Annotated in this window: 213 protein-coding genes, 1 tRNA gene, 1 rRNA gene and 1 riboswitch (1 of these 216 only partly in view); of the genes, 116 read left to right on the top strand and 99 right to left on the bottom strand. The window is 70.5% G+C overall.

The window, feature by feature from the left end:
* Positions 1-393 (bottom strand): 16S ribosomal RNA (locus QRD43_RS05790); the annotation flags it as partial.
* A 244-nt stretch (positions 394-637) separates the two neighbouring features.
* Here QRD43_RS05790 and QRD43_RS05785 point away from each other — a divergent pair.
* On the top strand, positions 638-901 hold the full coding sequence (locus QRD43_RS05785; protein WP_285981518.1) for a hypothetical protein: 264 nt from the start codon (positions 638-640) through the stop codon (positions 899-901).
* Here the strand turns inward: QRD43_RS05785 and ptsP are convergent.
* Positions 895-2,673 (bottom strand): phosphoenolpyruvate--protein phosphotransferase, encoded by a 1,779-nt coding sequence (gene ptsP / locus QRD43_RS05780; protein ID WP_285981517.1) that lies wholly within the window; start codon positions 2,671-2,673, stop codon positions 895-897. The two genes, QRD43_RS05785 and ptsP, sit on opposite strands and share 7 nt — an antisense overlap.
* Before the next feature lie 154 nt (positions 2,674-2,827).
* Between ptsP and QRD43_RS05775 the strand changes: the two genes are divergently transcribed.
* The gene (locus QRD43_RS05775) at positions 2,828-3,682 is read left to right on the top strand and encodes a GNAT family N-acetyltransferase (RefSeq protein WP_285981516.1); all 855 of its coding nucleotides are present in this window, start codon (positions 2,828-2,830) and stop codon (positions 3,680-3,682) included.
* A gap of 42 nt (positions 3,683-3,724) precedes the next feature.
* Here the strand turns inward: QRD43_RS05775 and QRD43_RS05770 are convergent, their stop codons facing one another.
* From QRD43_RS05770 to QRD43_RS05760, 3 genes are all read right to left on the bottom strand, one after another.
* Positions 3,725-3,994 carry an HPr family phosphocarrier protein gene (locus tag QRD43_RS05770; RefSeq protein WP_285981515.1) on the bottom strand — a complete coding sequence of 90 codons (270 nt, stop codon included), beginning with the start codon at positions 3,992-3,994 and terminating at the stop codon, positions 3,725-3,727.
* On the bottom strand, positions 3,991-4,398 hold the full coding sequence (locus QRD43_RS05765; RefSeq protein WP_285981514.1) for a PTS sugar transporter subunit IIA: 408 nt from the start codon (positions 4,396-4,398) through the stop codon (positions 3,991-3,993). The genes QRD43_RS05770 and QRD43_RS05765 overlap by 4 nt, the downstream gene beginning before the upstream one ends.
* Before the next feature lie 96 nt (positions 4,399-4,494).
* Entirely contained in the window at positions 4,495-5,007 is a 513-nt protein-coding gene (locus QRD43_RS05760) for a hypothetical protein (protein ID WP_285981513.1), read from the bottom strand.
* Positions 5,008-5,069: 62 nt separating this feature from the next.
* Between QRD43_RS05760 and QRD43_RS05755 the strand changes: the two genes are divergently transcribed.
* From QRD43_RS05755 to QRD43_RS05735, 5 genes are all read left to right on the top strand, one after another.
* On the top strand, positions 5,070-6,326 hold the full coding sequence (locus QRD43_RS05755) for a CaiB/BaiF CoA transferase family protein (protein ID WP_285981512.1): 1,257 nt from the start codon (positions 5,070-5,072) through the stop codon (positions 6,324-6,326).
* Positions 6,323-7,048: an alpha/beta fold hydrolase gene (locus QRD43_RS05750; protein ID WP_285981511.1), complete on the top strand. Its 726-nt coding sequence runs from the start codon at positions 6,323-6,325 to the stop codon at positions 7,046-7,048. The genes QRD43_RS05755 and QRD43_RS05750 overlap by 4 nt, the downstream gene beginning before the upstream one ends.
* Positions 7,049-7,247: 199 nt before the next feature.
* Positions 7,248-8,393 (top strand): sensor histidine kinase family protein, encoded by a 1,146-nt coding sequence (locus QRD43_RS05745; protein ID WP_285981510.1) that lies wholly within the window; start codon positions 7,248-7,250, stop codon positions 8,391-8,393.
* Positions 8,394-8,483: 90 nt separating this feature from the next.
* Complete coding sequence (locus QRD43_RS05740; RefSeq protein WP_285981509.1) at positions 8,484-8,987, top strand: TlpA family protein disulfide reductase; 504 nt, start codon at positions 8,484-8,486, stop codon at positions 8,985-8,987.
* 17 nt (positions 8,988-9,004) lie between these two features.
* Entirely contained in the window at positions 9,005-10,225 is a 1,221-nt protein-coding gene (locus tag QRD43_RS05735) for a multifunctional CCA addition/repair protein (protein WP_285981508.1), read from the top strand.
* 28 nt (positions 10,226-10,253) lie between these two features.
* Here the strand turns inward: QRD43_RS05735 and QRD43_RS05730 are convergent, their stop codons facing one another.
* The 11 genes from QRD43_RS05730 to purE all read right to left on the bottom strand — a co-directional run bounded on the left by QRD43_RS05730 (position 10,254) and on the right by purE (position 21,753).
* On the bottom strand, positions 10,254-11,372 hold the full coding sequence (locus tag QRD43_RS05730) for a class I SAM-dependent methyltransferase (RefSeq protein WP_285981507.1): 1,119 nt from the start codon (positions 11,370-11,372) through the stop codon (positions 10,254-10,256).
* 67 nt (positions 11,373-11,439) lie between these two features.
* Positions 11,440-13,542: a putative bifunctional diguanylate cyclase/phosphodiesterase gene (locus QRD43_RS05725; RefSeq protein ID WP_285981506.1), complete on the bottom strand. Its 2,103-nt coding sequence runs from the start codon at positions 13,540-13,542 to the stop codon at positions 11,440-11,442.
* On the bottom strand, positions 13,542-14,459 hold the full coding sequence (locus QRD43_RS05720; RefSeq protein ID WP_285981505.1) for a uracil-DNA glycosylase: 918 nt from the start codon (positions 14,457-14,459) through the stop codon (positions 13,542-13,544). The genes QRD43_RS05725 and QRD43_RS05720 overlap by 1 nt, the downstream gene beginning before the upstream one ends.
* 91 nt (positions 14,460-14,550) lie before the next feature.
* Positions 14,551-15,042 (bottom strand): ribosomal protein S18-alanine N-acetyltransferase, encoded by a 492-nt coding sequence (gene rimI / locus QRD43_RS05715; RefSeq protein ID WP_285981504.1) that lies wholly within the window; start codon positions 15,040-15,042, stop codon positions 14,551-14,553.
* Positions 15,039-15,761, bottom strand: coding sequence for a tRNA (adenosine(37)-N6)-threonylcarbamoyltransferase complex dimerization subunit type 1 TsaB (tsaB, locus tag QRD43_RS05710; RefSeq protein WP_285981503.1), 723 nt, complete (start codon positions 15,759-15,761; stop codon positions 15,039-15,041). The genes rimI and tsaB overlap by 4 nt, the downstream gene beginning before the upstream one ends.
* Positions 15,762-15,878: 117 nt before the next feature.
* Entirely contained in the window at positions 15,879-16,550 is a 672-nt protein-coding gene (locus QRD43_RS05705; RefSeq protein WP_285981502.1) for an OmpW/AlkL family protein, read from the bottom strand.
* Positions 16,551-16,575: 25 nt separating this feature from the next.
* Complete coding sequence (locus QRD43_RS05700; RefSeq protein ID WP_285981501.1) at positions 16,576-17,934, bottom strand: alpha/beta hydrolase family protein; 1,359 nt, start codon at positions 17,932-17,934, stop codon at positions 16,576-16,578.
* A 175-nt stretch (positions 17,935-18,109) separates the two neighbouring features.
* The gene (locus tag QRD43_RS05695; RefSeq protein ID WP_285981500.1) at positions 18,110-19,087 is read right to left on the bottom strand and encodes an SGNH/GDSL hydrolase family protein; all 978 of its coding nucleotides are present in this window, start codon (positions 19,085-19,087) and stop codon (positions 18,110-18,112) included.
* Between the two features lie 20 nt (positions 19,088-19,107).
* Positions 19,108-20,097: an L-threonylcarbamoyladenylate synthase gene (locus tag QRD43_RS05690; RefSeq protein ID WP_285981499.1), complete on the bottom strand. Its 990-nt coding sequence runs from the start codon at positions 20,095-20,097 to the stop codon at positions 19,108-19,110.
* A 25-nt stretch (positions 20,098-20,122) separates the two neighbouring features.
* The gene (locus QRD43_RS05685; protein WP_285981498.1) at positions 20,123-21,289 is read right to left on the bottom strand and encodes a 5-(carboxyamino)imidazole ribonucleotide synthase; all 1,167 of its coding nucleotides are present in this window, start codon (positions 21,287-21,289) and stop codon (positions 20,123-20,125) included.
* Positions 21,289-21,753: a 5-(carboxyamino)imidazole ribonucleotide mutase gene (gene purE, locus QRD43_RS05680; RefSeq protein WP_434063830.1), complete on the bottom strand. Its 465-nt coding sequence runs from the start codon at positions 21,751-21,753 to the stop codon at positions 21,289-21,291. The genes QRD43_RS05685 and purE overlap by 1 nt, the downstream gene beginning before the upstream one ends.
* Before the next feature lie 142 nt (positions 21,754-21,895).
* Between purE and QRD43_RS05675 the strand changes: the two genes are divergently transcribed.
* On the top strand, positions 21,896-22,858 hold the full coding sequence (locus QRD43_RS05675; RefSeq protein WP_285981496.1) for a tetratricopeptide repeat protein: 963 nt from the start codon (positions 21,896-21,898) through the stop codon (positions 22,856-22,858).
* Positions 22,859-22,919: 61 nt separating this feature from the next.
* Here the strand turns inward: QRD43_RS05675 and lipA are convergent, their stop codons facing one another.
* Both lipA and lipB read right to left on the bottom strand, forming a co-directional pair.
* Positions 22,920-23,909, bottom strand: a complete 990-nt coding sequence (gene lipA, locus QRD43_RS05670; RefSeq protein WP_285981495.1) for a lipoyl synthase — start codon at positions 23,907-23,909, stop codon at positions 22,920-22,922.
* Between the two features lie 45 nt (positions 23,910-23,954).
* Positions 23,955-24,623, bottom strand: coding sequence for a lipoyl(octanoyl) transferase LipB (lipB, locus tag QRD43_RS05665; RefSeq protein WP_285981494.1), 669 nt, complete (start codon positions 24,621-24,623; stop codon positions 23,955-23,957).
* Positions 24,624-24,727: 104 nt separating this feature from the next.
* Here lipB and QRD43_RS05660 point away from each other — a divergent pair, with 104 nt between their 5' ends.
* Positions 24,728-25,396, top strand: coding sequence for a tetratricopeptide repeat protein (locus QRD43_RS05660; protein ID WP_285981493.1), 669 nt, complete (start codon positions 24,728-24,730; stop codon positions 25,394-25,396).
* Positions 25,397-25,399: 3 nt separating this feature from the next.
* Here QRD43_RS05660 and QRD43_RS05655 read toward each other — a convergent pair whose 3' ends face one another.
* The 8 genes from QRD43_RS05655 to QRD43_RS05620 form a co-directional block, all read right to left on the bottom strand.
* Complete coding sequence (locus QRD43_RS05655) at positions 25,400-25,678, bottom strand: DUF493 family protein (RefSeq protein WP_183105421.1); 279 nt, start codon at positions 25,676-25,678, stop codon at positions 25,400-25,402.
* Positions 25,679-25,728: 50 nt separating this feature from the next.
* Positions 25,729-26,604 (bottom strand): D-amino acid aminotransferase, encoded by an 876-nt coding sequence (locus QRD43_RS05650; protein ID WP_285981492.1) that lies wholly within the window; start codon positions 26,602-26,604, stop codon positions 25,729-25,731.
* Positions 26,605-26,718: 114 nt separating this feature from the next.
* A complete protein-coding gene (locus QRD43_RS05645; protein WP_285981491.1) occupies positions 26,719-27,867 on the bottom strand; it encodes a D-alanyl-D-alanine carboxypeptidase family protein in 1,149 nt (382 codons plus the stop codon).
* Between the two features lie 44 nt (positions 27,868-27,911).
* Positions 27,912-28,529, bottom strand: coding sequence for an alpha/beta hydrolase (locus tag QRD43_RS05640; RefSeq protein WP_285981490.1), 618 nt, complete (start codon positions 28,527-28,529; stop codon positions 27,912-27,914).
* Between the two features lie 13 nt (positions 28,530-28,542).
* Complete coding sequence (locus QRD43_RS05635; RefSeq protein ID WP_285981489.1) at positions 28,543-28,869, bottom strand: (2Fe-2S) ferredoxin domain-containing protein; 327 nt, start codon at positions 28,867-28,869, stop codon at positions 28,543-28,545.
* A gap of 49 nt (positions 28,870-28,918) precedes the next feature.
* The gene (locus QRD43_RS05630) at positions 28,919-30,019 is read right to left on the bottom strand and encodes a VanZ family protein (protein WP_285981488.1); all 1,101 of its coding nucleotides are present in this window, start codon (positions 30,017-30,019) and stop codon (positions 28,919-28,921) included.
* Between the two features lie 3 nt (positions 30,020-30,022).
* A complete protein-coding gene (locus QRD43_RS05625) occupies positions 30,023-30,451 on the bottom strand; it encodes a CopD family protein (RefSeq protein ID WP_285981487.1) in 429 nt (142 codons plus the stop codon).
* A gap of 54 nt (positions 30,452-30,505) precedes the next feature.
* Positions 30,506-31,432, bottom strand: coding sequence for a collagenase (locus QRD43_RS05620; RefSeq protein ID WP_285981486.1), 927 nt, complete (start codon positions 31,430-31,432; stop codon positions 30,506-30,508).
* 56 nt (positions 31,433-31,488) lie between these two features.
* On the opposite strand from QRD43_RS05620, the gene QRD43_RS05615 reads away from it, so the two are divergent.
* The 5 genes from QRD43_RS05615 to QRD43_RS05595 all read left to right on the top strand — a co-directional run bounded on the left by QRD43_RS05615 (position 31,489) and on the right by QRD43_RS05595 (position 37,077).
* On the top strand, positions 31,489-32,568 hold the full coding sequence (locus QRD43_RS05615; RefSeq protein WP_285981485.1) for a proline racemase family protein: 1,080 nt from the start codon (positions 31,489-31,491) through the stop codon (positions 32,566-32,568).
* Positions 32,565-33,692, top strand: a complete 1,128-nt coding sequence (locus QRD43_RS05610) for a M24 family metallopeptidase (protein ID WP_285981484.1) — start codon at positions 32,565-32,567, stop codon at positions 33,690-33,692. Before QRD43_RS05615 ends, QRD43_RS05610 begins: the two co-directional genes overlap by 4 nt.
* Before the next feature lie 16 nt (positions 33,693-33,708).
* Positions 33,709-34,659 (top strand): bifunctional Delta(1)-pyrroline-2-carboxylate/Delta(1)-piperideine-2-carboxylate reductase, encoded by a 951-nt coding sequence (gene lhpI, locus QRD43_RS05605; RefSeq protein ID WP_285981483.1) that lies wholly within the window; start codon positions 33,709-33,711, stop codon positions 34,657-34,659.
* Between the two features lie 265 nt (positions 34,660-34,924).
* Positions 34,925-35,929, top strand: a complete 1,005-nt coding sequence (hemB, locus tag QRD43_RS05600; RefSeq protein WP_285981482.1) for a porphobilinogen synthase — start codon at positions 34,925-34,927, stop codon at positions 35,927-35,929.
* 53 nt (positions 35,930-35,982) lie between these two features.
* Positions 35,983-37,077, top strand: coding sequence for a magnesium transporter CorA family protein (locus QRD43_RS05595; RefSeq protein WP_285981481.1), 1,095 nt, complete (start codon positions 35,983-35,985; stop codon positions 37,075-37,077).
* A gap of 17 nt (positions 37,078-37,094) precedes the next feature.
* On the opposite strand, the gene ybeY is transcribed toward QRD43_RS05595, so the two are convergent.
* Positions 37,095-37,538: an rRNA maturation RNase YbeY gene (ybeY, locus tag QRD43_RS05590; protein WP_285981480.1), complete on the bottom strand. Its 444-nt coding sequence runs from the start codon at positions 37,536-37,538 to the stop codon at positions 37,095-37,097.
* Complete coding sequence (locus QRD43_RS05585; protein WP_285981479.1) at positions 37,535-38,581, bottom strand: PhoH family protein; 1,047 nt, start codon at positions 38,579-38,581, stop codon at positions 37,535-37,537. Before QRD43_RS05585 ends, ybeY begins: the two co-directional genes overlap by 4 nt.
* 184 nt (positions 38,582-38,765) lie before the next feature.
* On the opposite strand from QRD43_RS05585, the gene QRD43_RS05580 reads away from it, so the two are divergent.
* From QRD43_RS05580 to ruvB, 4 genes are all read left to right on the top strand, one after another.
* Positions 38,766-40,667: a sensor histidine kinase gene (locus tag QRD43_RS05580; RefSeq protein WP_285981478.1), complete on the top strand. Its 1,902-nt coding sequence runs from the start codon at positions 38,766-38,768 to the stop codon at positions 40,665-40,667.
* A 110-nt stretch (positions 40,668-40,777) separates the two neighbouring features.
* Positions 40,778-41,431: a response regulator gene (locus QRD43_RS05575; protein WP_183105436.1), complete on the top strand. Its 654-nt coding sequence runs from the start codon at positions 40,778-40,780 to the stop codon at positions 41,429-41,431.
* Positions 41,432-41,476: 45 nt separating this feature from the next.
* On the top strand, positions 41,477-42,049 hold the full coding sequence (gene ruvA, locus QRD43_RS05570; RefSeq protein WP_285981477.1) for a Holliday junction branch migration protein RuvA: 573 nt from the start codon (positions 41,477-41,479) through the stop codon (positions 42,047-42,049).
* Between the two features lie 28 nt (positions 42,050-42,077).
* Entirely contained in the window at positions 42,078-43,136 is a 1,059-nt protein-coding gene (ruvB, locus tag QRD43_RS05565) for a Holliday junction branch migration DNA helicase RuvB (protein WP_285981476.1), read from the top strand.
* A 160-nt stretch (positions 43,137-43,296) separates the two neighbouring features.
* Here the strand turns inward: ruvB and QRD43_RS05560 are convergent, their stop codons facing one another.
* From QRD43_RS05560 to QRD43_RS05540, 5 genes are all read right to left on the bottom strand, one after another.
* Positions 43,297-44,211 (bottom strand): porin, encoded by a 915-nt coding sequence (locus tag QRD43_RS05560; protein ID WP_285981547.1) that lies wholly within the window; start codon positions 44,209-44,211, stop codon positions 43,297-43,299.
* A 200-nt stretch (positions 44,212-44,411) separates the two neighbouring features.
* Positions 44,412-45,044, bottom strand: a complete 633-nt coding sequence (locus tag QRD43_RS05555; RefSeq protein WP_285981475.1) for a histidine phosphatase family protein — start codon at positions 45,042-45,044, stop codon at positions 44,412-44,414.
* A 6-nt stretch (positions 45,045-45,050) separates the two neighbouring features.
* Positions 45,051-45,371 (bottom strand): DUF1840 domain-containing protein, encoded by a 321-nt coding sequence (locus tag QRD43_RS05550; RefSeq protein WP_285981474.1) that lies wholly within the window; start codon positions 45,369-45,371, stop codon positions 45,051-45,053.
* Positions 45,372-45,455: 84 nt separating this feature from the next.
* Positions 45,456-47,528, bottom strand: coding sequence for a putative bifunctional diguanylate cyclase/phosphodiesterase (locus QRD43_RS05545; RefSeq protein WP_285981473.1), 2,073 nt, complete (start codon positions 47,526-47,528; stop codon positions 45,456-45,458).
* Between the two features lie 83 nt (positions 47,529-47,611).
* Positions 47,612-48,889 carry a cyclic di-GMP phosphodiesterase gene (locus QRD43_RS05540; RefSeq protein ID WP_285981472.1) on the bottom strand — a complete coding sequence of 426 codons (1,278 nt, stop codon included), beginning with the start codon at positions 48,887-48,889 and terminating at the stop codon, positions 47,612-47,614.
* A gap of 293 nt (positions 48,890-49,182) precedes the next feature.
* Here QRD43_RS05540 and pcaF point away from each other — a divergent pair, with 293 nt between their 5' ends.
* Together pcaF and QRD43_RS05530 are read left to right on the top strand one after the other, a co-directional pair.
* Positions 49,183-50,385 (top strand): 3-oxoadipyl-CoA thiolase, encoded by a 1,203-nt coding sequence (gene pcaF, locus QRD43_RS05535; RefSeq protein WP_285981471.1) that lies wholly within the window; start codon positions 49,183-49,185, stop codon positions 50,383-50,385.
* 479 nt (positions 50,386-50,864) lie between these two features.
* A complete protein-coding gene (locus tag QRD43_RS05530) occupies positions 50,865-51,704 on the top strand; it encodes an IclR family transcriptional regulator domain-containing protein (protein ID WP_285981470.1) in 840 nt (279 codons plus the stop codon).
* A 63-nt stretch (positions 51,705-51,767) separates the two neighbouring features.
* Here the strand turns inward: QRD43_RS05530 and QRD43_RS05525 are convergent, their stop codons facing one another.
* Both QRD43_RS05525 and QRD43_RS05520 read right to left on the bottom strand, forming a co-directional pair.
* Positions 51,768-53,297 carry a 3-hydroxyacyl-CoA dehydrogenase gene (locus QRD43_RS05525; RefSeq protein ID WP_285981469.1) on the bottom strand — a complete coding sequence of 510 codons (1,530 nt, stop codon included), beginning with the start codon at positions 53,295-53,297 and terminating at the stop codon, positions 51,768-51,770.
* The gene (locus QRD43_RS05520; protein ID WP_285981468.1) at positions 53,294-54,091 is read right to left on the bottom strand and encodes an enoyl-CoA hydratase-related protein; all 798 of its coding nucleotides are present in this window, start codon (positions 54,089-54,091) and stop codon (positions 53,294-53,296) included. The genes QRD43_RS05525 and QRD43_RS05520 overlap by 4 nt, the downstream gene beginning before the upstream one ends.
* A gap of 71 nt (positions 54,092-54,162) precedes the next feature.
* Here QRD43_RS05520 and QRD43_RS05515 point away from each other — a divergent pair, with 71 nt between their 5' ends.
* The gene (locus QRD43_RS05515; RefSeq protein WP_285981467.1) at positions 54,163-54,993 is read left to right on the top strand and encodes an alpha/beta fold hydrolase; all 831 of its coding nucleotides are present in this window, start codon (positions 54,163-54,165) and stop codon (positions 54,991-54,993) included.
* Between the two features lie 174 nt (positions 54,994-55,167).
* Positions 55,168-55,347: a hypothetical protein gene (locus tag QRD43_RS05510; RefSeq protein WP_285981466.1), complete on the top strand. Its 180-nt coding sequence runs from the start codon at positions 55,168-55,170 to the stop codon at positions 55,345-55,347.
* A 198-nt stretch (positions 55,348-55,545) separates the two neighbouring features.
* Here the strand turns inward: QRD43_RS05510 and QRD43_RS05505 are convergent, their stop codons facing one another.
* Positions 55,546-57,561, bottom strand: a complete 2,016-nt coding sequence (locus QRD43_RS05505) for a M13 family metallopeptidase (RefSeq protein WP_285981465.1) — start codon at positions 57,559-57,561, stop codon at positions 55,546-55,548.
* 63 nt (positions 57,562-57,624) lie between these two features.
* Positions 57,625-59,646, bottom strand: coding sequence for a M13 family metallopeptidase (locus tag QRD43_RS05500; RefSeq protein ID WP_285981464.1), 2,022 nt, complete (start codon positions 59,644-59,646; stop codon positions 57,625-57,627).
* 271 nt (positions 59,647-59,917) lie between these two features.
* Between QRD43_RS05500 and QRD43_RS05495 the strand changes: the two genes are divergently transcribed.
* Positions 59,918-60,118, top strand: coding sequence for a hypothetical protein (locus QRD43_RS05495; RefSeq protein ID WP_285981463.1), 201 nt, complete (start codon positions 59,918-59,920; stop codon positions 60,116-60,118).
* Here the strand turns inward: QRD43_RS05495 and QRD43_RS05490 are convergent, their stop codons facing one another.
* The 3 genes from QRD43_RS05490 to QRD43_RS05480 are packed head-to-tail and all read right to left on the bottom strand — an operon-like array spanning position 60,119 to position 63,223.
* The gene (locus tag QRD43_RS05490; RefSeq protein WP_285981462.1) at positions 60,119-60,802 is read right to left on the bottom strand and encodes an ABC transporter ATP-binding protein; all 684 of its coding nucleotides are present in this window, start codon (positions 60,800-60,802) and stop codon (positions 60,119-60,121) included.
* Position 60,803: 1 nt separating this feature from the next.
* Complete coding sequence (locus tag QRD43_RS05485) at positions 60,804-62,036, bottom strand: ABC transporter permease (protein WP_285981461.1); 1,233 nt, start codon at positions 62,034-62,036, stop codon at positions 60,804-60,806.
* A gap of 2 nt (positions 62,037-62,038) precedes the next feature.
* The gene (locus tag QRD43_RS05480) at positions 62,039-63,223 is read right to left on the bottom strand and encodes an efflux RND transporter periplasmic adaptor subunit (protein WP_285981460.1); all 1,185 of its coding nucleotides are present in this window, start codon (positions 63,221-63,223) and stop codon (positions 62,039-62,041) included.
* A gap of 177 nt (positions 63,224-63,400) precedes the next feature.
* Between QRD43_RS05480 and QRD43_RS05475 the strand changes: the two genes are divergently transcribed.
* Both QRD43_RS05475 and QRD43_RS05470 read left to right on the top strand, forming a co-directional pair.
* Positions 63,401-63,895 carry a GNAT family N-acetyltransferase gene (locus QRD43_RS05475; RefSeq protein WP_285981459.1) on the top strand — a complete coding sequence of 165 codons (495 nt, stop codon included), beginning with the start codon at positions 63,401-63,403 and terminating at the stop codon, positions 63,893-63,895.
* 120 nt (positions 63,896-64,015) lie between these two features.
* Positions 64,016-66,145: a putative bifunctional diguanylate cyclase/phosphodiesterase gene (locus QRD43_RS05470; RefSeq protein ID WP_285981458.1), complete on the top strand. Its 2,130-nt coding sequence runs from the start codon at positions 64,016-64,018 to the stop codon at positions 66,143-66,145.
* 106 nt (positions 66,146-66,251) lie between these two features.
* On the opposite strand, the gene QRD43_RS05465 is transcribed toward QRD43_RS05470, so the two are convergent.
* The 5 genes from QRD43_RS05465 to QRD43_RS05445 all read right to left on the bottom strand — a co-directional run bounded on the left by QRD43_RS05465 (position 66,252) and on the right by QRD43_RS05445 (position 71,843).
* A tRNA-Leu gene (locus QRD43_RS05465) sits at positions 66,252-66,336 on the bottom strand.
* An 81-nt stretch (positions 66,337-66,417) separates the two neighbouring features.
* On the bottom strand, positions 66,418-67,857 hold the full coding sequence (locus QRD43_RS05460; protein ID WP_285981457.1) for an FAD-binding oxidoreductase: 1,440 nt from the start codon (positions 67,855-67,857) through the stop codon (positions 66,418-66,420).
* On the bottom strand, positions 67,851-68,870 hold the full coding sequence (locus QRD43_RS05455) for a DUF1338 domain-containing protein (protein ID WP_285981546.1): 1,020 nt from the start codon (positions 68,868-68,870) through the stop codon (positions 67,851-67,853). The genes QRD43_RS05460 and QRD43_RS05455 overlap by 7 nt, the downstream gene beginning before the upstream one ends.
* Before the next feature lie 188 nt (positions 68,871-69,058).
* Positions 69,059-70,570, bottom strand: a complete 1,512-nt coding sequence (amaB, locus tag QRD43_RS05450) for an L-piperidine-6-carboxylate dehydrogenase (RefSeq protein ID WP_285981456.1) — start codon at positions 70,568-70,570, stop codon at positions 69,059-69,061.
* Positions 70,571-70,751: 181 nt separating this feature from the next.
* On the bottom strand, positions 70,752-71,843 hold the full coding sequence (locus QRD43_RS05445; protein ID WP_285981455.1) for a saccharopine dehydrogenase family protein: 1,092 nt from the start codon (positions 71,841-71,843) through the stop codon (positions 70,752-70,754).
* A 159-nt stretch (positions 71,844-72,002) separates the two neighbouring features.
* On the opposite strand from QRD43_RS05445, the gene QRD43_RS05440 reads away from it, so the two are divergent.
* From QRD43_RS05440 to QRD43_RS05430, 3 genes are all read left to right on the top strand, one after another.
* Positions 72,003-72,494: an Lrp/AsnC family transcriptional regulator gene (locus tag QRD43_RS05440; protein ID WP_285981454.1), complete on the top strand. Its 492-nt coding sequence runs from the start codon at positions 72,003-72,005 to the stop codon at positions 72,492-72,494.
* A gap of 88 nt (positions 72,495-72,582) precedes the next feature.
* Entirely contained in the window at positions 72,583-72,720 is a 138-nt protein-coding gene (locus QRD43_RS05435; protein WP_285981453.1) for a hypothetical protein, read from the top strand.
* 45 nt (positions 72,721-72,765) lie between these two features.
* A complete protein-coding gene (locus QRD43_RS05430; RefSeq protein ID WP_285981452.1) occupies positions 72,766-72,939 on the top strand; it encodes a hypothetical protein in 174 nt (57 codons plus the stop codon).
* Positions 72,940-72,948: 9 nt separating this feature from the next.
* Here QRD43_RS05430 and QRD43_RS05425 read toward each other — a convergent pair whose 3' ends face one another.
* Positions 72,949-74,166, bottom strand: coding sequence for a M24 family metallopeptidase (locus QRD43_RS05425; RefSeq protein WP_342399033.1), 1,218 nt, complete (start codon positions 74,164-74,166; stop codon positions 72,949-72,951).
* Positions 74,167-74,332: 166 nt separating this feature from the next.
* Here QRD43_RS05425 and QRD43_RS05420 point away from each other — a divergent pair, with 166 nt between their 5' ends.
* A complete protein-coding gene (locus tag QRD43_RS05420; protein WP_285981451.1) occupies positions 74,333-75,175 on the top strand; it encodes an OmpA family protein in 843 nt (280 codons plus the stop codon).
* A gap of 17 nt (positions 75,176-75,192) precedes the next feature.
* On the top strand, positions 75,193-76,041 hold the full coding sequence (locus QRD43_RS05415) for an OmpA family protein (RefSeq protein WP_285981450.1): 849 nt from the start codon (positions 75,193-75,195) through the stop codon (positions 76,039-76,041).
* 87 nt (positions 76,042-76,128) lie between these two features.
* Here the strand turns inward: QRD43_RS05415 and QRD43_RS05410 are convergent, their stop codons facing one another.
* The 3 genes from QRD43_RS05410 to QRD43_RS05400 are packed head-to-tail and all read right to left on the bottom strand — an operon-like array spanning position 76,129 to position 77,666.
* The gene (locus QRD43_RS05410) at positions 76,129-76,521 is read right to left on the bottom strand and encodes a hypothetical protein (protein WP_285981449.1); all 393 of its coding nucleotides are present in this window, start codon (positions 76,519-76,521) and stop codon (positions 76,129-76,131) included.
* Positions 76,522-76,552: 31 nt separating this feature from the next.
* Positions 76,553-76,942 carry a hypothetical protein gene (locus tag QRD43_RS05405; RefSeq protein WP_285981448.1) on the bottom strand — a complete coding sequence of 130 codons (390 nt, stop codon included), beginning with the start codon at positions 76,940-76,942 and terminating at the stop codon, positions 76,553-76,555.
* A 13-nt stretch (positions 76,943-76,955) separates the two neighbouring features.
* The gene (locus QRD43_RS05400; protein WP_285981447.1) at positions 76,956-77,666 is read right to left on the bottom strand and encodes a TadE/TadG family type IV pilus assembly protein; all 711 of its coding nucleotides are present in this window, start codon (positions 77,664-77,666) and stop codon (positions 76,956-76,958) included.
* A gap of 387 nt (positions 77,667-78,053) precedes the next feature.
* Here QRD43_RS05400 and QRD43_RS05395 point away from each other — a divergent pair, with 387 nt between their 5' ends.
* From QRD43_RS05395 to QRD43_RS05335, 13 genes are all read left to right on the top strand, one after another.
* Positions 78,054-78,341, top strand: a complete 288-nt coding sequence (locus tag QRD43_RS05395; protein WP_285981446.1) for a pilus assembly protein — start codon at positions 78,054-78,056, stop codon at positions 78,339-78,341.
* Positions 78,342-78,414: 73 nt separating this feature from the next.
* A complete protein-coding gene (locus tag QRD43_RS05390) occupies positions 78,415-79,263 on the top strand; it encodes an OmpA family protein (protein ID WP_285981445.1) in 849 nt (282 codons plus the stop codon).
* 61 nt (positions 79,264-79,324) lie between these two features.
* Positions 79,325-80,815, top strand: coding sequence for a pilus assembly protein TadG-related protein (locus tag QRD43_RS05385; RefSeq protein WP_285981444.1), 1,491 nt, complete (start codon positions 79,325-79,327; stop codon positions 80,813-80,815).
* On the top strand, positions 80,812-81,696 hold the full coding sequence (locus QRD43_RS05380) for a hypothetical protein (protein ID WP_285981443.1): 885 nt from the start codon (positions 80,812-80,814) through the stop codon (positions 81,694-81,696). The genes QRD43_RS05385 and QRD43_RS05380 overlap by 4 nt, the downstream gene beginning before the upstream one ends.
* Positions 81,693-82,481 carry a TadE/TadG family type IV pilus assembly protein gene (locus tag QRD43_RS05375; protein ID WP_285981442.1) on the top strand — a complete coding sequence of 263 codons (789 nt, stop codon included), beginning with the start codon at positions 81,693-81,695 and terminating at the stop codon, positions 82,479-82,481. The genes QRD43_RS05380 and QRD43_RS05375 overlap by 4 nt, the downstream gene beginning before the upstream one ends.
* The gene (locus QRD43_RS05370; RefSeq protein WP_285981441.1) at positions 82,478-83,179 is read left to right on the top strand and encodes a hypothetical protein; all 702 of its coding nucleotides are present in this window, start codon (positions 82,478-82,480) and stop codon (positions 83,177-83,179) included. The genes QRD43_RS05375 and QRD43_RS05370 overlap by 4 nt, the downstream gene beginning before the upstream one ends.
* A gap of 2 nt (positions 83,180-83,181) precedes the next feature.
* Positions 83,182-83,367: a hypothetical protein gene (locus QRD43_RS05365; protein ID WP_285981440.1), complete on the top strand. Its 186-nt coding sequence runs from the start codon at positions 83,182-83,184 to the stop codon at positions 83,365-83,367.
* 2 nt (positions 83,368-83,369) lie between these two features.
* On the top strand, positions 83,370-84,254 hold the full coding sequence (gene cpaB, locus QRD43_RS05360) for a Flp pilus assembly protein CpaB (RefSeq protein WP_285981439.1): 885 nt from the start codon (positions 83,370-83,372) through the stop codon (positions 84,252-84,254).
* Between the two features lie 38 nt (positions 84,255-84,292).
* Positions 84,293-85,783: a type II and III secretion system protein family protein gene (locus QRD43_RS05355; RefSeq protein ID WP_285981438.1), complete on the top strand. Its 1,491-nt coding sequence runs from the start codon at positions 84,293-84,295 to the stop codon at positions 85,781-85,783.
* Positions 85,783-87,543 carry a TadA family conjugal transfer-associated ATPase gene (locus tag QRD43_RS05350; protein ID WP_285981437.1) on the top strand — a complete coding sequence of 587 codons (1,761 nt, stop codon included), beginning with the start codon at positions 85,783-85,785 and terminating at the stop codon, positions 87,541-87,543. The genes QRD43_RS05355 and QRD43_RS05350 overlap by 1 nt, the downstream gene beginning before the upstream one ends.
* Positions 87,540-88,382, top strand: a complete 843-nt coding sequence (locus tag QRD43_RS05345; protein WP_285981436.1) for a type II secretion system F family protein — start codon at positions 87,540-87,542, stop codon at positions 88,380-88,382. Before QRD43_RS05350 ends, QRD43_RS05345 begins: the two co-directional genes overlap by 4 nt.
* 3 nt (positions 88,383-88,385) lie before the next feature.
* The gene (locus QRD43_RS05340) at positions 88,386-89,252 is read left to right on the top strand and encodes a type II secretion system F family protein (RefSeq protein ID WP_285981435.1); all 867 of its coding nucleotides are present in this window, start codon (positions 88,386-88,388) and stop codon (positions 89,250-89,252) included.
* Positions 89,253-89,609, top strand: a complete 357-nt coding sequence (locus tag QRD43_RS05335) for a DUF192 domain-containing protein (RefSeq protein WP_285981434.1) — start codon at positions 89,253-89,255, stop codon at positions 89,607-89,609.
* 15 nt (positions 89,610-89,624) lie between these two features.
* Here the strand turns inward: QRD43_RS05335 and QRD43_RS05330 are convergent, their stop codons facing one another.
* Positions 89,625-90,623, bottom strand: coding sequence for a 2-dehydropantoate 2-reductase (locus tag QRD43_RS05330; protein ID WP_285981433.1), 999 nt, complete (start codon positions 90,621-90,623; stop codon positions 89,625-89,627).
* A gap of 133 nt (positions 90,624-90,756) precedes the next feature.
* Between QRD43_RS05330 and QRD43_RS05325 the strand changes: the two genes are divergently transcribed.
* Both QRD43_RS05325 and QRD43_RS05320 read left to right on the top strand, forming a co-directional pair.
* On the top strand, positions 90,757-91,833 hold the full coding sequence (locus tag QRD43_RS05325) for a sensor histidine kinase (RefSeq protein WP_285981432.1): 1,077 nt from the start codon (positions 90,757-90,759) through the stop codon (positions 91,831-91,833).
* Entirely contained in the window at positions 91,830-92,570 is a 741-nt protein-coding gene (locus QRD43_RS05320; RefSeq protein ID WP_285981431.1) for a LytR/AlgR family response regulator transcription factor, read from the top strand. Before QRD43_RS05325 ends, QRD43_RS05320 begins: the two co-directional genes overlap by 4 nt.
* On the opposite strand, the gene QRD43_RS05315 is transcribed toward QRD43_RS05320, so the two are convergent.
* Complete coding sequence (locus tag QRD43_RS05315) at positions 92,555-94,519, bottom strand: SPFH domain-containing protein (protein WP_285981430.1); 1,965 nt, start codon at positions 94,517-94,519, stop codon at positions 92,555-92,557. The genes QRD43_RS05320 and QRD43_RS05315 overlap by 16 nt on opposite strands.
* 225 nt (positions 94,520-94,744) lie before the next feature.
* On the opposite strand from QRD43_RS05315, the gene QRD43_RS05310 reads away from it, so the two are divergent.
* The 5 genes from QRD43_RS05310 to QRD43_RS05290 all read left to right on the top strand — a co-directional run bounded on the left by QRD43_RS05310 (position 94,745) and on the right by QRD43_RS05290 (position 100,553).
* Entirely contained in the window at positions 94,745-97,336 is a 2,592-nt protein-coding gene (locus QRD43_RS05310) for an FG-GAP-like repeat-containing protein (protein ID WP_285981429.1), read from the top strand.
* A 105-nt stretch (positions 97,337-97,441) separates the two neighbouring features.
* Positions 97,442-98,665 carry an acyltransferase family protein gene (locus QRD43_RS05305; protein WP_285981428.1) on the top strand — a complete coding sequence of 408 codons (1,224 nt, stop codon included), beginning with the start codon at positions 97,442-97,444 and terminating at the stop codon, positions 98,663-98,665.
* Complete coding sequence (locus QRD43_RS05300) at positions 98,662-99,108, top strand: lactoylglutathione lyase (RefSeq protein ID WP_285981427.1); 447 nt, start codon at positions 98,662-98,664, stop codon at positions 99,106-99,108. The genes QRD43_RS05305 and QRD43_RS05300 overlap by 4 nt, the downstream gene beginning before the upstream one ends.
* 45 nt (positions 99,109-99,153) lie before the next feature.
* Positions 99,154-100,092 (top strand): DUF3034 family protein, encoded by a 939-nt coding sequence (locus QRD43_RS05295; protein ID WP_285981426.1) that lies wholly within the window; start codon positions 99,154-99,156, stop codon positions 100,090-100,092.
* 44 nt (positions 100,093-100,136) lie between these two features.
* On the top strand, positions 100,137-100,553 hold the full coding sequence (locus tag QRD43_RS05290; RefSeq protein WP_285981425.1) for a group I truncated hemoglobin: 417 nt from the start codon (positions 100,137-100,139) through the stop codon (positions 100,551-100,553).
* A gap of 50 nt (positions 100,554-100,603) precedes the next feature.
* Here the strand turns inward: QRD43_RS05290 and QRD43_RS05285 are convergent, their stop codons facing one another.
* Entirely contained in the window at positions 100,604-100,750 is a 147-nt protein-coding gene (locus QRD43_RS05285; protein ID WP_285981424.1) for a DUF3149 domain-containing protein, read from the bottom strand.
* A gap of 129 nt (positions 100,751-100,879) precedes the next feature.
* Between QRD43_RS05285 and QRD43_RS05280 the strand changes: the two genes are divergently transcribed.
* The gene (locus QRD43_RS05280; RefSeq protein ID WP_285981423.1) at positions 100,880-101,233 is read left to right on the top strand and encodes a hypothetical protein; all 354 of its coding nucleotides are present in this window, start codon (positions 100,880-100,882) and stop codon (positions 101,231-101,233) included.
* Here the strand turns inward: QRD43_RS05280 and QRD43_RS05275 are convergent.
* The 4 genes from QRD43_RS05275 to QRD43_RS05260 form a co-directional block, all read right to left on the bottom strand.
* Positions 101,230-102,120, bottom strand: a complete 891-nt coding sequence (locus tag QRD43_RS05275; RefSeq protein WP_285981422.1) for a DUF2145 domain-containing protein — start codon at positions 102,118-102,120, stop codon at positions 101,230-101,232. The genes QRD43_RS05280 and QRD43_RS05275 overlap by 4 nt on opposite strands.
* 59 nt (positions 102,121-102,179) lie before the next feature.
* A complete protein-coding gene (locus QRD43_RS05270) occupies positions 102,180-102,632 on the bottom strand; it encodes a hypothetical protein (RefSeq protein ID WP_285981421.1) in 453 nt (150 codons plus the stop codon).
* Between the two features lie 99 nt (positions 102,633-102,731).
* Positions 102,732-105,290 (bottom strand): sensor domain-containing diguanylate cyclase, encoded by a 2,559-nt coding sequence (locus QRD43_RS05265; RefSeq protein WP_285981420.1) that lies wholly within the window; start codon positions 105,288-105,290, stop codon positions 102,732-102,734.
* A 66-nt stretch (positions 105,291-105,356) separates the two neighbouring features.
* A complete protein-coding gene (locus QRD43_RS05260; RefSeq protein ID WP_285981419.1) occupies positions 105,357-106,433 on the bottom strand; it encodes a S1/P1 nuclease in 1,077 nt (358 codons plus the stop codon).
* 137 nt (positions 106,434-106,570) lie between these two features.
* Here QRD43_RS05260 and QRD43_RS05255 point away from each other — a divergent pair, with 137 nt between their 5' ends.
* The 6 genes from QRD43_RS05255 (at position 106,571) to QRD43_RS05230 (ending at position 110,195) form a co-directional block, all read left to right on the top strand.
* Complete coding sequence (locus tag QRD43_RS05255; RefSeq protein ID WP_285981418.1) at positions 106,571-106,927, top strand: YciI family protein; 357 nt, start codon at positions 106,571-106,573, stop codon at positions 106,925-106,927.
* A 95-nt stretch (positions 106,928-107,022) separates the two neighbouring features.
* On the top strand, positions 107,023-107,448 hold the full coding sequence (locus QRD43_RS05250; protein ID WP_285981417.1) for a YciI family protein: 426 nt from the start codon (positions 107,023-107,025) through the stop codon (positions 107,446-107,448).
* Positions 107,445-107,975 (top strand): SRPBCC family protein, encoded by a 531-nt coding sequence (locus QRD43_RS05245; protein WP_285981416.1) that lies wholly within the window; start codon positions 107,445-107,447, stop codon positions 107,973-107,975. The genes QRD43_RS05250 and QRD43_RS05245 overlap by 4 nt, the downstream gene beginning before the upstream one ends.
* A gap of 1 nt (position 107,976) precedes the next feature.
* Positions 107,977-108,384 carry a VOC family protein gene (locus QRD43_RS05240; protein ID WP_285981415.1) on the top strand — a complete coding sequence of 136 codons (408 nt, stop codon included), beginning with the start codon at positions 107,977-107,979 and terminating at the stop codon, positions 108,382-108,384.
* A gap of 15 nt (positions 108,385-108,399) precedes the next feature.
* The gene (locus tag QRD43_RS05235) at positions 108,400-108,825 is read left to right on the top strand and encodes a VOC family protein (protein ID WP_285981414.1); all 426 of its coding nucleotides are present in this window, start codon (positions 108,400-108,402) and stop codon (positions 108,823-108,825) included.
* Positions 108,822-110,195, top strand: coding sequence for an RNA polymerase sigma factor (locus QRD43_RS05230; protein ID WP_285981413.1), 1,374 nt, complete (start codon positions 108,822-108,824; stop codon positions 110,193-110,195). Before QRD43_RS05235 ends, QRD43_RS05230 begins: the two co-directional genes overlap by 4 nt.
* Here QRD43_RS05230 and QRD43_RS05225 read toward each other — a convergent pair.
* Complete coding sequence (locus tag QRD43_RS05225) at positions 110,171-112,006, bottom strand: S8 family peptidase (protein WP_285981412.1); 1,836 nt, start codon at positions 112,004-112,006, stop codon at positions 110,171-110,173. The two genes, QRD43_RS05230 and QRD43_RS05225, sit on opposite strands and share 25 nt — an antisense overlap.
* Positions 112,007-112,062: 56 nt before the next feature.
* Positions 112,063-112,160, bottom strand: a riboswitch (cyclic di-GMP riboswitch).
* A gap of 169 nt (positions 112,161-112,329) precedes the next feature.
* On the bottom strand, positions 112,330-114,129 hold the full coding sequence (locus tag QRD43_RS05220) for a M14 family metallopeptidase (RefSeq protein ID WP_285981411.1): 1,800 nt from the start codon (positions 114,127-114,129) through the stop codon (positions 112,330-112,332).
* A gap of 149 nt (positions 114,130-114,278) precedes the next feature.
* Here QRD43_RS05220 and QRD43_RS05215 point away from each other — a divergent pair, with 149 nt between their 5' ends.
* Positions 114,279-115,115, top strand: a complete 837-nt coding sequence (locus QRD43_RS05215; RefSeq protein WP_285981410.1) for a class I SAM-dependent methyltransferase — start codon at positions 114,279-114,281, stop codon at positions 115,113-115,115.
* Between the two features lie 25 nt (positions 115,116-115,140).
* Here the strand turns inward: QRD43_RS05215 and QRD43_RS05210 are convergent, their stop codons facing one another.
* Positions 115,141-115,491: a translation initiation factor Sui1 gene (locus tag QRD43_RS05210; RefSeq protein WP_285981409.1), complete on the bottom strand. Its 351-nt coding sequence runs from the start codon at positions 115,489-115,491 to the stop codon at positions 115,141-115,143.
* A 16-nt stretch (positions 115,492-115,507) separates the two neighbouring features.
* Entirely contained in the window at positions 115,508-116,107 is a 600-nt protein-coding gene (locus tag QRD43_RS05205) for a DUF2242 domain-containing protein (protein WP_285981408.1), read from the bottom strand.
* Positions 116,108-116,400: 293 nt separating this feature from the next.
* Between QRD43_RS05205 and QRD43_RS05200 the strand changes: the two genes are divergently transcribed.
* Together QRD43_RS05200 and QRD43_RS05195 are read left to right on the top strand one after the other, a co-directional pair.
* Complete coding sequence (locus tag QRD43_RS05200; RefSeq protein ID WP_285981407.1) at positions 116,401-117,534, top strand: ABC transporter substrate-binding protein; 1,134 nt, start codon at positions 116,401-116,403, stop codon at positions 117,532-117,534.
* 34 nt (positions 117,535-117,568) lie between these two features.
* Entirely contained in the window at positions 117,569-118,414 is an 846-nt protein-coding gene (locus tag QRD43_RS05195) for a hypothetical protein (RefSeq protein ID WP_285981406.1), read from the top strand.
* A 16-nt stretch (positions 118,415-118,430) separates the two neighbouring features.
* Here the strand turns inward: QRD43_RS05195 and QRD43_RS05190 are convergent, their stop codons facing one another.
* On the bottom strand, positions 118,431-118,919 hold the full coding sequence (locus QRD43_RS05190) for a GNAT family N-acetyltransferase (protein ID WP_285981405.1): 489 nt from the start codon (positions 118,917-118,919) through the stop codon (positions 118,431-118,433).
* 466 nt (positions 118,920-119,385) lie between these two features.
* On the opposite strand from QRD43_RS05190, the gene QRD43_RS05185 reads away from it, so the two are divergent.
* Entirely contained in the window at positions 119,386-119,862 is a 477-nt protein-coding gene (locus QRD43_RS05185) for an Lrp/AsnC family transcriptional regulator (protein ID WP_285981404.1), read from the top strand.
* Here the strand turns inward: QRD43_RS05185 and QRD43_RS05180 are convergent.
* The 7 genes from QRD43_RS05180 to QRD43_RS05150 all read right to left on the bottom strand — a co-directional run bounded on the left by QRD43_RS05180 (position 119,822) and on the right by QRD43_RS05150 (position 130,456).
* Positions 119,822-121,213: an NAD(P)/FAD-dependent oxidoreductase gene (locus QRD43_RS05180; RefSeq protein ID WP_285981403.1), complete on the bottom strand. Its 1,392-nt coding sequence runs from the start codon at positions 121,211-121,213 to the stop codon at positions 119,822-119,824. The genes QRD43_RS05185 and QRD43_RS05180 overlap by 41 nt on opposite strands.
* A gap of 104 nt (positions 121,214-121,317) precedes the next feature.
* The gene (locus tag QRD43_RS05175; protein ID WP_285981402.1) at positions 121,318-122,139 is read right to left on the bottom strand and encodes a hypothetical protein; all 822 of its coding nucleotides are present in this window, start codon (positions 122,137-122,139) and stop codon (positions 121,318-121,320) included.
* On the bottom strand, positions 122,136-122,837 hold the full coding sequence (locus tag QRD43_RS05170; protein ID WP_285981401.1) for a GNAT family N-acetyltransferase: 702 nt from the start codon (positions 122,835-122,837) through the stop codon (positions 122,136-122,138). The genes QRD43_RS05175 and QRD43_RS05170 overlap by 4 nt, the downstream gene beginning before the upstream one ends.
* Positions 122,838-122,926: 89 nt before the next feature.
* Positions 122,927-126,004: a ligand-binding sensor domain-containing diguanylate cyclase gene (locus QRD43_RS05165; RefSeq protein ID WP_285981400.1), complete on the bottom strand. Its 3,078-nt coding sequence runs from the start codon at positions 126,002-126,004 to the stop codon at positions 122,927-122,929.
* A 193-nt stretch (positions 126,005-126,197) separates the two neighbouring features.
* The gene (gene lnt, locus QRD43_RS05160) at positions 126,198-128,669 is read right to left on the bottom strand and encodes an apolipoprotein N-acyltransferase (RefSeq protein WP_285981399.1); all 2,472 of its coding nucleotides are present in this window, start codon (positions 128,667-128,669) and stop codon (positions 126,198-126,200) included.
* 25 nt (positions 128,670-128,694) lie between these two features.
* The gene (locus QRD43_RS05155; protein ID WP_285981398.1) at positions 128,695-129,312 is read right to left on the bottom strand and encodes a hypothetical protein; all 618 of its coding nucleotides are present in this window, start codon (positions 129,310-129,312) and stop codon (positions 128,695-128,697) included.
* A gap of 28 nt (positions 129,313-129,340) precedes the next feature.
* Positions 129,341-130,456: an SGNH/GDSL hydrolase family protein gene (locus QRD43_RS05150; protein WP_285981397.1), complete on the bottom strand. Its 1,116-nt coding sequence runs from the start codon at positions 130,454-130,456 to the stop codon at positions 129,341-129,343.
* 273 nt (positions 130,457-130,729) lie between these two features.
* Here QRD43_RS05150 and pxpB point away from each other — a divergent pair, with 273 nt between their 5' ends.
* The 7 genes from pxpB (at position 130,730) to QRD43_RS05115 (ending at position 136,577) form a co-directional block, all read left to right on the top strand.
* Complete coding sequence (gene pxpB / locus QRD43_RS05145; RefSeq protein ID WP_285981544.1) at positions 130,730-131,407, top strand: 5-oxoprolinase subunit PxpB; 678 nt, start codon at positions 130,730-130,732, stop codon at positions 131,405-131,407.
* Positions 131,400-132,368: a 5-oxoprolinase subunit C family protein gene (locus tag QRD43_RS05140; RefSeq protein ID WP_285981396.1), complete on the top strand. Its 969-nt coding sequence runs from the start codon at positions 131,400-131,402 to the stop codon at positions 132,366-132,368. The genes pxpB and QRD43_RS05140 overlap by 8 nt, the downstream gene beginning before the upstream one ends.
* 16 nt (positions 132,369-132,384) lie before the next feature.
* A complete protein-coding gene (gene pxpA, locus QRD43_RS05135) occupies positions 132,385-133,167 on the top strand; it encodes a 5-oxoprolinase subunit PxpA (protein ID WP_285981395.1) in 783 nt (260 codons plus the stop codon).
* Between the two features lie 4 nt (positions 133,168-133,171).
* On the top strand, positions 133,172-133,882 hold the full coding sequence (locus tag QRD43_RS05130) for a DUF969 domain-containing protein (protein WP_285981394.1): 711 nt from the start codon (positions 133,172-133,174) through the stop codon (positions 133,880-133,882).
* The gene (locus QRD43_RS05125; protein WP_285981393.1) at positions 133,879-134,901 is read left to right on the top strand and encodes a 5-oxoproline transporter, DUF979 family subunit; all 1,023 of its coding nucleotides are present in this window, start codon (positions 133,879-133,881) and stop codon (positions 134,899-134,901) included. Before QRD43_RS05130 ends, QRD43_RS05125 begins: the two co-directional genes overlap by 4 nt.
* Before the next feature lie 14 nt (positions 134,902-134,915).
* Positions 134,916-135,599: a pyroglutamyl-peptidase I gene (pcp, locus tag QRD43_RS05120; protein WP_285981392.1), complete on the top strand. Its 684-nt coding sequence runs from the start codon at positions 134,916-134,918 to the stop codon at positions 135,597-135,599.
* A gap of 120 nt (positions 135,600-135,719) precedes the next feature.
* Complete coding sequence (locus QRD43_RS05115) at positions 135,720-136,577, top strand: alpha/beta fold hydrolase (RefSeq protein ID WP_285981391.1); 858 nt, start codon at positions 135,720-135,722, stop codon at positions 136,575-136,577.
* 4 nt (positions 136,578-136,581) lie between these two features.
* On the opposite strand, the gene QRD43_RS05110 is transcribed toward QRD43_RS05115, so the two are convergent.
* Entirely contained in the window at positions 136,582-138,141 is a 1,560-nt protein-coding gene (locus QRD43_RS05110) for an oleate hydratase (protein ID WP_285981390.1), read from the bottom strand.
* A 134-nt stretch (positions 138,142-138,275) separates the two neighbouring features.
* Complete coding sequence (locus QRD43_RS05105; RefSeq protein ID WP_285981389.1) at positions 138,276-138,473, bottom strand: oxidoreductase-like domain-containing protein; 198 nt, start codon at positions 138,471-138,473, stop codon at positions 138,276-138,278.
* 65 nt (positions 138,474-138,538) lie between these two features.
* On the opposite strand from QRD43_RS05105, the gene QRD43_RS05100 reads away from it, so the two are divergent.
* Positions 138,539-138,799, top strand: coding sequence for a helix-turn-helix domain-containing protein (locus tag QRD43_RS05100; protein ID WP_285981388.1), 261 nt, complete (start codon positions 138,539-138,541; stop codon positions 138,797-138,799).
* Between the two features lie 57 nt (positions 138,800-138,856).
* Here QRD43_RS05100 and QRD43_RS05095 read toward each other — a convergent pair whose 3' ends face one another.
* Positions 138,857-139,996 carry a radical SAM protein gene (locus QRD43_RS05095; RefSeq protein WP_285981387.1) on the bottom strand — a complete coding sequence of 380 codons (1,140 nt, stop codon included), beginning with the start codon at positions 139,994-139,996 and terminating at the stop codon, positions 138,857-138,859.
* A complete protein-coding gene (locus QRD43_RS05090) occupies positions 139,989-140,390 on the bottom strand; it encodes a hypothetical protein (RefSeq protein WP_285981386.1) in 402 nt (133 codons plus the stop codon). Before QRD43_RS05090 ends, QRD43_RS05095 begins: the two co-directional genes overlap by 8 nt.
* 223 nt (positions 140,391-140,613) lie before the next feature.
* Here QRD43_RS05090 and QRD43_RS05085 point away from each other — a divergent pair, with 223 nt between their 5' ends.
* Entirely contained in the window at positions 140,614-141,279 is a 666-nt protein-coding gene (locus QRD43_RS05085) for a TetR/AcrR family transcriptional regulator (protein WP_285981385.1), read from the top strand.
* 93 nt (positions 141,280-141,372) lie between these two features.
* Positions 141,373-141,783 carry a VOC family protein gene (locus QRD43_RS05080; protein ID WP_285981384.1) on the top strand — a complete coding sequence of 137 codons (411 nt, stop codon included), beginning with the start codon at positions 141,373-141,375 and terminating at the stop codon, positions 141,781-141,783.
* Here QRD43_RS05080 and gcvA read toward each other — a convergent pair.
* The gene (gene gcvA / locus QRD43_RS05075; protein ID WP_285981383.1) at positions 141,746-142,729 is read right to left on the bottom strand and encodes a transcriptional regulator GcvA; all 984 of its coding nucleotides are present in this window, start codon (positions 142,727-142,729) and stop codon (positions 141,746-141,748) included. The two genes, QRD43_RS05080 and gcvA, sit on opposite strands and share 38 nt — an antisense overlap.
* A gap of 205 nt (positions 142,730-142,934) precedes the next feature.
* Between gcvA and QRD43_RS05070 the strand changes: the two genes are divergently transcribed.
* Together QRD43_RS05070 and QRD43_RS05065 are read left to right on the top strand one after the other, a co-directional pair.
* On the top strand, positions 142,935-143,708 hold the full coding sequence (locus QRD43_RS05070; protein WP_285981382.1) for an SDR family NAD(P)-dependent oxidoreductase: 774 nt from the start codon (positions 142,935-142,937) through the stop codon (positions 143,706-143,708).
* 115 nt (positions 143,709-143,823) lie between these two features.
* On the top strand, positions 143,824-144,570 hold the full coding sequence (locus QRD43_RS05065; protein ID WP_285981381.1) for a hypothetical protein: 747 nt from the start codon (positions 143,824-143,826) through the stop codon (positions 144,568-144,570).
* A gap of 198 nt (positions 144,571-144,768) precedes the next feature.
* On the opposite strand, the gene QRD43_RS05060 is transcribed toward QRD43_RS05065, so the two are convergent.
* The 4 genes from QRD43_RS05060 to QRD43_RS05045 all read right to left on the bottom strand — a co-directional run bounded on the left by QRD43_RS05060 (position 144,769) and on the right by QRD43_RS05045 (position 148,649).
* Positions 144,769-145,158, bottom strand: a complete 390-nt coding sequence (locus QRD43_RS05060) for a hypothetical protein (RefSeq protein ID WP_285981380.1) — start codon at positions 145,156-145,158, stop codon at positions 144,769-144,771.
* Positions 145,159-145,315: 157 nt separating this feature from the next.
* Positions 145,316-146,650 carry a hypothetical protein gene (locus tag QRD43_RS05055; RefSeq protein ID WP_285981379.1) on the bottom strand — a complete coding sequence of 445 codons (1,335 nt, stop codon included), beginning with the start codon at positions 146,648-146,650 and terminating at the stop codon, positions 145,316-145,318.
* A complete protein-coding gene (locus QRD43_RS05050) occupies positions 146,647-147,699 on the bottom strand; it encodes a fatty acid desaturase family protein (RefSeq protein WP_285981378.1) in 1,053 nt (350 codons plus the stop codon). The genes QRD43_RS05055 and QRD43_RS05050 overlap by 4 nt, the downstream gene beginning before the upstream one ends.
* Positions 147,696-148,649 carry a phosphatidate cytidylyltransferase gene (locus QRD43_RS05045; RefSeq protein WP_285981377.1) on the bottom strand — a complete coding sequence of 318 codons (954 nt, stop codon included), beginning with the start codon at positions 148,647-148,649 and terminating at the stop codon, positions 147,696-147,698. Before QRD43_RS05045 ends, QRD43_RS05050 begins: the two co-directional genes overlap by 4 nt.
* 151 nt (positions 148,650-148,800) lie before the next feature.
* Between QRD43_RS05045 and QRD43_RS05040 the strand changes: the two genes are divergently transcribed.
* Together QRD43_RS05040 and QRD43_RS05035 are read left to right on the top strand one after the other, a co-directional pair.
* The gene (locus tag QRD43_RS05040; protein WP_285981376.1) at positions 148,801-149,418 is read left to right on the top strand and encodes a CDP-alcohol phosphatidyltransferase family protein; all 618 of its coding nucleotides are present in this window, start codon (positions 148,801-148,803) and stop codon (positions 149,416-149,418) included.
* A 157-nt stretch (positions 149,419-149,575) separates the two neighbouring features.
* Positions 149,576-150,196, top strand: coding sequence for a hypothetical protein (locus QRD43_RS05035; RefSeq protein WP_285981375.1), 621 nt, complete (start codon positions 149,576-149,578; stop codon positions 150,194-150,196).
* A 63-nt stretch (positions 150,197-150,259) separates the two neighbouring features.
* Here QRD43_RS05035 and gyrB read toward each other — a convergent pair whose 3' ends face one another.
* The 3 genes from gyrB to dnaA form a co-directional block, all read right to left on the bottom strand.
* Positions 150,260-152,824, bottom strand: a complete 2,565-nt coding sequence (gene gyrB, locus QRD43_RS05030; RefSeq protein ID WP_285981374.1) for a DNA topoisomerase (ATP-hydrolyzing) subunit B — start codon at positions 152,822-152,824, stop codon at positions 150,260-150,262.
* A gap of 107 nt (positions 152,825-152,931) precedes the next feature.
* Entirely contained in the window at positions 152,932-154,056 is a 1,125-nt protein-coding gene (dnaN, locus tag QRD43_RS05025; RefSeq protein WP_285981373.1) for a DNA polymerase III subunit beta, read from the bottom strand.
* Between the two features lie 275 nt (positions 154,057-154,331).
* Positions 154,332-155,819 (bottom strand): chromosomal replication initiator protein DnaA, encoded by a 1,488-nt coding sequence (gene dnaA / locus QRD43_RS05020; RefSeq protein ID WP_285981372.1) that lies wholly within the window; start codon positions 155,817-155,819, stop codon positions 154,332-154,334.
* A 491-nt stretch (positions 155,820-156,310) separates the two neighbouring features.
* On the opposite strand from dnaA, the gene rpmH reads away from it, so the two are divergent.
* The 6 genes from rpmH (at position 156,311) to QRD43_RS04990 (ending at position 162,750) form a co-directional block, all read left to right on the top strand.
* A complete protein-coding gene (gene rpmH / locus QRD43_RS05015; protein WP_183106475.1) occupies positions 156,311-156,445 on the top strand; it encodes a 50S ribosomal protein L34 in 135 nt (44 codons plus the stop codon).
* A gap of 18 nt (positions 156,446-156,463) precedes the next feature.
* Entirely contained in the window at positions 156,464-157,018 is a 555-nt protein-coding gene (locus QRD43_RS05010; RefSeq protein ID WP_285981371.1) for a ribonuclease P protein component, read from the top strand.
* Between the two features lie 54 nt (positions 157,019-157,072).
* Positions 157,073-157,348 carry a membrane protein insertion efficiency factor YidD gene (yidD, locus tag QRD43_RS05005; RefSeq protein ID WP_285981370.1) on the top strand — a complete coding sequence of 92 codons (276 nt, stop codon included), beginning with the start codon at positions 157,073-157,075 and terminating at the stop codon, positions 157,346-157,348.
* Entirely contained in the window at positions 157,345-159,051 is a 1,707-nt protein-coding gene (yidC, locus tag QRD43_RS05000; protein ID WP_285981369.1) for a membrane protein insertase YidC, read from the top strand. The genes yidD and yidC overlap by 4 nt, the downstream gene beginning before the upstream one ends.
* A gap of 264 nt (positions 159,052-159,315) precedes the next feature.
* A complete protein-coding gene (gene mnmE / locus QRD43_RS04995) occupies positions 159,316-160,722 on the top strand; it encodes a tRNA uridine-5-carboxymethylaminomethyl(34) synthesis GTPase MnmE (protein ID WP_285981368.1) in 1,407 nt (468 codons plus the stop codon).
* A 675-nt stretch (positions 160,723-161,397) separates the two neighbouring features.
* Positions 161,398-162,750, top strand: coding sequence for an SAM-dependent methyltransferase (locus QRD43_RS04990; RefSeq protein WP_285981367.1), 1,353 nt, complete (start codon positions 161,398-161,400; stop codon positions 162,748-162,750).
* A gap of 22 nt (positions 162,751-162,772) precedes the next feature.
* Here QRD43_RS04990 and QRD43_RS04985 read toward each other — a convergent pair whose 3' ends face one another.
* From QRD43_RS04985 to QRD43_RS04970, 4 genes are all read right to left on the bottom strand, one after another.
* The gene (locus QRD43_RS04985; RefSeq protein WP_285981366.1) at positions 162,773-163,495 is read right to left on the bottom strand and encodes a GGDEF domain-containing protein; all 723 of its coding nucleotides are present in this window, start codon (positions 163,493-163,495) and stop codon (positions 162,773-162,775) included.
* Between the two features lie 16 nt (positions 163,496-163,511).
* Complete coding sequence (locus QRD43_RS04980; RefSeq protein ID WP_285981365.1) at positions 163,512-164,252, bottom strand: Crp/Fnr family transcriptional regulator; 741 nt, start codon at positions 164,250-164,252, stop codon at positions 163,512-163,514.
* A 63-nt stretch (positions 164,253-164,315) separates the two neighbouring features.
* Positions 164,316-165,050: a Crp/Fnr family transcriptional regulator gene (locus QRD43_RS04975; protein ID WP_285981364.1), complete on the bottom strand. Its 735-nt coding sequence runs from the start codon at positions 165,048-165,050 to the stop codon at positions 164,316-164,318.
* A gap of 195 nt (positions 165,051-165,245) precedes the next feature.
* The gene (locus QRD43_RS04970) at positions 165,246-165,524 is read right to left on the bottom strand and encodes a hypothetical protein (protein WP_285981363.1); all 279 of its coding nucleotides are present in this window, start codon (positions 165,522-165,524) and stop codon (positions 165,246-165,248) included.
* 272 nt (positions 165,525-165,796) lie between these two features.
* Here QRD43_RS04970 and QRD43_RS04965 point away from each other — a divergent pair, with 272 nt between their 5' ends.
* From QRD43_RS04965 to QRD43_RS04930, 8 genes are all read left to right on the top strand, one after another.
* Positions 165,797-166,423: a sterol desaturase family protein gene (locus tag QRD43_RS04965; RefSeq protein WP_285981362.1), complete on the top strand. Its 627-nt coding sequence runs from the start codon at positions 165,797-165,799 to the stop codon at positions 166,421-166,423.
* Positions 166,424-166,510: 87 nt separating this feature from the next.
* Positions 166,511-166,675 (top strand): hypothetical protein, encoded by a 165-nt coding sequence (locus QRD43_RS04960; protein ID WP_285981361.1) that lies wholly within the window; start codon positions 166,511-166,513, stop codon positions 166,673-166,675.
* Positions 166,676-166,678: 3 nt separating this feature from the next.
* The gene (locus tag QRD43_RS04955; protein WP_285981360.1) at positions 166,679-166,870 is read left to right on the top strand and encodes a hypothetical protein; all 192 of its coding nucleotides are present in this window, start codon (positions 166,679-166,681) and stop codon (positions 166,868-166,870) included.
* Positions 166,858-175,176, top strand: coding sequence for a GH36-type glycosyl hydrolase domain-containing protein (locus QRD43_RS04950; protein WP_285981359.1), 8,319 nt, complete (start codon positions 166,858-166,860; stop codon positions 175,174-175,176). The genes QRD43_RS04955 and QRD43_RS04950 overlap by 13 nt, the downstream gene beginning before the upstream one ends.
* A 25-nt stretch (positions 175,177-175,201) precedes the next feature.
* A complete protein-coding gene (locus QRD43_RS04945; RefSeq protein ID WP_285981358.1) occupies positions 175,202-176,527 on the top strand; it encodes a cation:proton antiporter in 1,326 nt (441 codons plus the stop codon).
* A 226-nt stretch (positions 176,528-176,753) separates the two neighbouring features.
* Positions 176,754-177,257 (top strand): DUF1269 domain-containing protein, encoded by a 504-nt coding sequence (locus QRD43_RS04940; RefSeq protein WP_285981357.1) that lies wholly within the window; start codon positions 176,754-176,756, stop codon positions 177,255-177,257.
* A 377-nt stretch (positions 177,258-177,634) separates the two neighbouring features.
* Entirely contained in the window at positions 177,635-177,793 is a 159-nt protein-coding gene (locus tag QRD43_RS04935; RefSeq protein WP_285981356.1) for a DUF3309 family protein, read from the top strand.
* Positions 177,794-177,955: 162 nt separating this feature from the next.
* Positions 177,956-178,108, top strand: a complete 153-nt coding sequence (locus QRD43_RS04930) for a hypothetical protein (protein ID WP_285981355.1) — start codon at positions 177,956-177,958, stop codon at positions 178,106-178,108.
* A gap of 452 nt (positions 178,109-178,560) precedes the next feature.
* On the opposite strand, the gene QRD43_RS04925 is transcribed toward QRD43_RS04930, so the two are convergent.
* The 4 genes from QRD43_RS04925 to QRD43_RS04910 form a co-directional block, all read right to left on the bottom strand.
* Entirely contained in the window at positions 178,561-178,884 is a 324-nt protein-coding gene (locus QRD43_RS04925) for a DUF1840 domain-containing protein (protein WP_285981354.1), read from the bottom strand.
* 46 nt (positions 178,885-178,930) lie between these two features.
* Positions 178,931-179,251 carry a BON domain-containing protein gene (locus QRD43_RS04920; RefSeq protein ID WP_434063829.1) on the bottom strand — a complete coding sequence of 107 codons (321 nt, stop codon included), beginning with the start codon at positions 179,249-179,251 and terminating at the stop codon, positions 178,931-178,933.
* 74 nt (positions 179,252-179,325) lie between these two features.
* Entirely contained in the window at positions 179,326-180,240 is a 915-nt protein-coding gene (locus QRD43_RS04915; RefSeq protein WP_285981353.1) for an OmpA family protein, read from the bottom strand.
* Between the two features lie 28 nt (positions 180,241-180,268).
* The gene (locus QRD43_RS04910) at positions 180,269-180,613 is read right to left on the bottom strand and encodes a DUF4398 domain-containing protein (protein ID WP_285981352.1); all 345 of its coding nucleotides are present in this window, start codon (positions 180,611-180,613) and stop codon (positions 180,269-180,271) included.
* Positions 180,614-181,126: 513 nt separating this feature from the next.
* Between QRD43_RS04910 and QRD43_RS04905 the strand changes: the two genes are divergently transcribed.
* On the top strand, positions 181,127-182,692 hold the full coding sequence (locus QRD43_RS04905; RefSeq protein WP_285981351.1) for a serine hydrolase domain-containing protein: 1,566 nt from the start codon (positions 181,127-181,129) through the stop codon (positions 182,690-182,692).
* On the opposite strand, the gene QRD43_RS04900 is transcribed toward QRD43_RS04905, so the two are convergent.
* The gene (locus tag QRD43_RS04900) at positions 182,673-183,593 is read right to left on the bottom strand and encodes a dienelactone hydrolase family protein (RefSeq protein WP_285981350.1); all 921 of its coding nucleotides are present in this window, start codon (positions 183,591-183,593) and stop codon (positions 182,673-182,675) included. The two genes, QRD43_RS04905 and QRD43_RS04900, sit on opposite strands and share 20 nt — an antisense overlap.
* 294 nt (positions 183,594-183,887) lie before the next feature.
* On the opposite strand from QRD43_RS04900, the gene QRD43_RS04895 reads away from it, so the two are divergent.
* Positions 183,888-185,384 (top strand): cytochrome P450, encoded by a 1,497-nt coding sequence (locus QRD43_RS04895; RefSeq protein ID WP_285981349.1) that lies wholly within the window; start codon positions 183,888-183,890, stop codon positions 185,382-185,384.
* Positions 185,385-185,536: 152 nt separating this feature from the next.
* On the opposite strand, the gene QRD43_RS04890 is transcribed toward QRD43_RS04895, so the two are convergent.
* The 4 genes from QRD43_RS04890 to QRD43_RS04875 form a co-directional block, all read right to left on the bottom strand.
* Positions 185,537-186,082, bottom strand: a complete 546-nt coding sequence (locus tag QRD43_RS04890; protein ID WP_434063821.1) for an adenine phosphoribosyltransferase — start codon at positions 186,080-186,082, stop codon at positions 185,537-185,539.
* Between the two features lie 26 nt (positions 186,083-186,108).
* Positions 186,109-187,662 (bottom strand): sensor domain-containing diguanylate cyclase, encoded by a 1,554-nt coding sequence (locus QRD43_RS04885; protein ID WP_285981347.1) that lies wholly within the window; start codon positions 187,660-187,662, stop codon positions 186,109-186,111.
* Between the two features lie 127 nt (positions 187,663-187,789).
* Positions 187,790-189,052, bottom strand: coding sequence for an acyl-CoA dehydrogenase family protein (locus QRD43_RS04880; protein WP_285981346.1), 1,263 nt, complete (start codon positions 189,050-189,052; stop codon positions 187,790-187,792).
* A gap of 27 nt (positions 189,053-189,079) precedes the next feature.
* Complete coding sequence (locus tag QRD43_RS04875) at positions 189,080-189,847, bottom strand: histidine phosphatase family protein (protein ID WP_285981345.1); 768 nt, start codon at positions 189,845-189,847, stop codon at positions 189,080-189,082.
* Positions 189,848-189,917: 70 nt separating this feature from the next.
* On the opposite strand from QRD43_RS04875, the gene QRD43_RS04870 reads away from it, so the two are divergent.
* Entirely contained in the window at positions 189,918-191,915 is a 1,998-nt protein-coding gene (locus tag QRD43_RS04870) for an acyltransferase family protein (protein ID WP_285981344.1), read from the top strand.
* Here the strand turns inward: QRD43_RS04870 and QRD43_RS04865 are convergent.
* A complete protein-coding gene (locus QRD43_RS04865; RefSeq protein ID WP_285981343.1) occupies positions 191,901-193,895 on the bottom strand; it encodes a monovalent cation:proton antiporter family protein in 1,995 nt (664 codons plus the stop codon). The genes QRD43_RS04870 and QRD43_RS04865 overlap by 15 nt on opposite strands.
* A 285-nt stretch (positions 193,896-194,180) precedes the next feature.
* On the opposite strand from QRD43_RS04865, the gene QRD43_RS04860 reads away from it, so the two are divergent.
* Together QRD43_RS04860 and QRD43_RS04855 are read left to right on the top strand one after the other, a co-directional pair.
* Positions 194,181-194,333, top strand: a complete 153-nt coding sequence (locus tag QRD43_RS04860; protein ID WP_285981342.1) for a hypothetical protein — start codon at positions 194,181-194,183, stop codon at positions 194,331-194,333.
* Positions 194,334-194,443: 110 nt separating this feature from the next.
* Positions 194,444-195,616 carry a zinc metalloprotease gene (locus tag QRD43_RS04855; RefSeq protein ID WP_285981341.1) on the top strand — a complete coding sequence of 391 codons (1,173 nt, stop codon included), beginning with the start codon at positions 194,444-194,446 and terminating at the stop codon, positions 195,614-195,616.
* Here QRD43_RS04855 and QRD43_RS04850 read toward each other — a convergent pair.
* A complete protein-coding gene (locus QRD43_RS04850; protein WP_285981340.1) occupies positions 195,591-195,797 on the bottom strand; it encodes a hypothetical protein in 207 nt (68 codons plus the stop codon). The genes QRD43_RS04855 and QRD43_RS04850 overlap by 26 nt on opposite strands.
* A 6-nt stretch (positions 195,798-195,803) precedes the next feature.
* Here QRD43_RS04850 and QRD43_RS04845 point away from each other — a divergent pair, with 6 nt between their 5' ends.
* The 16 genes from QRD43_RS04845 (at position 195,804) to QRD43_RS04770 (ending at position 211,797) form a co-directional block, all read left to right on the top strand.
* Positions 195,804-196,742, top strand: coding sequence for an LpxL/LpxP family acyltransferase (locus QRD43_RS04845; protein WP_285981339.1), 939 nt, complete (start codon positions 195,804-195,806; stop codon positions 196,740-196,742).
* A 2-nt stretch (positions 196,743-196,744) separates the two neighbouring features.
* A complete protein-coding gene (locus QRD43_RS04840) occupies positions 196,745-198,115 on the top strand; it encodes a radical SAM/SPASM domain-containing protein (RefSeq protein ID WP_285981338.1) in 1,371 nt (456 codons plus the stop codon).
* A gap of 2 nt (positions 198,116-198,117) precedes the next feature.
* A complete protein-coding gene (locus QRD43_RS04835) occupies positions 198,118-198,879 on the top strand; it encodes a hypothetical protein (protein ID WP_285981337.1) in 762 nt (253 codons plus the stop codon).
* A 70-nt stretch (positions 198,880-198,949) separates the two neighbouring features.
* Positions 198,950-200,134, top strand: coding sequence for an efflux RND transporter periplasmic adaptor subunit (locus tag QRD43_RS04830; protein WP_285981336.1), 1,185 nt, complete (start codon positions 198,950-198,952; stop codon positions 200,132-200,134).
* Between the two features lies 1 nt (position 200,135).
* Complete coding sequence (locus QRD43_RS04825; RefSeq protein WP_285981335.1) at positions 200,136-200,891, top strand: ABC transporter ATP-binding protein; 756 nt, start codon at positions 200,136-200,138, stop codon at positions 200,889-200,891.
* Positions 200,888-202,102, top strand: coding sequence for an ABC transporter permease (locus tag QRD43_RS04820; protein WP_285981334.1), 1,215 nt, complete (start codon positions 200,888-200,890; stop codon positions 202,100-202,102). The genes QRD43_RS04825 and QRD43_RS04820 overlap by 4 nt, the downstream gene beginning before the upstream one ends.
* Before the next feature lie 292 nt (positions 202,103-202,394).
* Positions 202,395-203,666, top strand: coding sequence for a Glu/Leu/Phe/Val family dehydrogenase (locus QRD43_RS04815; RefSeq protein WP_285981333.1), 1,272 nt, complete (start codon positions 202,395-202,397; stop codon positions 203,664-203,666).
* Positions 203,667-203,793: 127 nt separating this feature from the next.
* On the top strand, positions 203,794-203,997 hold the full coding sequence (locus QRD43_RS04810) for a hypothetical protein (RefSeq protein WP_285981332.1): 204 nt from the start codon (positions 203,794-203,796) through the stop codon (positions 203,995-203,997).
* Between the two features lie 24 nt (positions 203,998-204,021).
* Positions 204,022-204,786: a hypothetical protein gene (locus QRD43_RS04805; protein ID WP_285981331.1), complete on the top strand. Its 765-nt coding sequence runs from the start codon at positions 204,022-204,024 to the stop codon at positions 204,784-204,786.
* A 50-nt stretch (positions 204,787-204,836) separates the two neighbouring features.
* Positions 204,837-205,823, top strand: a complete 987-nt coding sequence (locus QRD43_RS04800; protein WP_285981330.1) for a KpsF/GutQ family sugar-phosphate isomerase — start codon at positions 204,837-204,839, stop codon at positions 205,821-205,823.
* A gap of 89 nt (positions 205,824-205,912) precedes the next feature.
* Entirely contained in the window at positions 205,913-206,755 is an 843-nt protein-coding gene (locus QRD43_RS04795) for a hypothetical protein (RefSeq protein ID WP_285981329.1), read from the top strand.
* Entirely contained in the window at positions 206,752-207,144 is a 393-nt protein-coding gene (locus tag QRD43_RS04790; protein WP_285981328.1) for a hypothetical protein, read from the top strand. The genes QRD43_RS04795 and QRD43_RS04790 overlap by 4 nt, the downstream gene beginning before the upstream one ends.
* Positions 207,145-207,186: 42 nt before the next feature.
* Complete coding sequence (locus QRD43_RS04785) at positions 207,187-207,786, top strand: KdsC family phosphatase (protein WP_285981327.1); 600 nt, start codon at positions 207,187-207,189, stop codon at positions 207,784-207,786.
* A complete protein-coding gene (lptC, locus tag QRD43_RS04780) occupies positions 207,783-208,472 on the top strand; it encodes an LPS export ABC transporter periplasmic protein LptC (protein WP_285981326.1) in 690 nt (229 codons plus the stop codon). Before QRD43_RS04785 ends, lptC begins: the two co-directional genes overlap by 4 nt.
* Positions 208,473-208,544: 72 nt before the next feature.
* Complete coding sequence (locus tag QRD43_RS04775; protein ID WP_285981542.1) at positions 208,545-209,324, top strand: SDR family oxidoreductase; 780 nt, start codon at positions 208,545-208,547, stop codon at positions 209,322-209,324.
* 148 nt (positions 209,325-209,472) lie between these two features.
* Complete coding sequence (locus QRD43_RS04770; RefSeq protein ID WP_285981325.1) at positions 209,473-211,797, top strand: carbohydrate binding family 9 domain-containing protein; 2,325 nt, start codon at positions 209,473-209,475, stop codon at positions 211,795-211,797.
* 524 nt (positions 211,798-212,321) lie between these two features.
* Here QRD43_RS04770 and rbp read toward each other — a convergent pair.
* Entirely contained in the window at positions 212,322-212,789 is a 468-nt protein-coding gene (gene rbp, locus QRD43_RS04765; RefSeq protein WP_285981324.1) for an RNA-binding regulator, read from the bottom strand.
* A gap of 238 nt (positions 212,790-213,027) precedes the next feature.
* Here rbp and QRD43_RS04760 point away from each other — a divergent pair, with 238 nt between their 5' ends.
* Genes QRD43_RS04760 through QRD43_RS04740 form a run of 5 tightly spaced genes read left to right on the top strand, consistent with a single transcriptional unit; the run spans position 213,028 to position 218,142 of the window.
* Positions 213,028-214,008 (top strand): hypothetical protein, encoded by a 981-nt coding sequence (locus tag QRD43_RS04760; RefSeq protein WP_285981323.1) that lies wholly within the window; start codon positions 213,028-213,030, stop codon positions 214,006-214,008.
* A complete protein-coding gene (locus QRD43_RS04755; protein ID WP_434063828.1) occupies positions 213,963-214,799 on the top strand; it encodes a helical backbone metal receptor in 837 nt (278 codons plus the stop codon). Before QRD43_RS04760 ends, QRD43_RS04755 begins: the two co-directional genes overlap by 46 nt.
* Positions 214,778-215,419 (top strand): MarC family protein, encoded by a 642-nt coding sequence (locus tag QRD43_RS04750; protein ID WP_285981321.1) that lies wholly within the window; start codon positions 214,778-214,780, stop codon positions 215,417-215,419. Before QRD43_RS04755 ends, QRD43_RS04750 begins: the two co-directional genes overlap by 22 nt.
* 11 nt (positions 215,420-215,430) lie before the next feature.
* Positions 215,431-216,465: an NAD(P)H-dependent flavin oxidoreductase gene (locus tag QRD43_RS04745; protein ID WP_285981320.1), complete on the top strand. Its 1,035-nt coding sequence runs from the start codon at positions 215,431-215,433 to the stop codon at positions 216,463-216,465.
* Positions 216,466-216,489: 24 nt separating this feature from the next.
* The gene (locus tag QRD43_RS04740) at positions 216,490-218,142 is read left to right on the top strand and encodes a GMC family oxidoreductase (RefSeq protein WP_285981319.1); all 1,653 of its coding nucleotides are present in this window, start codon (positions 216,490-216,492) and stop codon (positions 218,140-218,142) included.
* 66 nt (positions 218,143-218,208) lie between these two features.
* Here QRD43_RS04740 and QRD43_RS04735 read toward each other — a convergent pair whose 3' ends face one another.
* The gene (locus QRD43_RS04735; protein WP_285981318.1) at positions 218,209-219,585 is read right to left on the bottom strand and encodes a leucyl aminopeptidase family protein; all 1,377 of its coding nucleotides are present in this window, start codon (positions 219,583-219,585) and stop codon (positions 218,209-218,211) included.
* Between the two features lie 73 nt (positions 219,586-219,658).
* Positions 219,659-220,024 (bottom strand): thioredoxin family protein, encoded by a 366-nt coding sequence (locus QRD43_RS04730; protein WP_285981317.1) that lies wholly within the window; start codon positions 220,022-220,024, stop codon positions 219,659-219,661.
* Positions 220,025-220,250: 226 nt separating this feature from the next.
* Here QRD43_RS04730 and QRD43_RS04725 point away from each other — a divergent pair, with 226 nt between their 5' ends.
* Positions 220,251-220,412, top strand: a complete 162-nt coding sequence (locus QRD43_RS04725) for a hypothetical protein (protein ID WP_285981316.1) — start codon at positions 220,251-220,253, stop codon at positions 220,410-220,412.
* 60 nt (positions 220,413-220,472) lie between these two features.
* On the opposite strand, the gene QRD43_RS04720 is transcribed toward QRD43_RS04725, so the two are convergent.
* Positions 220,473-221,294: the 3' portion of a DEAD/DEAH box helicase gene (locus QRD43_RS04720; RefSeq protein WP_285981315.1), read on the bottom strand. It continues 1,560 nt past the right edge of the window; 822 of the gene's 2,382 nt are visible here — the last part of the coding sequence; its start codon lies off the right edge, out of view; its stop codon occupies positions 220,473-220,475.

The raw sequence follows: 221,294 nt of genomic DNA, 5'->3' as shown, positions 1-221,294 counted from the left end.
GGCATGGCTGGATCAGACTTGCGTCCATTGTCCAAAATTCCCCACTGCTGCCTCCCGTAGGAGTCTGGGCCGTGTCTCAGTCCCAGTGTGGCTGGTCGTCCTCTCAGACCAGCTACAGATCGTCGGCTTGGTGAGCCTTTACCTCACCAACTACCTAATCTGACATCGGCCGCTCCAATCGCGCGAGGCCTTACGGTCCCCCGCTTTCACCCTCAGGTCGTATGCGGTATTAGCTGCTCTTTCGAGCAGTTATCCCCCACGACTGGGCACGTTCCGATGCATTACTCACCCGTTCGCCACTCGTCAGCACCTTGCGGCCTGTTACCGTTCGACTTGCATGTGTAAGGCATGCCGCCAGCGTTCAATCTGAGCCAGGATCAAACTCTACAGTTCGATCTTGATTACTCAACGGAATCGAACAAAGACTATTTGCATAGCTTCATTCTCTATCCGTGAGCGTTTAAAGTCCAAAGGACTTGGCAATCATCTCTGACTACCAGCACTTCGCTTCAAACGCCCACGCTTATCGGCTGTGAATTCTTAAAGAACATCCGCTTCACTCATTCGGCCTGGCTGCTTTCGCTGCCTGCCGCTTCGTTTCGCGTCGCTGACTTGTCATCAGCAGAGAAGCGAGATTATGACTGAATTTCTTTCGTATCGTCAAGCATTTTTGAAAATTTATTTTCGAAACTTTCAAACCGCTTGGCGAAACATTCAGATCTCGCCGCGCATCAAGACCGAAATCTCTTTGCGCCCCGCCACCTCTGTTTTGCGCTTCGTTTCGAAGCACTGCATCAGCAGCGAAGCCTTAGACTGTAGCACAGCTTTTTCGGCCAACGCAAGACTTTCGGAAGAAATTCTTGAAGAGGGCCCTCGCGGGCCCCTCACCTTCTCTCAGTGAAGGCGCTGGCTGGTGGCTGCAAAGGCCAGGCTGGCGGTCTTCTCCGGGTCCTCGCTGGCCAGGATCGCCGGCAATGCCAGCTTCAGCTTCTGCGAGTCCGCACGAAGAATGCGCTGCTTGACCGAGGGTATCTGCGACGGGTGCATGGAGAAGCTCCGGAGCCCCATGCACAGCAGCAGGTCCGTGAATGCCGCGTCCCCCGCCATCTCTCCGCACACGCTGACCGACTTGCCCGCCGCTCGCGCCTGGGCGATGGAACTGGCGATCAGCTGCAGCACCGCCGGATGCCAGGGGTCATACAGATGAGCAACCGCCTCGTCGGCCCGGTCAATGGCCAGCGTGTACTGGATCAGGTCATTGGTCCCGATGGACACGAAGTCCACATGAGGCAGCAGCAGGGGCAGCATGACGGCGGCGGCGGGAATCTCGATCATGACGCCCAGGTCCACGTGCGTGTACGGCTGCCCGGCATCGTCCAGCTGCTGCTTGACGCGGCGGAGCGTCTCCAGGATCTGCCGGATCTCGCTCAGGTGGGCGACCATCGGGATCAGCAGACGGATCTTGCCGAAGGCGCTGGCCCGGTAGATGGCACGCAGCTGCTGCCGGAACATGCTTGGCTCCGCCAGGCTCCAGCGGATGGCCCGCAGGCCCATGGCCGGATTGAGCACATGCTCGTGACGCAGTTCGTTGGCGGACATGCGGTCCAGGGGCTTGTCGGCGCCGACGTCCACCGTGCGGATCGTGACCGGCATGCCCTTCATGGCCTCGACCGCTGCCTTGTAGGCCTGGAACTGCTCCTCTTCCGTGGGCAGCTCGCCGCCCCGGTTCATGAACAGGAACTCGCTGCGGAACAGGCCAACGCCCGTGGCGCCCGCCTCGACCGCCGAGACGGCGTCCGCCGGCAGCTCGATGTTCGCGTGCAGCTCGATGCGCTCGCCATCCAGCGTGACGGCCGGCGTGTGGCGCAGCCGCGCCAGGCGCGCGCGCTCCAGCTCGCTCTGGCGCTGCCGGAAGCGGTACTCCTCCAGCACGATGGGCGACGGGTTGACGATGACCACGCCGCTGTCGCCGTCGATGATCACCCAGTCGTCCTGACGGATCAGGCGCGAGGCCTCGCGAGTGCCGACCACGGCGGGGATATCCATGCTGCGCGCCACGATGGCCGTGTGGGAGGTCTTGCCGCCGATGTCGGTGATGAAGCCGTGGAAGACGCTGCGCTTGAACTGCATCATGTCGGCCGGGGCGATATCGGCAGCCACCAGCAGCAGCGGGTCCTCGCCGGCGAAGTCGCGCTGCACCACCTGGGCGGCCCCCACCTGGCCCTTGCCCAGCTCGGCCGCCATCGCCCCCAGGAGGCGCTCGACCACCTGCTCGAGGTCCGCCTTGCGCTCCCGCAGGTAGTCGTCTTCCATTTCATCGAACTGGCGCGCCAGCACTTCCAGCTGGGCCGACAGCGCCCACTCGGCGTTGTAGTGGCGCTCCACGATCCACTGGCGGGTGGCGCCAAGCAGCGCCTCGTCGTGCAGCAGCATCAGGTGGACGTCCAGCAGCGCCGCCAGCTCGTGCGGCGCGTCCTCGGGCATGTCCTCCTTGAGGGACTCCAGCTCCCGGGCGACTTCGTCCCGCGCGCGCAGGGCCCGCTTGATCTCGCCGGGCACATGGGCCTCGTCAATGAAATAGTGGGCGACGTCCACGCGACTGGATGCCACCAGCACGGCGCGGCCGATGGCCACACCCCGAGACACAGGAATGCCGAAGACCTGAAAACTCATGCGCCGACTGTAGCAGCGAGCTCCCTGGACCCAACGGGCAAAGTGCCGCTTCCCGGCTGTCACAGCTCTTGTCACGAGGCCGTCAAGCCGTCGTCACGGGCACGTCACGGCCAGCGCCGAGCATGGCGACCGTCACAGCACGACGAGGCCACCCATGAGGGACATTCCCCTGCCCACCCTGCCGTTCTCGGAAATCCGGCCGCCCAAGGCGGAACGGGGGTCACTTCCAGCGGCTGCGCAGCCATCTGCAGGCGCGGGTGAGGGCAAGCCTCGCCTGGACGTGGCCTGGGCTTGCACGCCGGAAGACATCCGCGCCGCCCAGCGCCTGAGGCATGAGGTGTTCGTGGAGGAGATGGGCGCCCGCCTGAATCTCCCGCCCGACGCCCCGGCCGGCCATGACATCGACGCCTTCGACCCCTTCTGCGAGCACCTACTGGTGCGCTCGATCTCGGCGGATGGCCACAGCGCCCAGGTCATCGGCACCTACCGCGTGCTGACGCCCGAAGCCGCCGTGCGCGCCGGCGGCCTGTACAGCGAGACCGAGTTCGACCTCGCGCCGCTGCAGTCACTGCGGTCGCGGATGGTGGAGCTGGGTCGCTCCTGCGTGCATGCCGAGCACCGCTCGGGCGGCGCCATCATGGCGCTGTGGGGTGCACTGGCGGAATTCATGGTGCGCAACCAGCTGGACACCATGATCGGCTGCGCCAGCGTCAGCATGCGTGACGGCGGCCACTACGCCGCGAGCCTGTGGCACCAGCTCAAGGACAGCCACATGGCGCCCGAGCAATGGCAGGTGGCGCCGAAGCTGGCACTGCCGGTGGACGAACTGCGACAGGACCTCGCCGTGGAGCCGCCGCCGCTGATCAAGGGCTATCTGCGCTGCGGGGCGCGCATCCTGGGCCGACCGGCCTGGGACCCCGACTTCAACACGGCCGACCTGCCGATGCTGATGCGCATCGACGACCTGCCGGCCCGCTATCGCCGCCACTTCCTGGGCGCGGCCTCCTGAGCGGCATGCCCGGGCGTCGGGACACCCCGGCGCTCCGGCGCGTCACTCGCCTTCGCCGAACTTGTCGTTGACCAGCGTCGTGATGGCGTCCTGGGCGGCCTGTTCGTCCGCGCCGTCCGTCTCGAGCTCCACCTGCGAGCCAATGCCAGCGGCCAGCATCATGACGCCCATGATGCTCTTGGCATTCACACGGCGGCTGCCGCGGCTCAGGAAGACCTCACATTGAAAGGAGCCGGCCAGCTTGGTCAGCTTGGCCGAGGCGCGGGCGTGCAGGCCCAGCTTGTTGCTGATGGTGAGGGTCGTCTTGATCATCGGTCCGCGGGGTTGGAGGGCAAATCACTGAGCACCACGCCCTGCGTCGCGCCCTGGCTGGCGCGCTGCACGAGCGCTGCGAGCGGCTCATGGGCGTAGCAGAGGCTGCGCCACAGCATCGGAACGTTGACGCCGCTGAGCACCCGCACATGCCCGGCGGCATCCTGCAGGCGCTGGGCGGCATTGCTGGGCGTGGCCCCGAAGACGTCGGTCAGCACCAGGACATCCTCGTGCCCGGCCTGCAGCATCAGCGCACGGCTGCGCTGCTCGACGTCATCCGCCGACATCTCCGCCGTCACGTCCAGGACGGACAGCTGCGTCGCGCAATGGGGAAAGGTGTGCTCCGCCACGGCCTTGAGCGCCGAGGCAAGGGGAGCATGGGCAATGAGCAGCAAGCCGGTCATGGCTGCATTATCAGCGGGCGCCGTGACGGCGGCATCGCCCGTGGCGCTGCGGCGGGGACGCCGTCCAGGCATTCGGTCGCACTTTCATCGATGCCCTCATTCGGGCAGGCGGACCGAGCCCAGGAAGTTCTGCCAGGCGGCCTCGTCGTCGCGGGGGCCGGTCATCACCAGCTGATAGACCCTCAGCCCGCGCGAGAACAACGCCTGCCGCGCCTGCTGCCCCTGGCCGAGGAGACGCTGCTGCCCGGACTCCGGCCGCGGTGTCATGCCAGGCACCTGCACGGCCTGGAGGACCGCCTCCGGTGCCTGCAGGCGCTGGCGCAGCCCCTCGCCCATGGCGCGCAGAGCGGGGCCGGGCATGTCCGGGCGAGGCATCTCGGCCCAGCTCAGGGAGAAGCTCAGCCCGCCCGCGCGGCAGGCCGCCAGCCCCATCGCGGGCTCCGCGGCACTGGCCGGGCGCAGCGCCTGCTCCGGCTTGCAGGGGAAGGTCAGCTCCGCAGCGCTGCCCTGGGGGCGGACCTCGCGCCAGTCCAGCGTCGGCGAGCAGGCGCCCAGCAGTGTCAGTCCCGCCAGCAGGCCGGCGCGCGAGGAAGTCTTGAGCGGCGTCATCCCCGGATTATCGAGCGCCCGGCCCCGACGTCCCGGTCATGCAAACCAGACACAATCCCCCCATGCAAGACCCGACCCCCACCCTGGCGGCCCTGCCGCCCGGCGCCCTGAGCGGCGTCACCGTGCTGGACCTCTCTCGCGTGCTGGCCGGCCCCTGGTGCACCCAGACGCTGGCCGACCTGGGGGCCAACGTCATCAAGGTCGAGCGCCCGGACAGCGGAGACGACACCCGCGCCTGGGGCCCGCCCTATCTCAAGACCCCCGGCGGCGAGGACAGCAGCGAGGCGGCCTACTTCCTCGGCGCCAATCGCAACAAGCGGTCCATCACGGTGGACATCGCCCACCCCGAGGGCCAGGCCCTGATTCGCCGCCTGGTGCTGCAGGCCGACGTGCTGGTGGAGAACTTCAAGGTGGGCGACCTCGCCCGCTACGGCCTCGACGCCCAGGCCCTGCTGGCGCTCAAGCCGGGCCTGGTGGTGTGCTCCATCACCGGCTTCGGCCAGACCGGCCCCTACCGCGACCGTGCCGGCTACGACTACGCCATCCAGGGCATGGGCGGACTGATGAGCGTGACCGGCGAGCGCGACGACCTCCCCGGCGGCGGGCCGCAGAAGGTGGGCGTCGCGGTGGCGGACCTCTTCACCGGGCTCTACTCGACGGTGGCCATCCTCGCCGCGCTGCGCCACCGGGACCTCACCGGCCAGGGCCAGGTGATCGACATGGCCCTGCTGGACACCCAGGTCGCCATGCTGGCCAATCTCGGCTCGAACTACCTCTGCACCGGCAAGGCCCCCGGCCGCATGGGCAATGCGCATGCCAACATCGTGCCCTACCAGGTCTTCGAGAGCAGCGACGGCCACCTCATCCTCGCCGTGGGCAACGACAAGCAGTTCGCCAAGTTCTGCGAGATTGCCGGCCATCCCGAGTGGGCCACGGACCCGCGCTTCCTGCGCAACGCCGACCGCGTCCACCACCGCGCCGAGCTCGTGCCCCTGATTGCCGAGGTGCTGCGCCGGCAGCCGCGCCAGCACTGGCTCGGCCAGCTGGAAGCAGCCAAGGTGCCTTGCGGCGCCATCAACAACCTGGACGAGGTCTTTGCCGACCCGCAGGTCCAGGCCCGCGGCATGACCGTGCCGATGGCTCACCCCTTGAGCGACCGGCTCCAGGTGGTGGCCAATCCCATCAAGCTGTCGGCCACGCCGGTGCAGTACCGTCGCCCGCCGCCGCTGCTGGGTCAGCACACCGAGGAGCTGCTGAGCGAGGCGGGCCTGTCGCCTGCCGAGGTCCAGGCCCTGCGTGACCAAGGAGTGATCGGATGAGCACACCGCGAGACTTCGTCCTCGTCCACGGCGCCTGGCATGGCGCCTGGTGCTGGAAGCGCATCCTGCCGGCCCTGTGGGCGGCCGGGCACCGGGCGTTCGCCGTGAGCCTCAGCGGCGTCGGCGAACGCGCCCACCTCGGACCGGCCGGCATCACGCTGGACACCCACATCCAGGACGTCGCGGCCGTGATCGAGGCCGAGGAACTGCAGCAGTGCATCCTCGTCGGGCACAGCTACGCCGGCATGGTGATCACCGGGGTCGCGGACCGCCTGCACGAGCGCATCGGGCAGCTGGTCTATCTGGACGCTGTCGTGCCCTGGCCCGGCGATGCCTGGTCCAGCCGACACAGCGACGAGACCCGCACGCAGCGCCGCGCGCTCATTGCCGCCCAGGGGGTGCTGCCGGCGGCGCCGCCCAGCCTCTTCGGCCTGGCGGACGACGACGCGGCCTGGGTCGAACGGCGCCAGACGCCCCACCCCGGCGGCGTCTACGACCAGCCCCTGCCCTACGACGCCGACCGCTGGGCCCGGTTGCCGCGTCGCTTCATCGACTGCACCGCCCCGGCCCTGGCCACCATCGCCGCCAGCCGCGAGCGCGTGCGCCGCGAGCCGGGGTGGATCGTGGACGAGATCGCCACCGGGCATGACGCGATGATCAGCGCGCCGCTCGCCCTGCTGGACTGCCTGCTCGCCGCCGCCGGCGATCGTCCCGGAACGTGACGATGCCCCCAGGCTGAGGGAAGACGCCAAGGCCGGGGAGATCCCTGGGGCACCCGGCGCTGCGCCTTTCACAATCCTGACTCAGGGCCCGATGCCACTGCCCCCGACTCACGGGATGGACGCTGAGGGCTGGACTGCCAACCATGGCGGACCACAACGGAGGGTGTCGCCCTCCGCAGGAACCCAGCGCATCACCTCCATGCCGATCAGCCCGCAGTCCCCCTCTCACGCCACGGCGGCCCATGCCGGCGCCTCGGCCTGGGCGGACATCGTGCAGCAGCTTGGCGCCGAGATCGCCGGCCCCCTGAGCCAGGCGCTGGAGCGCATCCAGACCCTCATCGCCACCGGCCAGATCGACCGCCAGAGCCTGCGCGCCCTGCGCGAAGGCGTGAGCCAGGCGCGCGAGGCCGGCATGATGGGCCAGCAGCTGGCCCGGCTGGCGTCAGGCAAGCTGCGTCTCTCGAAGGAGCGCCTGCAGCTCACGCAGATGCTCCGCGGCGTGCTCGCCCACCGCAGCCGCGAGGCCATGTCCCGGGGCATCCAGATCCGCCAGACCCTCAAGCCGGCCGACGTGCTGGGCGATGGCGCCCTGCTCTTCTCGCTGCTCAACGCCCTGATCGACTGGGCGCTGGCGTGCACGCATTCCTCGGTGGACTTCCGCCTCGACCTCAGCCCCTGGCCGGCACGCGCCCGCCTGAGCTGCCGTTTCGCCCACCGCTCGCTGGAGCTGGTGAACGAGGGCCCCGAGGAGGAACTGCCGGCGGCCCTCGACTCGCTGGCCTGGCGCCTGCTCGAGCAGACGGCCCTCACCATGGGCCTGCAGCCCCTGCGCGAGCATGAGGCCGGCATCACCGAGCTGACCCTGGAGTTCCCGCACACGCTGCTGGACGAGCCCGGCGCGCCCGTGTCCGAGCCCGCCGAGGGCTGGGGCATGCCGGATGCGCGGGACTTCGCCAACTCCTCGAACTCCAAGCCCCTGGCCGGCAGCCATCTGCTGATCGTCTCGCCACGGCGCGAGCTGCGCGGGCAGATCCAGGACGCCGTCCGGCACATGGGCCTCATCATCGACGTGGTCAACACCATGGCCGAGGCCCAGCACTTCTGCATGGAAGGGCTGCCGCACGCCGTCATCTTCGAGAGTTCGCAGCGCGGCAGCGACCTCGAGGCGCTCAAGATGGGCATCGTGCGGGACGTCAAGGACTTCTGCTTCATCGAGGTCCAGGACAGCGCCCAGCACACGCAGCTCTCCAGCGCCACGGCGGACGGCATGGCCCGCATCGCCCGCAGCAATCTCACCGAGGCCCTGCCGGCGATGCTGCTGTTCGAGCTGTCGAAGACGCTGTAGTTCGCAGAGGGCCCGCTCTTGCCCCTGCGCAGACCGGGGCACCACGCGCTGGCCTACACTGGGCGCCTGCCTTTACGGATGCTGACTGCCATGCGCCGCCTTGTCCTCTCCGCCGTTCTTGCCGCTGCCGCCCTCGGGGCCGGCGTGCTGGGCTATCAGAGCCTGCTGTCGACGCCCAAGGCGCCGGCCGTCAGCTACGTGCTGCTGAACGGGCAGAAGCTGGACTCCTCCAGCTGGCAGGGCAAGGTCATGCTGGTGAACTTCTGGGCGACGAGCTGCACGACCTGCGTGCACGAGATGCCGCAGATCGTCGCCACGCACGAGAAGTTCAAGCAGCGCGGCTTCGACACCCTGGCCGTGGCCATGAGCTATGACCCGCCGGCCTACGTCGCCTCCTTCGCCGAGACGCGCCAGCTGCCCTTCGGCGTGGCCATCGACAACACCGGCGAGGTTGCCCGGCGCTTCGGGGACGTGCGCCTGACGCCCACCACCGTGCTCATCAACAAGCGCGGCGAAATCGTGAAGCGCTTCGTCGGCGAACCGGACTTCAACGCCCTGCACGCACTGATCGAGCAGCTGCTGGCCCAGGGCTGAGCGCTGCCGCCATTCACATGAAGATCTACCAGGTCGGGGGCGCCGTGCGGGATCGCCTGCTCGGGCGCCCCGTGAGCGACCGCGACTGGGTCGTGGTGGGCGCGACCCCGCAGGACATGCTGGACCGAGGCTTCCAGCCGGTGGGCAAGGACTTCCCCGTCTTCCTGCACCCTGGGAGCCACGAGGAATACGCCCTCGCCCGCACCGAACGCAAGACGGCGCCGGGCTATCACGGCTTCAGCGTCCATGCGGCGCCCGACGTGACGCTGGAGCAGGACCTGAGCCGTCGCGACCTCACCATCAATGCCATGGCCGAGGACGCCGACGGGCAGGTCATCGACCCCCATGGCGGCCAGCGGGACCTCGCGGCGCGCTGCCTTCGCCATGTGTCGCCAGCCTTTGCCGAGGACCCGGTGCGCATCCTGCGGTTGGCCCGCTTCGCGGCGCGCTTCACCGACTTCACCGTGGCCCCCGAGACGCTGGCCCTGATGCGGGCCATGGTCGAGGCGGGTGAGGTCGATGCCCTCGTGGCCGAGCGCGTCTGGCAGGAGCTTTCTCGCGGGCTGATGGAGGCGCGCCCCTCGCGCATGATCGAGGTGCTGCGCGACTGCGGCGCCCTCGCGCGGCTCGCCCCCGAGCTGGACCGCCTCTTCGGCGTGCCGCAGCCCGAACAGCACCATCCCGAGATCGACACCGGCGCCCACCTGCTCCTCGTGCTGGACCAGGCCGCCGCCGCCGCTGCGCCGCTGACCGTGCGCTATGCCTGCCTCTGCCATGACCTCGGCAAGGGCACGACGCCGCGAGAGGAGTGGCCGCGCCACATCGGGCACGAAGGCCGCAGCGCGCGCCTCAGCGCATCCCTCAGCGAGCGCTGGCGCGTGCCGAACGAGGCGCGCGAGCTGGCGGCGCTCGTCGCCCGTGAGCATACGCATGTGCACCAGAGCATGGGCTTCGGTCCGGAGGCCCGGCTGCGTCTGATGGACCGCTGCGACGCCTGGCGCCGGCCGGACCGCTTCGAGCAGCTGCTGCTGGCCTGCGAGTGCGATGCGCGAGGCCGGACGGGCTTCGAGGCCCGCGACTATCCGCAGCGCGAGCGGCTCGCCGCCGACCTGCACCGCCTGCAGGCGCTGGATCAGCGCGCCATCAGTGCGGACGCCATCGCGCGTGGCGTCAAGGGGCCGGGCATCGGCCACGCCATCCACCAGGCACGGCTGGAAGCCTTGACGGCCGCGGGCTGAGCGCGCGCCCCGCGCCGGGGCCGAGCGCTCAAAGCGTGTGGCTGCGATCCCCGCGCGTGAAGCCCAGGGCGTCGAACTCCGGCACGCCGGCCACGAAGCCGATCACCTTGAACAGCTCGCCCATCTCGTGCTCGGCCAGCAGCTTGTGTGCCATCGTGCGCGCCGGCAGCGAGGCTTGCGCCATCCGCTCGATCAGCCCGCAGTTGATCAGGAAGTGGGCCTGGCTGGTGTAGCCCAGCACCTGCAGCCCCGCCTCCTGGCCGGCCAGGGCCACGCCGGTGAAGTTGACGTGGGCGGTGATGTCCTTGTCTCCCACGCGCTGCAGCGGATCGGGGTCCGCCTGGTGCAGGTAGTGGCACATGAGCGTGCCGCCGCTGCGCTGCGGGTGGTAGTACTCGGCTTCGGGGAAGCCGTAGTCGATGAAGAAGGCCGCGCCGCGCTCCAGCTGCGCGGCGATCGTGCGGATGAAGGCCTCGGCCTGGGCGTGGAGCTCCGTGACGAAGCCTTCCGTGAACCCGTCGGGCGGCGTGCAGGGAGGGGCCAGCCGCGTGGGCCGGTCGGCCCAGCCCAGGCCGTCGCCCTCGCGCACCACGCCGCGCTCGAACCACTGCCCACCGTCACGGCGGATCAGCTGCACCGGCATGGCGTCCAGCACCTCGTTGCCCACCACCACGCCGCAGAAGCGCTCCGGCAGCGCCTCCACCCAGACGACCTTGTCCGCCCAGGGCTGCAGACGTTCGGCCTGGCGCGCTCGCAGGTTGCCGGAAAGATCGACGATGACGTAGCGCCGCACGGCTTCACCCAGCGCCCCCAGCAGCTGCTCGGCCAGCGCGCCGGTGCCGGCCCCAAACTCCCACACCTCGTCCGTCGAGGTCTCGGACAGGGCCTGCGCCACCTGGGCGGCGAGCGCCTGCCCGAAGAGAGGCGAGAGCTCCGGTGCGGTCACGAAGTCGGAGCCGCTGTCCGGCAGCAGGCCGAACTTCTGGCGTGTGCCACTGTAGTAGCCCAGGCCCGGCTCGTAGAGCGCGGTGGCCATGAACTGATCGAACGGCCACCAGCCGTCGGCGGCCAGGCGTTCACGGATCAGGTGCAGCAGCGGTGTGCCGGTGTCGGCAGCCGGCGGCAGGGAGCGGTCATGCGGAGACATTCGCGCATTGTAGGGACGCCCTCTCGCGGGCTCGGCGCCTGAACGGGCCAGGAGAGGTCTGTCCGGTTCAGGCGCGCGGCTGCCGGGCGGCCAGCCAGCGCTCGAACTCGACGGCCGGCATGGGCGGGCCGATGAGCTCGCCTTGCAGGCTGTTGCAGCCCCATTCGCCGAGCAGCAGCGCCTGCGCCGGCTCGCGCACCCCTTCCGCGCTGACCTGCAAGCCCAGGCCCTGGCCCATCTGCACGATGGCCCGGGTGATGGCCACGGCCTTGGGGTCTCCGGGCAGGCCGGCGACGAAGCTCTGGTCGATCTTCAGCTTGTCCACGGGCAGGCGGCCCAGGTGCGACAGCGAGGTGTAGCCCGTCCCGAAGTCGTCCACCGAGATGCTGAGCCCCAGCGCCCGCAGCGCCTGCAGCAGGTCCGGCACGCGCTCGATGTCGTCCATGAGCATGCGCTCGGTCAGCTCGAGCTCCAGCCAGGCTCCCGGCACGCCGGCGTCCTGCAACACGAGGGCGACGACGCGGTCGAAGTCCTCCAGGCGGAACTGCATGCTGCTGAGGTTCACGGCGATGGGCACCGCGGCCCTGCCGCTCTCGTGCCAGTCCCGGCTCTGACGGGCGGCCTCACGCATCACCCACTCGCTGAGCGGCAGCATGAGGCGATGCCGTTCCGCCACGTCGATGAAGGCCTCCGGCGTGAGCAGCCCGCGTTGCGGATGACGCCAGCGCAACAGCGCCTCCGCGCCCCGCAGCGCCCCGGTGCGGGCGTCGATCTGCGGCTGGTAGAACAGCTGGAATTCGTCGCGGGTCAGTGCCTGGGCGAGCTCGGCCTCGAGCACGAGATCGGCATAGGCGCGCTGGGCCAGCTCAGGCTCGAAGAAACGGTAGTTCGCACGGCCGCTGGCCTTGGCCAGGTACATGGCGGCATCGGCATGCTGGATCAGCTCCTCGGCCGTGCTGCCGTGCTCCGGGAACATCGCCACACCGATGGAGGGCGTGACCGAGAGATCGCGGCCGTCCGCCTGCACCGGCACTTCCACCACCGCCAGCAGCGCCGACAGCACGGCCTGGACATCCGCCCGGCTGTGCACGTCGGCGAGCAGCACCACGAACTCGTCCCCGCCGAAGCGGCCCACGAGATCGGAGCTGCGCAGGCAGGCGCTGACGCGGTCCGCCACGGTGCCCAGGACCTTGTCGCCCTCCAGATGGCCCAGCGAGTCATTGACGCGCTTGAAGTTGTCGAGGTCGATGAACAGCAGGGCCAGGGGCCGCGGCGGCACGTGGGCGTCATCCAGCCGGGACTGCATGCGCTCCATGAACGCCGCACGGTTGAGCAGCTGGGTCAGCGGGTCGTGATGGGCCAGGTGGTGGATGCGGGCCTGGGCCGCGAGCTGCTCGCGCATGTCGCGGATGATGGTCATGCGCAGGCGCTCGCCCTGCCGCTCCAGCGTCCGCACGATGAACTCCACGGGAATGCGCTCCCCGCTGCGGTGCAGGATCGCCGACTCGTAGCGCACCTCCTGCCCGGCCAGCATCACCCCGTTGACCTTGGGGCGCATGTCCTCGGCGACGAAGTCGAGCGCGGCCCGCCCGACCAGCTCCTCGAGGCGATAGCCGATCAACTCGCACAGGGGCGGGTTGGCGTCGGTGATGATGCCGCCCCGGTGGAAGAGGATGCCCTCGACGGTGGCCTGCATGAACTTGTCGAGGCGCTCCTCGGACTCGCGCAGGGCCGCCTCGGCGGCGCGCCGCTCGCTGATGTCGTTGATCATCACGAAGGCGCCGATCACCGGCCCCTTCGTCTGCCCCGGTGCGAACTGCGGCAGCAGATTGACCTCGAGCCAGTGCGGGCGGCCGTCCGGCCCCTGCATCTGCCGCTCGTAGCGCACGGCCTCGCCCCGCTGCATGACCTGGTCGACATAGGGCTGGATCTGCCGCGCGGCGGCGTCACCGATCACGTCGGCGAAGGTCCGTCCCAGCACGGAGCCCGCGGTGTGCCCGAAGGTGCGGGCGTAGGCCTCGTTGGCGAATCGGCAGTGAAAGGTGCCGGCCTCGTAGAGCGCCATCAGGACGGGGACGTTGTCGGCCAGCAGCCGCAGCATCTGCGCCTCGGCGCGGGCATCCTGCAGGGCGCGTTCGAGGCTCCCCGGCGGCGGCGTGCCGTCCGCCATCAGGCAGCTCCCGATTCGGCCAGCTGACGCTGGTAGACCTCCCGCGCCAGGCAGAGGTCTTCCCAGGCGCGGGCCTTGTCCGGCAGATTGCGCAGCAGGTAGGCCGGGTGGTAGCTGACGACCACCGGAATGCCCTGGTAGGCATGCACCTGCCCGCGAAGACGGCCGATGGCGTCACTGCGCTGGAGCAGGGTCTGCACGGCGAAGCGGCCGAGCGCCAGGATGACGCGCGGCTTCACCAGTTCGACCTGACGCTGCAGGTAGGGCAGGCACTGGGCGAGCTCGGCGGGCTCCGGATTGCGGTTGCGCGGGGGCCGGCACTTGAGGGTGTTGGCGATGAAGACCTGCGTCGGGGCCTCGGCGTCGCCGCGCGTGAGGCCGAGCGCCCGGAGCATGTTGTCCAGCAGCTTGCCCGCCTGGCCCACGAAGGGCTCGCCCTGCAGGTCCTCCTGCTCGCCGGGCGCCTCGCCGACGATCATCCAGTGCGCCTGCTCGTGGCCGACACCGAACACGGTCTGCTTGCGGCCCTCGCACAGTCCGCAGGCCTGGCAGGCCGCGACGCTCTCGCGCAGCTGCGGCCATGCCATGCCGGCGATGGCGCGGGCGCGCTCGCCATCCACGGCGGCCAGGGCCTGAGGCAGCACCGACTGCAGGGCGCTGGCGGCGGGCGACGGGCTGGGTGGGCTCGGCTCAGCCGGCGACGGACGGGGCGGGAGTGCCGCGGCGCTGGGCGCCGGGGCGGCGCGCACGGGCGCACCGGCTGTCACGGAGGGGCGGGCCACGAGGCGCTCGCGGCCCTCGGGCGCCACTGGACCCGAGGCACGATCGGATGCCGCGCCAGCCGGCGAGACCACCGCATCGGCCGTGGACACCGCCTCAGGCGCACCGGCGAGCGGCGTCCAGACCTTGAGGCCCATGGCCTCTAGCATGGCGCGTTGACGGACGTCCCAGCTCACAGGACCTCCCCGCGCGGAAGTCGGGCCGCCGACAGACAAGGGTGCGGACGGCTCATGCGCCCACCTCCTGGGCCGGCAGCTGCAGGCTCATCAGCACGGCATCCTCCCGCAGACCGTTGGCGGCGGGATAGTAGGCCCGGCGCTGGCCGACCTCGGTGAAGCCATAGCGGCGGTACAGCGCACGCGCCCGCTCATTGCTCTGCCGCACCTCCAGCCACAGCTGCAGACAGCCCGCCTGCCGACACAGCCGGCACAGGACGTCGAGCATGGCTCGGGCATGGCCCCGCCCCTGCTGCCCGGGCGCGACGCTGATGTTCAGCAGGTGCATTTCATCCACGCCTTGAAGGGCCAGGAAATAGCCGGTCACCGTGGTGCCTTCGGCCAGCAGCCAGGCTTCGTAGCCGGCGGCGAGGGAGTCGATGAAGTTGCCACGCGACCACGGGAACTCGTAGACCGCGTTCTCGATGGCCAGCACGGCCTCGACATCGGGCACCTGCATGCGACGCAGGCCGGGGCCCGGGCATTCGGCCAGGCAGGCGCTCATGCCATCCCCTTGGCCGCCAGGCGCTCGGCGGTGGTCTGGGCGACCTTGTCGCGCACATAGACGGGCATGGCCTCGGCGGCATCGACGGCCGCGCCGGCCCCCCAGGCCTGACGCGCCAGCGAAGCCAGTGCGGCAGCACGCGAGCGGGTGGCGGCGGCCTGCGGGACGCCCGAAGGCAGCACCGGGGCCAGCGCCTCGGCGAAGACGCTCAGCGCATTGCCGGCCAGCGCCTGGGGCGGAAGTGACTGCAGCGCCTCGGTGGCCGCAGGCAGGGTATAGAGCGCAGGCGGCCGCAGGGTCACCCAGTGGTCCCCCTGCCATTCGTAGGCCGCGGCGTAGATCTCGTTCATGCGGGCGTCCATCAGGACCCAGCACGGGCCAGTGAAGCGGGTCTGCGGCTGCTGCAGGCGCAGGTCCTCGGCCACGAGCAGGAGACTGTCGAGCGGCAACACGGGCTTGCCGGCGCCGAAGGCCAGGCCCTGGGCCACGGCACAGGCCGTGCGCAGGCCGGTGAAGGCGCCGGGGCCGGCGGCAAAGGCGATGGCGTCGAGCTCGGCGAGGCTCAGGCCCGCCTGCGCCAGCAGCGCCATGGCCTGCGGGACCATCTGCTCACTGGCACGTGCACCGCCCTCGCCCTCCCGGGCCAGCAGGTCGGCCTCACGGCTCACGGCCACGACCAGGGTTTCGGTGGAGCTATCCAGGGCCAGTAGAAAAGACATGCGCGCAGTGTAGCGGCCCGTCTCTCCCGAAGTGCTGGCCAGGCCGGCCGCATCCCCCATCGTCAGGGGATGGCGGCAGGGGTGCCGCGGCGGGCGGCACCCCGGTCGCGGGACGCGTCAGAAGCTGTAGCCCAGCGACAGGCTGTAGACCGTCGGGCGGAAGTTGATCCGCGTGGTCCGGGTGATGTCGCCCTCGCGGGTCTGCGTCACGGCGCTCATGTCGCTCTTCACGTCAGCGCGCGCAATCGTGGCCACCAGCGACCAGTGCTTGTCGTACTGGACCGTCATGCCCACGTGACCGGCCAGCCCCCAGGAGTCCGACAGCGAGATGGTCGTCGGGCCGCCCGAGGCCGCATCGCCCGAGGGCGTGCTGCGCGTCTTGGTGAAGCGGGTGTAGTTGATGCCGAGGCCCACGAAAGGCTTGACGCGCTCCCACAGGTTGAAGTGGTAGTTGGCGAAGACCGTGGGCGGCATCTGCTCCACCACCGAGATCTGGCCGAAGGCCTGGATGAAGCCGGCGCCGTAGACCTTGTGCGAGGGCGGCAGGCCCAGGGCCACCTCGGCGCTCCACTCCGGAGAGAAGCGGTAGGTGTAGCCGAAGCCGAGGGTGTCCGCCGAACCGATGCGCAGCAGCGCGCCGGGGGCGGGGATGGCCGGGCCGCCGGTCAGGGGCGGCATGGTGGCGTTGACGTCGATGTGCGCACCGCCCAGATAGACGGTGTGCTGCGCGTGGGCGCCCGCCGCGGCGCAAGCCAGCAGGCCGGCACACAGGATGTGGTTTGCTTTCATGTCTTGATGCTCCTGGATGTCGTCTTCAGAGGCCGGCGGCGATCACTTGCTGGAAGAAGCCGCGCGTCAGGGCGTTGCAGAAGGGCGGCACCAGCCCGCCGTGGTACTGCGCCTGCACCGAGGCGCCGGCAGCGGCCTTGGCCTGCTGGAAGCCGCCATAGACCGTCTGGCCGGTGATGCCGGCCGGCAGCGTGCTCAGGGTTTCCAGGTCATAGGTGGCCATCAGGGGCATGCCGCGGGCCTTCAGGTCGGCCGCGGCCACGGTGGTGTTCAGGTCATAGAACACCGTCGGGTCAGCCTTGCCGCCGCACAGGGCGATCGGGCGGCGGGTGCTGACACCCAGCAGCGTGTTGGTCTGCAGGGCCTTGCGGAAGTTGGACGTGGGGTAGGACGCCTTGAAGCTGTCCTTCAGCAGCCCGCCTGCACCGAAGAGCTTGGTGAAGGTCGGGTCGGCGGGCAGCTTGCCGGCGGCCATCAGGTCGGCGATGGGGGTGTCGGTGGGCAGCAGCGTCTCGGCGTGGGCGTCGAACGGGGCCTGGTAGGCATCGCTCGGAGCACCGTAGATGTTGCCGTAGGACTTCTGGTAGCTGGTCAGCTGCATGACGGAGAACAGCGTCGCGCCGGCATTGGCCTGCACGTTGACCACGGCGTCGCCGAAGCCCACGAGGTTGTACGGGCCGGACATCGGCGCCGTGGCGGTGATCTTGAACTCGCTGCCGTAGTCGCGCTCGATGACCTTGTGCGTCGCCAGGGCCACATGGCCGCCCTGCGAGTAGCCCGAGATCAGGAGCTTGTCGGATGCCTTGGTGCTGCTCTCGGCCTTCAGGTGGGCGATGCCGGCGCGCAGGCCGTCCACCATGTCGACGGCCTGGGCCTCGGCATTCAGGTAGGGATGGAAGCCCAGGCTGGAGCGCTCGTAGCCGAGGTAGTTGGGGGCGATCACGATGAAGCCCTGCGCGGCGTACATCGCCATCATCAGCGAGGCTTCGCGGTTGTTGGTGACGTCCGCCATGTTGTAGCTCTTCTGCGTGGCGGTGCCATGGGCGTAGAGCAGCACGGGGCGGTTGCCCGTGCAGGCGGCGTCGCTGCCGGTGGGCACCAGCACGCCCGCGGAGGCGGTGGCGGGTTGGCCGGCCGGGTCGCGGGTCATGTAGTACACGTAGCGGACGTCCACTTCGCACTTGGCCTTGCCCGACAGGGGCTGCAGGCCGCTCGCGGCGGTGCCGCCGTCAATCTGCGCCAGGGTGGCGTGGCCCGCCAGCGTGCCATAGATGATCGAGCCGCGCGGCGCGGGTGGGTCATCTCGGCTTTCGCTGGTACCACCACCACAGGCGGACAGGGCTGCGACGCTGATTGCCAGCATCGCCAGGTTGAACTTGCTCATCGTGCGTACCTCTGCAGTCGGCATGGAGTGAAATCCGGATTCCGGACAAAAAAGCGAACGGTCGTTCGCTTTTGTTGGAGCTCACTATAGAGTGACACGACTCTGTCATCAGGAAGTAAAAACCCCGACACCGTTGCCGGTGCCGGGGTGGCAGGGATCCTCTGGGGGGGAGGGATCAGAGCGGGTTGCGCAGGACGCGTGACAGCGCCAGGTTGCCCAGGGTCGAGTGGCCCACCGGGCCCAGGTGGCGGTCGTCCGCCCAGAGGTAGGTCGTGACCGTGGCACCGCCGATCAGCGTCCCCGTCGAGCAGTTCGGCAGGCTGACCGCCGCCTGGCAGGCCGGGTTCAGCACGTCCGACAAGCCGTACTGCGCCGGGAACTTGGTGACCGAGGTGGACATGTCGTCCCCCAGCACCAGGGCACCGAGGCGGCCGTCGTTGAGCGCGCCCAGGGCACGGTACAGCTCGGTGTTGAAGGAGACCGTCAGGGCGGTCAGGAATTGGGCGCGGTTCAGGCCTTCGCGGACCGGAGGCCGGTTGTTGCGCTCCTGGATGGCGAAGGGCGTGGCGCCCACATCCGGCAGGGACACCACCAGCGTGCGGCCGCCCGTGCGCATCATGCGCACGGCGAGCTCGCCCAGCTGGCGGCCGGCATCACCGGCGGCACGCATGAGGTCGGCCTCGGACTGGGCCGGGTACTGCGCGTAGAGGCCGAGGATGTCGTTGGTGCCGACATAGAGCGTCACCAGCGTGTGCTCGGTCAGGACGTCGCTCGCCAGGTAGCGGTCCAGCTGCGCGCGGGCATCGTCCACCTTGGCGCCGACCGTCGCCATGATGCGCCCCTGCGGTGCCGCCAGATTGCTGGGGTTGCATTGCGGGAACACCATGCCGTAGCGATTGGCCAGCAGCTGGATCCACAGCGGATTGCTGCTGCAGTCCACGGCGTTGCTGATGGAGTTGAGGGCATTGACGCTGTACTTGCGACCATCGCTGGTCAGCACGCTGGTCTCGTCGCCGAAGGCCACCAGACGCGTCGGGGCGAACGGCTCGATGGGCTCGCTGCCGCCCCCACAACCGGCCAGCGCTGCCGCCGCCACCAGGCCCACCAGAAGGGCGCGGGCGCTGCCGCGGGCAGCTTGCTTGAAACTCTTCATGAACACTCCATCTCCGGAAATCAAATGCCGGCATCGGCGGCAAAGGCCGCAGCCGCGCGCGACAGACGGTCGCGAACACCATCCCAGGCCGTTTCGGCCGGAGGCTGCTCCACCCAGATCTCGCGCACCCCGGCGTCGTCTAGCTCGCGCAGCACGGCAAACAGGTCATGCGCTGCCATGCGGGCATCCACGGGCATCGGGCGCCAGAACTCGGGGAGCCGGGCCGGTTTTGTGCGGGAATATACCGCCACACCCTTAGGCGCAGCTTCAGCCAGACCGGATTCGATCTGCGCCAGGCTCATCAGACGCACGGCGGCCGAAGGCGCGTAATGGGCCGCCAGCGTGCCCGAGGCGCGCGGTGCCGCCGCGTCACGGTCGCGCAGCGGCTCGCCGAGCACGGCCTCGATCTGCGCCCGCGTCAGGACGCCCGGGCGCAACAGCACCGGGTGCTCGCGGCTGCAGTCCACGATGCTGGACTCGATGCCCACCTCGCAGTCGCCGCCGTCGAGGATGAGCAGCGTCTCGTCGAACTCGCTGCGCACGTGGGAGGCGTGGGTGGGGCTGACGCGCCCGAAGCGGTTGGCACTCGGGGCCGCGACGCCGCGCACGCCCAGCGCGAGCGCCTCGCGCAGCAGGGCCTGGGCGACGGGGTGGGCGGGGCAGCGCAGGCCGACCGTGTCCTGCCCGCCGGCGGCCGCGGCGGCCATGCCCTCGGCCCGCGGCACGATGACGGTCAGCGGACCCGGCCAGAAGGCCTGCATCAGCTGTCGCGCCGCCTCGGGCAGGCGCGCCGCGAAGGGCGCGGCCGACGCGGCGTCCGGCACATGGACGATCAGCGGATGATCCGCCGGCCGCCCCTTGGCCGCGAAGATGCCCGCCACGGCCGCGTCATCGTCCGCACGGGCCCCGAGGCCGTAGACCGTCTCGGTGGGCAGGGCCACCAGTTCGCCGCGGGCCAGGGCCTCGGCGGCCCGGCGCACGGCAGCGGGATCGGCTCCGTTCAGCAGCATGGCTTTCCCTCTCGCACCGGCCGGCTCACCACGAGTCCGGCAGGCCCAGCAGGCGGGCGGCGGCGCGCGCGGAGGCCTCGGCGGCCTCGGCCGTCGCGCCGGTGATGTTGAGGTGGCCCATCTTGCGACCCGGCCGGGCGCTCTGCTTGCCATAGAGGTGCAGATGCGTCCCGGGCAGCGCGAGGACCTCGCCCCAGGGCGGCGTGCGCTCGGTGCCGGCGGCGTCGAACCACAGGTCGCCCAGCAGGTTCAGCATCACCGTCGGCGAGTGCAGGCGCGGCGCGCGCAAAGGCAGCCCGGCCATGGCGCGGGCCTGCATCTCGAACTGCGACACGTCGCAGGCGTTCATCGTGTAGTGGCCGGAGTTGTGCGGACGTGGCGCCATCTCGTTGACCACCAGCGAGCCGTCCTGCAGCAGGAAGAACTCGACGCACAGCACACCCACGTAGCCCATCTCGGCGGCGATGCGCGAGGCGGACGCCACCGCCTGGCGCTGCAAGGCCTCGGACACCGCGGGCGCCGGCACCTGCGTGACAGCCAGGATGCCGTCGCGGTGCAGGTTCTGCTGCACGGGGAAGTGCACGACCTGGCCGTCGTCGCCCCGCACCACGAGGCAGGACAGCTCCAGCTGCAGCGGCAGCATCTGCTCCAGCACGCAGGGCACGCCCTTCAGTGCATGGAAGGCCTCGGCCAGCTCCTGCGCGGTCTTCACGCGGACCTGGCCCTTGCCGTCGTAGCCCATGCGGGCCGTCTTGAGGATGCCCGGCAGCAGAGCGGCCGGCACGGCGGCGAGATCGGCCTCGCTGCGGATCACGGCATAGGGCGCGCACGCCACGCCGCTGCGCTGGAAGTGGGCCTTCTCGTCCGCCCGGTCCTGGCAGATGGCGACGCAGTCCCCGGCGGGCGCGACGAAGCGCTGCTGCGCCAGGCGGCGCAGGGCCTCGGCGGGCACGTTTTCGAACTCGGTGCTGATGGCATCGCTGGCGGCCGCCAGCCGGGCCAGCCCGGCCTCGTCGAGGTAGTCGGCCTGGATGTGCTCATGCGCCACGAGCCCGGCCGGGCTTTCCGGATCCGGGTCCAGCACGACGGTGCGGTAGCCCAGAGCCTGGGCGGCGTGCACGAACATGCGGCCCAGCTGGCCGCCTCCCATCACGCCGAGCGTGGCCGTGCCGGCTTCCAGACGCTTGGCCATCAGATCAGGTCCTTGCTCATGCCGCGGGCATGCTCGGTCTGGCGCTGGCGGTAGGCGGCGAGGCGCTCGCGCAGTGCCGCGTCATCCTGGGCCAGCATGGCCACGGCGAACAAGGCGGCATTGCCCGCGCCAGCCGTGCCGATGGCGAAGGTCGCCACCGGAATGCCCTTGGGCATCTGGACGATGGAATGCAGCGAGTCCACGCCCTGCAGGTGGCGGCTGGCCACCGGCACGCCCAGCACAGGCACCAGCGTCTTGGACGCCAGCATGCCCGGCAGGTGGGCGGCGCCGCCCGCACCGGCGATGATGGCGCGCAGGCCGCGGGCCTGGGCCTGCTCGGCGTAGGCGAACATGTCGTCCGGCATGCGGTGGGCGGAAACCACCTGTGCCTCGAAGGGCACACCGAACTCGGAGAGAATGTCTGCGGCGTGCTTCATGGTCTCCCAGTCACTGCTGGATCCCATCACCACGCCGATCAGGGGAGAGGCGCTGCTCACGGCTCGCTCCATAGGCTGGAAAACCTTGAATTGTAGGCGGCGCGCCCCATCTGCCGCCGGACGGCCGGGCCGCCAGGCGCCGACTTCCGGCAAGAACACACCCCACACCATGATCGACATCACTCTTGAGAACTTCGAGACCGAGCTGCTGCAGGCCTCCCTCCAGCAGCCGGTGCTGCTGGACATCTGGGCGCCCTGGTGCGGCCCCTGCAAGAGCCTCGGCCCCATCCTCGAACGCCTGGAAGCCGATTACGGCGGCCGTTTCCTGCTGGCCAAGCTCAACAGCGACGAGCAGCCCGAGATCGCCAGCCAGCTCAGCCAGGCCTTCGGCGTGCGCAGCATCCCCTTCTGCGTGATGTTCGTCGGCGGCCAGCCGGTGGACGGCTTCGTGGGCGCGATTCCCGAGTCCCAAATCCGCGAGTTCCTGGCCAAGCACCTGCCGGAGGCCGGCGAGCTGGCGGCCGAGCAGGAGGTGTCCGAGGGCGAGGAGCTGCTGGACGAAGGGGACGCCGACGCGGCGCTCGACAAGTTCATCGCCGCCCTGGAGGCCGATCCCGCCAACGAGGCCGCCCGCTTCGACCTGGTCAAGGCGCTGCTGGAATCCGGCCGCGTGGGCGAAGCCCGTGCCGCCTTCGAGCCGGTGGCCGCGCAGGCAGCCGACACCATCACCCCGCACGCCCGCTTCGCCGCCCTGGCCTTGTGGCTGCAGGCCGCCGAGGCGGCGCAGCGCGGGCTGGACGCCACGGCGCTGCAGGCGGCCATCGGCGCCAACAAGCGCGATTTCGACGCCCGCTACGGCCTCGCGCAGCTGCACTTCGCCGCCAGCCGCTTCACCGAGGCGATGGAGGAGCTGCTGGAGATCATCATGCGGGACAAGGCCTGGAACGGCGAGCTGGCCCGCAAGACCTACGTGGCCATCCTCGAGATCCTGACCAAGCCGCAGCCCAAGGCGGCCGTGCCTGCCGCCGGCGAGCCCAAGGGCGGCCTGCAACTGGCCGGGCATGCTACCGTGACGCCCGCCGATCCGCTGCTGGACCAGTACCGTCGCAAGCTCTCGATGGCGCTGTTCTGAAGCCCTCGCCCCATGAAAAAAGGCCCGCATCAGCGGGCCTTTTGCATGGCGCGGGGTGGGGTCAGGCGTTGCCGACGCCGGCCTGCGCGGCCTGCTTGTCCGCGTGGTAGCTGGAGCGCACCAGCGCGCCGACGGCCGCGTGGGTGAAGCCCATCTTGTAGGCCTCGGCCTCGTACATCTTGAAGACGTCGGGGTGCACGTAGCGACGCACCGGCAGGTGATGGCCGGACGGGGCCAGGTATTGCCCGATGGTGAGCATGTCGATGTTGTGGGCGCGCATGTCCCGCATCACCTGCAGCACTTCCTCGTCGGTCTCGCCGAGGCCGACCATGATGCCGCTCTTGGTCGGCACGCCCGGCACTTCTTCCTTGAAGCGCTTGAGCAGGTTCAGGCTGAATTCGTAGTCGGAGCCCGGGCGCGCTTCCTTGTAGAGGCGCGGCGCGGTCTCGAGGTTGTGGTTCATCACATCGGGCGGCGCGGCCTTGAGGATGTCCAGCGCACGGTCCATGCGACCGCGGAAGTCGGGCACCAGCACCTCGATCCGGGTCGCCGGACTCAGCTCACGGACCTTGGTGATGCACTCGGCGAAGTGGCCGGCGCCGCCATCGCGCAGGTCGTCGCGGTCCACGCTGGTGATCACCACGTACTTGAGCTTCAGCGCCGCGATGGTCTTGGCGAGGTTCTCCGGCTCATGGACGTCCAGCGGGTCCGGACGGCCGTGGCCGACGTCGCAGAAGGGGCAGCGGCGGGTGCACTTGTCACCCATGATCATGAAGGTGGCCGTGCCGTGGCCGAAGCACTCGCCGATGTTCGGGCAGGAGGCTTCCTCGCAGACGGTGTGCAGCTTGTGCTCGCGCAGGATCTGCTTGATCTCGTAAAAGCGGGTGCTGGGCGAACCGGCCTTCACGCGGATCCAGTCCGGCTTCTTCAGCGTCTCGGCCGGGACGATCTTGATGGGAATGCGCGCGGTCTTGGCCTGGGCCTTCTGCTTGGCGCTGGCGTCGTAGTCGTCGCCGGTCTTGGCTTCGTGGGTGATGTTCTCGGTGGGCATGGCGCCTCGTCCTCAGGGCTGGCTCGCTGCAGGCTCAGTGCAGCTTCATGGCGTGAGCTGGGCAGCCAGCCGCTCGCCGAATCGCTGGGCCACGGTGGTCCAGTCGGAGAAAACCCGAAGTGTAGCGAGGTCCACCGTCTTCAGGCCTGCGTAGCCGCAAGGGTTGATGCCTTGGAAAGGCTGCAGATCCATGCCGACGTTGAGCGCCACGCCGTGGTAGCTGCAGTGGCGGCTGATCTTGATTCCGAGCGCGGCGATCTTGCCCAGGCCCCGGAACGGGTCCGTCGGGTCGGCCGGGCCGGTCAGCGCGGCATGCGACGACGGGTCGTCCAGGCGCACGTAGATGCCCGGGGCGCCGCTCACCCGGTGGCCGGTGATGCCGAAGGTCTCCAGCGTCTGGATCACGGCGGCCTCCAGGCGGAACACATACTCGCGGACGTAGATGCCCAGGCGCTGCAGGTCCACCAGCGGATAGGCCACGACCTGCCCCGGGCCGTGGTACGTCACCTGGCCGCCGCGGTTGGTCTGCACCACGGGAATGCCGGCCGGATTGAGGATGTGGTCCGCCTTGCCCGCCAGGCCCTGGGTGTAGACGGGATCGAACTCGCACAGCCAGAGCTCGTCCGGCGTGTCGGGGCCGCGCTCGGCGGTGAAGGCCTGCATGGCGGCCAGCGTGGCCGCGTAGTCGACGCGGCCCAGGGTCTTGATCAGCATGGGCAGGATGGTAGCGCCGCGGCTGTAAGGCCCCACGCGCCGGTCACGACAAAGACTGCGCTACAAGTCGCACCACACGGATCAACGGCTCGAATGAATCGACCATGACTGCACGCCCGCTCCTCATTGCCGCCCTTTGGGCCCTGGCCCTCCCCGGCCATGCCGCATCGCCTCCCGCCGCGCCGGTGGACCGCGCCATCGCCGCCTATGCCGATGGCCGTCTGCCCGAGGCCGCGGCGGGCTTCCGGCAGCTCGCGGCGCAGGGCAATGCCCTCGCCCGCTACAACCTGGCCATGATGCACCTGCGTGACGAGCTGCCACGCAGCCGCGTGCCCGAGGCCCGCCGGCTCCTGGAACAGGCGGCCGGCCAGGGCTTTGTCCGCGCCGAGCTGGCGCTGGGCGAGCTGCATGAGCAAGGCCGGCTGGGACGGGTGGACCTGGTCCAGGCCCAGCGCTGGTTCCTGCGCGCGGCCGAGCATGGCAGCGCGGACGGCCAGCTCGCCGTCGGCACGGCCTTCTTCCTCGGCAGGGGAGCGGCCCGGGACATGGCGCAGGCCGCGCGCTGGTTCCGCGAGGCCGCCAACGGGGGCGACGTCGGGGCGCAGTACCTCCTGGCCTCGCTGTACGAGCAGGGCGACGGCGTACCGCGCGACCTGCGCCTGGCGCGCTACTGGTACGACATCGCCGCCCGCAACGGCGACGAGGCGGCGCCCTTCAAGCGCCAGGAGATCGACGCCCGGATCGAGTCCGAGCGGCAGCCGGACGGCGCCTGAACGTCAGAGGACGACCTTCACCATCGGGTGCGTGCTGAGCGTGCGGTAGAGCTCGTCCAGCTGCTCGCGGCTCGTGGCCGTGATGGTGATGGTGAGGCCCAGGTAGTTGCCGCTGCTGCTGGGGCGGCGCTCGACGGTGCCGGCGTCGAAGTCCGGATCGAACTGCTGCGCCACCATCACGATGGCCTCGAAGAAGCCCTCGACATGCGCGCCCATCACCTTGATGGGGAACTTCGAGGGGTATTCGATCAGGGACTGCTCGGGGGGAATCGTCGGCGCCATGCGCCCTCCTTCAAAAACTCGATCGCTCATCGCCCCGCAGGTGAGGTCATTCAGACCGACTGCAAGGCCTTGGCACGCTGGTAGGCCTCGTGAAGCCGCGCATACACCGGCCCGGGCTTGCCGCGCATCGCACCATGGCCGACGGGCTCGTGGTCCAGCTGCGTCACCGGCAGCACCTCCTTGGTGGCCGAGCTCAGCAGGACCTCGTCCGCCGCGAAGACCTCGGCCTCCGCGATCGGGCGCAGGTTATAGCCGATGCCCAGCTCCTCGCACAACTCGTGCAGCAGGCCCATGCGCACCCCCTCCAGCAGCAGCTCGGAGCGTGGCGGCCCGAGCAGCGCGCCTTCCTTGACGATCCAGACATTGGACGCAGACGCCTCGGTGAGGAAGCCGTCCCGGAAGAGGATGGTCTCGGCGGCGCCCTGGTCCGCGCTGACCTGCCGGGCCAGCACATTGCCCAGCAGCGAGATGCTCTTGATGTCGCCCCGCTGCCAGCGGAAGTCACGCGCCGTGATGCAGGCGACACCCTGGTGCCGCTGCTCGGCCGTGGGCCAGGCCGCCGGCAGGCAGTAGCTGAACACCGTGGGCGTGATGTTCTGGGGCATCACGTGATCCCGCGGTGCCTCGCCGCGCGTGACCTGCAGGTACCACCACTGGTCCCCGCCGCCTGCACGCTCGACCAGCGCCCGGCCCAGCCGCAGCCACTCCTGGCGGCTCAGCGGGTTGGCGATGCGCACGCGCGCCAGGCTGCGGTCCAGGCGCTCGAGGTGGTCCTCGAGGCGGAACATGCGGCCGCCATACACGGGGACCAGCTCATAGACGCCGTCCCCGAACAGGAAGCCCCGGTCCAGCGGCGAGATCCGCGCCTCGGCCAGCGGCAGGACGGCCCCGTTCAGGTAGCACAGGCCCTCAGGCATCGGCTTCATGGCGCCTCCTCGCTGTGACGTTGGCCGTCGGCGACGACCTTCGACGTCTCCTTGCGACGGCAGCTTACGCCACCCGGCGGCGCCTGGGCAGTCCTGCCCGTGGCGAAGATGTGTTTACTTGATCCAGAGGCGGATCGAGTCCCAGGCGCGCCCGAAGATGCCGGCCTGCGCCACGCTCTCCTGCACGACCAGCGGCACTTCGGCCACGGCCACGCCGCCCGTGGTCGTCACCTTGATGGTGCCCACGCGCTGGCCCTTGTTCAGCGGCGCTACCAGCGGGTCGGTGCGCTCGACCTGCGTCTGCAGCTTGCCACCCTCGCCGCGCGGCACGGCCACGAAGACCGGGCCCTCGGCGCCCAGCTTGACCTCGGGGATCGCGCCCTTCCAGACCTTGACCGTGCTGGCGGCCTGGCCGGCGTCGAAGAGCCGGACGGCGTCATAGGCGGAGTAGCCCCAGTTCAGCAGCTTCTGGCTTTCGTTGGCACGCGCCTCCTTCGAGGCCGTGCCCATCACGACGCTCAGCAGGCGGCGCTTGCCGTTGGGGAAGTCGCGCTGGGCGCTGGAGACCAGGCAGTAGCCCGCAGCGTCCGTGAAGCCGGTCTTCATGCCGTCGACGCTGGGGTCGCGGGTCAGCAGCAGGTTGCGGTTGTGCTGGCGGATCTTGTTGTAGGTGTATTCGCGCTGCGAGTAGTACGGGTAGTACTCCGGGAAGTCGCGGATGATGTGCGCGGCAATCACGGCGATGTCGCGCGCGCTGCTCTTGTGGCTGGCCTCGCTCAGGCCGGTCACATTGCTGAAGCGCGTGTTCTTCAGACCCCAGGCCTGGGCCTGGCGGTTCATCATCGCGACGAACTGGTCCAGCGTACCGCCCACCCCCTCGGCCAGCGCCACGGCGGCGTCGTTGCCCGACTGGATGATCAGGCCGCGCAGCAGCTCGTCCACCTTGGGGCGCATGGTGGTGTCGATGAACATCAGCGAGGGGTCGCCCTTGCGCTCTTCCCAGGCCCGCTTCGAGACGCTCAGCTCCTGGTCCAGCGTCAGGCGCTTTTCCTTCAGGGCCTGGAAGGTCAGGTAGGCCGTCATCAGCTTGGTCAGCGAGGCCGGGTCGTTCGGCACGTCGGCCTCACGCTCGGCCAGGACCTTGTTGGTGGTCATGTCCAGCAGCACGTAGCTGCGGGCGGCGATCTCGGGGGCTTGGGGCGCCTGGGCCTGCGCGGACACAGCGGCCACGCCGGCCAGGGCCAGGGCAATCAGTCGTTTCATGGGATGCGGAAGAGAGAGAAAAACGTGCGGCGCAGCAGGGCGGCTCAGTGCCAGCTGCGCAGCACCAGGTTCTTGAGCAGCGTCAGCTGCCCATGGAAGAAATGCCCCACGCCGGGCACGACGATGACAGGCAGGTGCTGCGGACGGGCCCAGTCCAGCACCGAGCTGAGCGGCACGACATCGTCGACCTCGCCATGGATGACGAGCGCATCGGCCGGCACCGGGGCCATGTCGAAACGGGAGGTCGCGGGCCCGACCAGCACCAGGCGCTCAGGCGCCGCATCCCCCGTCAGCTGCAGCGCGGCGCGGGACGCCACGTAGCCGCCGAAGGAGAAGCCGCCCAGCACCAGGGGCAGGCCGTCCTGGCGGAAATGCGCGATCACGGCCAGCGCGTCGTCCACCTCGCCACGGCCTTCGTCCCACGCGCCGGCCGACTGGCCGATGCCGCGGAAGTTGAAGCGCACGACCTGATAGCCAAGCTGCACGAAGGCGCGTGCCAGCGTCTGGACGACCTTGTTGTCCATCGTGCCGCCCTGGGTGGGATTGGGATGGCAGATCACGGCCGTGCCACGCGGCGCCTGCAGGTCCAGCAGCTGGTCCACGGCGCATTCGAGCGTGCCCGCCGGGCCGTCGATCAGCAGCTTGCGCGTCTGGGAGTTCATGCGCAGCCCCGGATCAGCGGCCGACGGCGTCGGGCAGCACCAGCCGCTCGACGACCTCGCCCTTCTTCAGGTGGGACTCGACGATCTCGTCGATGTCGGTGCTGTCCACGAAGCTGTACCAGACGGCCTCGGGATAGACGACGGCCACCGGGCCGCCGGCGCAGCGGTCCAGGCAGCCCGCCTTGTTGACCCGCACGCCGCCCTTGCCGGCCAGGCCCTCGGCCTTGACCCGGGCTTTGCAATGGTCGAAGGCCGCCTGCGCGCCATGCTGGGCGCAGGCGTTCTCGCCGCTGTCCCGCTGGTTGAGGCAGAAGAAGATGTGGCGCTCGTAATAGCTCATGGCGCGGGATTGTAGGCGGCTGGGGTTTGCCCCGATGGCAACGGGCTCTTCAGCGTTCGCGCTGCGTCACGCCCCACAGCAGCCACGCAATGGCGGCGAAGGGCCAGACCCATCCCACCCACTGGGCCAGGCCATAGAGATTGATGAAGCGGCCCTGCTCCCAGGTCTGGAGCGTCTGGGCGAGATAGGGGTCCGTCGGGGCTTCGGTGATCAGGGCGATCAGCACGGTCAGCGCCACGAGGCCCCAGGCGGCGTTGGCGCGTCGGGACATCAGACAGGCCAGCACGCCCAGCAGCAGGCCCGCCCCGAGACCGGGCAGCGTCGTGGTGCTGACCCAGGACCAGGCATGCTGGGGGCCGAAATTCAGGGCGGTCGAGAGCGCCGTCAGCAGCACCCCCACCAGCAGGGCGCCCGCCACCAGCAGCAGGCGGCGCCAGCCCGGACGGGCCACCGACAACGCCAGCAGCACGGGCCCCAGCAGGCCAAGGGCGATGGCGATGGCTTCCTGCCCCGGCGGCAGCGGCAGCTCCACGAGGTTCACGAAGTCGGCGTCGCGCAGGGCCCAGGGCGTGCCATCGAGGGCCTGGGCGCTCAGCTCGCGCAGGCGCGGCAGCCACTGCCCCAGCCCCAGCGGCAGCGGCGCCGGAAAGAGCAGGCCCACCGGCCACAAGGCCAGCAGCGCCAGCGCGCCGGCACTCTGGGGCACGAACCAGCGTTCCCGCCAGCCGTGCCAGCGCGCCAGCACGCCGAAGCGGTGCATCAGTCCCCCGAGCAGGCCCCCGGCAAGCGCGCCGGCGCTGTTCAGCGCCCAGTCCGCCAGCGACGGCACGCGGCCCGGCAGGAAGTACTGCAGCACCTCGGTGACGTAGGAGGCCAGCGGCAGCCCCAGCAGCACCGCCAGCCAGGCGGCACGCTCCCGCCCGCCGCTGCGCACCACGGCCGCGAACAGCAGGACGCCGAAGGGCGTGTAGCCCAGGGCATTCGCCCAGATGTCGAAGCTCAGCCAGTAGCGCGGCCAGTGCAGCACCAGCACTTCCGTGCCCGCCACGCCGGGCGGCCACGCCCAGGGCCAGAAGGGGTACAGGCTCGCATAGGCCACCAGCAGCGCATAGATCAGGACCAGCCAGCTGGCCGAACTGCGCCGCCCCATGGCTCAGAAGGGCTTGACGACCACGAGGATCACGATGGCCATGAACAGCAGCACCGAGACCTCGTTGAACACGCGGTACCAGCGGTGGCTGCGACGGTTGGCCAGGGCCTCGAACTGGCGCAGGTGGCTGCGGCAGACATGGTGGTAGCCCACGGCGCCGATCACCACGGCCAGCTTGGCGTGCATCCAGTACTGGCCGGGCCCGCGGCCGATGCCGTAGTGCAGCCACAGCACCAGCCCCAGCGCCAGCGCCGGGATCATCAGCAGGTTCATGAAGCGGTACAGCTTGCGCCCCATCAGCAGCAGGCGCTCGCGCTCGGCATGGCTGTCCGGCGGGACCATGGCCAGGTTGACGAAGATCCGCGGCATGTAGAACAGACCCGCAAACCAGGAGGCCACGAAGACGATGTGGAAGGCTTTGATCCAGAGCATCGGGGCATTATGGACCGCGGCCCGGGGGGCGATGCCCGGGCACGTCAAGCGGCGTCAGGACTTCAGATGATCCAGCCAGGCGGCGAAGTCGGCGTCCATCTCCTGCCCCCAGCTGCGGACGAGCGCCTGGTAGCGCGGGTAGTCTCCCGCCCGGGTGAGCGCCAGCATCTGGTCGATGCGGGGCCGATGCCGCTCCATCATGAAGCGCACGGCCAGGTAGCCGCCGCCGTAGATGCGCTCCGTGCCGCCCTGCGTCTCGTAGCCGGTGTTGAACAGCTCGCTGAGCGGCAGCGGCTGGGCACGGGCGATCTGCGCCAGCCGGGGGTGCGCGTCGCCGTGGGCCACGTACTCGGCCACCCCCTCGGTCCACCAGACGAGGTAGGGCCGCAGCGGCGAAGGCTGGGCGCAGTTTTCCGGCGGAGCGTGGGAGTCGTGCAGGTTGGCGCAGAAGTCCCCCTGCAGGTTGAAGCGGCCGTCCAGGTAGTGCGTGAACTCGTGGGCCAGGTTGTGCACGGCCCCGCTCGCCTGCTGGTAGGCCACGAACTCGGCCTGGTTGCCCGGGCGGTCCGGCAGGCCCTCGAGGTACATGCCGCCGTTGTCCACCGGCATGTCGAAGTGCCGGCCGGCCCAGCGCTTGAACTCCGCCACCGTGCGGTAGATGTTGGCCCGCAGCGCCACATTGCCGTCGTGCGCCACCGGCCTGCCAGCCGTGCCGAACATCGCGTGAAAGCGACGCTCCACGGCGCCGAGGTCCTCGCAGATGCGCCCTTCCTGCTCGCTGGCCAGGGCCTGCGAGCGCAGCACGAGGCTCGCGCTGCAGCGGTGCTCCCGGCTCAGCACACGCGTCACGGCGTCCTCGCTCAAGGCCGGCCGGCCGGAGCAGCCCGCCAGCAGCAGGAGCGTTGCGATCGTCAGCAGGCCCGGCACCGGCAGCCACGATTCAGGCGCCGTGCGGACCGGGCCCAGGGCTTTCATCGACATTTCCATCACCTCCTCTGCTAATATATTTTCAGAATCTCAATGATATTTCTGAAACAATGAATCACGCAAGGCATGCCCCGGCAGCACAGGTCCTGCAGACCTGGCAGCCCTCGACAGACACCCTGCGACTGCGCACGATCGACTGCCATACGGGCGGCGAGCCCCTGCGGGTGATCGTCGACGGCTTCCCCGCCCTGTGGGGCCAGACCATGCTGGCGCGCCGGCGTGACTGCCAGCAGCGCTTCGACGGCCTGCGGCGGGCGCTCATGTGGGAGCCGCGCGGCCATGCGGACATGTACGGCGCCCTGATCACCCCGCCCGAGCGCAGCGACAGCGCCTTCGGCGTGCTCTTCCTTCACAACGAGGGCTACAGCACCATGTGCGGCCACGCCATGCCGGCCCTGGCCAAGCTGGCCATCGAGAGCGGATGGGTGCCCGCTACCGGAGCGACGACCCGCCTCGCCATCGACGCACCCTGCGGCCAGATCCGCCTGGAGGCACAGTGCGTGCAGCAGGAGGGCCAGCCCTGGCGCGTCGGCCGGGTGCGTTTCTGGAACGTGCCGTCCTTCGTGCTCGCCGACCGCCAGACCCTGCCCGTCGAAGGCCTGGGGCTGGTTCACTATGCCCTGGCCTACGGCGGCGCCTTCTACGCCTACGTGGAGGCGGCGTCGCTGGGCCTGTCCCTGGCGACGGCAGCGCATGCCCGGCTGATCGAGGCGGGGCGCCAGATCAAGGACGCCATCGTCCGTGCGGGCACCCATATCGAGCACCCGGGCGACCCCGATCTGGGCTTTCTGTACGGGACCATCTTCACCGGTCCGGCGCTGGAAACCGGGGCGGACTACCGCAACGTCTGCGTCTTTGCCGAAGGCGAGCTGGACCGCAGCCCCACCGGCAGCGGCGTCTCCGGCTTCGCCGCCCTGCTGCATGCGCGGGGCCAGCTGCCACTGGGCCACCCGCTGACCATCGAGAGCGTGCTGGGTTCGCGATTCGAGGTCCGGGCCGCACACGAGAGCCGCTGCGGCCCGCATCCCGCCATCGTCCCGGCGGTCGAGGGCGAGGCCCATGTCACCGGCCGCCATGAATTCCTGATCCATCCCGAAGACCCGCTTGCCAAAGGATTCCTGCTGCGATGACCCCGCCTCTGCAACCCCTGTTCGCCCAGCGCCTGGCGCGGCTGCGCACCCACATGGCCGAGGCCGGCCTGGACGCGATGCTCGTCTTTGCGCCCGAGCATCTGCGCTACCTCTTCAACTACAGCGGCGAAGCGGCCTGCGGCCTGCTCAGCGCGCGCAGCAGCTGGCTGGTGACCGACTACCGCTTCATCGAGCAGGCCGAAGAGGAATGCATGCATCACGAATGGCGCCGCGGCGTGGCCACGGAGCTGCTGTGCCGGGACCGCCAGCGCGAGCGCCTGGGTGAGGCCCTCGGCCGGCTGCTGGCCGACCTGGGGGCCACGCGCGTGGGCTTCGAGGCCGGACATGTCAGCGTGGCGCAGTGGACGGCGATCAGCGCCGATCTGCCCGGCCTGGCCCTGCTGCCGGCCTCGGACCTCCTGGTCCAGGCGCGCCGGGTCAAGGACGCCTGGGAGCAGCAGCAGCTGCGCCAGGCCGCCGCCTTGGCCGACGCGGCGCTCGAGGCCCTGCGCCCCGAGATCCGGCTGGGCCGCAGCGAGCGCGAACTGGCCACGCGTATGGAGCAGCTGCTGCAGTCCCTGGGGTCGGAAGGCCTGTCCTTTCCGACCATCCTCGGCTTTGGTCCCCGCTCGGCCCTGCCGCACAGCGCCCCGTCAGACCGCCCGCTGCAGCGGGGTGACCTCCTCGTGCTGGACTTCGGCGCCGTGGTGAATGGCTACCGCTCGGACATGACGCGCAGCCATGTAGCCGGCCCCGCCCAGCCCTGGCAGCAGCGCCTGCATGACACCGTCAGCCAGGCCCAGCAGGCCGCGCTGGCGCTGCTGAAGCCGGGCGTCAGCGGCCGGACGCTCAACGACGCGGCCAGCGCCGTGCTGGCCGCCAGCGAGTTCGCCGCGCACGCCGGCCCGGGGCTGGGACATGGCGTCGGCCTGGTCCTGCACGAGCAACCCTTCCTGGACACGGTCTGCGAGGCCCGTCTGCGCGCGGGCGAGGTCGTCACCATCGAGCCGGGGATCTACATCCGCGGCCAGGGCGGCCTGCGCATCGAGGACGACGCCTTGCTGCTGGACGGCGGTCATGAGATCCTGACCCGCGCTCACCGTGACTTCGAGCTCCCTCTTTGAACAAGGCCACGCCCCCATGCACGTGATCAGCGCCGAGCAGGTCGATGCCGCCCTGGACTTTCCCGCCTTGATCGACGCCCTGGCCGCTGGCTTTGCGGCACCGTTCGAGATGCCCGCCCGGCAGCTGCTGGCACTGTCGCCCTCGCGCAGCGCCGACTGCCTGGGCCTGCTGCCGGCCTGGACCGAGCGGCTGATCGGGCTCAAGGCCTTCACCTACCTGCCCGGCAACGCGGCACAGGGCGAGCCGGTGCTGCATGCCCAGGTACTGGTCTTCGATCGGCGCGATGGCCGGCCCCTGGCCCAGCTGGAGGGGCGCAGCATCACCCGCTGGCGCACGGCGGCCGTCTCGGCGCTCGCCTCGCGGCTGCTGTCACGCCCCGACGCCCGCCGGCTGCTCCTGCTGGGCACCGGCGAGCTGGCCTGCCCGCTGGTCCAGGCCCATCTCGCGGTCCGCCCCTTGGAGGAGGTGCGGATCTGGGGCCGCCGCCCGGCGCAGGCCGCGGCGCGCGTCGAGACGCTGCGGTCCCTCGGCGTTCCGGCCGCCCTCGCGGTGGCCGTGGACCTCGCAGCAGCACAGCCATCCGCCGATCTCATCGTGGCGGCCACGGGCGCCGGCGAGCCCCTGGTGTTCGGCGAGCTTGTGCCGCCGGGATGCCATGTGGACCTGCTGGGCAACCACCGGCCCGATCAGCGCGAATGCGACGCCGCGCTCGTGCAGCGCGCCCGGGTCTATGTGGACAGCCGCGCCAATGCCCTGGGGGAGGCCGGCGAGCTGATCCTCCCACTGCAGCAGGGCCTTGTTGACTTGGATCACATCCTCGGCGAGCTGGCGGACCTCTGCCGTCTGCCGCATCCGCCGCAGCGCGCGCCTGGCGACGTCACGCTGTTCAAGTCGGTCGGCACGGCGCTCGCCGATCTGCTGTGCGCCCAGCGGGTGCTGACACGCCTGGGGCTGCTGGAGCCCTGAGCCGCTCCCCCGGGGCTATTCCGGCAGGGCCAAAAAAAAGCCCCAGCCAATGGGCTGGGGCGAGAAAGCCTTATCGCTGTCATCACGCTAAGGCTCCTGCTCAGGGAGGAAAAGCAGGGAACGACGCCTTGCGGCTATCATTCGAAAACCAGTTTAACAGAGCCGCCATCGGGCCGTCTCTACGGGTCACTGCGTAGAACTGCACGTTTTTGACGGCCCCACAACCAAACCCCTAGATCGAGGGGGTTTGTCCGGAGAGCCTGCCTTGTCCCGCACCCTCAGCGCCCCCTTCCCCGCGGCACGTCCGCGTCGCCTTCGCCGCGATCCCTTCACCCGCTCCCTGGTTCGCGAGTCCCGCCTGGATGCCTCGGACCTGATCCTGCCGGTGTTCGTGCACGAAGGCAGCGAGCCCCACCCGATCGACTCCATGCCCGGCGTGTCGCGCCTGCCCATCGAGCACCTGCTGCGCACGGCGGAGGAGGCGGTGTCCCTGGGCATCCCGGTGATCGCGCTCTTCCCGGCCATCGAGCCCCACCTCAAGACACTCGACGGTGCCGAGGCCTTCAATCCGCAGGGCCTGATCCCGCGGGCCGTGCGGGCGCTGAAGTCGCGGTTCCCGCAGCTGGGCGTGCTGACCGACGTCGCCCTGGACCCCTACACGAGCCACGGGCAGGACGGCCTGCCCGACGAGACCGGCTACCTCATCAACGACTCGACGGTCGAGCTGCTGGTGCGCCAGGCCTTGACGCAGGCCGAGGCAGGCACGGACATGGTCGGCCCGAGCGACATGATGGATGGCCGCATCGGCGCCATCCGCGATGCGCTGGAGGCGTCCGGTCACATCCACACGCGGATCATGGCCTACAGCGTCAAGTACGCCAGCGGCTTCTACGGCCCCTTCCGCGATGCCGTGGGCTCCAAGAGCGCCCTGGGCAAGGCCGACAAGAACACCTACTACGTCGACCCGGGCAACAGCGACGAGGCCCTGCGCGAGGTCGCGATGGACCTGGCCGAAGGCGCCGACATGGTGATGGTGAAGCCCGGCATGCCTTACCTCGATGTGGTGCGGCGCGTGAAGGACGAGTTCCGCGTGCCCACCTTCGCCTACCAGGTGAGCGGCGAGTACGCGATGCTCAAGGCGGCCGCCATGAACGGCTGGCTGGCGCATGACGTCGTGATGATGGAATCGCTGCTGGCCTTCAAGCGCGCCGGCGCCGATGGCATCCTCAGCTATTTCGCGCTCGAGGCAGCCCGCCTGCTGAAGAAATGAGGCTCGCCGTGCCGGCCGCCCGCCCGGCTCCGCCGTCCGGCGGGGGGCGCTGAATGCGCCTGTTCCTGCTCAGCGGCGAGCAGCTCAGCGAGCTCGCCCAGCTCCCCCAGGACCTGCCCGACACCGGCTATCTGTGGGTCGGCCTCAGCCGCGAGGAATTCAGCCTGCGCAGCCTCGAGCTGCAGCTCGCGCTGCAGCGCTGGTGCGGTGCGCCCCTGGTGGACCTGCACGTCTCGGATCTGCTCAACGTGCAGCTGCCCTCGCACTTCGACTACACCTCGTGGTACGACCTCATGGTCTTCCGCCGCCTCGCCACCGTGCCGGGCACGGAAGCACCGGATGAGGATGCGCCCGTGTCCGCCGAGGCCATCGAGCGCTCGCTCCAGTCCATCGACACCAGCCCCGTGGGCTTCGCGGTGTTCGATCGCGTGCTGCTGAGCGTGCATCCCGGCGATTGCCAGGTGCGGGACTTCTTCGCCACGCGCCTCGGCCAGATGCACGAGGGCCGTGACCTGCGTGGCGGCAATCGCCTGCCGACCAGCCCGGCGGACCTGATGCTGCGCATGCTCAACCACATGGTCGACAGCTACCTGGACCTGCGCCGCCTGCTGACGCGCCAGCTGACGGGTCTGCAGCGCCAGCTCTTCGACCCGCACAGCAACTTCCGCGAATGGCCCGCCCTGCTGACAGCGCGGGACACGCTGACCCGGCTGGAAGACGTCTGCGAAGACCAGCGCAGCGCGGTCCAGGAATGGCTCGATGCCCTCGCGGAATGGCCGCCGGCGCAGGACGCCCGGGCCGACCGCGAGCGCGAGCTGCTGCGTGTGCGCTCGCGTGACGTGCTGGAGCATGTGGAGCGCGTGCTGAGCCACGTGCGCCGGCTGGAGAGCTCGGCCGAGTCGGCGGTGCAGATGCACTTCTCCGCGCTCGGCCACCGCACCAACAACATCATGCGGACGCTGACGGTGCTCACCGCCATCTTCCTGCCGCTGAACCTGATCACCGGCATCTTCGGCATGAACTTCGACAGCCTGCCGCTGATCCACAAGGCCACCGGCTTCTGGGTGGCACTGAGCCTGATGCTGGGTGTGGGGCTCGGCCTGGGCCTGTTCTTCTGGCGCAAGCGCTACCTCAGCAGCAAGAGCTGAGGCGCCCGCACACGCCGTCAGCGCCGGTAGGGGTCGGCGAAGCCCAGCGCCAGGAGGATCTCGGTTTCCCGCGATTCCATGGCCTCGGCCTCGTCGTCCTCCTCGTGGTCGTAGCCCTGTGCATGCAGGGTGCCGTGCACCAGCATGTGGGCGTAGTGCGCCACGAGGTCGATGCCCATTTCCTTCGCCTCGCGCTCGACCACCTCGGCGCAGATCACCAGGTCCGCGCCGACCACCGGCTCGTGGCTGTAGTCGAAGGTGAGCACATTGGTCGCGTAGTCCTTGCCGCGGAACTCGTGGTTGAGCTGGCGGCCCTCGTCGGCGTCGACGATGCGCACGGCGATCTCGCCGGGCAGCTCGAGCGCCGCGCGGATCCAGCGCTGCACCTTGTGACGCGGCAGCTGCGCACGATGGCGCGGGTCGGCGAACTGCAGGGACAGGCTCAGGTCAGGACGGCTCATGCGCGGGCTCCGTGCGGGGCGCCACCGGCGGGCGCCTGCTTCTTCTGTTCAGCCTTGGTGCGGGCCTCGTAGGCCTCGACGATGCGGGCCACCAGCGGGTGTCGCACGACGTCGGCCGAGGTGAAGTGCGTCATGGCGATGCCGCGCACCTTCTTCAGCACACGCTCGGCATCCATGAGGCCGCTGAGCGTGCCCTTGGGCAGGTCGATCTGGCTCGTGTCGCCGGTCACCACGCACTTGCTGCCGAAGCCGATGCGGGTGAGGAACATCTTCATCTGCTCGGGGGTGGTGTTCTGGGCCTCGTCGAGGATCACGAAGGCGTGGTTCAGCGTGCGACCGCGCATGAAGGCCAGCGGGGCGATCTCGAGCTGGCCCTTCTCGAAGGCCTTGCTGACGCGATCGAAGCCCATGAGGTCGTAGAGCGCGTCGTACAGCGGTCTGAGATAGGGATCCACCTTCTGCGTGAGGTCGCCCGGCAGGAATCCGAGGCGCTCGCCGGCCTCGACCGCGGGGCGGGTCAGGATGATGCGCTGCACCTGCGAGCGCTCCAGCGCGTCCACGGCACAGGCCACCGCCAGGAAGGTCTTGCCGGTGCCGGCAGGGCCGAGGCCGAAGGTGATGTCGTGGTTGAGGATGTGGCGCAGGTAGCTGTGCTGGTTGGGCGTGCGGCCGGCCAGGTCGGCGCGGCGCGTGCGCAGCACCACGCCCTGGGAGTCGGGCACGGCCGCCGTCTCATCCACCGCCGCGGCCTTGCGCGGCTTGCGCGCGCCCAGTGCCTCGGCAAGCTGCTGGGCCGCCTCGAGGATGGCCAGCTGCAGATGCTCCGGGGCGATCGGCTTGCGGGCGTTGTCGTAGAGGCTCTGCAGCAGCTGCAGCGCCTGCTCGGCCGCCGCCTTGTGCCCCTCGATGCGGAAGGCCTCGCCGCGGCGCGTGATGCGCACATCCAGGGCAGCCTCCACCTGACGGAGATGGTCGTCGAGCCCCCCGCACAGATGGGAGAGACGTTTGTTGTCGGCGGGGGTAAAAACGTGGCGCAGTATCAAGGCGGGACCTTTGTCGCGGTCGGAAGTCAGGCGGGTATTGTCGCCGGGCGCGGCGGCCAGGCGCTCGCCGCCCTCCGGCGCTGTGGCAGATGGGGATGGACGCGCGGCAGGCTATCCCCAGACGTTCGGCACGACGTTCGGCACAATCAGGCCCGGCCGAGTCCGGCCCGCACGCCCACCATCCATGAGCATCCCTTCCCTTCTCCTGCGACTTCCCCTTCTGGTGGGCGTCGCCCTGCTGAGCCTCGTGCCCGGGCTGCTGCCGTTCCCGGCCCAGGCGCAGTCGCAGAACCTCCTCCTGCAGCAGGCCCTGGTGGCCGTGGGCTCGGAGCCGCAGTTTCCCGAGCAGGCGGCGCTCTCCCTGCAGGCGCTGCCGCATGACTGGCATCAGAGCCGTCCGGAAGCCCCGTCGGAGTTCGCGGCACATCCGCTGTGGTACCGCCTGGCCTTCGATGCCCCCTTCACCCAGCCCGCCGGCCCGCTGGCCGCCTACATCGCCCAGGCCTGCAGCAATGTGCAGGTGCGCTTCAACGGCATCAGCCTGCTGACCCGGGGCCGCATGGTCGATCCCATCACGGACCACTGCTTCCAGCCGCTGCTCGTCCCCCTGCCTCCCGAGCTGCTGCGTCCGCAGGGCAACCTGCTCGACCTGCAGCTGGCCGGCTACAGCCGTCAGCAGCTCAACTCCAGCCAGCGCAGCGCGCGCCTGAGTGCCGTCGAGATCGGCCCCCTGGAGGCCCTGAGCCAGCGCCATGCCCGCGCCACTTTCTGGCGCCAGAGCCTGCCCCAGGCGCTGAACGCCATGCTGGTGATGATGGCCGTCACCACCGGCGTACTCGCCATCCTGTACCGGCGCGAGCGGCACCTGCTGTTCCTGTCGGGCCTGATGCTCAGCTGGGTGCTGCTGTCCACGCGCTTCTGGATCGGTGCGCTGCCCCTGCCGCGCCACTGGCTCGAGATCGGGCTGTCGACCTGCCTGCCCGCCATCACGCTGTTCTCGCTGCAGTTCTTCCTGCGGGAGATGGGCTGGCGCCATGCCCGGCTCAACGCCCTCCTGCTGGCGCAGTGCGCCCTGGTGCCGCTGAGCCTCGTCGTCGCCGGGCCGCTGCATCACTTCACCGTGGCCAGCGTCTGGACGGCGCTGCTGGCCGCCGAGCTGGTCGCCGGCATGGCCTTCCATCTCTGGCTGCGCTGGCAGGCCATCCAGGCCCGGCCGCTGGACAGCACCGTGCAGCGGCGGGACTTCACCATGGTGTGCACGCTGCTGGGCCTGTCCATCGCGGCCGTCCTGCTCGAGCTGATGCTGTCCCAGCTGCAGCTGCCGATGTGGGTGCCGCTGACGCCGCTGACGGTGCCGCTGCTCATGATGGGACTGGGCCTGCACGCCACGGTCTGTGTGGCGCGTGCCCGCAAGGTGGCCGAGCACAAGCACGTGCAGCTGGAGCAGCGCATGGCCGAGAAGCTGGCCGAGATCGAGCGCAGCTACGCGCAGATGGCCGAGCAGAAGCTGGAGCAGGTCACCGAACGCGAGCGCAAGCGCATCGCCGCCGACCTGCACGATGACCTCGGCGCCAAGCTGCTGACCATCGTCCACACCAGCGAGTCCGACCGCATCTCGACGCTGGCCCGCGAGGCGCTGGAGGAGATGCGGCTCTCGGTGCGCGGCCTCACCGGCAAGCCCGTGCACCTGCTCGACGCCCTGGGGGACTGGCGCGCCGAGCTCGTCTCCCGCCTGGGCCAGGCCAACATCAACGCCGAATGGAAGTCTCCTGCCGAGGACGTGGAGCACACGCTGCCGGCGCGCGCCTATGTGCAGACCACGCGCATCCTGCGGGAGTCCGTGAGCAACATCATCAAGCACAGCGGCGCGACGCATTGCACGGTGAGCTGCAATGTGCAGGGCGGCGATTTCCAGGTGGTCATCCAGGACAACGGCCAGGGCATCCCCATGGAGCTGGACGGCCGCCTGGACAAGGGCCACGGCATGGCCAGCATGAAGGCCCGCGCCAAGCAGATGCAGGGGCAATGCCTGGTCGAGTCCGGGCAGGGCCTGGGCACCATCATCCGCCTGACGATTCCGCTGTGATCTGCGACTCAGGGTCTGGCCGGGACTGGCGCCACTGCATCAAAAGGCATACTGTTGCCTGATCGCCAGGCCGTGGGCCCCTCCGGGCCCGCCCATACCAAGACCACACCATGAACAACATCCTGCTGCTCGAAGACATCCCGGAAATCCGCGCCTGGCTCAAGACCCTGGTGAGCCAGGTCTTCACCAATGCCGTGATCACCGAGTGCTCCCGCGTGCAGGACGCCCTGCAGCACATCAACAGTCAGCGTTTCACCCTGGCCCTGCTGGACCTCGGTCTGCCCGACGGCTCCGGCGTGGACGTGGTCGCGGCGCTGCGCGAGAAGCAGCCGGAGGTGCAATCGGTGATCGTGACCATCCACGATGACGACGAGCACATCTTCCCCGCCCTGCAGGCCGGCGCCTTCGGCTACCTGCTGAAGGAGCAGGCGCGCGAGCTGCTGGTCGAGCAGCTGCAGCGCATCAGCCAGGGCGAGCCGCCGCTGTCGCCCTCCATCGCCCGCAAGGTGATCGCGCACTTCAACTCGCAGCGCCGCCCGCAGGCCTCGCCGCAGCTGATCGAGGTCTCGCTGACCGAGCGCGAGACCGAGGTGCTGCTGCGCGTGGCCAAGGGCTTCACGCTGCCGGAGATCGGCGTGCAGCTGGGCCTGTCGCGCCACACCATCGCGGACTACGTGAAGCAGATCTACCGCAAGCTCAACGTCTCCTCGCGGGCGGAAGCGGCGCTCGAGGCGCAGCGCCTGGGCCTGTTCGGCCGGAACTGATGCCGCGGCGGGCCGCCCGGCCCGGAAGCCCCCGATAATCGCCCGATGATTGGAAGGCTCACCGGCGTCCTCGCGGAAAAATCGCCCCCGCTCGTGCTCATCGATGTGCAAGGCGTCGGCTATGAAGTCGACGTGCCGATGAGCACCTTCTACAACCTCCCCGGCCTGGGCGAGCGGGTGAGCCTGCTGACGCACTTCGTGGTGCGCGAGGACGCCCAGATCCTCTTCGGCTTCCTGAGTGCCGAGGAGCGCGCCACCTTCCGCCAGCTCATCAAGATCAGCGGCGTGGGCCCGCGCACGGCGCTGTCCATCCTGTCCGGCCTCAGCGTGGGCGACCTGGCTCAGGCCGTGAGCCTGCAGGAGGCCGGCCGCCTCGTGAAGGTGCCGGGCATCGGCAAGAAGACGGCCGAGCGCCTGCTGCTGGAGCTCAAGGGCAAGCTGGGTCCCGATCTCGCGCTGCCTGCCAGCGTGGCCAACGACAGTCAGGCGGACATCCTCCAGGCCCTGCAGGCCCTGGGCTACAGCGACAAGGAAGCCGCCGCCGCCCTCAAGCAGCTGCCGGCCGACGTGGGGGTGAGCGAGGGCATCAAGCTCGCGCTGAAGTCCCTGAACCGCTGACCCCGCCCCTCCTGCGCCCCGCCCCGCCATGCCGATCCAGACCGACGACTTCGCCCCCCAGCCGCCCACCCGCGTGATCAGCGCGGCACCCGGCAACCCGAACGAGGAGGCGCTGGAGCGCGCGCTGCGCCCCAAGCTGCTGGACGAGTACGTGGGTCAGGCGAAGGCGCGCGAGCAGCTGGAGATCTTCATCGGCGCCGCCCGCAAGCGCGAGGAGGCCCTGGACCACGTACTGCTCTTCGGCCCACCGGGCCTCGGCAAGACGACGCTATCGCACATCATCGCCGCCGAACTGGGCGTCAATCTCCGCCAGACCTCGGGTCCCGTGCTCGAGAAGCCCAAGGACCTGGCCGCCATCCTGACCAATCTCGAGAAGAACGATGTGCTCTTCATCGACGAGATCCACCGCCTCTCGCCGGTGGTCGAGGAGATCCTGTACCCGGCGCTGGAGGACTACCAGATCGACATCATGATCGGCGAGGGCCCGGCCGCCCGCTCGATCAAGCTGGACCTGCAGCCCTTCACCCTCGTCGGCGCCACCACCCGCGCCGGCATGCTGACCAATCCGCTGCGGGACCGCTTCGGCATCGTGGCGCGGCTGGAGTTCTACACACCTGAAGAGCTCCAGCGCATCGTGACACGCTCGGCCGGGCTCATGAACGCGCCCATCGCGGCGGAGGGCGCCCTGGAGATCGCGCGGCGGTCGCGCGGCACGCCCCGCATCGCCAACCGCCTGCTGCGCCGCGTGCGCGACTACGCCGAGGTGAAGGGCGACGGCCGCATCACCAAGCTGATGGCCGACAAGGCCCTGGCCATGCTGGACGTCGACCCCCAGGGCTTCGACCTCATGGACAGAAAGCTGCTGGAGGCCGTGGTGCACCGTTTCGACGGCGGCCCCGTCGGCCTGGACAACGTCGCGGCCGCCATCGGCGAGGAGCGCGACACCATCGAGGACGTCATCGAGCCCTACCTGATCCAGCAGGGCTTTCTGCAGCGCACGCCGCGCGGGCGCATTGCAACGCTCGCGGCATTCCGGCACCTCGGCGTCGCGCCGCCGAAGAGTTCGGCGGGGCTGTTTGACGAGTAGCGGCTGACCGGCAGGTGGCCCGGCACTTCAGCGTGCCGCCCGCTCCACTGCCAATGGCATGCACCCAATGGCATGCACCCAATGGCATGCACCCAATGGCATGCACCCATGAAAAAAGGCGACCCGAAGGTCGCCTTTTGCACATTCTGATCCCGAGGGATTAGAAGTTGTGACGGATACCGACAGCCAGGCTGTTCAGGTCGCCAGCGTTGTTGTCCTTGTTGTCCAGCTTCGTGAAGAAGCCGTACACCTTGGTGCGCTTGCTCAGGTTGTAGTTGTAGCCCAGGGTCAGCTGGTTGGCCTTGGCGCCGACAGCGCTGCGGCCAGCGTCGCCGTAGTTCACGTGGAACTCGGAAGCGCCCATGGTGTACATACCGGCCAGACGCCAGATGTTGCGGGTTTCGCCGTTGACGTCTTCACGTTGCACGTAGCCACCGACGGTGAACTCGCCCAGCTCGTACAGAGCGCGGCCAGCGTACTGCTTGGCATCGCCTTGCTTGCTGTAGCCAGCGCCCAGGTGCAGAGGACCTTGGTCGTAGTTGGCCGACAGGTCGAAAGCGCGCTTGTCGGCGCCTTCACCAGCGTGCATCGTGATTTCAGCGGTGAAGCCGTCGATGTTCGGGGTGAAGTAGCCCACCTTGTTGGCGGAGGTCCAGCCAGCGCCCGAGTACAGCTTGTCGTCGGAGGTGCCGGTGTCGTGGTTGTGCATGCTGACGTAGTCAGCGGTGGCGAAGTACGAACCGTTGGTCCAGTTACCCAGACGGATGGCACCGAAAGCGCCGCTCAGTTGCACGGACGATTCACGGTTCCAGAAGGCGCCGCCGGTTTGCTTGCCGGTGTCGATGTCCAGGCCGTGTTCCAGAGCGAAGCTGACCTTCAGGCCGCCACCCAGGTCTTCCTGGCCCTTCACGCCCAGGCGCGAACGGTTGTCCTGCACGACCACCTTGCGGTCGGCGGTGCCGATCTTTTGGCTTTCAACGGTCACGTTGGCGCGGCCCCACAGGGTCACGGAGCTTTGTGCGAAAGCCGAAGCCGACACAGCGGCCAGAGCAGCGACGAGAGCGATCTTCTTCATCATTTGCCTTTGTAGGTTGAGGTTGTGCCGGGCTGAAACACCCGGTCTTGTCACGCGGAATGTGGCGGGAGTATAGGAGGCCTAGGGTTTGACCGAAGCCCCGGCGACGTGAATTTGCAACAGTCACTTTTTGCAGGGGGGCAAGGCGCTTTTTGTCGTCTACCCCGGGCATCAGCGTCAAAGCAGGGCCCGAGGTGGGCTCAGGACGCCACCGGGAGATGGCTTTCGTCCGCCCATCCCACCAGATGCAGCTGCCCGCCGGAGACCATCAGCCGGTTGATGGCGGCATTGCCGAGGCGCCAGCTGCGCGGCGCCTGCAGGTCCAGGCCCAGGGCAGCCCGGTAGAGACAGTCCAGCACGCCGCCATGGGTGACGAGCAGGAGGCTCTGGCCCGCATGGCGGGCCGCCAGCGCCTGCACGGCAGCCAGCACACGCTCACTGAAGATCCGCAGCGATTCACCACCGGGCGCGGCAAAGTCGGGCTCCCGCAGCTTCCAGCGCCGGGCGGCCTCCGGATCCCGCTCGCTGAGCTCGGCCCAGGTCAGGCCCTGGAAGTCGCCGAAGCTGCGCTCGCGCAAGCCGGGCTGCCACTCGACGGGCAGCGGGCGGCGGCGGGTCAGCGGTGCCAGGGTCTGGCGGCAGCGCTGCAGGTCGCTGCAGAAGACGTGGTCCAGGCTTTCGTCCTGCAGCGCGCCGGCCAGCGCCTCGGCCTGGGCCTCGCCCGTGGCATCGAGCGCGATGTCCAGCTGCCCCTGCAGCCGGCCCTCGGCATTCCAGCCGGTCTGCCCATGGCGCACGCACACTAGGCGCGTGACGTCGTCCAGTCCGTCCATCGGGGCTCAGCCCTGCCAGATCACGTCGGCCCGCTCGGCCTCACTCAGGCGCAGCATGTCCAACAGGGGCCAGACCCGCTGCTTGAGCGTGACGCCCTGCCGGCGCGGCGCGGGCTCGCCCTGCGCCTCGGCTTCGGCGACCAAGCCGGCAAAGGCCGCTTCGTCCGCCTCGACGGCGGCCAGCAGCGCCCGCTGGGCAGCCGGCAGATCGGCGAGCTCGATGATGCCTTCCCGGGCCGGCTCGCGACCCAGGGCCGCCAGGACCTGCTGGGCGGCATCAGGCATATAGATCACATCGGCCGCGGCCTTGGACTTGAATCGAAACATGGAAACCTCGGCGCAGAGCTGAACACGGATGGCAGGCCACGCACGGGCCTGCCGCCTCTATTGTGGACCGCGCTCCGGACCGGCTCAGCCGGCGCCGCCCTGCACCAGCCGCATGGGCGGGCGCTCCACGCCCCACACCCGCGCCTCGAACGTGGCGGCGTCGAGCGCGGCCGAGAAGAGATAGCCCTGGAACTCGTGGCAGCCAGCCTCCTGCAGGAAGCTCCGCTGCGCCTCGCTCTCCACCCCTTCCGCGATGACCTGCAGGCCCAGCGCCCGGCCGACCTGGACCACGGCACGAACGATGCCCGCATCGCTGGCGTCATCCGGCAGCCCCTGGACGAAGCTGCGGTCGATCTTCAGGCGCTGGATGGGGAAGCGCTTGAGATAGGCGAGGCTGGAATAGCCGGTGCCAAAGTCGTCGATGGACAGGCACACGCCCAGCTCGGCCAGCGCCTGGAGGCGGCGCAGGGCTTCGTCGGCATCCCGGAGCAGGATGGACTCGGTCAGCTCCAGCTCCAGCAATGCCGGCGGCAGCCCGGCCGTCTGCAGCACCTGGCGCACCCGGTCCACGAACTGGGCCTGCTGGAACTGCAGGGCCGAGACGTTCACCGCCACCGGCAGTCGCCGCCCCTGGCGTGCCCAGGCCTGCGCCTGGGTCACGGCCTCGTGCAGGACCCAGTCCCCGATGGCGACGATGAAGCCGCTCTCCTCCGCCACGGGGATGAATTCACCCGGCGGCACCTCGCCACGCACCGGGTCTCGCCACCGGATCAGCGCTTCGGCGCCGATGACCTGGCCGCTCGCCAGATCCAGCTGCGGTTGGAAATGCAGGCGGAAGCGCCGCTCCAGCAAGGCCTGGCGCATGGCGTGATCCAGGCGCATGCGGGCCAGCAGGTCCACGTCCTTGCGCGGCTGGTGGAAGCGGAAGCCGGCACGGCCACTGTCCTTGACGCCCTGCATGGCGCGCTCGGCACTGGAGGTGAGCTCATCCAGGGACTCGCCGTCGCCCGGGAAAAGCGCAATGCCGATGCTGGCGGTGACGGTGAAGCTGAGGGTGTCGAAGCCGAAAGGCCGAGTCATCGCCTCCAGCACCCGCCGGGCCGTGTGCTCCGCCCCGCGGGCGTCCGCTTCATGGATCAGCAGCGCAAACTCGTCGCCTGAGAGCTTGGCCACGGTGTCCACCTCGCGAAGGCAGTCCCGCAGCCGCTGGGCGACCTCTCTCAGGACGCGGTCGCCGAAGGCATGACCCAGGGTGTCGTTGATCTGCTTGAAGCGGTCGAGATCGACGAAGAGCATCGCAAAGCCCGAGGCCTCTCGCTTGGCGATGGCGCGGGCGTACTCGACCCGCTCGGCCAGTGCGCGACGGTTGGGCAGGCCCGTCAACATGTCCGTGTGGGACAGCTCCTCGATGCGCTGGCTCGCCGCCAGCTGGTCACTGAGATCACGGAAGGAGAACACGCGGCCTACCGGCCGCTGCCGGCTCCACTGCGGCAGCGACACGCGCTCCAGCACCCGGCCGTCCAAGAGGCGGATCACCTCGCTGCTCTGGGCCAGCGGCGCGTCCAGCAAGGCACTCAGGCGCGCGGCGTAGGCGGCGCCATCCGAGACGCTGCGACGCATCCACGCCTGCACGGCAGCGTCGTCCCGCTGCTGCAGCAACTCCTCCGGGATGCCCCACATCGCCGCGAAGCGCTGATTGAAGTTGCGGATGCGACCGGCGAGGTCCGTCACCAGGATGCCGTCGACGGTGGACTCCAGCGTGCTGCGCAGGTCCACCAGCAGGGTCTCGCGCTCCTCCTCGCTGCGCCGCTGGGCGCTGAGGTCGCGCATGCTGAGCACCCACACCGACGGCTCGTCTGGCGCGGCGCCGGGCAGCAGGCGGATGCGGCGGTCCACCCACAGCGTGTGGCCGTCGGCATGGCGCAGCAGCGTCTCCGTGTGCAGCCCTTCGCGGGCGCCTTGGGCGACGTCGCTCCAGAACAGCTGATCTTCGGGCGTGACGCACAGCGACTCGATGCGCTGCCCCTGCAGTGCCGCGGCGGGCAGGCCCAGGAGCTGCTCAGAGGCCACGTTGGCCGCCAGGAGCGTCAGGTCCTGGGCGTCCACGAGCCAGACCGCCTCCTGCAGCGCGTCGAGCAGGCCGGCCCAGGGCGCCACCCATGCCGCGGGGAGCGCGGCTGGCGGGGAACTGGACGCTGGGGGATTCGCCGAGGCTGCCTGCTGCGCGTGCCGGACCGGCTTCACACCGCCACCTCTCCCATGGGCGAGGCGGCGACGGACTCGAAGAAATAGGCCACGCGCGCGCGCGGGCTGAGGTAGTCGAGAGAGGCCCGCGGCAGCGCGCCGGGCTTGAGGCTGCGGCGGATGCCGAGGTCGGGATGGTCTTCCAGATTGACCACCAGCGCCTCGTCGCGCGGGATCTTGGGGTCATGCACCATCACCCGCGGCTTGAGCGGTCGCGAGGAGTTCACCGCGACGACCAGCGCGTAGCGGTCGTCGGTCAGCTGCACCGTCGAGCCGGGCGGGTAGACGCCCATCATGCGGATGAAGGCGTTGAGCATGGTCGCGTCGAAGCGGCTGCGCCCCTGCGCGAACATCAGCGAGAGCGCCTCGTGCGGCGTCATGGCCTTGGAGACGAGCAGCGGGTTGCACAGGCCGTCAAAGCGGTTCACGAGCGCCACGATGCGCGAGGCGGCGCTCATGCGGTCCACGTTGATGCGCTGTGGGAAGCCGGTGCCGTCGGCGTTTTCATGGTGCTGGGCGATCACCAGCAGCGGGCCCGCCGCCAAGTCCATCTGCTTGGCCAGGGCCACGCCCTTGACCACGTGGGTCTGGTAGACCTGGCTTTCGGCGGTGGTGAAGCTCTCGTCCCGGTGGCGCAGGCGCGGCGGGAGGTCGAGCTTGCCGATGTCATGCAGCAGTGCGCCGACACCGAGATCCATCATCTCGTCGCGCCCAAGACCGAAGGCACGCCCCAGCAGCAGCGAGATGATCGACACATTCAGCGCATGTGCGGTGCCGCGGTCGCCCGCCCCCTCGTTGAGCAGGCGGATGTTGAGGTCGCCCTCCACCAGCATCTTGTCCAGCAAGGCACTGACCAGCGCCGTGGACTGGTCACGGGAGTTGACCGGGGCGCGGGGCACCAGGTCCACGATGCCCTTGAAGGCCGCCGCCGCCTCGGCGTACTGTTTCTCGCAGAGGGAGAGCGCCTCGCGCTGGGCGGCCAGCGCCTTGCGGTGGGCCTCCTTCTGCTGCTGCTCCGGGCTGAGCTCGGGATTGAGCGGCTCCGAGGCAGGGGCGGGGACCGGCGGCGCATCATCGGACAGCTCGCTCTTGGCGGGGCTCCAGCGCACCTGCTTGAGGCCCAGACGGCGCAACACCAGCAGCTGATCTTCCGAGCTCAGCTTGAAGCTGCTCAAAGGGAAGGGATGCGACATCCAGCCCAGGTCGAGATGGATGAACATCCCCACCTTCAGCTGTGCCACGTCAATCAGCGGATCTGTTGTGTTGTCCTTCATGCCTGTCCTAGCCCATTCCTCCGCGGGCGGCTCTGTCGATGCATCGGCCGTCCCTTCGGAGAACTTGAGCAATGCACTAGGGAACTTTACACGGATGGAAACACCTCTTTGCCGAATCTGACGCATCAGCCACCGCCTTGACTGGAAAGATCGCACGGCCCTAGCATGTTCATTTAATGAACCCTCGTTCATCTAAAGAACTTTCTTGACTGCAATCCTTTCCATTTCCTAATCACCTTCCGACCCTCCTCTTTCCTCGAGGGGCAAGGGTCGCGCCTCCCTTCAGGAACCCCATGCGCACTGCCTATATCTGCGACGGACAACGCACCCCCTTCGGCCGCTACGGCGGCGCCCTCTCCGGCCTCCGTGCGGACGATCTCGGCGCCCTGCCCCTCAAGGCACTCATGGCCCGGCATCCCGGCCTCGACTGGCAGGCCGTGGAGGATGTGCTGTACGGCTGCGCCAACCAGGCCGGCGAGGACAACCGCAACGTCGCCCGCATGGCTGGCCTGCTGGCCGGCCTGCCCATCGAGGTGCCGGGCGTGACGCTGAACCGCCTGTGCGGCTCGGGGCTGGATGCCGTGGGCTCCGCGGCACGCGCCATCAAGGCTGGCGAGGCGGACCTGCTGATCGCCGGCGGCGTGGAGAGCATGAGCCGTGCGCCCTTCGTGATGCCCAAGGCCGACGCCGCCTTCTCCCGTCAGAACGCCGTCTATGACACGACCATCGGCTGGCGTTTCATCAACCGGCTGATGAAGGCGCAGTACGGCGTCGACTCCATGCCCGAGACGGCCGAAAACGTGGCGCGCGAGTTCGGCATCGAGCGCGAGGCCCAGGACCGCATGGCGCTGGCCAGCCAGAAGAAGACCCTCGCCGCCCAGCAGGCCGGCTTCTTCGACGCCGAGATCTGCCCGGTCGAGATTCCGCAGAAGAAGGGCGACGCCGTCTGGGTGCGGCAGGACGAGCACCCGCGCGACACCAGCCTGGAGTCCCTGGCCCGGCTCAAGGGCGTGGTGACGCCGGACGGTTCGGTGACCGCCGGCAACGCCTCGGGCGTCAACGATGGCGCCGTCGCCCTGCTGCTGGCCAGCGAGGCCGCCGCGCAGCGCCACGGCCTGACGCCCCGCGCCCGCGTGGTGGCCATGGCCACGGCCGGCGTGGCGCCACGCATCATGGGCATCGGACCGGCGCCGGCCACGCAAGCCGTGCTCGCCCGGGCCGGGCTGAGCCTCGAGCAGATGGACGTGATCGAGCTGAACGAGGCCTTCGCAGCTCAAGGCCTGGCGGTGCTGCGCCAGCTGGGGCTGCCGGACGACGATCCCCGCGTGAATCCCAACGGCGGCGCGATCGCCCTCGGGCACCCGCTGGGGGCCAGCGGCGCCCGCCTGGCGCTGACCGCCGCCAACCAGTTGCAGCGCACCGGCGGCCGCTACGCCCTGTGCACCATGTGCATTGGCGTCGGCCAGGGCATCGCGCTGATCCTGGAACGGGTGTGAGGGTGTGATGAAAGAAGGGGCGCCCTGGGAAGGGCCGCCCCAGGCCCCGCCAATGCTGGTCGGCATGCGAACGAGCGGCCCGCGCACCCCCTCGGCGCCTCCCCCTTTGGACGGCCCCGCATCGCGATCACCGGGCCCCGGAACGTGTGATACTGGCCGCCGCCGGGGCCATATATCACACATATGCCTAAAGTCATATGCGTACGTTCTTGGCCCCTCCTGCAACTTGCCGAACAGAAGAAGCAAGACAGGGAGTCGATCCGCCACCCGGTGCCACAAGGTGATCGGGGCCTGCTCAAAGCGACCTGCACCAGGCCGTCAGATCAGTGCGCCCAAAATTCACCAACATGGTGCATTCATGTGCGTTCGTCGCCCAATGCTTGCAAAGCCGTCACCATTTGTAGTGACAGACTTCTATAGTCGGCGACTGATTTGATCGCGCTCAGACGTTTTTGGGCGCTCTCGCACCCTGGAATGCCATGTCTGCAGCTCGCGCCCTTGATGATCTCGCCTCCGTCGCAGTTCCGGCCAGCCCGGCAACGACTGTCTCCCAGGAACCACAGGCACCGCTGAAGCGCGACCTGGTGGCCGGCCTGGAGAAGGGTCTCGCCGTGATCGAGGCCTTCGACCAGGAGCGTCCCCGCCTCACCATCAGCGAGGTGGCCGCCCGCACCGGGCTGACCCGCGCGGCCGCCCGCCGCTACCTGCTGACCCTGAGCTACCTGGGCTTCGTCTCGCAGGACCGCAAGATGTTCGCCCTGACGCCCAAGGTGCTGCGTCTGGGTCAGAGCTACATGCATTCGGCCCGGCTGCCGCGCATCGTCGAGCCTGAGCTGCACAAGCTGGCGTTCGCCCTCAAGGAGGCGAGCGCCGCCGGCGTGCTGGACGGCAACGACGTGATCTGCATCGCCGCGACGAGCGCCGGGCGCGTGCTGTCGCAGCATCTGCAATCCGGCGGCCGCGTGCCCGCCTACTGCTCGGCCAATGGCCGCGCCCTGCTGGCCGCCCTGAGCCCCGAGGATGCCGACGCCTGGATTGCACGCCAGACGCTCGAAGCCGTGACGCCGCACACGATCACGAATCCGGACCGCCTGCGCAACGAGGTCGCCCGCGCCCGCGCCCTGGGCTATGCCAGCGTGGACCAGGAGCTGGAGCTCGGCCTGCGCAGCCTCGCCGTGCCGCTCAAGAACTACCGGGGCGACGTGGTGGCGGCCCTCAACATCTCCATCCATGCCTCGCGCATGAGCATGGAGCAGCTGGTGGAGCATGCCCTGCCCCCGCTGCTGCAGGCGCAGCAGCACCTGCGCATGCTGCTCTGAACGCGCAGCACCCCAAAGAAAAAGCCGCCCTCGGGCGGCTTTTCTGCTTTCTGGCCCGAGCGATCAGCCGGCCCAGACGCGGTGCTTCAGCAGCGGGCTGACGCGGTAGCGCTCGCTGCGGCTGGCCTCGAACAGCGCGTCCAGGGTCTCGACCACGCGGGCGGCGCCCAGCAGGGCCAGCCACTCGAAAGGCCCGGCCGGGTAGTTGACGCCCAGCTTCATGGCCTGATCGGCAGCCGCCTCATCACACACGCCCTGCCAGACCGCATCGGCGCCTTCATTCACCAGCATGGCCAGCGTGCGAGCGACGACGAGGCCCGGCGCATCGCGGAGCACCAGCGGCGTCCAGCCCAGGGCCGCGAAGAGCTGGTGGGCGGCGGTCCGGCCGGCCTCGCTGCAGCGCGGTGCGAAGGCCATGGCCAGTGCCTCGGTGCGCGGGCCGTTGACGGGCCAGTCGATCACGGCCAGCTCGGTCACGCCGTCGCGCTGCGCCAGTTCCGCGGCACAGCGGCCGCTGCTCAGGCGCAGCTGCAGGCCGTCGAGCGCCAGGCCGGCCCAGCCCGCGCCGCTGCCACGCTGGAAGGCCACCCCGGCGGCCTCAAGCGCCTGCGCCAGCGCCTCGACCAGCGCGCCCTCGCCATGCAGAACGAACGACGCCCCGCCCGCGACGCCGGATCGCTCGGCCGGCGCCGGCATGGCCGGCACGCCGTCATAGAAGCCCTTGCCTACCTTGCGGCCCAGCCGCCCGCCGTCGACCAGCGCCTTCTGCACCAGGGACGGCACATAGCGCTTGTCGCCGAAGTTCGCCTCGAAGACGGACTGGGTGACCAGGAAGTTCGTGTCGTGCCCGATCAGGTCCATCAGCTCGCAGGGGCCCATGCGGAAGCCCACCGAGCGCAGCGCCCGGTCCAGCTGGGCCGGCGTGCCCGCCTGCTCCAGCAGCAAGGCCAGCGTCTCGGCGTAGTACGGACGGGCAATGCGGTTGACGATGAAGCCGGGCGTCGACTTCGCGTGCACCGACGCCTTGCCCCAGCGGCGCGAGAGCTCGTAGATGGCCTCGGCCACGGAGGCCTGGGTCTCCGCGCCGGACACCACCTCCACCAGCTTCATCAGCGGCACGGGATTGAAGAAATGCATGCCCACCAGTCGCTCCGGACGCTGCAGGCCATTGGCCAGCGCCGTGATGCTGATGGACGAGGTGTTGGAGGCGATGAGCGCCTCCGGCCCCAGCAGCGCATCCAGTTCGCGCAGCAGGGCCTGCTTGGGCTCCAGCTTCTCGACGATGACCTCGACGACCAGCGCGGCGTCGGCCAGCTCGGACAGCGCCGACGCCGGCCGGATGCGCGCGAGCACCGCGTCGCGCTCGGCGGCCTCCATGCGGCCCTTCGTCACCAGGCCGTCCAGCGCCTTGGCAATCTGGCCGTGTGCCGCCTGGGCAGCGCCGTCGCGGACGTCCATCAGCCGCACCGGATGCCCGGCCTGGGCGGCCACCTGGGCAATGCCCGCGCCCATCACGCCGGCGCCGACCACGCCGACCAGCGCCTCGGCGGCCGGCCGGCTCGTCACGGCCCATGTCTGAGGAGTGCCGCTCATGCGCCTTCTCCTTGCGGCACCCAGGCCGCCGGACGCTTCGCCATGAAGGCGGAGAAGCCCTCGCGCGCCTCGTCACCGACCCGCACACGGGAGATGGTCTGGGCGGTGAGCTCGCGCACCTCCTCCGTCACCGGCCCGACGGCCAGCTGGCCGAGCAGCCGCTTGATCTCCCCCTGCGCCTGCGGGCCATTCGCCAGCAGCTCGTGCAGCCAGCGCTCGAGCGCCTCGTCCAGGGCTTCCAGTGGCACGACCTCATGCACGAGGCCCATCGCCAGGGCCTCGCTGGCGGGGATGCGGCTGCCGGTGAGCGCGAGGCGTCGGGCCTGGCGGCTGCCGACGGCGTTCACCACATACGGGCCGATGACGGCCGGCAGGATGCCGAAGCGCGCCTCGCTGACCGCGAACTTCGCGTCATGGCTGGCCACGGCGATGTCGCAGGCCGCCGTGAGCCCCACGCCGCCGCCCAGCGCCACGCCCTGCACGCGGGCGACGGTGGGCTTGGGGCAGGACTGGATGCGGTACAGCATGGCCGCAAAGCGGCGCGCATCCTGCAGATTCCACTCCTGGCTGGATTGCGCGGCGCGCTGCATCCACTGGATGTCCGCCCCGGCGCTGAAGGCCTTGCCGGCACCGGCCAGCACGATGACGCGCACCTTGGGGTCCGCCGTCAGGCGCTCGAAAGCCTGGTCCAGCTCGCCGATCATCTGCTCGTTGAAGGCGTTGAACACCTCCGGCCGGGTCATGGTGACGCGCGCGACGCCGCGGGCATCCACCGCAATATGCAATGTCTCCACCGTGAAACTCCTTGTAATGCATCGAAGTATCGCAGCCCGCGCCGGCACTTGCGGCGGCGCACAATGTGCGCATGAGCACGTCCAGGCGCCCTGTCGCACCCGAGATCTTCCAGCAGCCCGTGATGCTGGATGGGCAGACGCTGCGCATCGAGGCCTGCTGGCTGGGCCCCGCCGCCGCGGTGCAGGACCCGCAGCAGCCGCTGATCGTCTTCCTGCATGAGGGCCTGGGCTCGCTGAGCCAGTGGCGGGACTTTCCCGCACGGCTGTGCGAGGCGCTGGAGATGCCGGGCCTGGTCTTCTCCCGACCGGGCTATGGCCACAGCACCCCACGCACCGAGCCCTGGCCGCAGGACTACCTCCAGCGCCAGGCCCGGGGCCTGCTGCCCGCCTGCTTCGCGGCGCTGGGGCTCGCCGACCGCCCGCTGCTGCTCTTCGGTCACAGCGATGGCGCCAGCCTCGCCCTGCTCTATGCGGCGCACGCCCCGGCCCACGTCCAGGGTCTCGTGGCCATGGCCCCGCACCTGTTCGTCGAACCCGTCACGCTGCTGGGCCTGCAGGCCGCCCGCACCGCCTATGAGCAGGGCGAGTCCCTGCGCAAGGCCCTGGCCCGCCATCATGCGGACACCGACTCCGCCTTCTACGGCTGGAACGACGCGTGGCTGCGTCCGGGCTTCGAGGCCTGGAACATCGAGTCGCTGCTGCGCGGGCGCCTGCCCTGCCCGGTGCTGGCCGTCCAGGGCGTCCATGACGAGTACGGCAGCCTGCGCCAGATCGAGGCCATCGCCGAGCTGCATGACGACACGCGCCTCGTCGCGCTGCCCGACTGCGGCCACAGCCCGCACAAGGACCAGCCGGAGCGCCTGATCGCCGGGGTCCGGGACTGGCTGCCCGGACGGGCCTGAGCGACCTCCCGGTCCCGCACGCCGATCGCCGCCAGCGACCGTTCACGTCGCCGCGGCGTCAATTCGTCGCAGGCGCCTGGAAGCGCGGGGCCGTGGCGCGCACACTCCTTCCATCGACAAGGCCATGAGGCCCGCCCAGCCGGAGACCCCGCCGAACTTCAGGAGAGACACACCATGAAATCCGCCACCAAGACCCTGCTCACTGCCCTGCTTGCCATCGCCAGCGCCGCGTCCCTGACGCTGGCCCAGGCCGATGCCACCGGTGAGCAGCCCTGCCTTGGTGCGCCGGCCCTGCAGCTGCCCTCGATGAGCCTGGCCCAGGCGGCCACGCCCGAGACCGGCCCACAGGCCTGATGCCTGCCCCGGCCCGGGCCCGGGCCCGGGCCAAAACCGAGTAAGTCCTCCCTTGAGCCCGGCACCCGCCGGGCGCTTTTTTTTGCGCCCCGCCCCCGCCGCTGGCTGCGCCGGCCATGAAAAAGGCCACCCGAAGGTGGCCTCGCGGACCCACGGCAGCCGGAGCCGCCGAAGCGTCGGGGGGCGCCGCCGCTGCGGTCACCAGATCCGGATGCGCTCCTCGCCGGCCTTGTACATCTTGTCGCCCTGCTTGGTGCCGAAGGCCTGGTGGAAGCCATCGTGGTTGACCACGGCGCCATTGGCGCGGTACTCGCCGGGCGAGTGCGAATCGGTCGTGATCAGCTGCAGCATGCGCTCCTCGCGGGCCTTCTCGCGCCAGGACTGCGCCCAGCCCAGGAAGAAGCGCTGCTCGCCGGTGTAACCGCCGATCGTGGCCGAGGGCTTGCCGCCCAGCGAGCGCAGGTAGGCCTTGTAGGCGACCTGCAGGCCCGACAGGTCGGCGATGTTCTCGCCCAGCGTCAGCTTGCCGTTCACGTGCTTGCCCGGAATGGGCTCGTAGCTGTCGTACTGCGCGACGAGCTTGGCGGCGATGCCCTCGAAGGCCTTGCGGTCCTCCGGCGTCCACCAGTTGCGCAGCACGCCGTCGCCGTCGTACTGGCTGCCCTTGTCGTCGAAGCCGTGGCTGATCTCGTGGCCGATCACGGCACCGATGGCGCCGTAGTTCACGGCGTCATCGGCGTTCATGTCGAAGAACGGCGGCTGCAGGATGGCGGCCGGGAACACGATCTCGTTGGACAGCGGGCTGTAGTAGGCATTGACGGTCTGCGGCGTCATGCCCCATTCGCTGCGGTCCACCGGCTTGCCGGCCTTGGCGATCATGCGCTTCCAGCCGAACTGCGCGGCACGCTGGCTGTTGCCGAAGGCATCCCCCTCGCGCACCTCCAGGCTGCTGTAGTCGCGCCACTTGGCGGGGTAGCCGATCTTGGTCACGTACTTGGACAGCTTGTCCTGCGCGGCGGCCCGGGTGGTCGGGCTCATCCAGCTCAGGCCGTCGATGGAGTCCTTGTAGGCGGCCAGCAGATTGGCCACCAGCTTCTCCATGCGGGCCTTGGCCTCCGGCGGGAAGTGGCGGGCCACGTACAGCTGGCCCACGGCCTCGCCCAGCGCGCCGTTCACCTCGCCGATGGACTTCTGCCAGCGCGGCAGCTCCGCCTTCTGGCCGGACAGCGCCTGGCCGAAGAAGGCGAAGCGCGCCTCACGCACGGCCTTGGGCAGCACGTCGGCATTGCTCGAGACGGCGTGCAGGCGCAGGTAGAGCTGCCAGTCCTTCAGCGGCTCGCTGGCGATCAGGCCCGACAGCGCCGCGATGGCGCTGGGCTGGGCGACGGCGATGCTGTCCAGCTTGCCCAGACCGGTGGCGGCGAAGTAGGCGTCCCAGTCCATGCCGGGCGCACGGGCGGCGATCTCGGCCGGGGTCATGGGGTTGTAGGTCTTGACCGGATCGCGGTTCTCGACCTTGTCCCAGTGCACCGCGGCGATCTTCTCCTCCAGCGCCAGCACGCGCTCGGCGGCAGCGGCCGGGTCCTTCTCGCCCAGCAGGCCGGCCAGCGTGGCCAGGTAGGTCTTGTAGGCCTCACGGGCCTTGGCGAAGCGCGGATCGTCCTTCTTCAGGTAGTAGTCGCGGTCGGGCATGCCCAGGCCGCTCTGCCACATGCGCACACCATTGACGGTGGGCTTCTTGGCATCCGCGGCGACGAACACGCGGATCGGCGCCACCGAACGCATCTGGGCGCCGCCGAACCAGCGGGCCAGCGCCTTGGGCGAATCGATGCCGGCGATCTCGTCCAGCGTGGGCTGCAGCGGGGCGAGGCCGGCCTTCTCGATGGCGTCGACGTCCAGGTGGCTCTTGAAATAGGCGGCCACCTTGAAGGCATTGCTGCCGGCGGGCTGCGGCTTGGCGGCGAGCTCGTCGATCAGCGCCTTGACGCGGGCGTCGGACTGGTCGCGCAGCAGCTCGAAGCTGCCGAAGCGGGACTTGTCGGCGGGGATCTCGGTGGACTGGATCCAGCCACCGTTGACGGCGCGGAACAGGTCGTCCTGCACGCGGACCTGGGCGTCATAGCCCGACGTCTGCAGGCCGGCGGAGGGGTCGGCCATGGCGGTGCAGGCCAGCTGCGTGAGCAGCGCGAGGGTGGCGAGGCGGAGTCGTTTCATGAAGTGGCAATCCGTGGGTTGCATGAAAGGGCAGCGAGGCCGGCGAGGCCGGCCGGGCGGGCATTACCAGATGCGGATGCGGTCCTCGCTGGACTTGAACATCTTGTCGCCCTGCTTGGTACCGAAGGCCTGGTGGAAGCCGTCGTGGTTGATGGCGGCGCCGTTCGCGCGGTACTCGCCAGGCGAGTGCGGGTCGATCACCAGCAGCTGCAGCAGGCGCTGCTCGCGGGCCTTCACGCGCCAGGACTGCGACCAGCCCAGGAAGAAGCGCTGCTCACCGGTGTAGCCGCCGATGGCGGGCGCCGTCTGGCCGGCCAGCGAGCGCTGATAGGCCTTGTAGGCGATCTGCAGACCCGACAGATCGGCGATGTTCTCGCCCAGGGTCAGCTTGCCGTTCACATGCTTGCCGGGGATCGGCTCGTAGCTGTCGAACTGCGACACCAGCTTGGCCGTGATGGCATCGAAGGCCTGGCGGTCTTCCTGGGTCCACCAGTTGCGCAGCACGCCGTCGCCGTCGAACTGGCTGCCCTGGTCATCGAAGCCATGGCTGATCTCGTGGCCGATCACGGCACCGATGGCACCGTAGTTCACGGCGTCGTCGGCGTTCATGTCGAAGAACGGCGGCTGCAGGATGGCGGCCGGGAACACGATCTCGTTCTGCGAGGGGTTGTAGTAGGCATTCACCGTCTGCGGCGTCATGCCCCACTCCTTGCGGTCCACGGGCTTGCCGGCCTTGGCGGCCATGCGCAGCCACTCGGCACGGCCGGCGCGCTGGTTGTTGCCCAGCGCATCGCCGGCCTTCACCACGAGGCGGCTGTAGTCACGCCAGGTGTCGGGGTAGCCGATCTTGGTCATGTACTTGGACAGCTTGTCCTGCGCCTGCAGCTTGGTGGCCGGGCTCATCCAGCTCAGGCCGTCGATGGAATCCTTGTAGGCGGCCAGCAGATTGGCGACCAGCTTCTCCATGCGGGCCTTGGCCTCGGGCGGGAAGTGGCGGGCCACGTAGATCTGGCCGATCGCCTCGCCCAGCGCGCCGTTCACCTCGGCCACGCCCTTCTGCCAGCGCGGCAGCTCGGCCTTCTGGCCCGACAGCGCCTGGCCGTGGAAGGCGAAGGCGGCATCACGCATCGCCTTGGGCAGGACGCCCGCGTAGCTGTCCAGCGTGCGGGCCTTCAGGTAGAGCTTCCAGTCGGCCAGCGGCACGTCAGCCATCAGCTTGGCGATGCCCTTGACGGCGCTGGGCTGCATCAGCGAGACGGACTCCATCGTCGGCAGGCCGGCGGCCTGGAACAGCGCCGCCCAGTCGAGCTCGGGCGCCTGCTGGGCGAGGTCCGCCACGCTGATGGGGTTGTAGGTCTTGACCGGGTCGCGGTTCTCGACGGTGCTCCAGTGCAGCTGGGCGATCTTCTCTTCCAGGGCATAGATGCGCTGGGCAGCCGCGGCGGCGTTCTTCTCGCCGGCAAAACCGGCCAGCTGCTGCAGGTAGGCGAGGTAGGCCTTGCGGGCCTCGCCCATGCGGGCGTCGTCCTTGAGCAGGTAGTAGTCGCGATCAGGCAGACCCAGGCCGGCCTGGTAGACCGTCAGGCGGTTCTCCTGCGGCTTCTTGGCGTCGGCATCGACGTACATCGCGAAGGGCGTGGCCACCTCGCCCTGCACCTGGCCCACCCAGCGGGTCAGCTCGGCGACGGACTTCAGGCCGTCGATGGCCTTCAGGTGCGGCTGCACGGGCTTGAAGCCGGCACGGTCGATGGCAGCGGTGTCGAGGTAGGCGGCGTAGTAGGCGCCGATCTTGGCCTCGTTGCTGCCGGCCGGCTGCTTGCCCTTGGCCAGCTCCTCGACGATGGCACGCACGCGGGCGTCCGACATGTCACGCAGCTGCACGAAGGTGCCGAAGGAGGACTTGTCCGCCGGAATTTCCGTGCGGCTCAGCCACCCCCCGTTGGCGGCCAGGAACAGGTCGTCCTGGGCTCGCACGGCCGGGTCGTAGTTGGGCAGGTCGAGCCCGTGGTTGTGGGGGGCAGCGAAGGCGGCACCGGCCAGCTGGATCATCAGCGCCAGGGCGCCCAGTTTGAACGTGGACTTCATCGACTCTCTCTCGGCCCCGCCGCGCTTCTGGCGCCCGGAGCTGGTGATGGATCTAGGGATGGACGAAAGGCCCGAAGCATACGTGCAGCGATGCATCGGCCCAAAAGTCAGTCACCCCGTGAAAGCCCTAGAAAGCGGGCAAAAAGCCCCGCAGACACGGGCGGCCTGCGCCCGGCGCCCGAGCCCGCGCCATGGCCTTCGGCATCTTGCGGCGCGCCCCGGGGCTGGCACCATGTCCGGCATCCCCAACCCGGCCACGAGGCACCGCACCATGTCTTTCGTCACCCTGCTGCTGTGGTTGCTGCTGGCCGTCGTGTGCTGGCCGCTGGCCTTGCTCGTCCTGCTGCTGTGGCCGCTCGTGTGGCTGCTGCTGCTGCCCCTGCGCATCCTCGGCTTTGCCGTCGGCGGCGTGATGGCGCTCGTGCAGGCGATCTTCTTCCTCCCCGCCCGGCTGCTGGGCTGGCGGGCTTGATCAACCCTGCATCTGCCCGTCCACCACCATGAGCGTGGTGTCGCAGCGCCGGGCGAGGTCCGGGTTGTGCGTCACGAAGAGCACCGCGGTGCCGTGCTCCCGGTTGACCTGGCGCAGCAGCTCGAAGACGGCATCCGCGCTCCGGGTGTCCAGGTTGCCCGTGGGCTCGTCCGCCAGCAGCAGGGCCGGCTGCATGGCCAGCGCACGGGCTACCGCCACGCGCTGCTGCTGACCGCCGGAGAGCCTCGCCGCGGGCGTGTCCTTCCAGCGCTCCAGGCCCACGCTGCCCAGCAGGCGCAAGGCCTGCCCCTCGGTCTCGGCGTCCGGAAATCCCTTGAGGCCGACCATCGGCAGCATCACGTTCTCGAGCGCGCTGAAGGCGCCGATCAGGTGGTGGTACTGGAAGACGAAGCCGATCGTGTGCCCGCGCAGTCGCGTCAGGCGGGCGTCGTCCATGGCCGTCGTCTCCTGGCCCTGGATCAGCAGCTGGCCGCCGGTCGGGCGGTCGAGCAGGCCGACGATGTTCAGCAGCGTGCTCTTGCCCGAGCCGGACGGCCCCATCACGGCCGAGAACTGGCCCGGCATCAGGCGCAGGTCGATGCCGTGCAGCACCTCCACCTCGGTGGGCTGGCCCACATTGAAGGACTTGCGCACCTGGCGCAGCTCCACGACGGGTGTGTTCATGTCATCCACGGATGGCCACCACGGGATCGAGACGCGCCGCGCGCAGGGCCGGCGCCAGCGCGGCCAGCAGGCCGGTGAGCGTGGCCAGCACGAGGGCCGTCAGGTAGAGGCTGGGGTCGAAGGTGATCGTGAACATCGGGCTGCCGTCGGGCGTCTTCGCGTAGCCCAGCCACAGCTGGAGTGCCGCCGAGCCGACGAGGCAGCCAATCAGCGCGCCCCCCAGACCCAGCAGCCCGCCCTGCAGCAGGAACACGCGCATGACCTGACCCCGCGAGATGCCCATGGCGCGCAGGATGCCGATCTCCTTGGAGCGCTGCACGACGGACACCACCAGCACGCTCGCGATGCCGAAGGCCACCGAGAGCCCGACGAAGAAGCGGATCGCGGTGTTCGCCGTGCTCTGCGACTGCACGGCGCTGAAGAACTGCGCATTGGTCTTGATCCAGCTGTCGGCCTGCACGGGCGCCATGGCGCCGATGCGCTGGGCCACGACCTCCGCGGCATAGACGTCATGCACGGTGAGGTCGATGCTGGTCACGCCGCCGGAGTAGCCCAGCAGGCTTTGCGCGCTGTGCAGCGCCACGAAGCCGGTGCGCTGGTTCGCGCCCTTGTTGCCGAGATCCAGGACGCCGGCGATCTCGAAGGTGTTCGCCGCGCCGCTGGCGGCGCTCACCCGGAGCTTGTCGCCCACGGCGAGGCCGAGGTCGTGCGCGAGCTCGATGCCGATGAGGATGTCCGTGGCCCCCAGTCGGGCGCGCCCCTCCACGATCTTGTCGCTGAGGCTGACGATGCGGTCGTAGTGCTCCAGCTCCACGCCGACGAGGCTCAGCGAGCGGCTGGTGTCCCCGCGCTGGATCAGCGTGGAGCCGCTCACCGTGGGCGACACCACCTTGATGTCCGGCATGGCGCGCAGCTGCAGCAGCAGCGACTGCCACTGATCGATGGACTTGAGCCGCTGCAGCGGCGCCTGCGTCGTGGTGGCGAATCGCTCGCGCCCCTCGGCATGCAGCACGCGGACCTGTTCCTTGGGCGGCAGCAGCTGGATGTGGGGCTGCGCCGTCAGGACGCGCCGCACGAGATTGCCCTGCAAGCCGGCCAGCAGCGCCGACATGAAGACGATCACCGCCACGCCGATGGAGACGCCGACGATGATGAAGAGGCTCTGCATGCGCCCCTCGCGCAGGAAGCGGGCCGCGACGATCCACTCGAAGGGCTGCCAGCGTGCCAGCGCCATGCTCAGGCCCCTGCCTGGCGAAGGTGCTGCCCGGCCTTCCAGCGGCGGTCGGGCGCCAGCAGCACGCGCTCGCCGGCCTTCAGGCCCTGCTGCACCTCCACGACGCCACCGGCCCGCAGGCCCAGGCGCAGCTCACGGCGTTGCAGCCGGTCCTGCGCATCCAGCACCCAGGCGAAGGGCTGGGCCGAATCAGCCTGGACGACGGCTTCCAGCGGCAGGCTCAGCACCTGCGGGCGGCGGGCCACCTCGATCTCGACGGACACGGTCATGTCCTGGCGCAGATAGGCCGGCGGCTTCGGCACGGCGAGCTTCACCTCGACGGAGCCGCGCTGGGCGTCGACGCCCGGGCTGACCTCGCTCAGGCGGGCCTCGAAGCGCTGGTCGGCATAGGCATCCGCGGAGGCCAGGGCGGCCTGCCCCGGCTGCAGCAGGCCGAGGTTGCGCTCGTCGATCTGCGCCACCAGCTCGCTCGCCCCCGCGGGCGCCAGCAGCAGCAGCACCTTGCCGGCCTGCACCACCTGTCCGGGCTCGACACTGCGGTTGACGATGGTGCCCGCCACCGGCGCCTTGATGCTCAGATAGTCCAGCCGGGCCCTGGCCGCGAGCGCGCTGGCCCGGGCCTGCTCAAGCGTGGTGCGCGCCAGCGCGAGGTCCGCGCCCTGCGGGTCGCCGGACTGGCGCTGCAGCGTGGCGGCACGCGCCTGCGCCTCGGCCACCTGGAGCGCGCGGCGGGCTTCGTCCAGCGCCGCCTGGCCGATGAAGCCCTGGCGGAAGAGATCCTGCTGCCGCGCATGCTGGGCGCGGATCTGGGCCAGGTTGGCCTCGGCCTGGCGCTCGGATTCGCGCGCCGCCGGCGCCTGCACCTCCTGCAGCTGCCGCAGCCGCGCCGCCGCCTGCTGCACGGCCAGATCGGCGGCCTGCCACGTGGCCTGGGCCTCCGTCGCCTCGAGCGCCACCAGCGCCTGCCCGGCCTGCACCGCCTGCCCCTCCTCGACCAGGACCTGACGCACGGTGCCGGTCACCTGCGCCCCCAGCTCCACCGAGTGCGGAGCCTGCACGCGGGCGCTGGCCACGACGGTGCGGACAAGGTCGCGCGGCTCCAGCGTCTGCAGGCGCACGACCGGGCCTTCCCAGCTGCGCCACGCGAAACCGGCGGACAGCAGGACCACGGCCCCGAGGGGCAGCAAGACTTTCCAACTCCAGCGCATGGGCAGAGGGCTCCCGATCGACGAGTGATGAGACCATTGTCGAAACAAGGCGGGCCGGGGAGGCTTGACACAGCTCAAGCCTCCGCTGCGCCCCATCGTAAAGAAGCCCAGCGTCGGCGCGCGGGCGCGAGCCGCCTTTTTTGGCATCATCCCCCGATGCCTGGACACCTTGACCCGTCGCCGGAGCTGCGCCCTCTTCCCGCCGACCGCTACGCCGACTGGCTGGACGGGGCCGTCGAGCGCTATGCCGACTATCTCGTGGCCGTCGGCCGCAGTGCGGCGAACGAGTCCCTGAACACGGCCCGGCGCACCCACGCGCAACTCCTGCCGCGAGGCCTGCAGACGCCGGGGCACCATCTCTTCGAGATCCCGGACGGCAAGGGGCGTGCCGTCGGCAGCGCCTGGCTGCACCTCGGCGCGCAGGGGCGCGCCCATCTCTACGACCTGCATGTGGACGCCGCCCATCGCCGCCTCGGCCATGCCCGGCGAGCCCTGACCGCCCTGGTGCGGCACGCCTGCGCCCTGGGAGCGAACCAGCTGAGCCTGAACGTGCAGGCCGACAACGTGGCCGCCCATGGCCTGTACCAGGCGCTGGGGTTCGAGACACACAGCCTGCAGATGAGCCGGCGCCTGGCGCGTGACGAGCCTTAGGTGACGAAGTTCCCCGGATCAGCTGCGACGCACCTCCGCAGAGGCGAGGTCAGGGCTTACAGTTGACAGGCCCGGCGCGGCCCGACAACCGATCGAACCGCGCGGCGAGGAGGACCTCTCTTGCAAAGCCCGCGCGAGCTTTCGAACCTGACGGCCCTAGGCACGGCGACGGACGCCGCCAGCGTCAAGCTGCCGGCCCTGGCCCGACAATGGCTGGACCACCTGCCCGAGATGGTGTGGCTGGCCAACGCGCGCGGCCAGCTCAGCGCCTGCAGCGGGCCACTGCAGGTCTACGTCGGCCTGCCCGAGAGCGAACTGATCGCCCAGGGCTGGCGCCGCTTCATGGCCGCCGAGGAGCTCGCCCTGCTGGGCCAGGCCTGGCCCGCCCGGCAGCCAATGAGCATCGACCTGCGTCTGCGCAACGCCCAGGGAGAGCTGCGCTGGCACCTGTGCCTGGCCCGGCCGCTGATGGACCACGACGGCAGCCTGCAGGGCTGGATGGGCTCCTTCGTGGACATCGACGCCCGCAAGCGCAGCGAAACCCTGCTGCGCGAGGCCGACGCCGTCTGGAAGCTGGCGCTGGAAAGCACGGGCGACGGGGTCTGGGACTGGCGCGTCAACGAGAACGTCGAGACCTTCTCGCCCCGCTACCTGCAGATGTATGGCTACGACCCCGACGAGATCGCGGAGCGGCCCGATGCCTTCGATGCCCTCACGCACCCGGACGACGTGTCCGGCATGGTGCGCGACCGGCTCGACCACTTCGAGGGCCGCACCCCGGCTTACGTCAACGAGCACCGCGTGCGCTGCAAGGACGGCAGCTGGAAGTGGGTGCTGAGCCGCGGCATGGTGATCGCGCGCGACGAGTCCGGGCGCCCCCTGCGCATGGTCGGCACGCACACCGACATCACCGCGCGAAAGGAAGCCGAGGTGCTGATCTGGCAGCAGGCCAATTTCGACCCGCTCACCGGCCTGCCCAACCGCCGCATGCTGCGCGAGCGCCTGGAGCGCGAGATCCGCCGGGCGCGCGAGCACGGGCATCAGCTGGCCGTGCTCTTCATCGACCTCGACCACTTCAAGGAAGTCAACGACACGCTGGGCCACGGCAAGGGTGACCTGCTGCTGCAGCAGGCCGCCCAGCGCATCCGCGAAAGCGTGCGGCCGGCCGACGTGGTCGCGCGCATGGGGGGCGACGAGTTCACGGTGCTGCTCAGCCCCGTCACGCAGCATGCCGACGTCGACCCCATCGTGGAGCTCATCATCGAGCGGATCGCCAGCCCCTTTCGGCTGGAGGACGAGCGCGCCTTCGTCTCGGCCAGCGTGGGCATCAGCCTCTTTCCCGACGACGGCGAGCACATCGAGGCGCTGTTCAAGCACGCCGACCAGGCGCTGTACGTGGCCAAGGATGCCGGCCGCAACCGCTACAGCTACTTCACGCCCGCCCTGCAGCGCGCGGCCCTGAACCGCATGCGCCTGAGCAACGACCTGCGCGACGCCCTCGCTGCGGAAGGCCTGCAGGTCGTCTACCAGCCGATCGTGGACCTGCGCCGCGGCCACATCTGCAAGGCGGAGGCGCTGGTGCGCTGGCACCATGCCGAGCGCGGGCCGGTGCCGCCCGCCGAGTTCATTCCCATCGCCGAGAGCAGCGGGCTGATCCTGGAGATCGGTGAATGGGTGTTCCGCCAGGCGGTGCAGGATGTGCTGCGCTGGCGCACGGAGCTCGACGAGCACTTCCAGATCAGCGTGAACAAGTCGCCGGTGCAGTTCCACAGTGAGGCCGGCATGCACACCCGCTGGCTGCGCCAGATCGTGGAGGCGGGCCTGCCCGGCGATGCGGTGTCGCTCGAGATCACCGAGGGCCTGCTGCTCGAGGGCGGGGACAACGCCAGCCAGCAGCTCATGGCCCTGCGCCGTGCCGGGCTGAGCGTGGCGCTTGACGACTTCGGTACGGGCTACTCCTCGCTGTCCTACCTGCAACGCTACGAGATCGACTGCCTCAAGATCGACCGCGTCTTCGTGCACGAGCTGGAGCCGGGGAGCAAGGCGCTGGCCCTGTGCCGGGCCATCATCACGATGGCGCACGAGCTGGGGATGACGGTCATTGCCGAGGGCGTGGAGACGGCCCGCCAGCGCGACCTGCTGGCCAGCATCGGCTGCGATCTCGGCCAGGGCTTCTTCTTCGCCCGACCAATGCCCGCGGCGGCGCTCGAGGAGCTGCTGCGGCAGCAGGGCGGGCCCCGACCGGCCTAACCCGGGGTGCGGCCGGGGACGGCCGACGCCGGTGATCCGGTGCGGGCGGCACAAAACGAAGCCCGGAAAACGCAAAGGCCAGCACTTGCGTGCTGGCCTTTTTGTTTGGTGCCCAGGAGAGGACTCGAACCTCCACGGAGTTACCCGCTAGTACCTGAAACTAGTGCGTCTACCAATTCCGCCACCTGGGCTTTGCTTCGTTGCTGTCTAAGCAGCGAAGACCGCTACTATAGCACCGGATTTTGGGATTACCAGCAAATTTCTGAAAAATTTCAAGAAATCGCGTCGGGGCCCTTCGCCGCAGCGACCGTGGCGGCGGCTCCCCAGTGCGTGTGCGCCAGCAGCGCCCCAGGGTCCAGCTGGCCTTGCAGGTCGCCACTGAGCGCCAGCACGGCCGGGTCGGTGTGCCGCCAGTAGGCCTGCTGCAGCTGAGGCCCGACGCCATGTTCGGCGCTGATGCTGCCGCCATGGGCCCGCACCAGGGCATAGACGCCCTCGCGCAGGGCCGCCTCGTCCAGCGGCTCCGTGGCCGGCCAGACCAGGTTGAAGTGCAGCCCGCCGTCGCCCAGGTGGCCGAAGTCCGCCAGCGTGGCCGGCGCGAAGTGCTCGGCCAGCCAGGCCCGGCCGGCCTCGCGGAACGCCATGAAGTGACGGCGCGGCAGCGACACATCGAAGCCGACCACCTTGCCCCGCCGCCGCAGGCCCTCGCTGATGTGGTGGCGCAGATGCCAGCAGTCGGCGTCCGCCCCCAGCACCGCGTCCACCACCGCCTCACCGAACTCGTCCTCCAGCAACTGCTGCAGCAGGGCCTGCAGGTCCAGCTGATCGGCCCCCAGTTCACTGGAGAGCTCCAGCAGCAGCGCGTAGTCCGGCAGCTGGCCGGCAAACCATCGCTGCGCCTCCGACGGGCTCGCCAGCGCGGCCGCGAAAGCCTCGCGGGAGATGGCCTCGAAGGCCGACACCAGGCTCGGGAAGCGCGCCATCACGCGCTGGTAGAACGGGAAGACGTCCGCCAGGCTGCGCGGCGCGATCATGGCCACGGCCTGTTGGCGCGGCACGGCGGCCAGCCGGAAGGTGGCCTCAAGCACAAGCCCCAGCGCCCCCGAGGCACCGATGAAGAGCTGGTGCAGGGCCAGCTGCGCGTTGTCCTTCTGCAGACCTTGCCCGAGCTGCACGACCTGGCCGTCCGCCAGGGCCACGCGCAGGGCCAGGGTGTTGGCGCGCACATCGCCGTAGCGCAGCATGCGGGTGCCGCCCGTGTTGTGCGACACCAGGCCGCCGACGCTGGGGTCCGCGCTCAGGTCGATGGGCAGCATCAGCCCGTGCGGCGCCAGCCGCTCGTTGATCTCCGACAGGCGATAGCCGGCCGACACGCGCAGCGTGCGGTCCCAGGCATCGAACGCGAAGACCTCGCGCAGCCGCTCCGTCGACAGCAGCACGTCGCGCTGCGCATCGTCGGGCGTGGCTGCGCGCACGAGCCCGGTGTGGGCGCCCTGCGGCACCACGCGCAGGCCGTGCGCCGCGCACAGCGGCAGCAGCCGCGCAGCCTCGTCGGCCGTCGCGGGGCGCAGCAGCGCCGCGGCCTGCCCGGCGGCATAGCGAGCCGGCTCCAGGTAGCGGGGCTCGATGGCCGGACCAGGCAAGACCTGACCCTCGCCGCAGATCGCCGAGGCCGCGTCCAGGAAGCCGGTCAGCGACGCCGGCGTCAGCACGCCACGGCCTCCTCGGGCGCGGTGCCGGCCGTCATCTTGAAGATGCCCGTGGCATTGGCCGCATCGAAGCGCAGGTCCAGGCCATCGCCGTCGCGGCCGCGCTGGATGAACTCGTAGAAGGAGCCCGGCACCTCCATGCCCACGACGCGGCCCTCGCTCAGGAACTCGCGGCGGACCTGAGCGGCGCGGAAGGCCGTCTGCAGCACGCGGCCGGACGCCGAGACCTCGATGCGGTCCTTGATCGGCCGGCCCAGCGCCTTCTGCGTGGCGGCCAGGGCATTGAGATCCGGCACGCGGTCCGTGGCGTGGTTGAAGGCATTGCCCTCGGTGGCGATCCAGGCCATCTCCGCGGACTCCAGCAGCAGCGCCTGGTAGTCCTCCAGCGGGAAGAGGCCATGCTGGCGGTCAAAGCAGCGGATCATCGCCGGCAGCAGCTGCAGCGCGGCGGGCCAGGGCAGGCAGCGATCACGGGCCAGCTGCTCCAGCAGGGCCATGTCGGACGGCTGCAGCGGGTCGCGCGAGGTCGACAGCACGCGCGTCACCGCCGCCTGGAAGCCCTTGGAGAACAGCTCCGGGTGCAGCTCGGAGACAAAGAACTGGGCGATGTCCTCCGGGTGGTCGGCATGGCACCAGGCGCGGCCCGTCATCTTCAGCTTGGGCAGCGGATAGGGCGACGCCAGCTCGAAGCCCAGCGGCCGCAGCACGCGGGTGATGGCCGCCTCGCCGGGCGGCAGCGCGCCGCTGGGCCAGGCCACGGTGCGCAGCGCACCGTGGTCGAACACCAGCTTCTGCCCGGCCCGCTGCTGATCCGCCACATAGGCCGCGGCCGCCGGCACGCGCAGCGTCACGTCACGGAACAGCGCCATGTTCAGCGCCTGCGCCAGCTCCGCGCGCGAGACCGTCTCGCCCGCCGGCTTCAGCAAGGCGGGCGCCACCGCCAGCTGCGCGAAGGTCTCCCGCGCCGCGTTCTCCCCCATCGCACTCGCCAGCAGGCGATACAGGGCCGTGTCCATCATGTCCAGCACTCCAAAACAATCGATTCAGGCAAAGCTCCGCCCAGCCTGCTTGCAGCAGGCCGGCAAAGCTCAAAAGGATTCAGCGCGGTGGCGAAGCCCACCGCCCCCTACGGCACCCGAGGATCCGGCTTTGCCGGGCCTGCGGGCGCGCCCCCTGGGGGGCCGGCGAAGCCGGTAGGGGAGGGTCAAATGTCAAACTTGACGCCCTGGGCCAAAGGCAGCTCGCGCGAGTAGTTCACCGTGTTGGTGGTGCGGCGCATGTAGGCCTTCCACGCGTCGGAGCCCGACTCGCGGCCGCCGCCGGTTTCCTTCTCGCCGCCGAAGGCGCCGCCGATCTCGGCGCCCGAGGTGCCGATGTTGACGTTGGCGATGCCGCAGTCCGAGCCCGAGGCCGAGACGAACAGCTCGGCTTCACGGATGTCATTCGTGAAGATGGCCGAGGACAGGCCTTGCGGCACGTCGTTCTGCAGGGCGATCGCCTCGTCCAGGGTCTTGTACTTCAGGGTGTACAGGATGGGGGCGAAGGTCTCGTGGCGCACGATCTCGGTCTGGGCCGGCATGCGGACCAGGGCCGGCACGGCGTACCAGGCGTTGGGCAGCGCCTCGGCGAGGGCACGCTCGCCGCCGCTCACCTGACCGCCCTGCTCGCGGGCCGCGGCCAGAGCCGCCTGCATGCCGTCGAAGCTGGCCTTGTCGATCAGCGGGCCGATCAGCGTGCCGGCTTCCAGCGGGTTGCCGATGCGCAGCTGGGCGCGGGCCTTGTCCAGGCGCGCCACCAGTTCGTCATGGATGCTTTCATGGGCGATCACGCGGCGGGTGGTCGTGCAGCGCTGGCCGGCCGTGCCGTAGGCGCCGAAGAGGATGCCGCGCACGGCCAGTTCCAGGTCGGCGCTGGGGGTCACGATGATGGCGTTGTTGCCGCCGAGCTCCAGCAGGCAGCGGCCGAAGCGGGCGGCCACGCGCGGGCCCACGGCACGGCCCATGCGGGTCGAACCGGTGGCGGACACGAGCGCCACCTTGGGGTGGTCAACCATGGCCTCGCCGACGGCCGCGCCGCCGTTGAGCAGCTGCGACAGATGCGCCGGGGCCTTGTGGCCGGCGGCCACGTAGCGGGCCAGGGCCTTCTCGAAGAGCGCCTGCGTGGCCAGGGCCGTCAGCGGGGTCTTCTCGGAGGGCTTCCACAGGCAGGTGTCACCGCAGACCAGGGCCAGGGCCGAGTTCCAGGCCCACACGGCCACGGGGAAGTTGAAGGCCGAGATGATGCCCACCACGCCCAGCGGCATGTACTGCTCCATCATGCGGTGGCCGGGGCGCTCGCTGGCGATGGTCAGGCCATGCAGCTGGCGCGAGAGGCCGACGGCGAAGTCGCAGATGTCGATCATCTCCTGCACTTCGCCTTCGCCTTCGCTGGCGACCTTGCCGGCCTCGATCGAAACCAGGCGCGCCAGGTCGATCTTGTGCGTGCGCAGCTCCTCGCCGAAGAAGCGCACCAGCTCGCCGCGCTTGGGCGCGGGCACCGTGCGCCATTCCAGGAAGGCCGCATGCGCCCGCTCGACGGCGGCGCGCATGTCCTCGGCGGAAGCCTCATGCACGGCGCCGAGCGAGGCGCCATCGATGGGCGAACGGACAGACAGGGTGCCACCCGTATAGGCAGCGGCGGGGACGCCACAGGCGTTCAGCAGATCGGTGATGTTCATTCCGTCATTCTCCAATGCAAGACCCCGGCGACACGCGAATGTGGCCGGGGCTCTGTGTCAATTCATGCGTTGCGCGCAACCCCCGCCGACTTTACCGAGCGGCGCCCGCCGATCCGGCTCTGCCGGGCGGTCGGGCGCGCCCCCTCGAGGGGGCCGGCGAAGCCGGTAGGGGGGGAGCCCATCATCCAATGCTCTCGACCTGGCGCGACTGCTGGTACGCCTTGCCGAACTCATTGGCCAGGAAGGCCGGCAGTTCGACGGCCTCTTGCGGCACGAAGCCCTGCTGCGGCAGCTTGCCCTGGCGGAACAGGTCCACGGCAGCGCAGATGCCGGCGGCGGTCGTGATCTGGATGGCGGACAGCGGGCGGGCGCCATCACGCTCGGCGAAGATCTTGCGGGCGAAGACTTCCTGCACCAGGCGGCCCTGCTTCATGCCCGAGACGGTCACGAAGACCAGCACCACGTCCTGCATGGTGGCAGGCATGCTCTTGCGCATGATGTCCTTGAGCTTTTCCTGGTCGTTCTTCAGCTGGAGGTCGTCCAGCAGGAACTGCATCAGGTCGCGGTGGCCGGGGTAGCGCACGGTCTTGTAGTCGAGGTTCTGGACCTTGCCGGCCAGCGTCTCGCACAGGGTGCCCAGGCCGCCCGAGGTGTTGAAGGCCTCGTACTCGGTGCCGTCCAGCGAGAAGTGCTCCAGGCCTTCCAGCGGCAGGGCGTCGATCTTGCTGCCGTCGTGGATGCACTCGCAGGGGTGGCAGTACTCGTTGATCAGGCCGTCCACCGACCAGGTCAGGTTGTACTTCAGGGCATTGGTCGGGAAGGCGGGCAGCGCACCGACGCGCATCTTCACGTCCTGCAGGGTGTCGAAGCCCTTGGCCAGGTGGTGGGCCACGATGCCGATGAAGCCGGGCGCCAGGCCGCACTGGGGCATGAAGGCCGTGCGCGAGCCTTCGGCGATGCGCATGATCTCCTTGGTGGCAGCCACGTCTTCCGTCAGGTCGAAGTAGTGGCAGCCAGCTTCCAGGGCCATGTGGGCGGCCGGGATGGCCAGGTGGTAGGGCAGCGCGTTCACGATGGCATCGAAGCCGCGCACCAGGGCGGCGGCGCCCGGGCCGATTTCCTGCACGGCCTGCACCTTGATGCCCTCTTCGGACAGGGCGCTGAGCGCCTTCTCGTTCTTGTCGAAGACGGTCACGTCGTAGTGGCCGGAGTTGCGCAGCAGGCGGGCGATGGTTTCGCCGATGTGGCCGGCGCCGAGCAGTGCGATCTTCATGGGGTTCTCCTCTTGGAATGCGATGTGATGAGCCGCAGTCTAGGAAGAGCGATTGACGAAAGAAAGCATGAGTTCGTCATAAACGGCTATGCTTTCGACGATTCGTCATCCCGTCTTGACGAATAGCAAAATTCAAGGGTTTCTCAGGAGTCCCGTTTCATGAGCACGCGCAAGCCCCCGGCCATGGCCGCCGTCAGCACCTTTGCCGCCCCGCGCGACCAGATCGACCGCGACCTCATCACCCTGCTGCAGGCCCATGCGCGCGAGAGCACCGCCAACCTGGCGCGCAAGCTCGGCATCGCCCGCACGACCGTGGTGGCGCGGCTCGCGCGGCTGGAGTCCGAGGGCGTGGTGGTGGGCTACACGGTCAAGCTGGGCTCCGAGGCCGCGGACCGTGGCGTGCAGGCCTATGTGGGCATCAGCGTGCAGCCGAAGGCGCAACGGGAGGTAATCAAGCGCCTCTCGCGCCTGCCCGAGCTGCGGCAGCTGGCTTCGGTGAGCGGCGAGTTCGACTACATGGCCCTGCTGCGCGCGGACACCACCATGCGCCTGGATGCCCTGCTGGACGAGATCGGCGAGATCGAGGGCGTGATCAAGACCACGACGTCCGTCGTGCTTGCCCTGCGCGTGGACCGCAGCGCCGGCGGCTGAGCACGCCGCCTGCCCACGGCCGCCGTCAACCTGGCACGCGGCTTGCACGTTGTCCGCAGCATCAGCCCTCACCTTTGCGGAGTGCACCATGAAGCTGCAGACCCTGCCCCATCGCGGACAACGCCTGAGCACCGCGCTCAAGGCCGTGGTCCTCATCGCCCTGGTTTGGGGCGTTGCCTACCCGGCCCTGCTGTGGACGCTGCAGCACGCGCTGCCCGCGGCCTGAACGGCCGCCGCCACGCCCGATCCCCCATCGCCCAGGAGTTCCGCGATGTCCTACCGTCCGCTTCCCGTCTCTTCCGTGCCTCGCCCCTCGGCCTGGCGTGCGCTGCTCCTGTGGGCCGTACTGACGGCGCTGGCCCTGGGCGGCTTCTCGATGCTGCGCCAGCTGGAGGGCGACGCGAACATCGTGCAATCGCACGCGCCTCACGCGGCGCGCGCCTGAGGTCCCGGCTCAGCCCAGGCCGAAGGGGTCGTCCAGCGACTTCATCGGCGGCGTGAACCAGCGCGGGCCCTCGGCGCTCATGAACATGTGGTCCTCATGCCGCACGCCGAACTCGCCGGGGCAGACGATCATGGGCTCGTTGCTGAAGCACATGCCCACGTCCAGCGGCGTGAGGTCGCCCTCGACCATGTAGGGCCACTCGTGGATGTCCAGCCCGCAACCATGCCCGGTGCGGTGCGGCAGGCCCGGCAGGCGGTAGCCCGGGCCCAGGCCGGCGGCCTCCAGCACGCGGCGCGCGGCACGATCGACTTCCTGGCAGGCCCGCCCCAGCTGCGCCGCCTCAAAGGCCGCGGCCTGCGCGGCCTGCTCCAGGTTCCAGATCTCGCGCTGGCGCGCCGTGGGCGTGCCGAAGACGTAGCTGCGCGTGATGTCCGACATATAGCCCTCCACCAGGCAGCCGGTGTCGATCAGCACCATGTCGCCCTCGCGCAGGGTCTGCGGCTCCTTCACGCCATGCGGGAAAGAGCTGGCGACGCCGAAGAGCACGATCTTGAAGTAGGAGCCCGGCGCGCCCACGCGGCGGTGCGCCTCGTCGAGGAAGGCGGCGACCTCGGTCGTGGTGATGCCCTCGTGCAGGATGCTCGCGGCCGCGCGGTGCACGGCCATTGTCATGTCATGGGCACGCTGCATCAGCGCGAGCTCCGCCGCGGACTTGCGCATGCGGCAGGCCGCGGTCATCGGGCGGGCGTTGATCCACTGCAGCGCCGGCGCGGCCTGGCGCAGGCCATCGGCCACGAAGAAGGGGCAGTCCTCCGACAGCCCCACCGTCGCGCCCGGGCCCACGCCCATCTCGCCCAGGACCCCGGCCAGCAGCGCATAGGGGCTCTCGTGCTCCTCCCACAGGCGCAACTCACCGGGTAGCAGCCAGTAGTCGCGCAGCGTGCCCTGCTCGAAGGCTGGGGCGAGATACTGCAGCGCGCCCTGCGCAGGCACGAGTGCGCCCACGAGGCGCTCGCTGGCGGGCCACGCGAGGCCCGTGAAATAGCGCAAGTTCGTGCCCGCATGCAGATACACCGCTGCCACACCGGCCTCGCGCATCAGGCTTTGCAGGCGTCGCAGGCGTGCCTCGTACTCGCCCACGCCGATGGGCTCGACGCCCGCCGTCATGACCTGCAGGTCCGCCAATGCCTCCGCACGGGAGCGCCCACCAATACCGATTGCCTTCATGGTCCGTCTCGCAGTTCTTTTGATATATCGACAGAATACCATTGCATCACTCGCCCGATGTCACCGCTGCTTGCAATTTCCCACCGCTCGGGGGATGGGCACCGCAAAGCACCCCTCCTATCGTGCGCCGGCGCCAATGGGGCGCGCCCCATTTCGTGACCTTGCCATGCGCCGATCCCTGATCCATGCCCTGCTGCCCCTGACCCTTGCGCTGAGTGCGCTGCCCGGCCATGCGCTCGAGGTCACGCCGGTGAAGGGTTACGCCGGCAACGGCGAGAAGACCAAGGCGATGGACGTCATCAAGGTGTGGGCGGTCTGCGGCACCAGCTATTGCGGCGACACCCCGGCGGGCAAGCGGCGCGACATCGAACTGGCCGGCCGGATCCGTGAGCAAACCATCGTCAACCGCGACCGCGCGCTGATGGTGGGCCCGGCCATCGTGGCCCGCGAGTATGCCGAGGTGGCCAAGCGTCAGGGCGGCAAGCTCATCAACCAGCAGGAGGGCTCCAGCGGGCCCTTCATGTACCGCTTCGCGCGGGCGGATGGCGGCGCCGACTGGCTGGTGCTGAAGGACAACTTCGAGGGCTACTACACCCTCATCGTGGTCGAGGAAGCCCAGCGCGAGAGCACCGTCACCATCTCGGCCGAGGACATGTCCAACGCGCTGAAGGCCGAAGGCGATGTCGCCCTGTACATCGAATTCGAGACCGCCAAGGCCGACCTCCTGCCCGCCGGCCAGGGCGTGGTGAAGGAGATCGCCACCCTGCTGCGCAATGAGCCGGCGCTGAAGGTCTCCATCGAGGGCCACACCGACAACACCGGCAATGCCGCCGAGAATCAGCGTCTGTCGCAGGCCCGGGCCGAGGCGGTCATGAAGGCCGTGATCGCGCAGGGCATCGATGCCAAGCGGCTCAAGTCGGCCGGCCATGGCGCGACCTATCCGATCGCGGACAACCGCAAGGAGGCGGGCCGCAGCAAGAACCGCCGCGTCGAGCTGGTCAAGCTGTGATGCAGGCGCTGAGTCAGATGCGACTGCACCGCCGCTCCTTCCTCGCCCTGCTCGCCAGCGCAGGGCTGCCCGGCTTCGCCCGAGCCGCCGAAGGCGAGATGACCGATCACCCGCTGCTGTCCGGCATGAGTGGCTTCGGCCTGCGCAGCAAGACCGTGCGGGACGCCGACACCTTCGCCCTCGAGCAGGTCTGCGGCAAGCTGCCTTCTCAGGCCCTGCCCTGGCTCGTGGACGGCAAGGTCACCCGCATGGAGTACCGGCCGCAGGGCAAGGGCAGCGGGCCGCTGGCCATCCTGCGCAGCTACCAGCAGGCCATCGCCAAGGCGGGGGGCCAGCAGCTCAACACCGGCTTCAGCCTCAACGACGACGGCGTGCAGTACAAGCCGCACGTCTTCCGTCTGCAGGTCGACAAGACCCCGGTGGTGGTGGTCCTCCACCTCGACACGAGCAACTATCAGCTGACGATCATCGAGCAGCAGCCCTTAGGCGAGCTGGTGACGGCCTCAAAGCTGGCGGCCGACCTGAAGGCCGCGGGCGTGGCCACGCTGCACATCGAGTTCGAAACCGGCAAGGCCCAGCTGCCCTCCGCCGGGCAGGCGATGGTCAAGGAGATTGCCACGCTGTTGCGCAATGCGCCGGAGCTTCAGCTGTCCATCGAGGGCCACACCGACCGCGTCGGACAGGCGGCGGATAACCTGCGCCTGTCCCAGGAGCGTGCCGAGGCGGTGATGAAGGCGGTGGTGGCCCAGGGCATCGAGGCCAAGCGCCTGAAGGCCGTGGGGCATGGTCAAAACGAGCCCGTGGCGGACAACCGCACCGAGGAAGGCCGCGCCAGGAACCGCCGGGTCGAGCTCGTCAAGAGATAGGGCCCCGACCGATGCTCAGGCGGCCGGTCGGTGCGGCCGTCACCTCACCCGCAGAGTCCCCCGACGAATCACCGCTCAGTCGGCCCGTCAGGGTGCCAGGCGCGCCAGCTCCCGCTCCAGTGCGAGGACGTCCTGCCGTGCGCGCTGCAGGGCATCGGCCGCCCCGGGCTCGCGGGCGCCCGCCAGTTGGAGAGCGGCCAGACGCGCGCGCTCCTGGCCGAGCTCCTGCTGAAGGATCTGACGACGCCCTTCGTCATTGCTGCGGGACGGCACCGCGCTGACCGATCGCCCCCCCGCGGCAGACGCCGTCGCGATCTCGCCGCCGGGTGCGCGTGCCGCGACCGGGCAGGCCTTGCCGCCCGCCCCCAGCCATTCCACGCCCCCTTGCCGGCACGACGCGGCAGTGGCCGCCTGTGACCGCTCCAGGATCACGCCGCCCGCCTGCACGTCCAGCGCGCAGGCCAGCGCAGCCAGGCCCATCAGGAGACGACCGCCGGGCGCCCCGCGGGCATCAGCCGCCGCTGCTGCCATTGTTGACGGTCACCCGCGCCAGGCGACCCATGTCGTCTTCCACGGTCACCACCATGCTGGTCATGCAGATGCCGCCCACGAAGTTGATCTGGAACGCATCACCGCTGGCCGGCACGACCGAGCGGCTGAAGGCCAGGCCCACCGGCAGCGGGTTGCTGATCCGGTAGGGTGGCGTGCCGCCGAACACATGCACCTGCGGGCCGTTGCCGACATAGCAGCCGCCGTCGCCCTTGGACACCGTCACAGTGCTCATGGACAGCTCGATCGAATCGGCCGGGCCCGACTCGTTGCCGCCACCGCCACAGCCGCCCAGCGCCAGCAGGGCCGCGACACACCACATCATCTTCATCAGGACTCCCTCTTCATTCATCAATCAATCGGATTCACCGCTCGGCACGGGTCTGCATCTCCACGACCGCGAAGCTCTCGATGGGCATGCGGTCACGCAGGTAGTAACGGAGACACTCATCGGACACTCCTCCCGGATAGACCGCATCGAGCGCGCCCACATTGCCGAAGGCATCCACACCCGACTGTCCGCCACACATCACCCGCTTCAGCACGCCCATCATCAGGGGCACCTTCAGCTGGTAGGCGTACACGACGCGGATCTTCAGGACGTTGGCATCTCGCAGGCGCTGCTGGGACGTCGCCCCTGGCTTGTCCAGGCGCCACTCCAGGTTGTCATTCGGGATGTAGGTCTTGCCGGACTTCGGATCCTTGACCCCGAAATCGTCGAAGGACAGCGCCGATGGATTCAGGCGCTCCAGCTTCACCGGATGCAGGATCTGGTCGAGCTCCGTCTCCGCCTTGGCCTTGGCCAGACGCACGCTGTCATTGGTCTCGAAATTGTTCTGATAGAAGGGGCTGAGCGAGCGCATCAAGGCCGTCTTCATGACCCCTTCATCCGCGTTGTGCAGGGAGCCCAGGCGTGCCGCCTGAAAGGTCGCGTGGTTGATCTGCAGCTTCGCCATGTAAATGAAGCCGGCCTGCACGATGCCCAGCACGAACACGATGGCCACAGGCAGGACGATCACGAACTCGACCAGGCCCAGGCCTCTGGGCGACCTGCCATGACGATGCCTGACGCGCATCTCGCGCCTCCTCCACTTGAACTCTGTTGATGGGCCCGCCGTAGGGGGGCGGACCTGCATGAATGCTGGGCGGCGAGCGCCTGTGCAGCCGGGAAGCCCCATGACATGGGCCTTGCGGCGGGGTCGGGCCGGCTGCCTTCTCCTCTTTCGGCGGCGCGAGTCTGGCCGGCGACTGTGACAACGTCAACAAATTCCGTGCATTTTTAACAATGCAACAGATGCCTTACCTTGACTTACAAACGACCAGCCTTTAGGGGGTGGTGCGGCGCAACAAACATCGAATAAGGTGCCGACCTGTGATGCGATGGCCACTGAGTCTCGCGTCCAGACAGGGCCTCAGGAGGAGGCTCGCCATCCACACACCCATGCGAGGAAATCATGCTGCAAATGCAACAACGCGCCCTGAACAAGTCCAAGATCCGCGGTCAGGGCATGACCGAGTACATCATCATCGTGGCGCTGATCGCCATCGCTGCCATCGGCGTCTACAGCCTGTTCGGTGACGTGGTGAAGAAGCAGACCGGCGCCATGGCCGCTGGCCTGGCCGGCGACAACGGCAACGCCGTGTCCTGGAACGGCAAGGCCAAGGAAAAGACCGAGAACGAGAAGAAGAAGGTCGAGAACGTGAAGGGTCTGAACGACTTCACGAAGGACAACGACCTGGGCTCGAAGTAAGCCTCTGAGTGCAAGGGTGCGGCGCTTGCGCACGCACCCTACACTTTGATCCCCACCTACTTCAACGTACATCATGTCCTCGCGTTCTTCCCGCTTCTTGCTGTCCGCCCTTTGCGTGCTCTCGCTGGCTTCGGCCCATGCGCTGGAGGTGACTCCGCCGCGCGGCTATCAGTTCAGCCGGCCGCCGGAAGTGAAGCAGCATGGGATCTACACGGTCTACATCCGGTGTGCGTCGAAGTTCTGCGGCAGCATCGCGACTGGCAAGACGGGTGACCTGGAACTGGAGGGCAAGACCTCCCGCTACACGGTCAACGCCATCAGCGACCAGAACGAGATGGACAGCCGCTCCATCAACAAGGAATACCTGGCGCTGGCCACCAAGGCGGGCGGTGCACAGGTGGACGAAGGCAACTCGATCGGTCCGAACGTGTACCGCATCCCTCGTGCCAACGGCAAGGGCGCGGACTGGATCGTGATCGAACACAACTACGGGCGTCGCTTCGAGATGACCGTCATCGAGGAAGCGGCCCAGGAGCTGACGGCCACGATCACGGCCTCGCAGATGGGCCAGTCGATCGATGCCTCCGGCAGTGTCGCGCTCTACATCGAGTTCGATACCGCCAAGGCCACGCTCAAGCCTGCGGGCGAAGCCACCGTGAAGGAGATCGCCGCGCTGCTCAAGAGCCAGCCGGCACTGCGCCTCTCGGTGGAAGGCCACACGGACAACGTCGGCCAGGCCGCCGACAACAAGCGCCTCTCGCAGGCGCGCGCTGAAGCCGTCATGAAGGCCGTAGTCGCCCAGGGCATCGATGCCAAGCGACTCAAGGCCGTCGGCCAGGGGCAGGAGTACCCCATCGCCGACAACCGGACCGAGGAAGGCCGCGGCAAGAACCGCCGGGTCGAGCTCGTCAAGATGAAGTGAAGCAGGGGCGGCACGAGCCCGCCCACTGAACGAGAACGAGGGAGTCGCCATGGTTTGCGAGATGACCACCGCGCGTGGCATGGGCAGCGCTTTGCCCAAACACCGCCGGCCGATCGGCGCCAAGCCCCAGCGGGGCCAGGCCATGATCTGGATGCTGGGCATGCTGGCGGCCAGCGCGGCCGTGATGTTCGCGCTGTTCAACACCTCCCAGACCGTGGTGGGCAAGGAGCGGACCATCAACGCTGCCGATGCGTCCGCGCTGGCGGGGGCGACCGCACAGGCGCGTCTGCTCAATCTCATGGCCTACACCAACCGGGCGGTCATCGCCAACGAGGTGTTCATGGTGCAGATGCTGAGCCTGGAGAGCTGGACTCAGTATGTGGCCCGCACGACCGACAACATCGGCTACGTGGTGGACGTGGCCAGCGTCTTCTTCCCGCCGCTGGCCGGCTTGGCCCGCGGCCTCCACGAGGCCGCCAGCTTCGCGGATGAGGGCCACGACGTGCTGCAGAGAGAGGTCATGCCGCTCATGATCACGGTGCTCGAGGGGGCGAAGAAGGCCATGACCATCGCGCACCGGACGCTCCAGCTCGGCGGGGGCCTCGTGGCCGAGAACGCTGCCAAGAACATGGCCGCCGCCAACCGGACGGACTTCGGCGGCCGCAAGGACGACGGCATTCAGGTCATCGACGACCTCGGCATCCGCGGCGTCACCTTCGCGTTGAACGAGAAGGCCTGGATCGGCTTCACCAAGCAATACAGCGACAACGAGCGGACAGACGCCCGGCAGATCCTGCTGGACTCCCGTGATGCCTTCACCACCAATCGTCCCGGCTCTTCGCTGGTGAACTGGCGGCTGCCGACCAGCCCCGTGACAACCATCGGCCTGCACAAGGAAGGTGGCACGCGACTGGTGGCCTTCGACCGCTGGGAGACCGAGGACACCCTGGAGCTCGAGAACCGCGTGCTCCGCCCCTTCCGCGGCTGGCGCAGCAGCTATGTGCCCATCGGATGGGGGCGCGCCAATGCGGACGACACCGGCAGCCGCGGTAATGTGTGGTCTCCGCGGCGGCTCGCGCAGTCCTGGGCGTACTCAAGCGGCGGCACCCATGACAACTGGAGCGGCGTCCCTGCTCAGTTCGACATTGCCGACAAGACAAAGGGTGCCCGCGAGACGCTGGGGTTCGACTTCCTGGTGGCCGTGGGCCGCCCCGGCAGCCACGACTTCACCACCACCACGATGGGCATCAACAAGGGCAGTGGAGGCCCGCTGGGTTCGCCCGAGACGCCCGAGCGGCAGGCTTCGTCACGCAACACGGCCTTCGCCAAGGCCCGCGTGGCCTTCGAGCGGCCGCAGCGGGGCCTGGCCAATGACATCACCGCCCGCCCGCTATGGCGCGACGACAGCGCGAAGGAATACGGCTCGCTCTACAGCCCCTACTGGCAGGCGCGCCTGGCCGACCTCTCCCCCGGCCAGAAGACGGCTTTGCTGGCGGCTGTCGGCCTGACGCCCGACTACGTGGTCTACACGCCCGGAGGCCAGACGAAATGAGTGCGCCTCGCCTCGCCCTGATGGCGCCCCTGATGGCGGCCCTGCTGGCAACGGCAGGTGCCGCCTGGTCTGCGGAGCCACCTCCCAGCCTGCGCATCGTCACCTCCGGCGCCCCCAATCCGACGGCGTACCAGCAGAACATCGCCGTGGCCCTGGAGGCCTGCCAGCTGAAGCTCGGACTTCCCCGCAACAGCGCCGGCCTGCCCTCCGAGAGCGTCCTCGCCGCCTTCAAGCTGCGGGAGGAGGAGCGACTGCTGGACGGCCCGATGGCCGCCGTCTACGAGACCCTGAGCGAGGTCATGCCCGACGCTTCCCAGGGATGCAAGCTGCGCGTTGCGCGACGCTATCGCGTGGAAATCGACAAGACCTGCGCCTGGCGCCTCTACGGGCACAGCGGGTTGCTCGGGCCGGACGGCCCCGGCCGCCCTGCCCCTCTGACAGAGGAGCGCAGCGAAGTGCCGGACTGCAAGCCGATGGCAAAGGCACGCCCCGCCACCGCCGCCGCCCAGGCCAAGGCCCCACGACACGCCGTCGGACTGGGGCAGTCCTGCATCTGGGACAGCCACATCCTGGCTGTCATGGTCGGCGAGCCACTCAAGGAGGTCGGGGAAGGCGGCTGCCAATGGGCCGACATGCCGGTCTACCCCTTCACCAGCTACCAGGGCGCCAATCGCAGCGTGCCCCTGGCACACCACCTGGACGACACGACGCGCGCCGGCACCCGCCTGTCCAAGGCGATCGGCTCGGTGGCGGCCGTCGTGGATGCACGGCTGACGGCCTTCGACAAAGGCAGTCGCATTTCCCCGGACCGCTTCAGCAAGGCCGGTGCGGAGGCCTTCCTGGCCCAGCCGCGCTGGGTCAATCTCGGAGACGCCAAGTGACACCTCGCCACCCCCGCATCGCGCACCGACAGCGCGGCCAGTCGACGACCGAATTCCTGGTCGCGCTGATCGCCATGGTTCCGATCTTCTTGGCCGTCAACTATCTGGGCCGCTATGCCGACATGCAGCAGCGTGCCACCCAGGCCAGCCGCTACGCCGCCTTCCAGCGCGCCCTGGAGCCCAGCACTGCCAGGCTCTCCGATGCCGTGCTGGCAGACCAGACGCGCGCGCGCCTGTTTCTCGCACCCAAGGCGCTCAACGGCGGCGCCATCCGGTCGGACGACACGGTCGCCAGCGCAAAGGACGCGAAGCAGCTCCCCGCCTTCTGGCGCGATCTGGGCGGCGAGGCACTGCTGAACAACCCCTCCAAAGTCACCGTGGGATGGACCACGCATGACCTCAACAGCAAGGGCATGAACACCGGCCTGGACAAGGTTACGGAATTCATGGGCAAGGACTATGCACCCGGTCATCGCGCCCAGGTGGAGCTCACCTTGCTGAACCGCCTGAGCCAGGCCGAAGCCAAGCCGGCTGACTTGAAGATCGGGGCAGCAACGGCTGCCGCCGGTGACATGATGGGCAGCGGCGGGACCGACGAGACGGTGGCCACGGTGTCGCCACTGGTCCCGGTGCGTTTCATCCCCTCGCCGGTCCGCACGGCGGTGTCCCTGGTGGTCTCCCTGCTCGAGGGCAGTTCGCACAAGCCGGAGTTCGGCTGCATCAAAGCCAACGTGGTCGCCAGCCATCGCCTGGAGGGTGACACCCAACGGGACAGCTGCCGATGAGTCCGCGTCGCCCGCTGCCACGCCTGCAGGGCCTGGCCGGCCTGCTGATGGCGCTCTGCGTGTCTGCGCACGCGGCTTCCTGGGAGGACGGCCCCCTGCCGCCCCGCACCCAGGCCCAGTGGGCGCTGGTGGCCGCTGTCGTGAATGGCGTGCCCATGCAGGCCCAGCAGTTGCACTCAGAACTGCCCGTGCAGCAGCTCCTGAGCCACTACGAGAACCAGTGGAAGCGTCTGGGCAGCGTGAAGATGGGCCGACAGGGACCGTGGCAGACGCTGTCACTCCATACTGACCAACTGCATCTCGTCCTTCAGGCGCAGGCCGACGGCGCTGGCAGCCGCGGGCTGCTGAGTCAGGCGCAGTGGCGTGACGTGCGTCGCGATTTCATGCCTGTGGAAATGCCTGCCGCGCTGCGAACGCAGGTCAACCAGGTCACCGAGACACGCGACGGCCCCCGCCGCAGCCGCCTGGTGACGGCCGCGTGCCCCGACGGGTTCGAGATCACACGCCAGCGCATGGTGGCGCATGCACGCAGCAAGGGCTGGACCGTCGTCACCGACCAGGTCCTGCGCAAGGACGGCGCCCGCCACTGGCTGGCCGCCTACGACGCCATGGGGCTCTCCGTCGACGTCGTGCTGACGCAGGCGGACGGCGCTTCGGCCAGCCATCTCACTCTCAACTTCACCGACTCGCCGACATGAGCATGTCCACACTGTTTGGTTCCCGCCGGCAAAAGGGCCAGGCCACGCTGGAGTACGCCATCGCCGGCAGCGTGCTCGTGATGGCCCTGTTCGTCGTCGAGTTCGACGGCAAGACGGCCGCGCAATTCCTGGCCGAAGCCGTCCGCGTCTTCTACAAGAACCTCAGCTATTTCCTCTCCCTGCCCTGACCATGGCCCTCTCCCTGAAAAAACTCAACAGCAACTGGCTGCTCCTCGGCGCCGCGATTCTCCTGGGCGGCGGCGCGGCCTATCTCGGGGGGGCCGCGTTGAATCAGCGGATGAACGAGCTGGACGAGAAGGCGAATGCTGGCAAGGACATGGTTTCCGTCGTCGTCGCGCGCCGTGACATGCAGCGCGGCGAGCCCGTCGCGCCGGACTCCTTCGCCGTGCGCAAGGTGCCCAGCGAGTACCTCAACGCCGATGCCGTGAAGCCGGCAGACTTCGAGCCCTACGTGACACAGCGCCTGATCGTCGGCCTCAAGCGCGGCGACGTCCTGCTGCCCGTGCACACCGAGGGCAACGGGAACAAGGTGTTCTCCTCCACCCTGGGCGTCGGCAAGCGCGCCCTCACCTTCGAGGTGGACACCGTCAACTCCGTCTCCGGGATGCTGCGTCCGGGCGACCGCATCGACCTGCTCTATACCGCCAAGGGGGTGGACTCCCTCGACGTGACGCAGCCTCTGCTGTCCAACCTGGAGATCCTCGCCACCGACCAGAACCAGACCCGCCGTGACGAGGACGGCAAGGAGCGCACCTTCTCGACCATCACCATGGAGCTGTCGCCCCAGGATGCCCAGCGCGTGATCGTCGCCAAGCAGGCCGGCCGCCTGACCGCCCTGCTGCGCCACCCGGACGACAAGGCCGCCAACCCCAGCGGCGCCATGGACCCCACCGTGCTGCTGACCGGCCGCGTGCGCCGCGCCAATGGCGAGCGTCAGGGCATCGAGTACCTGGTCGGCGGCGGCGGCGGTCCGGCTGACATCAAGACCCAGCTCAGCCGTCTGGCGCTGAGCGGCGAGCTCGGCACCCCCGCCGCGCCCCCTGCCAAGCCCTGATCGCCGCCATGTCCACCGAATTCAATCTCACTTCTTCCATGTCCTCGACTCCTACCCTCGGTCTGGCGCGTCCGCTCGTCCTGCTCGCCTGTCTCACGCTCTGCGCCACGGCCCATGCCGATCCGGCCGGCGATACCTCCACGGCGGGCCCCGGCGCGGGCCGCGGCGCGGTGAACCCCGCGGCCGTGCAATCGACGCTGATCGAGACGGCCAAACCGGCCCGCGGCGCCGCCAAGCCGGCCCCGGGTCCGGTCGCCATCGAGTCCGGCCCCACGCGGACCCTGGCCGTGGGCGATGTCTCCACGATCAACCTGCCCGGCGTCGTGCGCATTGCCATCGGCAATGGCGGCCTGCTCAAGGCCACGGTGGTCGATGACCGCGAGATCGTGCTGATCGCCGAACAGGCCGGCCGCACCACCATGCACGTCTGGCTGAAGAACGGCCGGCAGCTGAGCTACGAGATCGAGGTGCTGGCCTCGCGCCCCAACCGCGTGCTGGAGGAGCTCCAGGGCCTGCTGAAGGAAACCCCGGGCCTCACCGCCCGCGTGGTGGGCGAGCGCGTCGTGATCGAGGGCCGCTACCAGGACAGCACCGTCGCCCAGCGCATCAAGCGCCTGGCGAGCAACTTCCCGCAGATCCTCAACCTGGTGCCCGACCGCCCGGTGGACGCTGATCCGCTGCAGCTCGAGCGCATGGTGCAGATCGACCTGCGCGTGATCGAGGTGAAGAAGCGCGCACTGGACCAGCTGGGCATCAAGTGGGCCAGTGGCGCAACGGGCCCGACCTTCGCCACGAATGCGCTCGTGTACAGCAACACCCCGTGGCGCCCGGAAACGACCAATGGCTACCCGCCCGTCAACACCAGCAACCCGATCTACAGCTACCTCGGCATGGCGACGCAGATCACCAGTGCCCTGCGCTTCCTCGAGACCCGCGGTGACGCCTGGACCCTGGCCGAACCGCGTCTGAGCTGCCGCAGCGGTGGCGAGGCCAACTTCCTGGCGGGTGGTGAGATCCCCATCCCCGTCGGCCAAGGCAATGGCGCGATCGGTGTGTTCTACAAGCAATACGGCGTGCGCATCGAGTTCAAGCCCCTGGCCGACGGCCACGGCAACATCGACTCCGGACTGATGGTCGAGGTGAGCGAGCCTGACGGCCGCAACTCCAATGCAGGCTTCATCGCCTTCGCGACGAACCGCACCGACACGCAGGTCGCCATGAAGGAAGGGGAACCACTGGTGATCTCCGGCCTGCTGCGCCAGCGCACGGAGCGCAGCACCGACGCCGTGCCGGGCCTGGGCCGCATCCCCATCATCAGCAATCTGTTCAAGTCGCGCGACCACACGAACGAGCAGACCGAGCTCATCGTGATCGCCACGCCGCGCGTCATCACGCCCGACTCCGCCCTCAACCGCCTGAGCGTCGACAAGGCCGCCAGTCTGGCGGAGCAGGTCAACGAGCGCGTGACGAACAAGCTCAAGCCCGAGTCCGGCGGCAACGGCGCCGAGCCGGGCCAGGAGGCACGCTGATGCTGCACATCCAGATCGAGGGCCGTGACGGCCTGCAGCAGCTGGCCAGCACCCGCTGCATCGTCGGCAAGGACAGCGAGTGCGACCTCGTGCTGTCCGGCTGGAAGGTCAGCCGTCGGCATGCCGAGCTGTTCGTCTCGAACGAGCGCGTCTATGTGCGCGACCTCGACTCCAGCTTCGGCACCTGGCTGGGCGAGCAGCGCGTGGGGGACACGATGCCCGTGCCCACGGGCGCCACGCTGCGCATCGGCGGCCACAACATCCGGGCTCACTGGGCCCGCCAGGGCGCCGAGGCGACGCCCGCCGCGCCTGCGGGTGCAGTGCATCAGGCCAGCGCCGCAGCGGGCATCGAGCTCCGCCCGCAGACCGCGGCCACCGCCGCCACCCCGCCTGCTGCCGCGCCGGCCGCCGCGTCGCCCGTGGCCGCCCCGGCCGCGGCCCCGGCCGCTCCGACCGAGGCCACCGACGTCAGCTTCAAGTACCGCCGCCTGCTGCACGAGCGCCTGCTCGAGTCCTTCGACCTGCGCCGCACCGACACCCACCGCATGGCGGACGACGAGCTGCAGGAGCTCACCGAGAAGCTGATCTCGGAGCAGATCGACAAGCTGGGCAAGGAGCTGCCTGCCGGCATCGACAAGCGCGCGCTGCTCGAGCAGGTGCGGGACGAGGCCATCGGCCTGGGCCCCCTGGAGCCGCTGCTGGCGGACCCGTCCATCACCGAAATCATGGTGAACAAGGCGGACGAGGTCTTCGTCGAGCAGGCCGGCCAGCTGACGCGCTGGCCCGTGGCCTTCACCAGCGATCGCGCGGTCCAGGGCATCATCGAGCGCATCGTGGCGCCCATCGGCCGGCGCATCGACGAAAGCTCGCCGATGGTGGACGCCCGCCTCAAGGACGGTTCGCGCGTGAATGCCGTGATCCCGCCGCTGGCGCTCAAGGGGCCGTCCATCACGATCCGGAAGTTCTCCAAGCGCAAGCTCAACTCCGACGACCTACTGCGCTTCGGCTCGGCGAGCCCGGAGATGATCGAGTTCCTCAAGGTCTGCGTGGAGCATCACCGCAACATGCTGATCTCCGGCGGCACGGGTTCGGGCAAGACGACCTTGCTGAACATCATGTCGAACTTCATCCCCGAGGGCGACCGCATCGTCACCATCGAGGATGCGGCCGAACTGCAGCTGCATCACCCGAACGTGGTCTCGCTCGAAGCCCGCCCGGCCAATATCGAGGGCAAGGGCCTGGTCGCCATCCGGGACCTCGTGAAGAACTCGCTGCGGATGCGCCCGGACCGCATCGTGGTCGGCGAATGCCGGGGCGGCGAGGCCCTGGACATGCTGCAGGCCATGAACACGGGCCACGACGGCTCGCTCACCACCGCCCACGCCAACAGCCCGCGCGACATGCTCGCCCGTCTGGAGGTGATGGTGCTGATGGCCGGCATGGACCTGCCCGTGACGGCCATCCGCGAGCAGATCGCCTCCGCGGTGCAGATCGTCGTGCAGCAGACCCGATTCGCCTGCGGCACCCGCAAGGTCACCAGCATCACCGAGGTGACCGGCGTGGAAAGCGGCAAGATCCAGCTGCAGGAGATCTTCGGCTTCGTGCAGACGGGACGCGACGCCCGCGGCAAGACGCAGGGCTACTTCACCGGACGCGGCTTCGTCCCCGAGTTCTACGAGGAGCTGGCGGCCATCGGCATTCCGCTGCGCATGGACATCTTCGACGAGACCCCGCCGGAACAGCGGGGAGCCCGCGCATGACGTCCCAGCTGGTCCTGGTCGGGCTGATGCTCTTCGGCGCGACGGCCGTGCTGCTCCTGCTGGCGCGGCGCGCGCTGCTGAGCTGGCAGACGCGCTTCACCGAAACGGCCAAGGTGTCGCTGGAGGACATGTTCGTCTTCATCGACCCGGGTTCGCTCTTCAAGCTGAACCTGGCGCTCTTCGTCCTGCTGCCGCTGCTGCTGTGGGTCTTCACGGGCTCGCCCGTGCTGGCCGTGCTGGGCGGCCTGAGCGGCGCCATCCTGCCCCGCGCCAGCTGGATCATCCTGCGTCGCCGGCGCATGGCGCTGCTGGTCGAGCAGCTGCCGGACGGTCTCACCATGATGGCCGGCGCCATGCGCGCCGGTGCCAGCCTGCAGATCGCGCTGGACCTGGTGGTGAAGGAGTCGCCGGCGCCGCTGTCCCAGGAGTTCTCGGTCCTGCTGCGCGAGCAGCGCCTGGGCCTGGCCCTGGAGGATTCGCTGCGCGGCCTCTCGCAGCGCCTCAAGCAGGAGGACATCGACCTCTTCGTCTCGGCGCTCACCATCGCCAAGGAGGTCGGCGGCAACCTGTCCGAGATCCTGGAGCGGCTGTCCGCCACGCTGCGCGCCAAGGCCGTCATGGAGGGCAAGATCAAGGCCCTCACCTCGCAGGGCAAGCTGCAGGGCATCGTCGTGGGCATGCTGCCGATCCTGCTGGCCGGCGTGCTCTACGCCATGGACCCGCGGGCCATGACGCCGCTGTTCACCACCATCTACGGCTGGGGCACCATGAGCGTGATCTTCATCCTGATCACCATGGGCGCCTTCTTCATCAAGAAGATCGTCACGATCGACGTCTGAACCATGTCCATGGTCTATCTCTTCGCCGCCTTCTCCGGGCTGGCCACGCTGCTGCTGTTCTATGCGGTGTATCGCCTCTACACCGAGCTGGGCAGCGCCAACACGCAGTACCGCGACAAGCCGCCGCGCGGCTTCCAGTACGTCTGGCCGCTGATCAACATCCTGGCCAACAGCTTCGGCTTCCTGATCAGCGAGGGGCGGGTGCAGGCCTGCCTGCTCCGGCTGCGCCGTGCCGGCCAGGACTACGCCCTGACCCCGCACCAGTTCTATGCCGGCAAATGGGTCGCCGCGCTGGGCTTTGCCGGCGTCGGTGTCATCCTCGCGGGCAAGGGCGGCGGCACGATGGGCGCGCTGCTGGGGGCGCTGCTGGGCTTTCACTACCCCGACATCTGGCTGCGCGACCACACCAAGATCCGCAACCTGGCGCTGCTCAAGGCCCTGCCCTTCTTCCTGGACATCGTGACCCTGTCCGTCGAGTCCGGCCTCAACCTCACCGGCGCCCTGCAGAAGGCGGTGGACCGCTGCCCGCCCGGGCCGCTGATGGTGGAGGTCAACCGCGTGCTGCGCGAGATCCGCGGCGGCAAGCCCCGGATCGAGGCCCTGCGCGCCCTGGCCGACCGCCTGGACTACGCCCCCATCTCCAGCCTCGTCAGCGCGCTGATCCAGGGCGAGCTCATGGGCTCGAGCCTCGGCCCCATCCTGCGCGCGCAGAGCGACCAGCGCCGCACCGAGCGCTTCCTGCGGGCCGAGAAGCTCGCCATGGAAGCCCCCGTGAAGATGCTGGGCCCGCTGATCATGTTCATCTTTCCCTGCACCTTCATCGTCCTGGGCTTCCCCATCGTCATGAAGTTCATGCAGTCGGGGATCTGAATGGGCTGGCCCGAAGCACGCCTGCATCTGCAGGGCATCGCCACGCATGTGCGGATCGGCCTCGCGCTGCGCTGGTGGGAGCGCGCGCGTGGCCTGCTGTTCCACGGCCCTCTGCAGGACGCGCCCGCCGGGCTGTGGATCGCGCCGTGCAACAGCGTGCACATGCTCGGCATGCGCCAGGCGCTGGACGTCGTCTACCTCGACCGCGAGGGCGTGATCCTCAAGTGCGTGGCGGGCCTGCGCCCCTGGCGCCTGAGCGCCTGCCCGGGCGCGCACGTGGCGCTCGAGCTGCGCACCGGGCTCATCGCAGAACTCGGCCTCAAGCCGGGCCTGCGACTGCAGGCGCGCGGCGGCTAGACCGCAGGCCGGCGCTCACAGCAGGCCGCGCGTCCGGGCCATCAGCCGCGTGAGGCCCAGCATCGCGTCGATGTTGGGCGTGGGCTGGCCGATGTGCTGGCCGATCTCCCGGACCACCGTCACGAGGGCATCGAGCTCGATCTTGCGGCCGGCCTCCACGTCCTGCAGCATCGAGGTCTTGAAGGCGCCCAGCTTGCGCGTCACCTCGTGGCGCTGCTCGGGCGTCTGTCCGACGGGGCAGCCGATGACGTCGCCGATGGCCGCGGCCTCGCGCATCACGGCGCTCACGAAGCCGCGCACCAGCTCGTCATCGAGGATCCGGTCGCAGGTGGCCCCCGTCAGCGCCGAGATGGGGTTCATGGTCATGTTGCCCCAGAGCTTGTACCAGATGTCCTTCTGGATGCGCGGGGACACCGTGGCGTTGAAGCCGGCCCGCTGGAACAGTGCGGCCCACTCGGTGATGTGCGCCGGCTCGCCTCCGGCCGGGTCCCCGAGGATCAGGCCCATGCCCATCACATGCTTCACGAGGCCGGGTTCGGGCGTGGCGCAACTGGCGTGCACGACGGAGCCGATCACGCGGTCTGCCGGGATCAGGCCGGCCACGTGGCCGCCCGGGTCCACCGACTGCAGCGCCAGCCCGCGGCAGGGCCCGTCGAGCTGCTGGAAGAACCACCACGGCACGCCGTTCATGGCCACGAGCACGCGGGTCTGCGGACCGAGCAGGCGCTGCACCAGGGGTGCCACATCGGCCAGCGCGGGGCCCTTGACCGCCAGGACCACGAGGTCCTGCGGGCCCAGGTCCTCGGGACGGTCCGACGCCACCACCGGCACGGTCACGCGGGTGGGCTGGCCGTCGATCACGGTGTCCATGCGCAGCCCCTGCGCGCACAGCGCCGCCAGGGTCGCCCCGCGCGCCACGGCACTGAGCTGAACCTCATCGCCCAGCCGGTGCCCCAGATGCGCCGCCACCCAACCGCCGATGGCGCCCATGCCCACGATGCAGATCTTCTTCATCACCTGTCCTGCTGCTGAAATGCTGCCCGCAGTCTACGCGCCGCCCACCCCTCGCACGCCCGTGGGGCGAGGGGGCCCGCCCCTGGGGTGAACCGCCTTGGCAGGGCACGCGGCGCTGCTATCGTGGCCGCCCATGCCCCACGACGCTTCCCTCCTTCCCCGCCGCTTCTGGTGGATCTACGCCGGCCTGCTGGCCGGGGTGGCCGTCTTCTTCGCCCTGGCGGAGCTGCAGCACTACCTGCGCAACGGCGGTGAGCACCCCTGGGAGCCCTTCCTGTGGGAGTTCAGCTCCGTGCTGGTCGTGGCGGTGCTGCTGCCGCCGATGTTCCGCTGGCACCGCGCCAGCCTGGGCCGAGGATGGCGCGTGCTGCTCGCCCGCCATGCCGCCGGGTATGCCGCCTACACCGTGCTGCATGTGCTCGGCATGTTCGGCCTGCGCTTCGCGGTGTATGCCCTCACCTCCGTGCCCTACGAGCCGGGCAATGCCTGGCAGGTGCTCGGCTACGAGGCGGCCAAGGACCTGGTCTTCTATGTCACCAACGTGCTGCTGTGCCAGGCCTGGCTGACCCACCTGAAGGGTCAGCAGTCGGCGCTGGAGATGGCCCGCATGCGCACCGAGCTGGCCCAGGCGCAGCTCGCACGCCTGGCCGAGCAGGTGCAGCCCCACTTCCTCTTCAACAGCCTGAACCTGATCGCCTCGGTGATGTATGAGGACGTCGCCCGCGCCGACCGGCTGCTGTGCCAGCTCTCGGAGCTGCTGCGGGCCTCGCTCTCGGCGCAGCAGCGCGGGTGGCAGACGCTCGGCGAGGAGATGGCGCTGATCGAGCCCTATCTCGCGCTGATGCAGGCCCGCTTCGGCGAGCGGCTGCAGGTGCGGGTGGAGATGCCGGCTGAGGCCGCGCGGTGGCCGCTCCCGGCGCTGCTGCTGCTCAACCCCGTGGAGAACGCCGTCAAGCATGACGTGGCGCTGAGCCGGGGCGAGGTCGAGGTGTCGGTGCGTGCCCGGCCGGTGGCGGACGGGCTGCAGGTCGAGATCCGCAACAGCGGCGTGAGCGCCGAGCAGATCGAGCGGGCCGGCGGACTCGGCCTGAGCAATCTGCGCGAACGCCTGCGTGTGGCCTACGGCGATGCGGCCACGCTGTGGATCGGACCGGACCAGGGCGGCACGCTGCTTCGCCTGCAGCTGCCGGCGCGGGAGGTGCTCGCATGAGGCTGCTGGTCGTTGATGACGAAGCGCCGGCCCGCGCCCGCCTGCGCCGCCTGCTGGCCGACCAGCCTGGCGTGCAGTGGGTCGGCGAGGCCGCCCATGCCGACGAGGCCCTGGAGCAGCTGCAGCGCCACCCCGACATCCAGGCCCTGATCCTGGACATCCAGATGCCCGGCCAGAGCGGCCTGGACCTGGCGCTGCAGCTGCCGCCGCAGCTGCCCGTCATCTTCTGCACGGCCTTCGACCAGCACGCCATCCAGGCCTTCGACCTGCACGCCGTGGACTACCTGCTCAAGCCCTGCAGCCCGGAGCGCCTGGCGACGGCCCTGCAGCGCCTGCAGGGGCGGCTGCTGCCTGCGCAGCCCGCGCATGGGGCCGCGCGCGGCGGCCTCATCGCGGCGCTGCAGCAGCTGCAGCCGGCGTCCGGCCACTGGCTGGTGCAGCGCCAGGGCCGGTTGCACAAGCTGCCGCTGGCCGAGCTGCAGTGGGTCTCGGCGGCCGACAACTACATCGAGCTGCACGCCCCCCCGCACAGCTACCTGGAACGGCGCACGCTCAGCGCCTTCCTGGAGCATCCGGCGGTGGCCGGCCAGTTCCTGCGCATCCACCGCAGCCATGCGGTCAACCCCGACCACATCGACAGCATCGAGGGCCTGCCGCACGGCGAGGCGCTGCTGACGCTGCGCGGGGGGCAGCAGCTGCGGGTCTCGCGCAACTATCGCGATCAGGTGCGCGGCTGAACGGTGGCGGAGCCGCCTTCCAGCTCGCGCGCCTTGAGCGCCGTCATCAGGCCCAGCAGCGTGCCGAAGGCGTTGCCGCCCTCGCCGCCCGGCGTGCCCAGCTGGATCTGCGGCACCAGGGGCACTCGCGCAGTCTCGAAGGCCTCGGCCAGTCGCAGCATGACGGTCTGCATCAGCTGCTTGTCGGCGCCCTCGCCCTCCAGTGCCTCCGACTTGGCCCGGATCGCCGCACCCTCGGCCTCGCCCACGCTGCGGATGGCGGCGGCGCGGCCCTGGCCCTCGGCCTCCTGGCGGTAGCGCTCGCCCTGGGCCAGCGCCTCGACCTCCTGCCGGCGCTTCTCGGCGGCCTTCACCGCGGCGGCGCCGTGGTTCTCCTTGATCGAGATGTCCACCAGCGAGGCCGTCAGCTCCGCCTGCTTCTCGGCCCGCTTCTCGGCCTCGTTCAGCTCGCGCTGCTTGTTGGCCGCGATCTCCTTCTGCGCGAAAGTCTCGACCTGCTCGCGGGCGATCTGCCGGTCCCGCAGCTGGGCCATGATGGCCTCGATCTTGTGGTCGCCGGCCTGCGGGCGCGGCGTGCCGATCAGCACCTCCTGGAACTCGAGCGAGTAGGCCAGGAAGCGCTCGCGCATGTCCCGCGACGCGTTGGTCTGCAGCTCCGAACGCGACTGGATCAGCTCGATGAAGGTGTGCGTCTGCGAGACGTTCTTGAAGTAGCTCGACACCATCGGGTCCAGCGTCTGCTCCACCAGCTGCTTCACGTTGCCGAAGCGCTGCACCACCATCGGCGCCTTGCGGTAGTCGATGTGCACCACCACGGACAGCGGCAGCTGCGGCTCGAAGGCGTCCTTGGTGATGAGCGTGATCTCACGCAGGTTGGAGTCGAAGCTGGAGCCGCTCTCGCCGCTCTTCCACATCAGCACGAAGTTGGTGGTGGGCACCAGCTCGATCTTGCCGGCGTAGGTGTTGAAGGCGTACTTGCCAGGCATCAGCGGCTCGCGCCACACGCCACGGCAGCCGGCATTGACCAGCTCGCCATGGCTGTACTCGCTGCCCGAGACATCCTCGCCCCGCGCGCCGGTGTAGGACACGACCACGCCCACGAAGCCCACCGGGATGATGGTCTTGCTGATGAACTCGACCGTCGCGAAGAGGCGGTTGATGTAGTAGGTGCCCTCGACCAGCACGCGCTCCTGGCGGCCGCGGCGGCCGCCGGCGGCGAGGAAGCGCTCGGGCTCCTGGAAGCTGTTGTGCGCATCGCCGACATCGGGCGCAAGCAGCTCGTCGCGCGAGAGCGCCGGCCCGTCCTGCACCGTCACCACGGCCAGCTGGTCGGAGTCGTGGGTGCCGCTCTTCTCCTTGATCACCACCGGCGAGAAGGCGTTGCGCTCCTCCAGCAGGCCGCGCATGCGCTCGTAGTAACTGCGTTCATGGGCGTCCATGTTGAGCGCATAGGTGGCCTCCTCGGTCATCACGACGAACAGCGCCGGGTTGATCACGTGCGTGCCCTCGCGCAGCACCTTGCGTTGCGGCCCCTTCTGGCCGCCGTGCTGCAGGAAGCTGCGCACATCGAGGAAGTCGTCGACCTCGGCGTTGCTGGCCAGCGTCTGGCCCGCGGGCAGGTCTACGCCGTCGCGGGCGAAGACGTAGCCGATCTTGCCCTGCGTCACCGAGACCATGGGATGGATGTGCACCCGGTACTGGAAAGGCGTGAAGAAGTGGAAGCCGCCGCGGCGCAGCGCGGGCTGAAAGCCGGCCTCGCCGTCCAGCGCCAGCAGGCCGGACTGCACGGAGCCCGTGGCGCTCCAGAGTTTCTCGACCACGCCGACGCGGTCGTTGGGGATGTAGCGCACGATGCCCGCGGCATACAGCAGCAGGGCGAAGGCGCCGATGCTGCCGAAGCCGATCAGCAGGGACAGCAGCACGGAGCCGGACAGGTCAGACCAGGACATGGATTCCTCCTCTTGTGATGGGGTGACGCCCTCGGCACCGATGCCTGGGCGTCGCCAGGGCTCGTTTGTCGCGGCAGTCGCATCAGGAACGCATATGGGCCGCACCGCGCTTCGCCATGGAAAGCCTGATGGACACCGCCGAGTCCGTCTTCTATGCTGCGGCCCGCCAGATCTAACAAGCCGGCGCCACAGGCAGCCAGCCCAGCCGGCAAGGAGGGAGCCCCCATGGAATCGCAGAACCTGCGCGCTCGTTCGCGCCATTGGCCGTCACTCGTCCCGCTGTTGCTCATCCTCGGTGCCCTGAGCGCCTGCGGTGGCGGCGGTGGTGGCGGAGCCGGCGGTGGCACCTCGACGCCATCGGGCGGCACCAGCCAGCCGGCGGACGCGCTCGATGCCTCGCTCTATCCGCTGAATGCCGGTGACACCCGTGCCTGGCGCTCGGCCGATGACCCGCAGGGCTTGCGCCTGCGCATCGAGCGCGTGGATGCGTCCGTGACCCTGCCCTCGGGAGCGGCCTTTCATGTGCGCAGCACGAGCGATCGCGGTCTGACCGTCGACGAGGAGTACCTGCAGGTGCGCAGCACCGGCGTCCATAGCATGCCTGGCCCGGGCTCCGACCCCATCACCGGTGCCCTGGGCGGGGTCCAGGTCTTCCGCGCCGGCCTCGCGCTGGGCCAGACGGCGACGCTGGTGGACCAGACCCTCTCGGTCGACGTCGACGGCGACGGCCGCGCGGACAGCCTCGCGCTGCACGTCGACAGCACCTTCGTTGGCCGCGAGTCCGTGACGACGCCCCTGGGCACCTTCGCCGGCACGGCCCATGTGCGCACCGTTGGCCGCACCGTGATCCGCACCGCGGCGGGCGCGGACGGCATCACCACGGTCTTCACGGAGGACCGCTGGTACGCCCCGGGCGTCGGCCCCATCCGCGCGCGCTCGAGCACCGAACGCAACGGCACCCGCACCGGCAGCAGCGACGAGGACGTCGTGGCCTACGGCGTCGGCAGCCGGCACCAGCCCAGCGTGGCCACCGGCGTGCAGCGGACCATCCCGACCGCCGGGCTCCAACGCACGGCACCGACCTACATGATCGTCACCTTCGATCATGCCGTGGACCCGCTGTCCTTGTGGGGCGAGCGCGGCATCGAGCTCGTGGATGCGAGCGGCCGCGCAGTGCCGCTGAACCATGATGTGCCCTCGCAGAACCTCACCGAGATCACCGTCTGGCCGCAGACGCCGCTGGGCGACGGCAGCTACACCTTGCGCCATGCCGGCAAGGCCACCGACCTGGCCGGCGTGCCGCTGCCGCAGACGCTCCTGAGCTTCCAGGTGGATCTGCGCGCACCGCAGCTCGTCAGCTCGCAGCCCGCACAGGGGGAGCTCCAGGCCTCGCTCACCGCCCCCCTGCGGCTGAGCTTCAGTGCGCCGATCTTCACGTCCGGCGGGAAGCAGCCCACGATCGAGCTGTGGGAACCCACCCAGTCGGCCCGCATCCTGCCGGCCCAGATCCAGGGCAATGACCTGGTTGCGAACCTGCCCGAGCCGCTGCGGCCGAACGTGCACTACACCATCAATCCCGGGCCGGGACTGATGGACCGTGCCGGGCAGGACGCCATCTACCAGCCGGTCAGCTTCACGACGACAGGCGGCGCCCTGTTGCCACCCCAGGGCCTGATGGACGGCTGGATCGTCGGCACGGTCCGCAAGGCCGATCTGTCGGGGCCCGGCAGCCAGGACCTCGCACTGCTGGCGACCTCGACGTCGACGCAGCGCAAGAGCCTCTTCACCCGCACCCGTCGGCCGGATGGCACCTGGGCAGCGCCCGTGCGGCGCGTGGACTTCACTGCGACGGGCAGCCCTTTCGCTGAGGTGATCACGCCGGGCGACTTCAACAGCGACGGCCGCACCGACCTGCTGGTGACCACGGGCGACGTGCGCGCTCTGCTCCTGCAGCAATCCGACGGAAGCTTTGTCGAGGAGAGCCTCGGCGACGCGGCCGACCAGCTTCAGGCGGGCATCGTGGGCGGCGGCGTCGACCCGGACGGCAAGGCCTACGTCGCGCAGACCGGGACGTGGCTCAAGGTCTGGCGTCGCATGGGGCCGCAGGCTTGGGCAGCGCGAATCATGATGCCGCCGGGTGGTGCTCCGGGGAGCGTACCGTCCGGCGCCACCTTGGGAGATCTCAACGTCGACGGGCAACTGGACTGGGTCTGGATCCGCGATGAGGCCGGCGGTTCCGGGCGGCAAGAGCTGGTCTGGTCGCTCCGCAACGGCGATAGCTACGGTGCAGACTACTTGCGCACGATCGAGGGCCACTACAGCCGACGCATCCTGGTCGGTGACTGGAACGGCGATGGCCGGCCAGGCCTGGTCATCATCAACGGCCAGAACGCATCGGCCATCCCGCTGCAGCTGTGGACTCAGAACGTCGCCGGCGGGTTAGAGCCCGCCTTCACCACCGGGGGTGGCCGCACCTTCACGGACGGGCAGCTGGGCGACCTCAACCGCGACGGGCGGCTCGACCTGCTCCTGTGCCGCGGCAGCGTCGTCGAGGTCTGGCTGCGCACGGCTGCAGGTGGCTGGCAGAGCCCGCAGGACTTTGACATGCCCGAAGGCTGTGACGGGATGCAGGTGCTGGACTGGAACGGCGACGGCATCCCGGACATCGTCGCCCGAGGCCGTGTCCTGCTCGGGCGTAGCGACGGCGCCTGGCCGGTGGCCCAGCGCCCCGCCGCCGCCATTGCCACCCCGCGCCCGGGGCGCCTCCCGGGGGCGATGGACGCGGCCCGTGCCCTGGCCGGACGCCGCGCTCCCTGACCTGGTCCGCCAGCTCCACCACGCCGGCGGCCATTCACCCCGCCGGCGTGGCGACTCGCCCCGAAACACTGGGGCGAAAGGCGCCTGCGCCGCGACGATGTCTGCATGAACACCGCCACCCCTTCCCGCCTCCTCTTCATCGACTGGCTGCGCATCGCCGCCTTCGCGCTGCTGATCCCGTACCACGTGGGCATGTACTACGTGAGCTGGGGCTGGCACGTGAAGAACCCCGTGATCCACGACTCGATCGAGCCCCTCATGCTGCTGAGCAACCCTTGGCGCATGGGGCTGCTCTTCCTGATCGGCGGCGTGGCCGCCAGCCAGCTGATGGGCAAGCTGCAGAGCCGCGGCCGCTTCATCCGCGAGCGCAGCAGCCGCCTGCTGTGGCCCCTGATCTTCGGCATGGCGGTCGTGGTGCCCATCCAGCCCTACCTCGAGGTGGTGCAGAAGATGGGCTATGCCGGCAGCTACCTGGATTTCCTGGGGCTCTACTTCAAGGCCTATCACGGCTTCTGCGAGGGCGACAAATGCCTGACGCTGCCCACCTGGAACCATCTCTGGTTCCTGCCCTACCTGTGGAGCTACTGCCTGCTGGCCGCCTTGCTGGCCAAGCCCCTGGCCCGTGGGGGTCAGGTCTTGCAGCGGGGGCTGCAGGGCCCGCGGGGGGGCCTGTGGCTGGCCGGCCTGTGCCTGCCCCTGATGGCGGCCCGCTGCTTCTACGGCCTGTTCCCCGTCACCCACAACCTCACCGGGGACTGGTACAACCACATGGTCTCGCTGTGGCTCTTCCTGGTCGGCTGGATGGCGGCCTCCCAGGCCCCCGCGCTGTGGAGCTGGGCCGAGCGCCTGCGCTGGCCGGCCCTGGCCCTCTTCCTGGCCGGCTGGCTGGGCTTCGGGCTCTACATCCAGCACTACGCCGACCACGAGCCCTCGACCTTCGTGCTCTACGCCCAGCGCCTGCTCTACGGCCTGAAGCAAGGCGCCGCCCTGCTCGCCGTGCTGGGCTTTGCCAAGCGCCACCTGGACCGTGACCACCGCTGGCGCGCCGGCCTGGGCGCCGCCGTGTTCTGCGCCTATGTGCTGCATCAGAGCGTGATCGTGGGCCTGACGCCCCTGCTGGAGCCGCTGCAGCTGCCGGACGGCCTGGAGGCCCTGCTCCTGGTCAGCCTGACCTTCCTGGCCTGTGCCGCGGTCTACCGCCTGGCAAGACCTGTCCCCGGCCTGCGCCGCCTGCTGGGCATCGCCGCGCCCAAGACCCCAGGCCGGCAGACGGCCGGGCGCGGGGCCACAATGGCACTCTCCCAAGCCTCTTCCGCCCAGCAGCCATGAAGTACCTGCACACCATGGTCCGCGTCACCGACCTGGACCCGTCCCTGAAGTTCTACCGCGACGCCCTGGGCCTGCGCGAGGTGCGCCGCACCGAGCACGAGGCCGGCCGCTTCACCCTGGTCTATCTGGCCGCCCCGGGCGATGCCGACGGCCCCTTCCAGCCGCAGGTCGAGCTGACCTACAACTGGCCCGCACCGGACGGCACGTCCGAGACCTACACCGGCGGGCGCAACTTCGGCCACCTGGCCTTCGCGGTGGACGACATCTACGCGGCCTGCGAGCGTCTGGCCGAGCACGGCGTGACGATTGCACGGCCACCCCGGGACGGCCGCATGGCCTTTGTGCGCTCGCCCGACAACATTTCCATCGAGTTGCTGCAGAATGGACCCGCCCTGGCTCCCGCCGAGCCCTGGGCATCCATGCCCAACACCGGCAGCTGGTAATCGACCGGCGCCGGGTGGGGCCCCGAGCCGCATCCCAGGAGCGCCATGTCCGCACGCCGCCCCCGATCGCCCCTCGACTCGCCCCGTCGCGCCCCGCGCGGGGCCTCGCTCCTGCTGGCCGCCTGCCTGGCGGTGCCCGGCGCGGCCGTCGCGCAGGGGCAGGGCAAGCTCCTGCTCACGGGGGGCGTCAGCAGCATTGACGGCGCCGCCGGTGGCGGTCTCACCCCCTGGGCCTTGATCGGCAGCTATGCCGCACCGGGCGAGGTCGGCGCCACGGCCTTCGCCACGCGCCTGCGCACCCAGGACTACGGCCTGACGGTCTACGGTGCCGCGCTCGGCCTGCACGACCGCTTCGAGCTGAGCCTCGCCCGCCAGGACTTCGCCACCGGCCCCACCGGCGCCGCGCTCGGGCTGCCGGGGCTGCACCTGAAGCAGGACATCCTGGGCGCCAAGTGGCGTCTTGCCGGCGAGGCGGTGCTCGACAGCGACCGCTGGATGCCCCAGATCACGCTCGGGCTCGAACACAAGCGCAGCCATGCCGGCGCGCTGGCACCCACGCTGGCCAGTCTCGGCGCGCGCTCGAGTGACACGGAGCTCTACCTCAGCGCCACCAAGCTCCTGCTGCGGCACAGCACGCTGCTGAGCCTGACGCTGCGCGCCACCCGCGCCAACCAGAACGGGCTGCTGGGCTACGGCGGCGCCGCCAGCAGCCGCTACAGCCTGCAGCCCGAGCTGTCGGTGGCCTACCTGCTCAACCGCCATCTGGCCGTGGGCGCCGAGTACCGCGCCAAGCCGGACAAGCTCAACCCCTCCGCCCTGGGCCAGGGCCTGGCCGAGCAGGACTGGAAGGACCTCTACATCGCGTGGGCGCCGAGCAAGCAGTTCTCGCTCACCGCGGCCTGGGTGGACCTGGGCGCCATCGTGCCCGGCGTCGTGCCGCGGCGTCAGACGGGGCTGTACCTCTCGGCCCAGATCGCCTACTGACCGCCCCCGCACGACGTGCACCAGATGCCCCGAGGAGCCCGCCCATGAACGCCAACGCCCTCATCCTGGCCCTGATCCTCGCTGCCCCCGCGAGCGCGCGCGCGCAGGAGAGCCTGTATGCCCGCCTGGGCGGCCAGGCCGCGCTGGAGACGGTCGTCGACGGCCTGCTGCAACGGGCCACGCGGGACCCGCGCATCCAGGAGTTCTTCAAGGACACCAATGTCCGGCACCTGCGCACGCAGCTCGTGGAGCAGCTGTGCGCCGCCTCCGGCGGCCCCTGCCGCTACGAAGGCGAGACCATGAAGAACGCGCACGCCGCCATGGGGCTGCGGACCGCCCACTTCAACGCGCTGGTCGAGGACCTGCAGGACGCGCTGGACGCCGCGGGTGTGCCCTTCGCGCTGCAGGGCGAGCTGCTGGCGCTGCTCGCGCCCATGCACCGGGACATCGTCACCCGCTGAGCGCCTTCATGCAGCACGCCGCCCTGCCGGATGCCCCGAAGGCCACCGCCTCAGCGGCGGGCCTGCGCGGCGGTGTCGTCCTTCACATGCTTGAGGAAGTAGCGCAGGTAGAAGCCGCCCATGCCCAGGGTGATGGCCAGCACGGTCAGGCTCATCAGGCCCACATCGCTGGTGAACAGCAGTTCGATGGCTTTCATGGTGACGTCCGAAGGTCGTTGTTGAAGCCTTCATTGAACGGCGTCCCCCCGCCCCTGTCCTTGCCCTGGCGCAAAGTGGCACCGCCGGAACCGCCCCGGCGCGTGGGGTCTCTGCGCTGGCTCAAAACCATGCTGCCCTCGCTGCTCCTGGCCGTCCTGACGCCCGCGCGGGCGGACCCGCGCAAGCCTCCGTCACCGCCGGGCCTGGTGGAGGTGGCTCAGGCCTACCGGCGGCATGTGGAGGAGAGCAATGCCGCGCTCATCGAGACCCTCGGGCCGGCGCGTGCGCGCGAGCAGATGGTGCGCATCGTGGAGCTGGAGGCCGTGCGCTGCGAGTACCACTCGGGTCGCAGCCATGTGTGCCGCATCGTCGTCGTCACCGAGGTCAACGGTCGGGTGGGGCAGCGGCGCGGCGGGGACATCCTGATGATCCCGGACGGGGAGGACGGCTGGCGGGTGCGCCTCGTGCGCCGCCCGCGCTAGCCCTCGGCCGCGACCCAGCGGTCCCCCGGCCGCTCGGCGCAGGGCTCGTCCGGCCGGAAGCCCCCCTCGCGCACCAGCAGCCCTTCCGCGCGCTCGCAGAGGTCCACACGGCGGGCGTCGGGAAATCGCAGCTGCAGCCAGTCCATCAGGCCCTGGGGCAGGCTGATGCGCTGGCGCGCGGCGGCGAGATCGTCCTGCGGGTGCTCCTGCAGATGCAGCCAGGGGCTGAACGCCGCCAACCACAGCCAGGGACGGCCGGGCAGCTGGATCGTGGTGCCCTCGTAACCCTGCCCGCGCAGCCACTGCTGCGCCTCGGCGCGGTCTTGCGCGTCGCCCCAGGCGGCCGCCAGCAGCTCCGCGAGCCATTGGTTGCAGTTCTGGAAACGCAGGCCGAAGACGTAGGCATTGGCGCTGTAGGCCGGGTGCAGCAGCTGCAGGGCCCGCGCGTTGTCCAGCGCCACGGCGCGCAGCGTCTGCGCGGCTTGCGCCGGCAGCAGCAGCAAGGCGACGAAGCCCTGCCCGGCGCGCTGCCCGCCCTGCACGAAGGCGGCCAGACCCTGGTCGAAGAGGCGCGGGTGGCCGCTGTCGCAGTCGAAATAGAGCTGGCGCACGGCCCAGGGGCCCGCCGGGTTGTCCCGCAGGGCGAGGCCGGCGTGCGAGTAGCGCTGGCCGAAGCGGCGAAGGTCCAGGCCATCACGCGCGATGAGGGCCAGGTCTTGCCCGCTCTGCGCCAGGAGCTCGCGCAGGGCCACGCTGAAGCGCAGGGCGCGGGCCTGCTGGGCGACCGTCGGATCCCGCTCGGCGGCGCACAGCAGCTCGGCGCCGGCCCATGCGGGTGCCAGGGGAAAAAGGCTCAGCCCCGCGGCCAGCAGCCAGCGGGTCGCCACGCGGGACAGCCACCGGCCCGGTCCGGGTGCCGCCAGCCTGCGGCCCCGCCGGGACCTGTTCACCGCGTCACGGCCTGGCGCTGGAACTCATGGCGCCAGGCGTCGTCCAGTGCCAGGAAGAAGGGCTCGGCGGCGCCCTCGCGAACGAACGCCACGCCGTAGGCCGGCGTGCTCACGGCGACGCGGTCGCCGGCCTGCAGCGCCGCGCGCTGTCGCACCTCGGCGGGCAGCAGCAGCGTGAACTGCGCCGCGTCCCCCTGCAGCTGCACGCGCTCCACACCCGGACGGTCTTCGGCCGCGGCGATCTCCACCACGCGGTAGGGGCCCGCCGCGACGCGTGGGCCGCTCGCACTGTGGCTCGATCCCTGGATCGAGTCGGAGACGCTGCCCACGGCCTTGGACACGCTCGCCGAGATCGACGCCACCGAGCTGCTGTCCGCCCGGGCCGCCAGGGGCGGCACGGCCAGCAGCACGAGGGCGAAGGCGACGGGCAGGCGGAGGTGGTGTGTCATGGCGGCGAGGGGGCAGCGTGAAGGAGGCGTGAAGGCGTCAGGCCCGGGCGCGCGGGGGCCCGCCCGTCCCGCAGCATAGCGCCCCGCCGGAGCCCGGCCTCAGGCCGTGTCCGGCGGGTCGGCAAACTGCCAGCGATTGCGTCCGCCCGCCTTGGCGGCATACATGGCGAGATCAGCCGCGCGCATCAGCGTCTCCACGCTGCGCCCGTCCAGCGGGAAACGGGCGATGCCCACGGAAACGCCCACCACCACGCTCTGCCCCGCGAGCACCACCGGCTGGCTGACCGCCTCGATGAGCCGCCCCGCCACCTGCTCGAGCTCCTGCATGCCGGCGGCCTGGTCCAGCAGCAGGACGAACTCGTCGCCGCCCAGGCGGGCCAGGGTGTCGGTGTCTCGCACCAGCGGCGTCATGCGGGCCGCCACGAGGCGCAGCAGCGCATCGCCCTGGGCGTGGCCCACGCTGTCGTTGACGGCCTTGAAGCCGTCCAGGTCCATGTACATGAGCGCCAGCTCGCGGCGCTCGCGGTGCGTCTGGCCCAGGAGGCGGCTCAGCCGCTCCATCAGCAGGCTGCGGTTGGCCAGCCCCGTGAGCGCGTCGTGGAAGGCCAGGTGGCGCAGGCGCTCGTCGCGCTGGCGGCGCTCGGTGCCATCGCTGAACACATGCAGCAGGCGCTCGCCCGCGCCGTCGTCGTCGGGGATCAGGCTCACATCCAGCCACTGCAGGAAGGCCTCGCCGCTCTTGCGACGCCGCCACAGCTCGCCCTGCCAGTGCCGCTGCGTGCGCAGCGCCAGCCGGGCCTGTGCCTCCAGTGCCGGGTCATCGCGGCCCAGCAGGTCCAGGGTGCGCCCGAGCACCTCCTGCGCCTCGAAGCCCGTGATCGCGGTGAAGGCCGGGTTGACGGACAGGATGACGCCCTGGGCGTCCGTCACCATGATGGCGTCCACCGTGGCATCCAGGACGGTGGCCGCCAGCATCAGCTCGCGCTGGGCGAGTTTCAGACTCGTCACGTCGTTGGCGACGGCGAAGATGCCGCGCACCTCGCCCCGCGCGTCGGTGTCGGGCACGTAGTGGACCAGCATGTGGCCCAGGCGGCCGTCGGGCCGGCGGATGCTGCGCTCGAAGGCCTGCACCTCCCCGGCCAGCACACCGCCCAGATAGGGCTGCGTGCGCGCGAAGGCGTCCGCGCCGAGCACCTCGGGCATGGTCAGCTGCAGCATCTCCTCGCGGCTGCGGCCGTACCAGTCCAGGAAGGAGCGGCTCGCGAAGCGGCAGCTGAGGTCCCGCCGCCAGTACGCGACGAGCCCCGGCACGGCATCGGCGATGTTGCGCAGCAGGCGGGCGTTCTCGAGCGCCTCCTGCGCCGCCGCGCGCGCCTGGTCCCGCGCCTGCACGAGCTGGCTCTCGAAGGCGCGCCGCTCGGTGATGTCCTCCACCATGCCCACGAAGCCCAGGGGCTCGCCGCGCAGGCTCAGCAGCTCCTGCGCGCGGCTGCGCACATGGCGGATCTCGCCGCTGGGCCACACCACGCGGTAGGTTTCGTCAAAGGGCATGTTGCCGCCCTGGCTGAGATGCGAGGCCTCACGGACGCGGTCGCGGTCCTCCGGGTGGACGCACGCCAGCCAGGCCTCGTGGCTCACCTGCCCGAGCGAGAGCTGGTAGATCTGCCGCCACCGCTCGTTCGTGTAGCCCGACAGCCCGCTGCGGTCGACGTGGAACACGCCCACCGGCACGCAGTCGCTGAGGCTGCGGAAGCGCTCGGCGCTGACGGCCAGGGCCTGGGCGGCCTCTTCGCGGGCGGTGATGTCGCGGATGAATTCCGTGGCGCCGCCGTCCTCCGGTTGCGGGCCGGACTCCGCCACCAGCGTGACGGACACCAGCAGCCGCTGCCCGTCGAGGCGCAGGCGTTCACTCTCATGGCTGAAGGCTTCGCCGGCGCCGAGCGCCTGCCGGTTGTTGAGCTCGCGGGCCTGCAGCGGCGCGGGCACCAGGTCGGCATGCGGCCGTCCCAGGAGCTGCAGCGGCGCCGCGCCGAAGAGGCGCTCGGCCGCCGCGTTCGCCCGGCAGATGCGCCCCTGGCGGTCGATGCTGAGGATGGCGTCCGCGCTGTGCTGCAGCAGGGACGCCGCCCGGGTGGCCTCGGCCATGGCGTGGCGCTCGATGCGTCGCGCGCGCCGCCCTTCCAGCAGCTGGCTGGCGACCACGGCGAGCTGCTGCAGGACCTCGCGCTGCGTGCCGTCGAGCCGGCGCGGCTCGCGGTCCATCACGCACAGCGTGCCGACGTGCTCCCCGCCGCTCAGTCGCAGCGGCGCCCCGGCATAGAAGCGGAGGTAGGGCTCGCCCAGCACCAGCGGGTTGTCGGCGAAGCGTTCGTCCAGACGGGCGTCCGGCACCTCGAAGATCGCATCCCCCAGCACCGCATGGGCACAGAAGGCGATGTCGCGCGGCGCCTCCGACAGACCCGGCATTCCCGCCTGGGCCTTGAACCACTGGCGGTGCGCGTCAATCAGCGTGAGCGTGGACACCGGCACCCCGCAGACCAGCGAGGCGGTGCGGACGAGGGCATCGAACTCGGGCTCGGGCGCGCTGTCCAGCACCTGCAAGGCGCGCAGAGCGGCCAGGGCCCGTTCCTCGTCATCTCGCAGGGGCGCGGCAATCATGGGCGGATTCTTCCGTCAGATCGGACACGCGTCACGGCAGCGGGTGTCCCCGCCGCGCAGCGCTGATCAGGGCTTGGCGGCATCCGGCCAGATCGTCTGCAGCAGCTGTGCCAGCCGGGCGCCGGCGCGGGCCAGCTGCTGGCGGATCAGCGCCTGGTTGCGGGCGTCGTAGTCGGCCGGCAGCGTCACCGCCCAGCGCGAGCCGCGCAGGCTGGACTGGCGCTCGCCGAACTGGACGTTGGCGTAGGCGCTCTCGGCCTCGGCCATGGTCTCGCTGGCCCACAGGGCGGGCCACTGCGCCACCGGGCCGGCGGTGCCGGGCACTTGGCGCGCGGCGGCCGGCAGGGCGGCCAGCTGCTCGGCGCCGAGCTTGCCCGGCAGGTTGTCCCAGTAGGCGTGCAGGTTGCCGCCGGGGCCGTTCGGGCCGTTGATCACGAGGGCGTTCCCGCCGACGGTGCGGGCCTGCGGATCGTCGCCCTGCACGTCGGGATCGCGCCGCTGGCCCTTCTCGTCGAGGTAGACGGAGCCCACGTGCAGCGGCTGGTGCAGGTCGCCCAGGTCATGGACGAGCAGCGCCAGCGCCTCGCGCTCGGTCTGCAGCGCGAAGGGCGCCGGCACGGTGCCGCCGGCGAGGCGCAGCCGGGCGGCGTCGATCGCGGCGACGATGTCGTGGTCGCTCGTGCCCACCGCGCCCGCCTTGTAGCGGCCGCGCTCCAGGGCAGGATTGGTGTAGTGGTACTGCTTGTGGCAGCTCTCCTCGCCCGGCTTCGGCGAGCAGCCCTCGTTGTTGCGCTTCACGTAGTCGCGCATCAGGGCCTCTTCCTCCGGCTTGTTCTCGAAGGGCGCGCACTCGGGGTAGCGGCCGGTCACCGTGTAGGCGAAGCCCTTGGACGGGTCGATGCCCTTCACGCAGTCGGCCCAGACGGCGATGTCGTGCAGGCTCGTCGTGCCGAGGATGCGCGCCACCTCGCGCTCGGCGCGCGTGCCCTTGATGAGCGTCGCGGCGATGTCACCGACCGCCGAATGGCCGGTGGCGCCGAAGGCGTGGGCAGCCTGGTGCGGCAGGGCGGCGAGCGCCAGGGTGGCCAGCGCGGCGGCGATCGAGCCCAGGGCGGGCTTGCGGGTGGGGGAGATGAACTGCATGGCGTGACGTCGGTGACAACTGATCGCTGATTCTCGATCAAGTCCATGACTGCGCCAGGGCTGGTGATTGCCCGGACGGCACGGCGTGGCGCCCGGCGCACAATCCGCCACTCCTCCACCCGCCCAGAGCCGCCCCCATGAGCTACATGCTGCTGATCCTCGAACCCCACGGCCAACGGGCCGAGCGCGGCCGGGAGGCCGGCGAGCAGGTCTACGAGCGCATGCTGCAGTTCGGCGCCGAGCTCCAGGCGCAAGGGCGGCTGTTGGCCAGCAACTCCCTGGCGGTGCGCGGCAGCCGCGTGCAGAAGCGCGACGGCCAGCTCAGCATCACCGATGGCCCCTTCGCCGAGAGCAAGGAGCTGGTGGGCGGCTTCTTCCTGCTGGACGTCCCCACGCGCGAGGCCGCGCTCGAGATCGCCGCGCGCTGCCCCGCCGCCGAATGGGCGACGGTGGAAGTCCGGGGCGTGGGGCCCTGCTTCGACGACGCTCAGTAGAAACCCGGATCTCACCGCCGCGTGTCGAAATCCCGGCGCGCCGATCGTCGTACCGGCATGGGGCCGCAAGGCGCGGCCCGTTCAAGGAGGATGACATGCGATTCATGATCCTGGTGCGCGCCAACGCCACCAGCGAGGCGGGCGGCCTGCCCGAGCCGGCGCTGATGCAGCAGATGGCGGACTTCCACGAGGCGCTGGCCCGCGCGGGCGTGCTGCTGGACGCCGCGGGCCTGAAGCCCAGCCGCGAGGGCTGGCGCATCGAGCACGGCCCGCAGGGCGCCCGGCTGCTGGACGGCCCCTTCACCGAGACGAAGGAGCTGATCGCCGGCTACACGCTGATCCAGGTCCGCAACCGCGAGGAAGCCCTGGAATGGGCGCGGCGCTTCCCGGCGCCCTTCGGCCCGGGGCAGGCCGGCTGCATCGAGGTGCGGCCGCTGTACGACCTGGAGGACTTCGACGCCGTCGAAGGCATCGACCGTTTCAAGGCCCTGGAGGCGGGCCGCCAAGGAGAAGGCGCATGATCAAGACCCTCGGACTCCTCGTCCTGCTGCTGATCGTCGGCGTGCTCGTCGTCGCGGCGTTCCGCCCGGACAGCTTCCGCGTGGAGCGTCACCAGCGCATCCAGGCCCCGCCCGCCACGGTCTACGGGCTCATCCAGGACCTGCACCAGTTCAACCGCTGGAACCCCTGGCTGCGCAAGGAGCCCACCGCGAAGGGCGAGTACAGCGGCCCCGCGGCCGGCGTGGGCGCCCGCTACGCCTGGGAAGGCAAGGAGCTCGGCCAGGGCAGCATGGAGATCACCGCGCTCAAGCCCGCCGAGGAGGTGCGCCTGCGCCTGGACTTCATCCAGCCCTTCGAGGCGCACAACCAGGCCATCTTCCAGATCCGCCCGCAGCCCGACGGCAGCACGGAGCTGAGCTGGGCCATGGAAGGCCCGAGCCCCTACCTGAGCAAGCTGATGGGCCTGGTCTTCAACATGGACCGCATGGTCGGCAACGATTTCGAGCAGGGCCTGAAGCACCTGCAGCAACTGGCGGAGACCCCCTGACATGCAGATCAAGTTCAGTCCCCTGCTGGTCGATGACCAGGACACGGCCCTGCGCTTCTACACCCAGCAGCTGGGGTTCGAGACCTGCGCCGACATCCCCATGGGCCCCTATCGCTTCCTCACCGTGCGCTCGCCCGAGGGCCTGCCGGGCGTGGAGCTGGTGCTGCAGCCCCTGGGCTTCGAGCCCGCGCGGACCTACCAGCGCGCGCTGTACGAGGCCGGCATGCCGGCTGCCGCCTTCACCACCCCGGACATCGCCGCCGAACATGCGCGCCTGAAGGCCCGCGGCGTGCGCTTCCGGGGCGAGCCGCAGGCCATGGGCCCCATCATCAGCGTCCTGTTCGAGGACGGCTGCGGCAATCTCATCCACCTCGTCCAGCCGCTCGTGACGCCGCCGGACGCTGCCTGAACGAAGGAGCTCTCCATGCACCGCCAGATCTTCGTCAACCTGCCCATCGCCGACATGACGCGCTCGCGCGCCTTCTTCGAGGCCCTGGGCTACGCCTTCAATCCGCAGTTCAGCAATGAGCAGGGCGCCTGCCTCGTGCTGGGCGAGAACCTCCACGCCATGCTGCTGGTGCACCCCTTCTTCCAGGGCTTCATCGACAAGCGCATCGCCGACGCGCACGAGAGCACCGAGGTGCTGGTCTGCCTCTCCTGCGACAGCCGCGAGGAGGTCGACCAGCTCGTGGCCCGCGCCCTCGCCGCCGGCGGCCGCGCGCCGCGCCCGCCGCAGGACCACGGCTTCATGTACGCCCACAGCTTCGAGGACCTCGACGGCCATCTGTGGGAGCTGGTCCACATGGCGGACCCGAGCCAGATCAACGCGGGTGACGCCGCCGGCGCATGAGTGAGGCCCCGCGCGACGGCCCTGGCGGCGATGACGGCGCCGCCCTGCGCGCCCGCGTGGCCGCGCTGTGGCGGCTGGAGTCGGCCGTCGTCATCGGGGCCGTGCGGCGCCTGCTGCGGGACCTGGACGAGGCCGAGGAGATCGCACAGGAGGCGCTGCTGGCCGCGCTGGAGCACTGGCCGCGCGAGGGCTTTCCCGACAAGCCGGGCGCCTGGCTGATGACCACCGCCCGCCACCGCGCGCTGGACCGCCTGCGCCAGCAGCGCATGCAGGAGCGCCACCACGAGGCGCTGGCGCAGGACCTGGAGGCACGGCAGGAGCACGTCGTGCCGGACCTCAGCGACCGCCTGGACGAGCGCCGCGCCGACGACATCGGGGATGACCTGCTGCGCCTCATCTTCACGGCCTGCCACCCGCTGCTCTCGCCCGAGGCCCGCGCGGCGCTGACGCTGCGGCTCCTGGGCGGCTTGAGCACCGCGGAGATCGCCCGCGCCTATCTGTGCCCCGAGCCCACCGTGGCGCAGCGCATCAGCCGTGCCAAGCGCACGCTCAGCGAGGCCCAGGTGCCCTTCGAGCTGCCCGGCCCGGCCGAGCGCCTGCAGCGCCTGGGCGCGGTGCTGGAGGTGGTCTACCTCATCTTCAACGAGGGCTATGCCGCCAGCTCCGGCAGCGACTGGCTGCGGCCGGACCTCATGGCCGAGGCCCAGCGCCTGGCGCGCCTGCTGGCCTCGCAGCTGCCGCAGGAGCCCGAGGTGCTGGGGCTGCTCGCCCTGGTCGAGATCCAAGCGTCGCGGCAGGCCGCGCGTCTCGACGCCCACGGGGCCCCGGTCCTGCTGATGGACCAGGACCGCCGGCGCTGGGACAGCCTGCTCATCCGCCGCGGCCTGGCCGCGCTCGCGGCCGGCGAGGCCGCCTGCCGCGCGCTGGGCGCGGCGCCGGGCTACTACCTGCTACAGGCGGGCATCGCCGCCTGCCATGCGCGCGCCACGCGGCCCGAGGACACGGACTGGTCGCTGATCCTGGGCCTCTACACCCGGCTGCTGGAGGGCTGGCCCTCCCCCGTCGTCGCGCTCAACCGGGCCGTGGCCCTGAGCCGCGCGCCGCAAGGCAGTGCCGCCGAGGCGCTGCTGCTCGTCGACGCGCTCGGCGCGGACGGCCCGATGCAGCGCTACCCCTGGTGGCACAGCGTGCGGGGCGACCTGCTGGAGCGCCAGCAGCGCTGGGCGGAGGCGGCGGCGGCCTTCGAGCAGGCGGCCGCCCTGAGCCTCAATGAAAAAGAGCGCGCTCTGCTGCTGCAGCGCGCGCTCAAAGGGAGGAGCAAGGACGAAGAAAAGGGTCGTGGGGCTCAGACGCCCAGGCCGAGCGAGTAGCCGCCCGTGGTGCCGGTGGTCCGCAGCACGCGCAGCACCACGGTCACGGCCGTGGAGCCGGTGTTCGTGATCTGCAGCACCTGCGTCGCGCCCAGCACGCCGTTGGACAGCACGAGCTGCAGACCGCTGCTCGTGTAGGCCCCGAGGCCGAAGCCGGAGCTCGCACCGGCGGTGAGCGTGGCCTTCAGCGTCTTGCCGGCGGGGATGCTGTAGCGGTAGTAGTCGTTGTCCGTGTTGCTGGCCATCGAGCCACTGATGGCGGCGCTGGTGACGCTGATGACCTGGGCCTTGGCCACGCTGTCGTTGGGCTCCGCCTCCTTGATGGCCGTCGGGCCGGGCGTGGGCGTGGGCGTGGGCGTGGGCGTGGGCGTCGGGGTCGGCGTGGGCGTCGGCGTCGGCGTGGGTGTCGGCGTGGGGGTGCCGGCCGCGGCCAGGGCGGCGTTCACGGCGGCATTCGCATCCACGAGGCCGGCGCCGCAGCCCGAGCAGGGGGCCGGGAATGCGCGGGCGCTGCTCTTGAGCAGGGTGCTCACCTGATCCGGCGTGAGGTTCTTGTTGGCCTGCAGCATCAGGGCCACGACGCCGCTGACCACGGGCGTGGCCATCGAGGTGCCCATCATGCCGGCGTAGCTGTCGGTGCCGGGCGTGGTGGCGCCGGTGTTGTAGGTGGACAGGATGGCGCCGGTGGTGTCGCCGCCCGGCGCGGCCAGGGCCACCTTGGCGCCGAAGTTGGAGTAGGAGGCACGCGCGCCGGTCTTGCCCGTCGCCGCGACCGTGATCACGCCCGCGCAGCTCGCCGGAGAGAAGGCGGTGGCGTCCTTGGCATCATTGCCGGCCGCCACGACGACGACCGCGCCCTTGGCCCGGGCCGCGTTGATGGCGTTCTGCGTGGTGATGTCGCAGGCGCCGGCACCGCCGAGCGAGAGGTTGATGACCTTGGCCGGGTTGGCATTCGCGGGCACGCCCGTCACCGTGCCGCCCGCCGCCCAGACCATGGCGTCGGCGATGTCCGAGGTGTAGCCCCCGCACTTGCCCAGCGCGCGCACCGGCAGCAGGCGGGCCTTGAAGGCGACACCGCTCACGCCGATGCCGTTGCTGGCCGCGGCGCCGATGATGCCGCTCACGTGCGTGCCGTGCCAGGAACTGTTCGCGGCCTTGGAGCCCGTGCCGCAGGCGCCCGCGGCCACGAAGTCGCCGGGGTCGCTGGCGTCGGCGTCACGGCCGCCGCCGTCGCCGGCCGTGGTCGTGTTCAGGATGAAGTCGTAGCCCGGCAGCAGCTTGGCCGAGAAGTCCGCATGCGGGCGCACGCCGGTGTCGATCACGGCCACGGTCACGCCATCGCCGGTGGACCTGTTCCAGGCGTCGGGGGCGCGGATGCCGCCCACGGCATCGAAGAGGCTCCACTGCTGGCTGTACATCGGGTCGGTGGGCGTCAGCTGCGGCTGCAGCAGGCGGTCCGGCTCCACGTACTCGATGTTGGCGTCACCCGCGCGGAAGCTGGCGGCCAGGGCGTCGATGTCCCCCTTGGCCATGCGGCGGCTGATCTTGAACACCTGGGCGCCACTGGCCATCTGGCGCAGCGGGCTCAGCTGCACGCCATGCCGGTTGCCGGCGATCTGCGCGGCCAGACGGGCGTTCTCGGTGGGGAAGGCCCCCTTGCCCGACTTGTACTTCACGATCAGGCGGTCCGTCTGGCTGGCCTGCACGATCAGGCCTTCGGGGCCGATGGCGGCGGGCTGGTAGGCGGCCTGAGCCGCCGGGATTGCGGCCAGCAGCGCCCATGCCAGGGCGGAAAGGAGGGGAGTCTTCATGCGGTTTTGCCTCGTACTGCGTCCATCGAGGCCAGTCGCGTGCGGGGAGCACGGCGGCTGGCGGCCCCGCTGCCCTGGCCGGCGTCACGGGGGCGCTGGCGGTAGGCCGGAAGCTTTGCGTCCCGCGCTTTCGCGCGGTTTGCCGATCACGGGAAATCCCGTAGGGCGAACAGTAGGGGCTCCCGCGGCACTTGACCAGCCGTGAGCGGCAGCCGGCGGCCATTCGTGCGACTTTGTACGCGGCCGGCGCTCCCCGCGGCGGCCGCCGCGGCCGTCCACGCTTGATGCGCATCAAGCCGGCGTCGCGGCCCGCCCCGGGCGCGTCATGGCAAGGCCTGCTCCAGGCGCAGCACGGGGTACAGCCGGTAGCGCTCGTCCCAGGAGGTGTGCCGGCGGGCGAAGAAGGCGAGCCGGGCGCGCGGGTCGGCGGCGAAGGCGGCGTCCTCGGCCAGGCGGCGCTGGAACTCGGTCGCCAGCGCCGGATCCGCGGCCAGCTGCGCGCGGGCCACGTCTTCCGCCACGTAGTCCTCCATGTACTCCTTCATCTCGAAGGCGTTGTTGAAGGCGCCCCACGCGAGCAGCGAGTCCGGCGCCTGCGGCTCGAGCAGGGCCATCACGAGCCGGGCGCCCGGCTGCGCGATCGGCACGTAGAGGCTGCCCGCCGGCACGTCGCGCGGCTCCTCGCGCCAGGTGCCCTTCACGTCGAGACGCTGATGCCCCTCGACCGACTGCGCCCCGAAGCGCGCCTGCTCGGCCCGGAAGGTCTGCACCGGCAGCGCGGCGTGCGCTCGGGCCAGCCGCTCGAAACGCAGGCCATGCCGACGCAGCACTTCGCCCACGTGCCCGGCCTGGGCGGCCGGCACGAGATAGCCCGCCCCCGGCGCGCGGACACTCAGGACGGGCTGGATGTCGTCCCGCAAGGGCACCCGCCAGATCTCGGGGCGGGTCTCGTCGTAGCGCGTCATCAGCGCGCCCGAGATCTCGGACGGCGTGCGCGTGTAGGCATAGCCCCGGAAGTCGATCAGGCGGCTGCGCTCGCTCGCCTCGAAGGCCAGCGGCTGCTCGGCGCCGGCCAGCCCCGCCGCGCGGAGGTCGGCCGCCAGCGCCTCGGCGCGCCACCGCGCCCCGTGCCGGGCGATCTGCGCCAGCACCGCCACGATGGTGTTGCGGGTGATCCGCACACGGGTCGGGTAGTCCTTCCACGAGTGCGTCTCGACCAGCATGCCGAAGCGGTTGCGCAGCCAGAAGTAGCCCGTGGAGAAGCGCGGCGGCGGCACGCCGTCGGCAAAGCCGGAGGACGGATCGTCCATCTTCTCGAAGGACATGTAGAAGGGCTGCGGCAACGAGCCCTGCGCGGCCAGCGCCTGGATCACGCCGTCACGCAGCGCCTGGCCGCTGCGGCGCTGGGCCTCGTCGCCGGCATGCACCGGCTCGACCTGGATGGAGACGTCGTGCTCGAACTGCGCGCCGTCGGTGACGTGCAGGTCGATCGTCGCGAGCGGGTCCCAGGCCTGGACGAGGCGCAGCATGGCCTGCATCTCCGGCGCATCGGCCTTGGCGTAGTCGCGGTTGAGGTTGTAGTTCTGCGCCGTGGTCCGCCAGCCCATGGCCTCCGGGCCGCGCTGGTTGGGGCGGTTCCAGGCGCCGAAGCGCTCGTGGCCGTCCTCATTGAAGACCGGCACGAACACGAGCACCTGCCGCTTCAGCGCGCCGGGCGCGGCCTCGCCGTCGAGCACCTGGCGCAGCGCGAGGAAGCCGGCGTCCTTGCCGTCGATCTCGCCGGCGTGAATGCCGCCCTGGATCAGCGTCACGGGCAGACCGCGCCGGCGGGCCTCGGCCGGCGTGAGGGCGCCGCTCTGGCTCGCCACGATCGCCCACAGCGGGCGCCCTTCCGGCGTGGTGCCGAAACGCGTGCAGCGCACGGCACGGGGATGGCGCTGCTGGAAGGCACGGCACAGGCGGCCGACCTCCTCCATGCGCCCGGTGCGCTGGAAGCCGCTGCGCTCGGCCTCGGTGCGCAGCGTGGCGTCCGAACCGGCAGCCAGCGACAGCGCCGGCTGGCCGCCCAGCGCCAGCAGGCAGGACAGCAGGAAAGAGGAGCGGAGCGTGCGCGGCAGTGACATGGCGGAAAAGGACGGCGGAGGCAAGACCTGGCACTGTAGCCAGCCCCTGCCACCGACGCTGCTGCGGATGCCCCGGGGTGTCTTCCGTCACCCTCCCCCGCCGGCCCGCATACTGCGCCGACCCCATTTCCGCCCGATCGGAGGATCCCATGCGCCTGACCCGCCGCGGCTTTGCCGCCCTCGCCAGCCTGCCCCTGATGACCGTCGCCTGGGGTGCCCAGGCCGCTGAACCCCCGGCCGACACGGCCCTGCAGGCAGCCATCGCCGGCAGCCACCGCACGCCCGCCTTCGTGGCCCGCGACGCGGCACGTCACCCGTACGAGACCCTGCGCTTCTTCGGCATCCAGCCCGGCATGACCGTCGTGGAGCTGAGCCCCGGCGGTGGCTGGTACACCGAGATCCTGGCGCCCTACCTGCACGAGCGCGGCCAGCTGGTCCTCGGTGCGGACGATCCGCAGTCCACCAACGCCTACCGCCAGCGCAGCGGTCAGCGCCTCAAGGACAAGCTCGCGGCGGCTCCCGCGGTCTACGGCAAGGTCCGCATGAACGTCTTCGAGGTGCCCGCCCGCCTGCAGTACGCCGAGCCCGGCTCGGCCGACCTCGTGCTGACCTTCCGCAACGTGCACAACTGGATCGACGCCGGCGGTGACGCCGCCGTGCAGGCCGTCTTCCGCAGCGCCTTCGAGGCCCTGAAGAAGGGGGGCACCTTCGGCGTGGTGGAGCACCGCCGCCCGGTCGCGCAGGCACAGGACGAGAAGGCCAGCAGCGGCTACGTGCACGAGGCCTACGTGATCCGGCTGGCCGAGGCCGTGGGCTTCAAGCTGGCGGCCCGCAGCGAGGTCAATGCCAATCCCAAGGACACGGCGGACCATGAGAACGGCGTCTGGGCGCTGCCGCCCACCTTCACCAACAAGGACAAGGACCGCGAGCGCTACGCCGCCATCGGCGAGAGCGACCGCATGACGCTGCGCTTCGTGAAGCCCTGAGCGACGGCGGGCGCGGCCGGGGGGATCAGCCTCCGGCGCGCTTGGCCGGATGCCCCTGGGCGATGAGCCAGGCCGTCACGCGCTCGGCATGGTCGCCCTGGATCTCGATGACGCCGCCCTTGGCGGTGCCGCCGCTGCCGCAGGCGCTGCGCAGCTGCTTGCCCAGGGCCTGCAGGGCCGCGTCGTCCAGGGGCAGCCCCTTGACGAGTGTGACGGTCTTGCCGCCGCGGCCCTTGCTCTCGCGCCACACGCGGGCGATGCCGTCCCCCGCGGGCCGCGCTGCCGGCTGGCCGCAGCGGCACGCCGCCAGCGCGGCGCGGCACTGCGGGCAGGTCCGACCGACGTCGGTGGAATAGACGAGGCGGCTGTGGCTCATCGGGCGGCGGCCGGCCTCAGCGCTGCTTCATCACGGCCGCGGTGCTCGCACCCGTGCCTTCGCCGGTCTGCTCGCTGAGCATGCGGTGCATGAGGGCGAAGAAGCGGTCGTAGAACTCCCCGGCCGGGATGGTCTCGGAGGCCACCTTGACCATGGAGTCCTGCGAGGCCGACATCGGCACCGAGATCGAGCCGATCGCGCTCACGCCGATGCTGGTGGAATTGGCGCTCTTCTTGATGGCGTAGCGGTCCTGCTGGGCGGAGACGAAGGCCGTGGCCAGCTGGGCATTCCGGCCGTCAGGCACGCAGACGATGTTGAAGTTGATCTCCACGTGCACCTCGCCCTCCGGCTGGAAGCGCTTGGTGCCGCTCACGGCCCCCACCTTGCCCGGGTTGATCAGGTAGCCCTGGCTCAGCAGCGCGCGGCGCGCGGCTTCGCAGGTGTCCTCCAGCGAGGCATCGAACAGGCGCGAGTAGGTCTCCTCGGCCTGGAACTTCTCGTTCTGGTAGACGGACACCTTGGGCGGTTCGCGGCCCGGCACGGCGATCGCACAGCCCGCCAGCAGGCAGACCCCGGCCAGGCTGGCCCAGGTGGTGGCTGTCCTCGTTCTGTTCATCGATCTCTCTCCCTGCCCCTGCCGTGGCAATGCCGTGTCAATCCCTGCGACCTGCCCTCGCGGGGGCCGGCCCTGGTCCCGCATTATCCAGATCCCGCCTGCCTTGCCCAGGAAGACACCCCTGCGGATTCGGGCCTGCGCACGGCCGCGCCACCTCGGGGCGGACGCGGGACGGCCTCTCGCGTGCGGTATTCGCCCATCGTGGCAAAGCACCGCTTTGCGCCCGCCGGCGGCCTCGTGACGTGAGGCATATCAGGCCGAAGCGCGCGCAGCCGGCGCACAATGGGCGGGTCATGCCCGATGCCTTCGTCCCCTCACGACGCCACCTGGTCGGCCTGCTCACCCTGCTCGGCGTGGGCTTCCTGCGCGCCCGCGCGGTCGCCGCGACGCCGCCGGGGCCCGAGAACGAATGGCGCATCGGCAGCTCCGCCGCCCTGACCGGCCCCGCGGCCCAGCTGGGGCTGCGCTACCACGCGGGCATCCGGGCGCAGCTCGCCCTCGTCAACCAGCAGGGCGGCATCCAGGGGCGCAAGGTGGTGCTCGACCTGCGCGACGATGGCTACGAGCCCGAGCGCGCCGAGGTCAACACGCGGCAGCTGGTCGAGGACGAGCGCGTGCTGCTGCTCTTCGGCTACGTGGGCACGCCCACCAGCCGCGCCGCCCTGCCCTACCTCAAGCGTCACGGCATCAGCTTCATGGGGGCCTACACCGGGGCCGGCATGCTCTACGAACCCTCGCTCGGGCGCATCTTCAGCATCCGCGCGAGCTACCTGGACGAATCGCTGGCGCTGGCCGATGCCATGAAGCGCGACGGCGTGAAGCGCTTCAATGTCCTGCTGCAGGCCGACCTCTTCGGCCGCGCCGGGCTGGAGGCGATGCGCGATGCCGCGCAGGGCCGCCAGCTGACGCTGCAGGCCTCCGCCACCGTGCGCCGCAACTCCACCGACGTGGGCGAGGCGCTGGACGCCCTGATCACCCGTGCGCCGGCCGACGCCATCTTCATGATCAGCACCTACGAGACCTGCGCGGCCTTCATCCGCCAGGCGCGCAAGCGGGGCTACACCGGCCGCTTCTATCTGCTGTCCTTCGCGGGCCTGGAGCCCCTGCAGCAGGCCTTGCAGGGGGACATGCGCCAGGTTCGCATCGCTCAGGTGGTGCCGGACCCGCGCGACCCCATCCTCCCCGTCACCGCCGCCTACCAGAAGGCCATGCTGGCTCAGGGCGACCGGCAGTTCGATTCGATCAGCTTCGAGGGGTATATTGCGGCCCGCGTGCTCTGCGAAGGCCTGCTCCGCGCGCAGCGGTCCCACGGCCGCGATGGCGTGCAGCAGGCGCTGGAACGCGTGGGCGAGCTGGACCTGGGCGGCTTCCGTGTGCGTTACAACGAGAACTCGCATCGTGGCAGCTCCCTGGTCCTGATCCGCTGAGGCCGGCACGCCGGCCCCGCTCCTGGAACTGCCGATGATGTCCGTACCGCCCCTGCCCGTCCGCCCAGGGCATCGCCCTGCCCTGCAGGCACGCCTGGCCCTCCTGGCCGCGGGCCTGACGATGGCCACCACCGCCCTGGCGGGTCCCGAGCCGTGGGTCGGCACGGCCTACCTGCGCCAGGAGATCCGCCACACCTTCGAGGGCCAGACCTACGGCCTGGGCCGCCAGACGCTGGAGGGGCTCGTCGCCCTGTGCAACGTGGTGCGCCGGGAGGCCGGTCTGCCGGAAACGCATCCGCCGGAGGACCTCATGGCCGGGCTCGATACCGAGACGGTCGAGCGCTACTTCGACAACGGCCGCGCCCTGACCCGCCGCCAGGGCTACGGCCTGGTGCTGCCCGACATGCGCCGCTGGATGGACGAGCGCACCGCCCGGCCGACGGTCATCCCCGCGGTGCCGCCGGACTGCAGCGTCACCCGCAAGGTGGACAACACCAGCACCCTGCTCTGGAAGGACGGCATTCGCTACGAACTGCGTGCCGACGGCAAGGGCAGCGGCCACCGCCGCCACGCCACCCTCTCGCCGCGGCCCCTGGGGCCGACGCCGGAGGGCAGCGGCCCCGACAACGTCCATGGCCAGCCCTGCCTGCGCGTGCGTGTCAGCAGCCCGGTCGCCAAGGGCGACAGCTGCCTCTGGACCGGCTACCCGCTGCAGGAATACCTCAACTTTCCCTGGGCGCTGGCGTCGCACCGCGTCATCGGCATGGGCCCGCAGCCTTTGGTCGAGGACGTCCGCACGCTGGAGATGACGGTCGGCCGGGCCAGCCCGCGAGGCCTGTTCGAGCTGCCGGCCGACGTGGACATCAAGATCCTGCCCTGAGCGCCTCGCGCCGGGCTCAGTCGGGCCGCGCCGCCTCCCACACGCCGACCCACTCCTGGCGAGCGTCGGCATGGTGCCCGACGAGCCGGAAGCCGGCCTTGGTCAACACGCGCTGGGACGGCAGGTTCTCGGGGAGCACCTCGGCGCGCACGATCTGCACGCCGGCGGCCCAGGCCTCCTCGAGCATCAGGCGCACGGCGGCAGTCGCCAGACCCTGGCCCTGCTGGCCCGGCGCGACCTGGTAACCGATCTCCACCCGGCCCTCGCACGGCGCCCCCTTGAAGCTGATGTTGCCCAGGTAGCGGCCGTCGCTCGGCCGGCACATCATGCGGCTGGTGGCCCAGCAGGCATCGCACCCCTGGGCCAGCAGGGCCAGTGCGCGGACATGCACGCGCTCGGGCGGCAAGGCGCCAGGCTCCACGCGGTCCAGCCAGCCCTCGGGCCAGTCACCGGCCTCCAGTACGCGCAGCTGCTCCTGCGTCAGTCGTTCCAGTACGAGATCCATGCCCGCATTGTGACGCCGGCAGCGCGCCTGCCCGGAAGGCATGCGGCGGCCGCGCATCCAGGGCGTCAGGCCGGGCGCGCGCGTCCGCGCCTCCGGATCAGGCGACCGGTCCGCCCACAGCCGCCCTCAGCGGCGGAGCGCCTCGCCATCGCGCGGGGCCGGCGGCGGGTCCCGAGACGAACGGGCCTCGAAATGGCCGCCAAATGGCCGCCCCAATGTCCGCCCAAATGTCCCCCCAAATGGCCCAGGCCCCAGCACGCTTGTGGCGGCTGGGGCCTGGACTGCAGGGGGGAGGGCCTTCGTGGGCCGGGCCTGCTCCGCGGGGTCTTGGCCGGGCGGTGAGGAGGCTGCTGTTTGCAGTGCATCCAGTGTAGGCAGCACCGTCGGGCAGAAAATTGCGAAGATGGCTCAATCAAGACTCAATTTGGCAGTAGATTCCAAACATTCGAATATTGGCGCAATTCAAATGGAACTTGACCGCATCGACCGCCAGATTCTGGAGATCCTGCAGCAGGAAGGGCGCATCGCCAACCAGGACCTGGCGGACCGCGTCGGCCTCTCGCCCTCCCCCTGCCTGCGCCGCGTGCGGGCGCTGGAGGACAGCGGCCTGATCGCGGGCTACCGGGCCCTGCTGGACGCCCGCAAGCTCGGCCTGAGCCTGATGGCGCTGGTGCACATCTCCATGGACCAGCACACGCCGGAGCGCTTCGAGAACTTCGAGGCCGCCATCCGCGTGCTGCCCGAGGTGCTGGAATGCCTGCTCATCACCGGGCAGGCCGCGGACTACCAGCTCAAGGTCTGGGTCCGCGACATGGATCACTTCCAGAGCCTGCTGCTGGGCAAGCTGACCCGCATTGCCGGCGTCACGGGCGTGCATTCAAGCTTCGTGCTCCAGCACGTGATCACCCGCACCGCCCTGCCGCTCGATGCGGCGCAGGGCTGACGCCCTCTTTGCCCTCTGTGCCCTCTTCGCCCCCGGCGGCCGGGGCCGGCTCCACCACCACGCGGGCGTAGCGCTGGAAGCTCCAGTAGGCCCAGGCCCAGTCCATCAGCACGACCAGGCGGTTGCGGAAACCGATCAGGAAGTAGATGTGGACGAAGAGCCAGAACAGCCAGGCCGCGTAGCCGGAGAACTGCAGCCAGCCCAGGTCCGCCACCGCCGCCTTGCGGCCGATGGTGGCCAGCGCGCCGTAGTCGCGGTAGCGGAACGGGCGCAACGAGGCCTCGCGGCCGCGCAGGCGGGCGAGGATGCTGCCGGCGGCATGGGCGCCCATCTGTTTGGCGGCGGGGCTCACGCCGGGCACGGGCCGGGTGCGGCCGTCGGCCTCCTGGCTCTGCGCGGCGGCCAGATCGCCGATGACGAAGACCTCCGGGTGCCCGGGAATGCCCAGCAGGCCATCGACCTGCACCCGGCCGGCCCGGTCCAGCGGCACCTCCAGCAGGCGCCCGAGCGGCGAGGCCGCCACGCCGGCGGCCCAGACCACCGTGTGCGCCGGGATGCGCTGGGGCGCGCCGCCGCCGTCCGGCTGCACGTCCACGCCTTCGGCGTCGATGCCCACCACGCGGCACCCCGTCCGGACCTCGACCCCCAGGCCCTGCAGCTGCTGCTCGGCCCGGGCCGACAGCGCGGGGGGCAGCGCCTGCAGCACCCGCTCCGAGCCCTCCAGCAGCAGCACGCGCGCGCCCGCCGGGTCGATGCGACGGAACTCGTCTCGCAGCGTGTGATGGGCGATCTCCGCCAGCGTGCCGGCCATCTCCACGCCCGTCGGGCCGCCGCCGATGACGACGAAGCTCAGCAGGGCCGCCTGGCGCGCCGGGTCGGGCGCCAGCTCGGCCTGCTCGAAGGCCTTGAGCACGCGGGCGCGCAGCCGGAAGGCGTCTTCCAGCGTCTTGAGCCCCGGCGCATGGGCCGCCCACTCGTCACGCCCGAAGTAGCTGTGCGTGGCACCGGCGGCAAGGATCAGGAAGTCGTAGCCCAGCACCTGCCCGTCCGCCAGCGTCACGCAGCGCCGGGCCTTGTCGATGCCGCTGACTTCCGCCATCAGCACCGTGACGTTGCGCTGGCGGCGCAGCATGTGGCGGATGGGCGCCGCGATGGACGGCGCCGACAGCCCCGCCGTGGCGACCTGGTACAGCAGCGGCTGGAACAGGTGGTGATTGCTGCGGTCCACCAGGGTGATGTCGACCGGCGCCCCGGCCAGCGCGCGCGTCGCCGCGAGCCCCCCGAAGCCACAACCGACGATGAGCACCCGAGGGCGGGTGGACGAAGCGGAGCCTGCGAGATGGGTGTCCATGCGGTGCATTGTGCGCCGCAGCAATCACCCGTGCCTGGCCCCGGACATGCCGGGTCGGCATGGGCGCACAGCCGCCGTGCATGGGCGGGCCGGCCCGCCGTCGGCTAGGGCGCGGACGCAGGGCCCGGCTGCGGAGGCGGGTTCGCCCTCGCCCAGCCCATCCAGGCCCTCGCCAGAGCCAGCACGGCCGTGGGGCGGCCGTCCAGCCCCTGCAGGGACACGGCCACGTCCGCGCCGTCGCCGTCCCAGCGAATGGCCAGCGCCGTCCAGCGCGCGCCCGCTCCCCGCCGCTTCAGCACGGCCGTGCGTCGCGCGGCGTGCAGGGCCACGAACAGGCGCGCGCCCGCCAGCTGCACCTCCTGGATGTCCGCCCAGGCGATCGGCGGGCGGCCGCGGCGCAGGTCCTGCAGCCCCTCGGGGCCGAGCACGAGGAGCGGGCCGCGGTGCGGGCGCCAGACCAGCCAGCGCAGCAGGCCGACCAGCACGAACAGCATCGGCAGACCGGTGATCATCCAGCGCGCGCGCCCCAGCACCGGCTCCAGGGTGGCGTGCATCAGCGCCACGGAGGCGCCGCAGGCCAGCAGCGCCGCCAGGCCCGCCAGGCGCCGCCCCACCCCGCGCGGCCGCTCGTGCAGCTGCAGGCGGGGTGGCTGCTCGCGCGGCAGCGGGGCGGTGTCCTGCCAGAGCCGGGCGTCGGGCGCCAGCGTGCGGCGCCACAGGGACCAGGCGCCCCACAGACAGAAGCCGCCGCCCAGCATCCAGCCCACGAAGCGCAAGGCAAAGCCCAGCGGCTGCGCCTGCCAGATGACGACGTGGTCGAAGTGCCCCTGGTGCAGCCCGCGCAGGCCGATGAAGCCCAGGCACAGCCCGAAGACCGCGATCGTGAGCAGCCCCACGGCATCACGCGCCGGCGCGGCGCTGCTCATGGCGCCCGCCCGATCACCGCCACCTGCACGTCCGCCCGCCAGCGGAAGCCCAGGCTTTCGTAGAGGGCGATCGCGGCGGTGTTGCTCCGCCAGGCATGCAGAAAGGGGCGCTCGCCGCGCGCCTCGATCTGCCGGGCCACGGCCGCGGACAGCTGCCGCGCGAGGCCCCGGCCACGGAAGTCGGGGTGGGTGCAGACGCCGCTGATTTCCGTGTGCCCGTCGAGGTGCATGCGCTCGCCCGCCATCGCGGCCAGGCGGCCGTCGATGCGCACCCCGAGGAAGCGTCCCATGCGATGCGTCTGAGCGAGGAAGGGGCCGGGCTGGGTGAGCTCGGCCAGCGCCAGCATCTCGGCGGCGTCGGCCTCGCCGAGCGCCTGCAGACCGGGCGGTGCGGGCTCGTCCTGCAGCGAGCGTGAGGCCAGCATCTGGACGCCCGCGGCCTCCTTGAGCGCCACGGCACCCGGCGGCAGGCAGATCGCCGGCACCTGCAGCAGGTACAGCGTGCCCGTCGGCGGCAGCAGCGCGGCCAGCGCCTCCAGGGCGGGCGGGCTGTCATCGGCGGCGGCGGCGAAGAGGTGGATCGCCGGCGGGTAGCGCCGTGCCAGGGCACCGCCGAGGGCCAGGTCTTGCTGGGGGCCCGTCAGGCTGTGCCAGACGGGCCGGTCCAGTGGATGCTCGGCAGACGGGGACGAGGACATGCAGCGGGGCTCCAGCGATGGCGGTCTGGGGCGCAGACTAGCAGAGTGCGGCGCGGCGCGGCGGGTCCGGGGCCGGCCCGGCGCGCGGCTCAGCTGCCGAGCCGGTCCCGGCTGCGCCGCACGGTCAGGCCGGCAGGCGGCTGGCCCAGCCACCAGTCCTTGGGCAGGCGCATCGGCGTCAGGCCATCGGCCCGCTCGACGCCGACGTGGCCGTCGCGCCCTTGCGCCTTGGCGGCGTAGAGCGCCACGTCGGTGAGGGCCAGCGTGGCGGCCCAGTCCCAGGCCCGCGGCTGGCGCGGATCCAGCGGGAAGGCACACCAGCCCAGCGACACGGTCACCGGAATCTGCCGGCCGTCGCCAATGTCGAAGGGACGCTCGCGCATGACGGCGCAGGCGCGCTCGGCCAGCTCGGCCGCCTTGCCCCGGCTGCTGTCGCGCACGAGGACGAGCACTTCCTCGCCGCCCCAGCGCACCAGCGAGTCCGTGCCCCGGAACACGCGGCGCAGGCGTTCGGCCAGCTGCACGAGCACGGCATCGCCCGCGCCGTGGCCGTAGACATCGTTCACGCGCTTGAAGTGGTCGAGGTCCAGCAGCATCAGCAGCAGGTCGCTGTCCGGGCCCGCCTCGACGCCGTCGATCTCGAAGCGGCGCAGACACAGATGGAGGTCGTCCTCCAGGCGCAGGGCGAGGTAGCGGCGGTTGCGCAGGCCCGTCAGCGTGTCGGTGAGGCTGGCCTCGCGCAGCTCCGAGGTGCGGGCGTCCACCAGGGCGCGCAGTTCGACCTCGCGATGGCGCAGCCGGCGCGTACGCCACTGCACGAAGCCCCAGAAGGACAGCAGCACCAGCACGCCGGCGCCGGCCCGCGCCCACCAGGTCTGCCACCAGGCCGGCAGCAGCTCCAGAGGCAGGTCCAGCGTGCCGATGAGCCCCGGCCCCTGCACCGGCGTCGCGCGCACCTGCAGCACATAGCGGCCCGGCTTGAGCGGCCCGAAGCTGGGGCTGCGGGCGCTGGCGTCCACGCGGGTCCAGTCGGCGTCCTGACCCTGCAGGCGGTACTGGTAGCGCAGGCGCTGCGGGTCGGCGTAGTCCAGCCCCGCGAACTCGACGGTCAGCGTCCGCAGGCCGGGTTTCAGCACCAGGCCGTCCTGCAGACGCTCGGGGTGGTAGGGCTGGCCGTTGACCCGCAGGCCGCTGATGACCACGGGCAGCGAGCCCTGGCGCGGTGCATAGGCCTCCGGCTGGACGCGCAGCAGGCCGCGGCTGCCGCCGAACAGCAGACCGCCACCCGGCAGGTCACAGGAGGCGAAGAACCAGAAGCTGCCGAAGAAGGCGCCCTCCGCGGGGCCGAAGGCGTCGACGCGGTCGGCGCGGGGGTCATAGACGTAGAGCTGGCTCCAGATGCGGCCCTGCGCGTCCTCGTGCAGATTGCCGCCGAACACGCCCTCGAGCTCGTGCCGCTCGCTGATGCGCTCGAAGCGCGAGCGGCCCTGCGCGTCCAGGCCGATGCGGCGGTGCAGGCCGCTCACGGGGGTGTCCACCCACAGCGTGCCATCGCGCGACCACAGCAGGCCCATCACGATGGGGCTGCCCAGCGATTCCTCGGGCGCCTGCGCCAGCCGCTGCAGGCCCTGCGGTCCTTCGAGAAACAGCCCTTGCTGCCCGCCGACCCACAGCGCCTGGCTGCCCGGCTCCTCGCGCAGCGCGTAGAGGCCGCCCTGCAGCGGCTCGCCGCCGGCCAGCGTGACGCGCTCGAGCCGTGCGGCCTGCGGCGACGCGAGGCGGTACAGCCCTTCCTGCATGCCCAGCCACACCTCGCCGGTCGAGCGGATCAGCAGCTGCTGCGCCCGCCCGCCGTCCAGCGGCCAGTCCCGCAGCAGGCGGCCCTCCTCGGTCCGGTGCTCGAGCCGGCCGGCCGAGGCGAGCCAGATGCTGCCGTCCGCCGCCTGGCTCAGGGACTCCACCACGCTGCTGCGCTCGCGCGGCCAGACGCCCCGCGTCGCCAGCGCCTGCCCGGGGCGGCCATCCAGCCGCGCGACCGGACCGAGCTGCGTGGGCGCCAGGATCTCGCCGCTGCGAAGGCGCAGCAGGGCGCGCACGTCCGCCTCCCGCAGCGGGCTGTCCGGCGTCGTGTCCGGGCCGCGCACGGCCAGGGCGGGATGCCCCTGATGGCGCTGCAGGCCGAGGCCGTAGCCGCTCACCCACATCACGCCCCACTGGTCACGCACGAGGCCGCTGACGTCATTGCCCGCCAGGCCGCGCAAATGCCGCGGGTCGTGGCGGAGCCAGGTCTCGATGCTGCCCCGGTTCGGGTCCACCCAGAGCAGGCCCGCCTTGCCGCCGACCCAGATGCGGCCGTCCTCGGCCTGCGCCAGCGCCTGGATGGGCGCCTTCAGGTCCTGCACCCAGCGCGGCTGTCCCTGTTCGACCACGCCCAGACGCCCGTCCTGCGTGCCGAACCACAGGCGGCCGTCGCGGTCCTCGGCGAGCGCGAGCACCGTGCCCTCGTCCCGCCCGCCCGGCAGCGGCACCGTCACCCAGGCGTCGCCCTCGCGGCGTGCGAGACCCCGCCAGTGACCGGCCCAGACCGTGCCGTCCCGCGTGACGGCGAGCGCCGTCACGCGCGGCTCCGGCTCGCCCTTGAATCGCAGGTCCTGGCGCTCGAAGCGCTGCTGCTGCGGGAGATAGTGCTGCAGGCCCTGGCCCACCGTGCCCATCCACACGCTGCCGTCGGCGGCCTCGGCCAGCGCCCGGATCGGCGCGTGGGCGCGGCCCTTGCCCTCGGCACTGCCCAGCGGCTGCAGGCGGTCCTGCTGCGGGTCGTAGACCATCAGCCCCTGGAACTCGGTGCCGATCCACATGCGACCGTCACGGGCGGCGGCCAGCGCCCGCACCCAGCCCAGGTTGCGCTCGGCGGTCGTGCGGCCTTCCTGTTCGATGGGGCGCAGCCGGTAGCCGTCGTAGCGGGCCAATCCCTTGACCGTCGCCACCCAGATGAAGCCGGCGCGGTCCTGCGCCAGCGCGGGCACGGAGTTCTGGGGCACCTCGATGCTGCGGAACTGCGCGTCAAGCACCTCCCCCGCGAAGGCGGGCGAGGCCAGCAGACCGGTCCCCTGAAGGCCCATCCACAGGAACAGCAGCGCGGACAGGCGCAGAACAGCTCGGTGCATGGGGGCGGATGATAAGCAAGCGACGTTGCGGGCGCCCGCACGGCCCCGATTCCCCTGCGCAGAAATCCGCAGGGCGGCCGGGCGCCCGGCCCTGGCCGTGCGAGGGGCGCCGTCTGGCGGGTTCATCGGTCCGCGATTCGCACAGATGGGCCGCACGCCGCGGCGATCGGTCCGGCCGGCGGCCACGCGGGACTCAGCGGCCCAGCAGCTTCATCAACAGCCACAGCGGCAGGCCGGCATACAGCAGCGCCAGCCCGGCCTGCTCAAGGCGCAGCCGCAGCCGCAGGGCGGCCTGGGGCTGCCACCACAGCCCGAGCCAGGCCCCGCCTTCGATCAGCAGGCGCAGCACCGCCGCCGTCACCGCGACCCCGAGAGCCCAGGCGGCCCACCACAGCGCGAAGGCGCGCAGATAGGCCACGAGGCCATAGCTGTAGAGCTCACCGAGGAAGCCGCCATAGGCGATGTGCTGATGCAGGGCGAAGGCCGGTGTGGCCAGCAGCAGCGGCAGCAGCACGAATTTCCACAGCGGGCGCGCCAGCCGCAACCGGGGGCGCCACTGGCGGGCCCAGGCGTACCAGTCCGCCCGGCTGCGCTCGCCCTGGGGCTCCGCCGACCCGCCGACCGTCCGCGCGGCCTCCAGCGCCTCCTGGAGGGCCTGGGGGCGGGCCGTCACGAGGTGCCAGGCCTTGCCCTCGGCCGACGACAGCGTCAGGCCCGGCCCCGGCCAGGGCAGGCGCCACACGTCCATCCCCTGCAGCGCGCCTAGCGGCCAGCCTTGCGTCGGCGTCCCGCGGGACTCGATCACCAGCCGCTCCCCGGCGAGACGCAGCTCGGCGGCCCACGCGGCCAGCAGCAGCCAGGCCGCCAGCTCCGGCGCCACCACGAGCGCCGCGAAAAGACGCAGCTGCTGAAGGCCCTGGCTGCGGAAGCCCTCGTCGAGCCCCCAGGCCAGGCCCAGCCCCAGCAGGCTCAGGCGGGCGATCCCGCGCAGGGCCGCCAGCGGCCAGCGCAGGCCGGCGGGCAGGACGCGCACCCGCACCGGCCAGGCGAAGGCCGGCACCACGGGGGCCGCCGGCAGCACGCGCCGCAGCAGCGCCGCCGCGCCCAGCAGTCCGAGCAGCGCGACGCTCGCGGCGCCGACCCAGTCGCCCCAGCGCACCATCAGGGTCGGCACAACCTCCGGCACCGGCAGCGCACCGACCACCAGCGTGCGTTGGCCGAAGTCCCCGCGCGCGTGCACCGTGCCGCGCGCGTCGATGACGGCGCTGTAGCCGTTGGTCGTCACGCGGAACTGCGGCAGCCCGGTCTCGATGCTGCGAAAGGCCGCGGCGGCCTCGTGAAGCCGGGCGCCGAGCGGATCGGCGCTGAACCAGGCGTCGTTGGACATCGTCAGCATCGCCCGCGCCCCGAGCCGCGCGCCGGCGAGCGCCAGCGCGCTGTCGGTGTCGTCGCGGCAGATCAGCGGCTGCACCGGCACCTCGCGCCCGTCCCGCAGGCGCAGCGGAAAGACCCGCGCGCCGCTGCCCGCCTGCCAGCGCCCCGCCCAGGGCAGCCAGCGCTGCAGCAGCGGCCCGTCCAGCCAGGCGGGCACGGACTCGGTGAGGGGGAAGAGCCGCGCCTTGCGGTACATGCCAAGCAGGCCCTGCTGCGGCTGGACGAAGGCGGCGGCGTTGTACTCGCCCGCGCCGTCACGGTCGTAGGTGCCGAAGACGAAGGGCACCCCGGCGGCGTTGACGATGGAGACGATCTCCTGGTCCAGCTGTGCCCCGGCCTCGCTCTTGGGCTGGCCGAAGGTCGTGGGATAGATGGTCTCGGACCACAGCACGGCGTCGGCACGCTGGCGCTCGACGGCGTCGTAGCTCATGGCGTAATGCGTGTCGAGCACCTCGCGCACCACGGCGTAGGTGCCTTGCGCTTCGCGGCGGCGTTCGTAGTCGGCCATGTTGGCCTGCACGAGCCCCACGCGCAGCTGGGGCGTCTCCGCCGCGAGAGCGGGCGCCTCACGCTGGCTGCCGTAGAGGACGGCGGCCAGCGGCAGCAGCAGCGCGGCGGCGGCCGGCCGGGCCAGGGCAGACGCGGGTCGGCGGCCCGGTGCCGAGCGGTGGCTCAGGCCCTGAGCCAGCAGCGCGGCGAGCGCCTCGTTCACCAGCAGCAGCAGCCCGGTGAGCCCGGCGGCGCCGCCCAGCGCGGCGGCCTGGCGCAGCTGCGCCGCAGGGTAGAGCCCGTGGCCGAGCGTGTCGCCCAGCACCTTGGGCACGGCCCATTCCATGCCGACCCAGGTGGCCGAGGCCACCACGGCGCCGAGCAGGGGACGCTGCCGAGCGCCGAGCCCCTGCCGCACCAGGGCCCAGGCCATCAGCTGCGGCTGCATCAGCGGCGCGATCAACATAAGCACGAGCCAGCCGGCGGGCTGCGGCCACTGGGCGTAGTGCGCCATGGCCGTGCCGAACCAGCCGAAGCCGGCCAGGGCGAACGCCAGACTCAGGAGCCAGGCCCGCAGCAGGCGGCGGCCCCAGGGCGCGGGCGTGTCCAGCCACATCAGCCACGGCAGCAGGGCCACGAAGCCCAGCCACCACTGCCCGCGGGCATAGAGCGCCAGCAGCAGGGCGCCACCGCCCAGCAGCGCGCTCGCGCGGACACCGGGCCTCATCAGGAAAGCAGTCATGGAGAGGTGGGGGGAAGAGGCAGGTTCAGGGCGTGCCCGCGGCGTCGGCGCCCGGCTCCTGCGGTCGGGGAATCACGACGTAGCGGATGGGAAAGCCCGCCGGCGCGAGGGCCGGCGTGACCACGCGGTCCGCCGGCACAGCCAGCGGACGACCGGCGGCATCCCGCGGCGGCTGGTCGGGCGAGAACATCAGGATGGCCTCGATGCGCTGGCCGTCGTCCGTGGCCTGGTGATGCCGCACGTAGCCGGGCGGCAGCACATAGTCCTCGGGCACGGCCAGGCCCACGATGGGTGGGCGCGTGCCCGGGGGCTGGAAGGCGCCCAGGCCCGTGCGCACACCGGCCTTGTGCAGGCGCTCGATCACCTCGCGCATGGAGGGCGCGGTGCCGGGCGGCACGTGGTCGGCCAGGTCATCGCTCGCGGCGGCGCCCGTCGTGCCGACCATCAGCCAGGGATGCGGCGCGGTGCCGGACGCGGACGCGCTGGCGCTGAGCGCCACGCCCGCCGCGGGGGCAGCGCCCGCCGGCACCGCGGGCATCGCCTCCGGCGCAGGGTCCTCCTGCGGCCACAGCAGCGCCAGGCCCGCCGCGAGGCACAGCAGTGCCGTCGCGACGTAGCCCAGCGTGGCCAGGCGCGGTTTCATGACGAGGACCCGGCGCGGCCGCGACGCCTCAGGGCGCCGCCGGGTTCGAGACCGACAGGGCCCAGCCCATGCGCTCGTGCCCGTACTGGTTCCAGATCGGGCTCTTGCCGCCGCTGAAGCTGGTGTAGCGCGGCGCGCCCGAGCCCGTGCTGCCGCCGAAGAGGCCGGCCGTCACCGTGCCGCCGTTGTAGGTCGGGTGGGTGTCGTCGGACTGGATGTAGTCGTAGCTGCTGCTGGCCGAGACGAAGTGCGTGTTGGCGTCGCGCAGGGTGCTGCGGTAGGTCGACGTGATGCGGGTCACATAGGCCGCCTCGGTGTCGCCGGCCACATAGCGGATCGCGTCGGAGTCGACCTGCCCGTCGCCGTTGCTGTCGTAGTCCGCTGCCATGTACTGCGCGAAGTTGTCGGCGCAGCGGAAGCCCTTCTGGCGGGCGTACTCGCACATCCAGTAGTTCATCTTCGTCAGTGCCGGCAGGAACTTGTCGCGCAGGTTGACGGTGGCACCGGTGCCGGCGTCCTTGCAGCTGCTCTGCACGTTGTCCGCGGCGTAGCCGGGGTAGTGCAGGTTGGAGATGATCTTGAGCTTGGTGCCGGCATAGGCATTGGCGTTGATGTAGTCCATCGCCTTGGCCACATAGGTCTTGCAGCTGGCCAGGGCGTTGTCCAGCACGCTGTAGTCGCAGGTGCCGCTCTGGCCCTTGAAGGCCGTGCGGGCCTGCAGGCCGTCGTTGCCGCACATCTCGAAGGTGACGACGCGCGTGCTGCTCGCCTGCATGTAGCTGGCCTCGCCCACGATCTTGTTGTTGTAGACGTCCGAGGCCACGGCGCCGGACTTGGCGCGGCGCACGCTCTCGATGTCGGCGTTCCACAGCGCGGAAAGGTACTCGGCATCCACCGTGGGCGCGGAGTACTTGGCCGCGTTGAGCGTGGAGCCGTTGTAGCCGGCGTAGATCGAATCACCGTAGGCCACGACGCGGTACTTCGTCGTGGTGCCGGCGCGATCGATGGTCCAGGACACGTTCTGGTTGAGCGTGCTGGCCGTGGCGGGCAGCACGCTGGCGGCCAGGGCCAGGGCCGTGGCGCAGCGGACCAGGGCGCGGCGAGGCGTGCGCTGGCCCAGGAGGATGGACGAGAACTTGTTCATGCTTGTCTCCGTTGGGGGTGAGAGTCGTGGGCAAGTCGTGCACGCGAATCCACAGGCTGTCTTGTTGCAGCTCGTTGCACGATCCGGCAAAAGCCGGCGGGGCTCCACCCCAGCAAACCCTAGGGCGCGGGGGCGGCCTGTGTCAGCGTGGACCACGCCTGTCCCGCAGGTGACAATGCCGCCGCACGACACCGCATCGCGTGCCCGTTCACGCGTCGTCCGTTCCCGGGCAAGATCCCGCCCGTGCCTCCCCATGACCCCGCCCTGCCGCCCATGACATCGCCCTTCCCCGCCCGCTGCCGGCCGCTCGGCGAGCGGGCCGTGCAGCTGGACTTTCCCGGCCAGGCGCCGAGCCTCGCGCTGCAGCAGTCGCTGTGGTGTCTGCGCGACCAACTGTGGGCGGCAGGCGACGCCATCGACTGCGTGCCGGGCATGGGCAACCTCACCTGGGTCTTCGATCCCGATCGCCTCGACGGCACCGAGGCCGCCGAGCGCCTGCTGCAGCACTGGCAGGCCGTCCAGTCACGCCCGGCGCCGGCGCCCGACGAGGGCCGGCTCGTCGAGGTTCCGGTGCACTACGGCGGCGAGGCCGGTCCGGACCTGGCGGCCGTGGCGGCGCACCACGGACTGGCGCCCCGCGAGGTGGTGCGCCGGCACAGCGAGGCGGCGTACCGGGTCTTCTTCCTGGGCTTCTTGCCGGGCTTCGCCTACCTGGACGGCCTGCCGCCCGCGCTGCACACCCCCCGGCGTGCCACGCCGCGCACGGCGGTGCCGGCCGGATCCGTGGGCATCGGGGGCGCGCAGACCGGCATCTATCCCTGCGCCAGCCCGGGCGGCTGGCAGCTGATCGGCCGGACCTCGCTCCCGCTGTTCGATGCCGGCGCCGAAGCACCGACGCTGCTGCAGCCGGGGGATCGCCTCCGATTCGTGGTGGAGCGCTGCGATGACTGAGCGTCCCACGCTGCGCGTCATCAAGCCCGGCCTGCAGAGCAGCGTGCAGGACCTGGGGCGACCGGGGTGGCGGCATCTCGGCATCGGCCAGGCTGGCGCCATGGACGCAGTCGCCCTGCAGCAGGCCAATGCGCTGCTGGGGCAAGACCTGACCCTCCCTGCGCTGGAGATCAGTGGCGGCCCCCTGGAGCTGCGCGTCGAGCGGGACACGCTGCTCGCCCTGTCCGGCGCCGACTTCGAGGTCCTGCTGGACGGCTCGTCGTGCCCGGTGGGCTGGGTCCACCTCGCCCGAGCCGGCCAGCGGCTGCGATTGCACGGGCCGCGCGCGGGGCGATTCGCCTACCTCGCCTTGCCTGGGGGCATGGCCACGGCGGCCCGCCTGGGCGCCTGCAGCACCGACCTTGCCGGCGGCTTCGGCGGCCTGCACGGTCGCGCGCTGCAGGGCGGCGACGGGCTGGAGGCCGCTGCACTGGCGACTGCGCTGCCCGAGGGGCGCCGTCGCGGGCTGCCCCCCTTCGTGTCACCCGCCGTCCTCCACGTGCGCGTGCTGCCCGGTCCCGAGGCCGAAGGCTTCCATGCCGAGGCCATGGCCGCGTTCTGGCAGGCCGACTGGCGCGTGAGCCCGCGCAGCAACCGCATGGGCAGCCGCCTCGACGGGCCCGCGCTGCGCAGCGCCGAGCGCCCCGATGACCTCGGCGAGCTGCTGTCGCATGCGGTCTTGCCGGGCGTGGTGCAGGTGCCGCCCGACGGCCAGCCCATCGTGCTGGCGGCCGATGCCCAGGCGACCGGCGGCTATCCCCGGCTGGCCGTCGTCATCGAGGCCGACCTCCCTCGCCTCGCACAGGCGGGGCCCGGCCAGCGCCTGCGATTCCTGCCCGTCGACGAGGCCGAGGCGCGTGCCGCCCGCCGCCAGTCCCGGGACGCCCTGCACCTGCAATGCCTCGCCCTGCGCGGCCGCTGACGTCGACAATCGCGCCATGCACGCACGCCCCCCACTGCCCTCGCTGGACCTCAACGCGGACCTCGGCGAAGGCTGCCCGGACGAGGCGCTCATCCTGCCCTGGATCAGCTCCGCCAACATCGCCTGCGGCGGGCACACGGGCGATGCGGCCAGCATGCGGGCCTCGATCGCCCAGGCCCGGGCGCAGGGCGTTGCCGTCGGCGCGCATCCCAGCTTCCCGGACCGCGCCGGCTTCGGCCGCCGGGCCCAGGCACTCGATGCCGCCGGGCTGTTGGCGCTGGGCGGCGAGCTGGCCCGGCAACTGCAGGATTTCCAGCGGGCGGCCGCGGCTGAAGGCGCCACGCCGCAGCATGTGAAGCCGCACGGCGCGCTCTACAACCAGGCCGCGCAGGACCCGCGCCTGATCGAGCTGCTGCTGACGCTGCTGCCGCGCGAGGCGCCCGGGCTGGCGCTCGTCGCGCTGGCCGGCAGCCCGCTCGCGGCCACCGCGCGCAGCGCCGGCATGCCCGTGCGCGAGGAAGGCTTCGCAGACCGCCGCTACACCGCCGCCGGCGCCCTGCAGCCCCGCAGCGAAGCCGGCGCCGTGCTGCAGGAGATCGCCGACGGCGTGGCGCAGGGCCTGGCGCTGGCCCGCGGCGAGGCCGTGACGACGGCCGGCGGCACACCGCTGCACCTGCGCATCGACACCCTGTGCGTGCACGGCGACGGCCTGGCCGCGCTGCCGCTGGTGCGCGCTCTGCATGAACACCTGAATGCCGCCGGGATCGCCGTGCGCGCCCCCGCCTCACGCAAGACCTGACCCCATGGAACCCTCCTCCTTCCTGCCGCTGGTCGGCATCCCTCTCGTCGTGGCCGGCTTTGCGCTGCGTTTCAACGCGCTGCTCGTGGTGCTGGTGGCCGGTGCCGTCACCGGCCTGTGTGCCGGTCTGCAGCCGCTGGCCCTGCTGGAGCTCTTTGGCGAGAAGTTCCTGGCGAGCCGCTCGCTGGCGGCCGTGGTCCTGCTCCTGCCGGTCGTGGCGCTGGTGGAGAAGCACGGCCTGCGCGAGCACGCCCAGGCCTGGGTGGGGCGCCTGCGAGGCGCCAGCACCGGCCGCCTGCTCATGCTCTATTACCTGCTGCGCCAGGGCACGGCCGCGCTCGGGCTGACCAGCCTCGGCGGCCCGGCCCAGACGGTGCGCCCGCTGCTGGCGCCCATGGCCGAGGGGCTCGCCGTGCACCGCCACGGGCCCCTGCCACCGGCCCTGCGCGAGCGCATCCTCGCGCAGGCCGCGGCCTGTGACAACGTGGCCCTCTTCTTCGGCGAGGACATCTTCATCGCCTTCGGCGCCGTGCTGCTGATCCACAGCTTCATGCAGCAGAGCGGCATACCGGTGGCCGAGCCGCTCGTCATCGGGCTCTGGGCGATTCCCACCGCGCTGTGCGCCGCCGTCGTGCACCTGGCCCGGCTGTCACGGCTGGATGCGCAGATCGCCGCCGCCATGCCGCTCGAGTCCAGCACCTGGGAGGCCGCATGAGCGCGCCCGCCGCTGCCGACGGCAGCACCGCCGTGCAGGCGCTGATCAGCCCCGGCCTGACGCTGCCGCTGGTGGGCGTCGTGCTGGTGTGGGTCGCCATCGCCTGCTGGCGTGACACCGGCACGCCGCGGCGCTTCTGGCGCGGCCTGTTCTGGGCACTGTTCGCGCTGCCTTTCCTCGCCGGTGACCTGATGACGGCGCAGCTGGGCCAGACGCTGACCTACCGACTCGTCGGCGGGCTGGTGCTGCTGCTCGGGCTCATCGCCGGGCTGGGCCTGAGCCGCGGATCGGGCGCCGCGCCCTCACCCCGGGCCCTCGCCCTGCGCCAGCAGCGCGCGAGCGTGCTCGGTCACCGCCTCTTCCTGCCGGTGCTGGCGATCCCGGCGCTGACCGTGGCCGGCGTGCTCGTCGGGCCCTGGCTGCGGGTGTCGCACTGGAGCCTGCTGGCGCCCCAGGCCCTGACGCTCGGCGCCCTGACGCTGGCCTGCCTCTGCGCAGTGCTGCTGGGCTGGCGCATCACCGGCGAGTCGCCTCGCCACGCGCTGGCCGCCTCGCAGGGCGTGATCGAGTCCATCGGCTGGCCGCTGGTGCTGCCGCTGATGCTGGCCATGCTCGGCGGCGTCTTCCTGGCGAGCCATACCGGGCAGGCGGTGGAGTCGCTGACGCGCCTGCTGCTGCGCCCCGACAACAAGGCCGCGGTAGTCATGACCTACACGCTCGGCATGGCCGCCTTCACCATGGTCATGGGCAATGCCTTCGCCGCCTTCCCGGTCATGGCCGCGGGCGTCGCCCTGCCCTTCCTGATCCAGGGCCATGGCGCCAACCCCGCGCCGGTGCTCTCCATCGGCATGCTGTGCGGCTATTGCGGCACCCTGCTGACGCCCATGGCCGCCAACTTCAACATCGTCCCCGCCGCACTGCTGAACCTGCAGGACCGCCACGGCGTGATCAAGGCGCAGGCCCCGACGGCGCTGCTGCTGCTCGCCCTGCAGACCGTGCTGCTCTACCTGATCGTCTGACCCGGACCGCTGCCATGAATGCCCCTGTGACGCCCCCCAAGACTGCGCACGACTGCGTCCTCGTCACGGGCTTCGAGCCCTTCGACGGCGAGGCCGTGAACCCGTCCGCCCAGCTGGCGCTGCGCCTGCAGGGGGAGCTCGTCCTGCCCGGCGTCCGGGTGGAGGCGGCCGTGCTGCCCTGCGTGTTCGATGCGGCGCTGGACGCGCTGGCCGGCCACATCGACCGCCTGCGGCCGCGCCTCGTGCTGTGCTGCGGCCAGGCGGGCGGTCGCAGCGCCCTGAGCCTGGAGCGCGTGGCCATCAATCTCGATGATGCCCGCATCCCCGACAACGCCGGTGCGCAGCCCATCGACCGCCCGGTGCAGGCGAGTGGCCCGGCGGCCTATTTCACGACGCTGCCGGTCAAGCGCATGGCGCAGGCCCTGCGCAGCGCGGGACTGCCCGCGGAGGTGTCCTACACGGCCGGCACCTTCGTGTGCAACCACGTCTTCTACGGGCTGATGCACCTCGCGCAGCAGCGTCCGTGGCTGCGCCAGGGCGGCTTCCTGCACGTGCCCTACCTGCCGGAGCAGGCAGCGCACCACCCGCACGCGGCCTCGATGGCGCTGGACACGATGACGACGGGCCTGCGCCTGGCGCTCCAGGCCGCGCTGCAGGCCGGCGAGGATCTGCATGTGAGCGAGGGCACGATCTGCTGAGCGCCCTCTGAGCCCGATGGAGGGGGCTTGATCCCGGCTTGGGCTCCCGCCTAAGCTGGCGCCAGCGGCCACGGCATTCCGCCACGTCCGGATCCGGGTCTTGCGTTCAGGGAGTCAGGCATGGTGCATCGCACGCGCAACCATCGGCATCTTTTCGGTGACGGCGACCCCACGCTGGTGTTCGGCCATGGCTTCGGCTCGGACCAGTCCTCTTGGCGAACCGTGGCGGAGGCTTTCGCGGCTCGGCACCAGGTCCTGCTGTTCGACCACGTGGGTTTCGGCGGCTCGGACCGCCTGGCGCACTGCGACCAGCGGCACAGCTCGCTGGAGGGCTATGCCCTCGATCTGCTGGACCTCCTGCACGACCTGCCCCCGCGGCCGATCGTCTACATCGGGCATTCGGTCGGCGGCGTCATTGGGCTGCTGGCCAGCCTGATCGAGCCTGCGCGCTTCGGGCGTCTGGTGCTGCTGAATGTCTCGCCGCATTTCATTGACGAGCCGGGCTACCGTGGCGGCTTCGCGCGGCGGGAGGTGGCCGGGCTGCTGGCCCAGATGGATGCGGACTACGGCGCCTGGGTAGCCTCCCTCGCGCCGGTGGCCATCGGTGCCGACAATGCGCCCCAGCACATCGAGGCCTTCGGGCTCGGGCTGCACGCCCTGGACCCGATGATCGCGGCGCGATTCGCGCGGCTGGCCTTCTACGTCGACTGCCGTTCGCGGCTGACCGAGGTGCGCTGCCCCACGCTGATCCTGCAGAGCACGCAGGACAGCTTCGCGCCCGTCGAGGTGGGTGACTACCTGCACCGGCACATCGCCGGCTCCACCTTGCGGTTGCTCGAGAACTCCGGCCACTGCCCGCACATCACGCATCCGCAGCTCGTCATCCGCGCGCTGGAGGCGCTGCTCTCGCCGCCGGAAGACCGCCCGGCCACGGGCCCGCGGCCGGCCGCCAGGGTGCCGCAGCCGCAGGCGTCCTGAGACGTCAGCGGAACGCCTTCACGAGCGAGTCCATCATGACCTTCAGCGACTGGTCATGCCGCGTGATCGACGGCACCGGGCGCTGCACGCCGAGCAGCTCGTAGACGGCCATCTGCGCCGCCCGCACCGAGTACTCGACGGTGAAGACGACGTCGTCCGCGATCTCCACGAACTGGCTCACGAAGGCCAGGTTGCGCGAGCCCGGCGGCACCGGCAGCGGACGGTCCGCATGGGCGCGCGGCATGAACATGCTCGTGATGTAGGGCATGCGGCAGGGAATGCAGATGGCCTGGTCCAGGACCTCGGGGTCGAGGTTCAGGTGGCCGCGCAGCTCCTGCAGGATCTCCGCGCCGGTGCACTCGCTCATGGGCTTGGCGACGAAGTTGCCGATGCGGTCGGGCTGCAGTGCGTAGCCCCAGAACACCTGCATGTGCGCGGGCTGGCCGCGGAAGTGCGGCTGGTGGTAGAGCACGACGGACATCTGCCAGTTCGAGTCCTTGAACGTCACCAGACCGCCCGTGCCCGCCCGGTTGCCGGTGAAGGCCTCCATGTGGTCGAAGAAGGCCGGCTGCTGGCAGGTAACGGTGAAGGACAGCCAGTAGGACTCCGCGATGCGGCTGTTGAAGGCCGCCGGGTTGCCGAACTGCGGCCGGCCCAGCGCGAGCTTCTCCCACAGCGCCCAGCCGTGGCTGTCCGCCTTGGTCAGGCGCGGTGCGGGCGCGCTCATGCTGCCCACGCTGGAGGCATCCGTCATGGAGGCGTTCTGCACGAACACCAGGTCCTGCGGCGCGAGCGGCACGGTGCGCTCGCCCGCGGCGTCACGCAGCGTGATCGCCCGGGCGACGGTCTCGCCGCCCACCACTTCGAGCGCCACGTCCGTCGCGGTCGTGCCGTAGACGAAGTTCACCCCGCGCTGCAGCAGCCAGGCCTCCAGCGGCCGCACCAGCGAGTCGTACTGGTTGTAGACCGTGCGCTTCACGCCCCCCAGCGTCTCGATGCGCGGGAACTCGTTCATGAAGCGGTGCAGGTAGCGCTTGAACTCCACCGCGCTGTGCCAGGGCTGGAAGGCGAAGGTCGTCTGCCACATCCACCAGAAGTTGGTGTCGAAGAAGGCCGGCGAGAGCCAGTCGCTGATCTTGCTGGTGCCGAGCGAGACCTCGCTGGCCTCGGTCAGACGCAGCAGTTCCAGGCGGTCGGCGTTGCTGAAGCCCATGTGCGAGACGTCGAGCTTGTGACGCCGCCGATCCACCAGACGCGCCTGCGAATGCGCCGGGGTCTGCTCATTGAAACGAACGGTCTCCTCGAAGACCGAGAGCTCCGGATGGTCGAGCGACGGGATGGTCTTCATCAGGTCCCACAGGCACTCGTAGTGGTCCGTGGTGAGCATGCGGCCGCCGCGCAGGCTGTAGCCGAGCTCGGGGCGCCAGGCGGCGTCCAAGCTGCCGCCGCTGAGGGGCAGGGTCTCGTAGATCGTGATGTCCGTGCCGGGCACGCCGGCGTCGCGGATCATGAAGGCGGCGCCGGCCAGCGAGCCGATGCCGCTGCCGAGGAAATGGGCTTTCATTGGAATGTGCTCCCTGGGAAAACTGCTGTGAAAGCCATTCTTCCCAGGGGACAAAACCCCGACTTGATGCATATCAGCCCCGCCGCCCGGCGCGGGCGAGGAGTGAGTGCCCTCCCTAATCCGCAGCCGGCCTGTCAGGACGGCGTTGACGGCGCCTGCCGGGCCTGCCACGCCCGCAGCGCCTGGCGGTAGTCGTCCATGGCGAGGTCGTGCGCGTCGAAGATGCAGGGGTCGCAGCCGTTGCCGCAGCAGTCCTCGAGCGCCGGCGGCTCGGGCGGCTGGGGCATGGGGTCATCGCCGGACGGGGAGATGGGGGCGGTGGACGGGTTCATGCGCGGGATTGTCCCGTCTTCGCGAAGCCCGTGCCGTCCTTGCGGTCGCTGCACAATCGGCCGCCATGGCACAAGGCAAACGCATCTCCGACGACATCTCCCCCCTCGCTCTGCAGTCCATCCAGGCGCTGGGCGCCGCGGCCCGCCAGGCACGGTTGCAAGCCGGAGAGGGCCAGGCCGCCGCCGCCGCGCGCCTGGGCGTGCATGTGCAGACCATCGGCCGCATCGAGGCCGGCGAGCCGGGCGTGGCCATCGGCCATGTGCTGGGGCTGCTCGCGCTGTATGGGATGACGGCGACGGCCGCAGCCGCCGGGCCGGCCACCTGATGCCAGCCGATGCCGTTTGACGCCGACTGAGGCCGACTGAGGCCGACTGGGGCCGCTTCAGGCCTGTGCGCCGGCCGCGACGGGACCGGATCGCCCCATCGCCGGTCGCTGCGGCCACGTCAGCGGCACCGGCTCTGCCTGCGCCCGCGCCGCCACCTCGTCATACCAGTAGGCCGCCGGCTGCGCCCCGGCCGAGAGTTCGGTCCAGGTCCGCTCCAGCGCCTGCACAAGCCGCCGGCTGGCGCTGCTGTGCAGCCAGCGGGCCGCCAGCGCCCGGAGGGGTGCCTCATGCACGGACCCCAGCCACAGCGATGGGGGCAGCTCGTGCGTCAGTGGCAGCACCTGGCCGTCCGCCTGCAGCACCAGCACGGGCGCCAGCGCCCCCAGCCCAGCCACGGGCCAGGCCGGCACGAGGCGCTCGCGATAGGCCAGGATCTGCGCCTGGCTCAACGCATCCACCTGCACGCGCACGCCCCGGCGCGCCTGCAGGGCCTGTGCGAGACGCTGCGCCTCCACGATCGCCGCGAGCAGCTCCATCCCGTCCGGGCGCGCGCCGGGGAGCGCCTGCCGCGCGCGGCCATGCAGTGTCAGCGGGTGCACCTGCACGCTCTGTGCGCCCTGCTCGGCGGCCATCGCCACGACGTCCTCCAGCTCGTCCACGTTGTGCTGCGTGAGCGTGAAGATGAAGCCGAAGGGCGTGCCCGTGCGGCGCGGCTGCTCCAGCAGGCGCAGCGTGCGGGCGAGCGCGCCGGGCTGGCCGCGCAACGCGTCGTGGGAGGCCTCGCGGCCGTCCACGGAGATCGCCAGCCGGTCCAGATGCGGCGCCACGGTCGCCCAGCGGCGCGGGCTCAGAAGCAGCCCGTTGCTCGTGAGACTCGTCAGCAGACCCCGGTGTCGCGCGTGCTGCAGCAGGGCGGGCAGCGCGTCATACAGCAGCGGCTCGCCGCCCGACACCGCCAGCTGCCCGTAGCCCAGCGCCGCCGCGTCGTCCACGGCCGCGCACAGCAGCGCCAGAGGCAGCTGCCCGACTTCATGCGGCCCGGACGTCGTGTAGCAATGCGCGCAGGCCAGGTTGCAGCGGCGCGTGGGGTGCACCTGCAGAATGGGTGCGATGCCCGTGGGCCCGCCGCAACCCGGCTGCAGCACCGGGCTGCGGGTGGCGCCGAGGCCGGCCCAGGCGCCGAAGGTCTCAGCCACGCACGGCCCCGCGCAGCGTGCCCTGCGTGATGCCGCCTTCCAGGATGTTGCCCGGCTGCACCACATGGCCGAAGTCCAGCTGCATGCGGATCAGGTCCGGCCACGGCGTGCCGTCGATCAGGATGCGCGGCGGCTTGACCTCGCCGCCGTGCGTGCGGTGCCACTTGAGCCAGAAGAGCAGGTCGTTGCCGCACATGGGCACGTCGTCGCCGGCATAGCTCAGCGACAGGCGCATGCCCGTGGCATTGGCCCCGCCGTAGACGGTGGCCTCCTCGATGCGGGCGGGCGACTTGTCCATCGCCTGCGAGATCTCGCGCACCGATTCCTCGGTGAGCAGGCGGGCCTTCCAGGCGGCCAGCAGCTTTTCCGAACCGCGTTGCTTGTCGATGCTCATGATGAGACTTCCTTGTGGGGTTGCAGAGGCGTCCGCGCGATGTGCGCGGGGTAGCTCACCCAATCTAGGCGGCAGGCGCGGACCGCCGCGCCCACGAGCTAGGGGGCTCCGACGCAGACGTCCTCAAACTTAAGGGCTCGCGGGCGGATTCCGTCTCCGTGCCGAACAAGGTGTTCGCCCCATGACCAGCGTGGCCGCGTCAAGAACCGCCTAGGATGCCGGCATGTCCCGCCCCGATGCCCTGCTGCCCCGCAAGTCCCCCCGCCAGCGCCGTGCCCGGCTCACCGTGGCCAGCCTCCTGGAGGCGGCGGCGCAGCTGATCGAGACGCAGGGCATGGACGGCTTCAACACCAATGCCGTGGCCGAGCGGGCGGGCGTGAGCATCGGCTCGCTCTACCAGTACTTCCCTTCCAAGGACGCCCTGACCCTGGCCCTGCTGGAACGCGAGGCCGGGCGCTTCGAGGCCGACGCCCTGGCCGCGCTGGAGGCGCCCGACGGCCCGGCCGCCCTGCGCCACCTGATCGGCGCTTCGGTGCGCCAGCAGCTGGAGCGCCCGGAGCTGGCGCGGCTGCTGGACGAGCAGGAGGGCCGCCCCGAGCTGCGTGCCCATCTGGACAAGGGGCGCTTCGGCCAGTTGATCGACACCCTGCTGCAGCGCCCGGGCCTGCCCCGGCAGATGGACGCCGCGCTCGCCGCGGCCGATGTCGCTGCCCTGATCCGCGGCCTGGTGGATGGCGCGGGCGAGCGGCGGGAAACCGATCTGGCGGATCTGCAGCGCCGCGTGGAGGCGGCGGTCTTCGGCTACCTGGAACGGGCCGCGGCCGCTGCACCGGGCGGGCAAGGCCGCGAATGCGAGTCGGGCATGCGGGCCGGCCCCGGACCGGCCTGATCCCGCCGGCCCGGCGCACGCCGGCGGGATGCGAGTACCGGCCCCGAGGCCCGCTCCCTAGCATGGGCGGACCTTTCAACGCACGGAGATTCCATGCCTCAGTCCCGCCCCCTGGCCCCCGCCACCCAGACCCTCAACCACCTCAGCTTCCCGGCCCCCGACCTGGAGGCCACCACCACCTTCTTCGAGCAGCAGCTGGGCTGCACCGTGCGGCGCATGGGCGGCTTCAACTTCCTCAAGCACCAGGGCTTCGACATCGTCATCGAGGACGGCCGCCTCCACGGCCTCAGCGCCGTCGACTGGCCGCACAACTTCCACATCGGCTTCGAGCTGCCGACCCGCCAGGCCGTGCTCGATCTCTTCGAGCGATTCACGGCCCAGGGCGTTCACTTCACCCAGACCCTGCACCACGCGATGCGCGGCACACGCTTCTTCTGCGAAGCGCCGGGCGGCCTGGTGATCGAGGTCAACACGCGGGAGGACGCGCAGATTCCGCTGGATTGAGGCTCCTTCGCGCCGGGGCCTCAGGGGGCGGCTGCCCCGCCTCCTCCAGCAGCCAGTCGCGAAAGGCGGCGAGGCGAGGCAGGCCGGCGCATTCGCTGCGGTACACCACGTAGTAGGCCAGCGGCGATCGGTACTCGACCTGCGGGAAGAGCCGGACCAGCCGCCCCGCGGCCAGGTCGTCGCGGACCATCACGCTGCGGGCCAGCGCGACGCCCTGCCCCTCGGCCGCGGCCTGCAGCACGGCGGCCGAGTTGTTGATGCGCAGGGGGCAGCGCGCCAGGCGGGTGTGCACGCCGGCGGCCTCCAGCCAGGCCGCCCAGCCGGGGAAGCCGGCGTGGTCGTCCATGGATTCGTCATGGATCAGCGTCTCCTTCAGCAGGTCCTCGGGCTGACGTAGGCGGTCCGGCCCCTGCAGCAGCCGGGGCGCGCAGACGGGGAACAGGTCTTCGCCCATCAGCTGCACCGCGCTCAGGCCGGGCCAGTGGCCCAGGCCGTAGCGCACGCCGATGTCCACCCGCTGCGCGAGGAAGTCCACCGCCTTCAGCCGGGTCTCCAGGCGCACGTCCGTGTCCGGGTGGCGCTGCTGGAAGCGGTCCAGGCGGGGCAGCAGCCACTTGGCCGCGAAGGCCGGGCTGACGGTGAGGGTCAGTACGCCGTGGCCCGCCCCTTCCCGCAGCCGCTCCAGCCCCATGGCCAGGCGGTCCAGGCCGGCACGGATGTCCGGCAGGGCGCGCTCGGCCGCCTCGGTGGGCGTCAGCCGGGCACGGCCGCTGCTGCCGCGCAGGAACAGCGGCGTGCCCAGCCAGTCCTCCAGCGATCGCACCAGCTGCCCCACGGCCGCGGGCGTCACGTGCAACTCCCCCGCCGCCAGCGCAAAGCTCTGGTGGCGGGCCGAGGCCTCGAAGGCGCGCAGCGCATGGAGGTGGACCAAGGTCTTGCCGCTCATGAAGATTTTCTTTCCCGTGCGAACACATTATCTGGTTTGTCAGCCTGGCCGCCTCCCCGAAGAATCCATCACAACGACAACGCATGCAGTGAGCAGCAGCGGTGTCGTGCAGTCAGTCGGCGGGCCTCGGGCCGGATAGCTTTTCTTTCTTGCCCAAGCGAGGCTCGGGCGCGCCGCTTCCATCCACGGACAAACGAGGTTTCAGATGAGTGATGCATTTCAAGGCAAGAAGCTGCTGGTGCTGGGCGGGACGAGCGGCATGGGTCTGGCGACCGCACGCCGGGTGCTGGGCCAGGGCGGCAGCGCGGTGATCGTCGGCCATGACGCCGGCAAGGCGGAGGCGGCGCGGGCCCAGCTGGCCACGCTGGGGCCCGTGCAGGCGCTGACGGTGGACCTGGGCAGCGACCTGGGCGTGGCCGCCCTGCTGGAGGTGCTGCGCAGCCGGCATGCCGACATCGACCTGCTGGTCAATGCCGCCGGCGTCTTCTTCCCCAAACCCTTCCTGGACCATGAGGCCGCCGACTACGAGCGCTACATGGCCCTGAACAAGGCCCTCTTCTTCATCACCCAGGCGGTGGCGCGGCAGTGGGTGGGTCAGGGGCGGCCGGGCGCCATCGTCAACATCGGCTCCATGTGGGCACGCCAGGCCATCGCGGCCACGCCGTCCTCGGCCTATTCCATGGCCAAGGCCGGCCTGCACGCGCTGACCCAGCACCTGGCCATGGAGCTGGCGCCGCACCGCATCCGCGTCAACGCCGTCTCGCCGGCCGTCGTGGAGACGCCCGTCTACGAGCGTTTCATGCCCAAGGACCAGGTCGCCGCCACCCTGCAGGGCTTCAACGCCTTCCATCCCATCGGCCGCGTGGGCCGGCCGCAAGAGGTGGCCGACGTCATCGCCTTCCTGCTGTCCGACCAGGCGGCCTGGGTGACCGGGGCCATCTGGGACGTCGACGGCGGCGTCATGGCCGGTCGCAACTGAGGATCGGCGCCGGCTGCATCCCTAGCAATGGAGATGCGCCCGGGCCGGAAGTCGGTCAGCATCGTCAGCTCGTTCCCCGCCTGCGATGTCAGGCATCACTCCAGGAGGCGAGACGATGGACACCCCGATGATCTCGAGGATCGAGGCCGCCGAGCGCTATCTCAAGCTGGCCCGCGAGCTGGCCATCCTGGCCGTGGGCCTGTACCTCGCGCTGCTGCTGCTCCCGGCCGCGCCGGCCCTGGCCAGAAACCTCAGCGGCCTGCGCGTGACGGAAGTCGAGGCCCTGGGCATCAAGGCCCGGCTCGAGGAGGCGCAGCGCAGCGTGCAGAGTGCGCTCGGGCCGGCCCAGCCCGTGGCGGACGCCAAGGCCGACATTCCCTCCACCACCACCGTGCAGCTCTACCAGGCCCTGGACAAGCTCAATGCCCTGCAGCGCGCCGTCGACCCCATCATCGAGCCCGCCCGCAGCGCGGCGCCGTCGGCCCTGGGCGGCTCGCCGGCGCCCGCGACCGCCGTGCTGGCCACCGGCAATGGCCATGGCAACGGGGCCGTCAGCACCTCGGCCACCGGGCCCGGCGCCGGCGGCACGTACTGGGTCTACCTGGGCGAGCTGCGCGGCAGCAGTCTGCGCTCCGATTCCTTCAACCTCACCGGCGTGCCGGAGATCGGCAGCCAGCTGGTGGCCCGGACCAGCCTCAACAAGCGCCGGACGGCCCCGGTGGAGCGCGAGGGTGTGCGCTACATGGGCGAACCACTGGGCGTAGTGAGCGAGGGCGCGACGCTCGTGGTGGTGGCCCTGGACCGCGGGCAGCTCAAGGACGGGGCCGAGGCGGTGTGGGCCAAGGTGCGGCCGGCGTCGTGAGCTGGGCTGCCCCGTGGGTCCGCCTGTCTGCCCGCGTCCCGCTTGCCCGAGCGCCTGCTGGTCGCCTGCTGGTCGCAAGATGATCGCCAGCTGATCGGCGCCAATCGCCCCCTGAGTGCCCCTGACCGTTACCTGAGCGTGCCCTGAGCATTACCTGAGCGCCACCGAATCGCACATGAGCGCGCCCGAGGCCGCGGCCTACACCTCCGGCGAAAAGAACAGCGTCGTGCCGCACTGCCCGCAAATATGGGCGCGCATGTAGGTCTTGTTCATCAGGTTCCTGATCTGCACCTCGTTCGAGCCGCAGGAGCGGCAGCGCAGGCGACCGCGCTCATCCACCAGCGTCGGGTGCTGCTGCCGGTACCACGCGTGGTTGAAGCGCCGGCGCCGCCGCCCCTGCAGGATGGCGGCCGTGATCACGCTGATGAACAGTCCGGGGACGGCAATCGTCAGCAGCGTGACGCCCCATGGGCTCCAGGTGCGGTCGTGCGTCACATCACCCCAGGCAAGCAGCCCGAACGAGGCCACCGCCACGATCAGGAAGACGCCGGCCACGCGCGATTCCCAGCCAGTGATTTTTGGTTCCATGGCCCATGATGGCCGCGGCCTGATGCGCCTCAGGGCGCACGCCGCCCGGAAATGCCAAATGTTTCTCGATGTAACAGAAATCAGAAGGGCGTTCGACGGCACCTCGGCCCACTGGCGCCGCGATGCGGCCGGGCGACGGCATTGAAGGGCAGGGCTTTCAACCCCGTCGCCGCCCCCAGCAAATCCCCGCCAGCGTCACCCCCATCGACGACAGCAGCAGGTACAGCGCCACGTCCTGCGCGAGCCTTGATGCATCGCCGGCGGCTGAGGTCAGCGCCGCCAGGCCCGCCAGTACGCCGAAGGCCAGCAAGGTGGCCCACCGTGGCATCTGGTTGTAGCGCGCCAGCAGGGCCGGGCGCTGAAGCTGCAACGCTTGCCGGGTGAGGTGGTCGCGGTAGCCCATCATGAACAGGCCGAAGGCGACCCCGAGCGCCGCGCTGGCCCCCAGCTGCAGCCCCCATCCGCCCGCCGACGCGGCCGACGGCATGAGCAGGCTGGCGCCCACGAGCATCAGCGTCACGGGGGCCACCGGCAGCCACGCCAGGCGTGGTGCCCAACGTCGCCACTGCACGCAGGCATTGCTGAGCATCGCCGCGGCATAGACCACGGCGATCAGCAGCCAGGCACGCTCCATCGCGCCGCCCTGCGCCAGCAGGTCGCGCAGCAGAAAGGGGGCGGCGCTCGCCAGGACGCAGTAGTTGGCGTAGACCAGCACGCCGGCCCACCACAGCGTCCACTCCGCCACGTCCCTTGTGCCCGGTGCTCGCGCAGGCTCGATGCGGGCTGCGCGCTGGGCGGTGGCGCCGCGGGGGTCTTCTGAAGTGGCGGCCTGGGTGGCGGTGTCCGTGGCGCCCGCCGAGGCGGGTCCGGGCGCCGCAGCGGCGCCCGCCCCGCGCACCGGGCCCGCGGCCCTCGCTGGTGTCAGCAGGCACCAGCCGCTCAGCCCCACCAAGACCACCATGAGCAGCAGCAGCCCCTGTGCCGCGGCACTGCCCGGCGGCAGGACGCTGAAGGCACCGGGCGCGAGCAGCATGCCCAGGAATCGCAGCAGGGAGATGCTCAGGTCATTGGCCACGCGCCCGTCCAGGCCGGCCTGCAGCACGGAGCGCTCGTCGAAGCGCTGCATCAGCGCGCCCGAGCTGAAGGACAGGGCCCAGACCAGGCCCGCATAGGCCAGGGGGCGCTGCAAGGCATCCGAGCCCGCCAGCATCAGCAGGACGGCGTAGACGGCGCAGCCGGCCCACATCGGCCCGGGGCGCATCGGAGCGCCCCGCTGGCGCGCCGCCCACGCGAGACCCAGCAGCGCTGCGATCGCACCGCCCAACAGCACCGCCGTGGTCCACATCGCCTCCTGCGGATGACGCCAGAAGCGGTGTTGCGGGAAGACGGTGATGCAGGCCGTGTTGGCGAAGGAGAAGGACAGGAAGGCCAGGTTGCGCACCCAGCGCCGGCCCGCGCCCAGCGGGGCGGTGCTCCCTTGCGCCGCGCTCATGCAGACGGCGCCGCGGCCGGCCGCGGGTCGACGTGGAAGTCCAACACACGCAGGTAGCAATGCCAGAACGGTGCCTCGTGATAGGGCAGGCCGTGCGCCGTCACGAACGCCCGAACATAGGGCGCGGCGCGGTGCAGGTGATGGCGGGGCAGGTGCGGGAAGAGGTGGTGCTCCAGCTGCTTCTCCAGCCCGCCGAAGACAAAGTGCGTCCACCAGCCTCCGGCGTAGTTGCGCGTGGTGCGCGACTGCAGGCTGACCACATCCAGGGTCTTTGCTTCCTCGGGCGTGAAGGTCTCGAGGTCGTAATGGTTGCCCGCGAAGGCCGAGTTCAGGTACAGCATGCCGACGTGCGTGTGCAGCAGGAACAGCAGGAGGCCCCCCCAAGGGCCGGCCAGCAGCACGAAGAAGGCGAGCTGCCCGCCCAGGCCCATCAGCACGGCCACCAGTTCCGCGGCAAAGCGCTCGCGGTGGTGGCGGAAGCAGTAGTAGCCGTCGCGCAGCGCCATGAAGATCAGCGTGGCCGGCAGGTAGACGCCGTTGTAGCGGGTGAAGAGAAAGAGCCCCAGCCAGGCGGTGAGGCGCGAGTGGTAGCGGCGCGTCGGGTCCCAGCGCTCGCGCTGGTCCAGGTCCTCGCCCCGCACATTGGTGCGGGCATGGTGGCGGTTGTGCCCGTAGCGCCAGCCGCTGGGGAACTCCCCCAGCACGCCGGCTGTGAGCGCGGCGAAGCGACGGTTGGCCTGGATGCCGGCACAGCTGCCGCCATGGGCCGCGTCGTGCATCAGCCAGCCATTGCGGTAGAAGAGGAAGCTGCCCAGCACGAAAAGCGGCGCCGCGGCCCAGAGCGCCCAGGCCTGGGCGACCTCGCGTGCGGCGTAGAACGCCAGGGCGCTGCCGAGCAGGTTGAGGGTGAGCTCCAGGATCGCGCGGCCCGGCTTGCGCTCGAAGCAGCCGGCAGCCTCCAGCTGGGCGCGTAGGACGGCCAGGTCAGGCGACGCGGGGCGGGCAGACGTCGCGCCCGATGAGGACGGCGAGGGCGGGACTGGCGTCATGCGCTCACCTGCATCAGCAGCCAGAACCAGGGGGCGACGAAGATCAGGCTGTCGCAGCGATCCAGCGCCCCGCCCTGCCCCGGCAGCAGCGTGCCGGTGTCCTTCACGCCCGCGTCCCGCTTCCAGCACGAGACCAGCAGGTCGCCTACCAGACCCAGGCCGACCATGGCCAGCGCCAGCAGCACGCCCGCCCAGGCCGGCAGGCCCAGCAGCCATGGCGCCAGTCCAAAACCCAGCAGCGAGCAGATCAACGCGGCGAAGGCCAGCCCCTCCCAGGTCTTGGCGGGGCTGATGCGCGGCGCCAATGCGTGGCGGCCCCAGCACTTGCCGCCGACGTACTGCATGGCATCCGAGAAGATGACCAGCACAAAGAAGAAGCCGCCCTGGCCCGCGCCGCCCAGCGGCCGGGTGGCCGGCGCCTGCAGCACCAGCAGGCAGACGAAGAGGAACAGCGTGACGCAGCCCTGCAGCACCAGCGTCAGCCCGCCCACGCGGGCGAAGAAGCGGTCCGGGCCACCGGCGAGCATCTGCACGGGTCCCAGCAGCAGGCCCGTGTAGGCCAGGCACAGGCCCAGCGCCCAGGGTGCCTGCCCGAGGGCGACCAACGCATGGGCCGTGAGGCTCAGCAGCGCCGCCAGGCCGCCGTGCAGGCGCTGCTCGGCGGGCGTCAGCGGCAGCAGCCGCAGGCCCTCGCGCAGCAGCAGCAGGGACGCGAGGCCGCAGACCAGCCAGCTCAGCCCCGAGCCCAGCAGCACCGTCAGCGCCGCCATCAGGATGACGGGCACCCAGGACTGCACGGCCTGTTGCACGCGGCGCTGCGGGCGCAGGGCCGGATGCAGGTAAGTCACCGCCGTGGCGGTCGAGACGGCGGCCAGGCCGCCGCCCACCAGGATCCAGAGGTCCGGGGGAGCGGGGGCGAACTGCCAGAGCGCAGAGAAATCGGTCTTCAAGTGAATGGGGGGCAAAACTGCAAAGGTGCGATCATGCCCGCCCGCGACGCGCCCCAGCCGCTGTGCAGCCCGCGGCGGACCGCATGTTTGCGGGACGCCGGCGTAAGCGCACGCGGGCTTGCGCTCACACCTCTCCCCTGCCGACGCCGCCATGACCTCGTACGCCGCCCTCCCCAATGCCATCACCCTTGGCTCCGCCGCTTCCGCGAGCGTGGGCCTGCTGCACCTGGGATGGGCGGCGCCCGGCCAGGCCGTGGCCGTGGGGACGCTGTGCCTGGCCATCTGTCTGCTGTGCGATGTGCTGGACGGCAAGCTGGCCCGCGCCCTGGGCGTGAGCTCGCCGCTGGGCGCGCAGCTGGACAGCCTCGCCGACCTCCTCGCCTTCGGCATGCTGCCGGCCTTCGCCATGGCCAAGGTGCTGACGCCGGCCGGCGCGCCCTCGTGGGGCGTCGCGGCCCTGTGCATCAGCTACATCCTCGCCACCGTGTTGCGGCTCGCTCGCTTCAGCGAGCGTGGCCTCGTGCGCACCCGCTTTGGCGAGTGCTTCCAGGGCCTGCCCAGCTCCGTCGCCGCCATCGTGCTGATGGCCGGCGTGGTGCTGCACCCCCAGGGCCAGGCGACCGACCTTGCCCTGGCCCTCCTCGCCCTCGGCCTGGCCGTGGCCATGAACCTGTCCTTCCCCTTCCCCAAGCGGGGCATCGGCTTCTATCCCTTCGTCCTGCTCGTGCCGGTGATGGTGGCCGGGGCGTGGGGGTGGTTGCCGGGATGAACTGACAAACGCAGGATGTTCAAGGCACCGAAAGCGGCCGATCCGTTCATTTGCGGACCATATGCTGCACACTCAGAATTGGCCTCCATCCGTCAGGCTTGGTGAGGGCCGCACGGCAGACCCAATCTGCCCGCCATATTTGCTCCTGACTCGTGCCATGTCTCGACACCGCGCCAATCGCCGACCGCCATCCCAGCCAACGCTTGTCTCTCAGGCAAAGCCCGCAGCCCAGCTTCGCGTCAAGCCGGACGAGATCGAAGACGAAATGCACCGCCTCCTTGGTCGCCTCATCCACGGAATCGCGCGCTTCGATTTCATCGTCGGCCTGCAATTGCGCTGGATCGGGGTCCGACTCGGGGTCGACACGACAAAGTCACTGAACGTCCAGAAGTACAGGCTGGCCGATCGGCTCAAATGCCTGCAACTGCACATCGAACCACTTCTGTCCAAGCAGTCTCCAAATGCGTTGTGCGAGTTTCAAGCGTGGTTTGACCGGGCCGAAAGAGCGCGGGCACTCAGAAACGACTATGCCCATGGCAGGTGGGCTGCGCCAGGAAAGTATGTCGAGTCACCCCAGGGCCCTGAGCACCCGCGCGTTCCACTATTGGCCTTCATCCCGCTCGATTGGGACATGTCTTCCGGCAGGCCCGACACAAGCCGCTACATGAGCCTGGATGAATTGGCGGAGCAGGTGTCTGACGCGGCCGACCTGTTCCGCTCATTCAAAGCGCTGTCCGACAAATATCTGGAACGCATTGATCCCGTTGGGAATGAGTGAGCGCTGCAACGCAATAAAAAGCCCCGCACGCGGCGGGGCTCTTGGCTTGCGGAGGCGATGTCCTCAAACGTCGATATTCCCCGCCCTCAACGCATTCGTCTCGATGAAGTCCCGACGCGGTTCCACCTCGTCGCCCATCAGCATGGTGAACACGCGGTCGGCCTCGATGGCGTCCTCGATCTGGACGCGCAGCAGGCGGCGGACGGTCGGGTCCATGGTGGTTTCCCACAGCTGCTCGGGGTTCATCTCGCCCAGGCCCTTGTAGCGCTGGCGGCCGACGGAGTTCTCGGCCTGCGTGAGCAGGAAGCCCATGGCGCCGCGGAAATCGGCGACCTTGCTCTCCTTGGCCTTCTCGCCCTCGCCCTTGCGGACCAGGCCGTCGGCGGTCATGAGACCCTTGAAGGTCTTGCCGGCCTCGGCCAGCACCTGGTAGTCGGCGCCATGGACGAAGTCGGCGGTGATGGTGCTCGAGCGCACATTGCCGTGATGCTTGCGGCTGATGCGCAGGAAGAGCTTGTCGGTGCGGGCGTCGTACTCGGCGCTCACCTCGGCGTCATGCAGCGCCCCCGCCATGTCACGGGCGGACTGCTCGGCCGCCTCCTGGCTGTCGAGGTTCAGGGCCACCAGGCCGCCGGCCAGGGCGCGCAGGGCCTCGAAGTCCATCCAGTTGGACAGGCGCTCGATGACGTTCTCGGCCAGCACGTACTGGCGAGCCAGGGTCTCGAAGGCCTCGCCCTTGAGGACGTCGCCGCGGCCGGTGTGCAGCTCGGCGTCGTTCAGGGCCACGCGCAGCAGGAAGGCGTCCAGCTCATGGCCGTCCTTCAGGTACTGCTCCTGCTTGCCCACCTTCACCTTGTACAGCGGCGGCTGCGCGATGTAGATGTGGCCGCGCTCCACGAGCTCGGGCATCTGGCGGTAGAAGAAGGTCAGCAGCAGCGTGCGGATGTGCGCGCCGTCCACGTCCGCGTCAGTCATGATGATGATGCGGTGGTAGCGGAGCTTGTCCGGGTTGAAGTCATCGCTGCCGGCGCCGCGGCCGATGCCGGTGCCCAGGGCGGTGATCAGGGTGATGATTTCGTTGGAGGTCAGCAGCTTCTCGTAGCGGGCCTTCTCCACGTTCAGGATCTTGCCGCGCAGGGGCAGGATGGCCTGGAACTTCCGGTCGCGGCCCTGCTTGGCGGAGCCACCTGCGGAGTCACCCTCCACGATGTAGATCTCGCACAGCGAGGGATCCTTCTCCTGGCAGTCGGCCAGCTTGCCGGGCAGGCCCAGGCCGTCCAGCACGCCCTTGCGGCGGGTCATCTCGCGGGCCTTGCGCGCCGCCTCGCGAGCGCGGGCGGCGTCGAGGATCTTGCCGCAGATGATCTTGGCGTCGACCGGGTTCTCCAGCAGCCAGTCGGTCAGCTTGTTGGCGACGATTTCCTCGACGGGGCCGCGCACTTCGCTCGAGACCAGCTTGTCCTTGGTCTGGCTGCTGAACTTGGGCTCGGGCACCTTGACCGAGACCACGCAGGCCAGGCCTTCGCGCATGTCGTCACCGGCCACCTCGACCTTGGCCTTCTTGGCCAGGTCGTTGTCGGTGATGTACTTGTTCAGCACCCGGGTCATGGCGGCGCGCAGGCCGGTCAGGTGGGTGCCGCCGTCGCGCTGCGGGATGTTGTTGGTGAAGCAGAGCACGTTCTCGTTGAAGCCGTCATTCCACTGCATGGAGACTTCGACGCCGATGTTGGTGCCCTGGTCCGAGGTCTTGTCTCCCTGGGCGTGGAAGATGTTCGGATGCAGGGTGTTCTTGCCCTTGTTGATGAACTCGACAAAGCCGCGCACACCGCCGGCATAGGCGAAGTTGTCTTCCTTGTTGTTGCGCTCGTCGACCAGGCGGATCTTCACGCCGTTGTTCAGGAAGGACAGCTCGCGCAGACGCTTGGCCAGGATGTCGTAGTGGAAGTCGTTGTTCTGCTGGAAGATTTCGGTGTCCGGCAGGAAGTGGACCTCGGTGCCGCGCTTGTCGGTCTCGCCGATCACGCGCATGGGGCTGGTCTCGACACCGTCCACCACCTCGATCAGGCGGTCCTGCGGGATGCCCTGCTTGAACTCGATCTGGTGCACCTTGCCGTCGCGGCGCACGATGAGGCGCAGCCACTTGGACAGGCCGTTCACGCAGCTGACGCCCACGCCGTGCAGGCCGCCCGAGACCTTGTACGAGTTCTGGTTGAACTTGCCGCCGGCATGCAGCTCGGTCAGCGCGATCTCGGCTGCCGAGCGCTTGGGCTCGTGCTTGTCATCCATCTTGACGCCGGTGGGGATGCCGCGGCCGTTGTCGATCACCGAGATGGAGTTGTCGGTGTGGATGGTGACGATGATGTCGTCGCAATGGCCGGCCAGCGATTCGTCGATGGAGTTGTCCACCACCTCGAAGACGAGGTGATGCAGGCCGGTGCCGTCGGAGGTGTCGCCGATGTACATGCCGGGGCGCTTGCGCACGGCCTCCAGGCCTTCGAGGATCTGGATCGAATCGGCCCCGTAGACGGCGCCCGACGCGGCCTCCGCCGTGACAGCGGCCTGCTGCTTGTCGGTCAGGCCTTCGGGGCTGCCTTCGGGCTTGGGTTCGTTGCTCGGAACATCACTCATCGGGAACTCTCTCTCACACGGGGTCAGGTCTTGCATGCCCCCTCTAAAGCACTGAAGCGGGCCGGGCCTCCTGGCCCTTGCCCGCTGCTCTCATTTCTGGATCTCGATCAGATTCGCATCGGCATCACGACGTACTTGAAGCCGCTCTGCTCGGGGATCGTGATCAGCGCACTGGAGGCGCTGTCGTTCAGGTCGATGGAGACCATGTCCTGGCCCATGTTCTGCAGCGCGTCCATCAGGTAGGTCACGTTGAAGCCGGTCTCGATGAGGTCGCCACCGTAGTCGATCTCGATCTCTTCCTTGGCCTCCTCCTGCTCGGCGTTGCTCGAGGCGATCGAGAGCAGGCCCGGCTCGAAGGACAGGCGCACGGCCTTGAACTTCTCGCTGGTCAGGATGGCGGCGCGCTGCAGGGAGGACAGCAGCGGTGCGCGGCCCAGGGTCACGCGGAACTTGTGGTTCTTGGGGATGACGCGGTTGTAGTCGGGGAACTTGCCCTCGACCAGCTTGGTCACGAACTCCATGCCCGAGAAGCTGAACTTGGCCTGGTTGCCGGCGAAGCGCATCTCGATGGGCTGGTCATCACTGCCATCCTTGCCGCCATCCTTCAGCAGGCGCATCAGCTCCAGCACCGTCTTGCGGGGCAGGATGACTTCCTGCTTGGGAATGTCGGACTCGAGGTCGGCCTGCGCGAGGGCCAGGCGGTGGCCGTCGGTGGCCACCAGCGTCAGGCTCTTGCCCTCGGCGACGAAGAGGATGCCGTTGAGGTAGTAGCGGATGTCATGCACCGCCATCGCGAAGTGCACCTGGTTGATCAGGTGCTTGAGCGTCTTCTGGGGCACGCTGAAGGCGGGACCGAAGTCGGCGGCTTCCTGCACCAGCGGGAAGTCGTCGGCCGGCAGGGTCTGCAGCGTGAAGCGGCTCTTGCCGCCCTGCAGCGTCATCTTGCTGGCGTTGCTGGACAGGCTGACCGTCTGGTCCGAGGGCATGGAGCGCAGGATGTCGATCAGCTTGCGCGCGCCCACGGTGGAGGAGAAGTTGCCATCATCGCCGTCGAACTCGACGGTCGTGCGGACCTGGATCTCAAGGTCGCTGGTGGTGAGCTCGACCTGCGAGCCCTGCTTGCGGATCAGCACATTGGCCAGGATGGGCAGTGTGTGGCGGCGCTCGACGATGCCGGACACGGCCTGCAGGGCACCCAGCACCTTGTCCTGGCTGGCTTTCAACACAATCATGTGAACCTCTCTCCACTTGTTCGGGGCGACCCGCGAGCGCCATCTGAAGGCCTGCCTTCCCCCGGGACCACCCCTGGGTCACACAGTCATAGCAAGACGCGCGCGCGTGAGACAGCGCGCATTGTCACCCAGGAATGGGGCAATTCCCGAAGGGTGAAAACCATGCCTTTGATCTGTTGCATGCCAGCCCCGCGCGGCGACCCGGAACGCGACCCCGCCGGCCCCTTGCGCGCGCCGCTTCTGGGGCGCCGGCGAGGCGCGCCAGGGGCGGGCCGTCACCCCTTCAGGGTCTGCTCGAGAACGTGCAGCTGCTGATTCAGCTCGGTGTTCTTCTGGCGCTCGCCACCGATCTTGCGCACGGCGTGCAGCACGGTCGTGTGGTCCCGGCCACCGAAAAGCTCGCCGATCTCGGGCAGGCTCTTCTGCGTCAGCTCCTTGGCCAGGTACATGGCAATCTGGCGCGGCCGGGCGATGCTGGCCGGGCGCTTCTTGCTGTACATGTCGGCGACCTTGATCTTGTAGAAGTCGGCCACCGTCTTCTGGATGTTCTCGACGGAGATCTGGCGGTTCTGGATGGAGAGCAGGTCCTTGAGCGCCTCGCGGGCCAGCTGGATGTTGATTTCCTTGTGGCTGAAGCGGCTGTAGGCCAGCACCTTGCGCAGGGCGCCTTCGAGCTCGCGCACATTGGCGCGGACGTTCTTGGCGATGAAGAAGGCGACATCCTCCGGCATGGGCGCCTGCTCCGCCTCGGCCTTCTTGATCAGGATGGCGACGCGCATCTCCAGCTCGGGCGGCTCGATGGCCACCGTCAGGCCGGCATCGAAGCGGCTGGTCAGGCGCTCGTCGATGTCCACCAGGCCCTTCGGATAGGTGTCCGAGGTCATGATGATGTGCGCACGCTTGGCCAGCAGGGCCTCGAAGGCGTTGAAGAACTCCTCCTGCGTGCGGTCCTTGCCGGCGAAGAACTGCACGTCATCGATGAGCAGCAGGTCCAGCGAGTGGTACTTGGCCTTGAGCTCGTCGAAGGTCTTGCGCTGGTAGTTCTTCACCACGTCGGAGATGAACTGCTCGGCGTGGAGGTACAGCACGCGCGCATCGGGCTTGTCCTTCAGCAGGGCGTTGCCGACGGCGTGGATCAGGTGGGTCTTGCCGAGGCCGACGCCGCCGTAGATGAACAGCGGGTTGTACATCTGACCCGGCGCCCCGGCGACGTGCAGGGCCGCGGTGCGCGCCATCTGGTTGGCCCGGCCGGGCACCAGGGTGTCGAACGTGAGGGCCGGATTGATGCGGTGCCGCGTGCTGGCCGGCGCGGGCAGGCCGGCCGGCGACGTCACCACGGCCGGCGCCGCCATGGCAGGCTGCACCGGCGCCAGGCCGTTGACGGCCGGCTGCTCGACGGGCGCCGGGCGGTTCACCGGCACGGGGCGAAGGCCGTTGTGCAGCACCTGCCCCACGGCCACCGGCTGATTGGCCGGCAGCGCCGTGGCCGCACGGGGCACGGCCTCACGCGGCGCCACGGCCAGCTCGAGCCGCGCAGGGCGGCCGGCCAGCTCGGTGAGGATGGATTCGATGCGCCCGGCGTACTGGTTGCGGATCCAGTCCAGCTTGAAGCGGTTGGGGACGCGCAGGGAGACGGTCACGCCCTGCTCGCCGCCGTCGGCCACATCGGCCGGGGGCAAGGGACGGATCCAGGTGTTGAATTGCTGTTCGGGCAGCTCGGCGGCCAGACGTTCACAGCCGCGTTGCCAGAGATCTGCGCTCATTGTGGAAAACTTCTTCTTGAGCGGCCGGATTGTACGGATCCACGGCCGCAAAAGACGGGGTTATCCACAGATTTTTTTAGGCTCGCACCCCTGCACCGCCCACCCCGCGAGCGCCGAGGGAAGTTGACCGCCGGCCAGAAGTTTGGTGTAATCGCGGGCTTTTCCGGACGCCGGATGTATTTGCTTGGGCGCGTGGCTTTCTTCAGCTTTGAGGGGCCAAACCCCTGGCGGTAAGTCCACCGCGCCAACAGTCTGGGCTTTGCCCCGGAGAATTCCCCAGGCCTTGCGCCTTGGCGGCATTCTTCTGGCAGGGTCTTGATGTGGGCGCACGCAGCAGCGGCGCCCCGGCGCGGCGCACATCAGCGGTGCGGCAGGCAGACGCCTCATGGGCTTGACCCACAGGGCGCCGGCTTGCAGCTCCGAGATGCACCCGCATCTTTGATTGGCCCATCAGCTATCGCGTCCACAGACGTCCACAGAGGTTTTCCAACATGAAACGCACCTACCAAGGCTCCAAGACCCGCCGCGCCCGTACCCACGGCTTCCTCGTCCGCATGAAGACCCGCGGTGGCCGCGCTGTGATCCGCGCCCGTCGCGCCAAGGGCCGCAAGCGCCTGGCCGTCTAAGCGAGCCGCATCAAGACCATGATCGGCCGCATCGAACGATCGGCCGACTTTGAGCGCGTGCTGGGTCAGCCCAGCCGCGCCCGCAGCAAGCACTTTGCTGTGCACCATCTCATGGCCGCCCCCAGCCTGCCCGGACCTGCGTTTTCCACAAGGAAAGCCGAGTTATCAACAGGCCAAGCACCGCTTACCCACAGTCCTGTGGACGATTCGGTGCCTGCCGCGGGGGACACGCCCGTTCCCGCTGCCGTCCAGGCCCCGCCGGACGGCCAGTGGCTGGGCTGCGTCGTGCCCAAACGGCACGCCCGCCGTGCCGTGACACGATCCCTGATCAAACGCCAGATCCGCGCCGTCTTCGCCGACGCCGCGGGCTTGCTGCCGCCCGGGCTCTGGGTGGTTCGCCTGCGCATGCCCGTGGATCGCAAGCAGTTCCCGAGCGCCGCCTCGGAGCCTCTCAAGGCCCTCGTGCGCGCCGAACTGCTGCAGCTGCGCGCCAAGCTGGCCCGCGCCGCCGAGACGCCGGTCGTCCCGACCGCCCACGGCATCCCGGCCGCCACGCCGGCCGTGCCGGGCTGAAGCCCGCGCCCCGTTGCCATGTCGGCCCGCCGCAGCCCCCTCCAATGGTTCCTGATGGGCCTGATCCGCGCCTACCAGCTGCTGATCAGCTCCTGGATCCAGGCCGGTTGCCGCTACTACCCCAGCTGCTCCGCCTACGGCATGGAGTCGGTGCGCCGCCATGGCGGCATCGCCGGGAGCTACCTGGCCGCGGCGAGAATCCTGCGCTGCAACCCCTTCTGTCTGGGCGGACATGATCCCGTGCCTGACAATCCGCCCCGTCTGTTCTCGCGCCTCGGGCTCGGGGGCAGCACGACACCCTCTTCTTCCCATCCTGAAGCTTCTCCATGACTGATATTCGCCGCACCGTGTTGTGGGTGGTATTCACCATGTCGCTCGTCCTCCTGTGGGACGGCTGGCAGAAATACAACGGGCACCCCTCGATGTTCAGCCCCGCGCCGGCCAAGCCCGTCGCGAGCGCCGCCCCCGCGGCCAGCGTGCCGGCCTCGGGCAGCCTGCCCGCGGTCGCCGGCACCGCCGCGGCCGCACCGGCCGCCGCCGCCTCCTCGTCCCAGCCGGCCGGCGAGAAGTTCGAGGTCACGACCGACGTCGTCAAGGCCACCTTCGACACGCGCGGCGGCAGCCTCGTGCGCGTGGAGCTGCTGAAGCACCTGACGACCGAGACCCACGGTCTCATGGACCCGCTGATGCGCCTCGTGGGCCTGAAGGCGCCGTCCGGCTTCAAGCCCCAGCCCGTGGTGCTCTTCGATGCCGCCACCTACCGCCCCGAGTCCGGCCTCGTCGGCACGCCCGGCGCACCCAACCACTTCACGCTGATGAACGTGGTGGGCACCGAGCGCGAGCTCAGGGACGGCGCCGGCTCGCTGACGGTGCGCTTCGAGTCGCCCGAGCAGGGCGGCGTGAAGCTGGTGAAGACCTACACCTTCAAGCGCAGCGACTACGCCATCGACGTCAAGCACGAGGTGGTCAACGCCGGTGCCGCTGCCGTCAGCCCGCAGCTGTACGTGCAGCTGGTGCGCCCGACGGCCGCCGAGTCCTCCTCCGGCTACATGGCGCCCGCCTCCTTCATCGGCCCGGCCATCTACACGGACAAGAACAAGTTCCAGAAGTTCGAGTTCAAGGACCTGGACAAGGGCAAGACCGACTACGACAAGCACGCCGACGACGGCTGGGTCGCCATGGTCCAGCACTACTTCACCACCGCCTGGCTGCACAACGCCGCCGGCCCGCGCGAGTTCTTCGTGAAGAAGACCGAATCGGGCCTGTACAGCGTGGGTCAGGTCTTCCCGCTGGCCTCGATCAATCCGGGCGCCTCGGCCTCGGCCGAGCACGTGCTGTATGCCGGCCCGCAGGAAGAGAACAAGCTGGCCGAACTCGCCCCGGGCCTGGAGCGCGTCAAGGACTACGGCGTGTTCTACGTGATCGCCAAGCCGCTGTTCTGGCTGCTGGACAAGATCCACGGCATCCTGGGCAACTGGGGCTGGTCCATCGTGATCCTCGTCGTGCTGCTGAAGATCGCCTTCTTCGGCCTGAACGCCAGCGCCTACCGCTCGATGGCCAAGATGAAGGCCGTCGGCCCGCGCATCAACGAGCTGCGCGAACGCTACAAGAACGACCCGCAGAAGCAGCAGCAGGAGATGATGCGCATCTACCGCGAGGAGAAGGTCAACCCGCTGGGTTCCTGCCTGCCGATGCTGCTGCAGATGCCCTTCTTCATCGCCCTGTACTGGGTGCTGCAGAGCACGGTCGAGATGCGCAATGCGCCCTGGATCGGCTGGATCACCGACCTCTCCTCGGCCGATCCCTACCTGATCCTGCCCATCCTGATGACGGCCTCCAGCCTGCTGCAGGTCGCCCTGAACCCGACGCCGGCCGATCCGACCCAGGCGAAGATGATGTGGATGATGCCGCTCGCGCTGAGCTTCATGTTCTTCTTCTTCCCGGCCGGCCTGGTGCTGTACTGGCTGGTGAACAACCTGCTGTCCATCGCGCAGCAGTGGCTCATCAACCGCCAGATGGGCGTGCAGAAGTAAGCGCCTTCGCGAACTAGCGCACGAAGCCCCCGGCCGCCCCCGCGTCCGGGGGCTTTTTTTCGGCGGGAGCGTCGCCTTTAATGCACTCATGCGGGGCAGCTTGATGCAGGCGGTCCACACCACCGGGCTGCATCACAGGCCTGCCGCGGGGCTCACGAGAGCCGCCACGGCCGCCTCCCCCGCGCCATCTTCCACGGCCCCCGGCTCCTGCAGCCCGGGGCCGTTCTCATGGGCCCGGCGGCGCGGCATAGGACAATGCAGCCCATGCTGGCCCGCCACCAAGACCCCATCGCCGCCATCGCCACCGCCCCCGGCCGGGGTGCCGTCGGCATCGTGCGCGTCTCGTCTGCGCAAGACCTGACCCCGCTGATCGAGCAGATCTGCGGCCGTGCCCTGCGCCCGCGCGAGGCCCATTACCTGCCGCTGCGCGCGGCGAACGGCGACGCCATCGACCACGGCCTGGCCCTGCACTTCCCGGCGCCGCATTCCTATACCGGCGAGCACGTGCTGGAGCTGCAGGCGCACGGCGGTCCCGTGGTGCTGCAGCTGCTGCTGGCGCGCTGCCTGGAAGCGGGGGCCGCCGTCGACGCGCTGCGCCACCTGCGCCTGGCCGAGCCGGGCGAGTTCACCCAGCGCGCCTTCCTCAACGGCAAGCTGGACCTGGCACAGGCCGAGGCCGTGTCCGACCTGATCGACGCCAGCACCGAGGCCGCCGCCCGCAGCGCGAGCCGCGCGCTCTCCGGGGCGCTCTCGACCGAGGTTGGCGAGCTGCGGGACGGGCTCATCAACCTGCGCATGCTGGTCGAGGCCACGCTGGACTTCCCCGAGGAGGAGATCGATTTCCTCCAGCAGGCCGATGCCCTGGGCAAGCTGCGCCGCATCCAGGCCCGCCTCGAGCACGTGCTGGACCGCACCCGCCAGGGCGCCCTGCTGCGCGAGGGCATCAAGGTCGTGCTGGCCGGCCAGCCCAATGTGGGCAAGAGCTCGCTGCTCAATGCCCTGGCCGGCGCTGAGCTGGCCATCGTCACCCCCATCCCCGGCACCACGCGGGACAAGGTGAGCCAGACCATCCAGATCGAGGGCGTGCCCCTGCACATCACGGACACCGCCGGCCTGCGCGAGACCAGCGACGAGGTCGAGCGCATCGGCGTGGCCCGCAGCTGGGACGCGATTGCCGAGGCGGACGTCGTGCTCTTCCTGCATGACCTCACCCGCATCGGCGAGACGGCCTACGAGGCGGGTGACGCCGAGATCCGCGAGCGCCTCGCCCGTGTCGACCCGACGCGCCTGCTGCAGGTCTACAACAAGGCCGACACCTCGGCGGAGCTGCGCACCAGGCAAGACCTGACCCTGCCGGAGGGCGCGGTGCAGCTCTCCGCCAAGACGGGCGCCGGCCTGGCCGAACTGCGCCGCGAGCTGCTGGCGCATGCCGGCTGGCACGCCGTGCCGGAGGGGCTCTTCATCGCCCGCGAGCGCCACGTCCAGGCCCTGCGCCGCACCGCCGAGCACCTGGCCCTGGCGCTGGCGCAGGTGGAAGTCGAGCCTCCGGCCCTGGACCTGATGGCGGAGGAGCTGCGTCTGGCCCACGACGCCCTGGGCGAGATCACCGGGGCGTTCTCGGCGGACGACCTGCTGGGAGAGATCTTCAGCCGGTTCTGCATCGGCAAGTAGCGCAGCGTCCAACGAGGTCCTGAGCAGCGGGCGGCTGCGCCTGCATGTGTTGAGCTGCCAAGGAAGTCGCCCGGAAACACCCCGCGCTGCCCGGCATGAGCCGGCACGTCCGGCGTCCAGGTTTGCGTCCGAACTCGGGCTTGACATCAGGCCTCGCTGCACGGGGCTGCCGCTGCCGCATCGGCTCGCCCCCGCGCGACGTGCGCTCAGGCCGCCGGACCGGGTCTGCCGGGTCGCCGATGAATGAGGCCTCCACGTCGCGGTCGTTCCCACGGGGGTGGAATCCGGCGGTACCGCCATCGGCTGGCGGGCCTTCTGCGGTGTGTGCGGTGGCGCACCGTCAGCAAGCCCCCTCCTGGGCAGGATCAGCGCCATGACAGCCCGCCCTCCAGATGCCGTGCGCACCACCGAAGCCCGACCGGATGAGGCAGCGGCCCACAAGGGCTTTGCGACACCCCGCCCCCATGCCGATGCTGCACACAGACGCAGCGTCGGGGCCACTTCGACCGGCACGGACCGCCCCTCGGAGCCCCGGGCTCCCGCGCGTGAGGCGCGCATCGGAGCGCGCCGTCATGGAAGCCATGCCTTGGCATCGACCGGACGTTCGGGAGCGCCGCTTGCCCCCTGGCCCACGCCCGGAGCGCGGGCCGCCCAATGGCCTGCAGAGAGGACGCCATGGACACCACACGACACCTAGCCTCGGCCACATCAGGCAATCTGGAGAGCCGGCCCTCCGCGCTTCGAATCCTGGCCCGACTGCTGCGGGATCTGCCTGTGCCGGCGGAAGTCAGGCTGCAAAGCGGACACGCCCTGCGATCGGGTCGCGGCGACCCCGCCTTCACGCTGCAGCTGAACGACACCGGACTGTTGCGCCGCCTGGTGACCACGCGCAGTCCGCTGCCGCTCGTCGACGCGTACTTCCGGGGTCAGATCGATGTCGACGGGGACCTTTATGCGGCACTTTCTCTCAAGGCTCACTTCGAGCGGCTGACGCTCCCATGGCGGGAACGACTGGCGCTCCTGGTCGAGTGCCTTCGGCTCGGACGCGACCCGACGGCCCGTGGCGAGCGCCGCCCGACGGAACGTGCCGTGCCCCGCGCGTCGCGGCGGCATACGAGGGCCTCCGACCGGCAGGCCGTGCGCTATCACTACGACGTCTCCAACGCCTTCTATGCGCTGTGGCTGGATGCGGAGCGGGTCTATTCCTGCGCTTACTTCGAAACGCCGGATGACACCCTGGAGCAGGCGCAGCGACAGAAGCTGGACCACATCTGCCGCAAGCTGCGGCTGAGGCCGGGGGAGCATCTTCTCGACATCGGCTGCGGCTGGGGTGCGCTGGCCTGCTGGGCCGCCCGGCACCATGGCGCGATCGTCCACGGCATCACGCTCAGCAACGCCCAGTTCGAGGATGCCTGTCGGCGGGTGGCGGCGGAGGGGCTCCAGCAGCAGGTCCGCATCGACCTGCTCGACTACCGTGATCTGCCCGAGCGCGTCGCCTACGACAAAGTGGCCAGCATCGGCATGATCGAACATGTGGGGCTCAAGAACCTGCCCGCCTACTTCGCCAAGGTGCACCGCGTCCTGCGTCCTGGCGGCCTGTTCCTGAACCACGGGATCACCCATGACGAAGAAGGGTGGAACCGCACGGTCGCCACCGACTTCATCAATCGCTACGTCTTCCCCGACGGGGAGTTCGACTGCCTCAGCAACATCCAGCTGGGGATGGAGCGCTGTGGATTCGAGATCCACGATGTCGAGGCCCTGCGCCGCCACTACGCGCTGACGCTGCGTCACTGGGTGGCCCGGCTCGAGTCGCGACGCGAGCTGGCCATTCGGGAGGTCGGCGAGACCAACTACCGCATCTGGCGGCTCTACATGGCCGCATCGGCCCTGGAGTTCGAGGCCGGCGGGACGGGCGTCAGCCAGATCCTGGCCTCGAGACGAGGCGCCGAAGCCGCCCTCCCCCTCACACGGCGCGACCTCTACGGCCCCGTGCATGACCGGGCGGCCACGCCCCCTCAGCCATGAGCGCCGCGCCGGCGGAACAGGGTCACGCCGGGCACTCGGGGCCGGCGCCGGTGCCTCCGCATTCAGCCGCCCCCGGGGAGGCGCAGGTCTGATGCCTCCGCTTGGCGAGATACATGGCCGCATCGGCGGACGCCAGCAGCGTGGCCAGGTCGGCCCCCTCCGCCGGGCAGCGCGCGAAGCCCAGGCTGGCCGAGGTGGTGAGTCGATGGGATGCCAGCTGCATGGGTGCCGCGATGACCGCTTCGAGCTTCGCTTCCAGCGCAAGCAGTTGCTGCGCATCGACGATGCCCGTCAGGAGGCAGGCGAACTCATCCCCGCCCAGGCGGCTGACGAGGTCGCCCGCCCGGAGCACATGCACCAGCCGCGCCGCCACGATGCGCAGCACGTCGTCGCCGGCGGCATGCCCGAGGCGGTCGTTGACTTGCTTGAAGTCGTCCATGTCCAACAGGAGCACCGCGTGATCGCCAGGGCTCTGGAGGACCTGGGCCGCTCGCTCCCGGAACGCCGCCCGGTTCAACAGTCCCGTCAGGTCGTCGTGATCGGCACGGTGCTTGTGACGCCGCTCCCTGCGCAGACCGTCGCGGAGCTCCACCTCCAGACGATCGCAATGGCGCTCGAGCACCCGCAGGGTCTGGTGCGCCTCCTTCAGCTGCTGGCGCAGGGATGCCTCGACGTCACGCTCGGGAGGGGCGGCGCCATGACCGGCGGCACCGTTCATGACGGTGCGGGACTCCGAATTGATCATCGTGCAAGCTCCTCCATCATGTGAGCAGGCGGGCAGGGCCTGGCATCGGGTGCGATCGAGCCGCGGGCGCAAAGCGCATGCCCCTCTGGTAGGCCTGCCGGTCCTGCTCGTAGCAGCTGCAAGACGCGGCCTGCAGGCCCCGTCGATCCAGCACATCGACCCGGCCACGCTGGTACTGAATCAGGCCGGCATCCTGCAGACTGCCGGCTGCGACGGTCACGCCCACGCGACGAACGCCCAGCAACCGCGCCAGCAGCTCGTGCGTGGCCGCGAAATCGCGGCCACCTGCCCGGTCCAGCACCATGAGCAGGCACCTGGCGAGTCGCGCCCGAAGCGTGTGGAAATGCAAGCAGGCCGCCATGGTGATCGTCGTCCGCATCTGGACCATCAGATAGCGGCCCAGCAGCCGTTGAAGCCCGGGGGTCTCCGCCAGAGCCCTGCGCAGGGCATGGGCCGGCAGGCGCCAGGCCTCTCCCCCTTCCTGAACGACGGCCCCGACCAGGCAGCGCTCCTGCCCCAGCAGCAGGTGAGCCCCGATGGCGCCCTCGGCGCCCACCATGCCCAGCTGCAGCGGCGCGTGTGGCTCGAGTCTGGTGACCAGGCAGATCCAACCTTGCAAAGGGAAGTGGATGCAGCGACAGCGCTGGTTCTGTAGCGCAACGTCCTGCCCGATCCGCAGTTGCACCGAGGATCCGATGGGCAGCAGCCGGCGAAGTTCCCCGGCGGGCAGATGGTCGAGCAGGAGGTTTGCATGCATGGCCAAGTGTGGTCGGAGTCGCGCCGCTCAGCTGTGCGCCAGCGCACCGATCGCCCGGCGGTGCTAGGGGGGGCCGACCCCATGCGGCGCCAGCAGCCGGTCGTACTCGCGCTTCACCACCGCATAGCATTCACAGCTTCGACTCTCTAGGCCAGGGCGATCAATCACCTTGATGTGCCCGCGGGCGTACTCGATCAGGCCCTGCCGCTGCAGCTTCAGCGCCGCCTCCGTGACGCCCTCCCGCCGGACACCCAGCATGTTGGCGATCAGCTCCTGCGTCATCACGAGCTCGTCGCCAGGAATGCGGTCCAGGCTCAGCAGAAGCCAGCGGCACAGCTGCTGCTCCAGCAGGTGATGCCGGTTGCAGACGGCGGTCTGGGCCATCTGGGTCAGCAGCGCCTGGGTGTAGCGAAGCAGCAGATGCATGCCCTCCCCGTACCGGTTGAACTCGGTCTTCAGCGCGGCCGCCCTCAGCCGGTAGCCGCCACCCGCACTCTGGACCACGGCGCGGCTGGGCGTCGTCTCGCCCCCCATGAAAAGCGCGACGCCGACCACGCCCTCGCAGCCCACCACCGCGATCTCGGCCGATGCGCCGTCCTCCATCACGTAGAGCAGGGACACGATGGCGGTGGTCGGAAAGTACATGTGCGTCTGGAGACGGCCGGACTCGTACAGGACCTGTCCCAGCTGCAGTGGGATGTACTCCAGCTGGTCGACCCAGCGCTCTCGCTCGCCGTGCGGAAGGGCTGCCAGCACGTGATTGGTCAGCGGATCGCAGGGCTCTTGCAGTATCGACATGGCGGCTCCTGAATGGCAGGGACTCCTGGGACGGACACCCGAGCGCTTCGGAGCACCCAACGTCTGTGCGCTGTCGGACATAGCACCGCAGAGGCATGCCAGGAAACGGACTCGTAGAACAAGTCCACAGGGCAATCGTCATGCCTGCCTTGCGTCCCTTGCGTGCAAGAGGGCGTCAGCTCAAGGCCGCGCCGATCAGCGGCCGAGAACCCGCACGAGCAACGCCAGGATCGCCCCTCCGCCCGCGGCCAACGCGACGGAGCGCATGGGATGTGAGCGGATGTGGTCGCGCGCACCGTCGTGCCAGGCACCGGCCAGCCCGCGGCCTTGCCTGAGTCCCTGGTGCGTGAGATCGGAAGCCGTTGCGGCGGCATGCCGGAGCGCCTCGCTGCCTTGGGCGCCGGCATGGCGCATGGCATCGCCCGCCTGCTCCAGCACGCTCGGTTCGGCATCTTGGGTCTTGTCGTGGTTCATGGAAACTCCAGGTCATCAGTCAGTGGAAAAGTCGCGCACCGGCGGCGCGGACATGACGGCGCGAGACGGACATCGACAGGCGCCTTGCCGATTGACGGCGGGGCCAGCTTGCGCCGCAGCGTCGCGCAGGTCGGTTCGATGCCGCACGCAGACGCCGCCGATTCGAGGAGCGCCAGCCCCTGTGTGCGGTAGCGAACAGACGGGACCCGGCGGAGAACGCAGGCTGGGCCTTCGACAGCGGCGCCCGCGGCTGCCTGCACTGACGCCTGCCCATGCGACCCCACCGTCCTCCCGCCCTGCGATTCCTGAGCATCGAACCCGGGCTGGCGGTCTACCGCGCGGACTTCCTCTTCTATGCCATCGCACTGACGTGCCTGGCGCTGGCCCTGCTGACGCACCCGATGGATGCGCCCCTGCTCGGCTGGGTGATGGCAGGCGCCGCAGCATGGACGCTCCTGGAGTACCTGCTCCACCGCTTCGTGCTGCATGGCCTGAGCCCCTTCCGCGACTGGCATGCCGAGCACCATGGCCGGCCCGACGCCCGCATCTCCGCACCCACGCTGCTGACGGCCGGTCTGTTCACGCTCCTGCTGCTGCCCATGGGCTGGTGGATGGGACGCTGGCCGGCGCTCGCCCTCGGTTTCGGTCTGCTCGCGGGCTACTTCTGCTACGCGGTCATTCACCACGTCCTGCATCGGCCGCTCCCGCCGACGGCCGCCCGGCCCGGGCGCTCCCTGCTGCGCCGGCAGCGCCGCTGGCACGCGCGGCACCACCAGCGGGCGTCCCCCGCCCGCGGCGAGCTGGGGACGCCCGGCCACTACGGGGTCACCAGCGCGTTCTGGGACCACATCTTTCGCACCGGTGACCGGCCGCGGCCACGCCCTCGGCGCGCCCCCTGAGGCGGACTGTCTGCTGGCGCACAGACGGGGCGGCCCTCGGCGGCGGACCATGGGTTGACATCCTCCCATCTGGCCCTCGGAGTCTCCATGCTGCATTACGCCCTGCTCTTCTGTCTCGTGGCCCTCGTCGCTGGGGGAATCGGGCTCCTGGCCCTGCCTGGCGAGGCGGGCAGCCTCGCCCGCCAACTGGCCGCCGGGACGGCCCTGCTGGCGCTCGTGGCGCTGGGCATGGGCCTGCGGACGGGACGCTGAACCATGCGGATCACCTTCAGTCGCGTGGCCCCTGAGGTGCTGTGTGAGCACCTGCGGGCCTGCAGCCATTCCCGAGGGGCGGGGCATCGACTGCGCGGGATCGCCCACGCCTGTCACACCGTCATGCGCCCTCGCCTGCATTCCTCGCTGCTGGTCCTGCTGCTGCTGCTCACGGCGGCCCTGTGGCTGGCCTGAGATCCCTGTTCCCCGGTCGAGCCGGCGCCCTCGACTGGCGACTGCTCGACCCGGCCGCCGGCCTGGTGGCCGAGCCTATCCGCGCGGAGGTTCTGGGGAGCGAGGGGTTCACGCAGCTCGGCGACCACCTCGCGCGCTCGCACGGCCCGACGCAGGCGCCGGGCCCCCGCTTCGCCTTCGTGCCCCGGCTGCGAGAGAACCTGTGCGTCCTGCGCCGCGCACAGCGCGTCCTCGCGATCCAGTCGGGGGGCCAGGAGACCGAGGGGCCGGCCGCGGCCTGGCTGCAGGACAACCTCCTGGACGTCATTGCCCAGACGCAGGCCCTGCACGTCGACCTGCCCCGGGGCTACTACGAGGATCTGCCCGCGCTGCGGGTGGAGGGGCAGTCGGGGCTCCCGCGCATCTACGCCATCGCCTGGCACTACCTGGCCCATGCCGACGGAGAAGTGGACCTGTCCCTGCTTGGCGACCTGCTGAACGCCTATCAGCACGTCCATCCGCTGCAGCAGGCGGAGCTGTGGGCGCTGCCCACGACCTTGCGCATCCTGCTCGCCGAGAACCTGAGGCGCCTCGCCGAACGGGTCGCGGCCGAGGCCGCCGCCCGTCGTCTGGCGCATCGGCTCTGCGATGCGCTTCGGCATCCCGTCACAGCCCGGGCGCCGCTGGACTGCTTCACGCTGATGAAGCAGCGCGGCACCGCCGACGCCTTTGCGTTGCAGATTCTGCAGCGGCTGCATGCGGACTCGGACACGGGCTCCATGCAGGGGGCCGCGGCCCGGGAAGCCCTGCGCGCCTTGCTGGAAGCGGCTTTGCCGGATCCCCCCGCCGCCCTGGAGGCCCTGCAGGCGCATGCCGCCGCTGACTCCCTCAGCGTGAGTCGCAGCATCGGTGCGCTGAACGACCTGGCCAGAGCGGACTGGCGCACCCTGATCACGAGGTGCAGCACGCTGGTGCGGCAGCTGTCAGACTGGCCACCGTTCGCCGCGGAGGACATCCGGACCCAGGATCGGACGCTGCACGAGATCGAGCGCCTGGCGCGGCGCAGTGCCTGCACGCAGGCGCAGGTGGCCGAACAGCTGCTCGAGCTGGCGACCGAATCGACGCCAGCCGCGGGCCAGGAGCCGGTCGAGTCCCTGGGCTATTGGCTCACGGGCCACGGGGCCGCCCGCCTGCAGGCGCGCCTTGGCCTGCGGCCCCGCTCGGGGCGCCCCTCGCCGGACCTGCGCGTGACGGGACTTCTCGCGGCGCTGGGCACCCTGTGCCTCCTGCTCGTGCTGGGCTTCATGCACGGCGCGCTCCAGGGCCCCGTGGATGCCGGCCTGTGGCTGCTTCTGGCCGCACTGGCCCTGCTCCCCGCCAGCGAGATCACCAGCGCGGTGGTCCATCGGCTGCTGAGCGAGTCCATCGTCCCGCAGCGTCTGCCGCGGCTGGCCTTCGAGACCGGCATTCCGTCCACGTGCCGCGTGCTGGTGGTGATGCCGGTCCTGCTGGACCGCCTCGACATCCTGGATGCCCTCGTTCGGCAGCTGGAATGCCATCACCTGGCCAACCGCGAAGACTGCGCCCAGTTCGGGCTTCTCGCGGACTTCACCGACGCGGCCACCGCGGAGACCCCCGCCGACGCGGGGCTGCTCGCCCATGCGCAGAAACGGATCCGGGCCCTCAACCAGCGCCACCCGGGCGCCGCCGGCGAGCCGCCGCGGTTTCTCCTGCTGCAACGCACCCGACGCTGGAGCCAGGGGGAGGCCTGCTGGATGGGCTGGGAGCGCAAGCGCGGCAAGCTCGAAGCGCTGATCTCCATGCTGGCCACGGGCGGCCCCTCTCCCTTCCTTGACGTGGGGGCGATGTCCCGATGTGCGGCGGGAACGCGCTATGTCGTCACGCTCGACGCCGACACCGTGATGCCGCCCGGAACGCTGCGCGAGCTGGTCGCCGTGGCTGCCCATCCCCTGAACCGGCCCCGGCTGGGTCAGCGCCCCGGGGAGCCCGTTCGCGTGATGGCGGGGCATGCGATTCTGCAGCCCCGGCTGCAGACGCTCTGGCCGGCGGTGAGGAGCGGCAGCCTGTTCCACCAGCTGTTCAGCGGTGCCGTTTCTGGCCACCAGGCGTACGGCGGACCCGCCTCGGACGTCTACCAGGACCTGTTCCATGAGGGCAGCTTCTGTGGCAAGGGGCTGCTCGACGTGGCCGCCGTGCATCAGGTGCTCGGACACCGGCTGCCTGACGCCCAGATCCTGAGTCACGACCTGATCGAGGGCTGCATCGCGCGCTGCGGCGGCGTCAACGACTTGAACTTCCTGGAGCCCTTTCCCCAGCACGCCGACGTCGCCAGCGCCCGTCTGCACCGGTGGACACGGGGCGACTGGCAACTGCTGCCCCTGATGCGCCAGCCGCGCCGCTATGGCCTGTCCCTGCTGGACCAGTGGAAGCTGGTCGACAACCTCCGCCGCAGCCTCGTCGCGCCGGCCAGCCTGCTGCTGCTGTTGCTGGCGCTGGGCGGCGCCCCGCTGTCGCCTTGGGCCGCCCTGGGGCTTGCTGCATGCGCCTTCGGTTGTGCCCCACTGCTGAGTGCCATCGCCGGACTGGCGCCGGCCCGGGACGACGTCGCCCTGGCCCCCTTCGGCCGGCAGGCCCTGCGGGAATTTCTGCGTGGCGCGCTGTCGGTGGCCTGGCACCTGGCCCTGTGGCTCCAGCAGTCGCTGCTCGCGCTTGATGCGATCGGGCGCACGCTCTGGCGCAACGGCGTCAGCCACCAGGGCCTGCTGGCCTGGACGACCGCGGCCGATGCCGAGCGGCGCGCGCCCCTTTCGCTGCGGGCACAGGTCGCGGTCAAGGCCCCCGTCACGCTGCTGGCGGCCGGCCTGGGTGTCTTGCTGTGGGGGCTGAACACGCCGGCGCCGGCCCTGAGTCTGGGGCTCTGCCTGGCTTGGGCCGCCACGCCGGTGTGGATCGCCCTGACCGCCCGACTGCCGGCGCCCTCGCCCGCCCCGTGCCCGGACGATCGGCGCTACCTCCTGGCCGTCGCAAGGGAGACCTGGACGTGGTTCGCCGACCAGGTCGACGAGCGCAGCCATCACCTGCCCCCAGACAACGTGCAGACCCTGCCGCGCATCGTCGTGGCCCAGCGGACCTCGCCCACCAACATCGGCCTGTACCTGCTCTCCGCGACCTGCGCGCAGGCCTTCGGCTGGCTGACGCCTCAGGCGCTGCTCGCCCGGCTGGGGGCCACGCTGGACACGCTCGAACGGCTGCCGAAGGAGCGGGGGCATCTGATGAACTGGATCGCCACCGACACCCTCGAGCCGCTGGCACCCGCCTATGTCTCCACGGTCGACAGCGGCAACCTCTGCGGCCACCTGATCGCCGTGGCCGGCGCTTGCGAGGCGCTTGGCGCCGCCCAGTGCCCCGAGGACCCGGAGGCGCTGGGCGCGGGGGAGCCGGCGGACCTGCGCCGGGCGCTCCTGGCGCAGGCGGGCCGCTGCCGGCGCCTGGCCGAGGCGGCCGACTTCGGCTTTCTGTATGACCCGAAGCGCCGCCTGCTGCATCTGGGCTGGCGGGTGGCAGAACAACGGCTGGACCCCGGTCACTACGACCTGCTCGCGAGCGAGTCGCGCCTGGCCAGCCTGTGGGCCATGGCCAAGGGCGACGTCCCGCCCGCCCACTGGGCCGCGCTGGGCCGGCCATTCCTGGCGGTCGGGTGCGACGTCGGCCTGCGGTCCTGGTCGGGCTCCCTCTTCGAGTACCTCATGCCGCAGCTGATACTGGCCGAGCCGCCTGAGAGCGTCCTGGGATGCGCCGCCCGCCTGGCGATCGCCGAGCAGCGCCGCGATGCGCGGGCGCGGGGCCAGCCCTGGGGCGTCAGTGAATCGGCCTACGCCGCCACAGACCGCACGCTGGCCTACCAGTACGCCCCGCAGGGCGTCGCGAGCCTGGCACAGCGTCGCGCCCCCGCGCAGGAGTCCGTGGTCGCGCCCTATGCCAGCGCGCTGGCCGCCATGTGGGACGCCGCGGCCGCCACCCACAACCTGACCCGGCTGCAGGCCCTGCACATGCGCACCTGCTGGGGCTTCTATGAGTCCCTGGACTTCACCCCCGGTCGGCAACGGGACGGCAGTGCCAGCACCCGCGTGCAGACCTACATGGCCCACCATCAAGGCATGACCCTGGTGGCGCTGGCCCAGGTCCTGCTGGACGGCCAGCCCCGGCGGTGGGCCCTGTCGGATACCCGGCTGGCGGCCATGCAGGTGCTCCTGCAGGAGTCCGTGCCGCGGGAGGTGCCGCGGCGCCGACGCGCCCCCCCGGACCTTCGGACCCGGGTCGACCCGCCGGACGTGGCCCCGATCGAGCGAGCCGTCCGGCCTGGCGAGGAGGTGCTGGCGCGCACGCATCTTCTCAGCAACGCCGGCTACCGCGAGGCCGGCTCGGCCAGGTCGGCGTGGCGACCGGTCTACAGCGTGGCCTTGCGGGCCAACGGCGCAGGCTGGAGCCGCTATGGCGAAGCGGACATCACCCGCTGGCGCGACGATGCCCTGCGCGACCTGCAGGGGCACTTCCTCTACCTGCGCCGGCCGGGAGAGGCCACGCCCGTCTCACTGACGCTGCACCCGGCGCCCAGTGCCGAGGCCATCTACTCGGCGCGCTTTCTCCGCGATCGCGTGTGCTTCGATGCCGTCTGGCCCGATCTGCACGCCCGATGCACCGTCTGGGTCTGCCCGGAAGATGACGTCGAGTTCCGCCGCGTCGAACTGTGGAACACCTCCAGCCGCGCCTTGACGCTGTCGCTGATGTCGGCCTTCGAGGCCAGCCTCAGCAACGCCCGCGCGGACGAGATGCACCCGGCGTTCGCCAAGCTGTTCATCAACGCACGCTGGGATGCCGACGCACAGGCCCTCTACCTGGACCGGCGCCCGCGCACCGCGGATGAAGCGGCGCTGCATGTCGTTCACTTCATCGCGCAGACCGATGCCCCCGGGACGAGGGGCGCGGCCGTGCTGGCCGATCGGGCGCGCTGGCTGGGCCGACTGCAGACGGCCTGGGCGCCGCGGGCGGACTTCGATGACGGCCCCAGCCCGAGCGGCCCTCTTGAGACCGGTCTGGATCCCGTGGCCGCGATGAGCGTGCCCCTGACGCTCGCCGCCCACGGCACCGTGCAGTGCACCTGGGCCACGGCGGCGGCGACGGACATGAGCGCCCTGACGGCGCTCGTCGACCGGCATCGGCAGCCCGGCGCCGTCGACCGGGCCTCGCAGCTCAGCGACACCCTGCACAGCCTGCGCCAGGGAGAGGCGCAAGGCGACGATGAGGAGCGGCGCGCGATCCAGGCGCTGACCAGCCTGCTGGTCCAGCTGCATGCCCGCCCCGTGCCTGCTGCGCAGACCTGCGACCGCCGCAGCCTGTGGCGCCTCGGCTTGTCGGGCGAGCGGCCCCTGCTGGCGATCACGGTGTCCTCCCTGGCGGGTCTGCCCCTCGTGCACACCCTGCTGCGAGCCCTGCGCAGTTGGTCACAGGGGGGGGTCGGCGTGGATCTCGTGCTGATCAACGGCGAGCCGCTGTCCTACCTGAAGCCTGTGGCGCAGGCCCTCAGAGCGCTGAGCGACGCCTCCGCGCTGGATCTGCCGCACGGTCCGCCTGCCAGCCGGGGCAGCGTGGTCCTGGTCGCCCTCGATGACTTGAACCCCGTCGAGCGAAGCACCTTGCATCTGCTGGCCCGCGTGCGACTCAACGCCGACGGGCGCCCGCTGGCCCGTCATGTGGCGGACATCAAGACCTGGCACGAAGGCCTGCGCAGCCCGGAGGCGTCCCGCGTTGCAGCGCCCGACGCCCTGCCGCCCACGCCGCGCTCCCTGCCTGCGCCGGGGCGTCCCTTCGACGGGGGCTTCCGCCCGCCCGATGGCGCCTATGGCTTCAGCACTTCCAGCGACGCCCCGCCCTGGCACCCCTGGGTGAACGTGCTGGCCAACGCCGACTTCGGCACGGTGGTCTCCGAGCGGGGCGCCGGATGGTCCTGGGCCGGGAACAGCCGCCTGAATCAGCTCAGTGCCTGGAGCAACGACCCCCTGAGCGACGCCGCGCGAGAGCACTACGCGCTGCAAGACCTGGACACCGGCGAGGTCTGGCAGCTCGCCGGGGGGGACGGGCCGGACACAGTCGAACGGCACGTCGTGCATCACCCCCAAGGCACCCGCATCACCCAGGCCCTCGGCGACCTGACCGTCGACATGCACTGGCAGGTGGATGCCGTGCACCCACTGCGCCGCCTGGAGATCACGCTGCGCAACCGGGGTTCCTCCGCGAGGCGCATGCGCCTGCTCGGGGCCATCGAATGGCTGATGGGGGCGGTCCTGGTCGATCGGCAGTCCGTGCTCACCGCCCATGCCTTGTTGACCCCGCCCGAAGCCCGGCCGCTCGACGTGATGCTGGCGACGCAGCTGGACGCCCATGACGGCAACGGCGGAAGCACCGCCTTCTGGGCGATGTGGGCTCGCCGCCCTGTCAACGCCGCGCGGCCATCCAGGGGAGCGGATGGCCGGGCCGAGGTGGCGGGCGAGTCCGACTGGACCTGCGATCGCCGGGAGCTGATGGACCGGCAGGGGCGCCAGGCCTGGCCCTCGCGCTTCGGCAGACGGTCCGGACTGGGTACCGACCCTTGTGCGGCGGCGGGACTCCGCCTGGCGTGCGCCGCCGACAGCATCTGCCGCATCGACGTGCTGCTGGGCCAGGGCGCCACGGCCGAGACGGCGCTTGCATTGGCCGCGGAGGCGCTGGCGGCGCCCCCTTCGACGCCGCACGTGCCCCTTGACGCGATCCAGGTGCGCAGCCCCGATCCGCTCTTCGACGCGCTCGTCAACCACTGGCTGCTGCACCAGGTCACCGCCAGCCGGCTCTGGGGGCGGGCCGGGTTCTACCAGGCCGGGGGGGCGTACGGCTTCCGCGACCAGCTGCAGGACGTGATGGCGCTGGTGGCCACGGCGCCGCAGCTGGTGCGGGAGCACCTGCTCCGTGCCGCCGCCCGCCAGTTCAAGGAGGGGGACGTGCAGCACTGGTGGCATCCGCACAGCGGCGCTGGCGTGCGCACGCGATGCAGCGACGATCTGCTGTGGCTCCCCCATGCCACGCTGCACTACGTCGACACGACCCAGGACAGCGCGGTGCTGGAGGTCGAGGTGCCTTTTCTCGAAGCCCCCGCGCTGGACCCGGGCGAGGACGATGCCTACACCACGCCCGAACGCACCTCCGGGACCGCCACCCTGTACGAGCACTGCGCGCGCGCCCTCGATGCCCGCCTGCAGGTCGGGGCGCATGGCTTGCCGCTGATGGGCAGCGGCGACTGGAACGACGGCATGAACCGCGTCGGCGCTGGCGGGCGCGGCGAGTCCGTCTGGCTGGGCTGGTTCCTGTGCCGGGTCGTCGCCGACATGACGCCGCTCGCCGCACGTCGCGGCGACGCCGAGCGCGTGGCGCGATGGCAGACGGCCGCGGAGGGCTGGCGCCGGGCCCTGGAAGGGCCCGCCTGGACCGGCCACTGGTATGCCCGCGCCTTCTTCGATGACGGCACGCCGCTGGGCACGCCGACCGGCAGCGAATGCCGCATCGACCTGGTCAGCCAGGCCTGGAGTGTCCTGTCCGGCATCGCCCGCCCCGAGCGCCAGGCCCAGGCCATGGCGGCCGTGGAGCGCCTGCTGTGGGCCCCCCGCTGGCAGCTGCTGCGCCTGCTGGACCCGCCCCTGTCGCAGCAGCAGCCGGCGGCAGGCTACATCCAGGCCTATCCCCCAGGGGTTCGAGAGAACGGCGGCCAGTACACCCACGCGGTCGTCTGGGCGGGCATGGCCTGGGCGCGGCTGGGCTGGGCGGACTCGGTGTGGCGGGCCTGGCAGTGCTGCAGTCCGGCGCACCGCAGCGCGGACCCCGTCCTGGGGCCCCGTTTCGGCATGGAGCCCTATGCGGTCACGGCGGACATCTGCAGCCAGCCACCGCTGGCAGGACGGGGCGGATGGAGCTGGTACAGCGGCTCGGCGGCCGGGCTGTACCGGCTCGCCATCGAGTCCATCTGCGGCCTGGAGTTGAATGGCCCACGCCTGCGCTTCGACCCGCAGCTGCCGAGCCACTGGCCGGTCGTTCACCTGCGACTGCAGCGCCATGGACGGACCTGGCACTTCAGCCTGTGCCGCAGCGAGGCCGCACAGGCGCTCGCCGAGGCCGCGTCCGAGGGCGCCAGACCGCTGGCGGTGCGGGAATGGCTGGTGACCGACGGGGCCGACGGCAGCACGCGCTGCCTCATCGTGCTTCCGCCCGGAGGGCAGGCCTGAGCGGCCGCCACCAGAAGGTCCTGCCATGTCCCTGCCCCACTGGACCGTGTTCATCGGTGTCCTGCTCCTGTCCCTGGTGCTGCTGGGCACCTGGCTGCAGCGGCTTCCCCTCAGCAGTGCCATGGTCTACCTGGCCCTCGGGTGGGTGCTGGGGCCAGATGCCCTGGGGCTGCTGACCCCCGATCCGATCCGGCACGCCGCCCTGATGGAGCCCTTCGCGGAGGCCGCCCTGCTCATCTCTTTGTTCGCCTCCGGCCTGCACCTGGGCGCGCCGCTGACGAGCAGGCGCTGGTGGCTGCCCCTGCGCCTGGCGTCCCTGTCCCTGGTCGCCCTGGTGGGCCTGGTGGCGGCCGTCGGGACCTGGGTGCTGGGCCTTCCGCTGGGAGCGGCGGTGCTGCTCGGCGCCATCCTCGCGCCCACGGACCCCGTGCTGGCGTCGGGCGTGCCCGCCGAATCCGGTGTGCGCCCGGATCGCCTCGGCTTCAGCCTCGCCGGCGAGGGGGCCCTGAACGATGGCGCCGCCTACCCTTTCGTGCTGCTCGGCCTGGGCCTGCTGGCCACCGGACAGCCCGCGCAGGGATGGGACCGATGGTGGTACGTGGACGTGCTGTGGTCCAGCGGGGCCGGTCTGCTCATCGGGGCGCTCCTGGGCGCATCGATCGGCCGCTTGGTGGTTCACCTGCGCGGCCGCCATCGCCAGGCGCTGGGTCTCGACGTGTTCCTCGGCCTTGGCCTGATCGCGCTGAGCCACGGCCTGGCCCAGCTGGTGCAGGCCTCGGGATTCCTCGCGGTGTTCGCCAGCGGTCTGGCGCTGCAGCGCGTCGGCGAGCGGCCCCGCGCCGGCAGCCAGCCGCTCGGGGGCAGTCCGGCAGGGCAGCTTCACGGCTACGCCACGCTGTCCATCCACTCACATCACGCCAGCGCGGCCATGCGAGGCGCGGTCCAGCTGTTCAACGGGCAGCTGGAGAAGGTGGCGGAACTGGTGCTCGTGCTGTTCGTCGGCGGCATGCTCGGCTACGCCCGCTGGACGCCGCACGTCCTCTGGTTCGTCCCGCTGTTGCTCCTCGTGCTGCGGCCCTTGTCCGTGGCGCCTGCCCTCTGGGGTGAGCGACTCGCGCCCGGCCAGGCCCCCATGCTGGCCTGGTTCGGCATCCGCGGCATCGGTTCCCTCTACTACCTGTTGCTCGTCCTGCGCCACGGCGTCGACGCGCCCTTGGCGTCGCTGCTCGTCTCGCTGACGCTGTGGACCGTGGCCAGCTCCATCGTGCTGCACGGCATCACCGCCCGGCCGTTCATGCGGCGGTACCTCGCCGTCCGACGGCGGATGCCGCGGTCTGGGGCGTCTGTCTAGCGGCACGGTCCAGGGGCCCGATCCAGCGCGGCACGCGGGGCCGGATCGGGCGACCGTTCGGTTCCGCACAGACGTGGCCCTGTACACCGGGCACGCTGCAGGGCATGAGGGGCACCCGGAGCGCGGCCGTCGCCGAGCCGGGTCCTGCGCGCGGGTCGATGACGCCCGGCGCCGTCCCCTCGAGGCCATCGACGGTCGGGCGCCTGTCCGGACCGGGAGTCACCCCATGAACAATGCCCTTTCCTCGTTCCACGAGTTCAGTTCACTGCGCGCGGCCGAGGACGCCGTCCTCAGCCTCGCGGGCGTGGGGCTGGACATCAAGCTGATCTCGGTGCTGGGTCGGGGGTATGGCCCCACGGAGCGTCTGATGGGCTTCTACACCGTGGGAGACCGCATCAAGCGCTGGGGTGGCACGGGCGCGCTGTGGGGCGGCAACAGCGGCCTGGTGTTCGCTCCGGCGGTGTTCTTGCTGCCCGGCCTCGGCATCGTGACCATGGGCGGCCCGCTCGTGGTCGCGCTCATCCGGTCCCTGGAGGCCGGGGCGCCGTCCCCCGGCACCTCGGTGCTGGTCTCGGCCCTGTGCCAGGTCGGCATCGCCCCAGCGCTGGCACTGCGTTGCGAAGCCGCCCTGATGACGGAGCACTACGTGATGGTGGTGCATGGCCATGCCGCCCACCAGGCGCAGGTGCGCACGGCCCTGGAGACCGCCGATGCCGTCCACTGGTCCTGACGCCCCTCCCCGGCACGATGACACGTCCACCGCCCCACAGGCGACCGCGCGATGCTTCGATCCCTGGACAGCCATGAATGACTCGCGCCGCTGCCGTTCGGCACAAGCCGCCTTGTCGTCCTGCACGCCCTGCCGAGGCCGGCCACGTGCGGGCTGGCGGGCATCGAGCACCGGCCTGGACGACCCGGGCGCCTATCTTGGTCTCCTGCAGCCTGGCATCGTCGCGAGGTTCACGCCGGCCGGTGCTGCGCTGCCACCTGGCCCGAACCGGGCCGCGAGCCCCGGCCAGCGTGCCGCAGCGACGCCCGCCCTGGCCGTCGCCGCGGCACGAACGGCGAACCCACGGTCACCCTGACCCGACAAACAAGGAGACGTTCATGACACTCGGCCTCATCCTGCTGGTGGTTCTGGTGCTCATGCTGGCGGGCACCTTTCCCGCATGGCCTCACAGTCGCGGATGGGGCTACGCGCCTTCCGGCGGCATCGGCCTGGTGCTGCTGGTCGTGCTGGTCCTGTGGCTGCTGGGGCGGCTGTAGTCCCGGCGCGAAGCAAGCGCTCCGTCCCGGCTGGCTCCGGATCGCCGGCATTTCATCGATCACGTGCGCTGCCGCACCGTCAAACGCATGCAGGCGGCCTAAGGTCGGGCGGGTCCTGGTTCGACATCCTTCGAGGCCGGGATCACCCCCCTGGAGCACCTCATGAAGAAGTCGATCAAGCCCAAGAACGCGCCCGCCACCCCGGCGTCGCATCCGCCCGTGCTGGAAGCCAACGCCGACCAGCGCAAGCGCTCCAACGCCGTGCCGCAGACGCACCCGCAGTCGGCCCGCAAGGGCCCGAGGGACCCGCGATGAACACACAGCCCGCCGGACGCCCGGTCCGCGAGGGCGCCCCCCTCCCCCTGCGTCATCCCGATCTGCCCCTCCCCGGCCCGGCCCTGTGGCCGGTGACCGGCGCGAGGGGACCCGGCGCACCTTGGCCTGGCGGCTGCGGGCCGGGCACGGCGCCGCGCTGTGCTCTGCTCTTCTGTGCAGCAGTCTCGCGGGAAGCGGCAACGCCGTGCCATTCATGACACCCATGACACGGGTGATCCACGCGAGTCCCGAAGGGAATGCGCGCTGAGCGGCCGCCCTGGCGGCGCCTGTGCCGCGAGCGACCACTCAGCGCGCGGGTTCAGGCGGATCGCATGGCCCCAGGCCTCTACCGGCAGGACGTCCGAGCGTTGTCTGCGCGATCCGGTGGGCCGCGTCCAGCGCCTGGAGCTCGGTGGAGGGCCCGGGCGCAGGGGCTGCCTGCATCCCCGCGCTCACACGCTCCACACCAGGGCCTGGCCCGCTTGATGGGCGCGCCGCATCATGTCCAGGAGCGGCCAGATGCGCTGGTGCAGCGACACCTCGACGGTGCCCTCCGCCAGGGCTTGCGTGCCCTCTGACGCCGAGAGATCGGCCTCCCGGAGCGCCTCCTCCTCCCGGAGGGCGTTCTCGACGGATGTGATCGCGGCCCCCATCGCCTCGGGCTGAATGAGCCCCATGGGCGCGGGCTCCCTGCCCAAGGTGCGCAGCACCCGCTGCGCCTCAGGAGCGAGCATGAGGACATCGCTGCTGTCCCGCGAACGGAATCGGTAGATCATGGGTTACCCCCGCGCCAGGCATGCACTGCGTGTCGGCCGGGGGCCATCACTTCACCCGCATGTCGTTCACCACCGTCCCCACGCCCTTGACACCGCGGGCCACCCGGACGGCCGAGGCGATCTGGTCGGGGGTGGACACGAATCCGCTGAGCTGGACGCGCCCCTTGAAGGTCTCGACGTTGACCTCGGCGGACTTCAGCGACGCCTCGCCCAGCAGCGCGGCCTTGACCTTGGTGGTGATGACCGTGTCGTCCAGATACTCGCCGGTCCCTTCCTGCGTGCGTGTGGCGGCACAGCCCGCCATCAGCGGCAGTGCCAGGGCGAGGGCGAGGGAGGCGCCGACGACTCGTGTGCCGGCGCTGAACATCGAGGTACTCATCTGAATCTCCAGAAGTGGGGAAGCGAGGCGAGTGGCTCGCCTGTGATCACAGGGCGCGCCCCTCAATGGGCGGCCCGGGCGAAGACAACCTCGACGCGGCGATTCATCTGCCGGCCGGAGGCCGTGCCATTCGTTGCGACGGGGTTCTCCTCACCAAAGCCTTGCGTGCTGAGCTGGTCCGCCGGCACGCCGAGTTCGATCAAGGCCCGCATCACGGCGTCTGCGCGCCGCGTGGAAAGGACCTGGTTGGCCAGCGCCGAGCCGACGTTGTCGGTGTAGCCCTCGATGGCCGCACGCCCCGCCGGCGTTCGGCGAAGGAAGGTGGCCAGACGATCCAGATGCCGGGTGCCCTCGGGTCGCAGCCGGGCCTCGCCGGTGTCGAAGAGCAGGTCCCCCAGCGTGACGATCGCTCCGCGGTCGGTGAAGCGGGCATCCAGGTCGCGCAGCTGGGTCTCGAGATCCATGACCTGGCGCTCACGCCGGCTCGCGAGCTCGCGCTCGTTCCGGGTGGCGGCCTCGGCCCGTGACAGGGCCTCCGTCTTGGCCGCGCTGTCGGCCTCGGCCGTCGACTGCCGGGCCCGCGCGAGCTCCGTCTCCCGCGTGCGCGTGGCCAGACGAAGGCGGTCACGCTCCGCGGACGCCCCTGCGACGACCGCCTCCGCCGCGCGGCTGCTGGCCGTCTCCTCGGCAATGACCACCTGCTGCAGGCCCAGATAGGCCAGGTGGGAGACGCGGGCCGCCCCCTCCCCGCTCGCCTGGGCCTGCGTCGCCTGCTGAACCGCTTCGCTGGCGCGTGCCAACTCGCTCGGGGCCAGGGCCGCGACCTGAGGCTGGCGCTGGGCGTCACTGAGCCGGCTGCGCGCCTCCTCGAGCGCTTCGTGGGCAGGGGGCGAGCTGGCACAGCCCGCCAGCACGGCGAGGGCCGTGACGACAAGGCCGAGGCGGTGCGAGGACATGCGGATCAATCGTTGCTTCATGGCGTGCTTTCGAGGTGGAGGAACAGGATCACTGCCCCGGCTTTCGCTGGAGCTCTTCACGCAGCGCGCGCGCGGCGTTCTCGGACTCCCTGGCGGCCCGGTTCGAGCGCACGGCGTCGGCACGCGCCTCGGCCACGCGGGCATCGACCACGGTCTGCTCGGACAACTCACGAGCACGGACGGTGTCGCCTGCGGCGGCCGCCGCTCGGGCTGCGGCAAGCCGGTCTGTTGCTTTCTGCAGGGCCAGCGGCGCGTCCGCCGCCGTGGCTGGCGTACGGGCTCGCAGCATCGCGGCCTCGGCCGCCGCCAAGGCCGGTGCGGAAGGAGGCGTGGACGCGCAGGCGCTGAGCACGAGCAGGCAGGTCCACAGCAAGGGCACTGCCGAGGCATGACGGAGGTGGACAGGGGCAGGGTCATTCAAGGTCACGGGAACTCCTCGATTGAGTGCGCCGGATCGGTCGGCGGGGCCGGGCCGCAGGGGACTTGAAGCCCATGAGGCGCCTGGCCCCCAGAGTGGCGCCTGACACCGCCCCCGTCTGTCTGTCACCGCACGCTGGCGCTGTCGCAGCTCGCGATGACTCGGTGCGCGATGCACAGCCCATCGCCGCCGCCAACGGGCGCTGCGCCCGGTGGGACGAACCGCCCCCGGCGCCCGTTCAGGTCTGCATCCAGGCCTGGGGTCCGGATGAAGCCCCGTCAGGGGCAGGTCTTGCCTGGGCCCGCCGTCCGTCGCGCGCCCGCCCCCATCGCGCCGGCGGCATCACGACGTCCCCCCGTGCGCTGACAGGATTTTTTTCACTCAGTGCATCCGGAATCGGGCCGCGCGCATCCAAGGCAGGGACACGGCAAGGTCTGCCGTGCCTCATCGGTCCAAGGATTGCACCCCATGACATCCCGCCCTGCCCGCCTCTCCTCGCTGACGCTGACACTCAGCGCCCTCGCCCTCGCCCTCGCCACCGCCGTCTGCCTGGCCGCCGTGGCGCCGGCCTCGGCCGAGCCCGTCCCCGCCCCTCTGCCCGCCGACCTCATGAGCGCGCCCGCCGGGCGCCTCGGTGCCGAGATCGTCCGGCATCTCAATGCCGACGCACCCGCACAGCTGCGACGCTGGGCGCCCACCATCCTGTCGCGGCAGATGGCCGAGGCCGACCAGCGCGCCTTCATCCAGGGCCTGGTGTCGACGGCCGCCGACAGCGGTGGCGTGGACCTGCTCGAGGCCCGCCCCGAGGGGCCCCAGGGCGAGCTGCTGCTGCTCACGCTGAAGAGCCGTCGCAGCGGCAAGCAGGCGCTGCTCGTGCTCACCGCCGACGACGCGCAGGCCGGCACGCTGCGCGCGGCGGACTTCATGCCCCAGGACGATCCGCGCCCCTACGCCCACTGGCCCGCAAAGCTCGCCACGCTGGCCGAGCTGCCCGGCGTGATCGAGCCGGTCCTGGCCGAGCTGGTTCGCACGGACGACTTCGCGGGCTGCCTGGCCGTGTCGGCCGGCGGGCGCACGGTGTACGAAACCTGCCGCGGCCTGGCCGAGCGCCGCCATGGCACGCCGGTGACGGGGCAGACGCGCTTCCTCATCGGCTCCATGGGCAAGATGTTCACGGCCGTGGCCGTGGCGCAGCTCGTCGAGGCCGGCCAGCTGTCCTGGCAGGCGAGCGTGGCCGAGCTGCTGCCGGAGTACCCCGACCGCGACGCGGCGCGGCAGATGACGGTCTGGGGCCTGCTGCACCACACGACCGGCCTGGGCGACTTCTTCGTCCCCGAGTTCTTCGAGCACCGCGAGCGCTTCGAGGACCCGGCGGACTACCTCGACCTGATCGCCCGCCAGCCGCGGGCGTCCGCGCCCGGCGAACGCTGGAGCTACAGCAATGCGGGCTATGTCGTCCTGGGCCGCATCATCGAGAAGGTCTCGGGCGAGTCCTATGGCGACTACCTCCAGCGGCACGTCTTCGCGCCGGCCGGCATGACGTCGAGCGGCCTCGACAGCCTGGAGGACATCACGCCACACCTGGCCACCGGCTACTTCCGGGACGCGCCCTTCGCCGCCCGCTGGAAGGCCAACTGGATGACGCTGCCGTTCAAGGGCAGCCCGGCCGGCGGGGGCTTCTCGACGAGCGCGGACCTCCTGCGATTCGCGGACGCCCTGCAGTCCGGGCGCCTGGTGAAGGACACCACGCTGGCCCGGATGTTCGAGGATGGCGTGCCCGCGGGCCCGGGCCGTTATGCCGCGGGCTTCGGAGACCGGCCGGCCCACGGCCTGCGCGTGCGCGGGCACGCGGGCGGAGCGCCCGGCATGAGCGCGAACCTGGCCATCGTCTGGGAGACCCGCGCCGCCGTCGCGGTGACGAGCAATCTGGGCCCCTCGGACGCCGTCGTGATGCTGTCCGAACGGCTGGCCGACCTGCTCGCGGCCTCGCGCCTGCCCGCTCCCGCGACGCCGCTCAGCCCAGCCGCGCCCTGAACAGCGCCAGTGTGCGCTCCCAGGCCAGGGCCGCCGCCTGGGCGTCGAAGCGCGGCGTGGTGTCGTTGTTGAAGCCGTGCTGCGTGCCCTCGTAGACATGCGCCTCGTAGCGCACGCCGGCGGCCCGCAGCGCGGCCTCGTAGCGCGGCCAGCCGGCGTTGATGCGCTCGTCCTGCCCGGCATAGTGCAGCAGCAGTTCGGCCTGGATCCGCGGCACGTCCTCCACCGGCGGCTGGCTGCCGTAGAAGGGCACCGCCACCTGGAGTTCGGGCAGCTGCGTGGCCAGGAAGTTGGCGATGCTGCCGCCGAAGCAGAAGCCCACCACGCCCAGCCGGCCGTTGCTCTGCGGGAGCGCCCGGATCGCCTGCGCGGCGGCGATGAAGTCGGCGCGCACCTTGGCGGGTTCCAGCTTGGGGAAGAGCTCACGGGCGCGGTCCTCGTCCCCCGGATAGCCGCCGAGGCTGTCCAGCGCGTCCGGCGCGAAGGCCAGGAAACCCTCGACGGCCAGGCGGCGGGCGATGTCCTCGATGTGCGGATTCAGGCCGCGGTTCTCGTGCACGACCAGCACGGTGGGCAGCGGCCCCCGGGCCTGCGCCGGTGCGGCAAGCAGGCCGCGCACGGTGCCATGGCCGGCCGGCGAGTCGAAGCGCTGTCGGCGGGTGCTGATGCGGGGATCGTCCGGCTTCACCTGCTGCGCCGAGGCGAAGCTCGGGCTCAGCGCCGCCAGCGTGGCCGTGGCGGCGGCAGCGCTGCCCAGCAGGCGCTGCGCGGCGTCCAGGAACTCGCGCCGGCTGACGTCGCCATGCACATAGCGGTCGAACAGGCGCAGGATGCCGGGGCTGAAATCGCTGGCACGCAGGCGCGGCGCAGCGGCAGGGGCGCCGGTCGAGGGCAGGTTCATCGTGAGCTCCAGGGTGGGCCGACGCCCGTCAGCGCGACGGACGTCCGAGGCTGGCAAGCCTAGTGCCAGAGCGTGCTGTCCGCCAAGCGTGAAAAACGCGGATGCAATGCCGCGCGGTGTTGCACCGCCGGCCCGCGCGGTCGGCGCCCCTGGCCTGCTGGCCAGCCTCCGGGGGGGCTCGGTCCGGCAAGCAGGCCGCCGCCTCCTTTCATTTGCTGACAGCCTGAGGGTCCCTCCTCAGGCCACTCCCTCGAGACGCTACTAACATCGCGCCACCTTGAGGGAGTGAGAAGCATGAAGCCCACCCGTGACGCCACGGACCCCGGCCCGCGCCCGGGTCCCGCTGACTTCGGCCTGCCGCTGCAGGCCGGCGGCGCACCGGCGTCCCCCCCCGCACCCCGCCCCTTGCGCGCGCTGCCCGCCCCGCCGGCGCTGCCGCTGCTGGGCCATCTGCTGAGCCTGGACCGCCGCCGCCTGCAGCAGCAGCTCGAAGGCTGGGCCGCCACGCTGGGCCCGCTCTACCGCCTGCAGCTCGGGCGCCGCCCGGTGCTCGTCGTGGCCGACCACGCCCTGGCCCAGGACGTCATGCGCCGCCGCCCCCAGCGCGTGCTGCGCAGCCCGACCACACGGCGCGTCTGCCAGGAGCTGGGCGTCGACGGCCTCTTCATGAGCGAGGGCGAGCGCTGGCAGGCCCTGCGCCGCCTGACCGTCCGTGCGTTCACGCCCGACATGCTCCGCGCCTTCCATCCCCAGCTGCTGACCATCGGCACGCGCTGGCGCGACCGCTGGGTCCGCTCGGTCGAGGCCGGCCTGCCGCCCGACCTCGCGCGGGACCTGCCGCGCTTCTCGCTGGAAGTGGGCGTGGCGCTGGCCACGGGCGTGGATCTCGGGGCCGGCCCCGGCAGCCAGCAGCTGCAGGCCGACATCGAGTTCCTCATCGGCCAGGTCTGGCGCCGCATCAACAGCACGGTCCCCTTGTGGCGCTGGTTCAAGACCGCCCCTGAGCGCGCCGTGGACGACGCCATCGCCCGGGTCCGCGTCGCCCTGCTGCCCCTCATCGAGCAGGCCCGCCGCCATCGCGCCGAAGACCCGGACGCCGCACCGCGCCACCTGCTGGACGCCCTGCTGGTCGCCCAGGCCCGGCCCGAGGACGGCGAGCACCCCATCGAGCTGAGCGACGAGCAGCTCGTGCGCCTGCTGACGGAACTGGTCTTTGCCGGGGAGGACACCAGCGCCTACTCCCTGGCCTGGCTGCTGGCGCACAGCAGCCGCCATCCCGGCGCCTGGCACCAGCTGCAGATGGAGATCGCCCACAGCTGCGACCCCACGGGCCTGCCCGACTACGACTGCCTGCGCCGCCTGCCCTACACCGAGGCGCTGATCCAGGAGTCGCAGCGCCTGAAGCCGGTCATCAGCCTGCTGATGTTCCAGTCCGCCGAGGACCAGGTCGTGGGCGGCGTGCAGGTGCCCCGGGGTGCGGGCCTCATGACGCTCAACCGCTTCAGCGCCCTGCAGGCCGGCCCCGAGGATCGGCACCAGTTCCGCCCGGAACGCTGGCTCGCCGTCGACGGGCAGGCCGCCTGCCCCTCGTCGATGCCGTTCGGGGCGGGCGCCCGGACCTGCCCGGGCCGCTACGCCGCGCTGCTGCAGATGAAGACGCTGCTGGCCCTGCTCGCCCCGGTCCTGGACTTGCTGCCCAGCCAGGCGCCGCTGCCGCAGGAAGTGCTGGAGGTGACGCTGCGGCCGGCCGCGCTGGACCTGCAGTGGCGGGTCCGGCAGCGGCGGCCCTGAGCGGCGTCGGCGCGGAAGGGCGCTGAGAGCGCTCCCAGGGACGCTGACCGGCGCTCACGTGCACTGGATGGCACAAACGGCACGCACGGCACTGGATGGCGCTGATTGGCGCTTCGGCGGCAGCGTCCGGGGCCCCGTGGGCCGTGTGGGGTTCAGTGACCGTCGAAATGCACGAGAGTATGCAAGGGCAGGCCGGCCGCGCGGATGCGGTCGGAGCCCCCCAGCTCGGGCAGGTCGACGATCGCCGCACCCTCGATCACCTCGGCGCCCAGGCGCTGCAGCAGCCGCAGGCCCGCAAGCATGGTGCCGCCCGTCGCGATGAGGTCGTCGATCAGCACCACGCGATCCTGCGGTCCGACGGCGTCGGTGTGGATCTCCACCGTGGCGCTGCCGTACTCCAGCTCGTAGCTCTCCTGCACCGTCGTGAAGGGCAGCTTGCCCTTCTTGCGGATGGGCACGAAGCCGATGTTGAGCTCGTAGGCCAGCACGGAGCCGATGATGAAGCCGCGCGCATCCAGACCGGCGATGGCCGTCGGGCGGGCATCGAAGTAGCGGTGCACGAACTGGTCGATCAGCACCCGGAAAGCCTTGGGGCTGGACAGCAGCGGGGTGATGTCGCGGAACTGCACGCCCGGGCTCGGCCAGTCGGGCACGGTGCGGATCTGCTGGCGGATGAAGTCGAGGTCGGAAGCGCTCATGGCGCGCATTGTGCCGCCGCCCGGGCTCAGGCGCAGCGGCTGTCGCTCACCAGCCGCGCCCGGCCGTTGCGCTTGGCCGCATACAGCGCGGCATCGGCCAGCTCGACCAGCAGCCCCCCGTCCTCGCCCGGCTGCGCCACCCGCGTGGCGTGGCCGATGCTGAGGGTCACGCCGCCGCGCAGCGGGCTCGCGCCGTGCGGGATCGCTGCGAGGCGCAGGCTGTCGAGGCAGCGCTGCGCGACCTGGCGGGCCTCGGTGGCATCCACGTTCTCGAGCAGCACCGCGAACTCCTCGCCGCCGTAGCGGCACAGCACGGCCTCGTTGACGCAGGACTGCAGCAGGCTTGCGACCCGGCGCAGGCAGTCGTCTCCCGCCACATGGCCGTGGCAGTCGTTGTACTGCTTGAAGTGGTCGATATCGAGCAGCAGCAGGGACAGCGGCTGCGCGTGCTGCTGGCTGCGTTGCCAGCCCTGGCGCAGCAACTCGTCGAACAGGCGGCGGTTGCCCACGCGGGTCAGGCCGTCCGTCGTGGTCTGGCGGGCCAGCAGCTCATTGGCATGGCGCAGGCGCAGCTCCTGGCGCTTGCGCTCGGTGAAGTCCGCGATGATGCAGACGAAGAGGTGGGTGGTGGCGGTCTTCACCTCCGCCACGTTCAGCTGCAGCGCCAGGCCGATGCCGCCGCGGTGACGGCCGTTCATCTCGTGCTGACGCCCCAGCAGCAGCTGCGGCTGCAGGCGGGCCTCGCCACGCTCGCTGGCGTCCAGCACCATGCTCAGGTGCGCGCCCTGCAGCTCGCCCGCGGTGTAGCCGAAGAGCGCCTCGCAGGCCGGGTTCACCTCGAGCATGTGCCCGTCGGTGTCGAGCGTGATGATGGCGTTGCGCGCGGCCAGGATGACGGCCTGCAGATGGGCCTGGCTGGCGGCCAGGCGTTGCTGCTCCTGCACCAGGTCGCTGACGTCCATGCGCACGCCGACGATGCCACCGGAGGCCGTGCGCTGCTCGTGGATCCGCAGCCACTTGTTGTCATGCACGCGCTGCAGCAGCGGCTCGACCTGCTGGCCGCGCTGCGCGAGCCGCTCGGCCAGCCAGGCCTCCTCGCGGCCGCGGGCCTCGGGCACGCCGCCGCTGAAGGCCGAGGCCCGCGCCATCTCCGCAAAGCTGGCCCCCCGGTCGAAGGCGCCCCACATGTGCGGATAGATCTCGATCAGCTTGCGGTTGTACGCCACCAGCCGGTCCTCGGCATCGAAGATCTCGACGCTGGCCGGGAGCGCGTCGATGGCTTCCTCGAGCTGGTCGTAGGCGCGCTGGATCTGGCGGCGTCCGTGGAAGAGCATCAGGAGGCCCAGCACGGCGGCCAGCAGGCCCGGCACCATGCCGGCGATGGCCCAGCCGAGCACCGGCTCGCCCTGCGCATGCGCGTGCAGGCCGGCCAGGAAGCAGGCCAGCTGCATCAGCAGGCACAGCAGCAGCAGCACCCCCATGCCCTTGCGCAGCAGCAGGTCCTGCGTGCCGCGCAAGGCCGCGGCCCAGCGCATCCGCGGGCGGCGGCGCACAGGAGCAGTGGCGGGCGGGCTGGACATGGCGGGGAGCGGGCTTCGGACGCGTTCGCGGGCAAAGCCGGCATCCTAGGGACAACCCCGGCCCCTGCCCAGACGGACAAGTCCTGACCCTCTCCCCAACCTTAGGGGGATGGACCCGCCCGGGCGCTCAGGCCCCGCGCGTCACCGGCATCTCGACCTTCTCGGATGACAGCTTCATGTGCCGCGCCAGCTCCAGCTTGGCCAGGGCATTGCGGTGCACCTCGTCCGGGCCGTCGGCAAAGCGCAGCGTGCGCTGATGGGCCCAGGTCATGGCCAGCGGCGTGTCATCGGAGACGCCCATGCCGCCGTAGACCTGGATCGCCCAGTCGATGACCTTGAGGGCCATGTTGGGCGCCACGATCTTGATCATCGCGATCTCGGCCTTGGCGACCTTGTTGCCCACGGTGTCCATCATGTAGGCGGCCTTGAGCGTCAGCAGGCGCGCCTGCTCGATGAGGCAGCGCGCCTCGGCGATGCGCTCCTGCGTCACCGTCTGCTGCGCGAGCGTCTTGCCGAAGGCCACGCGCGCGATGGCGCGCTGGCACATCAGCTCCAGCGCCCGCTCGGCGGCGCCGATGGAGCGCATGCAGTGGTGGATGCGCCCGGGTCCGAGGCGGCCCTGGGCGATCTCGAAGCCGCGGCCCTCGCCCAGGAGGATGCTGGAGACGGGCACGCGCACGTCCTTCAGCTCGATCTCCATGTGCCCGTGCGGCGCGTCGTCGTAGCCGAAGACCGGCAGGTGGCGCTTGACGGTCACGCCCGGGGTGTCGGCCGGCACCAGCACCATCGACTGCTGCTCGTGGCGCCCGGCTTCCGGATCGGTCTTGCCCATCACGATGTACAGCGCGCAGCGCGGGTCGCCGGCGCCGCTGGACCACCACTTGGTGCCGTTGATCACGTACTCGTCGCCCTGGCGCTCGATGCGGCACTGGATGTTGGTGGCGTCGGAGGAGGCCACCTCCGGCTCGGTCATCAGGAAGGCCGAGCGCATCTCGCCGCGCAGCAGCGGCTCGAGCCAGCGGTCCTTCTGGGCCTCGGTGCCGTAGCGCTCCAGCGTCTCCATGTTGCCGGTGTCCGGTGCGGAGCAGTTGAAGACCTCGGCCGCCCAGGTCACGCGGCCCATGATCTCGCACAGCGGCGCGTACTCGAGGTTCGAGAGGCCCTCCGGCGCGCGGGCCGACTGCGGCAGGAAGAGGTTCCACAGGCCGGCCTCGCGCGCCAGGGGCTTGAGCTCCTCGATCAGGCGGGTCGGCACCCAGGCATTGCCGGCGCGACGGTTGGCCTCGACCTCCTCATGGAAACGCCGCTCGTTGGGATAGATGTGCTGGTCGAAGAAGGCGAGCAGGCGTTCGCGGTAGGCCTGGACCTTGGGGCTGTAGTCGAAGTTCATGGCGGGTCCTTGAAGAAGGGAATCGGGTCAGGCGGCGGGCGCCGCGTCGGGGCGTCCGGCCGGCGTGCGGCCATCGCGCCATTGCAGGTACTGGGCCAGCAGATGCTCCATGGTGGTGAGCCGGTCATCGTGACGCAAGCCGTCCAGGGGCGCGAAGTTCAGGCCGCGCAGCACCCAGTCGGCGGGCTCGTCCCCCACATCGATCACATTGAGGCAGGCGGGGCTCTGCATCAGGCTGCCGAAGAGCACGCGCTGTCCGCCGCTGAGGGCATGGGACAGCAGCGCGGCATTGACCACGCCGTGCAGCACCAGCAGGGCGCTGTCCCAGTGCGGGTCGGCCCGCAGGCGCTGCAGTGCCGGCAGCACGCGGTCGAGGAACTCGCCGACGGACTCGCCGTTCAGGAAGCGCTGCGTCTCGTCCACCCGGCCCTGGTGCAGTCCGCAGAAGGCCTGCTGCAGCGCCGCCGGCGGGATCTCGGACAGCTTGCCGCCACGGATCTCCTCCCACGCCGGCCAGGCCTGCGGCTCGAGCGTGGCAAGCCCCGCGGCGCCGAGCACCTCGGCGGCGGTCTGCGCCGTGCGGGGCAGGCCGGAGATGATGACGCGGTCCAGCCGCACGCCCTGCTCGCGCAGGTAGAGGCCGGCGGCACGTGCCTGGGCCTGGCCGTGGGCCGTCAGGCTCACCTGCTCGGGCAGCACGGGCCGGCCCGTCGAGGCATCGAAGTAGCACACCTCGCCATGGCGCATCAGGTAGAGGCGGCGCCGGCGACCGGCAGTGCGGGAGGGCTGGGACATGCGCGCAGTGTGGCGCAGCGGCCAGGGCCCGGCTGTCGCGCAGGCGGCAGGGCCGACAATGCGGCGCCACATGGACACGACCCTTCCCGTCGCCTCGGCGACAGACAAGCCCATGCGCTGGGACATCCAGGCCCTGCGCGGGCTCGCCGTCGGCTGGGTGCTGCTGCACCATGCCCAGCTGCCCGGCCTCCCGGGCGGCTACCTCGGGGTGGACATCTTCTTCGTGATCTCGGGCTACCTGATCACGGGCCTCGTCCAGCGCGCCCTGCTGGCGGGGCGCTTCAGCTTCCGGGACTTCTATGCGCGCCGGGCCCGCCGCCTGCTGCCGGCCGCCTACGTCACGCTGGCCGTGACGCTGCTGGCCAGCCCGTGGCTGCTCAATGCGCGCGAGCAGCTGGACCTCGCCGGCCAGGCCCGCGGCGCCCTGCTCTTCGCGAGCAACTGGGTGCTCTGGCAGCAGAGCGGCTATTTCCAGGGCGCGGCGGAACTCAAGCCGCTGCTGCACTTCTGGTCGCTGTCGCTCGAGGAGCAGTACTACCTCCTGCTGCCGGCCTTGCTGTGGTGCTGCGCGCCACGCTGGCGGCGCCTCGCCGTGGGCCTGATGGTGCTGGGCAGCGTCGCCGTGGGTGTCCATCTGCTGCACCGCGACGCGAGCCTCGCCTTCTACGCCTTGCCGAGCCGCGCCTGGGAGCTGGGGCTGGGCTCGCTGGTCGCGCTGACTCCCCTGCCGCGGCGCCTGCCCGGCCTCGTGCGCGGGCTGGCGGTGCTGGCGCTGCTCGCGCTGCCGCTGCTGCCGCTGCCGGGCTGGCCGCATCCGGGGCCGCTGGCGCTGGGGGTGTGCCTGGCGACGGCCCTGCTCGTGGGGCAGCCGGCCGCGTCCCCCCAGGCGCCGCGCCCCCTGCGGGCGATCGTCTGGCTGGGGGACCGCAGCTACTCGCTGTACCTGGTCCATTGGCCGCTGATGGCCGCCGTGCACAACGCGTGGCTGGGCACGGGACGGGCGCCCTCGCCGGAGCTGACCGGCTGGCGCCTCGCGGCGCTGGCGCTGTCCCTGCCGCTCGCCTGGGCCCTGCACCGCTGGGTGGAGGTGCCGGGCAAGGCACGCCTGCACGGGGCCCGCGGGGTCGCGGCGCTGGTCGCGGGCTCGGTGCTGCTGGCGTTGCTGCCCGCCTGGACGCAGCGCTGGGTGCTGGCGCCGGACGGGCAGGACTTCGCCCGCCTCACGCGCCCCAACCATGGCTTCTCGCCCTGGTGCGATGCCGAGCAGCCCTATGCGCCGCGCCCCGAATGCCAGCAGGGCGCCACGCCCCGGTGGATGGTCTGGGGCGACTCCTACGCCATGCACCTGGTGCCAGGTCTTGCCCGCCATGTGGGTGGCGAGGGCCTGCTGCAGGCGACCAAGTCCTCCTGCGGCCCCTTCCTCGGCCTCGCGCCCTTCAAGCCGGCCGCGGCACCGGGCGACACCTTCGCGCCGCCCTGGATCGCCCGGTGCCAGGCCTTCAACGCCGCCGTGCTGGATTGGCTGGCCGCACATCCCGAGGTGCAGACGGTGGTGCTGTCGAGCCTGCTGACCCAGTACCTCGACGAGCCCCGCTACCAGGCGCGGCGCCTCGACGCCCAAGGTCGCCTCGTCGGCGAGCCGCTCACGGGCCCGGCCCTGCACCAGGCGCTGCTCGACGATCTGCGGCACACCGCCGGGCAGCTGCAGGCGCTGGGTCGGCGGGTGCTGTTCATCGCACCGCCACCGCGGGCCGACTTCAACGTCGCGGCCTGCCTGGAACGCCAGGCGCTGGGCCGCTGGACCCTGGGCGCCACGCCGGACTGCCGCATCGACGCCGGACACCGCGATGCCGGGGACGCCGCCGTGCAGGCCTGGCTTGCGCAGGCGGGCGCGTCGCTGCCGGTACTGCGCTTCGATCCGCTGCTGTGCCGTCAGGGGCGCTGCGACGTGACGCAGGACGGCGTGATGCTCTACCGCGACCAGGGCCACCTCAGCGAGGCGGGCTCGGCGCTGCTCGTGCCCCGCCTGGCCTGGCCCCCTGCGACGCCCGGGTCAGGCGCGCAGTAGCTTCTCTTCGGCCAGCGCCAGCGCCTCGGGCGTGCCAGCGAGCACCAAGGTGTCGCTGCCCTGCAGCTCCAGCGCGTCATGCGCGGGGCGCACGGCCCCGCTGGCGCGCCGCACCGACACCACCTGCACGCCGACGGCCTGCAGGGCCAGCTGGCCGAGCGGTTCGCCTGCATAGGGCGTGGCCACCGGCAGTGTGACGGAGCGCAGGCGGGCCTGCTCGCGCTCCTCGGCGCTGTCGTCATCGGCCCCGTGGAAGTAGCCGCGCAGCAGGCCGTAGCGGGCGTCGCGGGCGTCACGCGTCAGGCGGATCACGCGGCGCATGGGCACGCCCACCAGCGCGAGCGCATGGCTCGCCAGCATCAGCGAGCCCTCGATGGCCTCGGGCACCACCTCCGTGGCGCCGGCCGCGCGCAGGCGCTCCAGGTCGCTGTCGTCGATGGTGCGCACCACCACCGGCACATGGGCGGCGTGCTCGCGCACCAGCTGCAGGATCTTCAGGGCCGAGGGGGTGTCGTGGTAGCTGATCACCACCGCACTGGCGCGGGCCAGGCCCGCTGCCATGAGGCTCTGCACCTTGGCCGCATCGCCAAAGACCACGCTCTGCCCGGCGGCCGCGGCCTGGCGCACGCGGTCCGGGTCGAGGTCCAGGGCCATGTAGGGGATGTGCTCGGCGTCCAGCAGGCGCGCCAGGTTCTGGCCGCTGCGTCCGTAGCCACAGATGATCACGTGGGCATCGGCCTTGATGGACTTCTTCGCGATGGTCGTGAGCTGCACGGACTGCAGCAGCCAGTCGCTGGCCGAGAGCTTCATCACGATGCGGTTGCTGTACATCACGATGAGCGGCGTCGCCAGCATGGAGATGACCATGGAGGCCAGCACCGGGCTCACCCACTGCGGCGCGATCAGCTGGTGCTGCGCCCCGAGGCTCAGCAGCACGAAGCCGAACTCGCCCGCCTGCGCCAGGTACAGCCCCGTGCGGATGGCCACGCCCGTGGGCGCCCGGAACAGCTTGGCCAGCACCGCGATCAGCGTGGCCTTGGCCAGCAGCGGCAGCAGGGTCAGCAGCACGACCAGCGGCCACTGCGCCACCACCGGGCGCCAGTCCAGCTTCATGCCGATGGTGATGAAGAACAGACCCAGCAGCACGTCATGGAAGGGGCGGATGTCGGTCTCCACCTGGTGCTTGTATTCAGTCTCGGCGATCAGCATGCCCGCCACGAAGGCGCCCAGCGCGAGTGACAGCCCGGCGTGCTCGGTCACCCAGGCCAGCCCCAGGGTCACGAGCAGCAGGTTGAGCATGAAGAGCTCCTCGCTCTTGCGCCGCGCCACGAGGGTCAGCCACCAGCGCATGACCTTCTGCCCGCCCGCGAGCAGCAGCGCCAGCACGGCCGCCGCCTTCAGACCCGCCCAGGCCAGGGACACGGCCATCTCGCTGCCCTCGCTGCGCAGCGCCGGGATCAGCACCAGCAGCGGCACCACCGCCAGATCCTGGAACAGCAGCACGCCCATGACGCGGCGGCCGTGCTCGCTCTCGAGCTCCAGCCGCTCCGCCATGAGCTTCACGACGATGGCGGTGGAGCTCATGGCCATCGCCGCCCCCAGCATCAGTGCCCCTTCCCAGCCCAGGTCCCAGCGCAGGCCGAGCCAGCCGAAGACATGGTCCAGCAGGACGTTCCCGAAGATCGTGCCGAGGATGGTGATCAGCACCTGCAGCAGGCCCAGCCCGAACACGAGCGAGCGCATGCTGCGCAGCTTGGGCAGGTTGAACTCCAGCCCGATCACGAACATCAGGAAGACGACGCCGAACTCGGCGAGGTAGCGCACGCCTTCGGAATCCCCGGAGAGCGCCATCGCGTTCGGCCCGATGAGCACCCCCACCGTGAGGTAGCCCAGCATGGGCGGCAGCTTGAGGCTGCGGCAGACGACCACGCCGAGCACGGCGGCCACGAGATACAGCAGGGCAAGGTCCAGGGAACTCATCGGGCGATGGTACTGCCTGGGGCCGCCCGCCCTGCCGCCGGCGTCCGCGCCAGCCATCAGAACGGCCGGGCGCACGCACCTATTAGTTTTGTCAGTAGCGCCCTACGGATCTGATATTTAGAGTTCAACCCATGCGCTGAACGAATAACAGAAAGCAACCGGAAAGCTGCAGAAGAAAGTTGCCTCTCATTCAAAGGCCATGGCTTCGGAATAAAAACCCGGAGTCCTTTTCAAGGACCGAATATACCCGGTCAAAACCTTTAATCACCTTTTCAAGGAAACATCATGCAAAACACCGACCTGAACACCCTGAAGGACGAACTGGCTGCCGTCGAACTGGACCAGCGCTTCGAAATGGTCAACGCTGCTGCCGACCAGGACCTGATCGACATCACCAACTTCATCTGCTCGCCCCGCGAAGAGCAGGCTTCCGAGTAATTTCGGGCCCGTGGCCTGGGTTTCATGCCGCATGAAACTCAGGCAGCGGGATGCATTCAGACATTCACCTGCCTTCGGGTGCATCCCGCCCTTTCCAAGACCCTCCCATCATGAGCACCCTCGACATCCCAGCCCTGGTCTCCCAGGTCCAGCTCCAGGTGGTGGACGGTGCCTTCCAGGCCGAGCTCAACGGCCGCCACTTCAAGATTCAACCCCGCCTGCACGAGACCCTGACGGTCCTGAAGCAGGAGGGCGTGGACGCCGGCTGCGAACGCCTGATGGACCGCTGGGGCGTGGCCCCCGCCGGCCGTGACGCCTTCAAGGCGGACCTCCTGGCACGGATCGCGGGCCTGGCGCCCGAGCGTCCGAGCCGCAACTACATCCACACCTCGATCACCGTCCTGCCCGCCACGCTGGTGCAGCGCCTGGCCGCACGCCTGGCCGGCCTGTTCGCCGCCCCCCTCGTGTGGGCCGTGAGCCTGCTGACGGTGCTGGTCCTCGCCGATCTCTTCGTCTTCCACCAGGTGGGCGGCACGCAGCTGCGCAGCCTGGACCTGACGGCGCTGGACCTCCTGATGGGCTACGCCTGCATCGTGGCCGTCCTGCTGTTCCACGAACTGGGCCACGCCGCGGGCATGCGCCACGTCGGGCAGCCGCCGCAGGAGATCGGCTTCGGCTTCTACCTCATCTTCCCGGTCTTCTTCGCCAATGTGAGCAACGCCTGGCTGGTGGACCGCAAGTCCCGCTTCGTCGTGAACCTGGGCGGCATCTACTTCCAGATGCTCGCGACCGTGGTGCTCTATGCCGGCATCGCGCTCACCAGCGGCCACACGCAGGCCTGGCTGACGCTGGCGTTCAAGTCGAACCTCGCCACGGCGATCTTCGTGCTGATTCCCTTCATCCGGAATGACGGTTACTGGCTGCTGGCTGATTTCCTGGGCCTTCACGACCTGTATCAGCGCGCCGGCGGCATGTGCTGGATCGTATTCCAGCGCCTGCGCGCCCGCCTGCCGGTGACCGGCACCGAATGGTTCATCGCGGGGTATGCCGTCTGCAACTATGTATTCCTGGCTTTCGTGAGCTGGGGATTGCTGAAATCCACCTATATCAGCTTCAACCGAAGTTTCGATATTGCCAGCGCGCAAAGCTTGGAAATTCTGGCGATCGACCATCCGAGGACTCTCTTTTCCTCAGCCGTCAGCCTGATCCTGCTTTTCTTCTTCGCACGTCCCTTCCTGATGAGAGCGTATAGCCATGTCAAAAGCAGAACCCCCTCTCCATGAACTGCGGGAAGCCCATCAAAATGCCTATTTTGATGCGGGTGACAGCGCCGCAGCCCTCAACCTGGATATTCCCGGCCCCGAGCGCCTGGACTGGTTGAGATTCCGCATCGCGCATGAATATTTCTTCCCGCAGCTCGCTCACGGTGAAAGCCGCCAGCAGTACCGGGACAACTTCCGTCATCGCGAGATGAAGAAGTTCGAGTTCGGCGCCATCTGCGACCTCGAAACTGCCGGGCTGCTGAATCTGCAGCGCGGCCGCCCGGCCGACGGGCCGGCGATCTACTGCTCCTATCACCTGGGCGCCTGGGCCATCCAGCCGGTGCTGCTGCTGCGCCGCGGCGTGCCGATGTCCATCGTGGCAGGCCCGGGCATGGCCCAGGAGCATGGCGGCGCGATGGTCCGCATGAACCAGCTGGGGCGCGAGCGCCGGCTCTGGGATGCCGAGCTCAACGTCCTCAACAGCGACGGCGGCGCTGCCCTGATCCAGATGATGCGCACGCTGCGCGAGGGGCGCAGCCTCTACATCTGCATCGACGGCCAGCGCGGCCAGCGCGGGCAGATGAGCTCGGCGGAGGAGGACCGGCACACCGTGGGCCTGCGCTTCGCCGGGCGCGAGATCCTGGCGCGCATGGGCGCGGCCTACCTGGCGCACAAGCTGGGCCTGCCGCTGGTGCCCATGGTCTCCTGGCGCGAAGTCGACGGCACGGTGAGCGTCGAGATCGGCGATGCGCTGCATCCGGCCGGCGATCGCGAGACCTTCGCCCAGCAGGCGCTGCAGCAGCTGTGGCACCGGTTCGAGGCGGCGGCCCTCCATCACGCCGAGCAGTGGGAGATGGGCTGGTACAGCTACCGGACCCGCGCCCAGCAGCGCCGCATGAGCGCCTTCGAACCCCAGCGTCACTACCGCTTCAACGAGGACCGCTACCACCTGTACGAGCCGTCGCAGGGCCTGCTGCTGGATTCGCAGACCGACGAGCTCAAGCGCGTGCCGCCCATCTACACGAGCTGGATGCAGCGCCTGCGTGACAGCCGGCAGGGCATCTCCGGCCAGTGGCTGGCCCAGTTCTTCAAGGACCCGCAGTCCCTGCAACAGATCGTCGCCAGCGAGCTGCTGGTGGCCCAATGACCATGAGCACTTCCCCTGCCCTGCGCGCCAGCCACTACCTGGCCGTGAGCCCCGCCGTCGGCCGGCGCGCCTTCCGCATGGTCTATTCGACCCGCAGCGCCCGCTCGCTGCTGGTGAGCGATGCCGACTGGGCGGACGTCCAGCACGGCCGCATCGACCAGCTGCCGGTCGCGCTGAAGTCCGCGCTGGTCGAGCACAAGATCCTGGTGCCGGCCCATGAGGATGAGCGCGCCGTGGTCGTGGCCCACAACAAGGCCTCGATCAAATCGGACGACATGCTCTACCTGGGCATCGCGCCGTCGGCGAACTGCCAGCTCGGCTGCGACTACTGCGGCCAGAAGCACGAGAACCGGCGCATGGACGACGCCATCATGCAGGGCGTGCTGACGCGGGCCGAGCACAAGCTGGCGCAGCGCGGCGGCTACCGGCGCCTGCAGATCGGCTGGTTCGGCGCGGAGCCCCTGCTGGGCATCGCCTCCATCCGCACCCTGTCGCCTCGGCTGCAGGCCCTCGCGAAGGAGCACCGCCTGGCCTACAGCGCCCAGATGGCCACCAATGGCGTGGCGCTCACGCCCCGGCTCTTCTTCGAGCTGGTGGAGCAGCACCGCGTGATGGCCTTCGACATCACGCTGGACGGCGCCCGCGAGTTCCATGACCAGCGCCGCGTGACCAAGGATGGCCGCCCCTCCTTCGACACCATCCTCAACAACCTCAAGGGCATCGCCGCCGACCCGCGCTTCGCGAGCTGCGGGGCCTGGATCTCGATCCGCTGCAACGTCGACGGCCGCAATCACGACGGCACGATCGCCCTCGTCGAGACGCTGCGCGAGCAGGACCTGCTGCGCCACTTCCGTTTCTACACGGCGCCCGTGCACAGCTGGGGCAACGATGCGCACCTGGAGTCGCTCAGCCAGCAGCGCTACGCCGACTTCGAGGTCGACCTGCTGGGCCGGCTGATGGACGCCGGGCAGTCGCCGAGCCTCGTGCCCAAGGCGCTCAAGCCCATCGTGTGCATGAGCGTGCGCGAGGAGGCCGAGCTGATCGACCCCTACGGCGAGGCCTTCAACTGCACGGAGGTCTCGCAGGTGCCCGCCTACCAGGAGGTGCGCTTCTACCGTCTGGATGACGTGCGCAAGCCCGCGATCAGCCCGCCCAAGGCCCGCCCCTTCGCCGACTGGAACGACCGCATCCTCGCCGGCGAGGTGCCCTGCCACAGCTGCCGCATCCTGCCCATCTGCGGGGGCAAGTGCCCCAAGCACTGGACGGAGGGCATCTCGCCCTGCCCCTCCATCAAGCACAACATCGAAGCACGCCTCACGCTGGAGATGGTCCGCCTGAACCGTCAGGGCCGTCTCGTCAACCGGAGCCAATGACCATGCGCACGCCCACCGCCCTCTCCCGCCTCTTCGCCCTCGCCCTGCTGGCCGCCGCCGCCCTGCCGGCCGGCTCGCAGGCCGCCAGCATCGAGACCGAGCCCGGCACGCCGGACGCCGTCGAGGTCAACGGCAAGCGCAGCTCCGTGATGCCCTACGAGACCTGGGCCCGCACCGTGCGCCCCATCCACGAGCTGAGCCACGGCCACATCCGCCAGGGCATGCGCCTGTTCAGCCGGGACAAGACCACGCCGCTGCGCGTGAGCGTCTACGACGAGGACAAGGACGTGGCCATCACCCCGGCCATCGGCGAGCTCTACGTCGTGCCGCACGACCTGCCCGTCGACGTCAAGCAGGCCGACCTCACCGTGAACCGCGCCGATGGTGCCTGGGGCGTGGGCAACTTCGCCCTCGTGCCGCAGCTCGGCGGCAGCGCGTCCGACATGGGCTGGGTGCGCCAGGTGCTGCGCGACTACCAGGCCGTGTACCGCGAACGCTTCCCCTTCAAGTGGCGCCTGCTGTCGCGCTCCGATGCCAGCTTCGACGTGTGCTCCACCCGCGAGGACCAGTCGCTCAAGGCCACCAGTGCCGACGGCACCGAGCTCGCCACCGTGCGCCTGGACAGCAAGGTCAAGGAGCACAGCCAGACGACGGGCCGCACGCTGTACTGCGCCAGCATCAAGGCCGATGCCGGCTGGGATGACCAGGTCCGCCTCACGCTGCCCGAACACGCCGTCGCGCTGATCGGCTTCCGCCTGCTCTGAACCCGCGCTCCGGCGCCCCTGAACACCCCTCGCCCGAGGCGCCGTGCGCCCGGGCCGCAAGGAGATCAAGATGCTCAAGAATCGTCGCCGCTGGTTCGTGCTGGGCAGCGTGCTCACCACCGCTCTGCTCGCCGGCTGGGCCTGGAACAGCCAGGCGTCCAGCAGCACCCGCCCGTCGCCCTTCAAGTCCGCCGCGCTGGACGAAGGCGCCATCACGCAGGTCATCATGGCCAACGGCAGCCTGCAGCCGGTGTCCACCGTGACCGTCGGCACGGCCGTCAGCGGCACCGTGGCGCAGCGCCTGGTGGACTTCAACGACAAGGTCGTGAAGGGCCAGGTGCTGGCGCGGCTGGACTCCGCCAACTTCGAGGCCCGCGAGCGCCAGGGCCGCGCCCAGCTGGCGTCGGCCGAGGCCCGCCTCGCCTTCGCCGAAGCCACGCTGCGCCGCAACGAGGCCCTGGCCGCCCAGGGCTTCATCTCGACCCCGCAGCGCGACCAGAGCCTGCGCGAGGCCGAAGCCGCGCGCGCCGACCGCGAGCTGGCCCGCGCGCAGCTCGACGCCGCCCGCACCGACCTCAACAACAGCATCATCCGCGCCCCGGTCGACGGCGTCGTCATCAAGCGCAGCATCGACGTCGGCCAGACCGTCGCCGCGAGCTTCCAGACGCCCGAGCTCTTCCTGCTGGCCCGCGACCTCAACGAGATGGTGATCCAGGCCAACGTCAGCGAGGCCGACGTCGGGCTGATCCGCGAAGGCCAGAAGGTGCGTTTCGTCGTGGATGCCTTTCCCTCGCGTGAGTTCGAGGGCAGCGTGCAGCAGTTCCGCCTGAACCCGACCAACACGCAGGGCGTGGTGACCTACACGGTCATCGTGAACGTCGCCAATCCCGAAGGCCTTCTCAAGCCCGGCATGACCGCGCAGACGCGCATCGTCGTGGCCAGCAGCGAGAAGAGCCTGCGCCTGCCGACGGCCGCGCTGCGTTTCAAGCCGAACGACGACGAGCTGCTCGTCAAGCGCCTCAAGAAGGGCGAGACCAGCCCCTCGGCCAGCGACGACGGCGTGCTCAGCAGCCTGCGCGACGGCGAACGCGTGTTCAAGGTCTACACCGAGGGCCCCAACCGCAAGCTGGAGGCGCACGAGGTCACCATCGGCATCTCGAACACCCGCTTCACCGAGCTGCTCAGCGGGGACCTGAAGCCCGGCGACACCGTGGTCATCCGCCGCGCCAAGACCGACGTGCGCGAGGGGGCCTGACATGCGCGCGCACGCCACCCAGACCAGCGCCGGGGCGGCCACCGGCGCGGCGCGCCCGCCGGTGCTCAGCATGCGGGGCATCCGCAAGAGCTACCGCACCGGCGACGTGCAGACGCCCGTGCTGCATGGCATCGACCTGGACGTCCAGCCCGGCGACTACGTGGCGCTGATGGGCTCCAGCGGCTCCGGCAAGAGCACGCTGATGAACCTCATGGGCCTGCTGGACCGCTGCGACGACGGCCGCTACACGCTGCAGGGCCAGGATGTCAGCGGCCTGAGCGCCACCGAGCACGCCGCGGTGCGCAACGGCCAGATCGGCTTCGTCTTCCAGAGCTTCAATCTGCTCAAGCGGATGAACGTGCTGGAGAACGTCGCGCTGCCGATGATCTACGCCGGCCGCAGCCGCCACCAGGCGCGCGAGCGGGCACGGCACATGCTGGAGCAGGTCGGCCTCGGCGCGATGGCGGCCCGCATGCCCAACCAGCTCAGCGGCGGCCAGCAGCAGCGCGTGGCCATCGCCCGCGCGCTGGCCAACGAGGCGCCGCTGCTCCTGGCCGACGAGCCCACCGGCAACCTCGACACCCAGACCACCGCCGAGGTGCTGGAGGTCTTTGACAAGCTCAACCGCGAGGCGGGCCTCACCATCGTGCTGGTCACGCACGAGCCGGACGTCGCGCTCAAGGCCCGGCGCCTGGTGCGCCTCAAGGACGGACTGATCGCCTTCGACGGGCGCCCCGAGGAACAGGCCTACGCATGAGACCCCTCCAGATCTTCATCGAGGCCCTCCGGGCCCTGAACGGCAACCGCCTGCGCAGCGCGCTCACCATGCTCGGCGTGGTGATCGGCATCGCGTCCGTGCTGCTCATGCTCAGCGTGGGCGACTCCGTGCGCGCCTTCATCGCCAAGGAGCTGGCGGTGCTGGGCAGCAACCAGCTGATCGTCCAGCCCGGCACGCCGGTGGACGGCGGCGTGCGGCGGCGTGCGGGCGAGGTGCCCAACCTCACCGTGGACGACGCCCGCGCCCTGGCCCAGCTGCCCAGCCTGCGCGGCGCGGCGCCCGCGCTGCAGGGCTTCTTCCAGCTGCACTACGGCGACGCCAACAGCAACCAGACCGTGCTGGGCATCACCCCCGCGATGCTGGAGCTGCGCAACTGGCAGATCGACCGCGGCGTGGCCCTGGACGAGCGCGATGTGCAGTCCGCCAACCGCGTCGTGGTGATCGGCTCGGCCCTGGCCCGCAAGTACTACGCCGACCGCGACCCGATCGGCCAGGTCGTGCGCCTGGACGGCCAGCCCTTCACCATCATCGGCGTGTTGGCCGGCAAGGGCCGCACGCTGGACGGCACCGAGCTTGGCGAGCTGGTGCTGGTGCCCATCAGCGCCATGCCCCTGCGCCTGTCCCGGCCCGGGCTCGTCCACTACATCAGCCTGCAGGCCCGCAACGCCAGCCAGATGGACGACGCCCGCCAGGACGCCGAGGAGCTGCTGCGCGACCGCCACCACATCACGGGCGACAAGAAGGACGACTTCGCCATCACCGACCTGGCCAGCATCGCCGAGACGGGATCGTCGATCGCCCGGGGGCTGTCCATCGGCCTGGGCGTGATCGGCGCGATCTCCCTGCTCGTGGGCGGCATCGGCATCATGAACATCATGCTGGTGAGCGTCTCCGAGCGGGTGCGCGAGATCGGCATCCGCATGGCCATCGGCGCCAAGCCCCGGGACGTGCTCTGGCAGTTCCTGGGCGAGTCCGTGGTGCTGTGCCTGATCGGCGGTCTCGTGGGCCTCGGGCTGGCCGCGCTGGGCGCCCTGGGCATCAACGCGCTGGACAAGGTCGTGGTGAGCCTCTCCGCGCAGCATGTGGTGGTGGCCGTCGGCTTCGCCAGCCTCGTGGGCCTCTTCTTCGGCTACTACCCGGCCCGGCGCGCGTCCAAGCTCCTGCCGATCGAATGCCTGCGGCAGGATTGAGAACGGCCCCGCCGCAGCCCACCGGGCCGGACACCGTCCGGCCCTTTTTGCGTGCGGCGCCGGCGGGATTCCCCGGCCCGCGGCTTTCGCCACAAGGCTGGTATCAGAGCGGCACGGGTGGCAACCCGCCCCCACCTGAGCAAAAATTTGCGCGAAAGGCGGCTTCGGCGCAAACTTCCACCACCTATGCGTTCCCCGCATAGGCGCATGTGCACTCGGCTTTGGATTCACTGGCCTCGCGATCCCGGTTCGCGATACCGTTCGCGCCACGCTAAAGATTACGGAGCATTACATGCCCAACCTGTCCTTTGTTTCGCCCACGCGCAACAGCCCCTGGGGCACCTATCTGTCGCAGATCGATGCCGTGGAACCCTACCTGGGCCACCTGGCTCGCTGGGTCGAAACCCTGCGCCGCCCGAAGCGCGCCCTGATCGTCGACATCCCCATCGAGCTGGACAACGGCACGATCGCCCACTACGAGGGTTACCGCGTGCAGCACAGCCTGACCCGCGGCCCGGGCAAGGGCGGCGTGCGCTACCACCCGGACGTCACGCTGGAAGAAGTGATGGCCCTGTCGGCCTGGATGACGGTCAAGAACGCCGCGGTGAACCTGCCCTACGGCGGCGCCAAGGGCGGTATCCGCCTGGATCCCAAGACCCTGTCGCTGAAGGAACTGGAAAAGGTTACGCGCCGTTACACCAGTGAGATCGGCATCATCATCGGCCCGCAGCAGGACATCCCGGCACCGGACGTGAACACCAACGGCCAGATCATGGCCTGGATGATGGACACGTACTCGATGAACGTCGGCGCCACCGCCACCGGCGTCGTGACCGGCAAGCCCATCCCCCTGGGCGGCTCGCTGGGCCGCGTGGCCGCCACCGGCCGCGGCGTGTTCGTGATCGGCCGTGAAGCCATGCGCCGCCTGAACGTGCCCATGGAAGGTGCCCGCATCGCCGTGCAGGGCTTCGGCAACGTGGGTTCCGTGGCCGCGAAGATGTTCGCCGCCAACGGCGCCAAGATCGTCGCCGTGCAGGACCACACCGGCACCATCCTGAACGAAAAGGGCATGGACATGACGGACCTGCTCGACCACGTCGCCAAGACCGGCGGCGTGGGCGGCTTCAAGGGCGCCGACAAGATCGACAACGAGAACTTCTGGGACGTCAAGACCGACGTGCTGATCCCCGCGGCCCTGGAAGGCCAGATCACTGCCGAGCGCGCCCAGCGCCTCTCGACCCGCATCGTGCTGGAAGGCGCCAACGGCCCGACCACCCCGGACGGCGACGCCGTGCTGGCGGACCGCGGCATCATCGTGGTGCCGGACGTGATCGCCAATGCCGGCGGCGTGACCGTGTCCTACTTCGAGTGGGTGCAGGACTTCTCCAGCTTCTTCTGGACCGAGGACGAGATCAACGTCCGCCTGGACCAGATCATGATCGGCGCCTTCAAGGGCATCTGGGAAACCAGCGAGAAGCACAAGATCTCGCTGCGCACCGCCGCCTTCACCGTCGCCTGCACCCGCGTGCTGCAGGCCCGCGAAGAGCGCGGCCTGTACCCCTGAGCTTTCGCAATGCCGCCGGCGGCTTCGGCCGCCCGGACCCAAGGCCCGCCCTGGCAACGCCCGGCGGGCCTTTTTCATTGGGCGCCGGCGGCGGCCCTGTGGCATCATGCCAGGCATGAAAGCGCTGATGAGCCCCCTCGCCAAGGCCGTCCTGGCTGACCCGCAGGCCAAAGGCCAGCTGCGTCACTACCTGGCGCGCAAGTCCGCCATTGCCGCGCAGGCCGCTCCGGAATCCGCCGACGCCGTCCCGCAGGCCACCGTCATCGAGCTCAAGGCCGATGGCGGCCGCACCCTCAAGCTCACCCCCGTTGTCGTTCCGCGGGCCGCCTGACCCCCGGCATCGTCGAACGCGGGCATGAATTTCGCACTGCCGACGCTGGCCGTCTTCGCGCTGCTGCTGCCGGGCTTCATCGCCCGCTCCCGCATCAAGCGCATCGAGCGCCAGTCCCTCGACTACTCCCCCTTCGGCCAGATCGTCAGCGAGGCCCTCGTCTGGGCGCTCGCCCTGCACCTGCTGTGGTGCGGCCTGGCCTGGCTGATGACGGCCTATGAGCCGCGTCCCGAGGTGATGCTGCGCCTGCTCGGCTCCGACACCGCGCGCCAGGCCCAGTCCGTCGAGGCGATCGCCGCCATGGCCGGGCCGATCACGGCCTACCTGGGCAGCCTGCTGCTCTTCGCCTACCTGATGCCCACCGCCCTGCGCCGCCTCATCAGCCACTGGCGCCTGGACAGCCACCGCTCCCGCCTCAGCCCCTGGCTGCGCTTCTCGGGCGCGCCCTGGTACTACCTGCTCACCGGCGCCGACTTCCCCCGCGGCCATGCGCCCGACCTCATCGCCGTCAGCGCCATCGTGAACATCGCGGGCGAGGCCTTCCTCTACACCGGCCTGCTGAGCGACTACTTCCTCGACCCCGAAGGCAAGCTCGACCGCCTGGTGCTGCGCGAGGTCATGCGCCGGCCCCTGGCCGCCGACAAGCCCGAGCACCCCGGCGCGGACGGCAGCCCCCTGCTCTTCACCGACCGCTTCTATGTGGTCGACGGGGACTATTTCGTGCTGCGCTACAGCGAGCTGATCACGCTCAACATCGAGTACATCAAGCTGGCCGAGCAGGCCGCCTGAGCCCGCCGCCGGCCCCTCGGCAGCCGACCCCGGTTGGTACACTGCCGCCCATGAACGCCCCCCAGTCCTACGACGCCGCGCGCGCCATCGAGATGGCCCGCCAGGCCCTGCAGATCGAGGCCCAGGCCCTCACCGACATGCTGCCCCGCCTGGGCGACAGCTTTGCCCAGGCCGTGCAGACGGTGCTGGACTGCGACGGCCGCGTGGTCGTGATGGGCATGGGCAAGAGCGGCCACGTGGGCCGCAAGATCGCCGCGACGCTGGCGTCCACCGGCACACCGGCGATGTTCGTGCACCCGGGCGAGGCCAGCCACGGCGACCTCGGCATGGTCACGCCCCGTGACGTGGTGCTTGCCCTGTCCAATTCCGGCGAGAGCGACGAGCTCAACGCCGTGCTGCCCGTGCTCAAGCGCCTGGGCGTGTGCGTCATCGCCATGACCGGCCGCGCCGAATCGAGCCTCGCCCGCCATGCCAGCCTGGTGCTGGACAGCCGCGTCGCCGTCGAGGCCTGCCCGCTGAACCTCGCGCCCACCGCGTCCACGACGGCGCAGATGGCCCTGGGCGATGCCCTGGCCGTGGCGCTGCTGGATGCCCGCGGCTTCCGCCCCGAGGACTTCGCGCGCTCGCACCCGGGCGGTGCGCTCGGGCGCAAGCTGCTGACGCATGTGCGCGACCTCATGCGCAGCGGCGAGGCGCTGCCCCGCGTCGAGCCCGACACCCCCTTCACCGACATGATGCGCGAGATGTCCGCCAAGAGCATGGGCCTGGCCATCGTCGTCGACGAGGCCGACATCGTGCAGGGCGTGTTCACGGATGGCGACCTGCGCCGGCTCATCGAGCGCGGCACGGACCTGCGCAGCCTGCGCGCCGGCGAGGTCATGTCGCTCAAGCCCAAGAGCGTGCGCCCCGACGATCTCGCCGTGGACGCCGCCGACCTCATGGAGGCCGCCCGCATCACCGTGGTGCTGGTCACCGAGGAGGAGCGGCTCGTCGGCGCTGTGCACATCAACGACCTGATGAGCGCCAAGGTGATCTGAGCCTCCGTCACCCCAATGGGGGGAGGTGGCCCATCGTCGCTCCGTCTTAAGTTTCGGCAAGGACACTCCGCGCCACGGAGGAACCGCCGATGAGAAAGAGACGAGGGCGCCGGCCACAGGCGCTGCTGACGACGCTGCTGACGGCGCTGCTGCCGGCACGGCTCATGGCAGCAGATGCGCCGCCCGCGGAGACGCCCAGCACCCTGCAGCGGGTGGAGGTGGGCGGCGAATCAAGCGCCGCCCGAGAGCAGAAGACCGTGGCGCAGTTGCTGGCCATACGGAAGTCCTTCGAGAAGCACCGCAAGCTGGCGCCACAGGCTGAGCTGCGCATCCGCCTCTATCCGCGCCACGACGACGCCGACCTCGAACGCCTGAGCCTGAGCCTGCGCGCCGAAGGGCTCCACCGTCCGGTGCCGCTGGACGAGCAGCAACGCTTCGAGATCGACCCGGCCTGGGCCGCGCTGCCGGCGGACACGGTGCTGCGCAGCGGCCTGCGGGACGGCCGGCTGGCCTGGCATCCGGACGTTCGCACGCCCGGCCTGCCGCCCAACACCCGTCGCCTGGGCGACCTGCGCCTGGAATGCCATGCGGACCTGGTCGGCACCTCGCATCTCGCACGCGGCATCGTCACGCCCAGCTATCTGGCCCTGGCCGCCCTGACCGATGTCTGCAGCCGGTACGACGTCTATGGCCACTACGCCGACGTGCCCGTCTTCAGCATCACGCTCGTCGACGGCACGCGCCGCAAGCAGCTGCCGTATGTGCATCTGCACGGCTCCGTCACGGGACAGAGCCATCCCTTGCATGCCCTGCTGGATTGGCCCTACCGGCTGCGCGACCGCTTCTACTGGCTGCCGCTGTCGGATGCCAGCTGGTCCGACGACACGCGGGTCGTGCTCGAGCCCATGGACAGCGCCAAGGAGCCCTCATGAAGGCACGCCCCTGGATCGCCGGGCCGCTGGCGCTGTCGGCCGCCTTGCTCAGCGCCTGCACCACCGTCGGCAACGGCCGCATGCGCGAACTGGATGCACCGCGGACGGCCGAGCTCCTGAAGCCCGGGCTGACGAGTCGCGAGGACGCCGAGCGACTGCTGGGTCGAGGCCAGGTGCTGCGCTTCGAACCCAGCGGATGGGAAAGCTGGCACTACCTCGACAAGCCCGGCTTGCCCCGGTTTGTCGACTACCTGCCCGTGGTGGGCCTGGTCAGCAGCCGTATCGACACCGGGAGCCGCGAGCTGGTCCTGCTGTTCGACGCGCAGGGCCGGCTGCGCAAGTATTCGCTGCTGGAGATCCCGCCCCAGCTGAAGACGCCGACGCCCTGAGCGAAGCGCAGGGCCGCCAGGGCGCTTGCTACACTGGCCGCCATGATTTCCGCCCCGCATCTCAAGCCGGTCCTGAGCTTCCCCCCGGCCCTCTTGTTGAAGGCACAAGGCGGGAATCTCGGCCTGAAGGCCGCCATCTTCGATGTCGACGGCGTGCTGACCGACGGCCGCATCTACATCGGCGAGAGCGGCGAGAGCTTCAAGGCCTTCTCGACGCTGGACGGTCACGGCCTCAAGCTGCTGGATCAGGGCGGCATCACGCCCATCATCATCACCGGCCGCGACTCTCCCGCCGTGCGTCGCCGCGTGGCGGACCTCGGCCTGAAGCATGCCGCCTACGGTGCCAAGGACAAGCTGGCCGTCGCCGAGCCCCTGCTGGCGCAGCTGGGGCTGGACTGGAGCCAGGTCGCCGCGATGGGTGACGACTGGCCCGATCTGCCCCTCATGTGCCGTGCCGCCTTCGCCTGCGCCCCCGCGCAGGCCCATCCCGAGGTGCGGGCCATCGCCCATCACGTGACCGCCGCGCCCGGCGGCCATGGCGCCGCGCGGGAATGCTGCGACCTCCTCCTGATGGCCGCCGGCCGCTATGCCGCCCTCTTGCAGGGGCATCTCAGCACGCTGGACGGGAGCGGCGGCGCATGAACGCCGCGGCGGACACCCCGCTCGCGCCCCCGCCGACGCCCGCGCGGCGGCGCGAGGCCCCCCCGCTGCTGTGGCGCCTGCAGAACCTCGTCGGCACCTACCTGCCGCTGCTGATCCTGGCACTGCTGGCGGGCCTCACCTGGTGGCTCGTCAAGAGCACGCCGCTGCCGGACGACGGCAGCGGCCAGCGCGTGCTGCGCCATGAGCCGGACTACCAGATGCAGGGCTTCGAGCTGCAGCGCTTCAAGGCCGACGGCTCCCTGGCCCTGCAGGTGCGCGGCCGCGAGATGCGCCACTACCCCGACACCGACACCCTGGAGATCGACGGCATCGAGCTGCGTGCGATGGGCCAGGAGGGCACGCTGACCATCGCCGAGGCTCGCCAAGCCGTCAGCAATGCCGACGCGAGCGAGATCCGGCTGCAGGGCGAGGTCCTGGTCCGCCGCTTTGCGCCCGCCTCGAGTGCCACCCCGCAGGACGCACAGCCGGCGCAGCTCGAGATCAGCGGCGAGTTCCTGCAGCTGAATCCGCCCGTCGAGCAGATGCGCTCGCACCTGCCCGTGACGCTGCGCACGGGGCTGGGCAGCTTCAGCGTGCAGTCCTTCGCGTACGACAACCTCAGCGGCCAGCTTCAGTTCCACGGCCACAGCACGGCCACCTACCAGGCCCGGCGCAAGCGCCCCTGAGCAGCCCCCCGGGCGCCACGCACCGCCGTGCCGCCCTCATGAGCCCCCTTTTCGAGCCCGCCCATGACGCCCCTGAATCCTGCCCCCCTCGTCTACATCACCGGCGCCTCGAGCGGCCTGGGCCAGGCCATGGCCCTGCAGTACTACGCCCGAGGGTGGCAGCTGGCGCTGGTGGCGCGCCGCACCGAAGAGCTGACGCGCTGGACGCAGGAGCAGGGCCTGGACGCCGCCCGCGTGCGCATCTACGGTGCGGACGTCAGCCAGGTGGACGCCATCGTCGAGGCCGGCCGTCGCTGCATCGCCGAGCAGGGCCTGCCTGAGGTCGTGATTGCGAATGCCGGGATCTCGGTGGGCATCGACAGCGCCATCTACGAAGACCTGGCCGTCATGCAGCGCGTGTATGCCACCAACAACATCGGCCTGGCCGCCACCTTCCATCCCTTCATCACGCCCATGAACCAGCGCGGCCGCGGCAGCCTGGTGGGGATCGCGAGCGTGGCGGGCATCCGCGGCCTGCCCGGGCATGCGGCCTACTGCTCCAGCAAGGCCGCCGTGATCAGCTACTGCGAGAGCCTGCGGGGCGAATGCCGCCCATTCGGGGTGCGCGTCACCACCATCGCACCGGGCTACATCGACACGCCGCTCACGCGCAAGAATCGCTATCACATGCCGTTCCTCATGTCTGCTGAAAGCTTTGCCATGGCGGCCGTGCGCAGCATCGAGGCCGGGCACCGCTTCCGCGTCATTCCCTGGCAAATGGGCGTGGTGGCGCGGGTGTTGCGCCTCCTGCCGGGCGCCCTCTACGACCGCCTCCTGGCCGGTCGTCCGCGTAAACACCGAGACGGCGAGTAAGCGGGGCGCGACAGGTCGCCCCCTGCCCGTGCAAGCCCTGGTGGGCGGGCACGGCTGGCCCTCCTAAACTTCGCGCGCCCGATTGGTTTCCCGCCGGGCACGGGAGACTCGCGTCAAAAAATCTACGCGCGCGAGACAAGGAGGAACCATGAAGAGAACCCGCCACGCGGTCGCTTCGGCCTGCCTGGCCCTGCTGGGATCGGCGGCGGCCCGCGCTGCCGAGCTGCCCGACATGCCCTGGCCCAAGGCCCTGCGCGTCGAGCAGGCCAGCGTGCAGATCGACGGCCGGCTGGATGACGCCATCTGGCAGCGCGCGCCCATCCACGACAGCTTCATCCAGCTGCAGCCGCAGGACAAGAAGCCCGCCCGCTGGCGGACCACGGTGCAGGTCGTGGCCGACCGGGACGCCCTGATCTTCGGCATCCGCTGCTACGACGACGCTCCCGAGCAGATCCGCGCGCCCCTGGTGCGGCGCGACCAGGTCAAGCGGGATCAGGACTACGTCGTCGTCTTCCTTGATCCCATGGGGCAGCGCCGCACGGCGCAGTTCGTGCGCGTGGGCGCCAACGGCGTGGTGGCGGATGGCAGCATCGCGGCCGTCGACGACGTGGAGGACTTCGCCCCGGACTTCGACGTCAAGGCTGCCGCTCACCGCCTGCCGGACGGCTACAGCATCGAGCTGCGCTGGCCGCTGTCCACGCTGCGCTACCCCTACCAGGGTGGCGCCGACTGGCGCCTGATGGTCGGGCGCAGCGTGCCGCGGGACGAGAACGTCTTCATCGTCTCCGCCCCGCTGACACAGGACTCGCTGCACAACATCGCCGAGCTGCAGCCCATCGAGGGCCTGGGGGACCTGGTGCAGACCGTGCGCGAGCGCAGCTTCGTCGAGCTGCGCCCCGAGCTGACCCTGCGCCGGCACGAGGAACGCAGCGCCGCCACGCCCTTCATGCGTCAGAACGACGCCAACCTCGGCCTCGAGCTCAAGTGGCGCCCGCGCGCCGACTGGGTCATCGACGCCACGCTGAACCCCGACTTCTCCCAGGTGGAGCTGGACGTGCCCCAGCTCACCGGCAACACGCGCTTCGCGCTGCAGCTCACCGAGAAGCGCCCCTTCTTCCTGGAGAGCCAGGACGTCACCGGCAAGGGCCAGCCCGACGAAAGCGGCCAGGCCCGGGGCCTCGCGGCCTTCTACTCCCGCGCCATCACCGACCCGAACTGGGGCCTGCGCGCCACCTGGCGCGGCGCCGAGGCCGAGGGCACCTTCCTCAGCCTGCGGGACAAGGGCGGTGGCCGGATCTTCCGCTCGAACGCCTACGAGACGCTGGAGTACCTGCCTCAGAACCTCAGCTCCCAGGTCAGCTTCGGCCGCCTGCACCAGCAGTTCGAGCACTGGGGCGCCGCCGGCCTCGTGTCCATCCGCGACTACGGCCTCGGCCGCCACAACTGGGTGCTGGGCACCGACTTCCACGCCAACCTCAGCGAGCAGGCCAGCATGCGAGGCCACGTGCTGATGTCCTCCACCACGCTGGGCTTCGACGACGAGGGCACGCCGCTGCGCCAGCGCGCCCAGAACGGCAGCTATGTCTGGCTGGAGGGCCGCCATCGCACGGAGGACTGGGCCAATGCCTTCCATGTGGAGCGCCTGAGCCCGCGCTTCGCGAACGACAACGGCTTCGTCAGCCAGACCGGCATCCAGCGCCTCACGGCCCAGATCAACCGCCGCATGGGCAGCCAGACGATGAGCCTGCCGGGCACGTCGCTGAGCTGGCCCGCCTACGAGTTCGAGTGGCAGCTCAAGCTCGCCCAGACCAGCACCCTGAGCGACGCCCAGTTCGGCGTGCCCTCGGGGCAGGTGATGGAGCGCCTCGTCCAGCCCGGCGTCTGGTTCACCTCGGCCCGCAAGTTCGAGTTCTGGGCCCATCTGGGGCTGGACGCGCAGCGGGCCCGGGCCACGAGCCCCCTGCACCAGCCGCGCACCGTCAATCTCGGCTTCATCCTGAACCCCTCGTCCTGGTTCAGCCTCTTCAGCATCGACTACGAGTTCGGCCAGCGCCTGGACGTCGAGGCCGACCGCCTCGGGCGCGGCCAGATGCTGACCGTCGACGGCAACTTCCGCTTCAACCTGCCGGCCCGGATGGCCCTGGAGTGGAATCAGCACCTGGGCTGGTCGGATGTGCGGGGCCCGCAGCACCAGCGCTCGCTGCAGGAATGGCTGGGGCAGTCCCTCGCCGTGCTGCATTTCACCGCCCAGGACTCGCTGCGGCTGATCCTGCAGCAGCGCGGCCTCAGCCGCGTGGCGGACGCCAGCCTCGAGGCGGACCGCCGCCACGGGTCGACGCAGTCGCTGGTCTACCAGCACCGCGACGGGCTGAGCAGCGCCTTCAGCGTGGGCTACACCCACACGCGACGCCAGCCGGGCGAGGCGGTGCAGAAGGAATGGTTCGCCAAGTACAGCACCGTCTTCGGACGCTGAGTGAAGCCCCAGGAAGGGGCACGGAAGGCCAGGCCGGACGCCGCGCCGGCGTCCCCTGGCTCGGACCGGGAGCCAGAAGGCCCCGGTGAGCCTGTCGGGCTCATTGCGGGTCGCGGTGGCATCCCCACCCCATGAGCCCGTCCTGCCCGACGCCGCGACCACGAGCCCCTCAGCCCGACCTCAGTCCGACCTCAGCCCGGCAAGGCGAGCGTCGCCGGCACTCACGAGCGGGCATCAAAAAAGCACCCTCAGCCAGGGTGCTTCTTCATGCTGGGGCTGACCCGCGTTCAGCCCTGGCGTGCTCAGCAGCCGCCGGAACGGCCACCGCCGTAGCCGCCGACATCACAGCAGCAGCCGGCCCATCCTGTCCGACGCCGTAGCCACGAGCCCCCGCACCCGGCCTCAGCCTGGCCTCAACCCGGCAGGGCGGGCGTCGCCGGCACTCACGAGCGGGCATAAAAAAAGCACCCTCAGCGAGGGTGCTTCTTCATGCTGGGGCTGACACGCGTTCAGCCCTGGCGTGCTCAGTAGCCGCCGGAACGGCCACCGCCGTAGCCGCCGCCGCCGGAACGGCCACCGCCGTAACCGCCGCCGCCGCCACCACCGTAGCCGCCGCCGCCGGAACGGCCACCGCCGTAACCGCCGCCGCCGCCGCCACCGAAGCCGCCGCCGCCGGAGCGACCGCCGCCGCCGAAGCCGCCGCCGCCGGAGCGACCGCCGCCACCGAAGCCGCCCGGACGCTCTTCACGGGGACGGGCTTCGTTCACGACGATTGCACGGCCTTCCAGTGCAGCGCCGTTCATGCCATTGATGGCGGATTGCGCTTCGGCGTCCGAACCCATCTCCACAAAGCCGAAGCCCTTGGAGCGGCCGGTTTCACGGTCCATCATGACCTTGGCCGACGTGACCGTACCAAATTGCGAGAACGCTTCGAGCAGCGATTCGTCGCGGACGCTATAGGCCAGATTGCCTACGTAAAGCTTGTTTCCCATGGGGAAGCCCTTTCAATACCAAATAACCATGTGGAGCTTCAACCCATCGTGAACCATTCAACCGAAGGCGCTGCATCCAGACACAGGTTGCCGATTATGGGCGGAGCTTTTCTGGACGCGCAAAGCACCCTCAGTCGACTGTTGTTTTTAGACGCCGCATGAAAACGGGGGAAAACCCTTGATTGGGCGCATTTCGACACGCTTGGCGTCGGATGACTAGGGTAAGCGAGCAAATCCCATGACAGCAGCAGGCGCCGCCGCCCGGCTCGCTAAGATGCGCTGCCACCCCACCTGCGCCGTGAACTCCCGCCTCAGCCCCCATACCCTCAGCCGACTGCTCGCCAGCCTGGATGCCGCACGCAACGACGGCGCCTTTCGCGCGCTGCTTGCCGCCTTCTGCCTTGCCGGCCTCATGCTCGGCGCCGCGGAGGCCGCCCTGGCCCGCGAGGCAGTCTGGCGCGGAGCCGCCTGGGGCGTCGCGGCCCTGGCCGTGGTGTTCCTGGGCGTGAACACCACGGGGCTGATGCTCATGGACCAGGCCTGTGGCCGCCCTGTGCGCGATGCGCGCGACGCGGCCTATGACTCTCTTCGTATTGCTCCGAAAGTGCTGTTGTGCTTGGCGGCCATCGTGGGTACGGCCGGTGTGCTGGCGGCCCTGATGGTGGGCCTGCTGACGCTGTCCCGGCTGCCGCAGGTCGGGCCGCTGCTGCTCAGCGCGCTGGTGCCCGCAGGCGTGGGATTGTTCGGCGGCATGCTGCTGACCCTGATCGTGATGGTGGGCCCGCTCACCGGGCCGTCGATCTGGTCCGGCCTGCCGCCGGCCCGTGCCCTGCGCAAGCTGGCCGGGCTGCTGCGCTGGCGGCTGCTGGACACCGCCGTGCTGATGGTGGGCGTGCTCGGCCTGTCGGCCCTGGTCAGCGCCTGCATCAGCGTGGTCGTCATTGGCGGCGGCCAGGTCATGGCCCTGCTGGTGCCCTGGGCCGCGGGCATCGAGATGCCTCCGCAGCAGCTGATGGCGGGGCTCTTCGGACGCGGGCTGCGCAGCCTGGGTGCCGAGGGCACGCCGCTCAACACCAGCGCCGCCGGGCTGGCGGTGCAGACCGGCGGTGGCGTGGTCTTCGCCCTGGCGCTGGTGCTGCCGGCCCTCTTCTATCTGCGCGGCTGCTGCGCCGTCTGGCTGGCGCTGAGCGAGCCGGCCGTCGAGGAGGCCCAGCTGTGACGGCAGCCCCGGCACCTCGGATCGCGTCGCTGGTGCCCTCGATCACCGAGCTGCTGGTCGCGCTGGGCTTGCGCCCCTGGCTGGTGGCGCGCACCGGCTTCTGCATCCACCCGGCGGAAGCGGTGGCCGACGTGCCCAAGATCGGCGGCACCAAGGACGTGAACCTCGACAAGCTCCGCCGCCTGGCCCCGAGCCACGTCATCGTGAACGTGGACGAGAACCGCATCGACACCGCCGAGGCCGTGCGGGCCTTCGTGCCCGACGTCATCGTGACCCACCCGCAAGGTCCGCAGGACAACGCCGCCCTGATCGACCAGCTGCTGGCCCGCTTTGGCCATCTGCCCGGCGTCCAGGCCCGCGGCGAGGCCCTGAAGCGGGGGCTGGCGCAGGCACTGCAGGATATCCGGGGCAAGACCTGGCCCCCGCGCCGCGTGCTCTACCTGATCTGGAAGGATCCCTGGATGAGCGTGGCCCGGGACACCTACATCGCCCGCATGCTGGCCGAGGTGGGCTGGCAGACTTGGCCCGAGGCCGAGGGCGGCGACACCGGCGCCGCCCGCTACCCGGCGATTCGCGGCGACGAGCCCTGGCTGGCGCACATCGACGAAGTGCTGCTCAGCTCCGAGCCCTACAGCTTCGGCGAGCGGCACGTGGCCGAAGCGCAGGCCCTGTGCCCGCAGGCGCGGGTCCGGCTCGTGGATGGCGAGCTGCTCAGCTGGTACGGCCCCCGCGCCGCGGCCGGCCTTCACTATCTGATGGAGTTGCGTGGATGGACATCGTCAAGCCCCTGATCGCCCTGCTGGCGATCGTCAACCCGATCGGCGTGGTGCCGTTCTTCATCCATTTCGCACAGGACCTCAGCGCCGAGCAGCGCCGCCACACGGTGAGGGTCAGCTCGATCACGGCCTTCGTGGTGATCTCCATCAGCGCGCTGGCGGGGCTGAAGGTGCTGGACTTCTTCAACATCTCTCTCGCGAGCTTCCAGGTCGGCGGCGGCGTGCTGCTGCTGATCAGTGCCCTGCAGATGCTCAACGCCCGCCCGGCGGAGAGCCGCCCCGAAGACCTCAGCGAGGGCCAGGCCAAGCTCAGCAGCGGCGCGAGCATCGCCGTCGTGCCGCTCACCATTCCGCTGCTGACGGGGCCGGCCACCATCTCCACCATGGTCATCTACGCTGACAAGACCCGCCACTGGTGGGAGCTGGGCGTGCTCGTGGGCTACGGCGTGGTCGTGGGCCTGGTGACCTACCTCGTCTTCTCCGCCTCCGGCCGCATCGCCCGCGTGCTGGGGCAGACGGGCATCAACATCATGACGCGGCTGATGGGTCTGATCCTCGCCGCGCTGGCGGTGGAGCTGCTGCAGGACGGCCTGATCAAGCTCTTCCCCGTGCTAGCCTCGCACCTCTCCAACTGAAGGAGCAGGCGATGAAGGGGTTTCTGCAGAAGCTGGGCATCCCGACGCCGGTGCTGATGGCCCCCATGGCCGGCGAGGCCGCGAGCGCGGCCCTCGTGGCCGCCGTCAGCGAGGCCGGCGGCCTCGGCCAGCTCGGCGCGGCCTACCTGAGTCCGGCGCGCCTCCGGGCCGTGGTGGCCGACATCCGCGCCCGCACGCAGCGCCCCTTCGGCATCAACCTCTTCTGCCCGCTTCGCTGGCAGGCCGACGCCGGGCGCATCGAGGCCTACCGCCAGCGCCTGGCCCCCCATGCCCAGGCCCTCGGCGTGCCCGTGCCCGAGTTGCCGGCCGCCTGCGAGGAAGACTTCGAGGCGCAGCTCGCCGTGGTCCGCGAGCTGGCGCCGGCGGTGGTGAGCTTCGCCTTCGGTGACCCGGGTCCGGCGCTCGTCCAGGCCCTGCGCGACGAGGGGCGCATCGTGCTGGGCACCGCGACTCAGACGAGCGAGGCGCTGCAGCTGCAGGCCAGCGGCGTCCACGCGATCGTCGCCCAGGGCAGCGAGGCCGGCGGTCATCGGGGCGGCTTTCTCGGCCGGCCCGAAGGCGCACTGATCGGCACGATGGCACTGGTGCCGCAGCTGGTCGATGCCCTCTATGTGCCGGTGATCGCGGCCGGCGGCATCGCGGATGCCCGCGGCATGGCGGCCGCCCGTGCGCTCGGGGCCACGGCGGCAGCGGTGGGCACGGCCTTCCTGCTGGCCGAGGAATGCCCGCTCTCCCCGGCCTACCGCGACGCCCTGCTGCAGGCCGGCGATGCCGACTCCACCCTGACGCGAGCCTTCTCCGGCCGGGAGGCGCGTGGGCTCGCCAATGCCTTCACCCGAGACCTGGCGGACGCCCCTCTGCCGGACTTCCCCATCCCCAACGCCCTCAGCCGCCCGTTGCGGCAGGCCGCGGCCACACAGGGCCAGGCCGATCGCCTGAGCCTGTGGGCCGGCCAGGCGCTGCCCCTGGCCCGCCCGAAACCGGCCGCCCAGCTCGTGCGCGAGCTCGCCGCCGGCTGGGGCTGAACCTCCCGCAAGAGCCCGCCCCTCATGGATTTCGACACCATCATCGTCGGCGCCGGCACCGCCGGCTGCCTGCTGGCCAACCGCCTGAGCGCCGACCCCAGCAAGCGGGTGCTCCTGCTCGAGGCCGGCGGCAAGGACGACTACCACTGGATCCACATCCCCGTCGGCTACCTCTACTGCATCGGCAATCCGCGCACGGACTGGCTCTACCGCACCGAAGCCGAGCCCGGCCTCAACGGGCGGCAGCTGCGCTATCCGCGCGGCAAGGTGCTGGGCGGCAGCTCCAGCATCAACGGCATGATCTACATGCGCGGCCAGTCCCGGGACTACGACCACTGGGCTGCCGTGACCGGCGAGGACGCCTGGTCATGGGGTCAGGTCTTGCCGCTCTTCAAGCAGCACGAGGACCACTGGCGCCTGGACGCCAAGGGCGTGGCCAACGAGGCCTTCCGTGCGCTGCACGGCCATCGCGGCGAATGGCGCGTCGAGAAGCAGCGCCTGCGCTGGGACATCCTCGATGCCTTCGCCGCCGCGGCCGAGCAGGCCGGCATCCCCCGCACGGACGACTTCAACGGCGGCAGCAACGAGGGCGTGGGCTACTTCGAGGTCAACCAGCGGGGCGGCCTGCGCTGGAACGCCGCCAAGGCCTTCCTGCGACCGACCTGCCTGGGGCGCCCCAATTTCGAGCTCTGGACGGGGTCCACCGTCCAGCGCCTGCTGCTGAACCGCGACGACGCGGGCGCCCTGCGCTGCACAGGCGCCGACGTGCGCACCCCGCATGGGATGGAGCAGGTGAGGCTCTCGCCGGGGGGTGAGCTCGTCCTGGCGGCCGGCGCCATCGGCTCACCGCAGATCCTGCAATGCTCGGGCATCGGGCCCGCGGCACTGCTGCAATCCCAGGGCATCGCCGTGAAGGAGGACCTCCCCGGCGTCGGCCAGAACCTGCAGGACCATCTGCAGATCCGGGCGGTCTATGCCGTCGACGGCACGCGCACGCTCAACACACAGGCCGCTCACTGGTGGGGCAAGCTGGGCATCGGCCTGCAGTACCTGCTCTCCCGCAACGGGCCCATGAGCATGGCGCCCTCGCAGCTCGGCGCCTTCACCCGTTCCTCGCCCCGCCTGCGCTGGCCGGATCTGGAGTACCACGTGCAGCCGCTGTCGCTGGACGCGTTCGGCGAGCCGCTGCACCGCTTCAATGCCTTCACGGCGAGCGTCTGCCATCTGAACCCGACGAGCCGCGGCCACGTCAGCATCCGCAGCGCCGACCCGGAGCAGCCGCCCGCCATCGCGCCCCGCTACCTCAGCACCGAGGAGGACCGCCGCATTGCGGCCCAGGGCCTGCGCCTCACGCGGCGCATCGTGGCCCAGCCGGCGCTTGCGCCCTTCCACCCGCGCGAGGTGAAGCCGGGCGTGGAGTTCGAGAGCGACGACGAGCTGACGCGACTGGCCGGCGACATCGCCACCACCATCTTCCACCCCGTCGGCACCTGCCGGATGGGCCGAAGCGAAGACCCGCTGGCCGTGACGGACCCGCAGGGCCGGGTGCGCGGCGTGGCCTGCCTGCGCGTGGCCGACGCCAGCCTCATGCCCACCATCACCAGCGGCAACACCAACTCGCCGACGCTGATGATGGCCGAGCGCATCGCCAGCTGGATGCTGGAATCCCGGCGCTGACCCGCACGCCGCCATGAGAAAGGGCCCGCCGAGGCGGGCCCTGTGCCAGGCGATGCCCCGGGGCGTTCAGCCGCCGAAGCGCTCTTCCAGGTAGGCCAGCAGCGTGCGGATGCCCTGCGCCTCGCCACCTTCCGGGCGGCCCGGGAGCGAACGGGCATTGGAGCCGTAGATGTCGAGGTGCAGCCAGTCCTGCAGCGGCTCCACGAAGTACTCCAGGAACAGGGCCGCATTGATGGCGCCGGCCATCGGGTTCGGGCCGGTGTTGACGATGTCGCCCAGGCTGGACTGGATGCCCTGCTGGTACGGCGCCCACAGCGGCATGTGCCACACGGGGTCGTCGATCTTCAGGCCCAGGTCGACGAGCTCGCGGGCCGTGTCCATGTGCTTGGCGAACAGCGCCGGCAGCTGCGGGCCCAGGGCCACGCGGGCGGCGCCGGTGAGCGTGGCCAGGTCGATGATCAGCTCGGGCTTGCCTTCGCTCGCATAGGCCAGGGCGTCGGAGAGGATCACGCGGCCCTCGGCGTCCGTGTTGCCGATCTCGATCTGGATGCCCTTGCGGGTCTTGATGATGTCGCCCGGGCGGTAGGCATTGCCGGCCACCGCGTTCTCCACGGCAGGGATCAGCAGCTGCAGGCGCACCGGCAGCTTCAGCGTCATGATGAGGCCGGCCAGCGCGATGGCATTGGCGGCGCCGCCCATGTCCTTCTTCATCTGGCGCATGCCCTCGGCGGTCTTGAGGTCCAGGCCGCCGGTGTCGAAGCAGACGCCCTTGCCCACGAGGCTGATGAGCGGATCCTTGGCCTTGCCCCAGTTCAGCTCGATCAGGCGCGGCGCGCGCGTGCTGGCGCGGCCCACGGCGTGGACGGCGGGGAAGCCCTTCTTCAGCAGCTCGTCACCGACGATCTGCTTGAACTTGGCGCCATGCTGCTTGGCCAGCACCTGCGCGGCGGCGGCCAGCTCGGCCGGGCCCATGTGCTCGGCGGGGGTGTTGATCAGGTCGCGGGCGGCGCACATGGCCGCGGCCACGGCGAGGCCGCGCTCGGCCTCGATGCCGGGCTTGAGCAGCAGCGTGGCGCTGGCGCGAGGGCGGGCCTTGTAGACATCGAAGTGGTAGCTGCCCAGCTCCCAGGACAGGGCCGCCTGTTCGGGCGCCACGGCCAGGCCTTCATCGGCGAGCGCATACGCGCCTTCCGGCAGGGCCATGGGCAGGGCCGACAGCACCCAGGGCGAGGCCACGCTGGCCACGCCGGCCAGCACCTTCTCGATCTTGCCGTCGGCGCCGGGCACCAGGGCGTGGCTGTCCGGCTTGGCCGTGAAGCCGATGGCGGCCAGCCAGTTCTGCGTGGGCTTGGGCAGCTTGGACTTCAGGGCCTGGAAGCTTGCCGCATCGAGCACGACGATGGGCGTGGCGCGCGCCAGGGCGCTCTTGAGTTGCACGGTCATGGGAGGGCCTGTGATTGGGAAGGCCCCGATTGTCACCCCCGCAGCCGCGGCGTGACGAGGGTCAGGGCTTGACTCAGCAGCTGTGCTGCAGGCGGGACAGCAGGGCCTGGGCGTCAGGGCCGGCCACCGCGGCGGCGGCATCGGGGGCCAGGACCGTCTCCAGCAGGCGCTGAGCCGTGCTCAGCTGGGGCGTGACCGGGCCGCAGAAGCGCAGCTGCTCGCCGACCCCCACCACCAGCGTCGGGAAGGTCTCGACGTCGAGGTCCCCCACCAGCTCGGCGTCGTCCTCGATGTCCACCCAGATGAAGCGCACGCCGGGATGCTGCTCGCGCAGCTCGGCAAAGGTCTCGCGGTAGCTGTCGCACAGGCGACACCAGGCCGCGCACAGGCAGGCGACCAGGGTGGGCGGCGGGCGACGTTGGGCGAGAGCGGAGGACATGGCGGGCTAGCTTAGCGACAAAGCAGGGGACAGCCGGAAGGGACAGCCCTCGCGTTGTAGTCGCACGACGCAGGCGGCGCCACTCCCGGGGCGGGGAGCTGGCGCCGCCGCCCGCCAAGGGCTTTGTGAAAAAGTGTGCCGGGGCTGTCAACCGGCCGTCCTTTCCCCGCGTTGTTCCCCTCAAGACCCGGATGAAAGGGTCCTAGCAGAGGAAAGGCATCTCGCCATGATGAAGTCGCAATACCGCACTGAAGCCCAGACCCGTCGCCTGCCCATGACCGAATGGAACACCGACAAGGGCCGCAAGCACGAAGCCTTCGAGACCGCCAGCCTGGGCACCGACCGCCGCAGCCTGGCCCGCGCCCAGCGCTTCGACCGCAAGCGCTGATCCGCCCCGGAGCCTCACTGCCCCACCCCGCCAGAGCGCCCACCAGGCGCTCTTCGTCTTTCAGGACGGGAACGCCGCGTCGTCCGGCTCGTCACCCGCCCCTTCCATCGCCTCGGGCAAGGGCGCCAGCAGGCCGTCGAGGTCCGCCGCGCTGAACTTCAGCAACTCGGCCGCCCCGTCCACCCCCATCACACCCTCCGCCAGCGCCTTCTTGCGCGCCTGCAGCGCGAGGATGCGCTCCTCGATGCTCCCCTGGACCAGCAGCTGGTGGACGAACACCGGCTTGTCCTGCCCGATGCGGTGTGCACGGGCGCTCGCCTGGGCCTGCACCGCCGGGTTCCACCAGGGATCGAGGTGGATGACCGTGTCGGCGGCCGTCAGGTTCAATCCGACCCCTCCGGCTTTCAGGCTCAGCAGCATGAGTGGGCACTCACCTGCCTGAAACCGGGCCACGCGCGTGCCGCGCTGGCTTTCGGGCGTCTCGCCACTCAGGCGCAGCGCCGGCAGGCCCAGCTCGTGCAGCAGGCTGTCCACCAGATCCAGCATCCGGGCGAACTGCGAGAACACCAGCACCCGGCGCCCCTGCCGGAGCAGGTCCGGCAGGTGTTCGCGCAGCCAGGCCAGCTTCACGCCCTCGCCCAGGTTCGGCGGGACCTCCTCGATCAGCCGCGGGTCACAGCACAGCTGGCGCAGCCGCAGCATGGCGTCCAGCACCGAGATCAGCCCGCCCTCCAGCCCCTGGCGCGCCAGGATGCGCCGCACCATGTGATCGGCCGCCACCCGCACGCTCTCGTAGAGCTGGCGCTGCGGCATCGGCAGCGTGAGGCGCACCTGCAGTTCGGTCAGCGGCGGCAGCTCGGGGGCGACCTCGTCCTTGAGGCG

The organism is Roseateles subflavus, from assembly GCF_030285365.1.
GTDB classification, from domain to species: domain Bacteria; phylum Pseudomonadota; class Gammaproteobacteria; order Burkholderiales; family Burkholderiaceae_C; genus Roseateles_B; species Roseateles_B subflavus.
This window is presented reverse-complemented; position numbering and strand designations above follow the sequence as displayed.

Excerpts from the sequence above, each read along its gene's own strand:
- QRD43_RS05785 (WP_285981518.1), top strand. The coding sequence starts at position 638 with ATGACTGAATTTCTTTCGTATCGTCAAGCATTTTTGAAAATTTATTTT.
- ptsP (WP_285981517.1), bottom strand. The coding sequence starts at position 2,673 with ATGAGTTTTCAGGTCTTCGGCATTCCTGTGTCTCGGGGTGTGGCCATC.
- QRD43_RS05775 (WP_285981516.1), top strand. The coding sequence starts at position 2,828 with ATGAGGGACATTCCCCTGCCCACCCTGCCGTTCTCGGAAATCCGGCCG.
- QRD43_RS05770 (WP_285981515.1), bottom strand. The coding sequence starts at position 3,994 with ATGATCAAGACGACCCTCACCATCAGCAACAAGCTGGGCCTGCACGCC.
- QRD43_RS05765 (WP_285981514.1), bottom strand. The coding sequence starts at position 4,398 with ATGACCGGCTTGCTGCTCATTGCCCATGCTCCCCTTGCCTCGGCGCTC.
- QRD43_RS05760 (WP_285981513.1), bottom strand. The coding sequence starts at position 5,007 with ATGACGCCGCTCAAGACTTCCTCGCGCGCCGGCCTGCTGGCGGGACTG.
- QRD43_RS05755 (WP_285981512.1), top strand. The coding sequence starts at position 5,070 with ATGCAAGACCCGACCCCCACCCTGGCGGCCCTGCCGCCCGGCGCCCTG.
- QRD43_RS05750 (WP_285981511.1), top strand. The coding sequence starts at position 6,323 with ATGAGCACACCGCGAGACTTCGTCCTCGTCCACGGCGCCTGGCATGGC.
- QRD43_RS05745 (WP_285981510.1), top strand. The coding sequence starts at position 7,248 with ATGCCGATCAGCCCGCAGTCCCCCTCTCACGCCACGGCGGCCCATGCC.
- QRD43_RS05740 (WP_285981509.1), top strand. The coding sequence starts at position 8,484 with ATGCGCCGCCTTGTCCTCTCCGCCGTTCTTGCCGCTGCCGCCCTCGGG.
- QRD43_RS05735 (WP_285981508.1), top strand. The coding sequence starts at position 9,005 with ATGAAGATCTACCAGGTCGGGGGCGCCGTGCGGGATCGCCTGCTCGGG.
- QRD43_RS05730 (WP_285981507.1), bottom strand. The coding sequence starts at position 11,372 with ATGTCTCCGCATGACCGCTCCCTGCCGCCGGCTGCCGACACCGGCACA.
- QRD43_RS05725 (WP_285981506.1), bottom strand. The coding sequence starts at position 13,542 with ATGGCGGACGGCACGCCGCCGCCGGGGAGCCTCGAACGCGCCCTGCAG.
- QRD43_RS05720 (WP_285981505.1), bottom strand. The coding sequence starts at position 14,459 with ATGGGCCTCAAGGTCTGGACGCCGCTCGCCGGTGCGCCTGAGGCGGTG.
- rimI (WP_285981504.1), bottom strand. The coding sequence starts at position 15,042 with ATGAGCGCCTGCCTGGCCGAATGCCCGGGCCCCGGCCTGCGTCGCATG.
- tsaB (WP_285981503.1), bottom strand. The coding sequence starts at position 15,761 with ATGTCTTTTCTACTGGCCCTGGATAGCTCCACCGAAACCCTGGTCGTG.
- QRD43_RS05705 (WP_285981502.1), bottom strand. The coding sequence starts at position 16,550 with ATGAAAGCAAACCACATCCTGTGTGCCGGCCTGCTGGCTTGCGCCGCG.
- QRD43_RS05700 (WP_285981501.1), bottom strand. The coding sequence starts at position 17,934 with ATGAGCAAGTTCAACCTGGCGATGCTGGCAATCAGCGTCGCAGCCCTG.
- QRD43_RS05695 (WP_285981500.1), bottom strand. The coding sequence starts at position 19,087 with ATGAAGAGTTTCAAGCAAGCTGCCCGCGGCAGCGCCCGCGCCCTTCTG.
- QRD43_RS05690 (WP_285981499.1), bottom strand. The coding sequence starts at position 20,097 with ATGCTGCTGAACGGAGCCGATCCCGCTGCCGTGCGCCGGGCCGCCGAG.
- QRD43_RS05685 (WP_285981498.1), bottom strand. The coding sequence starts at position 21,289 with ATGGCCAAGCGTCTGGAAGCCGGCACGGCCACGCTCGGCGTGATGGGA.
- purE (WP_434063830.1), bottom strand. The coding sequence starts at position 21,753 with ATGGGATCCAGCAGTGACTGGGAGACCATGAAGCACGCCGCAGACATT.
- QRD43_RS05675 (WP_285981496.1), top strand. The coding sequence starts at position 21,896 with ATGATCGACATCACTCTTGAGAACTTCGAGACCGAGCTGCTGCAGGCC.
- lipA (WP_285981495.1), bottom strand. The coding sequence starts at position 23,909 with ATGCCCACCGAGAACATCACCCACGAAGCCAAGACCGGCGACGACTAC.
- lipB (WP_285981494.1), bottom strand. The coding sequence starts at position 24,623 with ATGCTGATCAAGACCCTGGGCCGCGTCGACTACGCGGCCACGCTGGCC.
- QRD43_RS05660 (WP_285981493.1), top strand. The coding sequence starts at position 24,728 with ATGACTGCACGCCCGCTCCTCATTGCCGCCCTTTGGGCCCTGGCCCTC.
- QRD43_RS05655 (WP_183105421.1), bottom strand. The coding sequence starts at position 25,678 with ATGGCGCCGACGATTCCCCCCGAGCAGTCCCTGATCGAATACCCCTCG.
- QRD43_RS05650 (WP_285981492.1), bottom strand. The coding sequence starts at position 26,604 with ATGAAGCCGATGCCTGAGGGCCTGTGCTACCTGAACGGGGCCGTCCTG.
- QRD43_RS05645 (WP_285981491.1), bottom strand. The coding sequence starts at position 27,867 with ATGAAACGACTGATTGCCCTGGCCCTGGCCGGCGTGGCCGCTGTGTCC.
- QRD43_RS05640 (WP_285981490.1), bottom strand. The coding sequence starts at position 28,529 with ATGAACTCCCAGACGCGCAAGCTGCTGATCGACGGCCCGGCGGGCACG.
- QRD43_RS05635 (WP_285981489.1), bottom strand. The coding sequence starts at position 28,869 with ATGAGCTATTACGAGCGCCACATCTTCTTCTGCCTCAACCAGCGGGAC.
- QRD43_RS05630 (WP_285981488.1), bottom strand. The coding sequence starts at position 30,019 with ATGGGGCGGCGCAGTTCGGCCAGCTGGCTGGTCCTGATCTATGCGCTG.
- QRD43_RS05625 (WP_285981487.1), bottom strand. The coding sequence starts at position 30,451 with ATGCTCTGGATCAAAGCCTTCCACATCGTCTTCGTGGCCTCCTGGTTT.
- QRD43_RS05620 (WP_285981486.1), bottom strand. The coding sequence starts at position 31,432 with ATGTCGATGAAAGCCCTGGGCCCGGTCCGCACGGCGCCTGAATCGTGG.
- QRD43_RS05615 (WP_285981485.1), top strand. The coding sequence starts at position 31,489 with ATGAATCACGCAAGGCATGCCCCGGCAGCACAGGTCCTGCAGACCTGG.
- QRD43_RS05610 (WP_285981484.1), top strand. The coding sequence starts at position 32,565 with ATGACCCCGCCTCTGCAACCCCTGTTCGCCCAGCGCCTGGCGCGGCTG.
- lhpI (WP_285981483.1), top strand. The coding sequence starts at position 33,709 with ATGCACGTGATCAGCGCCGAGCAGGTCGATGCCGCCCTGGACTTTCCC.
- QRD43_RS05595 (WP_285981481.1), top strand. The coding sequence starts at position 35,983 with ATGCGCCTGTTCCTGCTCAGCGGCGAGCAGCTCAGCGAGCTCGCCCAG.
- ybeY (WP_285981480.1), bottom strand. The coding sequence starts at position 37,538 with ATGAGCCGTCCTGACCTGAGCCTGTCCCTGCAGTTCGCCGACCCGCGC.
- QRD43_RS05580 (WP_285981478.1), top strand. The coding sequence starts at position 38,766 with ATGAGCATCCCTTCCCTTCTCCTGCGACTTCCCCTTCTGGTGGGCGTC.
- QRD43_RS05575 (WP_183105436.1), top strand. The coding sequence starts at position 40,778 with ATGAACAACATCCTGCTGCTCGAAGACATCCCGGAAATCCGCGCCTGG.
- ruvA (WP_285981477.1), top strand. The coding sequence starts at position 41,477 with ATGATTGGAAGGCTCACCGGCGTCCTCGCGGAAAAATCGCCCCCGCTC.
- ruvB (WP_285981476.1), top strand. The coding sequence starts at position 42,078 with ATGCCGATCCAGACCGACGACTTCGCCCCCCAGCCGCCCACCCGCGTG.
- QRD43_RS05560 (WP_285981547.1), bottom strand. The coding sequence starts at position 44,211 with ATGAAGAAGATCGCTCTCGTCGCTGCTCTGGCCGCTGTGTCGGCTTCG.
- QRD43_RS05555 (WP_285981475.1), bottom strand. The coding sequence starts at position 45,044 with ATGGACGGACTGGACGACGTCACGCGCCTAGTGTGCGTGCGCCATGGG.
- QRD43_RS05550 (WP_285981474.1), bottom strand. The coding sequence starts at position 45,371 with ATGTTTCGATTCAAGTCCAAGGCCGCGGCCGATGTGATCTATATGCCT.
- QRD43_RS05540 (WP_285981472.1), bottom strand. The coding sequence starts at position 48,889 with ATGAAGGACAACACAACAGATCCGCTGATTGACGTGGCACAGCTGAAG.
- pcaF (WP_285981471.1), top strand. The coding sequence starts at position 49,183 with ATGCGCACTGCCTATATCTGCGACGGACAACGCACCCCCTTCGGCCGC.
- QRD43_RS05530 (WP_285981470.1), top strand. The coding sequence starts at position 50,865 with ATGTCTGCAGCTCGCGCCCTTGATGATCTCGCCTCCGTCGCAGTTCCG.
- QRD43_RS05525 (WP_285981469.1), bottom strand. The coding sequence starts at position 53,297 with ATGAGCGGCACTCCTCAGACATGGGCCGTGACGAGCCGGCCGGCCGCC.
- QRD43_RS05515 (WP_285981467.1), top strand. The coding sequence starts at position 54,163 with ATGAGCACGTCCAGGCGCCCTGTCGCACCCGAGATCTTCCAGCAGCCC.
- QRD43_RS05510 (WP_285981466.1), top strand. The coding sequence starts at position 55,168 with ATGAAATCCGCCACCAAGACCCTGCTCACTGCCCTGCTTGCCATCGCC.
- QRD43_RS05505 (WP_285981465.1), bottom strand. The coding sequence starts at position 57,561 with ATGAAACGACTCCGCCTCGCCACCCTCGCGCTGCTCACGCAGCTGGCC.
- QRD43_RS05500 (WP_285981464.1), bottom strand. The coding sequence starts at position 59,646 with ATGAAGTCCACGTTCAAACTGGGCGCCCTGGCGCTGATGATCCAGCTG.
- QRD43_RS05495 (WP_285981463.1), top strand. The coding sequence starts at position 59,918 with ATGTCTTTCGTCACCCTGCTGCTGTGGTTGCTGCTGGCCGTCGTGTGC.
- QRD43_RS05490 (WP_285981462.1), bottom strand. The coding sequence starts at position 60,802 with ATGAACACACCCGTCGTGGAGCTGCGCCAGGTGCGCAAGTCCTTCAAT.
- QRD43_RS05485 (WP_285981461.1), bottom strand. The coding sequence starts at position 62,036 with ATGGCGCTGGCACGCTGGCAGCCCTTCGAGTGGATCGTCGCGGCCCGC.
- QRD43_RS05475 (WP_285981459.1), top strand. The coding sequence starts at position 63,401 with ATGCCTGGACACCTTGACCCGTCGCCGGAGCTGCGCCCTCTTCCCGCC.
- QRD43_RS05455 (WP_285981546.1), bottom strand. The coding sequence starts at position 68,870 with ATGGACACGGCCCTGTATCGCCTGCTGGCGAGTGCGATGGGGGAGAAC.
- amaB (WP_285981456.1), bottom strand. The coding sequence starts at position 70,570 with ATGAACATCACCGATCTGCTGAACGCCTGTGGCGTCCCCGCCGCTGCC.
- QRD43_RS05445 (WP_285981455.1), bottom strand. The coding sequence starts at position 71,843 with ATGAAGATCGCACTGCTCGGCGCCGGCCACATCGGCGAAACCATCGCC.
- QRD43_RS05440 (WP_285981454.1), top strand. The coding sequence starts at position 72,003 with ATGAGCACGCGCAAGCCCCCGGCCATGGCCGCCGTCAGCACCTTTGCC.
- QRD43_RS05435 (WP_285981453.1), top strand. The coding sequence starts at position 72,583 with ATGAAGCTGCAGACCCTGCCCCATCGCGGACAACGCCTGAGCACCGCG.
- QRD43_RS05430 (WP_285981452.1), top strand. The coding sequence starts at position 72,766 with ATGTCCTACCGTCCGCTTCCCGTCTCTTCCGTGCCTCGCCCCTCGGCC.
- QRD43_RS05425 (WP_342399033.1), bottom strand. The coding sequence starts at position 74,166 with ATGAAGGCAATCGGTATTGGTGGGCGCTCCCGTGCGGAGGCATTGGCG.
- QRD43_RS05420 (WP_285981451.1), top strand. The coding sequence starts at position 74,333 with ATGCGCCGATCCCTGATCCATGCCCTGCTGCCCCTGACCCTTGCGCTG.
- QRD43_RS05415 (WP_285981450.1), top strand. The coding sequence starts at position 75,193 with ATGCGACTGCACCGCCGCTCCTTCCTCGCCCTGCTCGCCAGCGCAGGG.
- QRD43_RS05410 (WP_285981449.1), bottom strand. The coding sequence starts at position 76,521 with ATGGGCCTGGCTGCGCTGGCCTGCGCGCTGGACGTGCAGGCGGGCGGC.
- QRD43_RS05405 (WP_285981448.1), bottom strand. The coding sequence starts at position 76,942 with ATGAATGAAGAGGGAGTCCTGATGAAGATGATGTGGTGTGTCGCGGCC.
- QRD43_RS05400 (WP_285981447.1), bottom strand. The coding sequence starts at position 77,666 with ATGCGCGTCAGGCATCGTCATGGCAGGTCGCCCAGAGGCCTGGGCCTG.
- QRD43_RS05395 (WP_285981446.1), top strand. The coding sequence starts at position 78,054 with ATGCAACAACGCGCCCTGAACAAGTCCAAGATCCGCGGTCAGGGCATG.
- QRD43_RS05390 (WP_285981445.1), top strand. The coding sequence starts at position 78,415 with ATGTCCTCGCGTTCTTCCCGCTTCTTGCTGTCCGCCCTTTGCGTGCTC.
- QRD43_RS05385 (WP_285981444.1), top strand. The coding sequence starts at position 79,325 with ATGACCACCGCGCGTGGCATGGGCAGCGCTTTGCCCAAACACCGCCGG.
- QRD43_RS05380 (WP_285981443.1), top strand. The coding sequence starts at position 80,812 with ATGAGTGCGCCTCGCCTCGCCCTGATGGCGCCCCTGATGGCGGCCCTG.
- QRD43_RS05370 (WP_285981441.1), top strand. The coding sequence starts at position 82,478 with ATGAGTCCGCGTCGCCCGCTGCCACGCCTGCAGGGCCTGGCCGGCCTG.
- QRD43_RS05365 (WP_285981440.1), top strand. The coding sequence starts at position 83,182 with ATGTCCACACTGTTTGGTTCCCGCCGGCAAAAGGGCCAGGCCACGCTG.
- cpaB (WP_285981439.1), top strand. The coding sequence starts at position 83,370 with ATGGCCCTCTCCCTGAAAAAACTCAACAGCAACTGGCTGCTCCTCGGC.
- QRD43_RS05355 (WP_285981438.1), top strand. The coding sequence starts at position 84,293 with ATGTCCTCGACTCCTACCCTCGGTCTGGCGCGTCCGCTCGTCCTGCTC.
- QRD43_RS05350 (WP_285981437.1), top strand. The coding sequence starts at position 85,783 with ATGCTGCACATCCAGATCGAGGGCCGTGACGGCCTGCAGCAGCTGGCC.
- QRD43_RS05345 (WP_285981436.1), top strand. The coding sequence starts at position 87,540 with ATGACGTCCCAGCTGGTCCTGGTCGGGCTGATGCTCTTCGGCGCGACG.
- QRD43_RS05340 (WP_285981435.1), top strand. The coding sequence starts at position 88,386 with ATGTCCATGGTCTATCTCTTCGCCGCCTTCTCCGGGCTGGCCACGCTG.
- QRD43_RS05335 (WP_285981434.1), top strand. The coding sequence starts at position 89,253 with ATGGGCTGGCCCGAAGCACGCCTGCATCTGCAGGGCATCGCCACGCAT.
- QRD43_RS05330 (WP_285981433.1), bottom strand. The coding sequence starts at position 90,623 with ATGAAGAAGATCTGCATCGTGGGCATGGGCGCCATCGGCGGTTGGGTG.
- QRD43_RS05325 (WP_285981432.1), top strand. The coding sequence starts at position 90,757 with ATGCCCCACGACGCTTCCCTCCTTCCCCGCCGCTTCTGGTGGATCTAC.
- QRD43_RS05320 (WP_285981431.1), top strand. The coding sequence starts at position 91,830 with ATGAGGCTGCTGGTCGTTGATGACGAAGCGCCGGCCCGCGCCCGCCTG.
- QRD43_RS05315 (WP_285981430.1), bottom strand. The coding sequence starts at position 94,519 with ATGTCCTGGTCTGACCTGTCCGGCTCCGTGCTGCTGTCCCTGCTGATC.
- QRD43_RS05310 (WP_285981429.1), top strand. The coding sequence starts at position 94,745 with ATGGAATCGCAGAACCTGCGCGCTCGTTCGCGCCATTGGCCGTCACTC.
- QRD43_RS05305 (WP_285981428.1), top strand. The coding sequence starts at position 97,442 with ATGAACACCGCCACCCCTTCCCGCCTCCTCTTCATCGACTGGCTGCGC.
- QRD43_RS05300 (WP_285981427.1), top strand. The coding sequence starts at position 98,662 with ATGAAGTACCTGCACACCATGGTCCGCGTCACCGACCTGGACCCGTCC.
- QRD43_RS05295 (WP_285981426.1), top strand. The coding sequence starts at position 99,154 with ATGTCCGCACGCCGCCCCCGATCGCCCCTCGACTCGCCCCGTCGCGCC.
- QRD43_RS05290 (WP_285981425.1), top strand. The coding sequence starts at position 100,137 with ATGAACGCCAACGCCCTCATCCTGGCCCTGATCCTCGCTGCCCCCGCG.
- QRD43_RS05285 (WP_285981424.1), bottom strand. The coding sequence starts at position 100,750 with ATGAAAGCCATCGAACTGCTGTTCACCAGCGATGTGGGCCTGATGAGC.
- QRD43_RS05280 (WP_285981423.1), top strand. The coding sequence starts at position 100,880 with ATGCTGCCCTCGCTGCTCCTGGCCGTCCTGACGCCCGCGCGGGCGGAC.
- QRD43_RS05270 (WP_285981421.1), bottom strand. The coding sequence starts at position 102,632 with ATGACACACCACCTCCGCCTGCCCGTCGCCTTCGCCCTCGTGCTGCTG.
- QRD43_RS05265 (WP_285981420.1), bottom strand. The coding sequence starts at position 105,290 with ATGATTGCCGCGCCCCTGCGAGATGACGAGGAACGGGCCCTGGCCGCT.
- QRD43_RS05260 (WP_285981419.1), bottom strand. The coding sequence starts at position 106,433 with ATGCAGTTCATCTCCCCCACCCGCAAGCCCGCCCTGGGCTCGATCGCC.
- QRD43_RS05255 (WP_285981418.1), top strand. The coding sequence starts at position 106,571 with ATGAGCTACATGCTGCTGATCCTCGAACCCCACGGCCAACGGGCCGAG.
- QRD43_RS05250 (WP_285981417.1), top strand. The coding sequence starts at position 107,023 with ATGCGATTCATGATCCTGGTGCGCGCCAACGCCACCAGCGAGGCGGGC.
- QRD43_RS05245 (WP_285981416.1), top strand. The coding sequence starts at position 107,445 with ATGATCAAGACCCTCGGACTCCTCGTCCTGCTGCTGATCGTCGGCGTG.
- QRD43_RS05240 (WP_285981415.1), top strand. The coding sequence starts at position 107,977 with ATGCAGATCAAGTTCAGTCCCCTGCTGGTCGATGACCAGGACACGGCC.
- QRD43_RS05235 (WP_285981414.1), top strand. The coding sequence starts at position 108,400 with ATGCACCGCCAGATCTTCGTCAACCTGCCCATCGCCGACATGACGCGC.
- QRD43_RS05230 (WP_285981413.1), top strand. The coding sequence starts at position 108,822 with ATGAGTGAGGCCCCGCGCGACGGCCCTGGCGGCGATGACGGCGCCGCC.
- QRD43_RS05225 (WP_285981412.1), bottom strand. The coding sequence starts at position 112,006 with ATGAAGACTCCCCTCCTTTCCGCCCTGGCATGGGCGCTGCTGGCCGCA.
- QRD43_RS05220 (WP_285981411.1), bottom strand. The coding sequence starts at position 114,129 with ATGTCACTGCCGCGCACGCTCCGCTCCTCTTTCCTGCTGTCCTGCCTG.
- QRD43_RS05215 (WP_285981410.1), top strand. The coding sequence starts at position 114,279 with ATGCGCCTGACCCGCCGCGGCTTTGCCGCCCTCGCCAGCCTGCCCCTG.
- QRD43_RS05210 (WP_285981409.1), bottom strand. The coding sequence starts at position 115,491 with ATGAGCCACAGCCGCCTCGTCTATTCCACCGACGTCGGTCGGACCTGC.
- QRD43_RS05205 (WP_285981408.1), bottom strand. The coding sequence starts at position 116,107 with ATGAACAGAACGAGGACAGCCACCACCTGGGCCAGCCTGGCCGGGGTC.
- QRD43_RS05200 (WP_285981407.1), top strand. The coding sequence starts at position 116,401 with ATGCCCGATGCCTTCGTCCCCTCACGACGCCACCTGGTCGGCCTGCTC.
- QRD43_RS05195 (WP_285981406.1), top strand. The coding sequence starts at position 117,569 with ATGATGTCCGTACCGCCCCTGCCCGTCCGCCCAGGGCATCGCCCTGCC.
- QRD43_RS05190 (WP_285981405.1), bottom strand. The coding sequence starts at position 118,919 with ATGGATCTCGTACTGGAACGACTGACGCAGGAGCAGCTGCGCGTACTG.
- QRD43_RS05185 (WP_285981404.1), top strand. The coding sequence starts at position 119,386 with ATGGAACTTGACCGCATCGACCGCCAGATTCTGGAGATCCTGCAGCAG.
- QRD43_RS05180 (WP_285981403.1), bottom strand. The coding sequence starts at position 121,213 with ATGGACACCCATCTCGCAGGCTCCGCTTCGTCCACCCGCCCTCGGGTG.
- QRD43_RS05175 (WP_285981402.1), bottom strand. The coding sequence starts at position 122,139 with ATGAGCAGCGCCGCGCCGGCGCGTGATGCCGTGGGGCTGCTCACGATC.
- QRD43_RS05170 (WP_285981401.1), bottom strand. The coding sequence starts at position 122,837 with ATGTCCTCGTCCCCGTCTGCCGAGCATCCACTGGACCGGCCCGTCTGG.
- QRD43_RS05165 (WP_285981400.1), bottom strand. The coding sequence starts at position 126,004 with ATGCACCGAGCTGTTCTGCGCCTGTCCGCGCTGCTGTTCCTGTGGATG.
- lnt (WP_285981399.1), bottom strand. The coding sequence starts at position 128,669 with ATGACTGCTTTCCTGATGAGGCCCGGTGTCCGCGCGAGCGCGCTGCTG.
- QRD43_RS05155 (WP_285981398.1), bottom strand. The coding sequence starts at position 129,312 with ATGAAACCGCGCCTGGCCACGCTGGGCTACGTCGCGACGGCACTGCTG.
- QRD43_RS05150 (WP_285981397.1), bottom strand. The coding sequence starts at position 130,456 with ATGAACAAGTTCTCGTCCATCCTCCTGGGCCAGCGCACGCCTCGCCGC.
- pxpB (WP_285981544.1), top strand. The coding sequence starts at position 130,730 with ATGACATCGCCCTTCCCCGCCCGCTGCCGGCCGCTCGGCGAGCGGGCC.
- QRD43_RS05140 (WP_285981396.1), top strand. The coding sequence starts at position 131,400 with ATGACTGAGCGTCCCACGCTGCGCGTCATCAAGCCCGGCCTGCAGAGC.
- pxpA (WP_285981395.1), top strand. The coding sequence starts at position 132,385 with ATGCACGCACGCCCCCCACTGCCCTCGCTGGACCTCAACGCGGACCTC.
- QRD43_RS05130 (WP_285981394.1), top strand. The coding sequence starts at position 133,172 with ATGGAACCCTCCTCCTTCCTGCCGCTGGTCGGCATCCCTCTCGTCGTG.
- QRD43_RS05125 (WP_285981393.1), top strand. The coding sequence starts at position 133,879 with ATGAGCGCGCCCGCCGCTGCCGACGGCAGCACCGCCGTGCAGGCGCTG.
- pcp (WP_285981392.1), top strand. The coding sequence starts at position 134,916 with ATGAATGCCCCTGTGACGCCCCCCAAGACTGCGCACGACTGCGTCCTC.
- QRD43_RS05115 (WP_285981391.1), top strand. The coding sequence starts at position 135,720 with ATGGTGCATCGCACGCGCAACCATCGGCATCTTTTCGGTGACGGCGAC.
- QRD43_RS05110 (WP_285981390.1), bottom strand. The coding sequence starts at position 138,141 with ATGAAAGCCCATTTCCTCGGCAGCGGCATCGGCTCGCTGGCCGGCGCC.
- QRD43_RS05105 (WP_285981389.1), bottom strand. The coding sequence starts at position 138,473 with ATGAACCCGTCCACCGCCCCCATCTCCCCGTCCGGCGATGACCCCATG.
- QRD43_RS05100 (WP_285981388.1), top strand. The coding sequence starts at position 138,539 with ATGGCACAAGGCAAACGCATCTCCGACGACATCTCCCCCCTCGCTCTG.
- QRD43_RS05090 (WP_285981386.1), bottom strand. The coding sequence starts at position 140,390 with ATGAGCATCGACAAGCAACGCGGTTCGGAAAAGCTGCTGGCCGCCTGG.
- QRD43_RS05085 (WP_285981385.1), top strand. The coding sequence starts at position 140,614 with ATGTCCCGCCCCGATGCCCTGCTGCCCCGCAAGTCCCCCCGCCAGCGC.
- QRD43_RS05080 (WP_285981384.1), top strand. The coding sequence starts at position 141,373 with ATGCCTCAGTCCCGCCCCCTGGCCCCCGCCACCCAGACCCTCAACCAC.
- gcvA (WP_285981383.1), bottom strand. The coding sequence starts at position 142,729 with ATGAGCGGCAAGACCTTGGTCCACCTCCATGCGCTGCGCGCCTTCGAG.
- QRD43_RS05070 (WP_285981382.1), top strand. The coding sequence starts at position 142,935 with ATGAGTGATGCATTTCAAGGCAAGAAGCTGCTGGTGCTGGGCGGGACG.
- QRD43_RS05065 (WP_285981381.1), top strand. The coding sequence starts at position 143,824 with ATGGACACCCCGATGATCTCGAGGATCGAGGCCGCCGAGCGCTATCTC.
- QRD43_RS05060 (WP_285981380.1), bottom strand. The coding sequence starts at position 145,158 with ATGGAACCAAAAATCACTGGCTGGGAATCGCGCGTGGCCGGCGTCTTC.
- QRD43_RS05055 (WP_285981379.1), bottom strand. The coding sequence starts at position 146,650 with ATGAGCGCGGCGCAAGGGAGCACCGCCCCGCTGGGCGCGGGCCGGCGC.
- QRD43_RS05050 (WP_285981378.1), bottom strand. The coding sequence starts at position 147,699 with ATGACGCCAGTCCCGCCCTCGCCGTCCTCATCGGGCGCGACGTCTGCC.
- QRD43_RS05040 (WP_285981376.1), top strand. The coding sequence starts at position 148,801 with ATGACCTCGTACGCCGCCCTCCCCAATGCCATCACCCTTGGCTCCGCC.
- QRD43_RS05035 (WP_285981375.1), top strand. The coding sequence starts at position 149,576 with ATGTCTCGACACCGCGCCAATCGCCGACCGCCATCCCAGCCAACGCTT.
- gyrB (WP_285981374.1), bottom strand. The coding sequence starts at position 152,824 with ATGAGTGATGTTCCGAGCAACGAACCCAAGCCCGAAGGCAGCCCCGAA.
- dnaN (WP_285981373.1), bottom strand. The coding sequence starts at position 154,056 with ATGATTGTGTTGAAAGCCAGCCAGGACAAGGTGCTGGGTGCCCTGCAG.
- dnaA (WP_285981372.1), bottom strand. The coding sequence starts at position 155,819 with ATGAGCGCAGATCTCTGGCAACGCGGCTGTGAACGTCTGGCCGCCGAG.
- rpmH (WP_183106475.1), top strand. The coding sequence starts at position 156,311 with ATGAAACGCACCTACCAAGGCTCCAAGACCCGCCGCGCCCGTACCCAC.
- QRD43_RS05010 (WP_285981371.1), top strand. The coding sequence starts at position 156,464 with ATGATCGGCCGCATCGAACGATCGGCCGACTTTGAGCGCGTGCTGGGT.
- yidD (WP_285981370.1), top strand. The coding sequence starts at position 157,073 with ATGGGCCTGATCCGCGCCTACCAGCTGCTGATCAGCTCCTGGATCCAG.
- yidC (WP_285981369.1), top strand. The coding sequence starts at position 157,345 with ATGACTGATATTCGCCGCACCGTGTTGTGGGTGGTATTCACCATGTCG.
- mnmE (WP_285981368.1), top strand. The coding sequence starts at position 159,316 with ATGCTGGCCCGCCACCAAGACCCCATCGCCGCCATCGCCACCGCCCCC.
- QRD43_RS04990 (WP_285981367.1), top strand. The coding sequence starts at position 161,398 with ATGGACACCACACGACACCTAGCCTCGGCCACATCAGGCAATCTGGAG.
- QRD43_RS04985 (WP_285981366.1), bottom strand. The coding sequence starts at position 163,495 with ATGATCAATTCGGAGTCCCGCACCGTCATGAACGGTGCCGCCGGTCAT.
- QRD43_RS04980 (WP_285981365.1), bottom strand. The coding sequence starts at position 164,252 with ATGCATGCAAACCTCCTGCTCGACCATCTGCCCGCCGGGGAACTTCGC.
- QRD43_RS04975 (WP_285981364.1), bottom strand. The coding sequence starts at position 165,050 with ATGTCGATACTGCAAGAGCCCTGCGATCCGCTGACCAATCACGTGCTG.
- QRD43_RS04970 (WP_285981363.1), bottom strand. The coding sequence starts at position 165,524 with ATGAACCACGACAAGACCCAAGATGCCGAACCGAGCGTGCTGGAGCAG.
- QRD43_RS04965 (WP_285981362.1), top strand. The coding sequence starts at position 165,797 with ATGCGACCCCACCGTCCTCCCGCCCTGCGATTCCTGAGCATCGAACCC.
- QRD43_RS04960 (WP_285981361.1), top strand. The coding sequence starts at position 166,511 with ATGCTGCATTACGCCCTGCTCTTCTGTCTCGTGGCCCTCGTCGCTGGG.
- QRD43_RS04955 (WP_285981360.1), top strand. The coding sequence starts at position 166,679 with ATGCGGATCACCTTCAGTCGCGTGGCCCCTGAGGTGCTGTGTGAGCAC.
- QRD43_RS04945 (WP_285981358.1), top strand. The coding sequence starts at position 175,202 with ATGTCCCTGCCCCACTGGACCGTGTTCATCGGTGTCCTGCTCCTGTCC.
- QRD43_RS04940 (WP_285981357.1), top strand. The coding sequence starts at position 176,754 with ATGAACAATGCCCTTTCCTCGTTCCACGAGTTCAGTTCACTGCGCGCG.
- QRD43_RS04935 (WP_285981356.1), top strand. The coding sequence starts at position 177,635 with ATGACACTCGGCCTCATCCTGCTGGTGGTTCTGGTGCTCATGCTGGCG.
- QRD43_RS04930 (WP_285981355.1), top strand. The coding sequence starts at position 177,956 with ATGAAGAAGTCGATCAAGCCCAAGAACGCGCCCGCCACCCCGGCGTCG.
- QRD43_RS04925 (WP_285981354.1), bottom strand. The coding sequence starts at position 178,884 with ATGATCTACCGATTCCGTTCGCGGGACAGCAGCGATGTCCTCATGCTC.
- QRD43_RS04920 (WP_434063829.1), bottom strand. The coding sequence starts at position 179,251 with ATGTTCAGCGCCGGCACACGAGTCGTCGGCGCCTCCCTCGCCCTCGCC.
- QRD43_RS04915 (WP_285981353.1), bottom strand. The coding sequence starts at position 180,240 with ATGAAGCAACGATTGATCCGCATGTCCTCGCACCGCCTCGGCCTTGTC.
- QRD43_RS04905 (WP_285981351.1), top strand. The coding sequence starts at position 181,127 with ATGACATCCCGCCCTGCCCGCCTCTCCTCGCTGACGCTGACACTCAGC.
- QRD43_RS04900 (WP_285981350.1), bottom strand. The coding sequence starts at position 183,593 with ATGAACCTGCCCTCGACCGGCGCCCCTGCCGCTGCGCCGCGCCTGCGT.
- QRD43_RS04895 (WP_285981349.1), top strand. The coding sequence starts at position 183,888 with ATGAAGCCCACCCGTGACGCCACGGACCCCGGCCCGCGCCCGGGTCCC.
- QRD43_RS04890 (WP_434063821.1), bottom strand. The coding sequence starts at position 186,082 with ATGAGCGCTTCCGACCTCGACTTCATCCGCCAGCAGATCCGCACCGTG.
- QRD43_RS04885 (WP_285981347.1), bottom strand. The coding sequence starts at position 187,662 with ATGTCCAGCCCGCCCGCCACTGCTCCTGTGCGCCGCCGCCCGCGGATG.
- QRD43_RS04880 (WP_285981346.1), bottom strand. The coding sequence starts at position 189,052 with ATGAACTTCGACTACAGCCCCAAGGTCCAGGCCTACCGCGAACGCCTG.
- QRD43_RS04875 (WP_285981345.1), bottom strand. The coding sequence starts at position 189,847 with ATGTCCCAGCCCTCCCGCACTGCCGGTCGCCGGCGCCGCCTCTACCTG.
- QRD43_RS04870 (WP_285981344.1), top strand. The coding sequence starts at position 189,918 with ATGGACACGACCCTTCCCGTCGCCTCGGCGACAGACAAGCCCATGCGC.
- QRD43_RS04865 (WP_285981343.1), bottom strand. The coding sequence starts at position 193,895 with ATGAGTTCCCTGGACCTTGCCCTGCTGTATCTCGTGGCCGCCGTGCTC.
- QRD43_RS04860 (WP_285981342.1), top strand. The coding sequence starts at position 194,181 with ATGCAAAACACCGACCTGAACACCCTGAAGGACGAACTGGCTGCCGTC.
- QRD43_RS04855 (WP_285981341.1), top strand. The coding sequence starts at position 194,444 with ATGAGCACCCTCGACATCCCAGCCCTGGTCTCCCAGGTCCAGCTCCAG.
- QRD43_RS04850 (WP_285981340.1), bottom strand. The coding sequence starts at position 195,797 with ATGACGGAAGTTGTCCCGGTACTGCTGGCGGCTTTCACCGTGAGCGAG.
- QRD43_RS04845 (WP_285981339.1), top strand. The coding sequence starts at position 195,804 with ATGAAGAAGTTCGAGTTCGGCGCCATCTGCGACCTCGAAACTGCCGGG.
- QRD43_RS04840 (WP_285981338.1), top strand. The coding sequence starts at position 196,745 with ATGAGCACTTCCCCTGCCCTGCGCGCCAGCCACTACCTGGCCGTGAGC.
- QRD43_RS04835 (WP_285981337.1), top strand. The coding sequence starts at position 198,118 with ATGCGCACGCCCACCGCCCTCTCCCGCCTCTTCGCCCTCGCCCTGCTG.
- QRD43_RS04830 (WP_285981336.1), top strand. The coding sequence starts at position 198,950 with ATGCTCAAGAATCGTCGCCGCTGGTTCGTGCTGGGCAGCGTGCTCACC.
- QRD43_RS04825 (WP_285981335.1), top strand. The coding sequence starts at position 200,136 with ATGCGCGCGCACGCCACCCAGACCAGCGCCGGGGCGGCCACCGGCGCG.
- QRD43_RS04820 (WP_285981334.1), top strand. The coding sequence starts at position 200,888 with ATGAGACCCCTCCAGATCTTCATCGAGGCCCTCCGGGCCCTGAACGGC.
- QRD43_RS04815 (WP_285981333.1), top strand. The coding sequence starts at position 202,395 with ATGCCCAACCTGTCCTTTGTTTCGCCCACGCGCAACAGCCCCTGGGGC.
- QRD43_RS04810 (WP_285981332.1), top strand. The coding sequence starts at position 203,794 with ATGAGCCCCCTCGCCAAGGCCGTCCTGGCTGACCCGCAGGCCAAAGGC.
- QRD43_RS04805 (WP_285981331.1), top strand. The coding sequence starts at position 204,022 with ATGAATTTCGCACTGCCGACGCTGGCCGTCTTCGCGCTGCTGCTGCCG.
- QRD43_RS04800 (WP_285981330.1), top strand. The coding sequence starts at position 204,837 with ATGAACGCCCCCCAGTCCTACGACGCCGCGCGCGCCATCGAGATGGCC.
- QRD43_RS04795 (WP_285981329.1), top strand. The coding sequence starts at position 205,913 with ATGAGAAAGAGACGAGGGCGCCGGCCACAGGCGCTGCTGACGACGCTG.
- QRD43_RS04790 (WP_285981328.1), top strand. The coding sequence starts at position 206,752 with ATGAAGGCACGCCCCTGGATCGCCGGGCCGCTGGCGCTGTCGGCCGCC.
- QRD43_RS04785 (WP_285981327.1), top strand. The coding sequence starts at position 207,187 with ATGATTTCCGCCCCGCATCTCAAGCCGGTCCTGAGCTTCCCCCCGGCC.
- lptC (WP_285981326.1), top strand. The coding sequence starts at position 207,783 with ATGAACGCCGCGGCGGACACCCCGCTCGCGCCCCCGCCGACGCCCGCG.
- QRD43_RS04770 (WP_285981325.1), top strand. The coding sequence starts at position 209,473 with ATGAAGAGAACCCGCCACGCGGTCGCTTCGGCCTGCCTGGCCCTGCTG.
- rbp (WP_285981324.1), bottom strand. The coding sequence starts at position 212,789 with ATGGGAAACAAGCTTTACGTAGGCAATCTGGCCTATAGCGTCCGCGAC.
- QRD43_RS04760 (WP_285981323.1), top strand. The coding sequence starts at position 213,028 with ATGACAGCAGCAGGCGCCGCCGCCCGGCTCGCTAAGATGCGCTGCCAC.
- QRD43_RS04750 (WP_285981321.1), top strand. The coding sequence starts at position 214,778 with ATGGACATCGTCAAGCCCCTGATCGCCCTGCTGGCGATCGTCAACCCG.
- QRD43_RS04745 (WP_285981320.1), top strand. The coding sequence starts at position 215,431 with ATGAAGGGGTTTCTGCAGAAGCTGGGCATCCCGACGCCGGTGCTGATG.
- QRD43_RS04740 (WP_285981319.1), top strand. The coding sequence starts at position 216,490 with ATGGATTTCGACACCATCATCGTCGGCGCCGGCACCGCCGGCTGCCTG.
- QRD43_RS04735 (WP_285981318.1), bottom strand. The coding sequence starts at position 219,585 with ATGACCGTGCAACTCAAGAGCGCCCTGGCGCGCGCCACGCCCATCGTC.
- QRD43_RS04730 (WP_285981317.1), bottom strand. The coding sequence starts at position 220,024 with ATGTCCTCCGCTCTCGCCCAACGTCGCCCGCCGCCCACCCTGGTCGCC.
- QRD43_RS04725 (WP_285981316.1), top strand. The coding sequence starts at position 220,251 with ATGATGAAGTCGCAATACCGCACTGAAGCCCAGACCCGTCGCCTGCCC.